This window comes from Salmonella sp. NW645 (genome assembly GCF_051703725.1).
Classification (GTDB): domain Bacteria; phylum Pseudomonadota; class Gammaproteobacteria; order Enterobacterales; family Enterobacteriaceae; genus Salmonella; species Salmonella enterica.
This window is the reverse complement of sequence record NZ_JAMMKR010000007.1, coordinates 56,911-287,596: the sequence shown is the minus strand read 5'-3', so window position 1 is coordinate 287,596 and position 230,686 is coordinate 56,911. Positions and strand designations below refer to the sequence as shown.

Here is a 230,686-nt window from a genome sequence, read left to right as displayed (position 1 = left end):
AGCCTTCCGTTGTGGCCATTCGTCAGGATCGTGCCGGTTCGCCGAAAAGCGTGGCTGCAGTCGGTCATGATGCGAAGCAGATGCTGGGCCGTACGCCGGGCAATATCGCTGCGATCCGTCCGATGAAAGACGGCGTTATCGCTGACTTCTTTGTGACCGAAAAAATGCTGCAGCACTTTATTAAACAAGTGCATAGCAACAGCTTTATGCGCCCAAGCCCGCGCGTACTGGTATGCGTGCCGGTCGGCGCGACTCAGGTAGAACGCCGCGCGATTCGTGAATCCGCTCAGGGCGCAGGCGCCCGTGAAGTCTTTTTGATCGAAGAGCCGATGGCGGCCGCGATCGGCGCAGGTCTGCCAGTTTCTGAAGCAACCGGTTCAATGGTTGTGGATATCGGTGGTGGTACCACTGAAGTTGCCGTTATCTCCCTGAACGGCGTGGTTTACTCTTCTTCTGTCCGTATTGGTGGTGACCGCTTCGACGAAGCCATCATTAATTACGTTCGTCGTAACTACGGTTCTCTGATCGGTGAAGCCACCGCAGAACGTATTAAACACGAAATTGGTTCCGCTTATCCGGGCGACGAAGTCCGTGAGATCGAAGTGCGTGGCCGTAACCTGGCGGAAGGCGTTCCACGCGGCTTTACCCTGAACTCAAACGAGATTCTGGAAGCGTTGCAGGAACCGTTGACCGGTATCGTCAGCGCGGTAATGGTAGCGCTGGAACAGTGTCCGCCGGAGCTGGCGTCAGACATCTCCGAGCGCGGTATGGTGCTCACCGGCGGCGGCGCGCTGCTGCGTAACCTTGACCGTCTGTTAATGGAAGAGACGGGCATTCCTGTCGTGGTTGCTGAAGATCCGCTGACCTGTGTGGCGCGCGGCGGCGGCAAGGCGCTGGAAATGATCGATATGCACGGCGGCGACCTGTTCAGCGAAGAGTAGTTGGATACGGGCAGGATTATCCCTGGATTGTCCTGCCTCTCCGACGCGAGAATACGCATAGCCTATGAAGCCAATTTTTAGCCGTGGCCCGTCGCTACAGATTCGCCTTATTCTGGCGGTGCTGGTGGCGCTCGGCGTTATCATTGCCGACAGCCGCCTGGGGACGTTCAGTCAAATCCGAACGTACATGGACACTGCCGTCAGTCCTTTCTATTTTATTTCAAACGGCCCTCGTGAACTGCTCGACAGCGTGTCGCAAACGCTGGCTTCTCGCGACCAGCTTGAGCTGGAAAACCGGGCGCTGCGCCAGGAATTACTGCTAAAAAACAGCGACCTGCTGATGCTGGGGCAGTACAAACAGGAGAACGCGCGGTTGCGCGAGCTGCTGGGGTCGCCGCTGCGTCAGGACGAGCAGAAAATGGTGACGCAGGTTATTTCAACGGTTAACGATCCTTACAGCGATCAGGTCGTTATCGATAAAGGCAGCGTTAATGGCGTATATGAAGGTCAACCGGTCATTAGCGACAAAGGTGTCGTAGGGCAGGTTGTCGCCGTGGCGAAACTGACCAGCCGCGTGTTGCTGATTTGCGATGCGACTCATGCGCTGCCGATTCAGGTACTGCGCAATGACATCCGCGTGATTGCCGCCGGTAACGGCTGCACTGACGATCTTCAGCTTGAACATCTGCCCGCCAATACCGATATTCGCGTCGGCGATGTGCTGGTAACGTCCGGACTTGGTGGGCGTTTCCCGGAAGGGTATCCGGTGGCGGTGGTCTCCTCCGTCAAGCTGGACACTCAGCGCGCCTATACCGTCATTCAGGCACGTCCAACTGCGGGTTTGCAGCGTTTACGCTATCTGCTGCTGTTGTGGGGAGCCGATCGTAACGGCGCCAATCCGATGACGCCGGAAGAGGTTCACCGCGTCGCCAATGAGCGCCTGATGCAGATGATGCCGCAGGTGTTGCCTTCTCCGGATGCGATGGGGCCGCCGGCACCAGTGCCGGATCCGGCGACGGGGATTACTCAGCCATCTGCGGGCCAGACTGCGCCGGTATCAACGCAACCATCGCCTTCGGGCGCGACCACGCCGCCTGCGCGTGCGCCGGGAGGGTAATGGTGGCGAGCTATCGTAGCCAGGGGCGCTGGGTTATCTGGCTCTCGTTTCTTATTGCGCTGTTGCTGCAAATCATGCCCTGGCCGGACGACATCATTGTTTTCCGGCCAAACTGGGTTTTGCTCATCTTACTGTACTGGATTCTGGCCCTGCCGCACCGCGTAAATGTGGGGACGGGATTTGTGATGGGTGCCATACTTGATCTCATCAGCGGTTCCACACTTGGCGTGCGCGCTCTGTCGATGAGTATTGTCGCCTATCTGGTCGCTCTGAAATTCCAGCTCTTCCGTAACCTGGCGCTCTGGCAGCAGGCGCTGGTGGTAATGTTGCTTTCACTGGCCGTGGACATTATTGTTTTCTGGGCCGAGTTTTTAGTGATCAACGTCTCTTTCAGACCGGAAGTGTTCTGGAGTAGTGTAGTCAATGGCGTGCTGTGGCCCTGGCTCTTTTTGCTGATGCGTAAAGTACGCCAGCAGTTTGCTGTGCAATAAAGGTCGATATGACAACTCTGTATCTTGCTTCCGGTTCCCCGCGTCGCCAGGAATTATTGACTCAACTTGGATTTTCATTCGAGCAGGTCGTGCCTGGTATTGAAGAGCAACGGCGTGCTCAGGAAAGCGCGCAGCAGTATGTTGTTCGGCTGGCGCGCGAAAAGGCGCAGGCTGGCGTGGCGCTGGTTCCCCGTGATCTGCCGGTGTTGGGCGCGGATACGATAGTCGTGTTAAACGGCGAGGTGCTGGAAAAGCCGCGCGACGCCGCTCATGCCGCAGAAATGCTGCGTTTGCTTTCCGGAAATACGCATCAGGTGATGACTGCTGTTGCGCTTGCGGACTCGCAGCAGACGCTGGATTGTGTGGTGGTAACGGAGGTGACTTTCCGCACGCTTTCTGCGCAGGATATTACTGGCTATGTCGCCAGCGGCGAGCCTTTAGATAAAGCAGGTGCATACGGTATTCAGGGGCGGGGTGGCTGTTTTGTCAGGAAGATAAATGGCAGCTATCACGCCGTGGTCGGCTTACCGCTGGTTGAAACGTATGAGTTGTTGAGTCATTTTAACGCACTGCGTGATAAAAGGGATAAACATGACGGCTGAATTGTTGGTAAACGTAACGCCATCGGAAACGCGCGTGGCGTACATTGATGGCGGTATTCTTCAGGAAATCCATATTGAGCGCGAAGCGCGACGCGGAATCGTAGGCAATATCTACAAAGGTCGTGTAAGTCGTGTACTTCCAGGTATGCAGGCGGCTTTTGTAGATATTGGGCTGGATAAAGCCGCATTTCTTCATGCTTCCGACATTATGCCGCATACCGAATGCGTGGCGGGCGACGAGCAAAAACAGTTTACGGTGCGCGATATCTCCGAACTGGTGCGTCAGGGACAGGATCTGATGGTGCAGGTAGTGAAAGATCCGCTCGGCACGAAAGGCGCGCGTTTGACCACGGACATCACGTTGCCCTCCCGTTACCTTGTTTTTATGCCCGGGGCGTCACACGTTGGCGTTTCCCAGCGTATCGAAAGCGAAAGTGAACGCGAGCGCCTGAAAAAGGTGGTGGCGGAATACTGCGACGAACAGGGCGGGTTTATTATCCGTACTGCGGCGGAAGGCGTGTGTGAAGAGGATCTCGCGTCTGACGCCGCCTATCTCAAGCGCGTCTGGACGAAAGTCATGGAGCGCAAAAAGCGTCCGCAAACGCGCTACCAGATGTATGGTGAACTGGCGCTGGCGCAGCGCGTGCTGCGCGATTTCGCCGATGCGCAGTTGGACCGAATTCGCGTCGACTCACGTCTGACCTATGAGTCGCTGCTGGAGTTTACCGCAGAATACATCCCGGAAATGACCAGTAAGCTGGAGCATTACAGTGGCCATCAGCCGATCTTCGATCTTTATGACGTGGAAAATGAAATCCAGCGCGCGCTGGAGCGTAAGGTTGAACTCAAGTCCGGCGGTTATCTGATTATCGACCAAACCGAAGCGATGACGACGGTAGATATCAATACCGGCGCGTTTGTCGGACACCGTAATCTCGACGACACCATTTTTAATACCAATATTGAAGCGACTCAGGCCATTGCCCGCCAGCTACGCCTGCGTAATCTGGGCGGCATTATCATTATCGATTTTATCGACATGAATAATGAAGATCATCGCCGCCGGGTGCTGCATTCGCTGGAACAGGCGTTAAGTAAGGATCGCGTGAAAACCAGTATTAACGGTTTTTCGCCGCTGGGGCTGGTGGAAATGACCCGTAAACGGACTCGTGAAAGCGTGGAACATGTGCTTTGTAACGAGTGTCCAACCTGTCATGGCCGCGGGACGGTAAAAACGGTGGAAACCGTCTGCTATGAGATCATGCGTGAAATTGTACGTGTTCATCACGCTTATGACTCCGATCGCTTCCTGGTTTATGCTTCTCCTGCGGTGGCGGAAGCGCTGAAAGGCGAAGAATCACACGCGCTGGCGGAAGTCGAAATCTTTGTCGGCAAACAGGTTAAAGTTCAGGTCGAACCGCTTTATAACCAGGAGCAGTTTGACGTCGTAATGATGTAATTGAGTAGTAGCACCAGCGCATGTAGGCCGGATAAGGCGCAAGCGCCGCCATCCGGCAATATACCTTCAAGGGGTGTGAGTCGTATTTTTTGGCAGACAAGGAGAGACGCGTGAGGCGATTGCCGGGGATTTTATTGCTCACTGGAGCCGCGCTCATCGTCATTGCAGCGCTGCTGGTTAGCGGGTTGCGCCTGGCGTTGCCTCATCTTGACGCCTGGCGTCCAGCTATCCTGAATAAGATTGAGTCTGTGACCGGCGTGCCGGTGGCCGCTAGCCAACTCTCCGCAAGCTGGCAAAATTTTGGCCCTACGCTGGAAGCGCATAATATTCATGCCGCCCTGAAAGATGGCGGCGAACTGTCGATAAAACGCGTTACGTTGGCGCTGGACGTCTGGCAAAGCCTGTTGCATATGCGCTGGCAGTTTCGCGACCTGACCTTCTGGCAACTCAATTTCCGCACCAACACGCCTCTTCAAAGCAGCGACGGCGAAGGCATCGAAACCAGCCGTTTAAGCGATCTTTTCCTGCGTCAGTTCGATCATTTCGATCTGCGCGATAGCCAAATCAGTTTTCTGACGCTTTCCGGACAACGCGCGGAGCTGGCGATCCCACAGCTTACCTGGCTAAACGGCAAAGAGCGGCACCGCGCCGAAGGCGAGGTCAGTCTCTCCAGCCTGACCGGGCAGCACGGCGTGATGCAGGTGCGGATGGATTTACGCGATGACGACGGTTTGCTGAATAACGGCAGAGTCTGGTTACAGGCCGACGATATTGACGTCAAGCCGTGGCTGGGCAAATGGATGCAGGATAATGTGGCGCTCCAGACGGCGCGTTTCAGTCTGGAAGGCTGGATGACGCTCAGCAAAGGCGAAATCGCCGGAGGAGACGTCTGGCTGAAACAGGGCGGCGCAAGCTGGCTGGGTGATAACACGACGCACACGCTGTCTGTCGATAACCTGACGGCGCAGATTAGCCGCGAGCAGCCGGGCTGGCAGTTTTATATTCCGGACACACGGATTACGCTTGATGGTAAACCCTGGCCGAGCGGAGCCTTAACCGTGGCCTGGCTCCCGCAGCAGGATGTCGGCGGCGAGAATCACACACGTAGCGATGAACTACGCATTCGCGCCAGTAATCTTGAACTGGCGGGGCTGGAAGCATTACGTCCGCTGGCGGCTAAACTGTCGCCTGTGCTGGGCGAAATATGGCAGGCTACGCAGCCGAGCGGAAAGATCGCCACACTGGCGCTGGATATTCCGCTACAGGCGACCGAAAAAACGCGTTTTCAGGCATCGTGGGAAAATCTTGCCTGGAAACAGTGGAAGCTGTTGCCCGGCGCGGAACATTTTTCCGGTACGCTGGCGGGAAGCGTAGAAGACGGGCAGATGAAGGTTGTGATGCAGCAGGCTAAAATGCCCTATGAAACCGTTTTTCGCGCGCCGCTGGAAATTGAAAACGGCGTCGCGACGCTTAGCTGGTTGAAGAATGAGAACGGCTTTCAGCTTGATGGCCGCGACATTGACGTCAAAGCAAAGGCGGTACATGCGCGCGGCGGGTTCCGCTATCTGCAACCGACGGGCGACGAACCGTGGCTGGGCATTCTGGCCGGCATCAGTACCGACGATGGATCTCAGGCGTGGCGCTATTTTCCGGAAAACCTGATGGGCAAAGCGCTGGTCGATTACCTTAGCGGCGCGATTCAGGGCGGCGAGGCGGATAACGCCACGTTGGTTTACGGTGGTAACCCGCACCTCTTTCCCTATAAGCATAACGAAGGTCAGTTTGAAGTGCTGGTGCCGCTGCGCAATGCGACGTTTGCTTTTCAACCCGACTGGCCGGCGCTAAAAAATCTCAACATTGAACTGGATTTCCTGAACGACGGCCTGTGGATGCGTTCGGATAGCGTCGATTTGGGCGGGGTGAAGGCCAGCAAACTCGCGGCGGCGATTCCGGATTATTCCAAAGAGAAACTGCTCATTGATGCCGATATTAACGGGCCGGGAAAAGCCGTTGGGCCTTATTTCGACGAGACGCCGCTAAAAGACTCGCTTGGCTCGACGCTGGCGGAGCTCCAATTAGATGGCGATGTGAATGCTCGCTTACATCTTGATATTCCGCTGGATGGCGAACAGGTTACCGCCGAGGGCGATGTCTCGTTGCGTAATAACAGTCTGTTTATTAAGCCGCTAAACAGCACGCTCAAAAATCTGAACGGTAAATTCAGCTTTGTGAATGGCGCGCTAAAAAGCGGGCCGCTGACGGCAAACTGGTTTAATCAGCCGCTTAACCTGGATTTCAGTACGACGGAAGGGGCAAAAGCCTATCAGGTCGCCGTCAACCTGAACGGTAACTGGCAGCCAACGCGTATGGGCGTCTTACCGCCGCAACTGAATGACGCCCTGAGCGGCAGCGTGACGTGGAATGGTAAAGTCGGCATCGATCTTCCGTATCACGCTGACACCACTTATCACATCGAGCTGAACGGCGATCTGAGAAATGTGAGCAGTCACTTACCTTCTCCGCTAAATAAACCCGCAGGCGAAGCCATTCCGGTGAACATTCAGGCTGACGGCAACCTGAAAAGTTTTACGCTAACGGGGAGCGCAGGGAGTAAAAATCACTTTAACAGCCGCTGGTTATTAAATCAGAAGCTGACGTTGGATCGGGCTATCTGGACGACGGACAGCCGGACGATTCCGCCATTACCTGCTCAACAAGGCGTTGAGCTCAATCTGCCGGCGCTGGATGGCGCGCAGTGGCTGGCGTTATTCCAGAAAGGCGCGGCGGATAACGTGAGCAGTTCGGCCGAGTTTCCTCAACGCGTCACGTTGCGTACTCCCGCGCTATCGCTGGGCGGCCAGCAGTGGAACAATTTGAGCGTCGTTTCAGCCCCCTCGCTGAACGGAACAAAAATTGAAGCGCAGGGCCGTGAGGTGAACGCTACGCTGCTCATGCGCAACCATGCGCCGTGGCTGGCGAACATTAAGTACCTTTACTACAACCCTGGCGTCGCAAAAACGCACGCCTCGTCACCCACGCCGACATCGCCGTTGGCTTCGGCGAACACGATTAGCTTCCGCGGCTGGCCGGACTTACAGCTTCGCTGCGAAGAGTGCTGGCTGTGGGGGCAAAAATATGGGCGTATTGATGGCGATTTCGCCATCAAAGGCAATACGCTGACTCTGGCGAATGGCCTGATCGATACCGGATTCGCCCGTTTGAAAGCGAACGGCGAGTGGGTGAATGCGCCGGGTAATGAACGAACCTCGCTGAAAGGTAGTCTGCATGGTAGTAACCTCGACACGGCAGCCGGGTTCTTCGGTATCTCGACGCCAATCCAGAACGCGTCTTTTAACGTAGATTACGATCTGCACTGGCGAAACCCGCCCTGGCAACCTGAGGAAGCCACGCTCAACGGGATTTTACGTACGCGTCTGGGCAAAGGCGAGTTTACTGATCTCAGTAGCGGTCATGCCGGACAGCTACTGCGGCTGCTCAGTTTTGATGCGTTGCTGCGTAAGCTGCGGTTTGACTTCAGAGATACCTTTAGCGAGGGCTTCTATTTCGACTCTATTCATAGTACCGCGTGGATTAAAGATGGCGTCCTGCATACTGACGATACGCTGGTGGATGGGCTGGAAGCGGATATTGCAATGAAAGGTTCTGTTGATCTGGTGCGTCGTCGTCTTGATATGGAGGCCGTTGTCGCGCCGGAAATTTCCGCCACCGTGGGCGTCGCTGCCGCGTTTGCCGTTAACCCGATTGTCGGCGCGGCGGTATTTGCCGCCAGTAAAGTGTTGGGGCCGCTATGGAGCAAGGTCTCCATTTTGCGTTATCGCATTACCGGTCCGGTCGATGCGCCGCAGATCAACGAAGTTCTGCGCCAACCGAGAAAAGAAAGCCAGCAATGATTTGACGGGGGCGAGGAATTGCCCCACTCTCAGTAAATAGTCATGCCGGACGGCGCTGCGTTTATCCGGTTTGTACAATCTAACAACGTAGTCCGGATAAGGCGTGAACCGCCATCCGGCAGAAATCAACGAGTAGCAAAAACGATGAGTCTGAACCTGGTAAGTGAACAATTGCTAGCGGCGAATGGCCTGAACCATCAGGATCTGTTCGCTATTTTGGGCCAACTGGCCGAACGCCGTCTTGATTATGGCGACCTCTATTTTCAGTCGAGCTATCACGAATCCTGGGTTTTAGAAGACCGCATCATTAAAGATGGTTCATATAATATCGACCAGGGCGTTGGCGTTCGCGCCATTAGCGGCGAAAAAACCGGTTTTGCTTATGCTGACCAGATAAGCCTCCTGGCGCTGGAGCAGAGTGCGCAGGCAGCGCGAACCATTGTACGCGAGAACGGCGAAGGCAAGGTAAAAACGCTCGCCGCCGTAGCGCATCAGCCGCTCTACACCACCCTTGATCCGCTACAAAGTATGAGCCGCGAAGAGAAGCTGGATATCCTCAGACGCGTTGATAAAGCGGCGCGAGAAGCCGATAAACGCGTGCAGGAAGTTAACGCCAGCCTGACCGGCGTATATGAATTAATCCTCGTGGCGGCGACCGACGGGACGCTGGCGGCGGATGTCCGTCCACTGGTGCGGTTGTCCGTTAGCGTGCAGGTGGAAGAAGACGGTAAACGCGAGCGCGGCGCCAGCGGCGGCGGCGGTCGCTTTGGTTATGAGTATTTTCTTGCCGATCTCGACGGCGAGGTTCGCGCCGACGCGTGGGCGAAAGAAGCGGTACGCATGGCGCTGGTTAATCTCTCCGCGGTCGCTGCGCCAGCGGGGACGTTACCGGTGGTTCTGGGCGCCGGGTGGCCGGGCGTATTGCTGCACGAAGCGGTCGGGCACGGGCTGGAAGGTGATTTCAACCGTCGTGGGACGTCTGTGTTTAGCGGTCAGATCGGCGAGCAGGTTGCCTCCGCGCTTTGCACCGTAGTGGATGACGGCACAATGATGAACCGTCGTGGCTCCGTTGCTATCGATGATGAAGGTACGCCAGGCCAGTACAACGTATTGATTGAAAATGGCGTGCTGAAAGGATACATGCAGGACAAGCTGAACGCGCGCCTGATGGGCGCTGCGCCGACCGGTAACGGGCGTCGCGAATCTTACGCGCATCTGCCAATGCCGCGTATGACGAATACCTATATGTTGGCGGGGCAGTCAACGCCGCAGGAAATTATCGAATCCGTTGAATACGGCATCTATGCGCCTAACTTTGGCGGTGGTCAGGTGGATATCACCTCCGGCAAGTTTGTGTTCTCTACCTCGGAAGCGTATCTGATTGAAAACGGCAAAGTCACGACGCCGGTGAAGGGCGCGACGTTGATTGGATCAGGCATTGAAACGATGCAACAGATCTCCATGGTCGGCAACGACCTTAAGCTGGATAACGGGGTGGGGGTTTGCGGTAAAGAGGGTCAAAGTCTGCCGGTAGGCGTAGGCCAGCCGACGCTGAAAGTCGATAACCTGACGGTTGGCGGCACCGCATAACTCTCCGCCTTATCAGGCCTGTGGTGTGTGCCGCCCAGGCCTGATAAGCGCAGCGCCATCAGGCAATGTCTGCGTCGGGTGGCATCTGGCTACAATCGTCTTCAGCAATTACCCGGTGTTTTTATTTTTCTTTCCCTCGCCCGTGCATCCCCTGAAACAGGTGTGCGACATCGACAAAATAGTCAGTTAACGCGTTAATCACTACCTGCACTTTAAGCGGCAGCTTATCTTTTTCGGTGTACAGCGCGTACACCGGACGGGGATCGGACTGATAGCGAGGCAGCAGGATCTCCAGATCGCCACGATTGATCTCATCGATCACCCACATCAGCGGCACATAGGCGATTCCGGTTCCGGCGGTCAGCCAGCGTACCAGCGTCATCGGATCGTTAGTGACGAACCGCCCCTGTGGAATCAGTCGGGTAGAAATTCCTTCCGGCGCGATAAGTTCAAACTCATTATCCGGGCGCACGCTATATTCCAGCCAGGAATGGCTACTGAGATCGGCGGGTTTTTCCGGGACGCCGTACTGAGCGAGGTAGGGCTTGGCGGCGCACACAACCATCGGCATCGCGCCGAGTCGACGGGAAAACAGGCTGGAGTCTTGCAGCGCGCCCACGCGGATCACCACGTCCAGCCCGTCGGCAATTAAATCCGGGGCCGGAATTCCTGTCACCAGATTGACCGCCAGACCGGGATACTCTTTTAATAATTTTGCGGTAAGCCCGGCCAGCACATTTTGCGCCATGGTTGAAGAACAGCCGATACGCAATGTACCGATAGGCGTGTTATTAAAAGCGTAAAGCTGCTCATGAACATCCTGCACTTCATGCAGCATACGACGACAGCCCTGATAATAGATTTTTCCAGCTTCGGTGAGCCCAATGCTGCGTGTGCTGCGGTTGAGCAATTTAACCTGAAGCTCATCTTCCAGTTTCGCCACAGTCTGGCTGATGGACGATACGCTCATTTGCAGCTGTCTGGCTGCGGCGGTAAAAGAGCCAAACTCGACAACTTTGGCGAATACCGACATTCGTTTTAATCGTTCCATTATTCACTCTGGCTTAAAAGTGATTTAGATCACATAATATAGATAACAGCATAACAATTACGTTAATATACTATTATTCGAATAAGAGCTATGTCGCTCTCGCCTGGCGTCTCTTGCCCTTCTCTGCGGCGATGTAGCTTAACAATCTATCGCCTGCTCTCTCTCAGAAATCAAGGTCAACATGAGTCTGTTTCCCGTTATCGTGGTGTTTGGTCTTTCCTTCCCACCGATATTTTTCGAATTGCTTTTGTCACTGGCTATTTTTTGGCTGGTGCGTCGGATGCTTGTGCCGACGGGTATCTATGATTTTGTCTGGCATCCGGCTCTGTTCAATACCGCGCTGTATTGTTGTCTGTTTTATTTAATATCGCGCCTGTTCGTTTGAGGTTGAAGTGAAAACACTAACAAGAAAACTCTCCCGTACGGCCATTACCCTCGTACTGGTTATTCTGGCCTTTATCGCCATTTTCCGCGCCTGGGTGTATTACACCGAATCTCCCTGGACGCGCGACGCGCGTTTTAGCGCCGATGTCGTCGCTATTGCCCCGGATGTCGCGGGCCTGATTACCCATGTAAACGTGCATGATAACCAACTGGTGAAAAAGGATCAGGTCCTGTTTACCATCGATCAGCCACGCTATCAAAAAGCGCTGGCGGAAGCGGAAGCTGATGTAGCCTATTATCAGGTCCTGGCGCAGGAAAAACGCCAGGAAGCCAGTCGCCGTAATCGCCTCGGCGTACAGGCGATGTCCCGGGAAGAGATCGATCAGGCGAACAATGTCTTGCAGACTGTACTGCATCAACTGGCTAAAGCCCAGGCGACGCGCGACCTGGCTAAACTCGATCTGGAGCGCACCGTCATTCGCGCGCCTGCCGACGGCTGGGTGACTAACCTCAATGTTTATGCCGGTGAATTTATTACCCGCGGTTCCACAGCCGTCGCCCTGGTGAAAAAGAACTCTTTTTACGTGCAGGCCTATATGGAAGAGACCAAGCTGGAAGGCGTGCGTCCGGGATATCGTGCCGAAATCACGCCGCTTGGCAGCAACCGGGTATTAAAAGGTACCGTCGATAGCGTGGCGGCAGGGGTAACGAATGCCAGCAGTACCAGCGATGCGAAAGGGATGGCGACGATAGACTCTAACCTCGAATGGGTGCGTCTGGCCCAGCGTGTTCCGGTGCGCATCCGGCTTGACGAGCAGCAGGGAAATTTGTGGCCTGCCGGTACGACGGCAACCGTCGTGATCACCGGTAAGCAGGATCGTGACGCAAGCCAGGACTCCTTCTTCCGTAAACTGGCGCACCGGCTGCGCGAATTCGGTTAATCGTCATGGGCATTTTCTCCATTGCCAACCAGCACATTCGTTTTGCGGTAAAGCTGGCGTGCGCCATTGTGCTGGCATTATTTATCGGCTTCCATTTTCAACTGGAGACGCCGCGTTGGGCGGTGCTGACCGCCGCGATCGTGGCGGCAGGCCCGGCATTTGCCGCCGGCGGGGAACCCTATTCCGGCGCTATCCGTTATCGCGGAATGTTGCGTATTATCGGGACGTTTATTGGCTGTATCGCCGCGCTTATCATTATTATCTCTATGATCCGCGCGCCGCTATTGATGATTCTGGTGTGCTGTGTCTGGGCCGGTTTTTGTACCTGGATCTCCTCTTTAGTACGGATCGAAAACTCTTATGCGTGGGGACTGTCAGGTTATACTGCGCTGATCATTGTGATTACCATTCAGACGGAGCCGCTGCTCACGCCGCAATTTGCGCTTGAGCGCTGTAGCGAAATCGTCATCGGCATTGGCTGCGCTATTTTAGCGGATCTGCTTTTCTCGCCGCGATCGATAAAGCAGGAGGTTGATCGCGAACTGGACAGTTTACTGGTAGCGCAATATCAGCTAATGCAACTTTGTATTAAGCATGGCGACAGCGAAGAAGTTGACAACGCCTGGGGCGATCTGGTGCGACGCACGGCGGCGCTGGAGGGGATGCGAAGTAATCTGAATATGGAATCTTCGCGCTGGGTACGCGCTAACCGCCGCCTGAAAGCGTTGAATACGCTTTCGCTCACGCTGATTACGCAATCCTGTGAAACTTATCTTATTCAAAACACGCGGCCGGAACTGATTACCGATACATTCCGGGAACTGTTCGAGACGCCGGTTGAAACGGTACAGGACGTCCACAGGCAGTTAAAACGGATGCGGCGTGTCATTGTCTGGACCGGCGAGCGCGAAACGCCCGTCACGCTTTATAGCTGGGTAGGCGCTGCGACGCGCTATCTGCTGCTTAAACGCGGCGTGATCAGCAACACCAAAATCAGCGCGACGGAAGAAGAGATCCTGCAAGGCGAGCCCGTAGTTAAAGTGGAATCCGCTGAACGCCACCATGCGATGGTGAACTTCTGGCGCACCACGCTTTCCTGCATTCTGGGGACATTATTCTGGCTATGGACCGGCTGGACATCGGGTAATGGCGCGATGGTGATGATTGCCGTGGTGACCTCGCTGGCGATGCGTTTACCCAATCCGCGCATGGTCTGCATTGATTTTATTTATGGCACTCTGGCGGCGTTGCCGCTGGGATTGCTCTATTTCCTGGTGATTATTCCCAATACGCAGCAAAGTATGCTGTTGTTATGTTTGAGCCTGGCGGTATTGGGGTTCTTTATCGGCATTGAGGTCCAGAAACGGCGTCTGGGGTCGATGGGGGCGCTGGCCAGTACGATTAACATTATTGTGTTGGATAATCCGATGACGTTCCATTTCAGCCAGTTCCTCGACAGCGCGTTGGGGCAAATTGTTGGCTGTATGCTGGCGTTTATCGTCATCCTGCTGGTGCGTGATAAATCCAAAGATCGAACCGGTCGCGTGCTGCTTAATCAGTTTGTTTCCGCTGCGGTCTCGGCAATGACGACCAACGTGGTACGTCGTAAAGAAAACCGTCTGCCTGCGTTATATCAGCAACTCTTTTTGCTGATGAATAAATTCCCTGGCGATTTGCCGAAGTTTCGCCTGGCGCTAACGATGATCATTGCTCATCAACGTCTGCGCGACGCGCCGATACCGGTTAATGAAGATCTGTCAGTGTTCCACCGTCAACTTCGTCGTACCGCAGACCATGTTATTTCCGCCGGAAGCGATGATAAACGGCGACGCTACTTTGGTCAGTTGCTGGATGAGCTGGATATCTATCAGGAGAAATTACGTATCTGGGAGGCGCCGCCGCAGGTGACGGAACCGGTTAAACGCCTGACGGGCATGTTACATAAATACCAGAACGCGCTTACCGATAGCTAACCCACAAGAACCGATGCCAAAAGCGTCGGTTTTTTTATGACTATACTTATTTGAGATACAAAAACAGCGCAAGAGTGCTCCGGGGCTAAAAGCGTTTCTGGAAGTGAAACCTCTGCATAATGATGCTTAGTAGTAAAACAGACAATTGTCTGTCGGGGATGGTGGCTGGCTATGAATGTCTATACTTTTGATTTTAATGATATTAAAAACCAAAGCGATTTTTATCGCGAGTTTACGCAGACGTTTGGTCTTGCCAGTGAGAAAGTAAGCGATCTTGATACATTATGGGATGCGGTAATGAGCGATACCTTACCCCTACCGCTAGAGATTGAGTTTGTTCACCTGCCTGATAAACTGCGCAGGCGCTACGGGGCGCTGATTTTACTCTTTGATGAAGCGGAAGAAGAGCTGGAGGGGCGGCTACGGTTTAATGTCCGGCATTGAAAAAGCATAAAAAAGCCCCCGACAGGCGGGGGCAAGTCGTCGGGTTAGACGACGAGGGTTTACTTATACAACTCGGCGGTGGCGTGCCAGTTATCACCTTCTTTTAATTCGATGATGCGATAGCTATTAGCGCCTGCTTTTTCGGCTTTAGCGACGATCTCCTGGCGCATATCCATTGGCGTACTGCCAATCTGCGAGACGGAAATGGTGCCCATCGGTTGCAGATTCTGCGCCTGTTCCGCGTTGACCTGGTGTACTGCGGCATTTGCGCCGAAAGAGAGCAGAGTGGCCAGGCCGAGTGATGCGATAATGTATTTCGTTTTCATGGTCTTTTATTCCTTTATAGGGTCAACCTCGCGGATTAATGGGCTTTTCTTATGCGATATCTCCGCGAAGTAACGACACGTTATATGCGATGGCAGGTGAATTTTATTTGTACAGTTCGGCAGTGGCGTGCCAGTTGCTGCCGCTACGCGCTTCGGTAATGTGGTAGGCCGTAGCGCCTTGTTCATCCGCTTTTTTGCTCAGCATGGCGTTCATATCCATAGGCGATGAGCCGATAGCGCTGACTGAAACCGATCCGATTGCTTCACGATTTTGCGCTTGCTCTGCGCTGATAGGTTCTGCGGCGAAAGCGCCAAAAGAGAGAACGGACAGAATACTTAATGTTGCAACAGTGGTTTTGATTTTCATGATTTTTACCTCGTCGAATTCCTTTACTGGGGTCTTTGTTTCGTGACCCTCATCACAAAATTAAGTATACACTAATCACGTGATTAATTAATACCACGCTAATTGTTTCTGCTTTTTAAAGACATTAAAAATTTTATTTTTTATAACGTTATGGAATTAAAATTGCTGTTTTTCGCCGCTGTCATTTAAAAAATGAAATAAAATCAATGTCTTAATAAATTTGACATTTTGTGCGTTTTTTGATTTGTCATTCATGTGGTGAATGTTTAAGGGCATGATTTGCCAAATGATAGCCGTACAGGAAAGCGGCGAGGGGAGGGGACAAAAAGGTGCCTCCGCCGTACGACGACGGAGGAAGTGGGACTAAAGCTCTTGTTCAAAAAGTTCCAGAATGGCTTCGTACAGATCTCTTACGGAAAAGCCGCTGGCAGGCGTAGTGAAGATAGTATCGTCGCCGGCAATCGTGCCGAGAATACCTTCTGCTTTCCCCAGTGAATCCAGCAGGCGCGCGATGAGTTGTGCCGCGCCGGGGCTGGTATGAATCACCACGACAGCGTCGTTATAGTCGATATCCAGCACCAGATTTTTCAACGGACTGGATGTTGTTGGGACGCCCAGTTCAGCCGGAAGACAGTACACCATTTCCATTTTTGCGTTACGTGTACGCACTGCGCCGAACTTAGTCAACATGCGCGAGACCTTGGACTGATTGATATTTTCAAAGCCCTGATCCTGCAACGCGAGGACGATTTCGCCCTGTGAGCTGAATTTTTCTTCTTTGAGGAGCGCTTTAAACGCTCTTACTAGTTCTTCTTGTTTAGCCGAGCTTCGCATAAGTCACCCGTAATATGGCGGTAGAAACAACATTATTGTGCATACAGATGAATTTTTATGCAAACAGTCTGCCTTGTTTAAGGCTGAAATAATGTTATGAAAGAGCGGAATTTTATCAAATTTCGTTATCAAGAAACATGCCTGTGTCACGCCTCGCAAATAAGATTAAAAGTAAATTAATTGTTATCAAAATGATGTTGTTTTGAGAGGATAGTAGGGTATATTGTCACCACCTGTAGGAACGTTGCTCTCTGGTTGCAGCCGATCCGGATTACGCAAATTAAATGCATAAAAGCCAAAATTGCGCGACTCCGCATTCTTGATGAGTGAGGATTGTAATCATTGAATTTGTGAATTAAGGTCGCCGCCGCGGAGCAATAGACACTTAGCTAATCATATAATAAGGAGTTTAGGATGAAAGTCGCAGTCCTCGGCGCTGCTGGTGGTATCGGTCAGGCGCTGGCATTACTTTTAAAAAACCAACTGCCTTCAGGTTCAGAACTCTCCCTGTACGACATCGCTCCAGTGACTCCCGGTGTGGCCGTTGATTTGAGCCATATCCCCACCGCTGTAAAAATCAAAGGTTTCTCCGGTGAAGACGCAACCCCGGCGCTTGAAGGCGCTGACGTAGTACTGATTTCTGCGGGTGTGGCGCGTAAGCCGGGTATGGACCGTTCCGACCTGTTTAACGTTAACGCCGGCATCGTGAAAAACCTGGTGCAGCAGATCGCTAAAACCTGCCCGAAAGCGTGCGTGGGCATTATCACCAACCCGGTGAACACCACCGTTGCGATTGCGGCGGAAGTGCTGAAAAAAGCAGGCGTATACGACAAAAACAAACTGTTTGGCGTCACCACGCTGGATATCATCCGCTCTAATACCTTTGTTGCAGAGCTGAAAGGTAAGCTGCCAACGGAAGTTGAAGTCCCGGTGATTGGCGGGCACTCCGGCGTGACGATTCTGCCGCTGCTGTCGCAGATTCCAGGCGTAAGTTTTACCGAACAAGAAGCGGCCGAGCTGACTAAACGTATTCAGAACGCCGGTACTGAAGTCGTCGAGGCGAAAGCCGGCGGCGGATCGGCAACCCTCTCTATGGGTCAGGCTGCCGCACGTTTCGGTCTTTCTCTGGTTCGCGCTCTGCAGGGCGAAAAAGGCGTGGTGGAATGCGCCTATGTGGAAGGCGACGGTCAGTATGCCCGTTTCTTCTCTCAGCCGCTGCTGCTGGGTAAAAACGGTGTAGAAGAGCGTAAATCCATCGGCACACTGAGCGCTTTCGAGCAACATTCGCTGGACGCTATGCTGGATACGCTGAAAAAAGATATTCAGTTGGGTGAAGATTTTATTAATAAATAAGCTGTTCCTGCCCGATGCCGGGGCTTTTGCTCCGGCTTCTTTGACTGTAAACAAGCCACGAAATCAAGTACTAAATCTGCTAAACTCCTCACGTCTTATCGGTTATTAACGAGAACGTCGTGAAAAAGATCCAAAGAACGCAAACCCGCGATCACATTACGCAAATGCTTCGCTATGAAATTCTTTCCGGCAATATAAAAGCGGGAGAAGAACTCGCGCAGGAAAGTATTGCGGAGCAGCTTGGTCTTTCACGAATGCCGGTTCGAGAAGCGCTACAGTCACTCGAACAGGAAGGTTTTTTAATCCGACTGCCCAACAGGCACATGCAGGTCGCGCATCTTGAGGCCGATCGCGTGAGTCATATTTTTCGCGTGATTGCCGCGATGGCCGCCGAAATGTTTTCGCTGATACCCAGCGAAGTAGGCGATGCCCTCCTGATACGTGCGCAAGCGCTGGCTGTCGCAGAAGACAAATCCTGCGAACTGGAGTGTCATGCGATGCTGATTTCTTATGTGAATAACCGCTATCTGGAAAAGGTGTATCAGCAGTTCCTGGACGGTTATGTCTCTTATGTTATTTTGCATCTGAAAAAAGATAATCAGGAGTCGGCGCAGCTTTTCGCTGAACTGGCTGACGTCATACGCCAGGGGCGGCGTGATGAGATTGGGCAAGTTATGCAGCGTTATTTCCTCTCTTTAGCAGAAATAATGCGTCAACATATGAAGGATTGGGAAAGTGCAGAAGCCTAAGTTAGGGAAGATTAAGCTTCTTTCAGCGAAAGAACAGGTCGCGGCGGTGCTGCGTAAAGCGATTCTTTCGAGGGAGTTAGTGGAAGGGCAGGAGATTACGTTAGAAGGCATTGCCGGAATGGTCGGCGTGTCCAGTATGCCAGTGCGCGAGGCGTTTCAGATTCTGGCGGCGGATGGGCTGATAAAAGTGCGCCCTAATAAAGGGGCGGTGGTGTTGGGCATCAATGAACAAACGATCCGTGAACACTATGAAATTCGCGCGCTGTTAGAAAGTGAGGCGGTGGCTAAAGCTTCTCGTCCCGGCACCGATATCTCGCGGATAGCCCAGGTGCATTATGCCGCTGAAAAGGCTCTCGCGGAAAATAACTCGGCGGAATACTCCGACCTGAATCAGGCATTTCATATGGAAATCTGGAATGTTGCTGGCAACGAAAAAATGAAAATGTTGCTCTGTAATATGTGGAACGGCCTTTCGATGGGCCATAAGGTCACCGAAGAAGAGTATGCCGTGATTTCCATTCAGGAACATAAAAGTATTCTGCAAGCTCTTGAACTTCATGATGAAACATTGGCACGCCAGCGCATGCGCGAACACATTATTCGCTCGATGGAGAATATGCTGACCCGCTATGTTGGTGACCCTTCTGCCTGATCTTTTCGCCTGCGTGAGCATCGCAGGCGCTTCAACCAATTCTTCAATTCTATTAATCACGTCCAGTAACGATCTAACCACGATCTTGATGTAGATCCCACTCCTGCATCTTTCCTGAGAAACGATTTGACTTAGTTTTTGTATGGGAATAATTTCTCTCTGTCAATATTGGATACAATATCATATATCATTGATTGGATAATTATAAATATGGAACCCATTACCCTTACCCTATGTTTATTGGTGTTCGCTATCGTCATGTTTGTATGGGAAAAAGTGCCGCTGGCCGTCACTTCCATGATTGTCTGCGTGGCCTTAGTGATCACCGGCGTTCTGAATATCAAACAGGCCTTTGCTGGCTTTATCGACACTAACGTCATCCTCTTTGTCGCGATGTTCATCGTAGGCGGTGCGTTGTTCGAGACCGGTATGGCAAACAAAGTGGGCGGCGTCATCACGCGCTTCGCGAAAACAGAAAAACAGCTGATCTTCACCATTATGGTGGTGGTGGGGTTGATGTCTGGCGTCCTCTCTAACACCGGTACCGCTGCGGTTTTGATTCCGGTGGTGATCGGCGTGGCGGCAAAATCGGGCTTCTCGCGTTCTCGTCTACTGATGCCGCTGGTTTTCGCCGCTGCGTTGGGCGGTAACCTGTCGTTAATTGGCGCGCCGGGAAATCTTATCGCACAGTCTGCGCTACAGAATATTGGCGGCGGCTTTGGCTTTTTTGAATACGCAAAAATCGGTCTCCCGATGCTCATCTGCGGCATTCTCTACTTCCTGACTATTGGCTATCGCTTTCTGCCGAATAATGCGACCGGCGGTGAGGTGGGGAGCGTCGGGGAGCAACGTGACTACAGCCATGTTCCACAGTGGAAACAACGGCTCTCACTCGTGGTGTTGATCGCAACGATCCTCGGCATGATCTTTGAGAAGAAGATCGGTGTCAGCCTGGCCGTGACCGGTTGTATTGGCGCTCTTGTGCTGGTAGTAAGCGGCGTACTCACGGAAAAACAGGCCTATAAAGCCATTGATTCACAGACTATTTTTATCTTTGGCGGCACCCTGGCGCTGGCAAAAGCGCTGGAAATGACCGGGGCAGGCAAGCTGGTTGCGGACTATGTAATCGGCATGCTGGGGCAAAACTCCTCACCGTTCATGTTGCTGATCGCCGTTTTCGCCTTATCCGTTGTGATGACCAACTTTATGTCCAATACCGCAACGACAGCGCTGTTGGTGCCGGTGAGTTTGTCCATTGCCGCAGGTATGGGGGCCGACCCGCGTGCGGTTCTGATGGCGACGGTCATTGGCGGTTCCTGCGCCTACGCAACCCCTATCGGTATGCCTGCCAACATGATGGTGCTCTCTGCGGGTGGCTATAAATTTGTCGACTACGCTAAGGCCGGTATCCCCCTGATTATCGTTTCAACCATTGTCAGCTTGATCCTGCTGCCAATCCTTTTCCCTTTTCATCCGTAATTAACGGAAGCTGTTCTGACTAAGGAGCATTTATGAGCAAAAGTGAACAGATATCCCATATGACCGACGTTATGGCCAAGTTTGTGGGATATACCGGCAAAGTTTTGCCTGATGATGTCACTGCAAAACTGGAAGATTTGCATAAGAAAGAGACCAGTAAACTGGCCGACGTCATCTTTACTACCATGATTGAGAACCAGCGTCTGGCGAAAGAGCTGGATCGACCTTCCTGCCAGGACACCGGTGTCATTCAGTTTCTGGTGGAGTGCGGGACGAACTTTCCGCTGATTGGCGAGCTGGAAGCGTTGTTGCGTGAAGCGGTGATCAAAGCAACTGTAGATTCTCCGCTGCGCCACAACAGCGTAGAAACTTTTGATGAATACAACACCGGTAAAAACGTGGGTAAAGGTACGCCGACGGTCTTCTGGGAGATCGTTCCCAATTCCGATCAGTGCAGCATTTATACCTATATGGCGGGCGGTGGTTGTTCTCTGCCGGGGAAAGCGATGGTGCTGATGCCGGGTGCAGGCTATGAAGGTGTGACCCGCTTTGTACTGGATGTGATGACCAGCTACGGCCTCAACGCTTGTCCGCCGCTGCTGGTTGGCGTGGGCGTAGCGACCTCTGTTGAAACGGCGGCACTGCTATCGAAAAAAGCGCTGATGCGTCCGATCGGTTCGCATAACGAGAATGAGCGTGCAGCCTCGCTGGAAAAAATGCTGGAAGACGGCATTAACAAAATTGGCCTGGGGCCGCAGGGGATGTCCGGTAATACCTCCGTTATGGGCGTGAACATTGAAAACACCGCGCGTCATCCTTCTACCATCGGCGTGGCGGTAAACGTCGGCTGCTGGTCGCACCGTAAAGGGCATATCGTTTTCGATAAAGATTTGAATTACACCATTACGTCTCACAGCGGAGTGAATTTCTGATGACTAAAAAAATCCTGACTACGCCAATTAAAGATGAAGATTTAGCGGATATTAAGGCTGGCGATATTATTTATCTCAACGGTCATATTGTTACCTGCCGTGACGTAGCCCATCGCCGTTTAATTGAAGGTGGTCGCGAACTTCCGGTAGATGTTCGCGGCGGCGCTATTTTACACGCTGGCCCAATTGTCCGCCCAATTAAAGGCGAAGACGATAAGTTTGAAATGGTCTCCGTTGGACCAACCACCAGCATGCGTATGGAGAAATTCGAAAAAGAGTTTATTGCGCAGACCGGCGTGAAATTAATTGTGGGTAAAGGTGGAATGGGCAAAGGCACGGAAGAGGGCTGTGCTGAACACAAAGCGCTGCACTGCGTATTCCCTGCCGGTTGTGCGGTTGTAGCCGCCGTGTGCGTGGAAGAAATTGAAGATGCCCAATGGCGCGATCTGGGGATGCCGGAAACGCTGTGGGTCTGCCGGGTTAAAGAGTTTGGCCCGCTGATTGTTTCTATTGATACCCATGGGAATAATCTGTTTGAACAGAACAAAATTATTTTTAATCAGCGTAAAGAGATCGTCGCTGATGAAATATGCCAGAACGTAAGTTTCATCAAATAAACCTGATTACGTAAATTGCACGATAATGGTGGCAATACGTTATGACGATAATAATAACCAAGGGCTCTGGCCGGGGGCGGCTCAGGGAAATCCACCCTTATTATTTCATCGTCATAAATAGCACCATTATCGTGCCTCCTGCCTGAAGGCTATTTTATGACTGATGCAGCTCTGCTATTAGGTGAAGGCTTCACCCTGATGTTCCTCGGCATGGGGTTCGTGCTGGCGTTTCTGTTCCTGCTGATTTTCGCCATCCGCGGCATGTCCGCCGCCGTCAACCGCTTCTTCCCCGAACCGGTCGCCGCGCCCGCACCGCGCGCCGTTCCCGTCGTGGACGACTTCACCCGCTTAAAGCCGGTGATTGCCGCCGCCATTCACCATCACCGCCACCACGTTTAATTTCCCGGAGGGATCCATGACTATTGCCATTACCGACGTCGTCCTGCGTGACGCCCACCAGTCCCTTTTCGCCACCCGTCTGCGTCTTGACGATATGCTGCCGATTGCCGCTCAGCTCGACGACGTGGGCTACGGCTCGCTGGAGTGCTGGGGCGGCGCCACCTTTGACGCCTGCATCCGTTTCCTCGGCGAAGACCCGTGGCTGCGCCTGCGCGAACTCAAAAAAGCCATGCCCAAAACCCCGCTGCAGATGCTGCTGCGCGGCCAGAACCTGCTCGGCTACCGCCACTACGCCGATGACGTGGTGGAACGCTTCGTCGAACGCGCGGTGAAAAACGGCATGGACGTCTTCCGCGTCTTCGACGCCATGAACGACCCGCGCAATATGAAAGCCGCCCTGCAGGCGGTGCGCAGCCACGGCGCACACGCCCAGGGCACGCTCTCTTACACCACCAGCCCGGCGCACACCCTGCAGACCTGGCTGGACCTGACCGAACAGCTGCTGGAAACCGGCGTTGACTCGATTGCCATCAAGGATATGTCCGGCATCCTGACGCCGATGGCCGCCTTTGAGCTGGTCAGTGAAATCAAAAAACGTTTTGAGGTGCGCCTGCACCTGCACTGTCACGCCACCACCGGGATGGCGGAGATGGCCCTGCTGAAGGCTATCGAGGCGGGCGTTGACGGCGTGGACACGGCGATTTCCTCCATGAGCGCCACCTACGGCCACCCGGCCACCGAGGCGCTGGTCGCCACGCTTGCCGGCACAAAATATGACACCGGGCTGGATATCCTGAAGCTGGAAAACATCGCGGCGTACTTCCGCGAGGTGCGCAAAAAATATCACGCCTTTGAAGGCCAGCTGAAAGGCTACGACAGCCGCATTCTGGTGGCGCAGGTGCCGGGCGGAATGCTGACCAACCTCGAAAGCCAGCTGAAGCAGCAGAACGCGGCGGACAAACTCGACCAGGTGCTGGCGGAAATCCCCCGCGTGCGCGAGGACCTCGGCTTTATCCCGCTGGTCACCCCGACCTCGCAGATTGTCGGCACCCAGGCGGTGCTCAACGTCCTGACCGGCGAGCGCTACAAAACCATCGCCAAAGAAACGGCCGGCATTCTGAAAGGCGAATACGGGCACACCCCGGTGCCGGTGAACGCGGTACTGCAGGCGCGGGTGCTGGAAGGGGGCGCTCCGGTGACCTGCCGTCCGGCGGATTTACTCAAACCGGAGCTGGCTGAACTGGAAGCCGACGTCAGGCGCCAGGCGCAGGAGAAGGGCATCCAGCTTGCGGGAAACGCCATCGACGACGTGCTCACCGTGGCGCTGTTCCCGCAACCCGGCCTCAAATTCCTTGAGAACCGCCACAATCCGGCGGCGTTTGAGCCACTGCCGCAGGCGGAAGCCGCGCAGCCTGCCGCTGCCCCGGCAAAAGCCGCAGCTTCCGGTATCTACACCGTCGAAGTGGAAGGCAAAGCCTTTGTGGTCAAAGTCAGCGACGGCGGCGATATCAGCCAGCTTACTGCGGCTGAACCGGCGGCCTCTTCCGCACCGGTTCAGGCCGCCGCCCCCGCAGGCGCAGGCACCCCGGTCACCGCCCCGCTGGCGGGCAACATCTGGAAGGTGATTGCCACCGAGGGCCAGACGGTGGCCGAAGGCGACGTGCTGCTGATTCTGGAAGCCATGAAGATGGAAACCGAAATCCGCGCCGCGCAGGCCGGGACGGTACGCGGTATTGCGGTGAAGTCCGGGGACGCGGTTTCCGTCGGCGACACCCTGATGACGCTGGCGTAACGGAGAACTGAAATGGAAAGTCTGAACGCCCTGCTTCAGGGCATGGGGCTGATGCACCTTGGCGCAGGCCAGGCCATCATGCTGCTGGTCAGCCTGCTGCTGCTGTGGCTGGCGATAGCGAAAAAGTTCGAGCCGCTGCTGTTGCTGCCGATTGGCTTCGGCGGGCTGCTCTCCAACATCCCGGAAGCGGGCATGGCGCTGACCGCGCTGGAAAGCCTGCTGGCGCATCACGACGCCGGGCAGCTGGCGGTGATTGCCGCGAAGCTCAACTGCGCGCCGGACGTTCATGCCATCAAGGAGGCGTTAGCGCTGGCGCTGCCGTCGGTGCAGGGCCAGATGGAGAGCCTGGCGGTGGACATGGGCTACACGCCGGGGGTGCTGGCGCTGTTCTATAAAGTGGCGATTGGCTCCGGCGTCGCGCCGCTGGTCATCTTCATGGGCGTCGGCGCGATGACCGACTTCGGCCCGCTGCTGGCCAACCCGCGCACCCTGCTGCTCGGCGCGGCGGCGCAGTTCGGTATCTTCGCTACGGTGCTGGGGGCGCTGACGCTGAACTACTTCGGCCTGATTTCCTTCACCCTGCCGCAGGCGGCGGCCATCGGCATTATCGGCGGCGCGGACGGCCCGACGGCGATTTATCTCTCGGGCAAGCTGGCGCCGGAGCTGCTGGGAGCCATTGCGGTGGCGGCGTACTCGTATATGGCGCTGGTGCCGTTAATCCAGCCGCCGATTATGAAGGCGCTGACCACGGAGACTGAGCGCAAAATCCGCATGGTGCAGCTGCGCACCGTCAGCAAGCGGGAAAAAATCCTCTTCCCGGTGGTGCTGCTCATGCTGGTGGCCCTGCTGCTGCCGGACGCCGCGCCGCTGCTGGGGATGTTCTGCTTTGGCAACCTGATGCGCGAAAGTGGCGTGGTGGAGCGTCTGAGCGACACGGTACAGAACGGGCTGATTAATATCGTCACCATTTTCCTGGGGCTTTCCGTTGGCGCCAAGCTGGTGGCGGACAAGTTCCTGCAGCCGCAGACGCTGGGCATTCTGCTGCTGGGGGTGATTGCCTTTGGTATCGGGACGGCGGCCGGGGTGCTGATGGCGAAGCTGCTGAACCTGTGCAGTAAGAACAAAATCAACCCGCTTATCGGTTCGGCGGGGGTGTCGGCGGTGCCGATGGCGGCACGCGTATCGAACAAGGTGGGCCTGGAGTCGGACCCGCAGAACTTCCTGCTGATGCACGCGATGGGCCCGAACGTGGCCGGGGTGATTGGTTCGGCGATTGCGGCGGGCGTGATGCTGAAGTACGTGCTGGCGATGTAATCCAATCTAATCGGGGGCAGTGATTCTGCTCCCGCAAAATGAGGACACAGTAATGAGTGAAATGGTTGCGTTTCGGCAAGGTACATCCATGCCATCCAGAGAAACCATCTTGCATTATGTTGTTGAGACGGTGAATCAGATAACTGAGCTTGAGCCAGCGCTGCATTTGCTGCCGTGGTCTGGCGTCAACTCAGCAATATATGAGCAACGTTTTGCACAGTGTTACGACGAGGGGCTTTGTGCCGCACAGACGTCGGCACCGAATGTTCCGCAGGGGATTCTGCCATCGACCGATTGGGCTCAGGGTATCGGGTTACTCTGTTTTGCCGCAGGGTATATGAGCGCAGGCGAGCGGCCATTAACACACAATCAGTTATGCGATTTCGTCAAACAGGCGGCTGTTGGTTTATCGCCGATTGAGGAGGAGGCGGCGAGCGGTTTCTCGACGGTACGTAGTATTGCATTACCCGTATTCAGGCGATTACAACGCGATGGTCACGCGTCTCGGATCCTGCTGTTACAAACGTTGCTGCATCTGGTTGCCTGGAAAAGCGCATCGCAGTATGCGCGTCAACAGGCGCAACGACTGCTCTGGATGGGCGGCATTCTGGGGGAAGGAGGCGAGTCTGGCTTATTGGCACTCGATAAGGCGCTGCGTGAAGAGGCCGTCGGGGAGAAAAGTCTCCCCGCTCTGCTGATTTTCACGAGTTTCCTGGCACATTTTCCGGCAGGGCCAGTCTTTATTGACTAGCCGTCGAACGACGCGGGCAAAAGCCGCGTCGTTTTAGTTCGACGCCGGGTATTCCTGCACCGTCACCTGGAACGTGAGCTGCTTATCATCCCGCATTACCACGACCGGAATGACGGAGCCCGGACGGATTTCCGCCACCTGATCCATCGTTTCCAGTGCGGACACAGCGGGTTTATTATTGACCGAAATAATCAAATCATTAACCTGAATACCGGCAAGCGCGGCGGGGCCGTTTGGCGTCACTTCATTAACGACAATGCCCTGAATCGGGTCCATGCCGCTACCCTGCTGCGCGTGCAGCGGTGCGATTTCTCGTCCGCCAATACCGATATAGCCGCGAATCACGCGACCGTCGCGGATAAGCTTATCCATAATTTTCGTGGCTAGCTGGAAGGGAATCGCAAAACCAAGGCCTTCCGGCGTTTCGCCATCGTTACTCTTATCAAAAGAGAGGGTGTTGATCCCCATCAGTTCGCCTAACGAGTTGACCAGCGCGCCGCCGGAATTACCGTGGTTAATCGAGGCGTCGGTCTGGAGAAAATTCTGTCGCCCCGTCGGGTTCAGGCCGATACGACCCGTTGCGCTGATGATCCCTTGGGTGATGGTCTGTCCCAGATTATATGGGTTGCCGATAGCCAGTACGACGTCGCCAATATGCGGTGTACGCTTTGTATTAATCGGGATGGTAGGCAGCCCGCCAGTGGCGTTGATCTTCAGCACCGCCAGATCGGTAAGCGAATCGGAGCCAACCAGTAGCGCTTCAAAGACGCGGCCATCCTGTAGCGCGACGATAATCTGATCGGCATCGTTAATCACGTGCTTGTTGGTAATAATATAACCGCGTTGATCCATGATCACGCCGGAACCCAGCGTGCGGATCTCCAGTTGATTATGCGCGGTACTGTTCATACTGCGGTTATAGACATTGACGACGGCAGGCGCGGCGCGGCGAACCGCAAAATTATAACTGGCTGGCGTCTCATCGGTACTGTCGAATTGCGGGACGGCGATAGGATTAATTTTGCGCAAAGAAGGCATGACGGCCAACAGAATAGCGCCGACAATTAAACCTATTGCGACCGAACGTAAGAGCTTCACAAACATGATGGAGGCGTCGTTAAAAAAGGAACGGCAGCAGCATACCATGAGTTAACCGGACATCACATCGCAGGCTGATGCCCGGTTTAAGACAGGATTAGCGCAGCAATAGATAAATGTTCTCGTTGCCGCGTACTACCTGAAGAGCAATGATGGACGGTTTTGCCGCCATCACTTTGCGCATTTCGGCGATAGAACTGATACGATCGCGGTTAACGCCGATGATAACATCATCTTTTTGCAAACCGGCCTGCGCGGCAGGACTGCTTTTTTCGACGCTATCAACCTTAACGCCTTTCGTCCCGTCTTTCAGCTGGCCGTCGCTCAACGTCGCGCCTTGCAACGCCGGGGCGATCATTTCGGCGCTGGCGGAAGAAGAGGTATTGGAATCCAGCGTGACTTCCACCTCCAGCGGCTTACCATCGCGCAGCAGGCCCAGCTTCACTTTCGTGCCCGGTTCGGTGGTGGCGATACGTGAACGCAGTTCGGCAAAGCTATTCAGCGGCTTACCGTTAAGACTGATAATCACGTCTCCGGATTTCACCCCGGCCTTCGCCGAACCTGAATTGGGTAAAACCTCGCTGACAAAAGCGCCACGCTGAACGTTCAGTTTGAATGCCTTGGCGATATCAGCGGTCATTTCAGTGCCTTTAATTCCCAGCAATCCGCGTTTGATTTCGCCGAACTGAATCAACTGCTGCGCCAGCGTCTGCGCCATATTGGAAGGAATAGCAAAGCCAATGCCGATACTCCCGCCACCTGGCGCGAGGATCGCGGTATTAATCCCGATCAGCTCGCCGTTCAGGTTAAGCAGAGCGCCGCCGGAGTTGCCGCGGTTAATAGAGGCATCGGTTTGAATAAAGTTCTCAAGCCCTTCCAGATTAAGCCCGCTGCGTCCCAGCGCTGAAATAATCCCGGAGGTGGCGGTTTGTCCAAGACCAAACGGATTACCGACCGCCACGGCGAAATCGCCGACGCGGAGTTTGTCGGAATCGGCGATGGCAATTTGCGTTAACTTGCTGGGATTCTGAATTTGTAACAGAGCGATATCGCTCTGGTCGTCGCCGCCGATCAGCTTCGCGTCGAATTCGCGTCCGTCATTCAGTTGAATGCTGATCTTTTGTGCCTGATTAATCACATGATTATTGGTTAATACATAGCCTTTCGCGGCATCGATAATCACCCCCGAACCGAGTCCTTCAAACGGCTGGGACGGCTGGTCTGGCAGATCCTCGCCAAAGAATTTTTTAAACTCCTCCGGCACTTTTTGGCTCTGGGCGGCGGTTCCCTCGACTTTTACGCTGACGACAGCAGGCAGCACTTTCTCCAGCATAGGGGCAAGGCTTGGCAGCGTCGCCTGGCCTGGCACCTGGCCTGGTATCGATGCAAGGGCTGGAAACGGCGCCGAAAGAGTTAACCCGACACTTAACGCTAATGCACTTAACAGCTGGGTGTGTTTTTTCATGGATGCTGCTCTCGTACCTTGGATGAACGGATAGACAATTCAAAACAGATTGATGTTATTGAATTTTCAGCCTGGTAACAATGATAATAGCTGGGACAGGAAAGATAGAGAGAGGGCGCAAGCGATGCGCCCGATAAATTTCTTAACGGCGTGCGATTAATCGCGCTTTGCGCCGCTACGTAACAGGCCAGACGCGCCTTCAGAATAATCACGTGGCATTTGTACTGGCGCCTGATCGTTGCTCGCCTCAGACTCCGCCAGACGGTTACGGAACGGATTCGACTCCGCAGACATTTCCGGCAGCAGGCTGCTGGAGCTTTTCGCCATATGCTGATACAGCTGGCGGTAATCATGCGCCATGGTATCCAGCAGTTCCGCGCTGCGGGCAAAGTGGCTAACCAGCTCTTCACGGTACTCTTCCAGCTCAGCTTTGTTTTTTTCCAGTTCGTACTGCAATGCCTGCTGTTGACGTAACTTACGATTACCAAAACGCATGGCCACGGCACCAATGATGATACCGACGACTAATCCAATTAGCGCATATTCCCAGGTCATGAACATCTCCCGTTGTCTTATGTTTCCGTAGGGTGTTGGCTCCAGGCTCCATGCCCGCGCCTGATTATGCCACTATAACCGCTAATTCCGTAGAAGTGGAATCCCGACAGCATATCGCGTAGTGTAGAACGGCCTTTTTTTCGTCAGCCGTGAACGACGGCGCATCGATTTTCAAGGAATAACAATAACATTATGCAAAGCCTTTCCCCTACATCGCGTTATCTCCAGGCAATCAACGAAGGCACCCATCAGCCTGACGACGTACAGAAAGAGGCGGTCGACCGTCTGGAAACCCTTTATCAGGCGCTCACCGCGAAAAAATCGTCGGCTACGCCACCCGGCGGTCTGATAGCGCGACTGGGGAAATTATTAGGCAAAAACGAACCGGACGCGCAAATACCGGTTCGCGGGCTGTATATGTGGGGGGGCGTGGGTCGCGGCAAAACATGGCTCATGGATCTCTTCTACCACAACCTGCCGGGCGAGCGAAAACTACGTCTGCATTTTCATCGGTTTATGCTGCGCGTGCATGAAGAACTTACCGCGTTACAGGGACAGATCGATCCGTTAGACATTATTGCCGATCGGTTTAAAACCGAGACGGACGTACTGTGTTTCGATGAGTTTTTCGTCACCGATATTACCGACGCCATGCTGCTGGGCGGTTTAATGAAAGCGCTGTTTGCACGCGGCATTACGCTGGTCGCGACCTCCAATATTCCGCCGGATGAACTCTACCGCAACGGTTTGCAACGCGCCCGCTTCCTGCCGGCTATCGATGCCATTAAACAGCACTGCGACATTATGAATGTGGACGCCGGCGTCGATTACCGACTGCGGACGCTGACGCAGGCCCATTTATGGCTAACGCCGCTTAATGATGAAACCCGGCGGCAAATGGATAAACTGTGGCTGGCGTTAGCGGGGGGCGCGCGCGAGCACGCTCCGACGCTGGAAATCAATCATCGCCCTTTATCCACCCTGGGCGTTGAAAACCAAACGCTAGCGGTCTCTTTCGCTACGCTGTGCGTCGAGGCCCGCAGCCAGCATGATTACATTGCGCTCTCAAGGTTATTTCACACGGTTCTGCTGTTTGACGTGCCGGTCATGACGCCGCTGATGGAGAACGAAGCGCGCCGCTTTATTGCGCTGGTGGATGAGTTTTACGAGCGCCACGTTAAGCTGGTGGTCAGCGCCGCCGCGCCGTTATATGAAATTTATCAGGGGGAGCGGCTCAAGTTTGAATTTCAGCGCTGTCTGTCACGCCTGCAAGAGATGCAGAGTGCGGAGTACCTCAAGCGGGAGCATATGCCGTAAGCCGGACAAGCGCAGCGCCCCGGCATTATGCGGTATTATATCTGTGCAACCTCCCCGACCGAGGGTGAACCAGGCCTGAACAAAACCCGCGGCAAATCGCAAAAAGGGGTCGATCTTTGACCTGGACTTCTCTATAATCCTGCGACCCCACGTTACAAGAGAGTTTTTTCCCAAACTTTCTCTGTGCCGGCCAAACATATCCGAGGGGGTAGGTTTACCGGACTTTGTCGTGTGAACCTCAACTATTTAAAACGTTTGGGTGTTCACCAACGTGTAACTTATTTATTTGGGTAAGCTTTTAATGAAAACTTTTACAGCTAAACCAGAAACCGTAAAACGCGACTGGTATGTTGTTGACGCGACCGGTAAAACTCTGGGCCGTCTGGCTACTGAACTGGCTCGTCGCCTGCGCGGTAAGCACAAAGCGGAATACACTCCGCACGTAGATACCGGTGATTACATCATCGTTCTGAACGCTGACAAAGTTGCTGTAACCGGCAACAAGCGTACTGACAAAGTGTACTATCACCACACCGGCCACATCGGTGGTATCAAACAAGCGACCTTTGAAGAGATGATTGCCCGCCGTCCTGAGCGTGTGATTGAAATCGCGGTTAAAGGCATGCTGCCAAAAGGCCCGCTGGGTCGTGCTATGTTCCGTAAACTGAAAGTTTACGCGGGCAACGAGCACAACCACGCGGCACAGCAACCGCAAGTTCTTGACATCTAATCGGGATTATAGGCAATGGCTGAAAATCAATACTACGGCACTGGTCGCCGCAAAAGTTCCGCAGCTCGCGTTTTCATCAAACCGGGCAACGGTAAAATCGTTATCAACCAACGTTCTCTGGAACAGTACTTCGGTCGTGAAACTGCCCGCATGGTAGTTCGTCAGCCGCTGGAACTGGTCGACATGGTTGAGAAACTGGATCTGTACATCACTGTTAAAGGTGGTGGTATCTCTGGTCAGGCTGGTGCGATCCGTCACGGTATCACCCGCGCTCTGATGGAGTACGACGAGTCCCTGCGTGGCGAACTGCGTAAAGCTGGCTTCGTTACTCGTGACGCTCGTCAGGTTGAACGTAAGAAAGTCGGCCTGCGTAAAGCACGTCGTCGTCCGCAGTTCTCCAAACGTTAATGGGTTTCTGCTTCGGCAGACAACTATTAGCGAAAAACCCGCTTCGGCGGGTTTTTTTATGGGCAATGCATTTATCTGTCACGATGAAATGCGGATTGTTGTCTCTTTTTCCCCAATTCCAGAATCGACTCACCACAAAGGTCACAAAATCTGGTAAACTATCATCCAATTTTCTGCCCAAATAGCGGGGAATGTTCATTTTTTGTCTCGTTTCTGAGCAATGATGGCTTTTTTCGCCCTGGGTGACATAACATCTGGCTGGTCACATTGTGGCTGGTAGCAGTAAAAATTCTGAATATACCTGGAGGTTTTCATGGCTGTCGCTGCCAACAAACGTTCGGTAATGACGCTGTTTTCTGGTCCTACTGACATCTATAGCCATCAGGTCCGCATTGTGTTGGCTGAAAAGGGTGTTAGTTTTGAGATCGAACATGTGGAAAAGGACAATCCACCTCAGGATCTGATTGACCTCAACCCGAATCAAAGCGTTCCGACACTGGTGGATCGTGAGCTGACCCTGTGGGAATCTCGCATCATTATGGAATATCTGGATGAGCGTTTCCCTCATCCGCCGCTGATGCCGGTTTATCCGGTCGCGCGCGGTGAAAGCCGTCTGTACATGCACCGTATTGAAAAAGACTGGTATACGCTGATGAACGTCATCGTAAACGGGTCTGCTTCCGAGGCCGACTCTGCGCGTAAACAACTGCGTGAAGAGCTGCTGGCGATTGCGCCGGTATTTGGTCAGAAACCGTATTTCCTGAGCGACGAATTCAGCCTGGTTGATTGCTACCTGGCGCCTCTCTTGTGGCGTTTACCGCAGTTGGGTATTGAATTCAGCGGCGCAGGGGCGAAAGAGCTGAAAGGCTATATGACCCGCGTCTTTGAACGTGATTCTTTCCTGGCTTCTTTAACCGAAGCTGAACGTGAAATGCGCCTCGGTCGGGGTTAACCTGTATGGATTTGTCACAGTTGACGCCGCGTCGTCCTTACTTGTTGCGTGCTTTTTACGAGTGGTTGCTGGATAACCAGTTGACCCCGCATCTGGTGGTGGATGTGATGCTGCCTGGCGTGCATGTCCCTATGGAATATGCGCGCGATGGGCAAATCGTCCTTAATATTGCGCCACGGGCGGTAGGTAATCTGGAGCTGTCTAATGATGAAGTGCGTTTTAATGCGCGCTTCGGCGGCGTTCCCCGTCAGGTTTCTGTGCCTTTGGCTGCGGTGCTGGCGATTTACGCCCGTGAAAACGGCGCAGGCACCATGTTTGAGCCTGAAGCCGCCTATGATGAAGACGTTGTCAGCTTAAATGATGATGACAATACCGCAGGCGCGGAAAGCGAGACCGTGATGTCCGTCATTGATGGCGATAAGCCCGACCACGATGACGACAGTAGTCCTGATGACGAGCCGCCTCCGCCGCGTGGCGGACGTCCGGCGCTACGCGTAGTAAAATAATCAACAGGCCCGGAAGGGCCTGTTTTGTTTGGTCTCCTCGCGGGTTCACCCTGCTTTTGAAGCTGTGTTACGATAAGCTTGCTATTATTTGCCACCGACCACTCATGAATGGACGTTATGAACGCATTTGATTCGCAAGCAGAAGATTCACCGACATCCCTCGGGCGTAGTTTGCGCCGCCGTCCGCTGGCGCGTAAAAAACTGTCTGAAATGGTTGAGGAAGAGCTGGAGCAGATGATCCGCCGTCATGAGTTTGGCGAGGGAGAACAGCTACCGTCTGAACGTGAATTAATGGCCTTCTTCAATGTGGGACGTCCCTCTGTGCGTGAAGCGTTAGCTGCGCTGAAGCGTAAAGGCCTGGTGCAAATCAATAACGGCGAACGCGCCCGCGTCTCGCGCCCCTCTGCTGATACCATCATCAGCGAACTGTCGGGTATGGCGAAAGATTTTCTTACTCATCCTGGCGGCATCGCTCACTTTGAACAGCTACGGCTTTTCTTTGAATCCAGCCTGGTACGCTATGCGGCGGAACATGCCACCGACGAGCAGATCGCGTTGTTAACGAAAGCACTGGAAATTAATAGCCAGTCGCTGGATGACAACGCGCTGTTTATTCGTTCGGATGTCGAGTTTCACCGGGTGCTGGCTGAAATTCCCGGCAATCCAATCTTTATGGCTATTCATGTTGCTCTGCTGGACTGGCTAATCGCCGCTCGCCCAAGCGTTCCCGATCGTGAGCTGCATGAACATAATAACTTGAGTTATCAACAGCATATTGTGATTGTTGATGCCATTCGCCAGCGAGATCCCGATAAAGCGGATCGCGCTCTGCAAACCCACCTCAATAGCGTTTCCGCTACCTGGCACGCGCTCGGTAAAAAAAGTCAAAAAATGCGGTAGCGATCGCGCCTCCGATCCCAGTTTAGTGAAGCAGATCGCACTATAAGCGTTCTGTATTATTTGCTGCTTATTTGATCTGGTATAACAGGTATAAAGGTAGGTAGTTAATATATTCATCATCCGTAGAGGTAGGTATGGCAAAAGCATTGCAAGGCGTAATGGCGGCGTTGTTGACCCCATTTGATCATCAGCAGCAACTGGATAGCGAAAGCCTGCGCCGTCTGGTGCGTTTTAACATCGGGCAGGGTATCGACGGGCTGTACGTTGGCGGTTCCACCGGGGAAGCATTCGTACAGAGCCTTGCTGAAAGAGAGCAGGTACTGGAGATTGTCGCCGAAGAGGCGAAGGGAAAAATCACGTTGATTGCCCATGTCGGGACGGTAAGCACCGCAGAAAGCCAGCAGCTTGCCAGCGCCGCAAAGCGTTACGGTTTTGATGCGGTCTCTGCGGTGACGCCTTTTTATTACCCTTTCAGTTTTGAAGAGCACTGTGACCATTATCGGGCAATCATTGATTCCGCAGATGGATTGCCGATGGTGGTATACAACATTCCGGCGTTAAGCGGTGTAAAACTTACCCTCGATCAGATCAATACGCTGGTGACATTACCGGGCGTGAGCGCGCTGAAGCAAACCTCCGGCGATCTCTTCCAGATGGAGCAGATCCGCCGCGCGCATCCGGATCTGGTGCTGTACAACGGTTATGACGAAATCTTCGCTTCCGGTCTGCTGGCGGGCGCGGACGGCGGTATCGGCAGCACATACAACATTATGGGCTGGCGTTATCAGGGGATTGTTCAGGCATTACGTGAGGGCGATGTGGCGAAAGCGCAGCGTCTGCAAACCGAGTGCAATAAGGTTATTGATTTACTGATTAAAACCGGCGTATTCCGCGGCCTGAAAACGGTCCTGCATTATATGGACGTGGTATCGGTGCCGCTGTGTCGTAAACCGTTCGCGCCTGTTGATGAAAAATACCTGCCGGCGCTCAAGGCGCTGGCTCAACAACTGATGGAAGAAAAGGCGTAACAGCATAATGCCGGGGGCGCTACGCTTGCCCGGCCTACAACAGTGCGAACAGTAGGCCGGATAAGGCGGAGCCGCCATTCGGCATAACGACAACAAAAATCGTCGGGAGAGTAAAATGAGTACTTCTACCCAGAACATCCCGTGGTATCGCCATCTCAACCGGGCGCAATGGCGGGCATTTTCCGCTGCCTGGCTGGGATATCTGCTTGATGGTTTTGATTTTGTGTTGATTGCTCTTGTACTGACTGAGGTACAAAGCGAATTTGGGCTGACGACAGTACAGGCGGCAAGCCTGATTTCTGCGGCTTTTATCTCTCGCTGGTTCGGCGGGTTATTACTGGGCGCGATGGGCGATCGCTATGGGCGTCGTCTGGCGATGGTCAGCAGCATCATTCTGTTTTCGGTGGGAACCCTGGCCTGCGGGTTTGCGCCCGGTTACACCACCATGTTCATCGCCCGACTGGTGATTGGTATGGGCATGGCGGGCGAATATGGTTCCAGCGCGACCTATGTGATTGAAAGCTGGCCAAAACATTTACGCAATAAAGCCAGCGGTTTTCTGATTTCCGGCTTCTCCGTCGGCGCGGTCGTTGCCGCGCAGGTGTACAGCCTGGTGGTGCCTGTCTGGGGCTGGCGCGCGCTGTTTTTCATTGGCATTTTGCCAATTATCTTCGCCCTCTGGCTGCGGAAAAACATTCCAGAAGCGGAAGACTGGAAAGAGAAACACGCGGGTAAAGCGCCGGTACGCACGATGGTTGACATTCTTTATCGGGGCGAACATCGCATCATCAACATTTTAATGACCTTCGCCGCCGCTGCTGCGCTGTGGTTCTGCTTTGCCGGTAACCTACAAAATGCTGCGATTGTGGCGGGGCTGGGACTACTGTGCGCGGTTATCTTTATCAGTTTTATGGTGCAGAGCAGCGGTAAACGCTGGCCCACTGGCGTCATGCTGATGCTGGTGGTACTGTTTGCTTTCCTCTATTCCTGGCCGATTCAGGCGCTATTACCTACTTATCTGAAAACCGAGCTGGCCTACGATCCGCATACGGTGGCGAATGTCCTGTTCTTTAGCGGATTTGGCGCGGCGGTTGGTTGCTGCGTAGGCGGTTTTCTTGGCGACTGGCTGGGAACGCGTAAAGCCTATGTCTGTAGCCTGCTGGCCTCGCAAATCCTCATTATTCCGGTCTTTGCGATTGGCGGCACAAACGTCTGGGTTCTGGGTCTGCTACTGTTTTTCCAACAGATGTTGGGGCAGGGGATTGCCGGGATTCTGCCGAAACTGATCGGCGGTTACTTCGATACCGATCAGCGCGCGGCGGGGCTGGGCTTTACTTATAACGTCGGCGCGCTCGGCGGCGCGCTGGCGCCGATCCTGGGAGCACTGATCGCTCAACGTCTGGATCTGGGCACTGCGCTGGCATCGCTCTCTTTCAGCCTGACGTTTGTCGTGATCCTGCTTATTGGGCTTGATATGCCGTCTCGCGTACAGCGTTGGCTACGTCCGGAAGCGTTACGCACCCACGATGCTATCGACGACAAACCGTTCAGCGGAGCCGTACCGCTTGGCAGTGGTAAAGGTGCCTTTGTAAAAACGAAAAGTTAATCCGCTTGCCCGGTTTTAAACCGGGCAATATTTGTAAGGGAGTAGTATGTCGTTACTTGAACAACTGGATAAAAATATTGCCGCTTCTGGCGGCCTGATTGTCTCCTGCCAGCCCGTTCCGGGCAGTCCGCTGGATAAGCCGGAGATTGTAGCGGCAATGGCGTTGGCGGCGGAACAGGCGGGCGCGGTTGCGGTGCGTATTGAAGGCATAGACAACCTGCGCGTGGCCCGCTCGCTCGTTTCGGTACCCATTATCGGCATTATCAAACGCGACCTGGATGAGTCTCCAGTGCGCATTACCCCTTTTCTCGACGATGTAGATGCGCTGGCGCAGGCCGGCGCAAATATTATCGCCGTTGATGGAACCGCTCGGCAACGGCCGGTAGCCGTTGAGGCGTTGTTGACGCGCATTCATCACCACCATCTACTGGCGATGGCCGACTGCTCATCCGTGGACGATGGTCTCGCCTGTCAACGGTTGGGCGCGGACATTATCGGCACGACGATGTCCGGCTACACCACCCCCGATACGCCGGAGGAACCCGATCTGCCCTTAGTCAAAGCGTTGCATGACGCCGGATGCCGGGTAATAGCCGAAGGGCGCTATAACTCGCCAGCACTGGCGGCGGAGGCGATCCGTTATGGCGCATGGGCGGTGACGGTGGGGTCCGCCATTACCCGTCTGGAACATATCTGTGGATGGTATAACGACGCATTAAAAAAGGCGGCGTCATGACTACGTTAGCAATCGATATTGGCGGTACTAAACTTGCCGCCGCGCTCATCGACAACAACTTGCGCATTAGCCAGCGTCGCGAGCTACCGACCCCCGCAAGCAAAACGCCGGATGCGTTACGTGAAGCATTAAAGGCGCTGGTTGAACCGCTACGGGCGGAGGCGCGTCAGGTAGCGATAGCTTCTACCGGGATCATTCAGGAAGGGATGCTGCTGGCGCTAAACCCCCATAATCTGGGCGGCTTGCTACACTTTCCGTTAGTACAAACACTGGAAACGATCGCAGGCCTGCCGACGCTGGCGGTGAACGACGCGCAGGCGGCGGCCTGGGCGGAGTATCACGCGCTCCCTGATGATATCCGCGATATGGTATTTATCACCGTTTCAACCGGCGTTGGCGGCGGCGTTGTCTGCGACGGCAAGCTCCTTACCGGAAAAGGCGGTCTGGCCGGGCATCTGGGACACACCCTGGCGGACCCACATGGGCCTGTATGCGGCTGTGGACGCGTTGGCTGCGTAGAGGCCATCGCCTCCGGACGAGGGATGGCCGCGGCGGCGCGGGACGATCTGGCGGGATGCGACGCCAAAACCCTATTTATTCGCGCTGGCGAAGGTCATCAGCAGGCGCAACATCTGGTAAGTCAATCCGCGCAGGTAATAGCGCGAATGATCGCCGATGTGAAAGCGATTACCGACTGCCAGTGTGTGGTCATTGGCGGTAGCGTAGGGTTAGCTGAGGGATACCTGGAGCAGGTTCGCGCTTTTTTGATGCAAGAGCCTGCGCCTTATCACGTGGCGCTGAGCGCCGCTCGCTATCGGCATGACGCAGGATTATTAGGCGCTGCTTTGTTAGCTCAAGGAGACACATTATGATGATGGGGGAAGTACAGTCGTTGCCTTCTTGCGGGTTGCATCCGCGACTGCTGGATGCCTTGACTCTCGCGCTGGCGGCAAGGCCGCAGGAGAAAGCGCCGGGGCGCTATGAATTGCAGGGCGACAATATCTTTATGAATGTAATGCAGTTAACGACGCAAATGCCGGCCGAGAAGAAAGCGGAATTGCATGAACAATACATTGATATTCAGCTACTACTAACCGGCGTCGAGCGTATTGCGTTTGGGATGTCCGGTGCCGCTCGCCAGTGCGAGGAGATGCACGTTGAAGAGGATTACCAGCTTTGTAGTCAAATTGCCGACGAGCAGACTATTACGCTGCAAGCGGGGATGTTTGCTGTGTTTATGCCAGGAGAACCGCATAAACCGGGATGTGCAGTGGGTGAGCCGGATGACATCAAGAAAGTGGTAGTGAAAGTACGCGCCAGTCTGCTGGCGGCCTGAATCTCTTGCCGGAGCAGTCTTCCGAACGCAGCCCCTTACGGGCTGCGTGGTGAATGTGCCGGAGAGCGCGGGTATGACGGGTTAACGCTTAAACGTCACGGCTTCCGGCTGGGGCAGGTGCAGCGTCGTCTGGCTCGGCACCGTCTCGGCAATTACCCGCCCGTGGCGAATCGAGTAACGGGCAGGCGTCTGGCGACGTACCGCATCGAATCCATTCTCAGCGGGTAAGATAACCAGATTCGCGGCATTGCCGACGCTCAGACTGTAGTCCTGTAAATGCAGGGTTTTTGCGCTGTGGGTAGTGATCAGATTTAACCCATCGTTGATTTGCCCATACCCCATCAACTGGCAAACGTGTAACCCCATATGCAGCACCTGCAGCATATTTGCCGTGCCTAATGGATACCACGGATCGAAGACGTCATCATGGCCAAAGCAGACGTTGATCCCCGCTTCCAGCATCTCTTTCACTCGCGTGACGCCACGACGTTTCGGGTAAGTGTCAAACCGCCCTTGCAGATGAATATTCACCAGCGGGTTGGCGACGAAGTTAATCCCCGACATTTTCAACAGGCGGAACAGGCGTGACGCATACGCGCCGTTGTACGAGTGCATAGCCGTGGTGTGGCTGGCGGTCACGCGCGACCCCATGCCATCACGATGCGCCAGCGCCGCGACCGTTTCGACAAAGCGAGACTGCTCGTCATCAATTTCGTCGCAGTGCACATCGATCAAGCGATCGTATTTCTGCGCCAGGGCGAAGATTTTGTGCAGCGATTCAACGCCATATTCCCGCGTGAACTCAAAGTGCGGAATGGCGCCAATAACGTCAGCGCCCAAACGCACGGCTTCCTCTAACAGCGCTTCACCGTTGGGATAAGACAGAATACCTTCTTGCGGAAAGGCGACAATTTGCAGGTCTACCCACGGCGCAACCTCTTGCTTCACTTCCAGCATGGCTTTCAGCGCGGTGAGCGTAGGATCTGAAACGTCAACGTGAGTACGAACGTACTGGATGCCGTTAGCCATCTGCCATTTCAGGGTCTGCATCGCGCGCGCTTTCACATCTTCATGCGTGAGCATTGCTTTACGTTCTGCCCAGCGCTCAATCCCTTCAAACAGTGTGCCGGACTGGTTCCAGCTCGGTTCACCCGCCGTTTGCGTGGTATCCAGGTGGATATGTGGCTCAACAAACGGTGGAATAGCCAGACCGCCTTCGGCATCAAGCACTTCGCCCTGCGGTAACGATGCGGCTTCCTGAGGCTCAATTCGGCTAAAGCGCCCGTTTTCAATCGTAATCTGCCATAATCCTTCGTGTCCCTGCAGACGCGCCTGACGAATGGTGATGTTATTGTTCTGCATGGCTGACCTCTGGTGATTTAGCAAGGCTGCGGTTGAAAAGTGGATTCAGCAGGATATAGCTGAAGACGCCGCCGAGTACGGCGTTGACGGGCACAATACCAGGAACATAATGTCCGGCGGCGATGCCCAGCGCGACGGAAAGAATAGCAATCCAGTTAACGGGAATAAAGCGCACGGTGTTGAAGTCGGCATAGCGGCGGCGGTTCAACAGATAGTCGGCAATAATCACTCCGCCAATCGGTGGGATGGCAGATGACAGGAACGTCAGCCAGCCGACAAAATTATTGTAAAGCCACAGCGCGCACACGGTACCGATAATCCCGTTCACCACCGACAGCGTGCGGCTGGAAAGACCGGTAATATTGGCGAAGCCCAGACCCGATGCGTACAGCGCGTTATCGTTGGTGGTCCAGATATTCAGGCCGAGCACCACAATCGCGGGCAGCAGCAGCCCCTGCGCTATCATCACGTCAGAGATATCCGCCTGACCGACGGCGGCAGCGCCTGCCGCGCCAAAGATAAACATCAGCGAGTTGCCGAGGAAAAAAGCGACCATCGCAATCAGTACGGCGCTTTTGGCATGACGCCCGAAGCGGACGAAGTCGGCGGTCAATGTACCGGCGCTGACAAACGAGCCCACCACCAGCGCCAGCGCGCTGGAAAAATCCAGCGGCGTCTGCGGCACTATCGTTTTTAAATGCTCCAGCCCACCCACGCCGCTGACCGCCAGCCAGACGGAGTAGCTGCCCAGAATCACGATCGCGGGTACGGCAATGATAGACAAAATGGTCAACGCCGAGATGCCGAAAAAAATGGTCAGGGTCATCAGTAGACCCGAAACGGCAATCAGAATATTGGCATCAATGCCCGTCGCTTTACTGACCGGAATAGCGAACATCGCTACGCCAACGCCAAACCAGCCCACTTGAGTACCGCCTAGCAGCAGCGAGGGAAGCCATGAGCCTTTAACGCCAAAGGAGTAACGTGCAAGGAGGTGGGTGGAGAGTCCGGTTTTTGCGCCGATGTAACCAAGAAATGCAGTGTAGATACCGAGGAGGAGATTACCGAAGAGAACTGCGAGGAAGAAATCATTATAAGAAAGACCGGTGCCGAGTGTCCCTCCGGTCCACATACTGGCGGAAAAAAACGTTAAACCCAACATGACAAACGTCAGTGGAATCACGCCCTTCCGCGCCGCCAGAGGGACGGGGCCCTGGCTATAATTGTTGTCCTGCGACACAACGCCTCCATGAATTTTGCCCAAAAAATCCGCCGCATAATATACAGTTCTCAGAATAAAGCAAACGTTTTCGTATGATATTTTTTTGATAATTATTCATGGCATTAATTGTTCGCTAGTTTTTCTCCGTTGTCAGTGAACCACCGCGTGTGAGTTGAGTTTCCAGCATGGTTTGCGAACGAATAAGTTCGTCTGTGAGTAATTTTTCGTCGGGCAACTGCACTTTGTACTCGCTCGCCATGATGGTGTTTGGCAGGCCAGTCAGCGCGTAATGCGCTTCCCCCGCGCCTTTCCCTGCGCACAAAACCAGGCCGACTGGCGGGTTTTCTCCGGGCATTGTCCAGTGCTCTTTGGCATAGTTCAGGTACATATTCATCTGCCCGGCATCCGCATAACCGAATTTGCCTACCTTCAGGTCAACGAGCAACAGGCAGCGCAAGCGACGATGGAAGAACAGCAGATCGACGCGGAACCAGCTATCGTCTATGCGTAGTCGGCGTTGGCGGCCAACAAAAGCAAAATCGTCACCAAGCTCCAGCATAAAGTCCATCAGGTGGCTGAGCAGCGCGTCTTCGAGATCTGATTCGGAATACTCGTCCTTCAGGTTAAGAAATTCCAGAATGAACGGGTCGCGTATAGCTTGCTCCGGCAAAACGTTTGGCTCGGCGGGTGCAGGCTGCTGCAACATGGCGGATTTGTCGTGGGACAGTAGTGTTCGTTCGTAAAACTGCGTCGCGATTTGCCGATCGAGTTGCCTAACTGACCAGCCGTTACGTAGCGTCTCTTTCTCGTAAAAAGTGCGGGCATCGTTATCTTTCACCGACAGCAGACGCACATAAGCTGACCAGGGAAGAGGGAATGTTTTGGCGAGCGGTATGAGATTTGAAGATTCCGCAGACAGTGTCTGCGGGATTTCAATATGTTGAAAACAAAGATAAAATGTACGAATTTGCCATAGGTTTCTGGTGGAAAAACCGCGCTTATAGCGCTGACTTAAATCTACCGATAATCGTTCGATGAGCTGAGTGCCATAGGCCGCTCGCGCTTCTCCTCCCTGTTCAAATTCGACAATGCGTCGGCCAATTTCCCAGTAGGTGGCAGTCATAATGGCATTGATGCTGCGCACGGTCTCGGTACGTGCCGTATCGACCAGACGAATAATGCCGTCATGGATTTGCTGATATTCATCAGACTGTGGCGCTAAAGTTGGATTCGTCATGTCATCCCTTACGTGATAGTTTCATTGTGAAATTAGAACGCTATCAATACGCTTCAGGCGTAAACGGATCAATCCATGAACGGATTTTACATGGCATTACATCTCGATTTACGAGCGGGTTTCCAGAATCGGCAGGAGAGATATTGAGGAGAGGAATATCGGCTCCCCAGCCATCAGCACAAGGCATCAACCGGGGAGCCGGAAGGGTTACACTTCGAGGTAGTTCATAATCCCGTCAGCCGCCTTACGGCCTTCGGCAATCGCCGTCACCACCAGATCGGAACCGCGCACGATGTCGCCACCGGCGAAGATTTTCGGGTTGCTGGTCTGGAAAGCATTATCGCTGCGTTCCGGCGCGATAATTCGTCCCTGCGAGTCCAGTTCCACGCTGTGTTTCGCCAGCCATTCCATGCTGTGTGGACGAAAACCAAACGCCATCACCACCGCATCAGCCGGAACCACATGCTCGGAACCGGCGACGATCTCCGCCCGCCGACGGCCTTTGGCATCCGGTTCGCCCATTTCAGTGCGCACCATTTTTACGCCGCTCACTTTGCCGTTGGCATTGACTTCAATGCCCAGCGGTTGAACGTTAAACTGAAATTCGACACCTTCCTCGCGCGCGTTCTTCACTTCGCGTCTGGAGCCCGGCATGTTCTCTTCATCACGACGATAAGCACAGGTTACGTGCGTTGCGCCCTGACGAATGGAGGTACGTACGCAGTCCATTGCGGTGTCACCACCGCCCAGCACCACCACGCGTTTGCCTTCCATGCTGACATATGGTTCGTCGCTAGTTTCGCCAAACCCCATGATCTGCTTCGTATTGGCGATCAGGAACGGCAGAGCGTCGAAAACCCCGTCCGCATCTTCATTTTCCAGCCCGCCGCGCATCGACTGATAGGTGCCGACGCCAAGGAATACCGCATCGTAATCTTTCAGCAGATCTTCAACCTGTACATCACGACCCACTTCGGTATTAAGTTTGAACTCAATACCCATGCCGGTGAAGATCTCGCGACGGCGGGTCATCACCTCTTTTTCCAGTTTGAAAGCTGGAATACCGAAGGTCAGCAGGCCGCCGATTTCCGGATGGCGATCAAAGACCACCGCCTTCACGCCGTTGCGGGTCAGCACGTCGGCGCACGCCAGCCCTGCCGGACCTGCGCCGATTATCGCTACCCGTTTGTCCGTCTGGCGTACGCCGGTCATATCCGGGCGCCAGCCCATCTCAAACGCTTTATCGTTGATATAGCGCTCAATGTTACCGATGGTCACTGCGCCGAACTCATCGTGCAGCGTACAGGAGCCTTCGCACAGGCGGTCCTGCGGGCAGACGCGGCCACACACTTCCGGCAGGGTGTTGGTCTGGTGCGATAGCTCAGCCGCCTCAAAAATACGCCCTTCGTTAGCCAGTTTCAGCCAGTTCGGGATGTAGTTATGTACCGGACATTTCCACTCGCAGTAGGGGTTCCCGCAGGACAAACAGCGATCCGCCTGGGCTTTCGCCTGACCTTCAGAAAACGGTTCGTAGATTTCAACAAACTCGATCTTACGGATCTTCAGCGGTTTCTTCGGCGGATCAACGCGCTGCAGGTCGATAAATTGATAAACATTCTGGCTCATTTCAATTCCTTACTGCGCCTGCACGCGCAATTCTGCCGCACTACGACTACGGTGGCCCAACAGGGCTTTGACATCGCTGGACTTGGGCTTAACTAACGCGAATTGGGTTGAGAAGCTTGACCACCTGGACAGGATCTCTTCGCCGCGTTGCGAACCAGTATGTTGCACGTGCTCGGTGATCAGGCCGCGCAGATGCTCTTCGTGGATAGCCAGCGAATCAACGTCCAGTACTTCTACCAGTTCCGGGTTCACGCGTTTACGGAATTCGCCATCTTCGTCCAGCACATAGGCGAAGCCGCCGGTCATCCCCGCGCCGAAGTTAACGCCGGTTTTACCCAGCACGCAGACGATGCCGCCGGTCATGTATTCACAGCCGTTGTCGCCGATGCCCTCTACTACGGTAATCGCCCCGGAGTTACGCACGCCGAAACGTTCGCCCGCGCGGCCCGCCGCGTACAGACGGCCACCGGTCGCTCCATACAGGCAGGTGTTGCCGATGATGCTGGCTTTATGGCTGAGGAAGGCGGAACCTACCGGTGGTCTGATGGCGATCAAACCGCCTGCCATACCTTTACCGACATAGTCGTTGGCATCGCCAGTCAGATATAACTCCACGCCGCCCGCGTTCCACACGCCAAAGCTCTGGCCTGCGGTACCGCTGAAGTGCGCTTTAATCGGATCGGAAGCTAGCCCCTGATCGCCGTGGGTCTGTGCGATGTAGCCGGAAAGCGACGCGCCGACGGAACGATCGGTGTTGCGGATGTCGAACCAGAAGGTTTTGCTCTGGCGCGCATCGACAAATGGCTTCGCCTGCTGCAACAGTTGCGCATTCAGCACGCCGTTATCAAACGGCGGGTTATTCTCGGTGCAGTACAGCGCTTTACCCGGATGAGGTTCAGCGGTTTCCAGTAGACGAGACAGCGCCAGCTTCTGCTGTTTAGCGGTGAAGCCCTCCAGCTCTTTAAGCAGGTCGGTGCGGCCAATCAAATCCACCAGGCGGGTCACGCCAAGTGAAGCCATTAGCTCGCGCACTTCGCGGGCGATAAATTCAAAGTAGTTAGTCACTTTGAACGGCAGGCCGTGATAGTGGTTCTTACGCAGCTTGTCATCCTGAGTTGCTACGCCGGTTGCGCAGTTGTTCAGATGGCAAATGCGCAGGTATTTACAGCCCAGCGCCACCATCGGGCCGGTGCCGAAGCCGAAACTTTCCGCACCGAGAATCGCCGCTTTAATGATATCGACGCCGGTTTTCAGACCGCCGTCCACCTGCAGACGAATCTTGTGACGCAGACCGTTAGCGACCAGCGCCTGCTGGGTTTCAACAAGTCCGAGTTCCCACGGGCAGCCAGCGTATTTCACCGAAGAGAGCGGGCTGGCGCCAGTACCGCCGTCGTAACCGGCGATAGTAATCAGATCCGCATAGGCTTTCGCCACGCCGGTCGCGATGGTGCCGACGCCCGGTTCGGACACCAGCTTCACGGAGATCATCGCCTTCGGGTTGACCTGTTTGAGGTCGAAAATGAGCTGCGCTAAGTCCTCGATAGAGTAAATATCGTGGTGCGGCGGCGGGGAGATCAGCGTCACGCCCGGCACTGAATAGCGCAGTTTAGCGATATACGGGGTGACTTTATCCCCCGGCAACTGACCGCCTTCGCCCGGTTTCGCGCCCTGCGCGACTTTAATCTGAATCACATCGGCATTGACCAGGTACGCTGGCGTCACGCCAAAGCGACCAGAGGCCACCTGTTTGATACGCGACACTTTATTGGTGCCGTAGCGCGCAGGGTCTTCACCGCCTTCGCCGGAGTTGGAGTTGCCGCCGAGGCTGTTCATCGCTTCCGCCAGCGCTTCGTGCGCTTCCGGACTTAATGCGCCGATAGACATGGCTGCGGTATCAAAGCGTTTAAACAGCTCACTGGCGGGCTCAACCTCGTCAATAGTCACCGCCTCGCCGTCTGGATGTATCGCCAGCAGATCGCGCAGCGTTGCCGCCGGACGCTCATTGACCAGTTTGGCGTATTCCTGATAATCGCTGTACTCTCCGCTCTGTACCGCCTGTTGCAGGGTACGCACGACATCCGGGTTATAGGCATGATATTCGCCGCCGTGGACGTACTTCAACAGGCCGCCAGGGCTAATGGGTTTGCGCGCCAGCCAGGCGCGTTTGGAGAGATTCAGCAGATCCTGCTGGAAGTCATCAAAGCTCGCGCCGCCGATACGGCTGACCACGCCCTGGAAGCACAGGTTTACCACATCATCGTGCAGCCCGACCGCTTCAAACAGTTTGGAGCAGCGGTAAGAGGCAATGGTCGAAATGCCCATTTTGGACATAATCTTGTACAGCCCCTTGTTGATGCCGTTACGGTAGTTCTGCATCACGGTACGGTAGTTTTTAGCGATGGCCTGGGTATCAATCAGGCGCCCCAGCGTTTCGTAGGCCAGGTACGGATAGATGGCCGTTGCGCCAAAGCCGAGCAGTACCGCAAAGTGATGCGGATCGCGGGCGCTTCCGGTTTCTACGATGATGTTGGCGTCGCAGCGCAGGCTTTGTTCCACCAGACGCGTTTGCACCGCGCCCACCGCCATCGGCGCGGGGACCGGCAGGCGATTCTTACCGATATTGCGATCCGAGAGGACCAGCAGCACGGTGCCGTTACGCACCATCTGTTCCGCTTTATCGCACAGCGCCTTAACCGTCGCGTCCAGTGTGGTTTCGGTGACATCAAAGGTAATATCAAGCCAGTCGGCGCGGTAGTGATGCTCGCTCATGGTGGTGAGCTGTTTGAAATCGGAGTACAGCAGAATTGGCGATTTAAAACTCAGGCGATGGGCCTGACCTTCCGCTTCGCAGAAGACGTTCATTTCGCGACCGATGCTGGTGGCGAGCGACATGACGTGCGCTTCACGCAGCGGGTCGATAGGCGGGTTAGTGACCTGCGCGAACTGTTGGCGGAAGTAGTCGTAAATAATACGCGGCTGGCTGGAGAGCACGGCAAAGGGGGTGTCGTCGCCCATTGAGCCGACGGCTTCCTGGCCGTTTTCGCCCAACACGCGGATAACCGAGTCCAGCTCTTCGGCGCTGTAGTTAAACTGTTTCTGATAGCTGGCGAGCAGGTCATCGTCCAGTTCGCGGCTACCGACTTCTTCATCTGGCAACTTTTCAAACGGCACCAGACGGCGAACATTCTTTTCCATCCACGCTTTATACGGATGGCGGCTTTTCAGATCGTCATCGGTTTCCGCGGAATGCAGAATACGTCCGCCGCGGGTGTCGATCACCATCAGTTCGCCTGGGCCGACGCGGCCTTTCTCGACCACTTCATCCGGCTGATAGTCCCAGATACCGACTTCGGAGGCGCAGGTGATCAGCTTATCTTTGGTAATGACATAGCGTGCCGGGCGCAGGCCGTTACGGTCAAGGTTACAGGCGGCGAAGCGCCCGTCGGACATCACGATGCCTGCCGGACCGTCCCACGGCTCCATATGCATGGAGTTAAAGTCAAAGAAGGCGCGCAGATCCTGGTCCATATCGGGGTTGTTCTGCCAGGCGGGCGGCACCAACAGGCGCATGGCGCGGATAATGTCCATCCCGCCTGCCAGCAGCAGTTCCAGCATGTTGTCCAGCGAGCTGGAATCCGAACCGGTTTCGTTAACAAACGGCGCAGCGGACTGTAAATCCGGGATCAGCGGCGTCTGGAATTTATAGGTACGGGCGCGCGCCCACTGGCGGTTGCCAGTGATAGTGTTAATCTCGCCGTTATGCGCCAGGTAGCGGAACGGCTGCGCCAGCGGCCAACGCGGCACGGTGTTAGTGGAAAAGCGCTGGTGGAACAGGCAGATGGCCGATTCCAGACGCAGATCCGCAAGATCCAGGTAGAAGCGCGGCAGATCCGCCGGCATACACAGACCTTTATAAATGTTGACCAGATTCGACAGGCTGCATACGTAGAAATCTTTGTCGTCCTGCAGACGTTTTTCAATGCGTCGGCGGGCGATAAACAGACGGCGCTCCATATCGCGCGGACGCCAGCCCGCCGGAGCGTTGACAAAAATCTGCTCAATACGCGGCAGGGAGGAGAGGGCGATTTCACCGAGCACGCCTTCATTGTTTGGCACATCGCGCCAGCCGACAATCGACAGGGTTTCCTGCTGTAATTCTTCTTCGACAATATGGCGTGACGCGGCGGCCAGTTCAGGATCTTTATTCAAAAAGATCATCCCGACGGCGTAGTTTTTGGCTAAGCGCCAGCCGCGCTCTTCGGCCACGATGCGAAAGAAACGGTCAGGTTTTTGTAACAGCAAGCCGCAACCGTCGCCGGTTTTACCGTCGGCAAGGATCGCCCCACGGTGCTGCATCCGGGCCAGCGCGTGTATGGCGGTACGCACTACCTTGTGGCTAGGTTCGCCTTCTATGTGGGCGATCAGGCCGAAACCACAGTTATCCTTCTCAAGGGATTTATCGTACAACATATCAGTGAACCTCCCCAGGCTCTACGGGACGCTCTCCCAACCGACGGCGCGCGGGCACAGCAAGAGCATGGCGACGGGGCTGGCGCATCATACGCTTACCTCGCATTCGCCCTCTTTGTGTCCTTTGCGCATTGGTAAATACGGTTAAGAGGGAATCTCAATTACTGCATAAATATGATGAGCAGACGGCTCATCCAGAAAGCTTCCAGCGGATCCCCAACTTATCGGGAATCCACACCCAGGTCAAATGGCAAACTGATTTATGCAAAAGTGTGCTGTAGCACAGATAACTTTTTGAATATATTGAAATTAAAAGGTTTTTTATAGAGTGGCTGCTAATACGGAGCGGCAGAAAGCCTGTGATCTGTCTCACTATAAGAGCCGCTCGCCAGACGTTATCTGACCTTGCTTTTTCAAAAATCTTGGCATTTTATGCTGTTTTAAGCGTGAGCAGTATTGAATGCTACTGTTTTTATCGATGACCCAGCAAACGCTGAAAAAAGAGGGGAATATCAGGAAAAATCATCAGCGGGATTATGAATGAAATATCGTTTATTTTGCTTGATTATGCAATGGATAAAAGCCTTCCGGGACGATTGATCCAGGTCATCGCCAAAGGAGACTAAAAATGGCAGGCTTTGGCCTCTTTTTAAGAGGCGGTCTATCAGATTATGCAGTTACAGAAATTAGTCAATATGTTTGGTGGGGATCTTTTACGTCGGTATGGGCAAAAGGTTCATAAGCTGACGCTTCATGGCGGTTTTAGCTGCCCTAATCGCGACGGTACCATCGGGCGTGGCGGTTGCACCTTCTGTAATGTCGCCTCTTTTGCCGATGAGGCGCAGCAGCATCATTCGATTGCCGAGCAGCTTGCGCATCAGGCGCATCTGGTGAACCGCGCTAAACGCTATCTGGCCTATTTCCAGGCCTACACCAGCACCTTTGCGGAAGTGCAGGTGCTGCGTTCCATGTATCAACAGGCGGTCAGCCAGGCCAGTATCGTCGGGTTATGTGTCGGTACGCGTCCGGATTGCGTCCCTCAGGCAGTAGTAGATTTACTGTGTGAATATAAAGATCAAGGCTACGAGGTGTGGCTGGAACTGGGATTGCAAACCGCGCACGATAAAACCCTGCACCGAATTAACCGCGGGCATGACTTCGCCTGCTATCAGCGTACCACCCGGATTGCCCGGGAGCGCGGGCTGAAAGTGTGCGCGCATCTGATTGTGGGGCTGCCGGGAGAAGGGCAGGCAGAATGCCTGCAAACCATGGAGCGTGTGGTGGAGACGGGCGTAGACGGTATTAAACTGCATCCGCTACATATTGTGAAAGGCAGTACGATGGCCAAAGCCTGGGAAGCGGGGCGGCTGAACGGCATCGAACTGGAAGACTACACGCTAACGGCAGGTGAGATGATTCGTCATACGCCGCCGGAGATAATTTATCACCGGATTTCAGCCAGCGCTCGCCGTCCGACGCTGCTTGCCCCGCTGTGGTGTGAGAATCGCTGGACGGGGATGGTTGAGCTGGACAAATACCTGAATGGGCATGGCGTACAGGGCTCTGCGCTGGCCCGTCCCTGGATACCACCTGTAGCGTAGCGTGATGAGGGGCGCTACGCATATTTCGCACAATATTCAACGCGGTTCCCATAATTGGGTATTATGTGCGAAGTTGTGGTGAAGGAATCCTCTATGAAGCAAATTCGTATGCTGGCGCAATACTATGTCGACCTGATGATGAAATTGGGTCTGGTGCGCTTTTCCATGCTCCTGGCGTTGGCATTGGTGGTGCTGGCGATTGTCGTGCAGATGGCGGTGACCATGGTGCTGCATGGTCAGGTTGAAAGTATCGACGTTATTCGTTCCATCTTTTTTGGCCTGTTAATTACGCCCTGGGCGGTCTATTTCTTATCCGTTGTTGTTGAACAACTGGAAGAGTCAAGGCAGCGACTGTCGCGTCTGGTGCAAAAGCTGGAGGAGATGCGCGAGCGCGATCTCAAGCTTAACGTACAGTTGAAGGACAATATTGCCCAGCTTAATCAGGAAATTGCCGATCGCGAAAAAGCGGAAGCGGAGCTGCAAGAGACATTTGAACAGCTAAAAGTAGAAATTAAAGAGCGTGAAGAGGCGCAAATCCAGCTAGAACAGCAATCCTCTTTTCTGCGCTCCTTTCTGGACGCCTCGCCGGATTTGGTTTTTTATCGTAATGAGGATAAAGAATTTTCCGGCTGTAACCGCGCAATGGAATTGCTAACCGGCAAGAGCGAAAAACAGCTGGTACATTTGAAGCCGGAAGATGTGTACTCTCCCGAAGCGGCGGAGAAAGTCATTGAAACCGACGAAAAAGTATTCCGCCATAACGTCTCCCTGACCTATGAACAGTGGCTGGATTATCCGGACGGACGAAAGGCCTGCTTTGAAATTCGTAAAGTGCCTTATTACGACCGTGTCGGTAAACGTCATGGCCTGATGGGATTTGGCCGTGATATTACCGAACGTAAGCGTTATCAGGACGCGCTGGAGCGCGCCAGCCGCGACAAGACCACGTTTATCTCTACCATCAGTCATGAACTGCGCACCCCGCTTAACGGCATCGTCGGTTTAAGCCGCATCCTGCTGGATACCGATCTCACCGCCGAACAGGAAAAATACCTTAAGACAATCCATGTCTCCGCCGTGACGTTAGGCAATATTTTCAATGATATCATTGATATGGATAAGATGGAGCGGCGTAAGGTTCAGCTTGATAACCAACCGGTTGATTTCACCAGCTTTATGGCCGATCTGGAAAACCTTTCCGGTTTGCAGGCGCAGCAAAAAGGGCTACGTTTTGTGCTTGAGCCGACGCTGCCGCTGCCGCACAAAGTTATTACCGACGGAACGCGTCTGCGCCAGATTTTATGGAATTTGATCAGCAATGCGGTGAAGTTTACTCAGCAGGGCCAGGTGACGGTGCGGGCGCGCTATGATGAAGGCGACATGCTGCACTTTGAAGTGGAAGATTCCGGGATCGGCATTCCGCAGGATGAGCAGGATAAAATTTTCGCCATGTATTATCAGGTGAAAGACAGTCATGGCGGTAAGCCGGCGACGGGTACCGGTATCGGGCTGGCGGTCTCCCGTCGGCTGGCGAAAAATATGGGCGGCGATATTACCGTTTCCAGTCTGCCGGGCAAAGGATCGACCTTTACGCTAACGGTCCATGCGCCAGCGGTGGCGGAAGAGGTGGAGGACGCCTTTGATGAAGACGACATGCCGCTGCCCGCGCTGCATGTTCTGCTGGTCGAAGATATTGAACTGAACGTGATTGTGGCGCGTTCAGTACTGGAAAAACTGGGTAACAGCGTGGATGTCGCGATGACCGGCAAGGCGGCGCTGGAGATGTTCGCGCCGGGCGAATATGACTTGGTCTTACTGGATATTCAGCTACCGGATATGACGGGGCTGGATATTGCCAGAGAACTGACCCGTCGCCACACGCGGGAAGATTTACCGCCGCTGGTAGCGCTTACGGCTAACGTTCTGAAAGATAAAAAAGAGTATCTGGACGCTGGTATGGACGATGTGCTGAGTAAGCCGCTGTCGGTGCCAGCCTTAACCGCGATGATTAAAAAATTCTGGGATGCCACCGATAAAGAGGAGAGTACCGTGACGCCTGAAGAGAGCGATAAAGCGCAAGCGCTGCTGGATATCCCGATGCTGGAACAATACATCGAGTTGGTTGGGCCTAAATTGATCACCGACGGCCTCGCGGTGTTTGAAAAAATGATGCCTGGCTATTTAAGCGTGCTGGAGTCCAATCTGACGGCGCGTGACAAAAAAGGCGTCGTTGAGGAAGGGCATAAGATTAAAGGCGCCGCCGGTTCGGTAGGGCTGCGTCATCTGCAACAACTTGGCCAGCAAATCCAGTCGCCGGATCTTCCCGCCTGGGAAGATAATGTCGCGGAGTGGATTGAAGAGATGAAGCAGGAGTGGCAGCACGATGTCGCGGTGCTGAAAGCCTGGGTGGCAAACGCGGAAAAAAAATGACCCCGGTTTGACCGGGGTGCGCGAATACTGCGCCAACACCAGGGAAATCGTGGCTGCGCCGTGCTTATTATGATGATGTCAAAGGCGCAGTCCTGTTTTCAGGCCGCACGCAGTTAAGATAGCAAATCCTAAATGATTTGTTACATGAATCATTTAAATGTGTGAAGCGTAGCATTTTAATCAAAATTATTAATGGGCTTGAGTCGGTTGCAGGAGGATGTTCACCATGAAAAAAATTGGCGTAGTGCTCAGCGGATGCGGCGTCTATGACGGCGCCGAAATTCATGAGGCCGTTCTGACGCTGTTGGCCATTGCCCGCAGCGGCGCGCAGGCTGTCTGCTTCGCGCCGGATAAACCACAAGCGGATGTTATTAATCACCTGACCGGCGAAGCGATGGCGGAAACGCGTAACGTTCTGATTGAGGCGGCGCGTATTACGCGGGGCGATATTCGTCCCCTGTCCCAGGCTCAGCCAGAGGAACTGGATGCGCTCATTGTGCCTGGCGGTTTCGGCGCGGCGAAGAACCTGAGTAATTTCGCCAGCCAGGGGAGCGAATGCCGGGTGGATAGCGATGTCGTCGCGCTGGCGAAGGCCATGCACCAGTCCGGCAAGCCGCTGGGATTCATCTGTATCGCGCCCGCAATGTTGCCGAAAATCTTTGACTTCCCGCTACGTCTGACAATAGGGACGGATATTGATACCGCTGAAGTACTTGAAGAGATGGGCGCCGAACACGTACCTTGCCCGGTTGATGATATCGTTGTGGATGAGGATAACAAGGTCGTGACCACCCCTGCCTATATGCTGGCGCAGGATATCGCCCAGGCGGCAAGCGGCATTGATAAATTAGTGTCGCGCGTGCTGGTTCTGGCGGAATGAGCAAACGACGCATCGCGCCGTTAAGGTTTTTGCGCCGTCTACTTTTACGTATCCTTGCTGCGCTCGCCGTCTTTTGGGGCGGCGGCATTGCGCTGTTTAGCGTGGTTCCGGTGCCTTTTTCGGCGGTGATGGCGGAACGGCAGATTAGCGCCTGGCTGAGTGGAGAGTTCGGTTATGTGGCGCATTCTGACTGGGTCAGTATGGCGGATATCTCGCCGTGGATGGGGCTGGCGGTAATTGCGGCGGAAGACCAGAAGTTCCCTGAGCACTGGGGCTTTGATGTTCCGGCGATTGAAAAAGCGCTGGCGCATAATGAGCGGAATGAGAGCCGTATTCGCGGCGCCTCTACGCTTTCGCAGCAAACGGCGAAAAATCTCTTTTTATGGGATGGACGCAGTTGGCTGCGCAAAGGTCTGGAGGCTGGGCTAACGCTGGGCATTGAAACTGTCTGGAGCAAAAAGCGCATCCTCACGGTTTATCTGAATATCGCGGAGTTTGGCGATGGTATTTTTGGCGTGGAGGCTGCGGCACAACGGTATTTTCATAAACCTGCCAGTCGCTTGAGTGTGTCTGAAGCCGCGTTGCTGGCGGCGGTATTGCCAAATCCGTTACGCTATAAGGCGAATACGCCTTCTGGCTATGTGCGTAGCCGGCAGGCGTGGATTATGCGCCAGATGCGCCAACTGGGCGGGGAATCTTTTATGACGCGCAACCAGCTTAATTAATTTTGCTGAATGGCGGCGCGAACGCCTTATCCGGCCTGCGATCCGTGTCGTCCAGGCCTGATAAGCACAGGCCATTAAGCTTCGTGAGAAGTAAGCGCCAGCCGTTTCTTGTCTTTTGGCTGCGCGTCCCTCTCCAGGGCAACGGCCAGTGCAGGCTGGGCGATAAACCGCTGCCACACTCTCTCCAGTTTGCGTTCACAGCACCATGTTGACCAGGTCGCCAGCGGGATAAAGGTACTTTCCCCCAGATTGTCGCAAACCACCGGAACCACTTCTGACTCGCTGATACGCTGGCACAGGATGTTTTGCGGCTTCAGCGACATCGTCACAATATGGTTATCCAGCAGGTAACGTTTCAGTTTTTTCAGTAGCCGCCGCAGGACAGCGACATCCTCTTCATAACGACATTGCGCGGCGAACTCGGTCAGGGTAATAGAGGGCGCGCCGTTGAAATCGGTAATCATGTCGTAGACATAGCCGGTGCCGCAATCGGTTTCTACCGTGCCGTAATAACGGGGGATAGCGCTCCAGTCTGTCAGGTAGCGGGACAGATGCGCATAGTAGCTCAGTTCACGCCGAATCTCTTTATCACCGCCGTGGTTACGGTTGTAAATGACTTTTATGCAACGCCGGGCATTATCCGGATGCGTATAGCATTTACGATGTCGACCGGTGCCCAGCGGAGTCTGTTTGGATAAGAAGATCATGGCAAGTCCTGGAAAAATTTATTCACATAAATTTAGTATGGACAAAGAACTTAAATAAAACCTAAACGAAATTTTTTAAGGTTTTCTTAATGTTTTTATGCATAGGTAAAGCGCACGAAATGTACAAATCTTACGAAAGGGTGGGGCTGCGGGATAAGTGGCAGGCAGGCGTAACACGCCCGGTTTTGGGATGATTGTCATCAAATACCGGGACGGCGTTGGGGAAAATAGGGTATATGAGGAGGTTTAGTCTTCGTCAAAGCCGGAATTGAACAGCGCGATAACCGCCGCCAGCGCTTCAACTTCTTGCGGGCCGGTGGCTTCAATTTCGATCTGACGCCCTTTGGCGGAGTCGAGCATTAACAGCGCGATGACGCTGTTCGCTTCCGCTTCGGTGCCTTCGTCATTGCGTAATAGCACCTCGGCGTCAAAACCCTGCATCAGTTCGAAAAGCTTCATGGCAGGCCGGGCATGCATGCCCAGCTTATTGGTGACTTCAACAGTTTGCTTTACGGTCATGTTTTGCGTTTTTCCAGCGTGCGATGGCGAGACTGGACATTTTTACCGCGCGAGCGGAAGTAGTCTGCCAGCTGTTCTGCAATATACACCGAACGGTGTTTCCCGCCGGTACAACCGATAGCGACGGTAAGGTAGCTGCGGTTGTTGGTCTCCAGCATCGGTAACCATAGCTCAAGATAGCTGCGAGTCTGATAGATAAAATTGTGAACTTCTGTGTGTCGGTCAAGAAACGCGGCTACCGGCTTATCAAGCCCGGTCATGGGGCGCAGTTTTGGGTCCCAGTGCGGGTTGGGCAGAAAGCGGACATCAAACACATAGTCCGCATCAATCGGGATACCATGTTTAAAGCCGAAGGACTCAAATACCATCGTCAGTTCGCGCTCGCGTTTGCCCAACAGCCGGGTACGCAGCATCTCCGCCAGCTCATGGACGGACATTTCTGAAGTGTCGACGATCAGATCCGCACGTGAGCGTAACGGCTCCAGCAAGTCACTCTCTTTATCGATCGCACTCTCTAAAGAAAGATTTTTGCTGGAAAGCGGATGCAAACGGCGCGTGTCGCTGTAGCGGCGAATCAAGGTATTGCGGTCGGCATCAAGAAACAGCAATTGCGGCGAGAAAGCGCCAGGCAGATTATTCATCGCCTGTTCAAAAATCTCAGGTGATTCAGGCATATTGCGCACATCAATGCTGACGGCGGCGGAAATCTGGCGATCGGCCAGCGTTCGCGCCAGATCGGGCAACAGCACGACGGGGAGGTTATCCACGCAGTAAAATCCCATATCTTCCAGCGCGCGCAGAGCGACAGATTTACCTGATCCGGAACGCCCGCTGACGATCATCAGTACCATGTACCGTTTCTCCTCACAACGACAGAAAGAAATGCCATTGAGTTGTTATGCCTCATTCTGCTCACCTTCGGTGTCAGTAATGATTTGATACAGCTCTTCATCATTCAGCGCCGCGCGCAGGCGGCGGCAGATCGTTTTATCCGCCAGACGTTTCGCTACCAGCGACAGCGTGTGCAGATGCGTTTTAGTTTGATCGGCGGGCACCAGCAGGGCGAAGAGGAGATCGACCGGCTGGTTATCGATGGCGTCGAACGCGATCGGCGTTTCGAGCTGAACGAACACGCCGACGGCGCGTAAGGTATCTTCTTCCAGTTTCCCGTGCGGGATGGCGATACCATTACCAATACCGGTACTGCCCATTTTTTCGCGTGTCAGAATGGCTTCAAACACGACCTGAGGAGGTAAACTGAGCTGTTTTGCCGCCAGTTCGCTGATGATTTCCAGCGCGCGTTTCTTACTCTGACAATGAACGCCGCTACGCGTACACTCCTGGTTAAGTACACTGCTCAGTTGTAGAGTCGTATCGTTATTTATCATAATTTCACCTAAGAACCTGTCCTGTCAGGTTGATGGCCAGGTTCGGAGCGCTAACTGTACAAATGGCCCGTTGTGTCACACAACAGGCCGTCCTGCACTGGCTAACTGCCCGGACAATTAGTGTTGTTTCAGTTTATCTTTATGCCTGGTTAACTGCCTTGCCAGTTTATCAATCAAGCCGTCAATGGCGGCATACATATCCTGGCCTTCCGCGCTGGCGTGAATTTCGCCGCCGTTAACGTGTAGCGTCGCATCCGAGATATGCGTGACCTTCTCCACTTTCAACACCACGTATACCTGATTAATCCGCTCAAAATACTGTTCAAGTTTGGCGAATTTCGTCGTCACAAATTCACGCAGGGCTTCAGTAATTTCGACATTATGTCCGGTGATATTGAGCTGCATAGTGTCTTCCTTATCGGTTGGGTCAAACCAGCTGTTTGCGTTGGTTTGACGGCGGAATGGATAAAGACTCTCGGTACTTCGCAACAGTGCGGCGCGCCACCATGATACCTTGTTCTGACAGCAGAGAGGTTAACTTGCTGTCGCTCAGTGGTTTCGCGGGGTTTTCCGCCGCAATTAACTTCTTCACCAGCGCGCGAATCGCGGTGGAAGAGGCTTCGCCTCCGCCTTCGGTATTGACGTGGCTGGAAAAGAAATATTTGAGTTCAAAAATACCGCGCGGGCTGTGCAAATACTTCTGCGTGGTCACGCGGGATATGGTGGATTCGTGCATCTCGACGGCCTGGGCGATATCCGCCAGTACCATCGGTTTCATATATTCTTCGCCCTGTTCAAAAAAGGCTTGCTGTTGCTCGACGATGCAGCGACTGACACGCAGCAGCGTGTCGTTGCGGCTTTCAAGGCTTTTTATCAGCCACTTCGCATCCTGTAAATTACTGCGGATGAACTGGCTGTCGGCATCGTTGCGCGCGCTGTTGCACATGGCGGCATAGTGCTGGTTAATCTGTAAACGGGGAATACTGTCGCTATTAAGCTCCACCGTCCAGCGACCGTTATGCTTGCGTACCAGCACATCCGGGATAACGTACTCCGGCTCGCCGGTCTGGATCGATTGACCGGGTCTGGGATCGAGCGACTGAATCAGGTTTACCGCCTCTTTCAGCACCTCTTCTTTCAGTCGGGTAACGCGCATCAACGTGCGGAAATCGTGGTTGGCCAGCAGATCAAGGTGATCGCAGATAATAAGCCGCGCCTCTTCCAGCCACGGCGTGGATTTGTCGAATTGTGAAAGCTGGATCAGCAGACAGTCGCGAAGATCTTTTGCCGCGACGCCTACCGGATCAAAACGCTGAATGCGCTTCAGAACGGCTTCAACCTCATCGAGATCCACCTCTACATCGCCCATGCTTTCGCGAATTTCGTCCAGGGATACGGTGAGATAACCGGTATCATCTACCGCGTCGACAATGGATGTCGCAATAGCGCGATCGGTGTCCGAGAAGGGCGTTAGCTCAACCTGCCACATCAGATAATCCTGCAACGACTGCGTCGTTTCGCCCTGATAGACGGGCAGCTCATCGTCGATATAATCGCCGCTGGGGCCGGACGGCGTCCCGGCGGTGTAAATTTCATCCCAACTGGCGTCAAGCGGCAGCTCTTCCGGCATCTCTTTTTGTTCGAGCGCGTCGGCGGTATCGAGAGGATCGTTATCCTGAGGTTGCTGAGTGTCGATTTCGTCATGAAGATCGGTTTGCTCAAGCAGCGGGTTATTTTCCAGCGCTTGCTGGAGTTCCTGCTGAAGTTCCAGCGTAGACAACTGCAACAGACGGATGGCCTGTTGTAGCTGAGGCGTCATCGCCAGTTGTTGGCTAAGCCTGAGTTGCAAACCTTGCTTCATATTCAGAGTCGTTTTCTCCCGCTAGAGCAGCATAGCCCTCTACCCTATCAGAGTCTGAAGTCTTCCCCAAGATATACACGCTTAACGTGTTCGTCTTGCAGGATTTCTGTCGGCGTACCGTGGGCAATAAGGTGGCCCTGGCTCACGATATAGGCGCGTTCACAGACTGCCAGCGTCTCACGGACGTTATGGTCGGTGATCAGCACGCCGAGCCCGCTATCGCGCAGATGCTCGATAATGCGTTTGATGTCGATAACGGAAATCGGGTCAACGCCGGCAAACGGTTCATCCAGCAGGATAAATTTGGGATTAGCGGCCAACGCGCGGGCTATTTCTACACGACGGCGTTCACCACCGGACAGCGCCTGTCCCATACTGTCGCGCAGATGCTCAATATGAAACTCTTCCATCAGCTCGTTGGCGCGGTCTTCTCGCTGTTCTGCGGTCAAATCGTCACGAATTTGCAGTACCGCCATCAGGTTATCAAATACGCTGAGACGGCGGAAAATAGAGGCTTCCTGCGGCAAATAGCCGATACCGCGGCGCGCGCGCGCGTGCAGCGGCAGCAGACTGATATCTTCATCATCGATGATGATATTGCCCGCGTCACGCGGCACGATACCGACGACCATATAAAAGGTGGTGGTTTTACCCGCGCCGTTTGGACCGAGCAGCCCGACAATCTCCCCGGAGTTAACGGTCAGACTGACATCTTCCACTACGCGACGGCCTTTATAGGCCTTCGCCAGATTCTTTGCAGTTAATGTTGCCATAACGAATTAGTTACTCTTCTTTTGCGCCGGAGTCTGGCCTTGGTTTTTGTCTTGCAACTGCGACGGCACCAGAACGGTGGTGACGCGTTTGCCTTTCTCGCTGAAGGCCTGCATTTTCTGCTCTTTCACCAGGTAGGTGATTTTGTCGCCGGTAATGTTGCTGTCAAGCTGCTCCAGATAAGCGTTGCCGGTCAGCACCACAAAATCTTTCGCCAGCTCGTAATGCATATGGGAAGCGTGGCCTTTCACCGGCTTACCGTTGTCCTGCATCTGGTAGAAGGTGGCCGGATTGCCGTAACCGTCGATCACCTCTTTCCCCTGTTCGCCGCCAGGGCGGGTAACCACGACTTTATCGGCGTTGATCTTAATCGTGCCCTGGGTCATCACCACGTTGCCCGTAAAGGTCACGACGTTGCCTTGCATATCCAGCGACTGTTGATCCGAGTCAATATGAATAGGCTGTTCGGTATCGCCCGTGACGGCGAAAGCCGGAATGCTGGCGGCCAGCAGCGAGCCGGCAAGCATAAGATTAAGGCTGAGTTTGTTTGTTTTGAATTTCATAAGAGGTTCTAACCTTTTCAATCAGCTCGGCGTTCTTGCTGCGTAAGTTACCGCGCATTTTCAGTCCGCTGGAGTTAAATGTTGTGCCGTATAACGTCACCAGATCGTTCGAGGTAACATCCTGCGTCACCAGATTAATCTGCGCGTTATCGGTGGTAATTCTGCGTAATTGAGCGTCAGGCACCAGGGCGTTGACTTCAACATGGCCATACAGATAGAGCATCCGATCGTTAGTCAATTTGGCTTTATCGGCCTTGATCGACCATGTCGGCACTTTATCCTTATCAAAGGTGGTTAATACCGGTTGCGTAAACCATGAGACCGCCTGATCGGAAAAATATTCAACGTGCTGCGCGATCAGACGATAGCTCAACGCGCCTTCCGGACTGTACACGACGGTATCCGTATGCTCGCTTTTATACGTGGGATCGTTGCTGTTGACCATCACGGCAGCAGGATCGTCTTTATCCGCCAGATTGATACCAATCAGTACCAGAATGGCCAGCGACAGTAGAATGATAACCCAACGTCTGGTTTTACTCATATCGATTGCCCTTTGGCCTCATCCAGCTTGCCCTGCGCCAGCAGCAGCAAATCGCACACCTCACGTACCGCGCCGCGCCCGCCGGCAATGTGCGTCACATAGTCAGCGCGGGGGATCAGCAGCGGATGCGCATCCGCAACGGCAACGCTTAATCCCACTTTTTCCATCACCGGCCAGTCAATCAGATCATCGCCGACATAGGCAACATTTTCCGGCGCAATGGCCAGTTTCTCCAGCAGATCGCTAAAGGCGATCAGCTTATTCGACTGTCCCTGATAAAGATGGACAATCCCCAGCGTGGCGCAGCGATCTTCTACAAGTTTAGCCTTTCGTCCGGTAATAATGGCAACCTCGATATTGGAGGTCAAAGCACAGCGAATACCATAGCCGTCACGAACGTTGAAAGCCTTCAGCTCTTCGCCGTTATTGCCCATATAAATCAGGCCGTCAGACAATACGCCATCCACGTCCAGGATGAGCAGGCGGATATTCTCCGCTTTGGTCATGACATGGGTGCTGACGGGGCCATAACAGGTCGCAAGCGACGCACCTGCTTTACTCATCGTTAATTATCCTTGAGTTTCTACACGACGCCTGCACGCAGGAGATCATGCATATGTAACACACCGAGTAACTGGTCGCCATCAGCAACCAGTACGGAGGTGATATGGCGGGACTGCATTAAATTCAGCGCATCGACAGCGAGAATACCGGGACGCACGCGAATGCCCCCTGGCGTCATCACCTCGGCGATCCCCAACTGGCGCATATCGCCGCCCATATCGAACACGCGACGTAAATCGCCGTCGGTGAAGATACCGTCAATCTTCATGGATTCATCGCAAATGACGGTCATACCGAGATTTTTACGCGTAATTTCTAGCAGCGCATCACGCAGGGTGGCATGTTTATTAACATGCGGGATCTCATCGCCAGTATGCATAATATCGCTTACGCGCAGCAGTAGCTTACGTCCCAGCGCGCCGCCAGGATGCGACAGAGCGAAATCTTCGGCGGTAAAGCCGCGCGCTTTTAACAACGCCACGGCGAGCGCATCGCCCATCACCAGCGTTGCGGTGGTACTACTGGTAGGCGCCAGGCCTAACGGACACGCTTCTTTGGGCACTTTAACACACAGATGCACATCTGCCGCACGCGCCATGCTGCTTTCCGGTCGCCCGGTAATGCAAATTAACGGCACGTGCAGCCGTTTAAGCACCGGTATTAGCGCCGCGATCTCGCTGGATTCGCCGGAGTTGGAGATAGCGATAACCACATCCTGCGGCGTAACCATCCCCAAATCGCCGTGCGCGGCTTCGCCCGGATGTACAAAAAAGGAAGAGGTGCCGGTACTGGCGAACGTGGCGGCCATTTTCCGTCCGATATGACCGGATTTTCCCATCCCCATGACCACCACTTTTCCGGTGCAGTTGAACATTTTTTCACAGGCCAGCGTGAAATGCTGGTTGATATATTGATCAAGCTCCGCCAGGCCTTCACGTTCAATTTCCAGGACCTCTTTGCCTGCCTGCTGAAAGTCAAACCCCGGTTGCAACGCTAAATGCGACATAATCCGTTTCCAGTTATCCAACAAGAAGTGGCGATAGCCAATAGAGCATCGCCAGCCATACGATAAACCCGCCGGTCAGCAGTATACCTGCGCCCCGACCAATCTGACGCGGATGCCGCCAGCAAAGTAAAGCGAAAACCACGCTAACCAGCAACATCACGCTATAATCACGCCCAAACGCCAGCGGGTTGATCTCTCCCGGCGCGATCAGCGCAGGCAGTCCCAGCACGATGGCGAGATTAAAAATATTGGCGCCAATGAGATTACCAACGGCAATATCATTTTCGCCTTTTCGCACGCCGGCAATCGCCGTCGCCAGCTCTGGCAGACTGGTGCCGACGGCGATGACTGTCAGACCGAGCGTTAATTCACTCATGGCGAAATAGTTCGCCAGCACCGTAGCGTTATCGATTACCATGCGCGTCGCCATCGGCATGATGACCAGCGCAATGCCCAGCCATAAGAACGCGACGGGGAGCCCGCCTTCGCGCGGCAGCTCCGCCAGTTGTTCGCGGGTGAGGCTGTCATTCCCCTGGCGTTCGGCCAGACGCGCGATTTTAACAATGAATAACAGCCATAGCACAGCCAGAAGCAGGAGAAAGATACCATCACTGCGACTTAACTGTCCGTCATGCAGTACGGAACCGGCTACCACGCTAACAAATAACATTAATGGCAATTCGCGACGTAGAACATCGGAATGCACGGTAAATGGACGAACCAGCGCCGCCAGCCCTAAGATCAGCAAAATATTGGTGATGTTAGAACCGAGCGCCGCGCCGACGGCCAAATCGAGCTGACCGTGTAGCGATGCGGCGACCGACACAATAATTTCCGGCAGCGAGGTGCCGATACTCACGACCGTCATCCCGATGATCAGCGGGGGAATACCGAATGTACGGCATAAAATAGAGGCCGCAAACACCAGACGATCGGCGCCGTAGGCCACCAGAAGCAAACCAATTATGAGTAGCGCCATCGCTAAAAGCATCTAAAGTCCTTTCTTCAGGTATACTCGCCGGTCCCCTGGAAGGGATATCTGGAAGCCGTAACGAAGTCCTAATTTTGACTTTATGCGGCTAAAAAGTAAAACGAATGCCAGCTTTCGCTAACCCTGTCAGTTAATATTCTGTAATTATGTCGAACCCATGGTTAAATTCAGCGCCATGGTTACCTCAACAAGGCAATACGAAGGATGAATCAATGGGTCAGTCTGCGGCCAATTTAGTCGATATGCGCGACGTCAGCTTTTCCCGTGGCGAACGCTGCATTTTCGATAATATTTCCCTGACGGTGCCGCGCGGGAAGATCACGGCGATCATGGGGCCGTCGGGCATCGGTAAAACCACGCTGTTGCGCCTGATTGGCGGACAGATCCCGCCGGATAAGGGCGAGATCTTATTTGATGGCGAGAATGTGCCGGCCATGTCCCGTTCGCGGCTCTACACCGTCCGCAAACGTATGAGTATGCTGTTTCAGTCGGGAGCGCTGTTTACCGACATGAACGTGTTTGACAATGTGGCCTATCCGCTACGGGAGCACACCAATTTACCCGCGCCGCTGCTAAAAAGCGTTGTGATGATGAAACTGGAAGCTGTCGGGCTGCGCGGCGCGGCAAAACTGATGCCTTCCGAGCTCTCCGGTGGGATGGCGCGTCGCGCCGCGTTGGCGCGCGCCATCGCTCTGGAACCGGATCTCATCATGTTCGATGAGCCGTTTGTCGGCCAGGACCCGATTACCATGGGCGTTCTGGTGAAGCTGATTTCAGAATTGAACAGCGCGCTGGGCGTGACCTGCGTGGTGGTCTCGCATGATGTGCCAGAGGTGCTCAGTATTGCGGATCACGCCTGGATCATGGCGGACAAAAAAATCGTCGCTCACGGTAGCGCTCAGGCGTTGCAGGAGAATACGGACCCGCGCGTGCGTCAGTTCCTTGACGGCATTGCCGACGGGCCGGTTCCGTTCCGCTATCCGGCGGGCGACTATCACCTTGATTTACTCGAAACAGGGAGTTAAGCCACTCATGCTGTTAAATGCGCTGGCAGCACTCGGACACAGCGGGATCAAAACCGTCAGGACGTTCGGGCGCGCCGGGTTAATGTTATTCAATGCGATTATCGGTAAGCCGGAGTTTCGCAAACATGCGCCGCTGCTGGTGCGCCAGCTTTATAATGTGGGCGTCTTGTCGATGCTTATCATTATTGTCTCCGGCGTATTCATCGGTATGGTGCTGGGGCTGCAAGGCTATCTGGTTCTGACTACTTACAGCGCGGAGACCAGTCTTGGCATGTTAGTGGCGCTTTCGCTGCTGCGCGAGCTGGGGCCGGTGGTCGCGGCGTTGCTGTTTGCCGGGCGGGCCGGGTCGGCGTTGACGGCGGAAATCGGCCTGATGCGGGCGACGGAGCAGCTCTCCAGTATGGAGATGATGGCGGTCGATCCATTGCGCCGGGTGATTTCGCCGCGCTTCTGGGCGGGCGTGATTTCGTTGCCGCTACTGACCATTATCTTTGTGGCGGTCGGTATCTGGGGCGGCTCGCTGGTCGGCGTAAGCTGGAAGGGAATCGACGCCGGGTTCTTCTGGTCCGCGATGCAGAATGCCGTCGACTGGCGTATGGATCTGGTGAACTGTCTGATAAAGAGCGTGGTGTTCGCCATTACGGTAACATGGATTGCGTTATTCAACGGTTATGACGCAATACCGACTTCTGCCGGGATTAGCCGGGCAACGACGCGTACCGTGGTTCACGCATCGTTGGCCGTTCTGGGGCTGGATTTTGTGCTGACCGCACTGATGTTTGGGAATTGAGTTCATGCAAACGAAAAAAAATGAAATTTGGGTAGGCGTTTTTTTGCTGGTAGCGTTGCTGGCGGCGCTGTTTGTTTGCCTGAAGGCGGCAAATGTGACCTCTATGCGCACGGAGCCGACCTATAAGGTTTATGCGACCTTCGATAACATCGGCGGTCTGAAAGTGCGTTCCCCGGTACGCATCGGCGGGGTGGTTGTCGGGCGGGTTGAAGATATCTCGCTTGATCCGAAAACATACCTGCCGCGCGTAACGCTCGACATCGAAGAGCGTTATAACCATATTCCCGATACCAGCTCGTTGAGTATTCGTACTTCCGGGCTGCTGGGGGAGCAATATCTGGCATTAAACGTCGGTTTTGAAGATCCTGAGCTGGGAACGTCTATCCTCAAAGATGGGAGTACGATTCAGGACACCAAGTCTGCAATGGTGCTGGAAGATATGATTGGTCAGTTCCTTTATAACAGCAAAGGCGACGACAATAAGAATTCTGGCGATGCGCCAGCCGCAACGGAAGGCCATACTGAAGCCACAACGCCCGCGGGCGAAACGAAATAATCTCAGGAGAATTGAGGCATGTTTAAACGACTGATGATGGTGGCCCTGCTGGTCATTGCGCCATTAAGCGCAGCAACGGCAGCGGATCAGAGCAATCCTTATAAACTGATGAACGAGGCGGCGCAGAAAACTTTTGATCGCCTGAAAAACGAACAGCCGAAAATTCGTGCCAATCCGGATTACCTGCGCGACGTTGTTGATCAGGAACTTCTGCCGTACGTGCAGGTAAAATATGCCGGCGCGCTGGTGCTGGGCCGCTACTACAAAGAGGCGACCCCGGCGCAGCGTGAAGCCTATTTTGCAGCGTTTCGCGAATACCTGAAACAGGCCTACGGTCAGGCGCTGGCGATGTACCACGGCCAGACTTACCAGATAGCGCCTGAGCAACCGCTGGGCGATGCGACCATTGTGCCTATCCGTGTAACGATTATCGATCCCAACGGTCGTCCGCCGGTACGCCTGGATTTCCAGTGGCGCAAAAACACCCAGACCGGCAACTGGCAGGCGTATGACATGATTGCGGAAGGCGTCAGCATGATCACCACCAAGCAAAATGAGTGGAGCGATCTGCTGCGTACTAAAGGCATTGACGGCCTGACCGCACAACTGAAATCTATCTCTCAACAGAAAATTACTTTGGACGAGAAACAGTAATGACGCCGCAACTCACCTGGACGCGTGAGGCGGACACTCTGGTGCTGGCGGGAGAGCTGGATCAGGACGTGTTGGCGCCGCTATGGGACGCGCGCGTAGAAGCGATGAATGGCGTTACCCGTATCGACCTGAGCCAGATCTCCAGGGTGGATACAGGGGGACTGGCGCTGCTGGCGCACCTTGTGAACCAGGCAAAAAAGCAGGGCAATGCCGTGTCGCTGTCTGGCGTTAACGACAAGGTTTACGCGCTGGCGCAATTATATAACTTGCCCGAAGACGTACTTCCCCGTATGTAATGAATGCCGGATGGTTTATCCGGCCTACACTTCGCATGATCCCCGTAGGCCGGATAAGTTGCGTTAGCAGCACCATCCGGCACTTTTACCGCGCTGATTTATCAGCGTAATCTTTTGCTTATTTAAGACGGCGCGACTTTGCTCTAAGATGTTGGGCTGTTTTCACTATTTGACGAATAAAGAACCCATGGAAAATCATGAAATTCAGAGTGTGCTGATGAATGCCCTCTCCCTCCAGGAAGTCCACGTCTCCGGCGATGGCAGTCACTTTCAGGTTATTGCCGTGGGCGAGATGTTTGACGGCATGAGCCGGGTCAAGAAACAGCAAACGGTCTATGGGCCGCTAATGGAGTACATTGCGGACAACCGTATCCATGCCGTATCGATCAAAGCATATACCCCGGCGGAATGGGCGCGCGATCGTAAACTTAACGGATTTTAAGCTACGGGTAACCTGCCGGTAGCGGAGATGAATGCTTAACTGAGAATACAATAATGGATAAATTTCGTGTACAGGGGCCAACGACGCTCCAGGGCGAAGTCACAATTTCCGGCGCCAAAAACGCCGCGCTGCCGATCCTGTTCGCCGCTCTGCTGGCAGAAGAACCGGTAGAGATCCAAAACGTTCCAAAACTGAAAGACGTGGATACGTCGATGAAGCTCCTGAGCCAATTAGGCGCGAAAGTGGAACGCAATGGATCGGTACACATTGACGCCAGCCAGGTGAACGTGTTCTGCGCGCCTTATGATCTGGTTAAGACCATGCGCGCCTCGATATGGGCGCTGGGGCCGCTGGTTGCCCGTTTTGGTCAGGGACAAGTCTCTCTGCCGGGGGGCTGTACTATCGGCGCGCGTCCGGTTGATCTGCATATTACCGGTCTGGAACAACTGGGTGCGACCATCAAGCTGGAAGAGGGCTACGTAAAGGCCTCCGTCGAAGGACGTCTTAAAGGGGCGCATATCGTGATGGATAAGGTCAGCGTCGGCGCGACCGTCACCATTATGTGCGCCGCTACGCTGGCGGAAGGGACGACCATCATTGAAAACGCCGCGCGCGAGCCGGAAATTGTCGACACCGCTAACTTCCTGGTTACGCTGGGGGCGAAGATCGCCGGGCAGGGCACCGATCGTATTACGATCGAGGGCGTAGAGCGTCTGGGCGGCGGCGTTTATCGTGTGCTGCCGGATCGTATCGAAACGGGGACTTTCCTGGTGGCGGCAGCGATCTCTCGCGGCAAAATCCTCTGCCGTAACGCGCAACCGGACACTCTGGACGCGGTACTGGCGAAACTGCGCGATGCTGGCGCGGATATCGAAGTGGGCGAGGACTGGATTAGTCTGGACATGCACGGCAAACGACCGAAGGCGGTCAATGTCCGTACCGCGCCGCACCCGGCATTCCCGACCGATATGCAGGCGCAGTTCACGTTGCTGAACCTGGTGGCGGAAGGGACGGGCTTTATCACTGAAACCGTCTTTGAAAACCGTTTTATGCACGTGCCTGAACTCAGCCGCATGGGCGCGCGTGCGGAAATTGAAAGCAATACCGTCATATGCCATGGCGTAGAAACGCTCTCTGGCGCCCAGGTCATGGCGACAGATCTGCGGGCATCTGCGAGCCTGGTGCTGGCGGGCTGTATTGCGGAAGGCACGACGATTGTGGATCGCATTTATCACATCGATCGCGGTTATGAGCGCATCGAAGACAAACTGCGCGCGCTAGGCGCGAATATTGAACGCGTGAAAGGCGAATAACCTTCTGTACGCTGAATAACCCCCGCGAACGCGATGCGGGGGTTGTTTTACAGGCACTTACTCTACATTCTGTTTGTTTTTATTACGCGCTCTCATAAGCCGCGTTCTGTCGATAAACTCATGCGTGCGCGGATCGTGATAACGCGATGGCCAAATAACCTAGGGTTCCGTTCCCAATGCTTTCGCGATAATCAACTCTCCTTTCGGCCACGGGCGCGTTAATGCATTGGCCAGCGTGGATGAACTCAATCCATTCCGACGTGACTCAGCGGCCATTGACGTCCCTTTTTTACGTAGTCCGGCAATGATATCGGCCGGATGCCAGTCAATAAGCTTGCTTTCCATACATCCATCACTCCTTAGGTTAATCACTTACGGTTTTAACAACCCGACGACGTTCGATACTATAACGCTTCGTGAAAGAATGTTCTAAAAAGTTCATGTAAGTGGCGGCAATATTCAGAATATGCCAGGGGAAGCCCTATATGGCTATATGAAAAGACAGGGAGCAAAGTATCTGGAGTTTATTGGAACTTAATGGGATATCCCGCGTAGTACGCGGGATAAGAGAACGGCATTAATGATCGCGCTGCACCGCGATGTGTGCGAGACCGATTAGCGCCTCACGCCATGGAGTATCCGGCAATATCTGCAACGCGGATATCGCTTTGTCGGCTTCTTCTTCCGCTCGCTGACGCGTCCATTCCAGCGAGCCGCAGGTGGTCATCGCTTCCAGAACCGGTTCCAGAAGATGACGACCATTACCTTGTTCAATAGCGGTACGGATCATCGCTGACTGTTCTGGCGTACCGTGGCGCATGGCGTGAAGCAACGGTAAGGTGGGTTTGCCCTCATTGAGGTCATCACCCACATTTTTACCGAGATGCTCGCCGTCGGCGCTGTAATCCAGCAGATCGTCAATGAGCTGGAAAGCCGTACCAAGGTAGCGGCCATAGTCCTGCAACCCTTTCTCTTGCTCAGGCGTACAACCGGCAAGAATACCGGAGCACTGGGCGGCGGCTTCGAACAGACGGGCCGTTTTACTGTAAATCACCCGCATGTAATTTTCTTCGGTAATGTCCGGGTCATTCACGTTCATCAATTGCAGCACTTCGCCTTCTGCAATCACGTTGACCGCTTCCGACATCACTTCCAGCACTTTTAACGAGCCGAGGCTGGTCATCATCTGGAAGGCGCGGGTATAGATAAAGTCGCCGACCAGCACGCTGGCGGCATTACCGAAGGCGGCATTTGCCGTTGCCTTGCCGCGACGCATATCGGATTCATCCACCACATCATCATGCAGCAGCGTCGCCGTGTGGATAAACTCGATCAGAGCGGCGATAGTCACGTGCGCGTTACCCTGATAACCCACCGCACGCGCGGCAAGAACGGCAATCATCGGACGAATGCGTTTCCCGCCGCCGCTAATAATGTAATATCCTAGCTGATTAATCAGTTGAACGTCGGAATTAAGCTGTTCAAGGATTGTCGCATTGACACCCGCCATATCTTGCGCGGTTAACTCGTTGATTTTTTCTAAATTCATCGCAAAAGCCGGGCTTATCGCCCCGATTATCCCATGTCTGAATGAGGTAACGTAGGGTTTATGGTTAGAAATATACCCTGATTGTACTGAAAAAACGCCGCAGATAAACGTTACCGTATGCGTTGTGTTTTTTTTCTTCATGTATTGATGGTAGCACTTGTCAAAGCCGTGCAATTTGCGTAATATTCGCGCCCTATTGTGAATATTTATAGCGCGCTCTGAATCATTGAAAGGTGTGCGCGGAAGCGGAGTTTTTTATGTACGCGGTTTTCCAAAGTGGTGGTAAACAACACCGAGTAAGCGAAGGTCAGACCGTTCGCCTGGAAAAGCTGGACATCGCAACTGGCGAAACTATCGAGTTCGCTGAAGTTCTGATGGTCGCAAACGGTGAAGAAGTCAAAATCGGCGTTCCTTTCGTTGATGGCGGCGTAATCAAAGCTGAAGTTGTTGCCCACGGTCGTGGCGAGAAAGTTAAAATCGTTAAGTTTCGTCGCCGTAAACACTACCGTAAGCAGCAGGGCCATCGTCAGTGGTTCACTGATGTGAAAATTACCGGCATCAGCGCTTAAGATTAGGGGAGCAGATTAAATGGCACATAAAAAGGCTGGCGGCTCGACTCGTAACGGTCGCGATTCTGAAGCTAAACGTCTGGGCGTAAAACGCTTTGGCGGTGAAGCAGTTCTGGCAGGCAGCATCATCGTTCGTCAACGTGGTACTAAATTCCACGCTGGCACCAACGTTGGTTGCGGTCGTGACCACACTCTGTTTGCTAAAGCAGACGGTAAAGTGAAATTCGAAGTTAAAGGCCCGAAAAACCGTAAATACATCAGCATCGTTGCTGAGTAAGTTTTTTGTGGTCCGGTAACGGATGAAAGCCCCGCACCTGTTGCGGGGCTTTTTACATTCGATGGCCGACTAAAATATACCCGTGTGGCTGTGTGAATGCCGTTAACGGGTCTTTGCAGGGAACACGGCATGAAGCAGCAGGCAGGCATTGGCATTCTTTTAGCGCTCACTACCGCGATGTGCTGGGGAGCGTTGCCAATAGCAATGAAGCAAGTGCTGGAGGTGATGGAGCCTTCAACCATTGTCTTCTACCGCTTCTTAATGGCCAGTATTGGCCTCGGGGCGATACTGGCAGTAAAAAGAAAGCTGCCGCCGCTGCGTATTTTTCGTAAGCCGCGCTGGTTGGTGTTATTGGCGATAGCGACCTGCGGACTGTTCGGTAATTTCATTTTGTTCAGTTCTTCCCTGCAATATTTGAGCCCAACCGCGTCGCAGGTTATCGGTCAGCTCTCGCCGGTTGGCATGATGGTCGCCAGCGTCTTTATTCTGAAAGAAAAGATGCGCGGTACGCAGGTGATTGGCGCGCTGATGTTATTGAGCGGGCTGGTGATGTTTTTTAACACCAGTCTGATCGAGATTTTTACCCGACTGACCGACTACACCTGGGGCGTTATTTTTGGCGTAGGCGCGGCGATGGTGTGGGTGAGCTATGGCGTGGCGCAAAAAGTATTATTGCGACGTCTGGCCTCGCAGCAGATCCTGTTTTTACTGTACACTTTATGTACGATAGCGCTCTTGCCGCTGGCAAAACCGATGGTGATAGCGCAACTGAGCGACTGGCAGCTCGCCTGTTTGATTTTCTGCGGGCTAAATACGCTGGTAGGATATGGCGCCCTGGCGGAAGCGATGGCGCGTTGGCAGGCGGCGCAGGTGAGCGCGATAATCACGCTTACACCGCTATTTACCCTGCTGTTTTCAGATCTTTTATCTATGGCCTGGCCCGATTTCTTCGCCAGACCGATGTTAAACCTTTTAGGTTATCTCGGTGCGTTTGTCGTGGTTGCGGGCGCGATGTATTCCGCCATTGGTCATCGTATTTGGGGCGGTTTACGCAAGCATGAAACGGTGGTTTCGCAACCCCGCTCAGGCGAATGATTTACGGAGAATAAAATGAAGTTTGTTGATGAAGCATCGATTCTGGTCGTTGCAGGCGATGGCGGTAATGGCTGTGTGAGCTTCCGCCGCGAAAAATATATCCCGAAAGGCGGCCCGGACGGCGGTGATGGCGGCGACGGCGGCGACGTCTGGATGGAAGCCGATGAAAACCTGAATACGCTGATCGATTACCGCTTTGAAAAATCGTTCCGCGCTGAACGTGGTCAGAATGGCGCGAGCCGCGACTGTACCGGTAAACGCGGTAAAGACGTGACCATCAAAGTGCCGGTCGGTACGCGCGTTATCGACCAGGGAACCGGTGAAACGATGGGCGACATGACCAAACACGGTCAGCGTCTGTTGGTCGCGAAGGGCGGCTGGCATGGGTTAGGCAATACCCGTTTTAAATCCTCGGTTAACCGTACGCCGCGCCAGAAAACCAATGGTACGCCGGGTGATAAGCGCGACCTGCTGCTGGAACTGATGCTGCTGGCGGATGTCGGGATGCTGGGGATGCCAAACGCCGGTAAATCAACGTTCATTCGTGCGGTATCGGCAGCAAAACCGAAAGTCGCGGACTATCCGTTTACCACGCTGGTGCCGAGCCTGGGCGTGGTACGAATGGACAGCGAAAAGAGTTTTGTGGTGGCTGACATTCCGGGGTTGATCGAAGGCGCGGCGGAAGGCGCGGGCCTGGGGATTCGCTTCCTGAAGCACCTCGAACGTTGCCGCGTACTGCTGCACCTCATTGATATCGATCCGATCGACGGTTCCGATCCGGTGGAAAACGCCCGTATCATTATTGGCGAACTGGAAAAATACAGCCAGGATCTGGCGGCTAAACCGCGCTGGTTAGTGTTCAACAAGATCGATCTGATGGATAAAACCGAAGCGGAAGAGAAAGCGAAAGCGATCGCCGAAGCGTTGGGCTGGGAAGGGAAATACTATCTGATTTCCGCCGCCAGTCAGCTGGGGGTGAAAGATCTCTGCTGGGATGTGATGACCTTTATCATCGAGAATCCGATCGCGCAGGCTGAAGAAGCAAAACAGCCGGAAAAAGTCGAGTTCATGTGGGACGATTATCATCGCCAGCAGTTGGCTGAAGTGGAAGAAGACGCAGACGATGACTGGGATGACGACTGGGATGAAGACGACGAAGAAGGCGTCGAGTTCATCTACAAACGTTAATCTCGTAGCCGGATGGCGCTAACGCTTATCCGGCCTACAAAAGCCAACGGGCCGCATTTGCGGCCCGTTTTATTATGTTCGTTGTAGGCCGGATAAGACGCGTTAGCGCCGCCATCCGGCAATAATGCACTCAGTTATTCTGATAAATATCCTTGTATAACCGACTCTCGAAGCGTACCAGCGGGATTCGGCGATTACGCTGATCGGCAGGTGGAACCGCGTAGCCGGACAAATACTGTACAAATGCCATCCGTTGCCCGCTTGCGGTGGTAATAAAGCCCGCCAGATTATACACGCCCTGCAGTGACCCGGTTTTCGCCGAAACCTTACCGTCTACGCCCGCCTGATGCAGGCCGGCGCGGTATTGCAATGAACCATCATAGCCCGCCAGCGGCAGCATAGAGATAAAGTTCAGCTCGTTATCGTGTTGGGCGATATATTGCAGCACCTGCATCATCGTGGCGGGAGCGATCAGGTTATGGCGAGAAAGACCGGAACCGTCGGCAATAATGGTATTGCCGATATCAATTCCCGCCTGTTGGCGCAGGATCTGGCGAACGGCATCCGATCCCGCCCGCCAGGTGCCAGGCACGTTAAACCTGACATGACCAATCATCCGAAAAACAGTATCGGCGATCATGTTGTCTGACTTTTTCAGCATAATCTTAAGCAGATCGTGCAGTGGCGCCGACTGTTTACTGGCGACGATCGTTCCGGACTCGTTAACCTGCGTCTGGCGCAGCAGTGTGCCGCGGTAAGTTATCCCGGCCTCTTTCAGTTCCTGCTTGAGGATCGCGCCCGCGTAGCTGGCGCCGTCCTGAATAGCAAAGGCCAGCGGCAGCGGGTCGGCGCGCTGTGGTAAACAGCCGGTAAGCGTATAACGGTTCAAATCGCCAGGCACAACATCCAGCTCGCAATACTGCGCGTCTGCCGAACCGCGCGGCAGAGTCCGTACCTGGCTGAACATCGTTACCGGATAATAAGAGGCCACGCGAATAAAGGCTAAATCGTTTGGTTTTTGCGCGCTATAAAGCGACACAGAAAAACAGTTGCGGTCAACAATGGCGGCGGCGGGAGGCGCGCTGAAACACTGCGTCAGGTCGTTCCACGGCCAGCCTGGCGCTTTATCGTGGCTGGCGAAAATCGACGTGTCGATAAGCACATTGCCGTCGATTTGCGTGACGCCTGACTTTTTCAACGTCGCGACCATATTGCGAATATCCTGACGTCTTAGCGTTGGATCGCCACCGAATCGCGCAATTACGTCACCTTTCAGGATGCCGTTATCGACGTTGCCTTTAGTCTCCAGCGTGGTCGTAAAACGGAAATCCGGGCCGAGTTGAATCAGCGCCGCCAGCGCGGTAATCACCTTTTGGGTACTGGCGGGAAGCGCCATCTGCTGACTATGATAATCAATAGCTGGCGCGGGCGCGCCAATCTTTTGCACCATCAGCGCGAGGTTGGCGCCGGCCGGAAGCTGTTTGATGTATTCGTCAATATTCGCGGCCTGAACGCTGAACGCTATACTGGTGGTCAATCCGATGATAAATCTGGAAAATCGCATAATCTCGCGCTAACACCCTGGAAACAAGCCGTCATACTACGGCGCAACGCCCTAAAAAGTAAACGATGACCCATAGGGAACTCCAGGGTAAAATGGTTATCAAAGAGGAAATTGTAGCTGACCTGGGACTGCGCGCCCGGGTTGGTGTTTTTTTGCTTCTGACCCTGGTATGGCATATGCCGGGGCTGGCTTAGCAGCCGGGGTAGAGTTCATTGCCCCCTACAGGAATGTTCAAGAGGTATAACAAATGCAAGCTATTCCGATGACCTTACGCGGAGCCGAAAAACTGCGCGAAGAGCTGGATTTTCTGAAATCTGTGCGCCGTCCTGAAATCATCGCCGCTATCGCCGAAGCGCGCGAACATGGCGATTTAAAAGAAAACGCGGAGTATCATGCTGCACGCGAACAGCAGGGTTTCTGCGAAGGGCGCATTAAAGATATCGAAGCAAAACTGTCGAATGCGCAGGTGATTGATGTCACTAAAATGCCGAACAATGGTCGCGTGATTTTCGGCGCTACCGTCACGGTGCTGAACCTGGACACCGACGAAGAGCAGACCTATCGTATTGTTGGCGATGATGAGGCGGATTTTAAGCAAAATCTCATTTCGGTAAACTCGCCAATCGCTCGCGGCCTGATCGGCAAAGAGCAGGATGACGTCGTGGTGATCAAAACGCCTGGCGGCGATGTGGAATACGAAGTGCTTAAAGTGGAATACCTTTAAGCAGTACTCAATACGCAAATTGTTGGTGTATTGTAAAGAAAGGAAAAAGGCCGCATAGCGGCCTTTTATCAACGGAGAGAGCGTGGCATTTTGCTCTCCTGCTCGTGGAAAACCCCTCGTTTTACACAGATTTTGTGTTCGACTTTAGGATATCCTTAACGCGGCAGCGAGATTTTACGCTCTTTAGTTGGGCGATACAGCACCAGCGTTTTACCGATGACCTGTACGTTACAGGCGCCGGTTTCGCGCACGATAGCGTCCACGATCAAGGTTTTTGTTTCGCGATCTTCCGAGGCGATTTTCACCTTGATAAGTTCATGGTGCTCTAACGCTTGTTCAATCTCGGCCAGTACCCCTTCGGTCAAACCATTATTGCCAAGCATAACAACAGGCTTGAGCGGATGTGCCAGACCTTTTAGGTGCTGTTTTTGTTTAGTACTCAGATTCATCGTATATTTTTGCTTACGTTGGGATTGAAAACGGGTCATTCTACCGCCATCTCCCTTATATCGCCAAATAGGCGTGTAGAAATTTACGCCATTGGCTACGATGAACTGCCCCGACGGGAAAGTTAAATGACAGGTAAAAAGCGTTCTGCCAGCTCAAGCCGCTGGCTTCAGGAACACTTTAGCGATAAATATGTTCAACAGGCGCAGAAAAAGGGGCTACGCTCCCGTGCCTGGTTTAAACTTGATGAAATACAGCAAAGTGACAAACTTTTTAAGCCGGGAATGACGGTAGTCGATCTCGGCGCTGCGCCAGGAGGCTGGTCACAGTATGTGGTCACGCAGATTGGCGGCAAAGGCCGCATCATCGCTTGTGATCTTTTACCTATGGATCCTATCGTTGGTGTGGACTTTCTTCAGGGCGATTTTCGTGATGAACTTGTCATGAAAGCGTTACTGGAACGCGTGGGTGACAGTAAAGTACAAGTTGTCATGTCGGATATGGCACCAAACATGAGCGGAACACCGGCGGTGGATATCCCCCGCGCCATGTATCTGGTGGAGCTGGCGTTAGAGATGTGCCGCGATGTGCTGGCGCCAGGCGGAAGTTTTGTAGTGAAGGTGTTCCAGGGCGAAGGTTTCGATGAGTATCTAAGGGAAATTCGCTCCCTGTTTACGAAGGTTAAAGTTCGTAAGCCGGACTCTTCGCGTGCGCGTTCGCGTGAAGTGTACATTGTAGCGACCGGGCGAAAGTGATAACCGGCAGATTTCAGACGTAAGGTTTGAAAGAAACTGGATATAGAGTATCCTGACGCTGTTTTTAACACAGTTGTAATAAGAGGTTAATCCCTTGAGTGACATGGCGAAAAACCTAATACTCTGGCTGGTCATTGCCGTTGTGCTGATGTCAGTATTCCAGAGCTTTGGGCCCAGCGAGTCTAATGGCCGTAAGGTGGATTACTCTACCTTCCTGCAAGAGGTCAATCAGGACCAGGTTCGCGAAGCGCGTATCAACGGACGTGAGATCAACGTTACCAAGAAAGATAGTAACCGTTACACGACTTACATTCCGATTAATGATCCGAAGCTGCTTGATAACCTGCTGACTAAAAACGTCAAGGTTGTTGGCGAACCACCTGAAGAGCCAAGCCTGCTGGCTTCTATCTTCATTTCCTGGTTCCCGATGCTGTTGCTGATCGGCGTCTGGATCTTCTTCATGCGTCAGATGCAGGGCGGCGGTGGCAAAGGCGCCATGTCGTTCGGTAAGAGCAAGGCGCGTATGCTGACGGAAGATCAGATCAAAACCACGTTTGCTGACGTCGCGGGCTGTGACGAAGCGAAAGAAGAAGTGGCGGAACTGGTTGAATACCTGCGTGAACCGAGCCGTTTCCAGAAGCTGGGCGGTAAAATTCCGAAAGGCGTCCTGATGGTCGGCCCGCCGGGTACCGGTAAAACCCTGCTGGCAAAAGCCATTGCGGGTGAAGCGAAGGTGCCATTCTTTACGATTTCCGGTTCTGACTTTGTGGAAATGTTCGTCGGTGTCGGCGCGTCTCGTGTGCGTGACATGTTCGAACAGGCCAAAAAAGCGGCGCCGTGCATTATCTTCATCGATGAAATCGACGCCGTAGGCCGCCAGCGTGGCGCAGGTCTTGGCGGTGGTCACGATGAACGTGAGCAGACGTTGAACCAGATGCTGGTTGAGATGGACGGCTTCGAAGGTAACGAAGGTATCATCGTTATCGCCGCAACTAACCGTCCGGACGTCCTTGACCCGGCGCTGCTGCGTCCTGGTCGTTTCGACCGTCAGGTGGTGGTAGGCCTGCCGGACGTTCGCGGTCGTGAGCAGATTCTGAAGGTGCATATGCGTCGCGTACCGTTAGCGACGGATATTGATGCGGCGATCATTGCGCGCGGTACGCCGGGCTTCTCCGGTGCGGACCTGGCGAACCTGGTCAACGAAGCGGCGCTGTTTGCGGCTCGTGGTAACAAGCGCGTTGTGTCGATGGTTGAGTTCGAGAAAGCGAAAGACAAAATCATGATGGGTGCCGAACGTCGCTCCATGGTGATGACGGAAGCGCAGAAAGAGTCGACCGCGTACCACGAAGCGGGCCACGCGATTATCGGTCGCCTGGTGCCGGAACACGATCCGGTGCACAAAGTGACGATTATCCCGCGCGGTCGTGCGCTGGGCGTGACCTTCTTCCTGCCTGAAGGCGACGCAATCAGCGCTAGCCGTCAGAAGCTGGAAAGCCAAATCAGCACGCTGTACGGCGGTCGTCTGGCGGAAGAGATTATCTACGGCGTTGAGCATGTTTCTACCGGGGCGTCGAACGACATTAAAGTCGCGACTAACCTGGCGCGTAACATGGTCACCCAGTGGGGCTTCTCGGAGAAACTCGGTCCGTTGCTGTATGCGGAAGAAGAGGGCGAAGTGTTCCTCGGCCGTAGCGTCGCAAAAGCGAAACATATGTCTGATGAAACTGCGCGTATCATCGACCAGGAAGTGAAAGCGCTGATTGAACGTAACTACAATCGCGCTCGTCAGATCCTGACTGACAATATGGATATTCTGCACGCGATGAAAGATGCGCTGATGAAATATGAAACCATAGATGCGCCGCAGATTGACGACCTGATGGCGCGTCGTGAAGTGCGTCCGCCTGCGGGCTGGGAAGATCCAAACGGCACCAATAACTCTGACAGCAATGGTACGCCTCAGGCGCCGCGTCCGGTTGATGAACCACGCACGCCGAACCCGGGCAACACGATGTCAGAGCAACTGGGCGACAAATAAGCGTTTGTTGTACAACATTATGTTTAGCGCTCACCGAAACCCTGGGGCTTGCCCCGGGGTTTTTCTTTTTTTTACTCACCACAAATAAAACAGGGATTTTGACCATGAAACTCTTCGCTCAGGGCGCCACGCTCGATCTCACTCATCCGCATGTTATGGGGATCCTGAACGTAACGCCGGATTCGTTCTCCGACGGCGGCGCGCATAACACGCTGATTGAGGCGGTGAAACATGCGAATTTAATGGTGAATGCCGGGGCGACAATTATTGATGTGGGGGGGGAATCAACGCGACCAGGCGCGGCGGAAGTGAGCGTGGAAGAAGAGCTGGATCGCGTTATTCCGGTACTGGAAGCAATCGCGCAACGCTTTGAAGTGTGGATTTCTGTGGATACCTCTAAACCCGAGGTGATCCGTGAAGCGGCAAGGGCGGGCGCGCATATTATCAATGATGTCCGTTCGCTCTCCGAACCCGGCGCGTTGGAAGCGGCAGCGGAAACCGGCTTGCCGGTCAGTCTTATGCACATGCAGGGCAACCCCAAAACCATGCAGGAGGCGCCGAAATATGACGATGTCTTTGCCGAGGTGAATCGCTACTTTATTGAGCAAATAGCACGTTGTGAGAAGGCCGGCATCGCAAAAGAGAAATTGTTGCTCGACCCCGGATTCGGTTTCGGTAAAAATCTCTCTCACAATTATACCTTACTGGCGCGACTGGGTGAGTTTCATCATTTTAACCTGCCGCTGCTGGTGGGCATGTCACGTAAAACGATGGTTGGTCAGTTACTTAACGTGGGACCATCAGACCGTCTGAACGGCAGCCTTGCGTGCGCGGTAATTGCCGCGATGCAGGGCGCGCAGATCATTCGCGTCCATGACGTCAAAGAAACCGTAGAGGCGATGCGGGTGGTAGAAGCCACTCTGTCTGCAAAGGGAAACAAACGCTATGAGTAATCGTAAATATTTCGGTACCGATGGGATTCGCGGACGTGTAGGCAATGCCCCCATTACACCTGATTTCGTGCTTAAACTGGGTTGGGCTGCCGGAAAAGTGCTGGCGCGTCATGGCTCGCGTAAAATCATTATCGGTAAAGATACGCGTATTTCCGGCTATATGCTGGAGTCCGCGCTGGAGGCGGGCCTTGCCGCTGCGGGGCTGTCGGCCTCGTTTACCGGACCTATGCCAACGCCAGCCGTCGCCTATTTGACGCGGACTTTCCGCGCGGAGGCGGGTATCGTTATCTCGGCTTCGCATAACCCGTTCTATGATAACGGCATTAAATTCTTCTCTATCGACGGTACGAAACTGCCTGACGATGTGGAAGAAGCCATCGAAGCCGAAATGGAAAAAGAGATCACCTGCGTAGACTCCGCCGAGCTGGGGAAAGCGAGCCGCATCGTCGACGCCGCCGGACGCTATATTGAGTTCTGTAAAGGCACCTTCCCGAACGAACTGAGCCTCAACGGTCTGAAAGTGGTTGTGGATTGCGCCAACGGCGCTACCTACCATATCGCACCGAATGTGCTGCGCGAGCTGGGCGCGACCGTTATCGCCATCGGCTGTGAGCCAAACGGCGTCAACATTAACGAAGAAGTGGGCGCGACCGACGTGCGCGCGTTGCAGGCGCGCGTGTTGGCGGAGAAGGCGGACCTCGGCATCGCGCTTGACGGCGACGGCGACCGGGTCATCATGGTTGACCATGAAGGCAATAAAGTCGATGGCGATCAGATCATGTATATCATCGCGCGCGAAGGGCTGCGCCAGGGGCAACTGCGCGGCGGCGCGGTGGGGACGCTGATGAGCAATATGGGGCTGGAGCTGGCGCTCAAGCAGCTTGGCATTCCGTTTGCCCGGGCGAAAGTGGGCGACCGCTACGTGCTGGAAAAATTGCAGGAAAAAGGCTGGCGCATCGGCGCGGAAAACTCTGGTCACGTTATTCTGCTGGATAAAACGACCACTGGCGACGGTATTGTAGCGGGGCTACAAGTTCTGGCGGCGATGGTGCGTAATCATATGAGTCTGCACGATCTGTGCAGCGGTATGAAAATGTTCCCGCAGATTCTGGTTAACGTGCGTTACACCGCCGGTAGCGGCGATCCGCTGGAAAATGAAGCGGTGAAAACGGTAACGGCGGACGTAGAAGCCACGCTCGGCAATCGTGGGCGGGTACTGCTACGTAAATCCGGTACCGAACCGCTGATTCGCGTGATGGTGGAAGGCGAGGATGAAGCGCAGGTTACGGCATTCGCCCATCGTATCGCGGATGCGGTAAAAGCCGTTTAAGCGTTTAAGTGACTAAAAAGGCGGCGGTTGCCGCCTTACGGCCCGCAAAAAACAACGCTTTTGCTGTTTTTTTCCGCAGTTGATACAATGCGCTTAAATTGCCCTTGCGAAGGTCATTCGCTTTGGTTAGTATTCACACCCGCTTCAGTGGGAAACAGTAAAAATCCCGCTTTATTGGTAGAAGCATTGGTACGCGGCAACTCCGCAAGGAACAGGTTGATTATGTACGAAGCTCTTTTAGTTGTTTTCCTTATTGTGGCAATTGGCCTTGTAGGTCTGATCATGCTGCAGCAAGGTAAAGGCGCTGATATGGGAGCCTCCTTCGGAGCAGGCGCTTCCGCTACGCTATTTGGTTCAAGTGGTTCTGGTAACTTCATGACCCGAATGACGGCGGTATTGGCGACGCTGTTCTTCATCATCAGTCTGGTGTTGGGTAATATCAATAGCAACAAAACCCATAAAGGAAGCGAGTGGGAAAATCTGAGCGCGCCGGCGAAGACCGAGCAGACTCAACCTGCTGCACCGGCCCAGCCGACCAGCGATATCCCGCGCTAATAGCAGTATCCGTGCCGAGGTGGTGGAATTGGTAGACACGCTACCTTGAGGTGGTAGTGCCCAATAGGGCTTACGGGTTCAAGTCCCGTCCTCGGTACCAATATTCCGAAAGAAAGACGCTGAAAAGCGTCTTTTTTTTCGTTTGTTATTTGTGGTTGTCTGTAGGTCGGATAAGACGTTTACGCCGCCATCCGACATTATTACAACCCATGATGGCGCTACGTTTATCAGGCCAACAGACACCTTATATTCCGCGCATAAAAAAGGCCGCTTTCGCGGCCTTAAAATGATAAATGTTTACTTCGCTTTGTTTTCCAGATTCTCAACCTGCGGCAGACCGGTCGCGGAAGAGGCGGTTAACAGACCCGCTTTCGCGTAGCCGAACAGTTTCTCGCGGGTATCGGTAATGTCCAGATTACGCATCGTCAACTGACCGATACGATCGTCCGGTGAGAATACGGACTCGCCTTTCTCCATGGTCAGACGCTCAGCCTTATAGGTCAGGTTGTCAGACACCGTGTTCAGGATGGAGTAGTCGTTGCCGCGACGCAACTCGAGTGTGACCTCACCGGTAATCTGGCTGGCGACCCAACGTTGCAGGCCGTCACGCAGCATCAGCGCCTGAGAGTCGAACCAGCGGCCCTGATACAGCAGTTTACCCAGCTGACGACCATGTGAATGATACTGTTCAATGGTGTCTTCGTTGTGAATACCGGTCAGCAGACGCTCGTAAGCGATGTGCAGCAGCGCCATCCCAGGGGCTTCATAAATACCGCGGCTTTTTGCTTCAATGATGCGGTTTTCAATTTGGTCGCTCATGCCCAGGCCGTGACGGCCACCGATGCGGTTCGCTTCCAGCATCATCTCAACATCATCGCTGAAGGTTTTACCGTTCAGGGCAACAGGGTGACCCTGCTCGAAGCGGACGGTCACAACTTCTGCCGGGATCTTCACGCTTTCGTCCCAGAACTTCACGCCCATAATCGGGTTGACGATCTTGACGCTGGAGTTAAGAAACTCCAGATCTTTCGCTTCATGCGTGGCGCCGAGCATGTTGGAGTCGGTGGAGTAGGCTTTTTCGACTGACATCTTATAGTCGAAACCGCAGGCAATCATAAATTCAGACATCTCATGGCGACCACCCAGCTCATCGATAAAGTCGGTATCCAGCCACGGTTTGTAAATCTGCAGCTCGGCGTTGGTCAGCAAGCCGTAACGATAGAAACGTTCAATATCGTTGCCTTTATAGGTGCTGCCGTCGCCCCAGATATTCACGCCGTCTTCTTTCATCGCGGCGACCAGCATCGTGCCGGTCACGGCACGGCCCAGCGGCGTGGTATTGAAATAGGTCAGTCCGCCAGTCGTATTATGGAAAGCGCCGCACTGAATCGCTGCGATCCCTTCTGCAACCAACTGCTTGCGGCAATCAATCAGGCGAGCATTCTCTGCGCCATACTCCATTGCGCGACGAGGAATGGCGTCATAGTCATCCTCATCCGGTTGTCCCAGATTCGCAGTATAGGCATATGGGACAGCTCCTTTTTGTCGCATCCACAGCAGCGCGGCGCTGGTGTCCAGACCGCCGGAAAAAGCGATACCAATACGTTGACCTGCTGGAAGATGCTTAAGAATCGTCGTCATAGAATAGAACCCTGCTTGATTGACTGATAATGAGATCGGTTTCTGCTTTAGTGCATTTTTATGCAAAATAAATGAGTTTTCATTTAATCATCTTTTAGCAGAGACAGGAAGCATTTAGTGAAGGTTTACTGAAATAACGTTGTGAAATGCGTGTATAAGCCGGAGAGGTGGGATGAGTATAACGAAGAGTGATATTCATTCATCTGCATATTGGGAATAGGGTTGACATAACTCATGCCTGGTCACTATACTGTGCGCAGATTTTACGTCCCGTCCTCGGTACCAAATCCCAGCAGTATTTGCATTTTTTACCCAAAACGAGTAGAATTTGCCACGTTTCAGGCGCGGGGTGGAGCAGCCTGGTAGCTCGTCGGGCTCATAACCCGAAGGTCGTCGGTTCAAATCCGGCCCCCGCAACCACTTTCCCTTAGAGTTCTTTTTCAAATATACTGTGAAGATTATGTCCTTCGTAGCTGGATTTGAAAAAAATTCTTTCGGAAGGTACACCAGACCGCCGTTGCGGTTATAGGGTTCAGTTATCTAAAGCCCCGATTTATCGGGGTTTTTTGTTATCTGACTACAGAATAACTGGGCTTTAGGCCCTTTTTTTATGTCTTGGGGGTGGGCTTGTCCACATTAGAGCAAAAATTAACAGAGATGATTACAGCGCCAGTTGAAGCCTTAGGCTACGAGCTGGTCGGCATCGAATTTATTCGCGGTCGCACATCCACACTGCGCATCTATATTGATAGTGAAGATGGCATCAATGTTGATGATTGTGCTGATGTGAGCCACCAGGTAAGCGCGGTGCTGGACGTTGAAGATCCTATCTCCGTGGCTTACAACCTTGAAGTCTCGTCACCGGGTCTCGACCGTCCTATGTTCACTGCCGATCATTATGCGCGTTTCCAGGGTGAAGAAGTCGCGCTGGTTCTTCGCATGGCGGTACAGAACCGTCGCAAGTGGCAGGGCATTATCAAAGCGGTGGACGGTGAAATGATTACCGTCACAGTCGAAGGCAAAGATGAAGTGTTCGCGCTGAGTAATATCCAGAAGGCGAACCTGGTTCCCCACTTTTAACAGTCTGGATGAGGTGAAAAGCCCGCGATGAACAAAGAAATTTTGGCTGTTGTTGAAGCCGTCTCCAACGAAAAAGCGCTGCCACGCGAAAAAATTTTTGAAGCGCTGGAAAGTGCGCTGGCGACAGCAACAAAGAAAAAATATGAGCAGGAGATCGATGTTCGTGTAGAAATCGATCGTAAAAGCGGTGATTTTGATACTTTCCGCCGTTGGTTGATCGTTGAAGAAGTGACCATGCCGACGAAGGAAATTACGCTGGAAGCGGCGCGCTTTGAAGACGAAAGTCTGAATGTCGGCGACTATGTTGAAGATCAGATTGAATCTGTCACCTTTGACCGTATCACCACGCAGACTGCGAAACAGGTTATCGTGCAGAAAGTGCGTGAAGCCGAACGGGCGATGGTTGTCGATCAGTTCCGCGACCAGGAAGGCGAAATCGTCACTGGCGTGGTGAAGAAAGTGAACCGCGACAATATCTCTCTGGAAATTAAATCCGAAGGGATGGCCGGTAACGCTGAAGCGGTGATTCTGCGTGAAGATATGCTGCCGCGCGAAAACTTCCGCCCTGGCGACCGTATTCGCGGCGTGCTGTATGCTGTTCGCCCGGAAGCGCGTGGCGCGCAGCTGTTCGTCACCCGTTCCAAGCCGGAAATGCTGATCGAACTGTTCCGCATCGAAGTGCCGGAAATCGGCGAAGAAGTGATTGAAATTAAAGCGGCGGCTCGCGATCCGGGTTCTCGTGCGAAAATCGCAGTGAAAACTAACGATAAACGTATCGATCCGGTCGGCGCTTGCGTGGGGATGCGTGGCGCGCGCGTTCAGGCGGTCTCTACCGAACTGGGCGGTGAGCGTATCGATATCGTGCTGTGGGATGATAACCCGGCGCAGTTCGTCATTAATGCGATGGCGCCGGCAGACGTCGCGTCTATCGTGGTGGACGAAGATAAACATACCATGGATATCGCCGTTGAAGCCGGTAATCTGGCGCAGGCGATCGGACGTAATGGTCAGAACGTCCGCCTGGCTTCGCAATTGAGCGGCTGGGAACTCAACGTAATGACCGTTGATGACTTGCAGGCTAAACATCAGGCTGAAGCACATGCCGCTATCGAGATCTTTACTAAATATCTTGATATTGATGAAGAGTTCGCGACCGTTCTGGTAGAAGAAGGTTTCTCCACGCTCGAAGAACTGGCCTATGTGCCAATGAAAGAACTGCTGGAAATTGACGGCCTTGATGAGCCGACCGTTGAAGCACTGCGCGAGCGTGCTAAAAACGCACTGGCCACTCTGGCGCAGGACCAGGAAGCAAGCCTCGGTGATAACAAACCGGCTGACGATCTGCTGAATCTGGAAGGATTAGATCGCGATATGGCTTTCAAACTGGCGGCTCGTGGTGTTTGTACGCTGGAAGATCTCGCCGACCAGGGCATTGATGATCTGGCTGATATCGAAGGGTTGACCGACGAAAAAGCCGGTGAGCTGATTATGGCTGCCCGTAATATTTGCTGGTTCGGCGACGAAGCGTAATAAACTGTAGCAGGAAGGAACAGCATGACAGATGTAACCCTAAAAGCGCTGGCCGCAGAGAGACAGGTTTCCGTGGATCGCCTGGTACAGCAGTTTGCTGATGCAGGTATCCGGAAATCTGCTGACGACTCTGTGTCCGCACAAGAAAAACAGACTTTACTGGCGCACCTGAACCGCGAAGCGGTTTCTGGTCCCGATAAACTGACGCTGCAGCGTAAGACGCGCAGTACCCTGAATATTCCAGGTACCGGTGGAAAAAGTAAATCGGTACAAATCGAAGTCCGCAAGAAGCGCACCTTTGTGAAACGCGATCCGCAAGAGGCTGAACGCCTGGCCGCGGAAGAGCAGGCGCAGCGTGAAGCGGAAGAGCAAGCCCGTCGTGAGGCAGAAGAACAGGCCAAACGCGAGGCGCAACAAAAAGCTGAACGCGAGGCCGCAGAACAAGCTAAGCGTGAAGCCGCTGAAAAAGCGAAACGTGAAGCTGCGGAAAAAGACAAAGTGAGCAATCAACAGACTGACGATATGACCAAAACCGCCCAGGCCGAAAAAGCCCGCCGTGAGAATGAAGCTGCAGAGCTGAAGCGTAAAGCGGAAGAAGAAGCACGTCGCAAACTCGAAGAAGAAGCGCGTCGTGTAGCAGAAGAAGCTCGCCGCATGGCGGAAGAAAACAAATGGACCGCAACGCCTGAGCCAGTAGAAGACACCAGTGACTATCATGTCACCACTTCTCAGCACGCGCGCCAGGCCGAAGACGAAAACGATCGTGAAGTTGAAGGCGGTCGTGGTCGTGGCCGTAATGCAAAAGCGGCGCGTCCGGCGAAAAAAGGCAAACATGCCGAATCCAAAGCCGATCGCGAAGAAGCGCGTGCTGCGGTTCGCGGCGGTAAAGGCGGCAAGCGTAAAGGGTCTTCTTTACAGCAAGGCTTCCAGAAGCCCGCTCAGGCCGTTAACCGCGACGTGGTGATCGGTGAAACCATCACCGTTGGCGAACTGGCGAACAAGATGGCGGTGAAAGGTTCTCAGGTCATCAAAGCGATGATGAAGCTGGGCGCCATGGCCACCATCAACCAGGTCATCGATCAGGAAACCGCACAGCTGGTTGCCGAAGAGATGGGCCACAAAGTTATCCTGCGTCGTGAAAACGAACTGGAAGAAGCGGTAATGAGCGACCGTGATACCGGCGCTGCGGCTGAACCGCGCGCACCGGTTGTGACCATCATGGGTCACGTTGACCACGGTAAAACCTCTCTGCTGGACTACATTCGTTCCACGAAAGTAGCCTCTGGCGAAGCGGGCGGCATTACCCAGCACATCGGTGCTTACCACGTTGAAACTGACAACGGGATGATCACCTTCCTGGACACCCCGGGCCACGCCGCATTTACTTCTATGCGTGCTCGCGGTGCCCAGGCAACGGATATCGTGGTTCTGGTGGTAGCGGCAGACGACGGCGTGATGCCGCAGACTATCGAAGCTATCCAGCACGCGAAAGCGGCAGGTGTGCCGGTCGTGGTTGCGGTGAACAAAATCGATAAGCCGGAAGCGGATCCGGATCGCGTTAAGAACGAACTGTCCCAGTACGGCATTCTGCCGGAAGAGTGGGGCGGCGAGAGCCAGTTCGTTCACGTGTCTGCGAAAGCGGGTACCGGTATTGACGAACTGCTTGATGCTATCCTGCTGCAGGCCGAAGTTCTGGAACTGAAAGCGGTACGCAAAGGTATGGCGAGCGGCGCGGTGATCGAATCCTTCCTGGATAAAGGTCGTGGTCCGGTGGCTACCGTTCTGGTACGCGAAGGTACGCTGCATAAGGGCGATATCGTGCTGTGTGGCTTCGAATACGGCCGCGTGCGTGCGATGCGTAACGAACTGGGTCAGGAAGTGCTGGAAGCGGGTCCGTCCATTCCGGTGGAAATCCTCGGCCTGTCCGGCGTTCCGGCTGCCGGTGACGAAGTGACCGTCGTTCGCGACGAGAAGAAAGCGCGTGAAGTGGCTCTGTATCGTCAGGGTAAATTCCGTGAAGTTAAACTGGCTCGTCAGCAGAAATCTAAACTCGAGAACATGTTCGCCAACATGACCGAAGGCGAAGTTCACGAAGTGAACATCGTGCTGAAGGCTGACGTACAGGGTTCTGTGGAAGCGATTTCCGACTCTTTGCTGAAACTGTCTACCGACGAAGTGAAAGTGAAGATCATCGGTTCTGGCGTAGGTGGTATCACCGAAACCGACGCGACCCTGGCTGCGGCGTCCAACGCCATTCTGGTGGGCTTCAACGTTCGTGCGGATGCCTCTGCGCGTAAAGTGATCGAATCTGAGAGCCTGGATCTGCGTTACTACTCCGTCATCTATAACCTGATCGACGAAGTGAAAGCGGCGATGAGCGGCATGCTGTCTCCGGAACTGAAACAGCAGATCATCGGTCTGGCTGAAGTACGCGATGTGTTCAAATCGCCGAAATTCGGCGCGATCGCGGGCTGTATGGTTACCGAAGGTACGATTAAACGCCATAACCCAATCCGCGTTCTGCGTGACAACGTGGTTATCTATGAAGGCGAGCTGGAATCCCTGCGCCGCTTCAAAGATGACGTTAACGAAGTCCGTAACGGCATGGAATGTGGTATCGGCGTGAAGAACTACAACGACGTTCGCGTTGGCGATATGATTGAAGTATTCGAGATTATCGAGATCCAACGTACTATCGCTTAATCTTCGTCGTCTTTTGGGCCGCAACGGCGTTGGCTGCGCTCGCTCACCCCGGTCACATAGTTATCTATGCTCCCGGGGATTTACGAGCTTGCCGCCTTGTTGCAATCCAAAATCCTTAGAAGATGATTAGGCGTAGGCCGGGTAAGCGAAGCGCCACCCGGCAAGAAATTTAAAAAGGGGCTTATGGCCCCTTTTTTGTCTTTATTCTGGAGAATTTATTATGGCGAAAGAATTTGGTCGCCCTCAGCGCGTAGCGCAAGAGATGCAGAAAGAGATCGCGCTCATCCTGCAACGCGAAATCAAAGATCCACGTGTAGGTATGATGACCACCGTATCGGGTGTTGAAATGTCCCGCGATCTGGCATACGCCAAAGTATTCGTGACGTTCCTCAACGATCAGGACGAAGCGGCTGTGAAAAACGGCATTAAGGCCCTGCAGGAAGCGTCTGGTTTCATCCGCAGCTTGCTGGGTAAAGCGATGCGTCTGCGCATCGTACCGGAACTGACCTTCTTCTACGACAACTCGCTGGTGGAAGGGATGCGTATGTCCAACCTGGTGACTAACGTGGTGAAACATGACGAAGAACGTCGTGTGAACCCGGACGACAGCAAGGAGGACTGATGAGTCGTCCTCGTCGTCGTGGCCGCGACATTCACGGCGTGCTGCTGCTGGATAAGCCGCAGGGTATGTCCAGCAATGACGTGCTGCAGAAAGTTAAGCGCATCTACAATGCCAACCGCGCCGGGCATACCGGCGCGCTGGACCCGCTGGCGACCGGCATGTTGCCGATTTGCCTCGGCGAAGCGACAAAATTTTCGCAGTACCTGCTGGATTCTGACAAACGCTATCGTGTTATTGCCCGTCTGGGGCAGCGCACGGATACCTCTGACGCCGATGGTCAAATCGTGCAGGAGCGTCCGGTGACTTTCAGCGCTGAGCAGCTTGCGAGCGCGCTGGAGACCTTTCGTGGGGATATCGAACAGATTCCCTCGATGTATTCGGCGCTGAAGTATCAGGGCAAGAAGCTGTACGAATATGCCCGCCAGGGTATCGAAGTGCCGCGCGAAGCCCGCCCGATTACCGTCTATGAGCTGCTGTTTATTCGCCATGAAGGTAACGAGCTGGAGCTGGAAGTTCATTGCTCCAAAGGCACCTATATTCGTACCATTATTGATGATTTAGGTGAGAAACTGGGCTGTGGCGCGCACGTAACGTACCTGCGTCGTCTGACGGTCAGCAAGTATCCGATTGAGCGAATGGTGACGCTGGAGCATTTGCAGACGCTGGTAGCACAGGCGGAACAGCAGGGCGTTCCGGCGGCGCAGTTGCTCGATCCATTATTGATGCCAATGGACAGTCCAGCTTCGGACTATCCGGTTGTTAATCTACCGTTAACATCTTCGGTATACTTCAAGAATGGCAACCCGGTTCGTACCACGGGCGCGCCGTTGAAGGGACTGGTTCGTGTGACGGAAGGTGAAGACGGTAAATTTATCGGTATGGGCGAAATTGACGACGAAGGCCGTGTCGCGCCTCGTCGGCTGGTAGTAGAGTACCCAGCGTAATGTCGCTTCGTCTTGCGATAAGAGAGCGCTGCGAGTAGAATACCGCCGCTTAACGTCGCGTAAATTATTTAACAGTTTACGCGGCGTACACTGGGATCGCTGAATTAGAGATCGGCGTCCTCTCATTCTTAAATACTTTGGAGTTTTAAAATGTCTCTAAGTACTGAAGCTACAGCTAAAATCGTTTCTGAGTTCGGTCGTGACGCAAACGACACCGGTTCTACCGATGTTCAGGTTGCTCTGTTGACTGCACAGATTAACCACCTGCAGGGTCACTTTGCAGAGCATAAAAAAGATCACCACAGCCGTCGTGGTCTGCTGCGTATGGTTTCTCAGCGTCGTAAACTGCTCGACTACCTGAAACGTAAAGATGTTGCACGCTACACCGCGCTGATTGAGCGTCTGGGTCTGCGTCGCTAATTCTTTCGAGTTTCAGAAAGAGGGGGCCTTCATGGCCCCTTTTTTCCAGCAGATGGCAGCAATTCGCTGGAAACTAATGTATTGTTGCTATGAATGATCTTCCGTTGCAGAGGTTCGCGCGGCTAATGAGAGGCTTTACCCATATCAGGGTTAGGGTTGTCATTAGTCGCGAGGATGCGCAGAAGATCGGGTATTAACGACGGCGCGTATTATGCCGTCAAAAATTGGAAAGGATATTATTTTGCTTAATCCGATCGTTCGTAAATTCCAGTACGGTCAGCATACCGTTACGCTGGAAACTGGCATGATGGCGCGTCAGGCCACTGCCGCTGTTATGGTAAGCATGGATGACACCGCCGTATTCGTTACCGTTGTCGGCCAGAAAAAAGCCAAACCAGGCCAGGACTTCTTCCCACTGACCGTTAACTATCAGGAGCGTACCTACGCTGCTGGTCGTATCCCGGGCAGCTTCTTCCGTCGTGAAGGCCGTCCAAGCGAAGGCGAAACCCTGATCGCGCGTCTGATTGACCGCCCGGTTCGTCCGCTGTTCCCGGAAGGCTTCGTTAACGAAGTGCAGGTTATCGCGACCGTCGTTTCCGTTAACCCGCAGGTTAACCCAGACATCGTTGCCATGATCGGCGCATCCGCTGCGCTGTCCCTGTCCGGCATTCCGTTCAACGGCCCAATCGGCGCGGCGCGCGTAGGTTATATCAATGACCAGTACGTGCTGAACCCGACCCAGGACGAGCTGAAAGAAAGCAAGCTGGACCTGGTGGTTGCCGGTACCGAAGCGGCTGTGCTGATGGTGGAATCCGAAGCTGAACTGCTGAGCGAAGACACTATGCTGGGCGCGGTGGTATTCGGTCACGAGCAGCAGCAGGTTGTTATCCAGGCGATCAACGATCTGGTGAAAGAAGCCGGTAAACCACGTTGGGACTGGCAGCCGGAAGCCGTCAACGACGCGTTGAACGCGCGTGTTGCTGCGCTGGCTGAATCTCGTCTGAGCGACGCGTACCGCATCACCGATAAACAAGAACGCTATGCTCAGGTTGACGTAATCAAATCCGAAACCATCGAGCAGCTTATTGCAGAAGATGAAACTCTGGATGCTAACGAGCTGGGCGAAATCCTGCACGCTATTGAGAAAAACGTGGTGCGTAGCCGCGTACTGGCAGGCGAGCCGCGTATTGATGGCCGTGAAAAAGACATGATCCGTGGTCTGGACGTGCGCACTGGCGTGCTGCCGCGTACTCACGGTTCCGCTCTGTTTACCCGTGGTGAAACGCAGGCGCTGGTTACCGCGACTCTGGGTACTGCTCGTGACGCGCAGGTGCTTGATGAACTGATGGGCGAGCGCACTGATAGCTTCCTGTTCCACTACAACTTCCCTCCGTACTCCGTAGGCGAAACCGGCATGGTCGGTTCTCCGAAGCGTCGTGAAATTGGTCACGGTCGTCTGGCGAAGCGCGGCGTGCTGGCAGTGATGCCGGACATGGATAAATTCCCGTACACCGTTCGCGTGGTGTCTGAAATCACCGAATCCAACGGTTCTTCCTCTATGGCTTCCGTGTGCGGCGCTTCTCTGGCGCTGATGGACGCTGGCGTGCCAATTAAAGCCGCCGTAGCAGGTATCGCTATGGGTCTGGTGAAAGAAGGCGACAACTACGTTGTACTGTCTGACATTCTGGGCGACGAAGATCACCTGGGCGATATGGACTTCAAAGTGGCGGGTTCCCGCGACGGTATCTCTGCGCTGCAGATGGATATCAAAATTGAAGGTATCACCAAAGAGATCATGCAGGTTGCGTTGAACCAGGCTAAAGGTGCGCGTCTGCACATCCTGGGCGTGATGGAACAGGCGATCAACGCGCCGCGCGGCGATATCTCTGAATTTGCGCCGCGTATCCATACCATCAAGATCAGCACGGACAAGATCAAAGACGTGATCGGTAAAGGCGGTTCTGTGATCCGCGCGCTGACTGAAGAGACCGGCACCACCATCGAAATCGAAGATGACGGTACTGTGAAGATCGCGGCGACCGACGGCGAAAAAGCGAAATACGCTATCCGTCGTATCGAAGAGATTACCGCAGAGATCGAAGTCGGCCGTATCTACAATGGTAAAGTGACCCGTATCGTTGACTTTGGCGCGTTTGTTGCCATCGGCGGCGGTAAAGAAGGTCTGGTTCACATCTCTCAAATCGCGGATAAGCGTGTAGAGAAAGTGACCGACTATCTGCAGATGGGTCAGGAAGTCCCGGTTAAGGTTCTGGAAGTTGACCGCCAGGGCCGTGTACGTCTGAGCATTAAAGAAGCAACCGAGCAGTCTCAACCTGCGGCTGCGCCGGAAGCTCCGGCGAGCGAACAGGCCGAGTAAGGTAGCCTTTTGCCCTCCGCACTGCGGAGGGCTTTAGACCTGGCTGGACGCCTTGTTGAGCCACCGGGGAACAGGACGTTCATTCAATCGTTGTCTTCGGGAGTGGGAAATGAAGCCTTTTTTGCGCTGGTGTTTCGTTGCGACAGCACTTACGCTTGCAGGATGCAGTAATTCCGCCTGGCGTAAAAGTGAAGTCCTCGCAGTACCATTGCAACCGACTTTACAGCAGGAAGTGATTCTGGCGCGTATGGAACAGATTCTTGCCAGTCGGGCTTTAACCGATGACGAACGCGCACAGCTTTTATATGAGCGCGGAGTGTTGTATGATAGTCTTGGTTTGAGGGCATTAGCGCGAAATGATTTTTCACAAGCGCTGGCAATCAGACCGGATATGCCTGAAGTATTCAATTACTTAGGCATTTATTTAACGCAGGCAGGCAATTTTGATGCTGCCTATGAAGCGTTTGATTCTGTACTAGAGCTTGATCCAACTTACAACTACGCGCACTTAAACCGCGGTATCGCATTGTATTACGGCGGCCGTGATAAGTTAGCGCAAGATGATCTGCTGGCGTTTTATCAAGACGATCCCAATGATCCTTACCGCAGCCTGTGGCTGTATCTTGTTGAGCAGAAGCTTAATGAGAAGCAGGCGAAAGAAGCGTTAAAAGCACGCTTCGAAAAATCGGATAAAGAGCAATGGGGATGGAACATTGTCGAGTTCTACCTGGGCGACATTAGCGAAGCAACGCTGATGGAAAGGCTCAAGGCGGACGCAACGGATAACACCTCGCTCGCTGAGCATCTCAGTGAAACCAACTTCTATTTAGGTAAGTATTACCTAAGTCTGGGGGATTTGGACAGCGCCACGGCTCTGTTCAAACTGGCGGTGGCCAACAACGTTCATAACTTTGTTGAGCACCGATACGCATTGTTGGAATTATCGCTCCTGGGCCAGGACCAAGATGACCTGGCAGAATCGGACCAGCAATAGCTGACGAACATATCAGCCCGTAATCTTTTTGATTGCCATCACCTTCGCGGGTGAGGGCGTTGTTGTTCGTTAATACACCTACTTTGAGCCGGTTCACACTTTTCAATGAAAATTGCAGATCAATTTCATGATGAGTTATGTAGACTGGCCGCCATTAATTTTGAGGCACACGTACTACATGGCTGAATTCGAAACCACTTTTGCAGATCTGGGGCTGAAGGCTCCTATCCTTGAAGCCCTTACCGATCTGGGTTACGAAAAACCATCTCCAATCCAGGCAGAGTGCATTCCGCATCTGCTGGGCGGTCGCGACGTGCTGGGCATGGCCCAGACCGGTAGCGGCAAAACCGCAGCGTTCTCTTTACCGCTGCTCAACAATCTTGATCCTGAGCTGAAGGCACCTCAGATTCTGGTGCTGGCGCCAACCCGCGAACTGGCGGTACAGGTGGCCGAAGCCATGACGGATTTCTCTAAACACATGCGCGGCGTAAACGTGGTTGCCCTGTACGGCGGTCAGCGTTATGACGTGCAGTTACGCGCCCTGCGTCAGGGGCCGCAGATCGTTGTCGGTACGCCGGGACGTCTGCTTGATCACTTAAAACGCGGCACCCTCGACCTCTCTAAACTGAGTGGTCTGGTGCTGGATGAAGCCGACGAAATGCTGCGTATGGGCTTCATCGAAGACGTTGAAACTATTATGGCGCAGATCCCGGAAGGTCATCAGACCGCTCTGTTCTCCGCCACCATGCCGGAAGCGATTCGTCGCATTACCCGCCGCTTTATGAAAGAGCCGCAGGAAGTGCGCATTCAGTCCAGCGTGACTACCCGTCCTGACATCAGCCAGAGCTACTGGACTGTCTGGGGTATGCGTAAAAACGAAGCGCTGGTGCGTTTCCTGGAAGCGGAAGACTTTGATGCGGCGATTATCTTCGTGCGTACCAAAAACGCGACCCTGGAAGTAGCAGAAGCGCTGGAACGTAGCGGCTACAACAGCGCCGCGTTGAATGGCGATATGAACCAGGCGCTGCGTGAGCAGACTCTGGAACGCCTGAAAGATGGTCGTCTGGACATCCTGATCGCTACCGACGTTGCGGCACGTGGTCTGGACGTTGAACGTATCAGCCTGGTGGTGAACTACGATATCCCGATGGATTCCGAGTCCTACGTTCACCGTATCGGTCGTACCGGCCGTGCGGGTCGCGCCGGTCGCGCGCTGCTGTTCGTTGAGAACCGCGAGCGTCGTCTGCTGCGCAACATCGAACGCACCATGAAGCTGACCATTCCGGAAGTGGAACTGCCGAACGCAGAACTGCTGGGCAAACGCCGTCTGGAAAAATTCGCCGCGAAAGTTCAGCAGCAACTGGAAAGCAGCGATCTGGATCAGTACCGTGCGCTGCTGGCGAAAATCCAGCCGTCTGCTGAAGGCGAAGAGCTGGATCTCGAAACGCTGGCCGCCGCACTGCTGAAAATGGCGCAGGGCGAGCGTCCGCTGATCCTGCCGCCGGATGCGCCGATGCGTCCTAAGCGTGAATTCCGTGACCGTGACGACCGTGGTCCGCGCGATCGTAATGACCGTGGCCCGCGTGGCGACCGTGAAGAACGTCCGCGTCGTGAACGTCGTGACGTTGGCGATATGCAGTTATACCGCATTGAAGTGGGCCGTGATGACGGCGTTGAAGTTCGTCATATCGTGGGCGCTATCGCTAACGAAGGCGACATCAGCAGCCGTTACATTGGTAACATTAAGCTGTTCGCGTCTCACTCCACCATCGAGCTGCCGAAAGGTATGCCGGGCGAAGTGCTCCAGCACTTCACGCGTACCCGCATTCTGAACAAGCCGATGAATATGCAGCTGTTGGGTGATGCTGTTCCGCACGCGGGTGGCGAACGTCGCGGCGGTGGTCGTAGCTTCAGTGGCGAACGTCGTGAAGGCGGTCGTAATTTCAGCGGAGAACGTCGTGAAGGTGGTCGTGGCGATGGTCGTCGCTTCAGCGGCGAACGTCGTGAAAGCCGTGGTCCGCGTCGTGATGACTCTACCGGTCGCCGTCGTTTCGGCGGTGATGCGTAACTCGCGCTGACCTGCGCATTCACAGCGTAAAGTAAAATATACAGCCCCGATCGTCACAATCGGGGCTTTTTTTATTTCTTTTGTACTCGTGTACTGGTACAGTGCAACGTATTGAGAGATAGTCACATTATAAATGACTGGAGAGAGAGCTGAATGGCAACACTTACCACCACCCAAACGTCACCTTCGCTGCTTGGCGGCGTGGTGATTATCGGCGGCACCATCATTGGCGCGGGGATGTTCTCCCTGCCGGTGGTCATGTCCGGGGCGTGGTTCTTCTGGTCGATGGCGGCGCTGGTCTTTACCTGGTTTTGTATGCTGCACTCCGGGCTGATGATCCTCGAAGCCAACCTTAACTACCGCATTGGTTCGAGTTTCGACACCATCACCAAAGATCTGTTGGGGAAAGGCTGGAACATTGTCAACGGCATCTCTATTGCCTTTGTGCTCTACATCCTGACTTACGCCTATATCTCGGCGAGCGGCTCAATTCTGCATCATACCTTTGCTGAGATGTCGCTGAACGTTCCGGCGCGAGCGGCAGGTTTTGCCTTTGCGCTGCTGGTGGCGTTTGTCGTGTGGCTGAGTACGAAGGCGGTCAGTCGGATGACGGCGATTGTGCTGGGCGCGAAAGTGATTACTTTCTTCCTGACCTTCGGCAGCCTGTTAGGACACGTTCAGCCTGCCACGTTGTTTAACGTGGCTGAAAGCCACGCGTCATATACGCCGTACCTGCTGATGACGCTGCCATTTTGTCTGGCCTCTTTTGGTTATCACGGTAACGTACCGAGCCTGATGAAATATTACGGCAAAGATCCGCGCACCATCGTGAAATGCCTGATTTATGGAACGTTACTGGCGCTGGCGCTCTATTCCGTCTGGCTGCTGGGGACGATGGGCAACATCCCGCGTCCAGAATTTATCGGCATTGCACAGAAAGGCGGCAATATTGATGTGCTGGTACAGGCGTTGAGCGGCGTGCTGAACAGCCGCAGCCTGGATCTGCTGCTGGTGGTGTTCTCTAACTTTGCGGTCGCCAGTTCCTTCCTTGGCGTGACGCTGGGGCTGTTTGACTATCTGGCGGATCTGTTTGGCTTTGATGACTCGGCAATGGGGCGTTTTAAAACGGCGCTACTGACGTTTGTGCCGCCAATTGTCGGTGGCCTGCTGTGGCCGAACGGTTTTCTGTACGCCATTGGCTATGCAGGTTTAGCTGCAACTATCTGGGCGGCCATTGTGCCTGCGCTGTTGGCGCGCAAATCTCGCGAACGTTTCGGCAGCCCAAAATTTCGCGTCTGGGGCGGTAAACCGATGATTGCCCTGATTCTGGTCTTCGGTGTCGGCAACGCGGTTATCCATATTCTGTCGAGCTTTAATTTGCTGCCGGTGTACCAGTAACGTTATTGTGCCGGATGGCGGTTGCACCTTATCCGGCCTACTTGATGCTGTAGGCCCGGTAAGCGAAGCGCCACCGGGCAAAACAATGCGCTACCCCAACAATTCCTGCTTCACATCCATCGCTAAATCAAACGAATGCAGGCGTGCCTGGTGGTCGAAAATCTGCCCGTTTACCATAATTTCATCCGCCTGGGTCTCCCGCAGGATGGATTCCAGCCCGTGGCGGACTTTCGCCTTATCACCGACCAGCGACATACTCAGCGCCTGTTGCACGCCATACTGCTCGGATGGCGACCAGAAGGTCTCCATATTCTCAATCGGTGGCGGCAGTTGGCCGGTTTCCCCACGGCGTAGCTTCACAAAAGCCTGCTGCATAGAGGTAAACAGGAATTCGGCGTCGCGGTTGCTGTCGGCGGCGATAATATTGATACACACCATCGCGTACGGTTTTTCCAGCCGCGCTGAAGGTTTGAACTGGGTACGGTACAGATGCAGCGCCTGGAACAACATATCCGGCGCGAAATGCGAAGCAAAGGCGAACGGCAGGCCAAGCTGGGCCGCCAACTGTGCGCTATACAGGCTGGAGCCCAACAGCCAGACCGGGATCTTCTCGCCGTAGCCGGGCACCGGGCGCACATGCGGATTAGGGTCGCGAGCGTCGAACCAGTCCACCAGCTCTGCGACATCGCGTGGAAAGTTATCGATATCGCCGCTCATATGGCGACGCAGCGCGCGCATCGTCGGCTGATCGCTACCCGGCGCGCGTCCCAACCCTAAGTCGATACGTCCCGGGTAGAGCGTATTCAGCGTGCCGAACTGCTCGGCAATCACCAGCGGTGAATGGTTAGGCAGCATCACGCCGCCGGAGCCAAGATGTAATGTTGTGGTATTGGCCGCCAGATAACCAATCAATACCGAGGTCGCCGCGCTGGCGATACCGGTCATGTTGTGATGTTCCGCCAGCCAGTAGCGGTGATAGCCGCGCTTTTCAGCCAGCCGTGCGAGATCAAGCGAGTGCGTGAAGGCTTCTTTTGCCGAAGATCCTTCAGGGATCGGTGCCAGATCCAGCACCGAGAACGGAATAGTTTTGTCAGTCATAACGGCTCACTTTGTTACCGGTTAATCTTTTAATACTGCATTAAAGATTAGCGAATGTTGTTAACAAAGTGAGCTTTATGAGACTGACGGCAAAACAATGTCCGATAGCGCTGCGCTTATCGGGCCTACGGGAGCGCTATTTGTAGGCCCGATAAGGTCTTTATGCCGCCATCCGGCTAGGCCTGTAGCTCCAGCCCGGCCAGCCGCTTCCAGTAGCCGTTGCAGTCACTATGGGAGGCAAGCGGTAATGGCGCACCGCCGTTTTCGTTAGCGCGAAAGGCATCAAGCATGGCAAATGTCTCCGTACCCAACGGCGACAGCCGCACGATATCGACCAATCCCTGCATCGACGTCAGTTCGTTGCCAAGGTTATAGACATAGCCGCTCATGGTCTGAATACCGTTAAGCACAAACACCTGCTGATTCTCTTGCGAGAGCACGTCACGACCGTTTGGATACTTGATACAGCAGGTTTCGCACTCATCTTTCGGGCGGTCTTCCGAACGGGCGGTAAAGCAGCGAGCGGAGTAGGCCAGCGGCAGATGCCCGTAGCTCAACACTTCCACTTCAAACTGATTGCGGATGCCCAGTTCATCGCACTGATTAAGCAAATTCACCAGCCAGTCGCGGGACAGCTCCACCGGCATACACCAGCGTACCATGCCTTCTTTCAGCAACCGGCGCAGCGTGACCGCGTTGTAGCAATTCAGCGCATGGCCGGCGACAAACGGCAGTTTGCGCTCGGCGCACAGATTCACCACGCCAAGATCGCTGGCTTCCAGCAGAAAATCGCCGTTGTCCACATAGCGTTTCAGCTCGCTTAATTCAGATGACGCCTGTACCAGCGCCAGGGTGGAGAGCGCCACCTGCTTACCGCTGGCGGCGAGGGATTTCGCCATTTCCAGCCAGTCGCCGACTTTGGTCGCGCGACGCTTGCTGCACACCGCTTCACCCAGATAAATGACATCAGCGCTGCTTTTTGCGGCCTGCTGATAAAAATCTTCCAGCGTCTCTTTCGGCCAGTAATAAAGCACCGGTCCTAAGGAATATTTCATAGCTCCTCTCACTGCCATTTACGGTGATATGCGCCAAGCGTGGTTTGAGTGCCTTCGGACATCGCGCCGAGCGTCTCCATCCAGTCGCGCTGTGGAACGAAGTTTTGCGGGGCGGCTTTGCAGCGATCGATCGCCTGGCGCCACACTTTCGCCACCTGGCTGACATAGGCCGGGCTGCGCTGGCGACCTTCGATCTTCACCGAAGCGATGTTCGCCGCCATGAGCTCCGGCAGCAGTTCCAGCGTGTTCAGGCTGGTTGGCTCCTCCAGCGCGTGATAGCGCTCGCCGTCCACTAAATAGCGGCCTTTACACAGCGTTGGGTAGCCCGCGTTTTCGCCATCCTGGTAACGGTCAATCAGGACATCATTCAGGCGCGATTCCAGCCCCTGCGGCGTTTGCTGCCAACGGACAAAGCGGGCGGGCGAGCAGGCGCCGACGGTATTGGGCGACTCCCCCGTCAGGTAAGAAGAAAGATAGCAGCGACCTTCCGCCATAATGCACAGGCTGCCAAACGCGAATACCTCCAGCGGCACCGGCGTGACGCGGGCCAGTTGTTTTACCTGGTGAATCGACAGTACACGCGGCAGTACTACGCGGTGGACATCAAAGTTGCGGTGATAAAAGCGAATCGCCTCTTCGTTGGTTGCCGAGGCCTGAACGGAAACATGGCGCTCAATATGCGGGTAACGCTCTGCGGCATATTCCAGCATAGCGAGGTCGGCGAGAATCAACGCGTCGGCGCCAAGCTGCGCCGCCATATCCACGGCGCGCTGCCAGCGGGCATAGCCGTCCGGATGCGCAAAAGTATTAATGGCGATGTGTAATTTGCGGCGATGCTGGTGAACAAAACTCACCGCTTCCTGCAATTTTTTTTCGGTAAAGTTAAGGCCGGCAAAATGACGGGCATTGGTATCGTCTTTTAACCCGATATAAACGGCGTCAGCGCCGTTTTCGATGGCCGCCTTCAGCGCCGGGAGATTTCCGGCAGGGCAGAGCAGCTCCATAATTTATCCTGAGGGTTACGTCTGAGACGCAAAATTGTTAACGAACAGGGATTTTAGTTAACCTTGCTGCGACAATTTTTGATTTAAGGCAGTTAAAGGCGTATTGGTAACACCAATAATGGGGTAGAAAATCAGACCCAATTGTTGATTTACGCCGCCATGTGATTTATTGGATATGGCAAAATAACAGGACTATTGAAACAGGGAGTAAAGCTCGTGTTAGATAAACTGCGTTCACGCTTAGTCCATGCTGGCCCGTCTCTGATGAGTGTACCGGTTAAACTGACGCCCTTTGCGCTAAAGCGCCAGGTTCTGGAACAGGTTCTGAGCTGGCAGTTTCGTCAGGCGCTGGCCGATGGAGAGCTGGAATTCCTCGAAGGTCGTTGGTTAAGCATTCATGTTCGTGACATCGACTTAAAATGGTATACCACGGTTGAAAATGAAAAGCTGATCGTTAGCCAGCAGGCGGATGCTGACGTCAGTTTTAGCGCCGACGCCAGCGATCTGCTAATGATAGCTGCCCGTAAACAGGATCCGGATACGCTCTTTTTCCAGCGTCGACTGGTCATTGAAGGCGATACTGAGTTAGGGTTGTATGTGAAGAATCTGATGGACGCCATCGAACTGGAGCAGATGCCGAAAGCGTTACGCGTTATGCTGCTGCAACTGGCGGATTTTGTTGAGGCGGGTATGAAAAACTCGCCGGAAACCAAACAGACCTCGGTAGGTGAACCATGCTAATTCGAGTAGAAATCCCCATTGATGCGCCTGGTATTGATGCGCTGTTACGCCGTTCATTCGAAAGCGATGCGGAAGCGAAGCTGGTTCACGATTTGCGTGAAGATGGTTTTCTGACGCTTGGACTGGTGGCCACGGATGATGAAGGTCAGGTGGTGGGCTATGTCGCCTTTAGCCCGGTTGATGTGCAGGGCGAAGATTTACAGTGGGTCGGCATGGCGCCGCTGGCGGTCGATGAAAAGTATCGCGGGCAAGGGCTGGCGCGCCAGTTAGTGTATGAAGGGCTGGATTCGCTCAACGAGTTCGGCTACGCGGCGGTCGTGACGTTGGGCGACCCGGCGTTATATAGCCGCTTCGGTTTTGAACTGGCCGCACATTACGATCTTCACTGCCGTTGGCCCGGTACGGAAAGCGCTTTCCAGGTACACCGTTTGGCTGAGGATGCGCTGGAAGGTGTGACGGGGCTGGTGGAGTATCACGACCACTTCAATCGTTTTTAAGCACCGGCGTTTGCAGGCTGGACAGCAGCGCCTCAAACGCTTCGCGTTCCGTCACAAGGCGCTCCTTCTGGCGCTTTGTGAGCTGTTTGATGCGATACTCTATGCGCAGGGCCAGCGAGCGATCGCCGACCTGCGCCGCAAACGCCAGCGTTAACTCGCCTTTTCCCCGTAATGCTTTTGCGCCTTTTCCCGTTTGATGCTGCCTGTAACGACGCGCCACATCGGTGGTTATTCCGGTGTAAAGCGCATTGTCTGCGGTACGAATCAGATACAGATACCAGGGTGTCATTGTCGCCATCAGCATGATAATTTTCAGATTCCCAGTATAAGCGAGAATAAAGATGGACACACTTACCGCTATTGGCCGTTGGCTGGCGAAACAACACGTGGTGACCTGGTGCGTACACCATGAGGGAGAGCTGTGGTGCGCCAATGCGTTTTATTTGTTCGATGCGCAAAACGTCGCGCTGTATCTGTTAACGGATGATAAAACCCGCCATGCGCAAATGTCCGGCGCGTGCGCGCCAGTTGCGGGAACGGTCAATGGTCAGCCGAAAACGGTGACGCGCATTCGCGGCGTACAGTTTAAAGGGGTAATTCGCCGTCTGGAGGGGCAGGAGAGCGACGCCGCGCGTAAAGCTTACCTTCGTCGCTTCCCGGTCGCCAGGGTGCTGCCAGCGCCGGTATGGGAAATCCGGCTGGATGAGATTAAATTCACCGACAACACGCTGGGGTTTGGTAAAAAACTGCACTGGTTACGCGACTCACGCGCCCAGCAGGCGTAGCGCCTCGCGGTTAAATGCCGGCAGGTCGTCAGGCGTGCGGCTGGTCACCAGCTGATCTTTATCGACGACGACTTCCTGATCGTAAAATTCCGCGCCCGCATTCTTCACATCGATAATAATCGGTTTCACCGCCGTGAGTTTGCGGCCACGAATGACATCGGCGCTGATCAACAACTGCGGGCCGTGGCAAATGGCAAAAACCGGTTTACCGCTGTTAACGAAATCGCGGGTAAAATCCACGAAACGGCTGTCGCCGCGCAGGTAGTCCGGCGAATGACCTCCCGGCAATAGCAAGGCGTCGAACTCGTCGGGACGAACGTCATCAATAGCCTTATCAATGGTGACGCTGGCCTCGCCTTTTTTTCCTTTCACCGTTTTACCCGCCTCTTTTTCGATGGTGATGACCTCATGGCCGGCCTGACGGAATTCTGCTGCCGGCGAGGTAAATTCTGAATCTTCAAATTCATCGGTAATCAAAACGGCAATTTTCTTACTCATGCGTTTCCTCCGCAGTGGTGGCGTCGGGTAAGGCAAATTTTCCACAATGATGGATACTTACCTCGTAGACTATTAAGCCTGGTCGATAGGGCCGAGAGTGCAAGGTGGACAAATCTGTAAAGGAGCGAGGATGAGTCAGGTACTGATTACCGGCGCGACCGGACTGGTCGGCGGACATCTGCTGAGAATGTTAATCAACACGCCGCAGGTGAGCGCTATCGCCGCGCCGACGCGTCGTCCGCTGACGGATATTGTCGGCGTTTATAACCCTCACGATCCGCAGCTTACCGATGCGTTAGCTCAGGTGACCGACCCGGTGGATATTGTTTTTTGCTGCCTGGGCACGACCCGGCGTGAAGCGGGAAGTAAAGCGGCGTTTATTCATGCGGATTATACGCTGGTGGTTGATACCGCGCTGACCGGGCGTCGACTGGGCGCGCAGCACATGGTGGTGGTCAGCGCAATGGGAGCAAACGCGCACTCTCCGTTTTTTTACAATCGGGTGAAAGGAGAAATGGAGGAGGCGTTAATCGCGCAAAATTGGCCTCGTTTGACGATTGCCCGGCCTTCTATGCTGCTCGGCGACAGAACAACGCGGCGGGTGAATGAAACGCTTTTCGCTCCGCTATTCCGGCTGCTGCCCGGAAACTGGAAATCGATTGATGCGCGGGATGTGGCGCGGGCCATGCTGGCGGAAGCGCTGGCGCCAGCACAAGAAGGCGTGACGATTCTGACCTCATCGCAACTGCGGGAAAAAGCGGGGTAGCGAAGCCGGATGATTTACCGGATGGCGACGCGGTTTACACATTTTTATCGCCACCCGGCACACCGGTTACTTAATATACGTAAAGGCGGTGGTCACGCGTTTCACGCCGCTCACCCGGCTGGCGATGTCCGCTGCCGCTTTACCTTCACGTTCAGTCACCAGGCCCAGCAGGAACACTTCGCCATTTTCGGTGGTGACTTTCACATTTGACGATTTTACCTGATCGCTGGTCAGTAGCTGTGAGCGAACTTTCGTGGTGATCCAGGTATCGTTAGAGGCGGTCCCCAGGCCGATAGGCTGACCCTGGCGAATCTCGTTATAGACCTCGGTGGTGCCTTCAACGCCCATCGCTATCTGTTTAGCGCGTGCGGAGAGTTCGCTGTTTGGCGACTGGCCCACTAACAAAACTTTGCCCTGATAAGCCGTGACATTGATGCGCGTCTCTTTTTTGATTTGCTCATCTTTCGACAGCGCGCTGCTGACACGCAGTTCCAGCGTTCCGTCATCCACCTGGGTGCCCACGCTACGCGGGTCGGTTGCGGCTTTGGTGCCGACGGCTGCCGTACCCACTACCGCGGCGGCGACGCAACCTTGCAATAGCAACGCAGAAATAAGGACTGCGAGCGGCGAAAATGCCTTCATGTGAACTCCTTAATCATCCTGGTGAGGAAAAAGCGTGTTATCGATCAAATCGCACAGGCAGTTTACCGTCAGCATATGCATTTCCTGAATGCGCGCGCTGTGGTGTGAAGGGATACGAATTTCGACATCCTGCGGCCCTAATAGTCCGGCCAGCTCGCCCCCGTCATACCCGGTTAGCGCCACAATGGTCATGTCACGTGTGACAGCTGCTTCAACGGCTTTTACGATATCGCGACTATTACCACGCGTAGAGATCGCCAATAAAACATCGCCTGCATGTCCCAGCGCCCGGACTTGTTTTGCATAAACTTCATCGTGCAGGCGATCGTTAGCGATCGCAGTTAAGACCACATTATCGGTATTTAGTGCAATGGCGGGTAAACTGGGTCGTTCCGTTTCAAAGCGGTTAATCATGCTGGCAGCAAAATGCTGTGCGTTGGCCGCGGACGTCCCGTTTCCACAACAGAGGATTTTGTTGCCGTTAAGCAGGGAATGAACCAGCGTCATGGCGGCGCGGGAAATGGCATCCGGAAGCGCTTCCGCCGCAGCAATTTGAGTTTGAATGCTTTCTGTAAAGCAAACTTTGATTCTTTCGAGCACGCTAATCCTTAAAATCTTCAATTATGAGTGGTCGTTAAACGCATCCCGAAACCACTCAATCTCATTTCCGGTGAAGGCTAACACATCGAACCGACAATCCACAGTATCAAAACTCCCATTCTGGCGGGCGAGCCACAAGCGGGCAGTATGTAATAATTTGTGTTGCTTGCTGCGGGTCACACTGGCCGCCGCGCCGCCATAAAGCCCGGAGCGCCGATAGCGGACCTCAACAAAAACCGTCGTTTTTCCGTCACGCATGATCAGATCGATTTCGCCGCCGCGCTCGCGCACGTTGGCGGCGATAAACCGCAGTCCTTTGCTTTCCAGCCAGCGACGCGCGGCAGCTTCCCACGCGTCGCCAGCCTGTTTACGCGTTAGCTGGCGGGAACAATCTCCCCTTGCTGGTATTTGAGCCATGATAACTTCCTGTTAATCACACAATCCGGGCTGGCAGTTAATGCGCCGGTATTACCATTGATCTCAAACCCCTGCACCTGACGCATCTGCGAAAAGTGGTTCGCCAGCGTCCAGGCATCCACGCCCATGGCGTACATCCGCGCCAGAGAATAGTCGTTATGTACAGCGCTCAGCGCCTGCTGCATCAACGGCATATTGCCGCCTGCCAGCATAGGAATTTCACTGTATTGTAAACCTTCCATCTCCAGACGGAAGTCGGGGCCGGAGGTGCCTTGCGCGCTACGGGAGCTGGCATACAGCGTCGCGCCGCTCTGGGTGCCGTTACGCATGGCGATCATCGGTTTGATAAAGCCAATCTCTTCCGGCGTAGCCAGAATATAGACCGCGTCTACGCGTCCGCCGCCGGTGATTTGCGCGTCGGTCGGCGGCGCAGGGATGGTCAGACCGCCAATGGTGACGCCAGGCTGCGCAGGCACGCTGGCGGCGACCGGACTGCCCGTCAACGCGATACCCGCGCCGCCGTTCACGCCCATTTTCAGCTCGGCTACGGAGCCGAATTTTTGCTGTAACACGATGCCGCCGCCCAGTTTTTGCCACTCCTGGGTGAAGGCGTTCGCCACGCGATCGCCAAGCGCGCTGCGTGGGATCAACAGCAGCGGCGACTGCTTGCCCTGGTCATAAATATGATGCGCCGCGTCACGGGCTTCATCTTCAGGAGAGAGCGCGAAATAGCAGATATTAGGGAAGCTACGTACAGTTTCCGGCTGGTTGAGCGCCAGCACGTTGAGCGGCGTGTTGCTTTTCATCAGCGCTTCCACATTGTTTTTCAACAGCGGCCCGACCACGATACTGGCGCCGTCTTGCTGAACCTGAGCGAGCACCTGATCCAACGGCTGGGAAGAGGTATCGTAGATTTTTAATTCAGCGGAGGGATCCGCCGGCGCGCTTGCTGTAGCAGGGGGAGTTTGTGGCGCGCTGACTGGCGTAGCGGACTGGGATGGAGCGTCATCAGTCAGATCGCTCACCGAGGCCTGCGACGGACTGGCGACGCCGTTGGTCATTTGTGGCTGCGTCTCCTCCACGCCAGGTTCTACTGGCGCATCAGGCGCGGCGGCAGGCTGCATCTCTACCGCCTGGGTGCCGAGGTTTTTCGCGGCTTCGAAACCTTGCTGGATGGTACGGCCAAACACGGCAGCCTGACCGTTCAGCGGCAGCAGCAGAGCGATTTTGCTGGTGGAAGCTGGTTTAAAACGTTGCACATTGACGAGCTGCGTCGGCAGCATTTTCGCCCCCGGATTTTGCGGGTAGCGTTTTCGCCAGTCGGCGATCCCGGCTTTCAGCATGTCCGGATCGTTGCGGTTGTCAAACCAGACGCGTTGCAGATCCAGCCAGCCCTGAAGCACATTTTCATCGGCGTTGATAACCAGCGTCCTGGCCTGATCCGGCGTCATGGCGGAGAGCGCCTGCCAGGTGGCGTCGATATTTTTTTGTTTCTCTTTCGCCGCCAGTAGCGGTTCCTGGGCGATTAACGCCCGCAATAGGGTAAGCGACGGGCGTCCCTGGCTGGCAACGATCTGCGCCTGCCAGTAACGCGCTTGCTGATGTGGCGCAAAGTCGGCGGGTTTTAGTTTATCCAGCAAGGCCTGCGCGCCTGCGACATCTTTTTGCGCCAGTTTGATTTCTACCGCTAATAAAGACTGTTCGCGACGCTGGGCATCATTCAGATTTTGCGGGAGTTGGTTGAACAGGTCGACGGCCTGCTGGCTTTTTCCTTCTTTCAGCAGTGCATGAATGGCGAGTAATTGCCAGTTGGTCTTGCTATCATCTGCGCTTTGCTGCATCTGATGCAGGTAAAAGGCGGAGTCAGCTTGCGCTGAACCCTGCATATAGGCTGCGCTTTGATCTGGCGCCTGGGTGCCGCACCCGGCGAAAAGTAGCGCAGCCAGGACGACAGGCAGCGCGCGCGCGGCGTTCAAACGAGAAAATGTTGAGGGTACCATACTGTATCCAGTGATATTTTTTTACGCAATGCTCAATATTAAATCGGCAATACGGACGACACAATGAAACAAAACGAATCGGCGGATAATTCTCAGGGCCAACTCTTTATTGTACCTACTCCTATCGGGAATTTGGCTGATATTACTCAACGCGCGCTGGAAGTTTTACAAGCCGTTGATTTAATTGCCGCTGAAGACACTCGTCATACCGGTTTATTGCTGCAACATTTTGGGATTAATGCCCGGTTGTTTGCGCTGCACGACCATAACGAACAACAAAAAGCGGAAACGCTGGTCGCGAAGCTAAAAGAAGGGCAGAACATTGCGCTGGTTTCCGACGCCGGTACGCCGCTAATTAATGACCCCGGCTATCACCTGGTACGTACCTGCCGTGAAGCGGGGATTCGCGTGGTGCCGCTACCGGGGCCGTGTGCGGCGATTGCCGCCCTGAGCGCCGCTGGCCTGCCATCCGACCGTTTCTGCTATGAAGGCTTTTTACCGGCGAAATCCAAAGGCCGCCGTGATGCGCTAAAAGCCATTGAAGCGGAGCCGCGAACGCTGATTTTTTATGAGTCAACCCACCGCCTGTTAGATAGCCTGGAAGATATCGTCGCGGTATTGGGAGAATCCCGCTATGTGGTGCTGGCGCGTGAGCTGACCAAAACCTGGGAAACCATTCACGGCGCGCCGGTCGGCGAGCTGCTGGCGTGGGTCAAAGAAGATGAAAACCGTCGCAAAGGCGAAATGGTGCTGATTGTCGAAGGGCATAAAGCGCAAGAAGACGACCTGCCCGCCGACGCGCTGCGCACGCTGGCGCTGCTACAGGCAGAACTGCCGCTGAAAAAAGCGGCGGCGCTGGCAGCAGAAATTCACAGCGTGAAGAAAAATGCGCTGTATAAATATGCGCTGGGGCAGCAGGAAGAGTAAAAGCGAGCGCCCGGGAACCGCCTTTTATCGCCATCGCGTTAATACTCAATCAGGTGATTGATGTGGGTAAATTGATGGGGGCATTGGGCGGTGATAGCGGGCCGGGCCTTTCCTTCGGGCTTATTCTCGCGATCAGCAACGCATAACCGACTCCTTTTTAGACGATCATTAGTTCCACGCCTGTTTTCGCTAATGCCGCTTTATCCTGTTTGCTGATAGTGTCATCGGTTATCACACAGTCGATCTTGTCCATCGGCAATACCTGGTTAAAGCCGCGACGGTTAAATTTGGTCGCGTCTAGTACCGCGATAACTTTGTGTGCCGCCGCCGCCATGACGCCGCTAATGGAATAACCTTCGTTAAACGTGGTAATACCGTTTGTCGCATCAATGCCATCCGCCCCGACAAACATGACATCGGCGCTGATGCCGTGTAGCGATCGTTCCGCAATCGTGCCGTGCATTGAGTGGGTTTTATGCCGTACCGTACCGCCGCAAACCACCAGCGTGAGATCTTTATTTTCTGATAGCGTAAAAGCGGCAGGCAAGCTGTTAGTTATCACCGTAATATTGCTTTTTCGCGCGAGCGCTTCCGCAATCAGTAATGTTGTGCTCCCGCTATCCAGAATGATGGTCATTCCTTCTTCAACCATTGCCGCAGCCGCCTGGGCAATCCGCTTTTTCGGATCGCTGGCGAGTTGATACCGATCTTCCAGAATGACTTCCTGATTGTCGCCTTCCGCCAGATGACTTCCCGGTTTTGCCGCGCCGCCATGAAAACGGGTGACAAGGCCTTTCTCTTCCAGCAGACGCAGGTCAGCACGGATAGTCACTTCAGAAATACCAAAGGTATTTGAAAGGTCCATCACCAGCACGCTGCCTTGCGTATTAATCAGGTCGACAATTTTATTTCTTCGCTCAAATGAGTTCATATTGATTTGCCTGATAATTAACTGTAACTAGTTTAAACGAAGGATTGCGAAAGGTGAACGCTAAATTTCGAAAGGAAATGTGAGCCAGCGCAGGTTGCTGGCTCGTACCATCAGGAAAGTTGAAGTAGGATTTTGCCCTGCATGGGCGCGCCATTAAGCGCTTTGACTGCTTCTGCAAAGCTTTCCGCATCGCCGCGATGGGCAATGAGAGGGGTCAGTTGAAGACGTTTTTCAGCCAACAGGCGCGCTGCGGTTTCCCATTCTTCTCCTGGCCATGGCGCGGAGTAGTTCATCCAACTGCCGAGGAGCGTGAGCTCTTTACGCAAAATTAGCCCGAATGTACGCGTTGTCAGGGTGAGATCGTGATGTAACGTCCCCACCAGCGCCAGTTGCGCGCGCGGCCCGGCGATATCGATAGCCAGCGAGACGGTCTGGGGAGTTCCTGCCGTTTCGAGAACCAGTTGATCAAACTGAATGTCGGACAACGCGGTCTGGATGTCGTCGGCGGTCATTTCCCGGCTATTACAGGTATGCGTTGCGCCGAGCGCTTTCGCCAGTTCCAGTTTCTGCGGATTGATATCAATCGCCGTTACGCTTCGCGCGCCCAGTTCCCGCGCGCACTGTAAGGCCAGCAGGCCAATTGTCCCGGCACCAACGATAATTACGTTTTTCCCCTCGCAGCCCTGCGCCAGATGAAAGGCGTGTAAGCCCACGGTAATCGGTTCGATAAACGCGCCATCTTCAATCGGCATATCAGACGGCAAGCGGAAAAGATTGGCCCGTTTGACCACCACATATTCCGCATTACCGCCTTCGCTGCGCGATCCTACAAACTGATACTGTCTGCATAAAGAAAAGTAACCGCGTTCGCATTGCGGACAGTGAAAGCAGGGAAGAAGCGGGACACAAGCGACGGCATCGCCAGGCTGCATATCCGTTACGCCTGTGCCGTAGGATTCAACGTAGCCGCTGAATTCATGACCTAACGTAATAGGATAATAATGGGCGCCCTGCGCGAAAATACGCGGGATATCCGATCCGCAAAGCCCTGAGCTAACGACTTTGACCAACACATCGTCCTCGGCTTGCAGTTGTGGTAAGGGGCGTTCTTCAACGCGCACGTCTCCCTCAGCGTGAATAACCACTGATTTCATAACATTCTCCAGGAAGGTGAGGGGAGCGATTGCTCCCCTAAAATTAAGAGGCGATTTGATTTTGCTGTAGCGCCGTGGCTTTCTCAGCCGCAACAAACTGTCGGGCGCGACGCCAGGTCAGCAGTACGCCGGCCAGATAGATAATGGCAATGACGGCGAAGCCGACGATATTCTGCCAGGTAAAAAGTTGAATCAGCAGCCAGGTGATGGGGGAACCGCCCTGATCCAGCGAGGCGACTTGTCCGCCGGCTTTTAGCGCTCCGGCATTGGCAGCCAGTTGGGTATGCAGGCCAATCGTCTGCGTGGCTATCCACAGGGTGATACCCATGATAATGACACCTGAAATCAGCGTGCGGAACAGGTTGCCCTGGTGTACCGCGACCGCCATCGCAATAAAGAAACCGATGGTGGCGAGGTCGCCGAACGGCAGCACCTGGTTCCCCGGTACTAAGACGGCAATCAGGATGGTCAGCGGAATGAATATCAGGCTCGCGGAGACAACAGAGGTATGACCGAGCAGTAGCGCTGGATCAAGGCCTATCAGGAACTCCTGCCCGCCAAATTTGGCCTGTAGACGTTTACGCGCATGTTTCGCGATAGGCGTTAGGCCATCCATAATAGGTTTAATGACGCGTGGCATAAGCAGCATCACCGCTGCGGTTTTGACCGCCAGTTGCAGAACGGCTTTGGCGTCGTAGCCTGCCAGCACACCAATCACCAGCCCCATCACGAAGCCGACAGTCACCGGCTCGCCAAACGGTCCGAAGCGTTTCTGGACATCGTCTGCGCTAAAGTGAATACGATTGAGACCCGGAATTTTTTCGATAATGGTATCAACGAGCACCGCCACGGGGCCCAGGTACGCGGATGAGCCGTGTGGGATAGCAATCCCCTCGAGGCCAAAATAGTCGCGGGTATCTTTGGCAAACCAGTCCCCCAGTTTGTAGACAAAGGCGGCATGAACCACAACGCCCAGAATCCCCAGCCAGTATGAACCGGTCGCCAGATGCAGCATGGCGCCCGTGAAGGTCATGTGCCAGATATTCCAGATATCGACATTCACCACGCGGGTCATGCGGGTCACCAGCATCAGGACGTTAACCCCGATGGCGACAGGGATCGCGACCAACGCGATTTGTGACGCCCAGGTCATGGGCGATGAACCCGGCCAGCCGACGTCAATAACGTGGAGATTGATTTGGAAATGTTCCGCCATGGCTTTCGCCGCGGGGCCGATAGAATCCAGCATCAGGCCGATGACCAGACCAATACCCACGAAGCCGATACCAATATGCAAACCCGATTTAAAACAATCCCCAAGCTTCATTCCCAGCAGTTTAGAGAACACGATGATCACCAGAGGCAGCATCACCGTTGGGCCTAAGTCGAGGATATAACGCATTATTTCGCTAAACATACGTTACCCCATGAGAATGGACAGAATTTTTTGCTGTAATGCTTCAATACCCACGCCGGAAACAAAAGGCATACCGTGAACGACGGGAATATCGCCAAAGGCGCGATCGACCCTGGCAGTGGTACAGATAAGATTGGCGCCGTCCATATAGGTTTCGATTTCGGTGACCCGGCATTGCACTAAGTCGAGTTCAATATGGTTGGCATCACATAGCTCTTTAATTTCTTCCGCAGCCATCGTTGAGGTTGCAACCGCACCGCCACAGGCCACAATTACTTTACGTTTCATAGGGTATTCCTCATTATTATCAATTTATTATCAAACCTGGACGCACTGCTCAGGCTCAAGGATGGTTTCCTGAAAGCGTATCGCCAGTTCGGCATCCGGCGCGCTTAACAGGGCATCGAGGGTGCTCGGGTTCTGTAGCTCACTAAACAGGCGGCGCAGAAGTTTTAGCTGTGCCGCCGGGTTTTCAACGATTAAGGCGATGATTAACGAAACGGCAATCTCTTCGTCATCATCCGCCTGTTGAAACATGACCGGCTTATCTGGACGAATCAGATAGATAGCGGGTGATTTCGCATGAACCGCCTCGCAATGAGGGATAGCGACGGCGTGACGCTCCAGCGCAATGCCGGTAGGAAAAGACGCTTCACGTTCCACCAGCGCCTGCGGATAACTATCATGTACCACGCCTTTCGCCAGCATCTCTTTGCCAATGTGCGCCAGCGCCTGTTGGCTCGAGTCGAATGTGATTCCGGTTCGGACAAATAGTTGGCTCATAGATTCTCCATTATTCAGGCGACATCCGGCGTACAACCGAAGCGATAAGCGCGCAGAACATCCTGAATTTTGTCAATAATCAGGTTATGCGGCGTGGGGGTGAGCACGCCCTCAGACAGGCGTTCAAACTGTACGGGCATAAACTGGCTAATTAATCCCAGCGGCAATGTGACGTTGTTCAGATTGGCGATTAACTTCTCTACGCTTTGACGAATACGCGGGTGCGGCCAGTAATAGCGAATACGGTCAGACAAACTAAAGTGGATGTCGACCATCGCCTGGCTCCAGGTTGGACGGTAGTATTTTTTCCAGTAGCCTGGCTCGTTTAGCATAACTTCATCAATGACCTCCAGTACCCGACTACGTTGTTCCGGGGAGATCAGCTCGTTTTCCATTTGCGCAAGTGCGAAAATGGCTTCGCGCAGCGCGAAAGTGAGCGCCGGGCCGACCTTCAGAATGGCGTAATGATCGCGTACCAGCGCACGGTAGGCCTGTCGCGTCTGATAATCAGTCGAATGCGCTTCATAGACCATCGGCGTTTCTTTTATCCAGTCGGAAAGCGCTTTAGCGGCCTGCGGTTGATAGTGGATAATCTGTGTATGGTCGAATTCTACGCCCGGCTGTACGACAATCGCGATAACCCGGTTCAATGCCTCCTCCAGCCCCAGGGCGCGAAAAGCAGCCTGATGCGTTTGCAGCGTGCGGGCCGCATCCTGTTCGCGGGTAACATGCACGGCGTTAATGGCGCTGGCTTCCCCGCCAGGAACCGGAACTTCAGTGCCGATAACATAGGTTAAATGGCGTTTTTGTTCGTCGGTCGCCGTCGTTTCCGCTGCCTGGCAAAGCAGGGCGGCGCGTTTAGCGACAACCATTGGGTCCAGCGGCGTCGGGTCGTCAGCGCAGGACATAGAGGCATCAAGATGGATTTTGCTAAACCCGGCAGCGACGTAAGCCTTAATGAGTTCGACAGATTTTTCCATCGCCGTATCTGCCGGTTCGTTCTGCCAGCAGTTAGGCCCTAAATGATCGCCACCAAGAATCAACCGCTCACGTGGAAATCCCACTTCCTGGGCGATGCCATAGACAAAATCACGAAAGTCAGCCGGTTTCATGCCGGTATAACCGCCAAACTGATTCACCTGATTGGATGTGGCTTCAATCAATACTTTGTTGTCAGTGTTGAGATCGAAAAGCAGAGCTGATTCGATAACCAGGGGATGAGCAGAACAAACTGAACAGATGCCCAGATGTTCTCCTGCTTTATGACGAGCAATTATTCCTTTCACTTTTATCTCCGAATTCTTTCGTTTATCTTCTTCGAAAGAATTTATAGGCTTTCGTAATGTTGTTTTGTGATTTTGATCTGATAAATGAAAGTTGCGAAAGAAAATGTAAGATGACGAAAGGGTATGTAATGTCTGTGATTTCACTTTGTCATGAAAAACCGTACCCGCCGGAGCGGGCACGGAGGAACAAACGAAGGCTAATTAAACAATCGAGATAGCCAACTGCGCTTTGGCTGCATGACTTCTGGTGGTGGGGTAACGGGAACGGTGATCATCTCGCCTGCACCAGAGGCGATAAGCTCCTCGATTTCACGTAGTGCCTGCTGTGCATCTTCGCCCTGCGCCCGGAACAACAAGCGATGCCCCTTTTTCGCGCCGAGCGACACCACCCGCATCAGGTTTTTCCCGTCCACCGGGCCGGAGGCGTTATCCAGATTTTCTACCGTAATGTGGCTTTGAAACTGTTTGATAAACTTCACCAGCACCGCACTGGGTCTGGCATGTAAACCATGCGGATTATGGATGACAAACGTTGCCTGCTCACCCTCCTGCAACTCCACGGCTGCTGGCGTATTGGTCGTCGATCCAGTCAGTAGCGTTAAAACCTGACTGGGGGATTCGGCTTTAGCCAATGCTTGCGGAATAGCGTCATCGCTGAGCACGCGAGTCAGTTGGCGCAAAATCTCAAGATGTTCATTGGAGCGCGCGGCAATTCCGGTGACCAGATACGCGGTGTTGCCGTCACCCCAGTCAACGCCGTAGCGAAAAACGATTACCTTTACACCGGTTTGTAATACCGCATCGCGAGACTCTGGCGTACCGTGTGGGATCGCGATTCCATTGCCCAGATAAGTGGAAATCTGTGCTTCGCGATCCAACATGCCGCGTAAATAGTCAGGCGTGGTATTGCCAGCCGCAGATAACTTTTCCACCACACGGTGCAGAGCGGTGACTTTATCGAGGCGCTCATCGCTGACAAAAATATCGTGTTCACAGAGCTGCATTCTGACCTCCAGCCTTTACTACAGGAGTTGTGTTGACTGAATTTTTGCGCACAGCCCACAATCTCCATAGGCCAAGCATCACCGCACCACATGCAGAGCCCGCAAGGATACATAACACCCAGGCCAGCGGCTGACTCACCAAAGGTAAAATTAAGAAGCCGCCGTGAGGAGCCGGAACCTGAATACGCAAGCTGTAGCTAAGTACCGCGGAAATGCTGGAAGCAATCATCATCATCGGGATGACACGCAAAGGATCTTTCGCTGCGAAAGGAATCGCGCCTTCAGTGATGTGTGTACAACCGAGGATATAGTTAACCATGCCTGCGGCACGTTCTTCCTCGCTAAAACCTTTTGGAAAGAAGGTGGTCGCCAGAGCAATTACCAGTGGTGGAGTAATACATGCGGCAGACACACCAGCCATAAAGTAGAAGTTGCCCTGGCCCAGTAAAAGCGTGCCGGTGACATAAGCGGCTTTGTTTACCGGGCCGCCAAAGTCAAAGGAGCACATTGCACCCACCACAATACCCAGCAATATTGGATTCGCTTCCTGTAGAGATGCCAGCCAGTTCATCATGCTATTATTGATAGCTGCGACAGGTTGCCCAAGCAGCGACATCAACACGCCAATAACCAGTACGCCAATGAGCGGCATAATAAAAATCGATTTCAGGCCTTCATACTGACGCGGTAAGCCTTCGAGTCGATTCTTTACCCATAACATCAGGTAACCGGCGGCGAATCCGGCAATTATCCCACCGAGAAATCCTGCGCCGGTAGCATTTGCCAGTAAGCCGCCGACAAATCCAGCCACCATCCCTGGTCTGCCAGAAATAGAGAATGCAATATAAGCGGTAAAGACCGGAACCATAATCGAAAAGGCTTGCTGACCGATTTTCATTAGCATAGCGGCGGTTGCATTGTATTCAGCTGAATTAGGATCAGCGGAATAAATCCCCCATAAAAACGACACCGCAATTAATATGCCTCCGGCAACTACAAAAGGCAGCATATTTGAAACACCACTCATCAGGTGTTTATAAATTTGTCGCCCAAGCGATTCTTTTTCGATAATTTCCGTTCTGGTGGTTGATTCGCCTTTACGTATTGGGGCTTCACCATTAATAACTTTGTTAATCAGCTCCGCAGGATGATGGATTGCTTCTTTTACCGGTACTTCAATAACCGGTAAACCATTAAAGCGATCAGGTAAGACATCTTTATCCGCCGCAATAATGACTCCGGCAATATCTACCAGATCAGCAGGTTGAATAGCATTTTCAACGCCACTGGCACCATTGGTTTCAACTTTTATTTCAACAGATAATTTTTTCGCGGCATTTTTTAAGGCTTCTTCAGCCATAAATGTATGCGCAATACCGGTAGGGCAGCCGGTCACTGCAATGATCTTTTTCATAAGCAGACCTTAAATTGTAATTTAACCTACAGCTTTCTGACGTGGATTTGCGAAAGTAAGGTTTCTATTGCCGCAAGTTGGCCTAATCCGGCAGAACTTGCGACATCAGCTCCTGTTGCACTGGCAAGAGATAAGGCATATTCCACTTCTCCTGTAGATAACCACTGGCTGAGAAAGGCGGCCAGTGCAGCATCGCCTGCACAGGCGGAGCTCACCAAATCAACTGTTGGCGCGCTACAAAACCAGTAATCAATCCCATTGGAGAAATACATTCCTTTAGCGCCAAGGGTTAGCAGAACATTTTGTGCACCAAGTGCATGTAAAGTGGTAAGAGTATTTTTCGCATCATTGTCGTCAGAGACAGTTAAACCGAATATTGCTTTAACCTCTTCATCATTTGGTTTAATTAATAACGGTTTGAACTCCAGTAACTGACGTAATGACGGATGACTAATATCTAAAATTACGCCGATATTTTTTTGCTGACAAATATGCATAATTTCTGCGTAAAAGCGGCTTTCAATACCTTGTGGCAGGCTGCCGCTTATCACCAGATATTCTGCATCGGGCAGTTGAGAAATAATCGTGATGATTTGTTGTTTACATTCATCTGGAATATATGAGCCAGGGTTGATCAGTTTATATTCCTGCTGCCCGTCATGAATGAAAATATTAATCCGCGTGGGTTCTTCTACCCATGCTGGTGTGACTGGCATTTTTCGGGTACGCAGGCTTTCTACAATATAATGCCCGGTGAAACCTCCAAAAATTCCTAATATATGCGCAGGTATTTGAAAGTGATCCAGAACCAGCGCAACATTTACCCCTTTACCATTTGGGCAAAACTCGGTGTGGTGAGTGCGATTGACAATATTTGGCTGTAAAGGATCGCTAAATATATTCATATCAATCGCGCTATTAAGTGTTAGCGTGTAGATCACAGGCGATTCCTCACAGTTGCCCTTCACAGCCGCAAACATGAATTACTTTGCGTACCACCTCTTTCATCGCCTGTTTTGCTGGTTGCATATAGTGGCGGGGATCATTGGCTTTCGGGTTTTGCAGGAAATACTCTTTTAAGGCGTCGGAGAAGGCGATTTTCAGTTCGGTGGCAACATTGACTTTGCATACCCCAAGGCTGATGGCCTGGCGAATATCGCTTTCCGGCAAACCAGATGCCCCATGCAATACCAGAGGGATATCCACCAGAGCGCGTATTTCTGCCAGTCGCTCAAAATCAAGTTTAGGTTCAGCGGCATACATGCCGTGTGCCGTGCCGATAGCAACCGCCAGCGAATCAATGCCGGTGCGCGCCACAAACTCACGTGCTTGCTGTGGATTGGTGTAAAGGGCATCTTTGCTGTCTACCACTAAATCATCTTCGATCCCACCAAGGCGGCCCAGTTCTGCCTCCACGCTGGTGTCGTAGCGATGGCAAAAATCGACCACGCTTTTCACCAGCGCCACATTCTCTTCAAAGGGAAAGTGGGAACCATCGATCATGACTGAACGGATCCCTGCCATAACTTTGCTTTCGATATCGGCTAACGATTCATGATGATCCAGATGAATGGCCAGTGGCAGATTGTATTCACGAGCCAGATCGCCCGCGATCGCCACAATGTTACCCATTCCGGCATAGCTAAACGTGCCTGGTGTTCCGGCAACGATCAGCGGTGAGCGCATTTCTGCGGCGGTTTCTACCACCACCTGCAAGGTTTCTAGGTTATGGATGTTAAAGGCTGGCACGGCATAGCCTGCATGCTGGGCCTTCTGGAGCATATTTTTACTGGAAATAATGAACATAGTGGTCTCCGTTTATAACTTTCGAAATTAAAGTTTAAAATAAAAATAACCTTCGTTTTGAAAGTAATGTAACGATCATTGCCACACATGATTGTGATCATCGACACAAAAGCAGGATAATTTTTCTTAAATGAAAGCAAAAATGTGGATTTAAATTTTGTTTTGTAAGTAAATAGGAGACATGAAAATTCTATAATTAATTGATTTTATTGTTATGTTTTCCATTGAGCATTCGGTGACGTGGTGCAAAATTGACATCCCCTGTCAGAAGTTTAAAAATGAAAGTTAAAGCACGGGATAACTTCCCGACGAAGCGGAAAAAAAGGGTATGTTGTGGCAAAACCATCTACCAGCCTGTTGAAAAGGCGTCTGGACATTGCCGAAATCGTCCGTAAAAACGGCGAAATAAAAGTAGACGATTTGGCTGAAATGTTATCGGTTTCAGGGGTAACGATCCGTAATGATCTCAATTACCTGGAGCAACAAGGCTATCTGAAACGCTCCTTTGGCGGAGCGATTTACACGGCCCAACCCGTCAGAGCAGCGGTAAGCCATGAAGTGGTGCAGTCGCAGGCGTTAGAGCATAGCGTAGAGCTGGAACTGGCTAAGCAGGTTGCCCGTCTGGTCTGCGACGACGATACCGTGTTTCTGGGGGCCGGAGAGGTGTTGCGTAAAGCGCTTCCTTTCCTGGGCGATTATCGGGATCTGTGCCTTATCATCAACGATCTTAGCCATGTTGCGCCGGCCCGTGATTATATCGATGGTGAAATTGTGTTGTTGGGCGGTGTACTGGGGCGTAGTGGCCAGGTGCTGGGGGGCGAAATCGCCATCCAATCTTTGCAACAATTTCAACCGTCATGTTGTCTGGTGATGGTAGACCATATCAGCGAGGATGGCACGCTCAACGTGAAAAACGAAAGTGCAGCTGCTTTGCTAAGTGAATGCCTGCGCCTTAGTGGACAGAGTATTGCCGTGGTGGCGCAGCGTCCGATTCATGATGTGGCGCGTTATCCGGTAGGGAAACTGAATACGCTGAGCGCGATTATTACGCCACAGATTGTCGCCGCTGAGTACCACTCACGGTTTCTGGCCGACGGCTTAACCAACAGTTATACCAATAACGAATGTCTGACCTGGATAAACCCGACCCTGCATCAGGCAAGATGAAGGACAACGCATGAACATAACAATCGCAACATTGGGTGAATTGCTCGTCGAGTTTCTGGCAAAAAAAGAGAACCAGGGATTTTCCTCTCCGGGAGAATTTTGGGGGCCGTATCCCAGTGGGGCGCCCGCCATATTTGCCGATCAGGTTGCTAAACTTGGTTTTCGTTCATTGTTGTTTAGCTGTGTTGGCAACGATGCCTTTGGCGTTATGAATATTACCCGCTTGTCGCGCGATGGCGTAAATGTACAGGGAATTTCCGTACTGCCGAACGCCACAACAGGCAGTGCTTTTGTCAGCTACCGAAGCCAGGCCCAGCGCGATTTTATTTTCAACATGCCGGACAGTGCGTGCGGTTTGCTGAGTGCCGATCACCTTGATGAAACATTACTCAGACAATATCGCCACTTTCATATTATGGGATCGTCATTATTTTCCTTTCGTTTGATCGATGCCGTACGCAAGGCGATTAGCATTGTAAAAGAAAATGGTGGCACAATTTCTTTCGATCCTAATATCCGTAAAGAGATGCTAAAGATCCGCGAAATGTCGCAGGCCTTTGAATACATTCTTGATTACACGGATTTCTTCCTGCCAAGCGATGGCGAACTGGATTATTTCGGCCTGAGTAAATCCCGCGATGAAGAGAAAATTGTCGCAAGGCTTCACAAGCGTGGAATTGCCCACGTCATCATTAAACGTGGCGCCCGTGGAGCCAGTTACTATTCAAAAGACGAACAACATCATGTGGCTGGGTATCCGGTGAAGGTGGTTGATCCTACAGGCGCTGGCGATTGCTTTGGCGCAACCTTTGTTAGCCTGTTTCTTGCGGGATATTCCGTACCCGATGCTTTAGCCCATGCTAATGCCGCAGGATCGCTGGCTATCTCTGCGCGTGGGCCGATGGAAGGCACGTCCACGCTGGCACAAATTAAAGAATTGATGATGCAGCAGAATTGAGTAAAGGTGATTAATAGGCTGTCGTTATATTCGACATACCTCAAATTGCATGTGCTGCGACTCAAATTAGTGAGAAACGTAATGTTGCGCCTGGCAGAGAATTTCAATTTATTGAATTTTAATGCTTTTATGGTGGAGTGGGTGTTTTTGCCATATCCGGTATGAACATGGCGCAGTTTATCAAACATATGAAAACATGGCCCTTAAGCCATGTTTTGCGAGGCGCTTTCCAGAATAGATCAGGTCACAGGTGCCGGGTTAAACACTGCCAGCTGGTTATGCAATCCCCACTGGTCCGAGAAAGTCTTTTTCCGGCCGCTGGCGACATCGAGAATAAAGTGAAACAGCTTCCAGCCCACATCTTCGATTGTCTCTTCACCCGTGGCGATGGTGCCTGCATTGATATCCATTAAGTCATACCAACGGTTCGCCAGCTCGGTACGCGTCGCCATTTTAATGACCGGCACCGCCATCAGCCCGTAAGGCGTGCCGCGTCCGGTGGTAAAGACCTGTACGGTAATGCCGGAAGCGACCTGCTGCGTGCCGCAGACGAAATCGCTGGCGGGCGTCGCGGCGTAAATCAGGCCGCGTTTGGTGGGGCGCTGGCCCGGCGATAATACTTCGACAATGGCGCTCTTACCCGATTTAGCGATAGAGCCCAACGCTTTTTCCACGACGTTCGCCAGGCCGCCTTTTTTGTTGCCAGGGGACGGGTTAGCGCTGCGATCGGTTTTCCCCATATCAAGGTAATTATCGTACCAGGCCATTTCATCCAGCAGGCGTTTACCCACGGCTTCGTTGATGGCGCGCGGTGTCAGAAGATGAATGGCATCGCGCACTTCGGTGACCTCCGAGAACATGACGGTCGCGCCGCAGCGTACCAACAGATCGGAAGCATAACCCACCGCCGGGTTTGCCGTGACGCCGGAAAACGCATCGCTGCCGCCACACTGCATCCCGACGACCAGCTCGGAGGCCGGGCAGGTTTCGCGCTGGCGCTGGTTCAGTTTCGTCAGATGGCGTTCGGCGACCCGCAAAATATCGTCGACCATTGATTTAAAGCCGACATGCTGCTCGTCCTGTAAACGCACAATACTGGCGCTTTCAACGGCGATGGCGGGAACATCCTCGGTGCCTTCCAGCAGCCGTTCCGGCTGCAGTTTTTCGCAACCGAGGCCAATCACCATCACTTCGCCGCCAAAATTGGGGTTGAGCGCGATATTATGAATCGTGCGAATCGGCACGACCGCCGCCGGCGCGTTGATTGCCACGCCGCAGCCGTACAGATGGTTTAGCCCTACAACGCCATCGACATTCGGGTATTTGGGCAGGAGATCGCGCTCAATTACTTTCACCACATAATCGACCACGCCCGCTACACAGTGCACGCTGGTGGTAATGCCAAGCAGATTTTTGGTGCCGACGCTGCCATCGGCGTTACGATAGCCCTCAAACGTATAGCCTTCCAGCGGCGGCAGCGGTTCCGGTACTTTGGTCGCCAACGGTAGCGTATTCAGCGGCGGCGCTTTTGGCAGTTCAACCAGCGACTCGTCGATCCAGCTTCCGCGCGGGATGTCGCGTACCGCATAACCGATGACTTCGCCATAACGGATGATTTCGCCGTGAGCGGGGATATCCGTCAGAGCAACTTTATGGCCTTGCGGAATATGTTCAGTCAGTTCCAGGCCATCCGGAAAACGTGTTCCGGCTTTAAGACCGTGGTCATTAACAATAATTGCGACATTATCGGTTTCATGTACTTTTATATAAAACGCCGATGGCGATTCCTGGCGAATTTCGATATTGGCCATTGTTCAACATTCTCCAGCCTGGATGATAGAAATAGGATTATCTATTTTTGGTTATGGTTAAATCGTTAAATCTCAATATAAGAAATAAAGTTCATGCATAATGAAATAAGAATGACAGGAGTATAAATATAAGAATGTGATCCAGATCACCGCAAATTATGAAATTTTTTATGTAGGCCGGGTAAAGCGTAAATGTGTGCATTAGCGCCCAGTATCATGGGCGTATGCTCAAAAATAAGCGTTAAATAATCCCTTTTTAATGAGCGTTTGCACAATGATTATCCGACATAGGCTGTTTATACTGAATGGCGAATTCAGTGTATCTGACGAGTTATTTGAAAATACCATGATAATAATAAAAGACGATAAAGATATCAGAACGGTATATTGTGCTACAGGATGTGTACCACATTAGGAATAGAATGCGGAGACCCATTCTGATTTCAGATAAGCATTTTATTGTCGTTGCTATAAGTTATGGTGGCGGCATCACATGTAGAGAATTAAAGAAATAAGCGAAGGTATAAGCGATGAATAACGCTATTTTCCCGAATAAGTTTAAAGCGGCGCTGGCGGCGCAACAGGTGCAGATTGGCTGCTGGTCTGCACTGGCAAGCCCAATCACCACCGAAGTTCTCGGTCTGGCGGGATTTGACTGGCTGGTGCTGGATGGCGAACATGCGCCGAACGATGTGACCACCTTAATTCCGCAGCTAATGGCATTGAAAGGCAGCGCCAGCGCGCCTGTGGTACGTGTGCCAACCAATGAACCGGTCATTATCAAACGGATGCTGGATATTGGGTTTTATAACTTCCTGATCCCCTTTGTTGAAACGCAAGAGGAAGCGGCTCGCGCCGTCGCCTCGACACGTTACCCGCCGGAAGGCATTCGCGGCGTTTCCGTTTCTCACCGCGCGAATATGTTCGGTACGGTGCCTGATTACTTTGCGCAGTCGAACAAAAACATCACCATTATTGTTCAAATCGAAAGCCAGTTGGGTGTCGACAATGTTGATGCCATCGCCGCAACGGAAGGCGTTGATGGCATTTTTGTCGGCCCCAGCGATCTGGCCGCCGCGCTGGGTCATCTCGGCAATGCTTCTCACCCTGACGTGCAGCAGACGATTCAACATATTTTCGCCCGCGCTAAAGCGCACGGTAAACCGTGCGGCATTCTGGCGCCGGTAGAGGCGGATGCCCGCCGTTATCTGGAATGGGGCGCGACCTTTGTCGCCGTTGGCAGCGATTTAGGCGCATTCCGCGCCAGCACGCAGAAACTTGCCGACACCTTTAAAAAATAATCCTGGTATGGAAAGAGAGAACGCTATGACGATGAAAGTTGGCTTTATTGGCTTAGGCATCATGGGTAAGCCCATGAGCAAAAACTTACTGAAAGCAGGGTATTCGCTGGTGGTGTCCGATCGTAATCCTGAAGCGATTGCCGACGTCATTGCCGCAGGCGCGGAAACGGCCTCTACGGCGAAGGCGATCGCTGAACAGTGTGACGTCATCATCACGATGCTGCCTAACTCTCCGCATGTGAAAGAAGTTGCGCTGGGCGAGAACGGTATCATCGAAGGCGCGAAGCCGGGAACCGTATTGATTGATATGAGTTCTATCGCGCCGCTGGCAAGCCGTGAAATCAGCGATGCGCTGAAGGCGAAGGGCGTTGAGATGTTGGATGCGCCGGTCAGCGGCGGCGAGCCGAAGGCGATTGATGGCACGCTGTCGGTGATGGTGGGGGGCGATAAAGCCATTTTCGACAAGTACTACGACCTGATGAAAGCGATGGCGGGTTCCGTGGTGCATACCGGCGATATCGGCGCAGGCAACGTCACAAAACTGGCTAACCAGGTGATCGTGGCGTTGAATATCGCCGCCATGTCTGAAGCGCTGACGCTGGCGACTAAAGCGGGCGTCAACCCGGATCTGGTCTATCAGGCGATTCGCGGCGGTCTGGCTGGCAGCACGGTACTGGATGCGAAAGCGCCGATGGTCATGGACCGAAACTTTAAGCCAGGTTTCCGTATCGATCTGCACATTAAAGATCTGGCGAATGCGCTGGATACCTCCCACGGCGTTGGCGCGCAGCTCCCGCTGACCGCCGCCGTTATGGAAATGATGCAGGCGTTACGCGCGGATGGACACGGTAATGACGACCATAGCGCGCTGGCGTGCTACTACGAAAAACTGGCGAAAGTGGAAGTCACTCGCTAACGACGTTGTGCCCGGATGGCGTGTAGCGATCCGGGCCTGAATTTCAGGCTGGATAAGTGAAACGCCATCCGGCGTTGTGCAGTAACAGGCTACCACTATGAAAATCGTAATTGCCCCCGACTCCTACAAAGAAAGCCTTTCTGCCGCCGAGGTAGCGCAGGCGATAGAAAAAGGATTTCGGGAAATTTTCCCCGATGCGCAATATGTCTCTGTTCCGGTTGCCGATGGCGGCGAAGGAACGGTCGAAGCCATGATTGCCGCGACGCAGGGCGTTGAACGCGCCGCATGGGTGACCGGGCCGTTGGGTGAAAAAGTGAAAGCCTGCTGGGGAATGTCCGGGGATGGTAAAACCGCCTTTATTGAAATGGCGGCGGCCAGCGGACTGGCGCTGGTTCCGCCAGAAAAACGCAACCCTTTGATTACTACCTCGCGGGGAACGGGGGAGCTGATATTGCAGGCGCTGGAAAGCGGCGCAAGCAATATCATTATCGGCATTGGCGGTAGCGCGACAAATGACGGCGGCGCAGGGATGATGCAGGCGTTAGGCGCAAAACTGCGCGATGAAAACGGCGCGGATATCGGTTACGGTGGCGGAAGCCTTCATTGTCTAAGCGACATTGATATTTCAGAGCTCGATCCCCGTTTAAAACTCTGCGCGATTCGTGTCGCTTGCGATGTCTCTAATCCTCTGATCGGCGACAACGGCGCATCACGAATTTTTGGGCCGCAGAAAGGCGCGACCGAAGAGAACATTGTTGAGCTGGACAGAAATCTTGCTCACTATGCCGACATCATAAAAAAATCGCTGAATGTCGACGTAAAGGCGGCGCCCGGCGCAGGCGCGGCAGGCGGTATGGGGGCGGCGTTAATGGCTTTTCTCGGTGCGGAATTACGCAGCGGAATCGAAATTGTCACGGCGGCACTGAACCTGGAGGAGCATATCCACGACTGTACGCTGGTGGTGACGGGAGAAGGGCGGATTGATAGCCAAAGTATTCGCGGTAAAGTGCCGATTGGCGTCGCGAATGTGGCGAAAAAATATCATAAGCCAGTGATTGGCATTGCCGGCAGCCTGACGCACGATGTAGGGATAGTGCATCACTATGGCATCGACGCTGTCTTTAGCGTACTCACGCGCATCGTGACGCTGGAGGAGGCTTTTCGGGGCGCTTTTGACAATATTTATCGGGCATCCAGAAATGTTGCTGCCGCTCTGGCGATAGGAATGCGCAGCGCAGGGTGACAAAGTCGCGCGAACCCTCTATACTGCGCGCCGAAGCTGACCAGACAGTCGCCGCTTCGTCGTCGTCCTTTCGGGGAGACGGGCGGAGGGGAGGAAAGTCCGGGCTCCATAGGGCAGGGTGCCAGGTAACGCCTGGGGGGGAAACCCACGACCAGTGCAACAGAGAGCAAACCGCCGATGGCCCACGCAAGTGGGATCAGGTAAGGGTGAAAGGGTGCGGTAAGAGCGCACCGCGCGGCTGGTAACAGTCCGTGGCACGGTAAACTCCACCCGGAGCAAGGCCAAATAGGGGTTCATAAGGTACGGCCCGTACTGAACCCGGGTAGGCTGCTTGAGCCAGTGAGCGATTGCTGGCCTAGATGAATGACTGTCCACGACAGAACCCGGCTTATCGGTCAGTTTCACTTCTTCATAAAACCCGTCAGTGTAAGCTGGCGGGTTTTTGCTTTTACAGGGCGGCAGGATGAATGACTGTCCACGACGCTATACCTAAAAGAAAGCGGCTTATCGGTCAGTTTCACCCCTTCATAAAATCCGCTTCGGCGGGTTTTTGCTTATCAGGCCGGTGAAGGGTATAGAGGTTGCAGAAGACGCCAGCGTCACTATCCGGCAATTAATTGACAGCCGTGGTGACATAATATTATTCGTTTTTGTGATGAGAAACACAAAACGCTATAGACTGCGCTCTTTTTAGTTGAAGTGAAAAGTAATCGATTTCTTTCACAAAATTACATCCTGAAAAATAGCAAGAAAGTGGTGTAAATTATTTGTTGTAAATGAAAATTAAATGTATGAAATATTTTGGTTAAAATTTTATTAAATGTTTCTTTACAAACAAATAAGGTAAAAAAATGTGACGCGTAACGGTTTTTAAGCGCATTTACCTCCGGTTTATACTTAAATTTGAGAAATTACACTTTAAATTTAACGCTGGAATTGTCGATAAAATGTCCCGTAATTGATTGAAATATCGTCTTCACAGGACGTCGAAAATAGGAGGTAAAATAGACTGGTTATCGCCATAATATATCGTTATCCCGACCCTGTTTTTTGATTGAAATCAGACTAAGTTACTGCTTTGTTTTTGCAACTTATTGAAATAATAGGTTTTATTTATTTAATAAAGACCATGTAAAAATTGCGGCAAGTTAATTTGTGAGTGGTCGCACATAACCTTTAAGATTTAATTTGCTACACTTCCTGCCGTTCACAATGTTATTTCAGAGCGGTAGATATGAATACTCTTGTTCTCCCTAAAACACAGCATTTGGTGGTCTTTCAGGAAGTCATTAGAAGTGGTTCTATCGGTTCTGCCGCAAAATCGTTAGGGTTAACCCAGCCCGCCGTCAGTAAAATCATTAGCGATGTTGAGGCCTATTTTGGCGTTGAGCTAATTGTACGCAAAAATACCGGCGTTACGTTGACCGAAGCGGGACAGGTACTGCTTTCCTGGTCTGAATCTATCACCCGCGAAATGAAAAACATGATCAACGAGATGAACAGTATGACGTGCAATACCGTTGTCGACGTCTCGTTTGGTTTTCCTTCGCTGATTGGCTTTACCTTCATGTCCGATATGATTCATAAGTTCAAAGAGGTCTTTCCAAAAGCGCAGGTATCCATGTACGAAGCCCAGCTCTCTTCATTCCTGCCGGCCCTGCGCGACGGGCGGCTGGACTTTGCTATTGGTACGCTCAGTAATGAAATGCAGCTACAGGATCTGCATGTCGAGCCGCTGTTTGAATCAGAGTTTGTCCTGGTAGCCAGCAAGTCCCGAACATGCACCGGCACCATCACACTGGAATCGTTAAAGGACGAACAGTGGGTGTTGCCGCAAACGAATATGGGCTACTACAGCGAATTACTCACCACTCTACAACGAAATGGCATCAGCATCGAAAACATTGTTAAAACAGATTCCGTTGTCACAATATATAATCTTGTTCTCAATGCTGATTTCTTAACTGTTATTCCCTGCGATATGACCACGCCTTTTGGCTCTAATCAATTTATCACGATACCCATAAAAGACACGTTACCCGTCGCACGTTATGCGGCGGTATGGTCTAAAAATTATCGTATCAAAAAAGCCGCTTCAGTATTAGTAGAATTGGCTAAGCAATATTCATCATATAATGGATGCAGACGCAGGCAGTTAATAGAAATTGAATGATATGGAATAAACATATTTAGCGAGATTGACGCCAACTGTTTCTTTTGAACAGTGGGCAACGGTAACTTATTTTTAATACCCAGGTTAAGAGGTTATAATGCACATTACATACGATCTCCCGGTTGCAATTGAAGATATCCTCGAAGCGAAAAAAAGACTAGCGGGGAAGATATATAAAACGGGAATGCCTCGCTCTAACTATTTTAGTGAACGTTGCAAAGGCGAAATATTTCTCAAGTTTGAAAATATGCAGCGTACGGGTTCATTTAAAATTCGTGGCGCTTTTAACAAACTTAGCTCGTTAACGGAGGCGGAAAAACGTAAAGGCGTCGTGGCCTGTTCCGCAGGTAATCATGCACAGGGCGTTTCTCTTTCTTGCGCAATGCTGGGTATTGACGGCAAAGTCGTGATGCCGAAGGGCGCGCCAAAGTCAAAAGTGGCGGCCACCTGTGATTATTCGGCGGAAGTGGTGCTCCACGGTGACAACTTCAATGACACCATTGCTAAGGTGAGTGAAATTGTCGAAACCGAAGGCCGCATTTTTATTCCGCCTTACGACGATCCAAAAGTCATTGCCGGACAGGGCACTATTGGTCTGGAAATTATGGAAGATCTGTACGATGTCGATAATGTCATCGTGCCTATTGGCGGCGGCGGTTTAATTGCAGGTATTGCCATTGCGATTAAATCGATTAACCCGACCATTAAAGTTATCGGCGTACAGGCCGAAAATGTTCACGGTATGGCGGCGTCTTATTACGCTGGCGAAATAACCACGCACCGAACGACCGGCACCCTGGCGGATGGTTGTGATGTCTCCCGCCCGGGTAATTTAACCTATGAAATTGTTCGTGAATTAGTCGATGACATTGTTCTGGTTAGCGAAGATGAAATTCGTAACAGCATGATCGCTTTAATTCAGCGCAATAAGGTTATTACTGAAGGCGCTGGCGCTCTGGCCTGCGCCGCACTATTAAGCGGGAAATTAGATAGCCATATTCAGAACAGAAAAACGGTCAGTATTATTTCTGGCGGCAATATCGATCTTTCTCGTGTATCACAAATTACGGGTTTAGTTGACGCTTAATCTTTTCGTGAGGATAGGATATGAGTACTACTGATAGCATTGTATCCAGCCAGGCAAAACAGTCGTCATGGCGTAAATCGGACACGACGTGGACGCTGGGTTTATTTGGTACCGCCATTGGCGCCGGGGTGCTGTTTTTCCCTATCCGCGCCGGGTTTGGCGGGCTTATCCCCATTCTGCTGATGCTGGTTTTAGCTTACCCCATTGCGTTCTATTGTCACCGGGCGCTGGCGCGTCTGTGTTTATCCGGATCTAATCCGTCCGGCAATATTACGGAAACGGTCGAAGAGCACTTTGGTAAAACGGGCGGGGTAGTTATCACGTTCCTTTACTTCTTTGCGATTTGTCCGCTGCTGTGGATTTATGGCGTCACCATTACTAATACGTTCATGACGTTTTGGGAAAACCAGTTGCAGATGCCAGCGTTGAATCGCGGTTTCGTGGCGCTGTTCTTGCTGCTGCTGATGGCCTTTGTGATCTGGTTTGGTAAAGATCTGATGGTTAAGGTGATGAGTTACCTGGTATGGCCGTTTATCGCCAGTCTGGTGCTAATCTCATTATCGCTGATTCCTTACTGGAACTCGGCGGTTATCGATCAGGTTGATCTCAGTAATATCGCGCTGACCGGGCATGATGGCATACTGGTTACGGTGTGGCTGGGCATCTCTATCATGGTGTTCTCCTTTAACTTTTCGCCCATCGTCTCTTCCTTCGTGGTGTCTAAGCGTGAAGAGTATGAGAAAGAGTTTGGTCGCGAATTTACCGAGCGGAAATGTTCACAGATCATCTCGCGCGCCAGTATGCTGATGGTCGCCGTGGTGATGTTCTTCGCCTTTAGCTGCCTGTTTACGCTCTCTCCGCAGAACATGGCGGATGCGAAAGCGCAGAACATTCCGGTACTTTCCTACTTGGCCAACCATTTCGCCTCTTTGTCGGGGACAAAATCTACTTTTGCAACGGTGCTGGAGTATGGCGCGTCTATCATCGCGCTGGTTGCTATTTTCAAATCTTTCTTCGGTCACTACCTGGGGACGCTGGAAGGGCTGAACGGCCTGGTGCTGAAATTCGGTTATAAAGGCGATAAAACCAAAGTCTCTATGGGCAAGCTTAACACCATCAGCATGATCTTCATTATGGGGTCTACCTGGGTCGTAGCTTACGCAAACCCCAACATTCTGGACCTGATTGAAGCGATGGGCGCGCCGATTATCGCCTCGCTGTTATGCCTGCTGCCGATGTACGCCATTCGTAAAGCGCCGTCGCTGGCGAAGTACCGTGGTCGTCTGGATAACGTGTTCGTCACCCTGATTGGTCTGCTGACCATCCTGAATATTGTCTACAAATTGTTCTAATCCTCACGTTTAGCCTGCGTTCCGCCCCAGGGCGCGGACGCAGGCTGACATCGACGGAGGCACTACATGAATGAATTTCCGGTCGTTCTGGTCATTAATTGCGGATCATCTTCTATCAAATTCTCTGTACTGGATGTCGCTACCTGTGATGTTTTAATGGCGGGAATAGCAGATGGAATGAATACTGAAAACGCCTTTTTATCTATTAATGGCGATAAGCCGATAAACCTCGCGCACTCTAATTATGAGGACGCGTTAAAAGCCATTGCCTTTGAGCTGGAAAAACGTGATTTAACGGATAGCGTGGCATTAATTGGTCACCGTATCGCGCACGGTGGAGAGCTATTTACGCAGTCCGTCATTATTACCGATGAGATTATCGATAATATTCGTCGGGTATCGCCTTTAGCGCCGCTGCATAATTACGCTAATTTAAGCGGCATTGACGCGGCGCGGCACCTTTTCCCGGCCGTGCGGCAAGTGGCGGTATTTGATACCAGTTTCCACCAGACGCTGGCGCCGGAAGCCTATTTATACGGATTGCCGTGGGAGTATTTTTCCAGTCTGGGTGTGCGTCGCTACGGCTTTCACGGTACGTCGCATCGCTATGTTTCGCGGCGCGCGTATGAACTGCTTGACCTCGATGAAAAAAACTCGGGTCTGATTGTCGCGCATCTGGGCAATGGGGCGTCTATCTGCGCGGTACGCAATGGTCAGAGCGTGGATACCTCAATGGGGATGACGCCGCTTGAGGGGCTGATGATGGGTACTCGCAGCGGCGACGTTGATTTCGGCGCGATGGCGTGGATAGCCAAAGAAACCGGGCAGACGTTGAGCGATCTGGAGCGAGTGGTGAATAAAGAGTCCGGTTTGCTCGGCATCTCCGGGTTGTCATCCGACCTTAGAGTCCTGGAAAAAGCCTGGCACGAAGGACATGAGCGCGCCCGGTTAGCGATAAAAACGTTTGTCCACCGTATCGCCCGTCATATTGCCGGACACGCGGCATCGTTACATCGGTTGGATGGCATTATTTTTACCGGCGGTATTGGTGAAAATTCAGTATTAATTCGCCAGTTGGTAATTGAACATTTGGGCGTACTGGGGCTTACGTTAGATGTTGAAATGAATAAGCAGCCGAATTCTCACGGCGAACGCATTATTTCCGCTAACCCTTCTCAGGTTATTTGCGCTGTTATTCCCACGAATGAAGAGAAAATGATTGCCCTTGATGCCATTCATTTAGGCAACGTGAAAGCACCAGTGGAATTTGCATAACTTAACGGCTGTTTTGTAGAGAGATTATTTTTCATGAAGGTAAATATCGATACCAGCGATATGCTGTATGCCGAAGCATGGCGTGATTTTAAAGGTACGGACTGGAAAGAAGAAATTAATGTCCGTGATTTTATTCAGCATAACTATACGCCCTATGAGGGGGATGAATCTTTTCTCGCCGACGCGACGCCAGCGACCACGGCGTTGTGGGAAAAGGTGATGGCGGGAATACGTATCGAGAACGCGACCCATGCGCCGGTGGATTTCGATACCAACATCGCGACGACGATTACCGCGCACGATGCGGGATATATTGAAAAAGATCTGGAAAAAATCGTCGGTTTACAAACGGATAAGCCGCTTAAACGCGCTTTGCATCCGTTTGGCGGCGTTAACATGATTAAAAGTTCATTCCACGCTTATGGCCGCGAAATGGACGCCGATTTTGAATATACCTTTACCGACCTGCGGAAAACCCATAATCAGGGCGTATTCGATGTTTACTCGCCGGATATGCTGCGCTGCCGTAAATCCGGCGTATTAACCGGTTTGCCGGATGGTTATGGTCGCGGGCGCATTATTGGCGATTATCGTCGCGTCGCGCTGTATGGCATCCGTTATCTGGTGCGCGAACGCGAGCTGCAATTCGCCGATCTGCAGTCGAATCTGGAGCAGGGACAGAATCTTGAGGCGACGATTCGCCTGCGTGAGGAGTTGGCGGAGCATCGTCGCGCGCTGCTGCAAATGCAGGAGATGGCGGCGAAATACGGCTATGATATCTCCCGCCCGGCGCGGAACGCGCAGGAAGCGGTACAGTGGCTCTACTTCGCTTATCTGGCGGCGGTAAAATCGCAAAATGGCGGTGCAATGTCGCTGGGAAGAACCGCCTCGTTCCTTGATATCTACATTGAGCGCGATTTCAACGCGGGCCTTCTGACAGAGCAGCAGGCGCAGGAACTGATCGACCATTTCATCATGAAGATCCGCATGGTGCGCTTCCTGCGCACGCCGGAATTTGACTCGCTCTTTTCCGGCGATCCGATCTGGGCCACCGAAGTTATTGGCGGGATGGGGCTTGATGGCCGCACGCTGGTGACGAAGAACTCCTTCCGTTATCTGCATACCCTGCACACGATGGGGCCAGCGCCGGAGCCGAACCTGACCATACTGTGGTCAGAAGCGTTGCCGGTGGCATTCAAAAAATATGCTGCGCAGGTCTCCATCGTGACCTCATCTTTGCAGTATGAAAACGACGATTTAATGCGTACCGACTTTAACAGCGACGATTACGCCATCGCTTGTTGCGTCAGCCCGATGGTCATCGGTAAGCAGATGCAGTTCTTCGGCGCGCGCGCCAACCTTGCCAAAACGTTGCTGTACGCTATCAATGGCGGCGTTGACGAGAAACTGAAAATCCAGGTTGGGCCGAAAACCGCGCCGTTAACGGATGAGGTGCTGGATTACGACGCGGTAATGGAGAGCCTCGACCATTTTATGGACTGGCTGGCGGTGCAGTACATTAGCGCGCTGAACATCATTCACTACATGCACGATAAGTACAGCTATGAAGCTTCGCTGATGGCGCTGCACGACCGTGATGTGTATCGGACGATGGCGTGCGGCATCGCCGGACTGTCGGTGGCGGCGGATTCCCTGTCCGCCATCAGGTACGCTCAGGTGAAGCCGATCCGCGACGAAAACGGCCTTGCCATCGACTTCGCTATTGAAGGCGAGTATCCGCAGTACGGCAACAACGATGAGCGCGTGGACAGCATCGCCTGCGACCTGGTGAAACGCTTTATGCAAAAAATTAGTGTGTTGCCGACGTATCGCAATGCGGTGCCGACGCAGTCCATTTTGACCATCACCTCGAACGTCGTGTACGGGCAGAAGACCGGCAATACGCCGGATGGACGCCGCGCCGGAACGCCGTTCGCGCCGGGGGCGAACCCGATGCACGGTCGTGACCGCAAAGGGGCGGTAGCCTCGCTGACGTCGGTGGCGAAACTGCCGTTTACCTACGCCAAAGACGGTATTTCGTACACCTTCTCGATTGTGCCTGCGGCGCTCGGAAAAGAAGATGCGGTGCGGAAAACCAATCTGGTTGGCCTGCTGGACGGCTATTTCCATCATGAAGCACAGGTAGAAGGCGGGCAGCATCTGAACGTCAATGTAATGAACCGTGAAATGTTGCTGGATGCGATTGAACATCCGGAAAACTACCCGAACCTGACGATCCGCGTTTCCGGCTATGCCGTGCGCTTCAATGCGCTGACTCGTGAGCAGCAACAGGACGTTATTTCGCGCACCTTTACTCAGGCGATGTAACGTGAACGGGGCGATCGTGTGGATCGCCCCGCGACGGATCTTCACTGAACGGTAATCTTAGGGGGAGATATGATTAGCGCATTTGATATTTTTAAGATTGGCATTGGACCTTCAAGCTCCCATACCATAGGGCCAATGAATGCAGGAAAATGTTTTATCGATCGGCTGAACGACAGCGGCGACCTGCCGCGAACGACGCGCATCACGGTTGATCTTTACGGATCGCTATCGCTGACGGGCAAAGGCCACGCGACCGATACCGCCATCATTATGGGCCTGGCGGGCAATACGCCGCAGGATGTCAATATTGATAGCATTCCGGCGTTTATCCAGGAGGTTGCCCGCAGCAGCCGTTTATCGGTGGCGGGTGGCGCGCATGTGGTGGATTTTCCCGTCGCCGACAGTATTCTCTTTCACGCTGAAACCCTGGCGCGCCATGAAAACGGTATGCGAATTACCGCCTGGAACGGACAAACGCCGCTTTTGCACAAAACGTATTACTCTATTGGCGGCGGCTTTATTGTCGAAGAGGAACGCTTTGGTCAGTCGCACGACGTAGAAAAATCGGTGCCGTATGATTTTCATTCCGCCAGCGAACTGCTGACGCTGTGTGAAAGACAGGGGCTCTCGGTTTCCGGCCTGATGATGCAAAATGAACTGGCGTTGCGGAGCAAAGAGCAGATTGACGCTGGCTTTGCCCGCATCTGGCAGGTGATGGAGACCGGAATTGAACGTGGCATGAATACTGAGGGCGTGCTGCCGGGGCCGCTGAACGTTCCACGCCGCGCGGTAGCGTTACGGCGTCTGCTGGTCTCCAGCGATAATCTCTCCCGCGATCCAATGAACGTCATCGACTGGATTAACATGTTCGCCCTGGCCGTGAGCGAAGAGAACGCGGCGGGCGGGCGAGTGGTCACCGCGCCGACCAACGGCGCGTGCGGCATTATTCCTGCGGTGCTGGCCTATTACGACAAATTCCGTCGTCCGGTCAATGCCAACTCTATCGCCCGTTATCTGTTGTCGGCGGGGGCGATTGGCATGCTGTACAAGATGAACGCCTCGATATCCGGCGCGGAAGTGGGGTGTCAGGGCGAGGTTGGCGTCGCGTGTTCGATGGCGGCGGCGGGGCTGACAGAACTGCTGGGCGGTAGCCCGGCGCAGGTCTGTATTGCGGCGGAAATTGCGATGGAGCATAACCTTGGCCTCACCTGTGACCCGGTGGCGGGTCAGGTGCAAATCCCTTGTATTGAACGTAATGCGATTAACGCCGTTAAAGCGGTAAATGCGGCGCGAATGGCGCTACGCCGAACCTCTGAGCTGCGGGTTTCGCTCGATAAAGTGATCGAAACCATGTACGAAACGGGTAAAGACATGAACGACAAATATCGCGAGACGTCGCGCGGCGGTCTGGCGATTAAAGTCGTTTGTGGATAGGCCCGACAGGCGCAGAGTGAGCAGGCTATGGGATAACGCAGAAGACAGAAGCTGAGAAAAGGGCGCACCAATGTGCGCCCTTTTTTGTTGTGATGTGCGTCAAATAGAGAAAATAACAACATTAAACCAATAGTAAATAGAAAAGAATTCTTAACCCACAAGAAATGCAGGTGTTTTATTGGTAAGTTTTTCTCTTATCGTGCGCGTATGATTTTCTTATTACAAGAAAGTACCTGCACCTCACGTTCTGCATATCGCCTTGCTGCGGCACGAAAAATAAAAAAAACCTCTACCTACACATTGAGCGAGAATTTTATGGAATCGGCTAGTAATACCAGCGTAATCCTCGACGCATCAGCCCCGGCGCGTCGGGCAGGGATGACAGAAAGCGAATGGCGTGAAGCCATCAAATTTGATAGTACCGACACCGGTTGGGTCATTATGAGTATCGGGATGGCGATCGGCGCAGGAATCGTTTTTCTTCCTGTCCAGGTTGGCCTGATGGGACTTTGGGTCTTTTTACTCTCTTCTATTATTGGCTATCCGGCCATGTACCTGTTCCAGCGGCTGTTTATTAATACGCTGGCGGAATCCCCGGAATGTAAAGACTACCCCAGCGTGATCAGCGGCTATCTGGGCAAAAACTGGGGTATTTTATTAGGCGCGCTGTACTTTGTAATGCTCGTCATCTGGATGTTCGTCTATTCTACGGCGATTACTAACGACAGCGCCTCTTATCTGCACACTTTCGGCGTAACGGAAGGATTACTTTCCGATAGTCCGTTTTATGGTCTGGTGCTGATCTGCATCCTAGTGGCGATTTCCTCACGCGGTGAAAAATTACTGTTCAAAATTTCCACCGGCATGGTGCTGACCAAGCTACTGGTAGTAGCGGCGCTGGGCGTCTCCATGGTGGGTATGTGGCATCTGTATAACATTGGCGCGCTGCCGCCGATGGCCCTGCTGATTAAAAACGCCATTATTACCCTGCCATTTACGCTGACCTCGATTTTATTTATCCAGACGTTAAGCCCAATGGTGATCTCTTACCGTTCACGCGAAAAATCTATTGAGGTCGCACGTCATAAAGCGTTGCGCGCCATGAATATCGCGTTTGGCGTCCTGTTCGTTACCGTCTTTTTCTATGCGGTTTCCTTCACCCTGGCGATGGGGCATGACGAAGCGGTGAAAGCCTACGAGCAGAATATTTCCGCCCTGGCGATCGCCGCGCAGTTTATTAGCGGCGATGGCGCTGGCTGGGTCAAAGTGGTTAGCGTAATTCTGAACATCTTTGCCGTCATGACCGCCTTCTTTGGCGTTTACTTAGGATTCCGCGAAGCGACGCAAGGCATTGTGATGAATATCCTGCGCCGCAAAATGCCCGCCGAGAAGATTAAGGAAAATCTGGTACAGCGCGGCATTATGATTTTCGCTATTTTGCTGGCCTGGAGCGCCATTGTGCTCAACGCGCCGGTACTGAGCTTCACCTCTATTTGTAGCCCTATCTTCGGTATGGTGGGCTGTTTAATTCCGGCATGGTTGGTCTACAAGGTTCCCGCATTGCACAAATATAAAGGCGCTTCGTTGTACCTGATTATTATTACCGGTCTGCTGCTATGCGTTTCTCCGTTCCTGGCATTCTCTTGATATACCTGAGATTAAGGTTGTTGTTATGTTTGAATCTAAAATAAATCCATTGTGGCAAAGTTTTATCCTGGCCGTACAGGAAGAAGTAAAACCGGCGCTGGGGTGTACTGAGCCAATTTCACTGGCGCTGGCGGCAGCGGCGGCGGCGGCTGAACTTGACGGCACAGTTGAACGCATTGACGCGTGGGTTTCGCCTAATCTGATGAAAAATGGTATGGGCGTTACCGTTCCAGGAACGGGAATGGTAGGGCTACCGATCGCCGCGGCGCTTGGCGCGTTGGGCGGTGATGCGAAAGCCGGGTTGGAGGTGTTAAAAGACGCTTCCGCTAAAGCCGTTGCCAATGCAAAAGCGATGCTGGCCGCCGGACATGTCGCAGTGATGTTGCAGGAGCCATGTAACGATATCCTGTTTTCACGGGCGAAAGTGTATAGCGGCGATAGCTGGGCATGTGTCACGATCGTCGGCGATCATACAAATATTGTGCGGATAGAAACCGACAAGGGCGTGGTATTTACCCAAGCCGATAATGCGCAGGAAGAAGAAAAAACCTCGCCACTGGGAGTGCTGTCTCATACCTCGCTGGAAGAGATCCTGGCGTTTGTGAATGCGGTGCCCTTTGACGCTATCCGCTTTATTCTCGATGCGGCCAGGCTAAACGGCGCGTTGTCGCAGGAGGGACTGCGTGGTTCCTGGGGGCTGCATATCGGTTCGACGCTGGCCAAACAGTGCGATCGCGGTCTGCTGGCGAAAGATCTCTCCACGGCGATTTTGATCCGTACCAGCGCGGCGTCAGACGCCAGAATGGGCGGCGCCACGTTGCCCGCGATGAGCAACTCCGGCTCCGGCAACCAGGGGATTACCGCCACGGTGCCAGTCATGGTGGTTGCTGAACATGTCGGCGCCGATGACGAACGCCTGGCGCGCGCGCTAATGTTATCGCATTTGAGCGCTATCTATATTCACCATCAGCTTCCGCGTTTGTCGGCGCTGTGCGCGGCAACTACGGCGGCGATGGGCGCGGCAGCGGGTATGGCGTGGCTGATAGATGGTCGTTACGACACTATCGCAATGGCTATCAGCAGTATGATTGGTGATGTCAGCGGGATGATTTGCGATGGCGCGTCGAATAGCTGTGCGATGAAAGTCTCTACCAGCGCGTCGGCGGCGTGGAAAGCCGTACTGATGGCGTTGGATGATACGGCGGTGACCGGAAACGAAGGGATTGTGGCGCACAATGTCGAACAATCTATTTCGAATTTGTGTTCGCTGGCGTGTCGCTCAATGCAGCAGACAGACAAGCAGATCATCGAGATTATGGCCAGTAAAGCGCATTAATAATAACGCCCCGGCATGACGTCGGGGCAGCGTGTTGCCCGATGGCGCTGCGCTTATCGGGTCTACCTGTTCTAAGCCGGATCGGGCGCTTGCGCCGCCATCCGGCATGATTTCAGGCTGCGGCCTCTTCTTCTGCCAGCCGGGCTTCGGCGTCCGCCACGATGGCTTCCAGTTCGGTTAGCATCTCTTCATAGCCCAGCGGCACAGTGGCGCTCATCGCCTCCTGTACGGCAGGTTTTACCACGGGCTGACGTTTCTTCGCCGATTTTTTGCTCATCTTGCGACTCCTTTTCTGGCTGGCTACACCGGTAAATCTACCAGTAATGCGCGCAGCGGCGTATCGGCAACCAGCGTAATGTTAGGTTCATCACGAATAAATGCGCCATCTCCGCAGGTTAACGCCTCGCGTTCTTCGTTGTGCGTCAGCGCGTGGAACGTACCGTGAATCGACTGCAAATAGGCGCGCGGCCCGTGAAGCTGGAAATTAAGCGATTCGCCTTTCTCCAGCGTAATATGATGTACCCAGACCTGTTGGCGCAGTTGTAAGCTGTTTTGCTCACCGTCGGGCGAGGCAAGAAGCTGTTGTTGCGCCGCCAGGAGTGGGATTTTTTGTACCAGCGCGTTTTCCCGTTCAGGACAGGCGTCAAGCCACAGTTGCATTCGGGTTAACGGCTTAACTTTGCTGAGATTATGTTCGCTGTAGCTAATGCCCGGCTGCGCGGCGAGCAGCAACGCTTCGCCCGCTTTAGCCTGTACATGGTTGCCGTCGCTGTCGCGGTATTCCGCTTCGCCGTCCAGAATCAGGTTTAAAATATCCACCTTTGGATAAGTTCGAGGCTGAAAAGAGGCGCCCGGCGCCAGCACTTCCTGGTTCAGTACGCGCAACGACGCGTAGCCCAGCAGTGTAGGGTCGAAATAGTGTCCAAAGGAGAAGGTATAGCGGGCCTGTAGCCATCCATAGTCTGCCTGTCCACATTGTTTGGCGGTTCGGGTCGTAATCATCGTTATTAACCTCTCTTTACTTCCTTTTATGTTAAGGGGCTGGACGCTGCATTGTTAGCCAGATATTCTGCCCGGTATGTTCAAATTTCCTGAATGAGAACGTTATGGCTAAAGAGAGAGCGCTGACGCTTGAAGCATTGCGTGTGATGGACGCCATTGACCGCCGGGGCAGTTTTGCCGCAGCGGCTGATGAGTTGGGGCGGGTGCCCTCCGCGCTGAGTTACACCATGCAGAAGCTGGAAGAAGAGTTGGACGTTGTACTGTTCGATCGCTCCGGCCATCGTACAAAATTCACCAACGTCGGGCGTATGCTGCTGGAACGCGGGCGGGTATTGCTGGAAGCGGCAGACAAGTTAACGACGGATGCTGAAGCGTTGGCCCGCGGTTGGGAAACGCATCTGACGCTGGTCACTGAAGCTCTGGTACCGACGCCTGCTTTTTTTCCGCTGATCGACCGGCTGGCCGCTAAAGCCAATACGCAGCTTTCATTGATTACCGAAGTACTGGCTGGCGCATGGGAGCGGCTTGAGCAGGGACGGGCGGATATCGTTATCGCCCCGGATATGCATTTTCGATCGTCGTCGGAAATTAACTCCCGTAAGTTGTATACGTTAATGAATGTGTATGTCGCCGCGCCTGACCACCCTATTCATCAGGAGCCGGAGCCGCTTTCGGAAGTGACGCGGGTTAAATACCGCGGCGTAGCGGTAGCGGATACCGCGCGCGAGCGGCCGGTATTAACGGTGCAACTGCTGGATAAGCAGCCACGTCTGACGGTAAGCACGATTGAAGATAAACGTCAGGCGCTGCTGGCCGGGCTTGGCGTCGCGACCATGCCATATTCGATGGTGGAACAGGATATTGCCGAAGGGCGGCTACGCGTGGTCAGCCCGGAATCGACCAGCGAAATCGATATTATTATGGCCTGGCGGCGCGACAGTATGGGGGAGGCAAAAGCCTGGTGCCTGCGGGAAATACCTAAGCTATTCGCCGGAAAATAAATAGCGCGCGGCGCTTTAAAAGCGGCGCCGCGCCGCCATCAGGAAAAACGTTTCGGGTCGGGGCCGAAGCGGTTGTCGCCCGGCGTACCATTCTGGCAGTTGAACGCGATGATGATAAGCCAGCCGATAATGGGGATAAGTAGCAACAGTAGCCACCATGCGGAGCGGTCAGTGTCATGCAGACGACGGAACTGCACGGCCCACCACGGTAAAAAGATCAGAACGCCGTAAATGGTGGTCAGAACGCCTTCACCCCCGGCGCGTTGCCAGCCAAGCATGGCGTCCAGCAGGCCCAACACAAAGGTAAAGATGATATTGACCAGAATAAACATCCAGTACTCTTTGCGTCGCGCGCGGCCGCCAAATCCCAGATAATTTTTTAAAACCTTTAAATACCAATCCATTTTCGCCTCAATAATGGTTCAATCACTTGTTTTTAAAGTAATCAAACTAAGAATAGCCGCGAATGAAATGCTGGTAAATATTTGTGGTATTAATTAATAAGGCGTCCCGGAGGACGCCTGAAATTAGCCAAAGCGCACGTCGCGTCCGTGAGGTTCGAGCAGATCCTGCCACGGTCCGATAGAAATGATACCTGTGGGGTTAATCGTTTTATGGCTACGGAAATAGTGGTGACGAATATGGTCCATATTAACGGTTTCAGCAATGCCCGGTATTTGATAGATATCGCGCAGGAAACCGTACAGATTCAGGTAGTCGCTGATTCGGTATTTGTCGCACTTGAAATGAGTCACGTAAACCGGATCAAAGCGTACCAGGGTCGTCCATAAGCGGATATCCGCCTCGGTCAACTGGTCGCCCGTCAGATAGCGGTGCTGTCCGAGAATCTGTTCCAGGCGCGCCAGCGCAGTAAATACCTTGTCTACCGCTTCATCATACGCTTGCTGGCTGGTGGCGAAGCCTGCTTTATAAACGCCGTTATTAACGTTGTCATAAATCCAGCCGTTTAACTCGTCAATTTTGCTTTGCAGCGCGGGGGGATAGTAATCCCCGGCTTTAGCGCCCAGCCCATCGAAGGCGGAGTTAAACATACGAATGATTTCGGCGGACTCGTTGCTGACGATAGTATGATTTTTTTTATCCCATAAGACCGGTACGGTGACGCGGCCGCTGTAGTGTGGATCGGCGTGCAGATACAACTGGTAGAGAAATTCATGCTGATAGAGGGTATCGCCGGTGGCCGCCGGAAAAGTATCATCAAACGTCCAGCCGTTTTCCAGCATCAATGGATTCACGACGGAAACCGGAATAAATGGCTCCAGACCTTTCAGTTTACGGAAAATGAGCGTGCGATGCGCCCAGGGGCAGGCAAGGGAAACGTACAGATGGTAACGATCTTTTTCTGCGGCGAATCCGCCTTCGCCGGAAGGTCCGGGCGCGCCGTCAGCGGTAAGCCAGTTGCGGAAAGCCGACGCTGAACGCTGAAATTTCCCCCCGGAAGATTTGGTGTCATACCAGGTGTCGTGCCAGACGCCATCGATCAGTTGTCCCATGTCTCTCTCCTTCAGATGACAAAAGCGAGGCGCTATTCCCTCGCTTTTTTATTGAGTATAGATTGCTTACCACTTTTTATTCAGCAGACGGTCAAGGCTGAACGCGCCAGGCCCGGTTAACGCCAGTAATAAGAATCCGCCGGCAATGGTCAGGTTTTTCATAAACATCAGCGAGTTTACACCTTCTGCAAAATTGCTATGGAAGATCAATGCCGTCAGCAACGTAAAACCAGCGGTGAAAAGCGCAGTGGTGCGGGTGAGGAACCCCAGCAGAATCGCCAGACCGCCGCCGAACTCAAGCAGTATGGTGAGCGGCAGCAGGAATCCTGGTACGCCCATCGCTTCCATATACTGTTGTGTGCCCGCATAGCCGCTAATTTTTCCCCATCCTGCGGTAATAAACAGAACTGGCATTAAAATACGCGCTATCAGTACACCAACATCTTCTAATTTTTTCATTTTATTCTCCAGGAGGCCGATTCGGCGGCTGCTACTATTTTCATGAGCAATGACACGGTTTAGCGCGTCATTGTTATCGCTGGAGAGAATCATAAACGTGGCATACAGGAATTGTTAGCAAGGAAAATTGCCAAATTTTTTCAAAAAAATTGAGTGATTGATAAAGAGACGATATGCATAAAAGTATCGCGCCACCAGGGGTAATCGGGCGATAACCTGATGGCGCGATGCTATAAAAGAAAAGATATTAACCGCGGAGCTGTTGTTGACGGAGGGTAGTTTTTACCAGGCGCCAGGCGCTCCAGATACCCAGGCCGCGTTTCGCCCAGCGTACCAACATATTAGGATGACGGATGGTCCAGATGGCCATTACGCTGCTACCGACCAGCGCCCAGGAGCGCAGGCTTAACACCGTATTCCAGCCGCGATCGTACGCACCGGTGGTCTCCAGCCAGTCGCGACGGCTGGCGGACAGATCCAGCCGTTGCTGCTGGATCTGACTGAGAAGCAGCGCTTTACGTTTTTCGCGTTCGCTTTTGCTGCTCACGACTGATCGTCCTCCAGAATTTGCCGATCGTTAGCCAGTTCGTGCCGCGTATGGCGCAATAGCGTGGACTGACGCGCTTTGCGCAAAGTCCAGATGCCGCCGATTAGCGCAAGCACTAACAGCACAACAGTGGTAGCGATCATCGCGTTCAAACGGTACTGAGGATCGATAGCCCAGATGACCAGAACCATCAGGCTCATTAAGCCAAACGCCGCGAAGAGCATGGTAAGACCTACCATCAGCAAAAGCTGAAAGAGGTTCGCTTTCTCTTCTTCCAGTTCTACTACCGCCAGTCGCAGCCGGGTTTCCACCATCTCAACGATAATGGTGACAATCCGCTGCCCGATACCCAGTACGCTTTTGCCTGGTCCTTGTGCCTGTCGAGAGTCCGCCATAATTAACGACGCGTCAGCAGTACGCCCAACACCAGACCGACAGCGGCGCCAATGCCTACGCCTGTCCAGGGATTTTCGCGCACATAATCATCGGCGCGGGCGGCGGCGACGCGAGTCTGTTTGGCAATCACATCACCCGTTTCGCCCAGGCGGTAACGGCTCTCTTTCAGCGCGCGCTCGGCTTTGCTACGAATCTTACTCAACTCTTCTTTCGACTTTTCGCCCGAAGAGCTCAGCACTTCCTCAAGCGTATCGGTCAGGGATTTCAACTCAGCGCGCAGATGTTCCGTAGTGTTATCTTTCGACATAGTTTTCTCCAGGTGAGTGAGTATTTACATTCGGCGTTAATTTAGTAGTCTCTGGCCTCAAGTTTTTTTAGCTCATCCTGAGCCTCGGCCAGCTTACGTTCACGTTTGTCTATTTTATCCGCATCGCCTTTTACTTTTGCCTCGGCTAAATCACGTTGGCGTTCGGCTACCTCTTCTTTTTGCTCAGCGATCTTTTTCTGATGCTCGGCGCGCAGCTTGCTGTCAGTACAATTGGCGCGTACTTCGCTGAGCGCCTTGTTCAGACCCTCAATACGGCGCTGATTGTTGTGCTTTTCAGCGTAGCTAATTTCCTTTTGTATATCCTGCTCTTTTTCCTGACAAAGCGAATTAGCGTAGCTACCGGCGCTAAGTGTAAAAAGCGTGATAGCCAAAGCGATGCGGTATTTCATTCCTGAACTTTCCCTTATGTTCGGACCCGTTGTCCGGGGCGGTGATCCCGATAATAACGCGGTGGGTTAAACACCGCTTTATTAATCATAGTCATTAAACAATGAAATCACCAAAGTGAGTGATATGATTCGGATTCCTGGAGATTAGCCAAAGCGGTGGGAGCTTTCCCGTAAGCGGGACAGCCACTGTACCGTTTCGTTGTCATCGTCCTGCTGAGCGACGACATAACCGTGTGGTAACGTTTGATCAAGCACTGTTTTTGCTGCGGCGCTTTGCGCAGGGGAATCGAAGGTAATGAGCAACATGTCATTTTTAGGCGTAATACTTTTAAAATGAATGCCGTTCGCATCCAGATGATGCAGAACTGAGAAGCCGTCTGGCATACTGGCGCCCTGGTTAACCGCGCGAATGGCCAGCGTCGACTCTTGCTGACGCAGCGTTGACCACGTCATCATGAGTATGGTCAGCATCAGTAGAAAAGCGCTGATCCAAATGAGTTGTCGGGCAGTTATGCGTGGTTTAAGCATAAGTTATCCCCGGCTCCCATACTTCTTTTTCCACAGCATGACCAGCGAACCCGCCAGGCCAAAAAAAAGCAGCACCACGGGCAGCAGCATCAGGCATGACATTAACTGATCTTCATACTTCATAAAGACGGGCGTTTTGCCCAGCAGATAGCCCAGCGACGTCAGGATAAGCACCCACAACAAGCCGCTCATCCAGTTGAAGAACTGAAAGCGCGCGTTATTCAGGCCGGATATGCCGGCAATGGTGGGCAGCAGCGTTCTGACAAACGCGATAAAACGGCCTATCAATAATGCCGACAGGCCGTGTTTATGGAAAAGGTGATGGGCGCGTTGATGATAATGTGCGGGGAGATGAGAGAGCCAGTTTTGCACGGTGCGGGTATTCCCCAGCCAGCGGCCCTGAATATAGCTCACCCAGCAACCCAGGCTGGCCGCGACGGTAAGCAGCAAAATGGTTTGTGGAAAACCCATCGCGCCTTTGGCGATCAGCACGCCGACCAGGATCAACAGGCTGTCGCCAGGCAAAAAGGCGGCAGGGAGCAGCCCATTTTCCAGAAACAAAATCATAAATAACACAAAATATAACATGCCAATCATGGAAGGATTGGCCAGTGTTTCAAAGTCCTGAGCCCACAGGGCATTCAGCAATTGAGTCAGTAGTTCCATTCAGTATTCCTGGAGAATCGGTTAACGTCACGCCGGTGATCTGAGGTTTGCACTGCCGCAACAGAGTTGGAGTTTTTATCAGCGTTGCGGAAACGGCAAATTCGCGGCCTGAACTATTCCTTGTTAAGTTGTGAAGTAAGCAAGCACTAACACACAAAAATTCAAAATGCATCTAATTGTAACAAAGGTCAACGAAGTCCGTTATAGAAATTACGCGTCGTTGAGCTTTGATTTTGCTTATCGCAAAGGAGGGTGGCGAGAGGATTTACACAGGCTGACACTTTATACTGTACGCTGACCGAGCGCCGCGGCAGACGCCATCTACATATAACGTTATGCGAGGATGTCGCGCGTGAACATCAATTCGCTTTAGGTCACAGCCTATGGATTGGGAGATTCAGATCTATCGTCACGCCGGATGGCACGCGCCATCCGGCATCGATAATCACTTAGCTACGCAAGGCGTTATTCGCCAGGCGTTCGTCCTCTGCCTGGCAGGCTGCCGCAGTGAACAGAACATCGGTAGATGAGTTCAGCGCCGTTTCACACGAATCCTGCAATACGCCGATAATAAAGCCGACCGCCACTACCTGCATCGCGATATCGTTCGGAATGCCAAACATGTTGCACGCCAGCGGGATCAGCAGCAATGAACCGCCTGCCACGCCGGAGGCACCGCAAGCACACAGCGAGGCCACCACGCTCAGCAGCAGCGCTGTAGGCAGATCCACCGGGACGCCTAACGTATGGACTGCCGCCAACGTCAGAACCGTAATGGTAATTGCCGCGCCGGCCATATTGATGGTGGCGCCCAGCGGAATGGAAACGGAGTAAGTATCCCTGTCCAGATTCAGCTTTTCGCACATCGCCATATTCACTGGAATATTGGCGGCAGAGCTGCGGGTAAAGAAGGCATAAACGCCGCTTTCACGCAGGCAGGCGAACACCAGCGGATAAGGGTTGCGACGAATTTTCCAGAATACCAACAGCGGGTTGACCACCAGCGCGACCAGCAGCATACAGCCAATCAAGACGACCAGCAGGTGCGCATAACCCCACAGGGTGGAGAAGCCGGTGGTTGCAAGCGTTGATGAAACCAGACCAAAAATACCGACTGGCGCGAAACGGATCACCAGTTTCACCATAAAGGTCACGGCGTTAGACATATCGTTCACGAGGTTTTTGGTGGTTTCATTGCCATGACGCAGGGCAAATCCCAGACCGACGGCCCACACCAGAATCCCGATATAGTTAGCGTTCAGCAGCGCGTCGATGGGGTTCGACACCATGCTCATCAGCAGACCGCGCAAGACTTCTACAATGCCGGACGGCGGCACGATATCCTGGGCGCTACTGGACAGATGCAGCGTTGAAGGGAAGGCGAAGCTGAACACAACGGCCGCCAGCGCGGCTGAAAAGGTGCCTAGCAGGTAAAGGAAGAGAATAGGGCGAATATTGGTTTTTTGACCGTGCTGGTGGTTGGCGATCGAGGCCATTACCAGCATCAGCACCAGAACGGGGGCGACCGCTTTTAAGGCGCCGACGAACAGGGTGCCAAGCAAGCCAACCGCTTCTGCCGCAGGCTTAGAAATCCATGCCAGTAAAATCCCCAGTACCAGACCCACTAAAATTTGTTTAACCAGACTGCCTTGCGCTAAACGCTGCAGTAGCCCTGATGCTCGTTGCGTAGCCATTTCATGTTCCTTGTATTGTGTTGCTGGTCATCCCCTGCACGCTCTTACGGCGCATCTTTCAGGATGTAACAAAGTGTTTGCCTGGTTGAGTATAAGGAAAGTTGAAGGTTCGGGAAGCGAAATATCCTGGATTTTTTGCTGCGATCATGTTTTATAACTTTATATTAACAGTATTGTGACATGTTAAACAAAAACGCCCGGCAGGTGTGCGCTGCCGGGCGTTTTTGACGGGGCAGGTTTACCCCGATAAAAGATTATTGCGCTCGCAGTTTCTTATCGCGCTGATGGTTAACCCAGGCGTTAATCACCAGCGTAATGGTCAGAATGCCAAACACTACGCCCAGCGAAATCGCGATAGGAATATGGTAGAAGTCGACGATCAGCATCTTAATGCCGATAAAGACCAGAATGACCGCCAGACCATATTTCAGCATCGAGAAGCGTTCCGCCACGCCGGACAGCAGGAAGTACATCGCGCGCAGTCCTAAGATGGCAAACAGGTTAGAGGTCAGTACGATGAACGGGTCGGTGGTGACCGCAAAGATCGCCGGAATACTGTCAACGGCGAAGATTACATCGCTGAGCTCAACCATAATCAGCACCAGCAGCAGCGGCGTGGCATACAACAGGCCGTTTTTACGTACGAAAAAGTGCTCGTTCTCGATCGTATCGGTCATACGCAGATGCCCGCGCAGCCAACGCACCATCGGTTTTTCGCCAATGCCGGATTCGTCTTCCTTCGCCAGCGCCATTTTTACGCCGGTAAACAGCAGGAAGGCGCCGAACACATACAGCAGCCATTCGAACTGAGTGATAAGCCAGGTACCGGCGAAAATCATGATAGTACGCAACACGATCGCGCCAAGGACCCCATACACCAGCACCCGGCGTTGCAGAGCCGGAGGGACGGAGAAATAGCTAAACAGCATCAGCCAGACAAAGACGTTATCTACGGCCAGCGACTTTTCAATCAGATAGCCGGTAAGGAACGCCAATGCCTGCGGGTCAGCAACTTCGCGCCCTTGCGTTTCAGCCAGATACCACCAGAAAGCAGCGTTAAACAGTAGCGAGAGCGTTACCCACAGGATTGACCATCCTGCCGCTTGTTTCATCGACATCGCATGTGCGCCACGGCGTCCCTGCAACAACAGGTCGATGGATAGCATTATCACCACAACAACCGCGAATCCACCCCATAATAATGGCGTACCAACAGTATTCATTATTTCTCCCTATGCAAAAAAAAACGGCTAACGCCGAATGGCATTAGCCGCTGCTTTTATGCATAGACCTTGCCATTCGGCAAGGTCTCACTTACAACAATAAAGGAATACGCTGACGCATTCCTTTATGGCTGCCCGGTGACCGGATGTGGTTTTGCACACATCGTAATGACGATCGACCGGCAATGAAGTTACTCCCCTTTGCGCGTAACAAAGTATGACAGGCCACGCGTAGAGTCAATGACCTGTAACATATAATTTACATAATTTTACGCAGTAAGGGGATGGGTCAGATCGTCCGCCGGGAAGATGACCCCGGTTTGACGGCGTATTTCTGTCAGCCATTTTGCCGTGGCGCGACTTAGCGACAACCCCGGATGTTCCACGGCATGGTTTTCAATAAGCTGGGCAAACGCCCCGGCTTCATACAGCATGGTATTAATATGCTGAGGCTGGGTCAGATCCTGCATCAGCGCGCCGCGCGGCGCAAAACACACTTTCTGGCATTCCGACAGCTTTTCAATGACCAGCGATCCCCTCTCGCCCTGAATTTCACTGGCCAGTACCGAGTCGCTGACTTTGGAATGCTGTAGCGTGACGCTAAAATCGCCGTAATCCATAACCACGACGCCGTGCGCATCTACTCCGCTTTCCAACAAATTCGCCGACGCCTGAACGCTGCGCGGCTCGCCCCATAGCGCGATCGCCGACGCCAGACAGTAATACCCGATATCCATAATCGAACCATTGGAGAAGGCCGGATTAAACGTATTCGGATTTTCACCGTTCAGATAGCGCTGATAACGTGAAGAGTACTGGCAGTAATTTAGTAATGCTTTATGCATTCTGCCGATTTTCGGCAACGATTCCCGCAGCAGCAGAAAATTGGGCAGGCAGGCGGTTTTAAAGGCTTCAAACAGTACCCGCTGGTTATCGCGCGCGCAGGCGATAGCGGCATCAACCTCCGCCAGGTTAGAAGCCAGCGGCTTTTCGCACATGACATGTTTTTTATGCTGCAAAAAGCGCTGTGTCTGGGAGAAATGCAGGGAGTTCGGGCTGGCGATATAAACCGCCTCAATCGCGTCGCTTTGCGCCATCGCTTCCAGCGAGGTAAACAGATGCTCGACGGGATAATCATTTGCGAAAGACTGCGCCTGTTCAAGACTACGGGAGTAAACGGCGGCGAGCCTGAATTTGCCGGTTTCGTGGGCGGCGTCGACAAACTGGCGCGTGATCCAGTTAGTCCCAATTACAGCGAAACGTATCATAAACGTCAGCGGACTCCAGAAAGGGATTTTTCGTCAATGTAGCACGCCTTTCCGCCCTTGCCAGTGCGCTGCGACGCACTCTGGCATTTTACTGGCGAGAAGGGCACCCGTGTGCGCTATCAGCCCCAATAGTGACGCCAGCGCCCAGATATTTAGGCTGACGGTGCAAAATTTTGGCATCCAGCACCGCGCTAACCCGCGCCAGCTTTTCCCGAATTCGTGTGTAGGTTCCGTGCCTTTTATTCAGATCCGGCGCGTTAACGCCGATAGCGTCAATGCCATATTGTTGCGCTAGCCAGATCGCCCGTTGATTATGGAATGCTTGCGAGATAATCGTAATGCGGCTTTCGCCAAACACTTTCCGGGCGCGAACTACGGAGTCCAGCGTGGAGAATCCGGCATAATCACAAAAAATGGCCGCTTCCGGCACACCTTTCGCTATCAGCGCCTGCTGCATCGCCGAAGGTTCATCGTACTCTTTTTTGCCGTTATCGCCGCTGACTAACAGCCACTTCACTTTACCGGCGTGATACAACGCGGCGGCAGTATTAATCCGCCGGGTAAAATACCGATTGCCGGGTTTAGCGCCTAACACCAGCCCGACGTTGCGGGCGGGAACGGTCTGAATGTCATTCCATGTCAGATGCTGCGAGGCGTTGACGATAAGCCAGTTGGAATAGAAAAGCGCGACGCCTGCTGCGACAAGCAGAAAACACGCCACTGTTAACGCCCGGCGTGTAAAACAGAGGCGGCGGATAAAACGGGCACATTGTGAGAGCATGGTTGTTGCGCGGTTCCGTTGGCGGTGGATAAAAAATACCCTCTACAGATCGTCATCCTTGACGTGGCGGCAGGCAATGAGCGAAATGTGAACGCGCCGATTTTATGCCCACGCCGTTAAAAAGATACGGGGGAAGGGGCATTTTCAGAATTTATTGTGCCGACAGCGCCTGATGCGTCAGCCACAGTCGCGTATCAAACTCCAGTTGATGGTACTGCGGCTCCATATGGCAGCAGAGCTGATAAAACGCTTTGTTATGATCTTTCTCTTTCAGGTGCGCCAGCTCGTGAACCACAATCATCCGTAAGAATGGCTCCGGGGCGTTACGAAACACGGTGGCGACGCGGATCTCCGCCTTTGCCTTGAGCTTGCCGCCCTGAACGCGCGAGACAGCGGTATGTAGTCCCAGCGCATTTTTCAGCACATGGATCTTGCTGTCATACATCACTTTATTGATGGGCGGCGCATTGCGCAGAAACTGACTTTTCAGTTCCTGAGTATAGTGATATAGCGCTTTGTCAGTGGCGTAATCATGCGCGCCGGGATAACGTTTTTCCAGCACCGCTCCCAGGCGCTGCTCGGCGATTAAGGTACGCACCTGGGCAAGGAGATGTTCCGGATACCCCTGAAGGTAAGTTAGTGAGGTCATCAAAGCTCCATGTTGCTGATAAAAAGTGTATACTCACGCACCCTTTTCAGGGATAACGCCGCAATTTTACCATTCAGGAGGCCTAATGAGCCACGTAGACGACGGTTTCCGTTCACTGACGCTGAAACGTTTTCCGCAAACGGATGATGTTAACCCGCTTCTGGCGTGGGAGGCGGCCGATGAGTATCTGCTGCAACAGTTGGATGAGACGGAAATTCGCGGCCCGGTGCTGATCCTGAATGATACGTTTGGCGCGCTAAGCTGTGCGCTGGCGGAGCATTCGCCATACAGTATTGGCGATTCGTATTTAAGCGAACTGGGTACGCGAGAGAATTTACGCCATAACGGCATCGCGGAGTCCAGCGTAACGTTTCTCGACAGTACCGCTGACTACCCGCAGGCGCCGGGCGTGGTATTGATTAAGGTACCGAAAACACTGGCGTTGCTGGAACAGCAGTTACGCGCTTTGCGTAAGGTCGTTACGGCGCAAACGCGTATTATCGCCGGCGCGAAAGCGCGTGATATTCATACCTCTACGCTGGAACTGTTTGAAAAAGTGCTGGGCCCAACCACGACGACGCTGGCGTGGAAGAAAGCGCGCCTGATTAACTGTACCTTCAGTCATCCGCAACTGGCCGACGCGCCGCAAACGCTAAGCTGGAAACTGGAAGATACAGGCTGGACGATTCACAACCACGCGAATGTGTTTTCTCGTACCGGATTGGATATCGGCGCGCGCTTCTTTATGCAGCATTTGCCGGAAAACCTCGACGGGGAGATTGTCGATCTCGGCTGCGGCAATGGGGTGATTGGCCTGAGCTTACTGGCGAAAAATCCGCAGGCGAACGTGGTATTTGTCGATGAATCGCCGATGGCGGTAGATTCCAGCCGTTTGAATGTAGAAACGAACCTGCCGGAAGCGTTCGAACGCTGCGAATTTATGATCAACAACGCGCTCTCCGGCGTGGAGCCGTTCCGTTTTAACGCTGTATTCTGCAACCCGCCGTTCCACCAGAAACATGCGCTGACGGATAATATCGCCTGGGAGATGTTCCATCACGCCCGCCGCTGCCTGAAAATCAACGGCGAACTGTATATTGTGGCGAACCGCCATCTGGACTATTTCCACAAGCTGAAGAAGATTTTCGGTAATTGCGCGACGATAGCAACCAACAATAAATTTGTTATTTTGAAAGCGGTGAAGCAGGGACGCCGTCGATAAGGCGCTCAAGCGTCATACCGGCCTATAAAACCGGTATGACGACGTAAGCCCGATAAGCGCAGCACCATCAGGTAAAGTCGTTAAATCTCCAGCGCCAGTCGGGTGCCCTGGGCAATCGCCCGTCGGGCATCCAGCTCCATCGCGACATCGCATCCGCCGATAAGATGTACCGTTTTACCTGCGGCGCGTAACGGGTCCGCCAGCTCGCGGCGAGGTTCCTGTCCGGCGCAGATCACCACATGATCCACTTCCAGCAACTGCGGTTCGCCGCCGATCAAGAGATGTAATCCGTCGTCGTCGATCTTCTGGTAACTAACCGCCGGGATCATCTTCACGCCGCGCGCCAGTAACGTCGCGCGATGGATCCAGCCGGTGGTTTTACCTAATCCTTCGCCCGGCTTGCTGGCTTTGCGTTGCAGCATGACGATTTGCCGTGGACTACGTGCCTGGCGCGGGCCTTCCGGGCGCAGACCGCCTGCCTGTTGCAGGCTGGTATCAATTCCCCATTCCGTACAAAATTCAGCAATATTTTGGCTGGTGGATTCGCCGTGCTGGCTCAGATACATGGCCGTGTCAAAACCGATACCGCCGCAGCCGATGATCGCCACTCGCTTACCAACCGGCGCTTTATCGCGCAATACCTCCAGGTAGGTCAATGCTTTTGGATGATCGATACCGTCTATCGGCGGGCGGCGCGGTACTATTCCGCAGGCGAGGATCGCTTCGTCAAACGGCTGAAGATCCTCTGCGTTCACCCGTTGGTTCAGTTTCAGCGTAACGCCAGTAACATCGATCATTCGACGGTAGTAGCGCAGCGTTTCGTAAAACTCCTCTTTACCTGGGATCTGCCTGGCGATAGTGAACTGACCGCCAATTTCACTCTGGGCGTCAAACAGCGTGACATGATGGCCGCGCGACGCGGCGTTAATCGCGAAAGCCAGCCCCGCCGGGCCTGCGCCGACAACGGCCAGATTCTTTTTGCGTATGGCCGGCGTTATCGGCATGTGGGTTTCGTGACAGGCGCGTGGGTTCACCAGACAGGAGGTCACTTTGCCGATGAAGATCCGATCCAGACAGGCCTGATTACAGCCGATACAGGTGTTGATCTCATCTGCGCGTCCGGATTGCGCTTTAGTCAGGAATTCGGCATCGGCAAGGAAGGGGCGCGCCATCGACACCATATCGGCATCGCCGTGCGTCAGGATCGTCTCGGCGACCTGCGGATCGTTAATGCGATTGGTCGCGATCAGCGGAACCGACACATGACCTTTAAGTTTCCGCGTCACCCAGCTAAAGGCGCCACGCGGTACTGGCGTGGCGATGGTCGGGATTCGCGCCTCATGCCAGCCAATGCCGGTATTAATTAGGCTTGCGCCTGCGGCTTCAATGGCTTGCGCCAGTTGTACCGTTTCGTCGAACGTGCCGCCATTTTCCACCAGATCGAGCATCGACAGGCGATAGATAATAATAAAGTCGTTCCCTACCCGCTGGCGTACCGCGCGTACTACCTCAACCGCGAAGCGCATACGGCTGGCATAGTCGCCGCCCCATTCGTCATCGCGATGGTTAGTTCGCCGGGTGAGAAATTCATTAATCAGATAGCCCTCTGATCCCATCACCTCTACGCCGTCGTAGCCTGCTTCCCGCGCCAGCTGCGCGCAATGCGCGAAGTCGTCGATTAACTGCAAGATTTCATCATGCGTCAGTTCATGCGGCATAAAGCGGTTGATTGGCGCCTGAATTGCCGACGGCGCGACCAGGTGCGGCTGATAGCTGTAACGTCCGGTGTGCAGAATTTGCAGCGCGATTTTACCGCCTTGCGCATGTACGGCATCGGTCACCACGCGGTGAGGCGTTAACTGGCTGGCATCGTTCAGCATCGCGCCGCCGGTCATCACGACCCCGGAGGGAACGGGCGCAATACCGCCGGTGACGATTAACGCTACGCCGTGTCGCGCGCGCTCGGCATAAAATGCCGCCAGGCGCTCGGCGCCATCAGGATGTTCTTCCAGACCCGTGTGCATCGATCCCATCAGCACGCGGTTTCTGAGAGTAGTAAAGCCCAGATCGAGCGGGGCGAACAGCGATGGGTAGCTCATAAGCGTATCCAGTATGTAAAATTATTGTTATGTGGTCGGATGAGTTACTACTGTAGCCGTCGCGAGGTAAAAGGGAAAAGGGGAATGTGGTGATTGTGATGGGATTCAAAAAAGAGGCCGCGACCCGGGGAAAACAGGCCGGATAAGCACAGCGCCATCCGGCATCGTTTTTAAACCTCTTCAACGCTCACCTGCATCGCCGCCAGCGCATTACGCGCTGATTTCAATACCTGTTCGCACAGTTCAATGGTTAGCGTGAGCGGTGGCTCGATACGAATTGTTTTCGCATTATTCAGTGTACCAGCGACCAGCACGCGTTGACGGAACATCTCACTGGCAAAACGGTAGCCCGTTTCGTTATCGACAAATTCAATGGCCATCAACATACCTTTGCCGCGCGCATCGTGTACCAGATTGGGATATTCACGCGCAAGTTGTCGAAAACCATCCAGGAGCGTATCGCCTTTTTGTTCCGCCTGGGCCGGGAGATTTTGCTCCAGCAGGACGTTAATGGTCGCCAGCGCGGCAGCACAAGCCAGCGGATTACCGCCAAAAGTGGTGGTATGCAGGAAGGGGTTGTCGAACAGAACCGAAAACACCTCTTCAGTCGCGATGGTGGCGCCAATCGGCATCACGCCGCCGCCCAGGGCTTTCGCCAGACACAGAATATCAGGCTGCACATTTTCGTGCTCGCAGGCAAACATCTTGCCGGTACGCCCCATGCCGGTTTGTACTTCATCCAGAATCATCAGCGCACCGAATTCGTCACAGAGCTTACGTACCTCTGTCAGGTATCCCTGCGGCGGCAGGATCACGCCGCCTTCACCCTGAATTGGCTCCAGAATCACGGCTGCTATCTCGTCGCCCGTTTTTTTGCCTTCGCTAAATGCCATGCTCATCGCGTCGATATTGCCAAACGGCACATGGCGGAAGCCCGGCAGTAAAGGCATAAAGGGTCTGCGGAAGGTGGATTTGGCCGTGGCGGAGAGCGCGCCCAATGATTTGCCGTGAAATGCGCCGCTGGTGGCGATAAAGGTAAACTTGCCGCGCGGCGACTGATACGCTTTTGCCAGTTTTAGCGCCGCTTCGACGGATTCGGTGCCGCTGTTACAGAAAAAGCTGTACTTGAGTTTCCCCGGTGTCAGCGCCGCCAGCGTTTTTGCCAGCATCGCCCGCAAGGGGTCAAGTAACTCCTGGCTGTGGAGAGGTTGTTTTGCGAGTTGATTCTGGACGGCGGATACCACAACAGGATTACGGTGCCCCACGTTAAAGATGCCAAACCCCCCAAGACAGTCGATAAACTCCTGCCCCTGGGTGTCGACAAGCGTATTCAAACTGCCCGCTTGCCACTCTACGGCTCCGTAATCCCCGCCGGCGGTAACAGATTTCCGGTATTCCAGAAATCCTGGATTTACATGCTCTTTAAAGTAGTCAATGACCTCTCGGTTTAGTGCTTTCATTTCCTCATGGTTTAGCGTTCGCTTCTCGATGAGATTCAGTGCGTGCGCGCTACAGGCCAAAGCCGATGCGCTGGAAGGTAACCTGTTCAAAATGAGCTCCAGAGGGCCGTGTATCACATGATACTGAATTAAGTATTGCAGGGATTAGCGGGGGTCTAAGCCCATAGTGAAAATCGGGATAAACACCAGGAGCAATCACATTTACACAACATTTAATGTTATGTGTTAACAATTGGATGCATTTTGAGCAGATCTTGTTTTATGGTTTACGGTGTGTTGCGTTAACGGCGGCGTGAGAAAAAGGTGAGCCAGGGCAGATTTTAAAGAAAAAGGTTGTCCATGCTAAACAATTTCATAATGAAAATAAGGCGCAGGATGAGGTGAAAATCGTACAAATATTAAGGATTAATCGCAAATTGCGATCCAGAGCAATTTTAACAACTAAAGATAAATAGATTAGCGCCGAAATAACATCTGAGCGAAAAATTAACATCCAGATAACCTGCACAGGACGCTATCATGTCTTCTCATCCCTACGTCAGCCAGCTAAATACCCCGCTGGATGATGATACCACTCTGATGTCTACGACCGACCTGGAAAGCTATATCACTCACGCCAATGACACTTTTGTCCAAGTGAGCGGCTATCAGTTAAACGAGTTACTGGCGCAGCCACATAATCTGGTGCGTCATCCGGATATGCCGAAAGCTGCCTTCGCAGATATGTGGTACACCCTAAAACAGGGCGAACCGTGGAGCGGCATTGTGAAAAACCGGCGTAAAAACGGCGACCATTATTGGGTGCGGGCCAACGCGGTACCGATGATACGTGAAGGGCGTGTGACGGGATATATGTCGATCCGTACCCGCGCCACGGATGATGAGATTGCCGCCGTCGAGCCTTTATATCAGGCGCTAAATGAAGGGCGGTGTAGTAAACGTATTCATAAAGGCCTGGTGGTTCGTCAGGGCTTGCTGGGCAAACTGCCCGCTATGCCTGTTCGCTGGCGAGTGCGTAGTATTATGGGGCTAATGGCCGTAATGCTGGCGTTGGCGCTGTTCGGTACGGATACCTCATGGCAGGCGTTGCTGTTGGGCGCGTTGGCGATGCTGGCAGGTACGGCGCTATTTGAATGGCAAATTGTGCGTCCCATTGAAAATGTGGCGACGCAGGCGCTGAAAGTGGCGACCGGCGAACGCAACAGCGTACAACACCTTAATCGTAGCGATGAGTTGGGGCTGACGCTGAGGGCCGTGGGGCAGCTTGGCTTGATGTGCCGCTGGCTGATCAATGACGTATCAAGTCAGGTTTCCAGCGTCAGAAACGGCAGTGAAAGGCTGGCGAAGGGTAATAATGATCTGAACGAACACACCCGTCAGACCGTGGAGAATGTTCAGGAAACGGTAACGACCATGAACCAGATGGCGGAGTCCGTGAAGCTCAATTCCGAGACGGCTTCCGCTGCGGATAAGCTTTCCATGGCGGCCAGTAGCGCGGCGACTCAGGGAGGTGAGGCGATGGATACGGTGATTAAAACGATGGATGATATCGCTCACAGTACGCAACGTATCGGGACGATCACCACGCTAATTAACGATATCGCTTTTCAGACGAATATCCTGGCGCTGAATGCGGCGGTAGAAGCGGCGAGAGCGGGCGAGCAGGGGAAAGGGTTTGCCGTGGTTGCTGGCGAGGTACGCCATCTTGCCAGCCGCAGCGCTAACGCGGCGAACGATATTCGTAAATTAATTGACGCCAGCGCAACAAAGGTGCAGTCAGGCTCCGAGCAGGTTCACGCCGCAGGCCGTACCATGGATGACATTGTAGCCCAGGTGCAAAATGTCACCCTGCTTATCGCACGGATCAGCCAGTCGACGCAGGAACAGACAGATGGGCTTTCCAGCCTGACTCGCGCCGTGGACGAGTTGAACCGCATAACCCAGAAGAATGCGGCGCTGGTGGAAGAGAGCGCACAAGTCTCCGCGATGGTAAAACACCGTGCCAGCCGGCTGGAGGATGCGGTCACGGTACTGCATTAAGTTTATTTGTAGGTCGCAACGGTAATGACATCCGCCCGGTAGCAACAAGCTTACCGGGCGGATGCGCTCTGATAGAAGGCGGTGCCTGCCATCACAGAGAGTATCAGTGGCCTGTGATGTTAAAAATAATGTGATATTTATTCCTTCTTCCTACCTACCTATTAATAGGTATAAGCTCAGTTGATAAATAAGAAATGGTTAACCTTTTAGCGTATTTCTTTCATTATTGGTGCCAATTTATGGCACTATTGGTTCATCTTTCTGTGAACAATAAAAATTACTTACTAATAATGTTCCGAAATAAAAAGCGATCAATATCATAAAGTTAGTAACATTATTGCCGATAAATCTTCCTGTATGAGGATATGCAATCCCAGGGAGAAAATATGTTTTTGCATAACATTAAAATACGTTCAAAATTATTTATGGCCTTTGGCTTATTCATTGTTCTCATGGTGGTGAGTTCCGCTCTGTCTTTGTTTAGCCTTGATCGGGCTAATACGGGTATGCAGGACATTATTACCAATGATTATCCCACCACGGTAAAAGCCAATCTGTTAATCGATAATTTTAATGATTTCATCATCGCGCAGCAGCTCATGTTACTGGATGAAGAGGGGCGCTGGAGCCAGAGCTCGCAGAAAGAACTCAGTGAGATAAGCCAGCGCATTTCGGCTTTACTGGATGAGCTTTCCAGGGAAAATAGTCACGATGCGGATTCACAGAAAATCATTAATGAGATCCGTGAAGCGCGCCAGCAATACCTGGAGTCCAGATTCCGTATTTTGAAAGATATTCAAAGCAATAATCGTCAGGCGGCCATTCAGGAGATGATGACCAGAACGGTGCAGGTGCAAAAAGTCTATAAGGACAAAGTCCAGGAACTTATCGCTGTTCAGGACGCGCAGATGCATGAAGCGAGCGTGCAGGTCAAAGAGGATTTTAAAAATAATCGGACGCTGTTAATCACTTTGGCGCTGATAAGCATCGCCGCCGGAGGCGTAATGGGATGGTATATTGTGCGTTCTATTACCCGACCGCTTGATGACGCGGTACGCTTTGCCGAGGCGATCGCCGATGGCGATCTGACTCGTCATATCACCACCGACTATAAAGATGAAACAGGCGTACTACTGCAAGCGTTAATGGCGATGAAAACGCGTCTGCTGGATATCGTACAGGAAGTGCAAAACGGTTCGGAGAGTATCTCCACGGCGGCGGCGCAAATTGTCGCCGGTAACCAGGATTTGGCGGCGCGTACGGAAGAGCAGGCCAGCTCGGTTGAAGAAACGGCGGCGTCGATGGAACAGATTACCGCCACGGTTAAAAATACGGCTGACCATACCAGTGAAGCGACCAAACTCTCTGCCGGCGCCGCCAGCGTGGTGAAAAACAATGGGGAGATGATGAATCAAGTGACGCAGAAAATGCGCGTCATTAACGATACGGCAAATCGTATGTCGGATATCATCAATATCATTGATTCCATTGCCTTTCAGACCAATATTCTGGCGCTGAACGCGGCGGTTGAAGCGGCGCGCGCGGGCGAACATGGACGTGGTTTTGCCGTTGTCGCCGGAGAGGTTCGCCAGTTGGCGCAAAAGAGCGCCTCGTCAGCCAGTGAAATCCGTAATTTGATTGAAGATTCAACCAGTCAGACTCAGGAAGGGATGCACCTGGTGGAGAAAGCCAGCGCCCTGATTAATGGCATGGTGGATAACGTCGAAGAGATGGATGTGATATTACGCGAGATTGGGCAGGCCAGCCGTGAGCAAACTGACGGTATTTCGCAGATTAACAGCGCGATTGGCCTGATTGACGCCGCCACGCAACAAAACTCCTGCCTTGTGGAAGAGTCTGTTGCCGCCGCAGCGTCGCTGAACGAACAGGCGTTACATTTAAAAGAGCTGGTTAACGTGTTCCGCGTCCGCGAAGAGGACACGCAGCCCGCTTAATCCAGTTCGGCGATTTCCAGCGCCGCGCGATCAATCACGCCGATAATGCGTTTGATTTGCGCGTCGTTGATATCGCTGTGGTTTATCCGCAGATCCAGCACGGCCTTGAAGTTATCCAGCGCCCGCTTCATCTGCGGATTTTTACGTAACTCCATGCCCACACAACGGGCTTTTAGCCGCGCCTGAATATGCGTCAGGTGTTCGCGATTTTCATCAAGCCATTGCGCGCCGTTCGCGGTAATCGCGATTTTTTTCCGCCCGCCTTCTTCGTCGCTAATCGTGATAAATTGCTGATCCTGTAAAAAATCCAGCGTAGGGTAGATCACACCAGCGCTTGGCGTATAGCCGCCCCCCGTCAGGTTTTCTATCGCTTTAATCAGTTCATAGCCGTGGCTGGCGTCCCGGGTCAGGATATCAAGAATGACCAGCCGAAGTTCCCCGTGGCCAAAAAATCGCTGACGTCGACCACCGCCCTGTCCATGACGACCACAGCCGTGTCCGTGACGGTGTTCGCCGCCGCAACTGGCGTTCTCATGCTGATGCGCGCTATGGCAGCCTTCATGCTGATGTTCGCGATCTTTGCAGCAACCATCGTGCTTATGATCCCGGTTTTTGCAACACCCTTCATGTTGATTTTGCATCATTGCCTCCTGCTTATTTAGATATATCTAATTTATATCTAAATGATGGGTTTTAGCAAGGGTAAAAGCGATTGTTGCTATAATCTATTAATTTATAACGTTTTATTCTAAGGTTATAGTTAGCGACTCGTTGCCAGAACACTATCAAAAAACAGTTGCATTTTTACTGATTAACAATCATTATCATTTAAAACTTTAATTTAGATATATCGTATTACTTCACGAAGGCAAAAAATGACGACATCATCCGTACGCTACCCACAACGTGTTCGTAATGAACTGCGTTTTCGCGAGCTGACCGTTCTGCGGGTAGAACGTATTAGCGCAGGATTTCAGCGGATCGTACTTGGCGGCGAGGCGCTGGACGGTTTCACCTCCCTGGGCTTTGACGATCACACGAAAGTTTTTTTCCCTGAGCCAGGCTGTCGCTTTACGCCTCCGACAGTCACTGAGGAAGGTATTATCTGGGGGGAGGGCGTTCGTCCGGTCTCCAGGGATTACACGCCGCTGTATGATGAGGCGCGTCGCGAGCTGGCGCTGGATTTCTTTATCCACGATGGCGGCGTAGCCAGCCGTTGGGCAATGGAAGCCCGTGAAGGCGATACACTGACGATCGGCGGGCCGCGCGGTTCGCTGGTGGTGCCGGAGGATTATGCCTGTCAGGTTTATGTCTGCGATGAGTCCGGTATGCCTGCGCTGCGTCGTCGTCTGGAATCGCTTAGTCGTCTGCCTGCGCGCCCTGCGGTAACCGCGCTGGTGAGCATTCAGGATGCCGAATATCGCGATTATCTCGCCCATTTGACGGATATTACTGTGGAATATGTTGTTGGCGGCGATGAACAGGCAATACAAACGCGCCTGTCGCAGCTGACAATACCAGAATCAGACTATTTCATCTGGATTACTGGCGAAGGCAAAACGGTAAAACGTTTAAGTCAGTGCTTTGAAAAGGGGTTTGATCCACACCTGGTACGTGCGGCAGCCTATTGGCATCGTAAATAGCGGTATGGGGCGACCCTGTCAGAAACAAAAAAGCCACTCTTTAGAGTGGCTTAATTATATGATTTTAAAGCTAAAATTTGGTGGCCCCTGCTGGACTTGAACCAGCGACCAAGCGATTATGAGTCGCCTGCTCTAACCACTGAGCTAAGGGGCCGTGGCGGTGGATTATAATGTAACTTTACGCTGTAATCCAGCCGTAACCGTGCGGGTGCTGTTTTTATAAACAATGTGTTTTCAACCCGTTATACTTAAAGTACGTTGTATTGCTCAGGAGTAATAATGGTTAAGGACATACTGGCGCCAGGGCTACGGGTGGTTTTTTGCGGCATCAATCCGGGACTTTCCTCGGCGAATACCGGCTTTCCGTTTGCGCATCCCGCGAATCGTTTTTGGAAAGTTATTCATTTGGCCGGTTTCACCGATCGACAGTTGAAACCGGAAGAGGCGGAAAAATTACTGGATTTTCGCTGCGGGGTAACGAAACTCGTCGACCGACCGACAGTACAAGCGACTGAGGTGAAGTTGCATGAATTACGTAGCGGCGGACGCAACCTGATTGAAAAGATAGAGGACTATCAGCCTGCGGCGCTGGCGGTGCTTGGTAAACAGGCTTTTGAACAGGGATTCAGCCAGCGCGGCACACAGTGGGGAAAACAAACGCACACCATTGGCGCGACGCAAATTTGGGTGTTGCCAAATCCGAGTGGTTTGAGTCGCGTTTCACTTGAGAAGCTGGTGGAAGCATATCACGAGCTGGACCAGGCGCTGGTGATGCGGGGCTTGTGAAGTACAGTGTAACGAAGTTATGAGTGGGCAAAGCACCGCTCCTCACAGATACGGATTTATTCTTCCGCCAAACGGTCTCTGACTACCATAAGCGCAAATCCCAGCAGATTTTTCCCCTTCCAGTGAGATGGCACACCGGCATGGGGATGATCTTTTGCAAGGCCAATTCCCCAGATTTTATCCACCGGACTGGCTTCAACCAGAATGCGAGGCTGCGTATTTAGCAAGAATGTTTTTAATGCCGAATGTTGGCTAAATTTGTGATAATTCCCCTCACTGACCAGCTCAAAGCAGCAGTCTTGCCAGCGTTGTTCATCAAAGTTTGTCACCTGTCTCCCCAGCTTTTTTGCTTCAGCCGGGGTTGCCGCTGCCAGAATTCTGGCAAGTGTTTTACTGTCGTTAAACAGCCGCGCTTTTCCTGCCATCATCCAGTGTTCTGCGGTGGCGTAAGTTATACCATCATAGGTAAAAGGTGAACCCTGCCACCACTGACTAAAGCAAGAGGCGGTAATTTCGTTATTCGCGGCAGGTTGATGACCCCAGAACCACAGATATTTCACTTTTTTCCCGGCATCGAGAGCGGAAAGAAGGGCGGGGAGAGAATAGTATCCTTGCTGCATTGCCAGATTTCCTTAATAAAAAAGCCCTCACGATGGAGGGCTTATGCACATATTTACAATTAATCGTCGAGGAAGCTGCGCAGCACTTCAGAACGGCTCGGGTGGCGCAGTTTACGCAGCGCCTTCGCTTCGATCTGACGGATACGTTCGCGGGTAACATCGAACTGTTTACCCACTTCTTCCAGCGTGTGGTCGGTGTTCATATCGATACCGAAACGCATACGCAGCACTTTCGCTTCACGAGCGGTCAGGCCAGCCAAAACGTCGTGAGTGGCGGCGCGCAGGCTCTCGGTAGTGGCAGAGTCCAGCGGCAGCTCGAGGGTGGTATCCTCGATGAAATCACCCAGATGCGAATCTTCATCGTCGCCGATCGGCGTTTCCATGGAGATAGGCTCTTTGGCAATCTTCAGCACCTTACGAATTTTATCTTCCGGCATCAGCATCCGTTCAGCCAGCTCTTCCGGCGTTGGCTCGCGGCCCATCTCTTGCAGCATCTGGCGAGAAATACGGTTGAGCTTGTTGATGGTCTCAATCATATGCACCGGAATACGGATGGTGCGCGCCTGATCCGCGATAGAACGGGTGATCGCCTGACGGATCCACCAGGTTGCGTAGGTGGAGAACTTGTAACCACGACGGTATTCAAATTTATCAACCGCTTTCATCAGACCGATGTTGCCTTCCTGAATCAGGTCAAGGAACTGCAAGCCACGGTTGGTGTATTTCTTAGCGATAGAAATAACCAGACGTAAGTTCGCTTCAACCATCTCTTTCTTCGCACGGCGGGCTTTCGCTTCCCCGATGGACATGCGACGGTTGATGTCTTTCACCTGTTCGATGGTCAGACCGGTCTCTTCTTCAATCTGCCGCAGTTTTTGCAGGCAGCGTTGCACTTCTTCCGCGACATCGTGCAGTTTTTCCGACCACGGTTTGTTCATCGCGATAGCGGCGTTGAACCAGGTTTCGCTGGTTTCGTTACCGGTAAACAGCGTGATAAAGTTCTTCTTCGGCATTTTGCACTGCTCGACGCAGAGCTTCATGATCAAACGTTCCTGAGTACGCACGCGATCCATCATCACGCGCATACTGTTGACCAGATAGTCGAATTGCTTCGGTACCAGACGGAACTGTTTGAACACTTCAGACAGCTTCAGAATCTCTTCCTGCGCGGCAGCATGGCTGCGGCCTTTCGCTTTGATGGTGTCGCGCGTAACGACGTATTGCGCGCGCAGCTCAGCGAATTTTTCGCGTGCCAGTTCAGGGTCAATGCTGTTGTCGTCATCGGCGGCGTCATCGTCGCCGTCTTCTTCATCTTCGTCTTCGTCATCATCCAGGTCTTCCTGGGAGAGTTCAGAACCGACGTGAGTTGCGGTCGGCGCCATCTCTTCTTCCGCGTTCGGATCGACAAAGCCGGTGATAAGATCGGACAAACGAGCCTCTTCAGCCTCAACGCGATCGTACTGTTCCAGCAGATAGGTAATGGCTTCCGGGTATTCGGCAACGGAGCATTGAACCTGGTTGATCCCGTCTTCGATACGTTTAGCGATGTCGATTTCGCCTTCCCGGGTCAATAGTTCAACAGTGCCCATTTCACGCATATACATGCGTACCGGGTCAGTCGTACGACCGATTTCAGACTCAACACTGGACAGAACTTGTGCAGCAGCTTCTTCCGCATCTTCATCGGTGCTGGTGGTATTTTCAGCCAGCAGCAGATCATCGGCATCAGGCGCTTCTTCCATTACCTGAATACCCATGTCGTTGATCATTTGGATGATATCTTCAATTTGATCTGAATCGACGATATCTTCCGGCAGATGGTCATTGACCTCAGCATAGGTCAGATAGCCTTGCTCCTTACCACGGGTGACAAGAAGTTTCAGCTGTGACTGCGGGTTTTGCTCCATAAGACGGTATCCACACTTATTCGTTTGATTGGTGTCGACGGTATAGCTGTCGACATTTAAAGCGAGGGCATACTTATATTTTGGCCGCTGCCTCTCACTGCGGCTGTCGGGGGCTTCCCGATCGATATGCGGCATTTAAGCCGTTAAATTCATTTTCTGGCCAGCTCCTGGTTTAACGTCCAGAGCTCTCGGCGTTCTTCGCTGCTTAAACCGTGAGTGCGATCGCGAGCGATCAGCTCTTCTTGTCGCAGTTGCAGCAGCGAATCAAACATATGGTTGAGTGAGTCGGTAAAGGTCTTTTCGGCAATCGCCTTATCTGCTATATCGTCCCACATCGATAATTTTTCAAGGGTCGCAGCATCATTTGTGCCACGGTAGAGTTCCAGAAGTTGTCCGGTAGTAAGACCTGGCTGAGCCAAACAAGTTTTGACCAATTCTTTAAATAAGCCAAGCCCAGGCAGCTTATTCTCATCCAGCGCGTCTAAGGGCGGCACTAACGGCGCGAGATCCGGATTTTGCACCAGTAATCCTATCAGTATACGCATGGTCGTGCGTTTTAGCTGCGGAGCCGGGCGGGAAACGCCGCTTTCCGCCTGTTTTGGCACTAAACGATCAAGCTGACTATCATCGAAAATGCCTAACTTCAGCCCCAACGTCTGGCGCAACTGAATACGGTGTGCGTCGCCAGGCACCTGATTAATGAGCGGCAGCGCCAGTGCGGCTAACTGCGTGCTGCCATCCGGCGAGCTTAAATCCACCTGCGGCAGGAGGCTATTAAACAGAAACGTAGAGAGCGGCTGCGCCTGCTCCATCCGCGCTTCAAAAGCCGCCTTGCCTTCTTTACGCACCAGCGTATCCGGGTCTTCGCCGTCAGGTAAAAACATAAAGCGTACCTGCCGACCATCGGTCATATAAGGCATTGCTGTTTCCAGCGCTCTCCAGGCGGCATCACGGCCAGCCCGGTCGCCGTCGTAACAGCAAATTACGTTGTTCGTCGCCCGGAATAACATATGCATATGGTCTGCCGTGGTTGAGGTACCCAGCGAAGCAACCGCATAGTTAATGTCGTATTGCGCTAGTGCGACGACATCCATATAACCTTCGACCACAAGCAAGCGTTGCGGTTCAGCACTATATTGCTGAGCCTCATAAAGACCATATAGCTGGCGGCCTTTATGGAAAATGTCCGTTTCCGGAGAGTTAAGGTATTTCGGCGTGTCGTTCCCCAGAACTCGACCGCCAAAACCAATCACCCTGCCGCGTTTGTCCCGGATAGGGAACATGACCCGATTACGGAAACGATCGTAAGTGCTGCCCTGCTCGTTATTGACCAGCATTCCGGCATCCAGCAACAATGCCTTGTTATCGCTGTTATTACCGAAGCGCTTTAACGCGTTATCCCAACCAGGCGGCGCGAAGCCAATGGCGAAACGCTGAATAATTTCAGCGCTCAGACCGCGCTTTTGCAGATAGTCACGCGCAGGTTTTGCCGCAGGATGGGTAAGCGACTGCTGATAAAAGTCATTCAGACCATTCATCAACTGATAGAGGTTTTGCCGTTGATGGCGCTCTATCTGGCTAAGCCCGGTGCCTGCTTCATAGGGAATTTCCAGGTTATGCATGGCCGCTAATTCTTCGACGGTTTCGACAAATTCGAGCTTGTCGTAATTCATCAAAAAGTCGATCGCATTGCCATGCGCGCCGCATCCAAAGCAGTGATAAAACTGTTTTTCACCGTTTACGGTGAAAGAAGGGGTTTTCTCATTATGGAATGGACAACACGCGTGATAGTTCTTGCCCTGTTTCTTGAGTTTTACGCGCACGTCGATCAGATCGACGATATCGGTTCTCGCCAGCAGGTCATTAATGAATACGCGTGGGATTCGTCCAGCCATATGCCCCTTTTATACACGTCATTCTTCAGGCTGCCGCAGTGTTGACTACGTTCGCTCACCCCTGTCGCTGACTTGCGTAAGCGCCGGGGACTTGCTCTCTTGCCGCCTGGACGCAGCATGAATGATTTTGTGTATATGCTAATGCATAAACGAAAACAAGCCGCGCATTCCTTTCGGAAGCACGGCCTTACAACTACAACTCGATCTGAATTGAGAGCAGCCCGCTCTCAAAAGATTAGTACAGACGAGTACGGCGTGCGTTTTCGCGAGCCAGTTTCTTCGCGTGACGTTTCACTGCAGAAGCTTTAGCGCGCTTACGTTCGGTCGTCGGTTTTTCATAGAACTCACGACGACGAACTTCCGCCAGAACACCTGCTTTTTCGCAGGAACGCTTGAAGCGACGCAGAGCTACGTCGAACGGCTCGTTTTCACGTACTTTAATTACCGGCATGTGCCTCTCACCTTTGATTAATTCGGTTTGCCGCTGGCATCAACGCCAGCTTATTTCAAAATGGTGCGGAATTTTACTGCAATTGCTGCTGCTTTGTAAAGCACCGCGGCCTTTTTTGAAAGGGACTTTTATAAGGTGAGGGAGTATACACGAAGTCGGGACTGAGGGTATACATCCACCCGCATTCGACCTACACTGCGCGGTATTAGAGCGAGGTAAAACAAGTCATGCGTGTACTGGGTATTGAAACATCCTGCGATGAAACCGGCATCGCTATTTACGACGACAAAAAAGGTCTGTTAGCCAACCAATTGTATAGTCAGGTGAAATTACATGCTGACTACGGCGGCGTAGTGCCTGAACTGGCTTCCCGCGATCATGTGCGTAAAACCGTGCCGCTGATTCAGGCGGCATTAAAAGAAGCCGGTCTGACGGCGAGCGATATCGACGCGGTGGCCTATACCGCAGGCCCGGGCCTGGTCGGCGCGCTGCTGGTCGGCGCAACCGTCGGGCGTTCGCTGGCATTTGCCTGGAATGCGCCGGCCATTCCTGTACACCATATGGAAGGTCATCTGCTGGCGCCGATGCTGGAGGATAACCCTCCGGATTTCCCGTTTGTGGCGCTACTGGTCTCCGGCGGACATACGCAGCTCATTAGCGTGACCGGAATCGGTCAGTACGAACTGCTGGGAGAGTCGATTGACGATGCCGCCGGTGAAGCGTTTGATAAAACCGCCAAATTGTTGGGGCTGGATTATCCTGGCGGCCCGATGCTGTCGAAAATGGCGTCGCAGGGGACGGCGGGACGTTTTGTCTTTCCGCGCCCGATGACCGATCGTCCGGGGCTGGATTTTAGTTTTTCCGGTCTGAAAACCTTTGCCGCTAACACCATTCGTAGTAATGGCGACGACGAACAAACTCGCGCTGATATCGCGCGCGCTTTTGAAGATGCGGTCGTGGATACGCTGATGATCAAGTGCAAGCGCGCGCTGGAAAGCACCGGTTTTAAGCGTCTGGTCATGGCGGGCGGCGTCAGCGCTAACCGCACGCTGCGTGCGAAGCTTGCCGAAATGATGCAAAAACGCCGCGGCGAAGTGTTCTATGCGCGTCCGGAGTTTTGTACTGACAACGGGGCGATGATCGCCTATGCCGGAATGGTGCGGTTTAAGGCGGGCGTTACGGCGGATCTTGGCGTAACGGTACGTCCGCGCTGGCCGCTGGCCGAGCTGCCGGCGGCGTAAAAGCGGAAAAAAGGGGGCGACATCATGCCGCCCCAACGGGTTTACAGTAAAACGACGGGCATCCACAACAGCCCGGTGACGATCAGCAGCACCAGGAAGATCAGGCCGAAAATCGCGCCTAACCACGCCAATGGTGGAAGGGTGACGCGCGGCGGATTCGATATGTACGCCTATCACCGAGCTATTTATCCGGCGATGCGCAGGCACGGCATAGCGTAAAAAACTACTCCGAATCTTTCTGGCGTTTCTTTTTCAGCTTCGTCCAGATTTTCGTCTCCTGGCGACGCCACAGACGCTGGATGTTGTCATGATGGCGCAGCAAAATGAGACATGACAGCATCGACACCGGGAAGGTGAACTGCGGTTTAAACCACCAGACGTAAAACGGCGCAATCAAGGCGCTGACAATCGCCCCTAACGATGAATAACCGCTTAACAGGACCGTCAGCAGCCAGGTGCCAGCCATAACGCCGGTTAAATCCCAGCCGATGGGCGCAATGGCACCAAATGCGGTTGCTACGCCTTTCCCACCTTTAAAGCCAAAAAAGACCGGCCAGATATGCCCCAGACAGGCGGCGATAGCGATAAGCCCCAGCCAGAAAGGGGTAACGCCTAACGCATACGCGCCCCAGACGGGCAACATGCCTTTAAGGATGTCAAAAATAAGTACCGCGACAGCCGCTCCCTTGCCACCGATTCGTAATACGTTCGTCGCGCCCGGGTTGCCGGAGCCGCTTTCACGCGGATCGGGCAGCCCGGCGATGCGGCAAACCAGAATGGCACTGGAAATTGAGCCGCAGAGGTACGCGAAGAGGATCATTCCAGGCGCGATTGCACTCATAAGCTGTTCCGTATTGAAAGTGTCGTTTTATTTACTATTTCTGTGGATAATACGCACATTTCGCCGGAAGTGGTATCCGGGTTAGCCAAAAAGCAGGCAGGTCGTGATGGATATTGTATTTATAGAGCAACTTTCGGTAATCACCACTATCGGTGTTTACGACTGGGAACAGACTATCGAGCAAAAACTGGTGTTCGATATCGAAATGGCGTGGGATAACCGTAAGTCGGCGAAAAGCGATGATGTCGCAGATTGTCTAAGTTACGCGGATATCGCCGACACGGTGATAAATCATGTCGAAGGCGGGCGTTTTGCTCTGGTCGAGCGCGTGGCGGAAGAGGTGGCGGATCTGCTGCTTAGTCGATTTAATTCTCCGTGGGTTCGCATCAAACTGAGCAAGCCTGGCGCCGTCGCGCGCGCGGCGAACGTAGGGGTAATTATTGAGCGTGGCAATAATCTGAAATAAAAATAAATAATTTTATATTTTTTAAACCAAACGGTTATATATGGGGTCTTAACGCGAGATCCATTTTTGCAGTGTTTTTCATTTTAGGGGTTTATTGATGAGCGATATGCACTCGCTGCTGATAGCGGCAATTTTGGGTGTGGTCGAAGGATTGACGGAGTTTTTGCCGGTATCCAGCACGGGCCATATGATTATTGTGGGTCATCTGCTGGGGTTTGAAGGCGATACGGCCAAGACATTCGAAGTGGTGATTCAACTTGGATCTATTCTGGCGGTCGTGGTGATGTTCTGGCGGCGGTTGTTTGGTCTCATCGGTATTCACTTTGGCCGCCCGCTACAGCGTGAAGGTGAAAGTAAAGGTCGATTAACGTTGATTCACATCCTGCTGGGCATGATTCCGGCGGTGGTGCTGGGGTTAGTCTTTCATGACACGATCAAGTCGCTATTTAACCCGATTAACGTGATGTACGCGCTGGTGGTAGGCGGTCTGTTGCTGATTGCCGCCGAGTGCCTGAAGCCGAAAGAACCGCGCGCGCCGGGGCTGGATGATATGACGTATCGTCAGGCGTTTATGATTGGCTGTTTCCAGTGTCTGGCGCTGTGGCCGGGCTTCTCGCGTTCCGGAGCGACCATTTCCGGTGGGATGCTGATGGGCGTCAGCCGTTACGCCGCCTCTGAGTTCTCGTTCTTACTGGCTGTGCCGATGATGATGGGCGCAACGGTTCTGGATCTCTACAAAAGTTGGTCATTCCTGACCGCAGCGGATATTCCGATGTTCGCAGTGGGCTTTGTGACGGCGTTTGTGGTGGCGCTGATCGCCATCAAGACCTTCCTGCAACTGATTAAGCGTATCTCGTTTATTCCGTTTGCGATTTACCGCTTTGTGGTGGCGGCTGCCGTTTACGTTGTCTTCTTCTGATGATTGACCTGCCGGATGGCGGCGTACCGCCTTGTCCGGCCTAACTGTTTTGTCGGTCTGATAAGCGCAGCGCCATCAGGCAATTTATCGTGCCGGATGGCGTTTAGCTGGCGGGGTTCGGGCAGCGCTTCTCTTTCCAGTTGGCGACCGCTGCAATTCGTCGCTTTGTCAGCTCCTCGCGAATCTCAATGCCCTTAAATCCGGCCTCCACCACCTCTTTCGTCGGTACCGCCTGCGCCACCTGCCAGGCTTCGCGCAGCCAGCGCCCCTGCGGGTAATCCGACGCTTCAAATCCGGTACGTCCACGGACATCGGCCTCGCTGGTCAGCGCAATCTGCTCGACGCGCTGCGGTTTACGCCATGCATCAATGGCGTCAAACAGCTTAACGATCGTTTTCGGCTGGAGTATCGGAAAGGTGTGGATCAGATCGTGGTATTCGGCGACCAGTTTAGCTAAATCACGCAGGTCATTGGGGACGCGCAAACGCTGGCATAACTGTTCGACCAGTTTCACGCCCGCCGGGCCGTGGCCATGATGGCGCGGCCAGAGGTTTTTCGGCGTTAAGCCTTTGCCCAGATCATGACAAAGCGTGGCGAAACGGACATCAAGCTGCGGACTGAGCATAGCGGCCATCGACAGCGTCATCAGCGTATGAACTCCGGTATCAATTTCCGGATGCCACTTTGCCGGCGCGGGTACGCCAAACAGGGCGTCGATTTCCGGAAACAGGACGCGCAGGGCGCCGCAGTCGCGCAATACCTGGAAGTAAACCTGCGGATTGCGGGTGGTAAGCGCATTTTCCGTCTCTTTCCATACCCGTTCCGGCGTCAGATGTTCCAGCTCGCCTGCCGCGGTCATGTCGCGCATTAGCGACAGTGTTTCATCGGCGATACGGAAACTCAGATGAGCGTAACGGGCGGCAAAACGCGCCACGCGCAATACGCGCAAGGGATCTTCGCTAAACGCGGGAGAGACATGGCGCAGTAGACGCGCCTCCAGATCCCGGCGCCCGTGGTAAGGGTCGATAATCTGGCCGTCATCGTCGCGCGCCAGAGCATTAATGGTCAGATCGCGACGCTGGAGATCGGCTTCCAGGGTAACGTCCGGCGCGGCATAACAGGTGAAGCCCGTGTAGCCGGAACCGGATTTACGCTCAGTACGCGCCAGCGCGTATTCTTCGTGAGTTTGCGGATGGAGAAACACAGGAAAATCACGGCCTACCTGCTGGTAGCCCGCATCAAGCATCTCCTGCGGCGTGGCGCCGACAACGACCCAATCTTTATCTTTAACCGGTAGCCCTAACAACGCATCCCGAACCGCACCACCGACCAGATAAATCTTCACGCCACTTTCCTTTTAAAAACGATCATCCTCTCATGATAAGACAGTGCCGCAGAGAAGGCGATTTAGTTCATCCAGCGGTCTTTGCGTTTACGGCTTGGGATCATATGCGGCAGCACCAGCCCTAACAGCAAGCCAATACCCAATACGCCGCCGCCATACATAAACCACTGCATAATAATGGCGCGCTGTTTGTCATCCAGTTGCAGATTCGCGGCGCTAACTTTTTTCTGCGCGACAATCAGCTCGTTTTTCAGCTTCTGGTTCTCTTCTTTTAGCCCGTTGATGACGCTGTCGCTTTGCGCCACTTTCTGCTGCATATCGGCGGTGCGCTGATTCCACGTGGTATCAATATTGTTGAGTTTATCGGTCAACGTTTTGACCTGATTTTCCAGATCCGGCACGCGGGTACGCAGGCTTGGCGTGGTATTCAGTTCTTTTAACGGTATCCAGGCAGTACGACCAGAACTGTCTTTAATTTGACCATAGTTGGCATCGCTCTGTAAGAGCGTGACTTCCTCGCCGGCGTTGACGGTACCCACAAGGCGATAATTATCTCCCGGACCGCTGCGGACCCAGGTATTCAGTTCATCAGAAACGTAACGCGTCTCTTCAGCATGAGAGACGGCGGTGGCGCTAAGCGCAAGTAAAGTTAGTCCAATCAGGCGTAATTTTGGCATCAGGCTGTCGTTATTGTCAGAGAAAGTGGAACGATAGTAACGGCATCAGTGTCGCTACGCAAAGTAGTCGACATCAATCGGAATCATCTGTGTCGCCTTTGCCGCTACGTCAAACTTTTACGCCCGTCAAATTGCTCGTTGCATGGCAATTTGGCGCAAAATACTATCTACTGACAAAAATAATGCGGGTAAGTTCGCCAAGAATCTTCCCAGATGTGACATAACCCATAAGTACAAGGCCATGGCTCAGGAAATCGAATTAAAGTTTATCGTCAATCACGACGCCGTAGATGCGCTGCGAAATCATCTTCATACGCTCGGCGGTGAGCATCATGCGCCCAGCCAGTTGCTGAATATCTACTTCGAAACGCCTGATAACTGGCTACGCCGCCATGATATGGGGCTGCGTATTCGTGGTGAAAATGGGCGCTATGAAATGACCATGAAAATTGCCGGCCGGGTAACGGGCGGGCTGCACCAGCGACCCGAATACAATGTCGCGCTAAGCGAACCCGTGCTGGATCTGACGCAACTTCCGGCGGAGGTCTGGCCGGATGGTAACCTGCCCGCCGGCCTGGCATCAAGCGTACAGCCGCTGTTCAGTACCGATTTTTACCGGGAAAAATGGTGTCTGGACGTTGACGGCAGCAGGATTGAAATTGCGCTCGATCTCGGCGACGTAAAAGCGGGCGAGTTTGCCGAACCGATTTGTGAGCTGGAGCTTGAGTTGCTTCGCGGCGATACGCGCGCCGTGTTAAAACTGGCGAAGCAACTGCTGTCGCAAACCGGTTTGCGTCAGGGCAGTCTGAGTAAGGCGGCGCGAGGTTATCATCTGGCGCAGGGGAATGCGCCGCGAGAGAATACACCAACGACAATTCTGCGGACCGTCGCGAAAGCCACGGTAGAGCAAGGGCTGGAGGCCTCGCTGGATCTGGCGTTGTCACAGTGGCAGTACCATGAAGAGCTCTGGCTGCGCGGCGACGAGTCGGCGAAAGAACACGTGCTGGATGCTATGGGATTAGTGCGCCATGCCTTAATGCTTTTTGGTGGCATTGTTCCACGTAAAGCGAGCGCTCACTTACGTGATCTACTTACCCAGGCGGAAGCGACGATGACATCCGCGGTGTCCGCCGTCACAGCCGTTTATAGTACGCAAACGGCGATGGCGAAACTGGCATTGACGGAATGGCTGGTGACGAAAGCCTGGCAGCCATTTCTGGACGCGAAGGCGCAGGCCAAAATGGCCGATTCTTTTAAGCGTTTCGCCGACATTCATCTTTCTCGTCATGCTGCTGAATTAAAAAAAGTCTTTGGACAACCGCTGGGTGATAAGTATCGCGACCAGTTGCCGCGTTTGACTCGCGATATCGACAGCGTTTTACTGCTGGCTGGGTATTATGATGCGATGATCGCGCAGGCATGGCTGGAGAACTGGCAGGGATTGCGTCACGCCATTATTACCGGACAACGTATTGAAATTGAACATTTCCGTAATGAGGCCATTAACCAGCAGCCGTTCTGGTTGCACAGCGGAAAACGATAATCAGAACCGTAGAAAGCGCCTGATGACGCTGCGCTTATCAGGCTTACGGTATGCGGACTTGTAGGCCGGGTCAGGCGAAATGCCGCCATCCGGCATTATTTAAAGGATATCCCCTAAATGACGCCGCTCTCTTCACCCTTATCGCAGTACTGGCAGACCGTTGTTGAGCGCCTACCAGAAGGATTTACTGAGACATCGCTTAGCGTGCAGGCGAAGTCAGTACTTACATTTAGCGATTTTGCGCTGGATAGCGTGATAGCGCATCCGGAGTGGCTTGCCGAACTGGAATCCGCATCGCCGCAGGCTGATGAATGGCGACATTATGCTGGCTGGTTACAGGAGGCGTTGGCAGGTGTCTGTGACGACGCCTCGCTGATGCGTGAACTGAGGCTTTTTCGTCGTCGCATCATGGTACGCATCGCCTGGGCGCAGACGCTGTCGCTGGTGGACGACGAGACTATTTTACAACAGTTGAGCCATCTGGCGGAGACGCTCATCGTGGGGGCGCGTGACTGGCTGTATGCCGCCTGTTGCCGCGAATGGGGAACCCCCTGTAACCCGCAGGGCGTTCCGCAGCCGCTGCTGATTTTAGGCATGGGCAAGCTGGGCGGTGGCGAACTGAATTTTTCGTCTGATATCGATCTGATTTTCGCCTGGCCGGAACATGGCGAGACCCGGGGCGGGCGCCGTGAACTCGATAACGCCCAGTTTTTTACGCGTCTCGGGCAGCGGCTGATCAAAGCGCTGGATCAGCCCACAATGGATGGTTTTGTCTATCGGGTGGACATGCGCCTGCGACCGTTTGGCGACAGCGGCCCGCTGGTACTGAGTTTTGCCGCGCTGGAGGATTACTATCAGGAACAAGGACGCGACTGGGAACGCTACGCTATGGTGAAAGCGCGGCTAATGGGCGATAACGACGACGCCTGGTCTCGTGAATTACGCGCCATGCTGCGGCCTTTCGTTTTCCGCCGCTATATCGATTTCAGCGTCATCCAGTCGCTACGTAATATGAAAGGGATGATCGCCCGCGAAGTGCGACGCCGCGGTTTGAAAGACAACATTAAACTTGGCGCGGGCGGTATTCGTGAAATTGAGTTTATCGTGCAGGTATTCCAGCTCATCCGCGGCGGACGCGAGCCGTCGCTACAGTCGCGTTCGTTACTGCCGACGCTGGATGCTATCGCTGCGCTGCATTTGCTGCCTGAGAATGACGTGGCGCAACTGCGCGTGGCCTATCTTTTTCTACGTCGTCTGGAGAATCTGCTGCAAAGCATCAATGACGAACAGACGCAAACGCTGCCTGCCGACGATCTGAATCGGGCGCGGCTGGCCTGGGGAATGAAGGCGGAGAATTGGCCGCAGCTTGTTGGCGAACTGACGGATCATATGGCTAATGTACGCCGCGTATTCAACGAATTAATTGGCGATGATGAAGCCGATACCCCGCAGGAGGAAGAACGTTCAGAGCCGTGGCGTGAAGTATGGCAGGATGCGCTACAGGAGGATGATTCGACGCCAGTGCTGGCGCATTTAGCCGATGAGGATCGGCGACAAGTTCTGACCCTCATCGCTGACTTCCGTAAGGAACTGGATAAACGCCCTATCGGCCCGCGCGGGCGGCAAGTGCTGGACCAACTGATGCCGCACCTGCTTGCTGACGTTTGTTCCCGCGAAGACGCCGCTGTTACGCTATCGCGGATAACGCCGTTGCTGGCGGGGATTGTCACTCGCACCACCTATCTGGAGCTGCTGAGCGAATTTCCCGGCGCGCTGAAACACCTGATTATGCTCTGCGCCGCTTCGCCAATGATAGCGAGCCAACTGGCGCGTTATCCGTTGTTGCTTGATGAACTGCTCGACCCCGGCACGCTTTATCAGCCGACGGCTACCGACGCTTACCGCGACGAATTACGTCAATATTTACTGCGCGTGCCGGAAGAAGACGAAGAACAACAACTGGAGGCATTACGCCAGTTTAAACAGGCACAGCTTTTGCGGATTGCGGCGGCGGATATTGCCGGTACGCTGCCGGTGATGAAAGTGAGCGATCACCTCACATGGCTGGCGGAGGCGATGATTGATGCTGTGGTGCAGCAGGCGTGGACGCAAATGGTTGCGCGTTATGGTCAGCCAGCGCATCTGGACGAGCGCCAGGGGCGGGGGTTTGCGGTTGTCGGTTATGGCAAGTTGGGCGGATGGGAGCTGGGCTACAGTTCCGATTTGGATCTCATCTTCCTGCATGACTGTCCGATGGACGTCATGACCAACGGCGAACGCGAAATCGACGGGCGGCAGTTTTATCTGCGCCTGGCGCAGCGCATTATGCATCTGTTCAGTACGCGCACCTCCTCCGGCATTTTGTATGAGGTGGATGCGCGTCTACGCCCCTCTGGCGCGGCGGGAATGCTGGTGACTTCAGCGGACGCGTTTGCCGATTATCAGCAGCATGAAGCCTGGACCTGGGAACATCAGGCGTTGGTACGCGCTCGCGTGGTATATGGCGACCCACAACTTACCTCACAGTTTGATGCGGTACGCCGCACTATCATGACGACGGCGCGCGACGGCAAGACATTGCAGACTGAAGTGCGTGAAATGCGCGAGAAAATGCGGGCGCATCTCGGCAATAAGCATCGCGATCGTTTTGATATTAAAGCTGATGAAGGCGGTATTACGGATATTGAGTTTATCGCGCAATATCTGGTACTGCGCTACGCTCATGAAAAACCTAAATTAACGCGCTGGTCTGATAACGTGCGCATCCTGGAGCTTCTGGCGCAAAACGGCATTATGGATGAACACGAAGCGCAGGCGCTGACGGTAGCCTACACCACACTGCGTGATGAACTGCACCACCTGGCGTTGCAGGAGCTTCCCGGTCATGTGGCGCAGACGTGTTTTAGCAAAGAGCGCGCGCTGGTGCAGGCAAGCTGGCGGAAGTGGCTGGTAGCCGTTTGAATTATGCTATTATCGCGCGCAAATTTTGAATCTCTCAGGAGACAGGAATGAAAGTAAATCTGCCAGCGTTTGAACGTGCAGGCGTCATGGTTGTGGGTGATGTAATGCTGGATCGCTATTGGTATGGCCCCACTTGCCGTATTTCACCGGAAGCGCCGGTGCCCGTGGTTAAGGTAAATACCGTTGAGGAACGTCCGGGCGGCGCGGCGAACGTGGCGATGAACATTGCGTCTCTGGGAGCGAACGCCCGTCTGGTCGGCCTGACGGGTATTGATGACGCCGCGCGCGCGCTGAGCAAAACGTTGGCGGAGGTCAATGTGAAGTGCGACTTCGTTTCTGTGCCGACGCATCCGACGATTACCAAACTGCGCGTACTATCACGTAATCAGCAGCTCATTCGTCTTGATTTTGAAGAAGGCTTTGAGGGCGTGGACCCGCAGCCGTTGCATGAGCGTATCAACCAGGCGCTGGGATCGATCGGCGCGCTGGTATTGTCCGATTATGCCAAAGGCGCTCTGACCAGCGTGCAGACTATGATTTCCCTGGCGCGCCAGGCGGGCGTGCCGGTGCTCATCGATCCGAAAGGAACGGATTTTGAACGTTACCGCGGCGCCACGCTGCTGACGCCAAACCTTTCTGAATTCGAGGCGGTCGCGGGGAAATGTAAAAGCGAAGACGAACTGGTTGAACGTGGTATGAAGCTCATTGCCGATTACGACCTTTCCGCGCTGTTGGTCACGCGTTCCGAACAGGGAATGACGCTGCTGCAACCGAATAAAGCGCCGCTACATATGCCGACGCAGGCGCAGGAAGTTTATGATGTTACCGGTGCGGGCGATACGGTGATCGGCGTGCTGGCGGCGACGCTGGCGGCGGGAAATACCCTGGAGGAGGCGTGTTATTTCGCCAATGCGGCAGCGGGCGTAGTGGTAGGTAAGCTCGGGACGTCAACGGTTTCCCCTATTGAGCTGGAAAACGCAGTGCGCGGACGCGCGGATACCGGTTTCGGCGTCATGACCGAAGAGGAGTTGAGACAGGCCGTCGCCAGCGCGCGTAAGCGTGGCGAGAAAGTGGTCATGACCAACGGCGTTTTCGATATTCTGCACGCGGGCCACGTCTCTTATCTGGCGAACGCGCGCAAACTGGGCGACCGCCTGATTGTTGCGGTCAACAGTGACGCCTCGACTAAACGTCTGAAAGGCGAAAGCCGTCCGGTTAATCCGCTCGAACAGCGTATGATCGTGCTGGGCGCGCTGGAGTCGGTCGACTGGGTTGTCTCTTTTGAAGAGGATACGCCGCAACGACTGATTGCCGGTATTCTGCCGGATCTGCTGGTAAAAGGCGGCGACTATAAGCCGGAAGAGATCGCGGGCAGCGAAGAGGTCTGGGCCAACGGCGGCGAAGTCATGGTGCTGAACTTCGAAGATGGTTGTTCCACGACCAATATCATCAAAAAGATCCAGACCGAGAGCGAAAAGTAAAACCGCGTCATCAGGCGTTACAGACGCTGCGGGCGCTGATTTTGAAGGCGCGTCGGACATTTTGTTTCGACGCGTATCTCGCGGTTGACGCTGCTTTTTTTTCGACCTAAATTAAAGGAATAAGGGTGAGAGGGGATCTCTCCCCCCTCTGATTGGCTGTTAGTAAGCTGCGAAACTTATCAGTAACAGAACAATCAGTATGATGACCTGGTGCATCATAACCCTTTCCTTATTAAAGCCCCTTGCTGACATCGCGATTGTTGGTGAGTGGCCTGTCTGACGCAAGGGCTTTCTCCCGCCGATTTTGCGTTACTGGATCGCCCACGCAAAATGGCCTGCTGGTCATAACGCTTTGTACAGACAAGGTGGAAAAAAGATAAAAAAATCCCCGGTCTTATGACCAGGGACAGGAGATATGGCGGGGATTATTGCTCTTTTACCGTTGCTTCGCGATTAATCTCATCCGTTGCCGATGAAACCAACGGCGTGGTCAGCGCCTTTAGCGAGCCGCCAGCGATGCCAATCTCGTTTAACAGCGAATCGATCAGCGGCGCCTGGGTACGATAGGTGAGCGCGGCAGATAACGCTTGTTCCGCCAGGTTTCCCCCGTTAGCGCCGCCAGCGGCGACGTCGCCCGCCATCGCGCCGCGATTGAGGCCATCGACCTGAATAATCTTAATGCCGTCGATGGATTTCATCGGTTCAACAGACTTCTCAATAACAGCAGGCAACGATTGTAAGAGCGCTAGTTTAAATTTGAGGCTGGTTTGTTCGTCAGATAGTACGTTGATAGCGTCATTCAGCGCCCGTTGTGCTTCGGCTTCCGCCAAACCTTTTTTACGCGTTGCTTCCGCCAGTTCGATGATGGCGGCGGCTTGCAATTCTGCCGCTTCTTTCTCTGCTTTTGCCCGAACGGTCAGTTCGACCGCTTTGGTTTCCGCATCCTGTGCCGCGGCGATCAGAGCGACCTGCTTGGCGCGATCCGCTTCGGCGGTCTGGCGGGTGGTTTCTACGTTTTGCTGGGCGCGAACCGCATCGGCCAGCGCGTCGTTGGCGCGCGCTTCCGCTTGCGATTGCTGCTCGGATTTGGCGGCAATGGCGATAGATTTCGTCTGGTTGGCGATTTCTGTCACCTGTTGCTGTTCGATCTCTTTAATACGTACTTCACGCTCGGCCTCAACTTTCCTGGACCGTACTGCTTGCTCACGTTCGATCTCCGTCTCCTGGATCTGCCGCTCAGCAAGTATGCGCGTCTGTTCTGCTTCACGATGGCGCTCGGCCTCAAAAGCGGCAATTTTGGCGTTTTGTTCGGCGGTGCGGGTTTTAACCTGTTGCTCCTGCTCCAGAGTCATAAAGGCTTCTTGCTGCTCGATTTCCAGCTTGCGCTCAAGCGCGTCGCGGTTCTTTTCGCGCACCGCCACTTCCACATCCTGTTCCACTTCATTACGTTCACGACGGCGGCGTTCGGTTTCCTGCGTCAGTTTCGTCAGCCCTTCGGCATCAAAGGCGTTGTTTGGATTGAAATGCTCTTTGGACGTTTGGTTAAAGTTGGTTAATGAGACGCTTTCCAGCTCCAGGCCGTTTTTCGACAAATCTTCCGCAACGGTGTTTTGTACGCCCTGAACGAAGTTTTCACGCGTGTCCTGTAGCTCATGCATCGTCATCTGGGCTGCGGTAGCGCGTAAGGCGTCAACGAATTTATCCTCAACCAGCATACGCAGATCTTCCGGCGACAGAGTTCGCTGACCAAGCGTTTGTGCGGCGGTGGCAATACCTTCAACAGAGGGTTTTACACGCACGAAGAAAGCAACGACCACGTCAACGCGCATACGATCTTTGGTGATCAGACTGTCGACGGTAGCACGGCTGACTTCAAGTTTTAGGGTATTCATATTGATCGGAATAATTTCGTGAAAGATTGGCATCACAATAGCGCCGCCGCTCATCACCACTTTTTGCCCGCCAAGCCCGGTACGGACAAACGCCTGTTCCGCAGATGCGCGGCGATAGAGGCGAGCAAAAATGATCCCGATAATTAGTAAGACGATAACCGCAACGATGGCGGTAAACATCCATGATGGCAATATGCCAAAAACATCATCCATTATGTAAGTTCCTCTCAATTAGACATAGAAGGTACGCTCAGCCAAATAACGCGTTGCGGAAAGTCGGTAGACAATCAGCACCTTGTCTCCTTTTTTAAATTCTTTTCCCTTTTCGGGTTCCAGCAGTAAATAGTGAATCTGGCCGAACTTATCGGTAAATTTTCCTTCGCAAGGTGTACCGGCGACGGCGGCGTGGCCGGTAATAATCGCCATGCCGCCGATAAATTCCTCTTCCCTGAGGGCGGAGCTTTCATCTCTGGGTAGCCAGGGCGCGAGGATTTTTCCGCTGTAATGCACGGCAAAGACCGACAGGACAATGCTCAACGGGACCAGCAGCAGATTGCTGAGCGGCGCTTGCCAGAGCATGATCCCGCCATGCTGGATGAGGATACCGAAGAGGCCGAAATAACCGGCCAATAGACAGAGGACGACCAGGGCGGGAACGCGTCCAATATTCAGATAATGAAGCGCCTGGCCCGCAGGGCCAGATGACAGGGCGTCATAATGATCGAGATGGGCGTCGAGCGTGCCTGAAAGAAAGTGGCCAAAAATCAGAGAAATCATCTCCAGCACGCCGATAAAGAAAACGAACGCGATGGCAAACAGATAGGGGCTGTTATACTCCGCAAATAAGGTCATATTTTCTATCCTTGTTGCCGCCTTCAGAAGGGTGTTCGCGTGATAATTTTCATGCTTGTTATTTCATTGCGTTACAATATCATGTGACCCATATCTCCTTAAGTCCGAAAAGCGATTTATCCGTCGTTATCTTTGGTGAATATTGTGATTTTGCGCATTAAATTTGCGCACGTTATGTATAAAACCGCCGTACATATAGGGAAATACTGAAATTAGAAAAAGCATATAGCCTTAACAGAATTCAATAACTGGAGGGTATGCTGATGAACAACAATAACGTCTATTCATTGAATAATTTCGATTTTCTGGCGCGCAGTTTTGCCAGAATGCAGGCGGAGGGGCGTCCTGTTGATATCCAGGCGGTAACCGGCAATATGGACGAGGAGCACCGCGACTGGTTTTGCAAGCGTTACGCGCTTTACTGCCAGCAGGCGACTCAGGCGAAAAGGTTAGAATTAGAACACTAATGCAGGCTCCCTTTACAGGTGCAGGGCATTATTCAGATCTTATATGAGCGGGCCGTCAGGCCCGTTCACGTTTTTACTCTTGTGGATCGACTGGCGGGATGGCGGGCGCGGGTTTTACTTCTTCAGGCTTGTCGCGAGCTTCCAGTTCGCTGAGGCGTTGCTCCAGCAGCGCCAGTTTTTCCCGGGTGCGCAGCAAGACCTGAGTCTGGACATCAAACTCTTCGCGGCTCACCAGATCGAGACGCGTCAGCTGAGATTGCAGCGTTTGACGGATTTTTTTCTCGATATCTTCCCCGAACTCGCGAATACCTTTCGGCATTGACTCATGAACCTGACGTGCGATTTGCTCAATTTTTTTCGGGTCAATCATTGTGGTTTCCCTGAACTGGTAAGTGTTAGCTCTTATTGTAGTGCGATATGTGGACGCCATAAACCAGAATTGTGTGACGTCATACGGAGTAAAGGCGTTGATGAAGGTAATCAATAGCGTTATAGTTAACCCGCTTATTCTCAGGGCGGGGCGAAATTCCCCACCGGCGGTAAATCAGCGATGTTTAACGCATTTCTCATCACGGCGCGCCGTGACGGAACGCGGAGAGCAGGTTGAAAGCCCGCGAGCGCTTTTTGCCATAGCGAAAAGGTCAGCAGATCCGGTGTAATTCCGGGGCCGACGGTTAAAGTCCGGATGGGAGAGGGTAACGATCCAGTCGGGCATGGACCCGCTCACGTTATTTTTTTGCCGCTTGTCGGCACTCCTAAGACTGCCCTGATTCTGGTAACCATAATGTTAATGAGGTTTTTTTACCATGAATCAGACGCTACTTTCCTCTTTTGGTACGCCTTTTGAACGTGTTGAACTTGCACTGGATGCGCTGCGTGAAGGACGCGGTGTGATGGTGCTTGATGATGAAGATCGTGAAAACGAAGGCGATATGATTTTCCCCGCAGAGACGATGACCGTAGAACAGATGGCGTTAACCATTCGTCACGGTAGCGGTATTGTTTGCCTGTGTATTACTGAAGACCGTCGTAAGCAGCTCGACTTGCCAATGATGGTGGAAAACAACACCAGCGCCTACGGCACCGGTTTTACCGTGACCATTGAAGCCGCAGAAGGCGTGACCACCGGCGTTTCCGCCGCTGACCGTGTCACTACGGTGCGTGCGGCAATTAAGGATGGCGCAAAACCGTCCGATCTTAACCGTCCGGGGCACGTTTTCCCACTACGCGCTCAGGCGGGCGGCGTGCTGACGCGCGGCGGTCATACGGAGGCGACCATCGATCTGATGACGCTGGCTGGTTTTAAACCTGCAGGTGTACTGTGCGAGTTGACTAACGACGATGGGACGATGGCGCGCGCGCCGGAGTGTATCGCGTTTGCAGGCCAGCATAATATGGCGGTGGTCACGATTGAAGATCTGGTGGCTTACCGCCAGGCGCATGAGCGCAAAGCCAGCTGATCGAACGGATCATGGTTGAAAAAAGCCGATGAGATGTCATCGGCTTTTTTGTATTCTTTCGGTGCCATATCGTTCAGTTTCAAAGGACGACGAATAAGCTGAATGGTAAAATTATTGTGAGAAAAGCAGAGGCCTGAATGCAGACCTCTGCTTTGGTTTATCTATTCAGGTTATTTTCCTCTGGCCAGTTTCAATGCCCAGGCGCCGCTCATCACCAGCAGCAGAATCAGGCACAACCCAAAGGCCAACATACATGCCTGTGCCATGTTCATAAAGTGCCAAGGCGGAAGCAGATACCAGCCTTCAGACTGCTGGTAGAGATCGACAAACCACTGCTGTACGCTACTGAGCGTTACGCCATCAGGGACGATAGGCGCGTCATAACCGCAGTCTCCGGTAGGTTTAAACCACTCCGGTGCCCATTCCGCCAACGGTAAGTTGAAAGGAAAGGTCGGGTCAGTCGAACATCCTTGCACGCCAAAAAGTGAATCGGGGTCCGCATTATGTACCGCATGATGGATACCATTAAGCTTAATAGAAAACTTAATGCCCATAATGCTGCCATAAAACGCCGCGATGCAGCCAATCAGCTTCAGCACGATATTTTTGGGATTTATCGCCGCAATCACCCCGCCAATTACCATCACAAACATCGCGTAACGAATGTAAACACACTGTTCGCACGGCGCCATGTAGAGATAGATTTGGAAGAACGAGTGCGCCAGGATAATTAACCCTCCCATCGCGATGGCCATTAACAGCCACAGAAAGCGCTGTTCCTGCCATCTCACCAGCGTATCTACTGGTCTTGCGCGTAGGTCTCGCCATAATCCCTTAATAAAATCCATAATCGTTTCCCTGCTTATTTTTTAGTGGCCAGTTCCCGGACGAGTTCAGCCATAGAATCGATGGATTTGATGTTTTTGGTATAGATAAGGTACTTGCCGTTGACGACGTAAGCCGGAACACCCTGAATTTTGGCAACGTCATAGGCGGCTTTCCATTTTTCCAGAGTCTCCTGAACGGCAGGATCTTTCAGCGCCGCTTCAAAATCAGCCTGGCTCATGCCTGCGGCGTCCAGCCCGGTTTTAATAAATGCTGCCGGATCTTTCCCATCTGACCAGCGCTCTTTCTTATCATGGTAAGCCGCGTACCAGGCGAACTTCGCTTTTTTGAATTGTGATTTAGCATCAAATAACGAAATCCCGGCAGCTTTATCTTTGGCGATCAGGACTGCAAATACTTCGCTGGCCTGTTTGCCATATTCGCCTTTTGTTTCCAGGTGGAACGGGGTGAACGTAACAAGATCGGCTACTTTATCAGAAACCGGACCTGTTACGGCTTTGTCATATTTGTAGCAGAAAGGGCAGGCGTAGCTAAATACCTTAATCAGCGTTTTATCCGCATTAGGAATCGGTTTCTCCAGAACCATATAATCTGTGCCCTCGGTAAAAGCCGATGCTGCAAAAGGAGTGACCAATGCCGCGGTTAATACTACGCTTTTAAATAAAGAGGTAATCCATTTAGATGACATATTAATTCCTTCCCGTGATTTATTTAAACATTTGCGTTGGATGAACCAGTAACGCACGATAGTGAGTCTGGTTGGGCTTATCCGACAGCACATCAATTTCAACTTTCACTTCTTTCGTTTTATAGTCAATCTCATTCAGTTTGCCGACTGTGGGTTTACCAACGTCGAACAGGTTAATAGAACCGCCAAAGCCGAACATGGTGTCGCGGTCTTTTTGATATTCAACAACCGAGGTAATAGGACTATAGAAATCATATCCACGTTCTTTACCGTATTCCCAAACTTGTTGTACGGTGCCTTTCTTCTCATCGATCTTATATTCGACAAAACGGGAATATTTCATGGTCGGTAGAGCCGGTTGCTCCAGGCCGCGACCATCGCCGTTATCAAAGACCGTTAACGTGCCTTTGCTGGAAAGCCATGCCGTATGTTGGGTATAGGTGAAATCGAAATCGGTGTCCTTACACTTGCCGTTTTCGTCACAGGTCAACGGCTTACCATGATCGTCTACCGGCTTCAGCAATTTACTGGCTAGCTGCTTATTCCAGCCTTTAGACGGTGCCAGTATCCATTTCACCTGCTTATCGCGACCAATTTTTACAATACCCTGATGGCGGGAAGAAAGGATGATGGAGTCGTCTTTCGCGTCATAAGCGATAGAGTTGACGTGCGCCCAGTTACGACCGGCACCAACGCCAAGCGCATCGCCATACGGCGTATCCGGTTCGAGTTTCGCCTGCTGCCCGGCATGGGCCAGATCGACGTTCACGCATACTGCGCCCGCATCCAGCGCGTCGAGCAGCGCATCACGCATAGGGTCGAGGATTTTGGTTAAATCCCAAACGTCTACTACGCGGCCAGACTTATCGACCTCAATGATTTGGTCACGAATCGTATGAACATGTATGCCGTCTTCTTTGCGGTAATCGCGTTTGCCGACGCGCAGCAGTACGGTGCCGTTCACGGTTTCGATGGATTCATGAGACGCATCCAGGAACCCGCGCGGCAGTTTATGATCGGCAAGAATTTGCCCCATCATGTCAAACTCGTACCAGTGTTGGCCCTGCACCGCGGTAAAGGTGCCGCGAGGCGTTTCACGAATACCCATCAGGTAGCCGCGTTTGTTGATATTCATATCGTGGCCGTCGTAGAAGGTATCTTGATCCAGCCACCAGCGATATTCACCCTGGGTGTCGACCACAAACGTATAAGGGGCGATATCGAAAGGCAAAGCCCCGCCCGCCGGACCGGCATCAAGAATGCCCGCATTTTTATCTTTTTCGCCGTGCCAGTGAAATTCAGCGCCCTGCGGCGTAAAGGTATGGGTATTTACCAGATAAAGGCGATCTTCAAATCCTGGCGCGACTTTAATAACTTTCGTTTGCTGGAGATCTGAAATAGAACGGTTATCCATATAATGGTTGACGATGGCGGACGTCTGCACCACATAGTCATCCTTCATGGCTTTGCCGTTTTCTTTATATTCTACTGTGACGTTGTTGGCAAATTTCTGATAAAGGCCAAAAATAGGAATACCGTCATAGGTTTCTAAAGACTCTTTCCCAACGGTATAAGTAACGGGAACGCCTTTTTCCCCTTTGCCATGTACAGTAACTTTAACGTCTGAAATAACATGGCTATCTAATTCCACCAGTGCGGTGAGAGGGGCATTACCGTAAGGATCGACAACGACTGCGCCTAATTTTCCTGCGGGCTGCGCCGGTTGAAAACCTGCGGCAAACGTACTGGCTGCGGTGAGTCCGCATGTCAGTGCGACGGCACCGGCAAGTATTGTTTTCCGGTATTGGTCAAACATGGATATATCTCCTTATATACAACTTCTAAATATAATACTTCTGTATATACTATGTTTTTATTAATGATAAATGAGGTAAATGATTGGTCTTTAAATATAAGTCATGATGCTATTACTTATTTTAAAGTATATTTTGTATCAATATTTTTTAATTGCCTGAGTGAGTCGATAGTAGGAGTGTGATATTTTAAGAACAATATAAATTAGTACGAAGTGTGATCTTATCGACATTGTTTTCTGCTTAATACCTCTTTCATTATTGTGTTTCACCACTGATTTATATGATCAAAATCATTTATTTGTTCCACAAATATGCCAGTATATGAATACGTCAAAATAAGGGTATGTAAAATTTTAACGTTAAATGTTTAGTGATGTTAAATTTTAAGGGTAAAAAGGATGTTTATTGCCTGGTATTGGATAATATTAATCGTTCTGGTGGTAGTAGGGTATATTTGCCATATGAAGCGTTATTGCAGAGCGTTTCGGCAGGACAGAGATGCATTACTTGAAGCGCGAACGAAACGTTTTCGCCAGACGAGCGAAGGTGACAGCGTGATGAATGAGCAGAAATAGCGCATATCCTTGACGGGCAGCCGGATGTTGCCTGGCTAAAGGCCTGCATCCGGCGCGAGGTTTCTCTTAACCGATACCTATCGTCTGCAAAATGACGAGACTGAGCCCCATGATGGACATACCGCAAAGCACGCCATAGCTGGGGTTATTGTTAGGATCGATCTCTTTTGCCAGCGGCATCAGTTCATCGACGGAGAGCGCCACCATAATACCGGCGACTGCCGCCATGATAGCCGCCATAACGATTGGCGAAACCAGACTGCCCAAAATCAGCCACGCCAGCACGCCGCCAAGAATTTCCGCCATGCCGGAGATACCGGCCCAAAAAATCGCGGTACGTTTTGAGCCCGTCGCGGCATAAACCGGACCGGCAACCGCCAGACCTTCAGGAATATTGTGCAACGCCACCGCCAGTGCGATGCCGAAACCCAGTTCAAGATTGCTGCTGGCAGTGACAAAGGTGGCGATCCCTTCCGGAAAGTTGTGCAGGCTAATGCCGAGCGTCAATAAAATCGCAGTGCGTTTTATCGAGCCGGGAAGCGGCTGCTGCCTCTTTTGCACCAGATCCTGCGGATGAGCGTGAGGAAGCAGGCGGTCCAGCCCGAAGTAGCCCAACAGGCCGATAATAAACATTCCGTAGCCCAGTACGGGCGACATTCCCTCGGTATCAAGCGCGGCGGGCAGCATCTCCATCAGTGAGATGAGCAGCATGATCCCTGCGGCGAAGCCCAGCGAAAAAGCCAGCACGCGGTTAGACGGTTTTTGGCCGAGAACGCCAAGAAACGCGCCAATAAAGGTGGCGGCGCCCGCCAGTAAGGTCAGAATAAGTGGTACTGACATCCATTACTCCTTATCAATTTGCCGTCCGAACCTGACCTTCAAAATAACTGATGATCTTCATCATAGTTATCTGAGTTCTTCCTCTGTGAAGAAAGCGTATGGTGATGTTAACAAAATGTCTTTCCTGTAAGGATAACATCATGTCTTTAACGTGTATGCCAGCATTGTTTTTGGGGCATGGCAGCCCGATGAACGTGCTGGACGATAACGATTATACCCGCGCCTGGCGGCGATTGGGGGAAGCCCTGCCTCGACCACAGGCGATAGTGGTGGTGTCGGCGCACTGGTATACCCGCGGGACGGGCGTCACAGCGATGGAAAGGCCGCAAACTCTCCATGATTTTGGCGGTTTTCCGCAGGCGCTGTATGACACGCATTATCCGGCCCCTGGATCGCCTGCGCTGGCGCAGCGTTTGGTTGAACTGTTGGCTCCCGTTCCCGTCGCGCTCGATAAAGAAGCGTGGGGATTTGATCACGGCTCCTGGGGCGTATTGATCAAGATGTACCCGAATGCGGATATCCCGATGGTGCAGCTTAGTGTTGATAGTACCAAACCGGCGGCATGGCATTTTGAGGTGGGTCGTAAGCTGGCGACGCTGCGTGACGAAGGCGTGATGCTGGTGGCCAGCGGGAATGTGGTTCATAACCTGCGGACTGTGCGTTGGCACGGTGACAATATACCGTATCCCTGGGCGGCGTCATTTAATGACTTTGTTAAAGCCAATCTGACGTGGCAGGGGCCGGTAGAACAGCACCCGCTGGTGAATTATCTGCAACATGAAGGGGGGGTCTTATCGAACCCGACGCCGGAGCACTTTTTACCTTTGCTATATGTACTTGGCGCCTGGGACGGCAAGGAACCTATCACCATCCCGGTCGACGGTATTGAGATGGGCAGTATAAGTATGTTGTCGGTGCAGGTGGGGTAGGCCGGATAAGGCGCGGAATGGTTGCCCGATGGCGCTACGCGCATCGGGCTTACAGGAGAATCTATCCTTCGACAAAAATATGCGGATAGAAACGGGAGAGATCCTGGGTGATCAGCGCCCGATCTTCACGGATACCAATTCCGGCGGGCTGATCGTTAATCAGCCAGCTACCAATCAGGGTGTAACTGTCGCCGAATTTTGGCAGCGGATAGAACTGTTGCACGATCATACCCTCTTCGCCATACGGGCCTTCCACGGATTCGATCGTTTTACCGTTCTCAATAATCGATACGTTCGCCCCTTCGCGGGAGAAGATCGGTTTCACGACATATTTATCCATTGGCGGATGTTCGTCTTCGGCGAAATACGCAGGCAACAGATTCGGATGGTCCGGGAACATCTCCCACAACAGCGGCAACAACGCTTTATTGGAGATAATGCTTTTCCAGGCCGGTTCCAGCCAGCGCACGCCGGCATCTTCCAGCTTGGTGGAAAACATCTCGCGCAGCATAAATTCCCACGGATAGAGCTTGAACAGGTTCGCAATGACCTGATCCTGCAGATCCGTAAATTGGCCTTTTTCCCCCAGACCAATATCGTCGATATAGAGAAATTCGGTGGCGATTTCCGCTTCGGCCGCGCAATCCTGTAAATACTGAATGGTGCCGCGATCCTCAACCGTATCGCGACAGCAGGTGAGATGCAGCAACTGAAAACCGTACTGCTCGCGAAGTTCAGCAAAGCGTTCAATCAGCTTTTCCTGCAGGCTATTAAACTGATCGCTGCCTTCCGGCAGATTGCCCGCGTTGATCTGATCTTCCAGCCAAATCCACTGAAAAAACGCCGCTTCATACAGCGACGTTGGCGTGTCGGCATTATTTTCGAGCAGCTTAGGCTCGCCGATGCCGTCCCAGGCCAGATCGAGGCGGGAATAGAGCGACGGTTGTTGCGTTTGCCAGGACTGGCGAACAAAACCCCAGGTATGTTTTGGAATACGAAACTTCGTCATCAGCTCATCGCTGGCGATGACGCGTTCTACTACCTTGAGGCACATCTGGTGCAGCTCGGCGGTAACGTCTTCCAGTTTTTCCACCTGGGCGAGCGTTAACTTGTAATAAGCGTCTTCACACCAGTACGGTTCACCATACATAGTGTGAAAATTAAACCCGTATTCAGTCGCTTTATCGCGCCAGTCCGGGCGCTCGGTAATACTGACTCTTTCCATGCGTATCAGCCGCCCATCGAACGTGTTGAAGTACCGGCAGCGCTACGCTGCATGGTGCTCTGTTTGGCGACGGATTCGCCAAAACCGCCGCGGGTAACGGTTGTTGTGGTAGCAGGTTTCGGCGCCATCGCGGTTTTCGGTACGGTCATTGTCCGGCCCGGTTGCGCCGCGCCGTAGTTTTTACCTGCCGCATCGGTATATTTGCCGTATGCAGGGCTGGCCGGGTTTTTCGAGCTAAACAGCGGCTGTTGCGCAAAGCCTGCGCCGCCGCCCATCAGACGCCCCATCATGTAACCTGCCATAAGCGGCATCCAGAAACTGCCGCTGGATTGTTGGGCCTGCGCCTGATTTTCCGGCGCCATGCCAGCCTGTGCGGGCGCTTGCTGGCACTGACCTTCGCCAAACTCAGCGACGCAATCTTCGCGTGTAGCGTACTTAGGCGCAGTACGTTCGGCCTCTTTCAGCGCATTGTTATACGCGGTTGTACACTCCGCGCTTTTGCCCGGATTCGCCGCTGAACAGTCATCAGCGTTTTGATACAGCGATACGGTTTCATCGCTTTTTTCACAGCCAGCCAGCATAAAAACAGCCGTAACCGCCAGGGCGACCGGCGTTAAATGCCGCGCGCTCCAGCTTTTGCGAAATGATGCGTGATGGATGGATTTTGTCCGTTTCATATTTGTCTTCCAGGACCCAGTGGTAAATACAACATGCGTTCAGAATAGAGGATGACTGGTCGAAATTGAAGCGAGAAAAGGCGAGAATGCGGCGGAATAGCAGGATCTTTACGTTGTCTTACGTTCAGGCGCGGCTTTATGACAGGTAGCGCCGCGCTTACCAGACCTACAAGGGCACAGGTCTGATAAACGCAGCGCCAGCGAATAACTTATCAATGCCGGAATGGATTGCCGTTATTGCTGTTGGCGCGAGCGGCGGTCGGCTGTACTGCCGGCGCGGCGCTATGAGCATTATAACCGTCTGCGGCAGCATCCTGATCTGGCGTTTCCGGCGCTACGCTTTCCGGCGACGTCGGGATAGGTTTACCCAACGTACTGTTAAGCGCGAGCAGATCCTGCTCGTTCAGCGTACCGAGCGCATATTTGATATTTAACTGATTAATCAAATAGGTATAACGCGCGTTGGCCAGTTGCTGCTTGGCATCATACAGAGTGGTGGTGGCATCCAGTACGTCAACAATGGTACGTGTACCGACCGAGTAACCGGCTTCCATTGCATCCAAAGAACTTTGCGCGGAAACGACTGCCTGTTTATACGCGTTGATGCTGCTGATGGAGGCGTTAATATTGTTAAAGGAAGAACGTACGGTCTGCACCACGCTACGGTGCGCGCTTTCCAGCTGTTCGCTTGCGCCGACGAAGTTATACTGCGCCTGTTTTACCTGCGAGTTAACCATCCCGCCTTGATACAGCGGCAGGGAGAAGTTCAGGCCGATTTTATTCTGCCCCATGTTGCTATCGTCGTACTGGGCGGAGTTGGTTTTAGAACCGCTATAAGAGGTATCAGAAATGCCGGTTGAGGCTGTTAAATTCAGCGTCGGCAGATGACCATCCTGCGCCTGACGGATTTGCTCGCGCGCCAGATCCTGACTTAAACGCGCCTGCAACAGCGACAGGTTACGGTTTTCCGCTTCCTTCAGCAGCGCATTAACAGCTTTGGGTTTGTCGGTTTTAAAATGCTCGACGTTAAGCGACGCCAGCTCCGGGTAATAATTGCCGGTTACCTGGCGCAGCTCTTCTACCGCGTTATCCAGGTTGTTGCGGGCGGTCACTTCATTCGCCAGTACGGTATCATATTGCGCACGGGCGTTTTGCACGTCGGTAATGGCGACCAGACCCACGTTAAAACGTTGCGTCGTTTGATCTAACTGACGATAGATAGCCTCTTTTTGTGCCTGGGTATAGGAAAGCACATCAATAGCGTTCAATACCTTAAAATACGCGTTCGCGGTATTGAGGATCAGCGTCTGCTGATCGGTCTGATAGGTGACATCCTGAATGCCTGCTGCTTTTTCTTGCAGGGTGAGCCCACGCCATTTCGACATATCAAATAGCGTCTGCGTTAATTGCAGGGAAGCGCTGGTTTCATTGGAGTTGATACCGTTCGCATCGCGATAACCGTTGCTGTAGGTGTAGTCGGCACCTAAACCTAGTTGCGGCAGTAAAGGACTACGCGCTTCGTTAATTTTTTCGAATGCAGCATCGCGATCGGCAGCGGATTTACGCAATTCCGGGTTGCTCAGGCGTGCTTGCTGATAAACTTGCATCAGGTTCTCTGCCTGGCTTAGTGTGCTGAACCCCGACAGGCTCAGGCCGATAAGGATGGGGAGCAATTTCTTCATTTGCATTCCTTGTTGTGAAGCAGTATTTAGCGCTGATCAATTTGTAAAAATAATTGCTGATTCTAGCAGAATCCGCCACTGCAAAAAGTTGGCGTTACGTGCCATACGAGCCTTAATTGGCACCAATTTACCACAAGGGTGATAAAACAGCAGTCAACCACCCTTGAAATTCATCATTTAATCATTATTGCTAGCAGGGCAGCACAATGCGTAAATCAGACAACTTGCCAGTTACTTTCACCAAAAGCGATGTAGAAATTATTGCACGGGAAACGCGCTATCGCGGTTTTTTTTCATTGGATGTGTATCGATTCCGCCATCGTTTATTCAACGGAGAAATGAGTGGCGAGGTAAAGCGCGAAATTTTTGAGCGCGGGCACGCCGCCGTCTTGCTACCCTTTGACCCTGAACGTGACGAGGTGGTGCTGGTCGAACAGATTCGTATTGCCGCGTATGACACAAGCGTTACGCCGTGGCTGCTGGAGATGGTCGCCGGCATGATAGAAGAAGGCGAAACCATTGAGGCGGTCGCCCGGCGGGAGGCGATGGAAGAAGCGGGGCTGACCGTAGGCCGCACCCGACCGGTCATCAGTTACCTGGCGAGTCCAGGAGGAACCAGCGAGCGCTCATCTATTCTGGTGGGTGAAGTGGACGCCACGACCGCGGCAGGTATTCATGGTCTGGCGGATGAAAACGAAGATATTCGGGTTCATGTGGTAAGCCGGGAACAGGCATACCAGTGGGTAGAAGAGGGGAAAATCGACAACGCAGCCGCAGTCATCGCTTTGCAATGGCTTCAGTTGCATCATCAAGAGTTAAAAAACGAGTGGAAAAAATGAAGCGTTATACACCTGACTTCCCAGAAATGATGCGTTTGTGCGAAACCAATTTTTCGCAATTGCGCCGCCTGCTGCCGCGCAATGACGCCCCCGGTGAAACGGTGAGCTATCAGGTGGGCAACGTACAATATCGGTTAACGATTGTGGAATCGACCCGATACACTACGCTTGTAACGATCGAGCAAACGGCGCCAGCCATCACCTACTGGAGCCTGCCGTCGCTGACGGTGCGCCTCTACCATGATGCGATGGTGGCTGAAGTGTGTTCAAGCCAGCAGATCTTTCGCTTCAAAGCGCGGTATGATTATCCAAATAAAAAGTTGCATCAACGCGACGAAAAGCATCAAATTAATCAGTTTCTGGCCGACTGGCTACGATTCTGTTTAGCACATGGAGCGATGGCGATTCCGGTTTATTAGCGTCGTGAAACCTAAGGACACCATTTGGAAAGCCTGTTAACCCTACCTCTGGCTGGTGAGGCCCGAGTCAGGATTTTACAAATTACAGATACTCACCTGTTTGCCGAAAAGCATGAAACGCTGTTAGGCGTCAATACCTGGGAAAGTTACCAGGCCGTGCTGGAGGCTATTCGGGCGCAACAGTATGAATATGATCTGATCGTGGCCACCGGCGATCTGGCGCAGGATCAATCCGCTGCGGCTTATCAGCATTTTGCTGAGGGTATCGCAAGCTTTCGCGCGCCTTGCGTTTGGCTACCGGGCAATCATGATTTTCAGCCGGCAATGTACAGCGCGCTGCAAGAGGCGGGGATTTCCCCGGCTAAACGCGTGTTAATCGGTGAACAATGGCAGATTTTGTTGCTGGATAGCCAGGTGTTTGGCGTCCCGCATGGCGAACTGAGCGAGTTCCAACTGGAATGGCTTGAGCGTAAGCTCGCCGATGCGCCAGAGAGACAGACATTGCTCCTTTTGCACCACCATCCGTTGCCGGCAGGGTGCAGTTGGTTGGATCAGCACAGCTTGCGTAATGCCGGTGAGCTGGATAGCGTGCTGGCGAATTTCCCGCGTGTAAAATATCTGTTATGCGGACATATTCACCAGGAGCTGGATCTTGACTGGAACGGTCGCCGTCTGTTGGCGTCGCCGTCAACCTGCGTACAGTTCAAACCACACTGCGCGAACTTTACGCTGGATACTATCGCGCCGGGCTGGCGTACGCTGGAGCTCCGGGCGAACGGCGTCCTGGAGACGGAAGTGCATCGCCTGCAGGATACCCGGTTCCGACCCGATACCGCTTCGGAAGGATACTGATGTCTACGCTTCTCTATTTGCACGGATTCAACAGTTCCCCTCGCTCGGCAAAAGCGTGCCAGCTAAAAAACTGGCTGGCGGAGCGTCATCCGCATGTTGAGATGATCGTCCCTCAACTCCCGCCGTATCCTGCCGATGCGGCGGAGTTGCTGGAATCTCTCGTGCTTGAGCATGGCGGTGCGCCATTAGGGCTGGTAGGATCGTCGCTGGGTGGTTATTACGCCACCTGGCTGTCGCAATGTTTTATGCTGCCGGCTGTGGTGGTGAATCCCGCCGTGCGGCCCTTTGAATTACTGACCGACTATCTCGGTCAGAACGAGAACCCCTACACCGGGCAGCAATATGTGCTAGAGTCTCGCCATATTTATGATCTTAAAGTCATGCAGATTGACCCGCTGGAAGCGCCGGACCTGATCTGGCTACTGCAACAGACGGGCGATGAAGTGCTGGATTACCGCCAGGCGGTGGCATATTACGCCTCCTGCCGTCAGACAGTGACCGAGGGTGGTAATCACGCATTCACGGGCTTCGAAGATTATTTCAACCAGATTGTCGATTTTCTTGGACTGCACAGTTGCTGACAATCAATTCGAATTGCTAATTAAACCATGACGCAAACTTATAACGCTGATGCCATTGAGGTACTCACTGGGCTTGAGCCGGTACGCCGCCGCCCGGGGATGTACACCGATACGACCCGCCCCAACCATTTGGGTCAGGAAGTGATTGATAATAGTGTGGATGAAGCACTGGCAGGTCACGCCAAACGCGTGGATGTCATTTTACATGCCGATCAATCGCTGGAAGTGATTGACGACGGACGCGGGATGCCGGTGGATATCCATCCGGAAGAGGGGGTTCCGGCGGTAGAACTGATCCTCTGTCGACTTCATGCCGGCGGTAAATTCTCCAATAAGAACTATCAGTTCTCTGGTGGTCTGCATGGGGTGGGGATTTCGGTAGTGAATGCCCTGTCAAAGCGCGTGGAAGTGACCGTGCGCCGCGACGGTCAGGTCTATAACATCGCGTTTGAAAACGGCGAAAAAGTGCAGGATTTGCAGGTTGTCGGCACCTGCGGTAAACGTAATACTGGCACCAGCGTCCATTTCTGGCCCGACGAAAGTTTCTTCGACAGCCCGCGTTTTTCTGTCTCTCGCTTAATGCACGTTCTGAAAGCAAAAGCGGTGCTGTGTCCCGGCGTGGAAATCACTTTTAAAGATGAAGTGAATAACAGCGAGCAGCGCTGGTGCTACCAGGATGGCCTGAACGACTATCTGGGCGAAGCGGTAAACGGCCTGCTGACGCTGCCGGAAAAGCCGTTTATCGGTAATTTTAACGGTGAAACGGAAGCTGTTGACTGGGCGCTATTGTGGCTGCCGGAAGGCGGCGAATTACTGACGGAAAGCTACGTCAACCTGATCCCGACCATGCAGGGGGGGACGCACGTCAACGGTCTGCGCCAGGGCCTGCTCGACGCGATGCGCGAATTTTGCGAATACCGCAATATTCTGCCGCGCGGCGTCAAACTGTCGGCGGAAGATATCTGGGATCGCTGCGCTTATGTGCTCTCCGTGAAAATGCAGGACCCGCAATTTGCCGGGCAGACCAAAGAGCGTCTGTCGTCGCGTCAATGTGCGGCATTTGTTTCCGGCGTGGTGAAAGATGCCTTCAGCCTGTGGCTGAACCAGAACGTGCAGGCGGCGGAACAACTGGCAGAGATGGCGATTGCCAGCGCGCAGCGGCGACTGCGCGCCGCAAAAAAAGTGGTACGCAAAAAGCTCACCAGCGGTCCGGCGTTGCCGGGGAAACTGGCGGACTGTACCGCGCAGGATCTTAATCGGACCGAGCTGTTCCTTGTGGAAGGGGATTCGGCGGGCGGTTCCGCCAAGCAGGCGCGCGATCGCGAATATCAGGCGATCATGCCGCTCAAAGGTAAGATCCTTAACACCTGGGAAGTCTCTTCCGATGAAGTGCTTGCCTCGCAAGAGGTGCATGATATTTCCGTGGCGATCGGTATCGATCCGGACAGCGACGATCTGAGTCAGCTGCGCTACGGCAAGATCTGTATCCTGGCGGATGCGGACTCCGATGGTTTGCATATCGCTACTCTGCTTTGCGCGCTGTTTGTCAGACATTTCCGCGCGCTGGTGAAGAATGGTCATGTCTACGTCGCGCTGCCGCCGCTATACCGTATCGATTTGGGTAAAGAGGTCTATTACGCGCTGACGGAAGAAGAGAAGGCGGGCGTACTGGAACAACTGAAGCGTAAGAAAGGTAAGCCGAACGTACAGCGTTTCAAAGGCCTGGGTGAAATGAACCCGATGCAGTTACGCGAAACCACGCTTGATCCAAATACTCGCCGCCTGGTGCAGCTCACCATTAGCGATGAAGACGATCAGCGTACTAACGCGATGATGGATATGCTGCTGGCGAAGAAACGTTCTGAAGATCGACGCAACTGGCTACAGGAAAAAGGCGATCTCGCGGATCTCGACGTGTAACGGTTGTTGCACGCTTTATCCGGTCTGCGCGCCGCAGGCCGGATAAGCGAATCCGACATGACGCCGCAGCCTGATGGCGACACTTGCGCATCGCATCAGGGCGACGTCAGACGAGGGTAATAACTTAAACGCCGGATTCCAGAATACGAATATTCATTTCCAGCACATCGTCTTTTACCGCGTCGCTATAGGCTTTCATATGCGGGGTTTGCAGATGCGCCTCAAGGTGCGCAACGCTTTCCCACTGTTCAATCATCACGATCGAGTCAGGCGCCAGAGTCTGAAAACTCACGCCCGCGGCATGATCCACCATCGGCGCGTAACCGTGGCACCCCTCTTCTTTAAGAACGGTTGGAATAATTTTCGCAAACTGGTCGAGGACGGCCTGACGGTGATGTTGGCCCGGACGCGTGCGAATTTCGGCAATGACGGTAAGCATGGTTAACTCCTTCTAATTCCAGGATGACCAGTTAAGCAAAAATTTCGCTCAGATGCTTGCGATATTCTGCGGTATAGCGCGGAACATCCGGCATTTTAATCACGTCGTTGGCAATAAACGTTGGCAGCGCGTCCATGCCCAGGAACTGGTTGGCTTTATGGAATGGCAGATAGACGCCATCTACGCCTACGCCGTGGAAAAACTGATCTTTTTCGGTAAATGCTTCCATCGGCGCGTTCCACGTCAGTGACAGCATATATTTTTTCCCCTGCACCAGACCGCCGGAACCGTACTTTTTAGCGGCATCGGAACGCGTGCGGCCATCGCTGGCATAGAGCGTGCCGTGACCTTCGGTAAAGACATCATCCATATATTTTTTTACTGTCCATGGCGCGCCCATCCACCAGCCTGGCATCTGCCAAATCACCACGTCAGCCCAGACGAAATTCTGCACCTCTTCTTTAATGTCATAGTCGCTGTCGGCGCGGACGATCTTAACCTGATGACCCAGATCGCGCAGAAGCCCATCGGCAACTTCGGTCAGGGTGTCATTCAACTGGCCGTTGGAGTGCGCGAATTTTTTCGCCCCGTTGATAATCAGGATGTTACTCATTTTGTGTCCTCAAGAAATGCGTTTGCTGCTGATTCTACGCTGACGGGCGGTGCGGTGAAATTAGCAAAATGTGCAAAGTCTTTTGCATTTTTGGCAAAAGTCTCTGTTACCAACTTACTACGGCCTCAAATCCACCTTCCGCGGCGTTGCCAAACGACACCGTCATGCCGTGCAGCGTAGCGATGCGACGGACGATTGATAATCCCAGACCGCTGCCGGTCACACTTTGGCCTGGCGGGCGGTAAAAACGCTCGCCGATATGCGTCAGAATCTCTGGCGCTACACCAGGGCCATTATCTCTGACGGTGAAGCTGCGGGCATGTAAGGTAACGTCGACGACGCTGCCTTGCGGACTGTAGCGAATCGCATTATCCAGCAGGTTACGCACTAACAGGCTTAAGAGTAGCGGCTGGCCGGTACGTATGACGTCATGGGCGTTAAGCTGTAAACGCACGTCGATATTCGCCTGCTGCGCCGGATGATAAATATCCATTACCGCGGACTGCAGCAGCTCTTCCAGCGAAATCTCCGCTACATCCTGCAAATTATTGAGCGAGTCGAGACGCGATAACGTCAGTAGCTGATCGACCAGCCGCGTGGCGCGATCGATCCCCGCATGGAGCTGGGTCAGCGCTTTATCGCGTGAGAGCGGATCGTCGCCCGAGAGCTGCGCCACCTCGGTTTGTACTTTCAGCGCGGCCAGCGGGCTGCGCAATTCATGGGCAGCGTCGGAGGTAAATCGCCGTTCGCGCACCATCATGGAGTGGATGCGGCTAAAAAGCTGATTAAGCGCTTCGACCAGTGGGCGAACCTCGCTCGGTACGCCTTTGGCGTCGAGCGGCGTTTCCGATTCCGGCGACCGGAAGCGCAGCGCCTGCGCCAGTTTTTTCAACGGTCTGAGCTCGCGGTGAAGCAGGAGTAATAAAATCAGTAGCATGAAGGGAAGGGCGAGCAGCCACGGCGTTAATTGCGCCGCCACGATCGCCAGCGCCATATCTTCGCGGTAATCCCACTCCTGACCGACGACGATACGATACTTACCGTCCGCCGAGTTCAACCACAAAAAACGCCAGAGATCGTTGTCATCCTTCAGATAGCCATTGTCGAAACCTTCGCGGCGATAGCGATACGGAATATCCTGGCCGTTGTCGCCATCATGCAGCAACATTTTGCCGTCAGCGGAAAAGATGGCGAATGCCAGCGCATCGTCATCGATATGCCCATGTTTTAATTTCTTTGGCGTATGCGCCATGCGCTGCGGGGCGTTGATCTCGTTAAGATCGAGGGTGCTAAGCCGTCTGGCGAACAACATCAACTGTGTGTCAAACAGCTCGTCGACATTATCCGTCGTCTTTCTCCAGGCCACAAAACTGGAGATTGCCCAGGTGATGGAGACCAGAATCAGAAAAATAAGCGTCAGCCTGACGCGCAGGCTGAGACGTTGCGTCAATTTCATGCGTCACCCAGGGTATAGCCGATGCCGTGTACGGTGCGAATAAATTCACTGCCGAGCTTGCGGCGTAAATGATGAACATGGACTTCCACTGCATTGCTGGACACGTCGTCATCCCAGTTATACAGCTTCTCTTCAATAAGCTTGCGCGGCAGCACGCGACCTTTGTTGCGCAGTAAGAGTTCCAGCAACGCGAACTCTTTTGGTTTTAAGGCCAGCGGTTCGCCGGCAAGCGTCGCGACGAGATTGCCTGGATTGAGCGTCACCTGGCCGTGGCGCAATTCGCTACTGGCCTGACCGCTGGCGCGGCGTACCAGCGCCTCCAGACGGGCGGCGACCTCAATGAGCGCGAAAGGTTTACATAAATAGTCATCGGCGCCCAGACGTAGCCCCTCGACGCGCTCTGCTAACGCGTCGCGCGCCGTCAGGATCAGGACCGGTTCCTGTTTACCCTTTTCGCGCCATTCGCGCAAAATATCCCGTCCGTCCATGCCTGGCAGCGTCAAATCTAAAATAACCGCATCATAAGGCGCGCTGTAAAGCGCCTCTTTGCCCGGACGTCCCTCGGTAAACCAGTCGACGCTGAAACCCATTTTACTCAGGCCCGCTTTTATGCCATCGCCAATAAGTGTGTCATCTTCTACCAGTAAAATTCGCATCTGTTCTTCCTTGCGGTAACTCGCGTTGCCGTCAGTTAACCTTGTCGCCGCAGGCGATGTACAGAAAAAAAGATTCTTTTTTTGCCTTAAGAAGTTGTTAAGGATTACCTTATTAAATGGATCTGAAACGACATGAAAGGGAAAAGTAATCATGAAAAAATTAGCTGCAATCGTTGCCGTTATGGCACTGTGTTCTACCCCGGTTCTGGCGGCTCAGCAGGGCGGTTTCTCCGGCCCGTCGGCGACGCAAACGCAAGGCGGCGGATTTGTCGGCCCGAACGGCAGCAGCACGACGGTAGAGAGCGCTAAATCGCTGCGTGACGATGCGTGGGTAACGCTGCGCGGGAATATCGTCGAGCGCATTTCCGACGACCTGTATGTGTTTAAAGATGCGACCGGTACTATCAATGTGGATATTGACCACAAGCGTTGGAACGGCCTGACCGTAACCCCGCAGGATACCGTTGAAATTCAGGGTGAAGTGGATAAAGACTGGAACTCTGTCGAAATCGACGTAAAACAGATCTCTAAAGTTGCCAAATAAACTCCATCAGGGCCGCGCTCGCGGCCCTTTTCTTTGTGACTCAACGCGCCAGATAGGGTAGTATCTGCGGCAATATTGCCTGAGAGATACCGGGTATTATTCGGGCTAACAGTTGAGGAATCACAATCAATGAGCGATATGGCAGAGCGCCTTGCGCTACATGAATTTACGGAAAACGCCTACTTAAACTACTCCATGTACGTGATCATGGATCGTGCGTTGCCGTTTATTGGCGACGGCCTGAAGCCGGTACAGCGCCGCATCGTCTATGCGATGTCAGAGCTGGGGCTGAACGCCAGCGCTAAATTTAAAAAATCCGCCCGTACCGTTGGTGACGTACTGGGTAAGTATCACCCGCATGGCGACAGCGCCTGCTATGAAGCCATGGTGCTGATGGCGCAGCCGTTCTCTTACCGTTACCCGCTGGTCGATGGCCAGGGGAACTGGGGCGCGCCGGATGATCCGAAGTCATTCGCGGCAATGCGTTATACCGAATCTCGCCTGTCCAAATACGCCGAGCTGCTGTTAAGCGAGCTGGGGCAGGGGACGGCGGACTGGGTGCCAAACTTCGACGGCACGATGCAGGAACCGAAAATGTTACCGGCGCGTCTGCCGAACATCCTGCTGAACGGCACCACCGGTATTGCGGTGGGCATGGCAACAGATATCCCGCCGCACAACCTGCGCGAAGTGGCGAAAGCGGCGATTACGCTGATTGAGCAGCCGAAAACGACGCTGGATCAGTTGCTGGATATCGTCCAGGGGCCGGATTACCCGACCGAAGCGGAGATCATTACCCCACGTGCGGAAATTCGTAAAATTTACGAAAACGGGCGTGGCTCCGTGCGTATGCGCGCGGTATGGACCAAAGAAGACGGCGCCGTGGTAATTTCCGCGCTGCCGCATCAGGTGTCTGGCGCGAAAGTGCTGGAACAGATTGCTGCGCAGATGCGTAATAAAAAACTGCCGATGGTAGACGATCTGCGCGATGAATCGGATCACGAAAACCCGACGCGTTTAGTGATTGTCCCGCGCTCCAACCGTGTGGATATGGAACAGGTGATGAACCATCTGTTCGCCACCACCGATCTGGAAAAAAGCTACCGTATTAACCTGAATATGATCGGTCTGGATGGTCGTCCGGCGGTGAAAAACCTGCTGGAGATCCTCACCGAGTGGCTGGTGTTCCGCCGCGACACGGTGCGTCGTCGTCTGAACTATCGTCTGGAGAAAGTGCTTAAGCGCCTGCATATCCTCGAAGGTTTGCTGGTGGCGTTTCTCAACATCGACGAAGTGATTGAGATTATCCGTAACGAGGATGAGCCGAAACCCGCGCTGATGTCGCGTTTCGGCATCAGCGAAACCCAGGCGGAAGCGATTCTCGAACTGAAACTGCGTCATCTCGCCAAACTGGAAGAGATGAAAATTCGCGGTGAGCAGGACGAGCTGGAAAAAGAGCGGGACCAGTTGCAGGGCATTCTCGCGTCCGAACGCAAAATGAATACCTTGCTGAAAAAAGAGCTACAGGCAGATTCCGATGCCTATGGCGACGATCGCCGTTCTCCGCTGCGTGAGCGCGAAGAAGCTAAAGCGATGAGCGAACACGATATGCTGCCGTCCGAACCGGTGACTATCGTGCTGTCGCAGATGGGCTGGGTGCGCAGCGCCAAAGGTCATGATATTGATGCGCCGGGGCTTAACTATAAAGCGGGCGACAGCTTTAAAGCCGCGGTGAAAGGTAAGAGCAATCAACCGGTGGTGTTTATTGATACAACCGGGCGCAGCTATGCTATTGATCCCATTACGCTTCCGTCGGCGCGCGGGCAGGGCGAACCGCTGACCGGCAAACTCACGCTGCCGCCGGGGGCGACCGTAGAGCATATGCTGATGGAAGGCGATGACCAGAAACTGTTGATGGCGTCGGATGCGGGCTACGGCTTCGTTTGTACGTTTAACGATCTGGTTGCCCGTAACCGTGCCGGTAAAGCGTTGATTACACTGCCGGAAAATGCGCACGTCATGCCGCCGCTGGTGATTGAAGACGAGCACGATATGCTGCTGGCGATTACCCAGGCCGGACGGATGTTGATGTTCCCGGTTGACTCTCTGCCGCAGCTGTCGAAAGGCAAAGGGAATAAGATCATTAATATCCCCTCTGCGGAAGCGGCGAAAGGCGATGATGGACTGGCGCACCTGTACGTGCTGCCGCCACAAAGCACTCTGACTATCCATGTCGGGAAGCGCAAAATCAAACTGCGCCCTGAAGAGTTACAGAAAGTGGTCGGCGAACGCGGACGCCGTGGCACATTAATGCGCGGCCTGCAGCGTATCGATCGCATTGAGATTGATTCACCGCATCGCGTAAGTCATGGCGACAGCGAAGAGTAAGACAGGGGCACCCGTAGGCCGGACAAGGCATTTAAGCCGCCATCCGGCGCTCTGCCGTTGCCGGATGACGACGCAGTAGCGTCTTATCCGGCCTACGGTTTCAGATCGGATTAACATTAAAATTTCCCGTAAAACCGTTGTTTATTCGTGCATTGCGATTAACAATACGTTTTTCCAGAGAGCCACACTTACCAAAATCCTAACCTGAATTTCAGGTGACGTAGAATGCCGGGCTCTTAGGCCTTCAGAGGTTGTTATGCTATATATTTTTCGTCTTATTGTTACCGTTATTTACTCCATTCTGGTCTGTGTTTTCGGTTCTATTTACTGCCTTTTCAGCCCACGTAACCCAAAACACGTGGCGACGTTTGGACATATGTTCGGTCGTCTGGCCCCGCTGTTTGGCCTGAAAGTGGAGTGCCGCAAACCCGCCGACGCGGAAAGCTATGGCAATGCTATCTATATCGCTAACCACCAGAATAATTATGATATGGTCACGGCGTCGAATATTGTGCAGCCGCCAACGGTGACGGTGGGGAAAAAAAGCCTGCTTTGGATCCCGTTTTTTGGGCAACTGTACTGGCTGACCGGTAATCTGTTGATTGACCGTAATAACCGCGCCAAAGCGCATAGCACCATTGCGGCAGTGGTTAACCATTTTAAAAAGCGCCGTATTTCTATCTGGATGTTCCCTGAAGGTACGCGTAGCCGGGGACGCGGTCTGCTGCCGTTTAAAACCGGCGCGTTTCATGCGGCTATCGCGGCTGGTGTGCCGATCATTCCTGTCTGCGTTTCCAACACCTCTAACAAAGTCAATCTAAACCGCCTGAACAACGGACTGGTTATTGTGGAAATGCTGCCGCCAGTCGACGTCAGCGAATATGGTAAAGATCAGGTTCGCGAGCTGGCGGCCCACTGCCGTGCGTTAATGGAGCAAAAAATCGCGGAACTTGATAAAGAGGTTGCGGAACGTGAAGCGACCGGTAAGGTTTAAGCAGCCTTACTCTGTTATTGTAGAAATCATTTTTTCAGGCACAACTCTTTAGCCTGTTTTACATGGAGCTTATATGTCATTCAGTCGGCGTCAGTTTCTTCAGGCATCGGGAATCGCACTATGTGCAGGCGCGATTCCCCTCAGGGCGAATGCTGCCGGTCAGCAACAGCCGTTGCCTGTTCCGCCGTTGCTGGAGTCCCGTCGCGGGCAGCCGTTGTTTATGACGCTACAGCGTGCGCACTGGTCCTTTACGCAAGGCACGCGCGCACCGGTCTGGGGAGTGAACGGTCGTTATCTGGGGCCGACAATCCGCGTCTGGAAAGGCGATGACGTTAAACTCATCTATAGCAACCGCCTGGCGGAAAATGTCTCCATGACGGTTGCTGGTTTACTGGTGCCGGGGCCGCTGATGGGTGGCCCGGCGCGTATGATGTCGCCGAACGCGGACTGGGCACCGGTGTTGCCGATTCGTCAGAGCGCCGCCACGCTGTGGTATCACGCTAACACGCCTAACCGTACCGCGCAGCAGGTGTATAACGGCCTGGCCGGAATGTGGCTGGTCGAAGACGACATCAGTAAAACGCTGCCCATTCCGAACCATTACGGCGTGGATGATTTTCCCGTCATTATCCAGGATAAACGGCTGGATAACTTTGGGACGCCGGAGTACAGCGAACCGGGAAGCGGTGGTTTTGTCGGCGATACGCTGCTGGTGAACGGCGCGCAAAGTCCCTATGTCGAAGTGTCCCGCGGCTGGGTGCGGTTACGGTTGTTGAACGCCTCGAACTCGCGGCGCTATCAGCTTCAGATGAGCGATGGCCGGGCGCTGCATGTGATTTCAGGCGATCAGGGCTTTTTACCTGCGCCGGTTTCCGTCAAACAGTTGTCACTGGCGCCCGGCGAGCGACGTGAAATCCTGGTTGATATGACCAACGGCGACGAAGTCTCGATCACCTGCGGGGAGGCGGCCAGCATAGTCGATCGGATTCGCGGTTTCTTTGAGCCTTCCAGTATTCTGGTTTCTACCCTGGTGCTGACGTTACGACCAACCGGATTGCTGCCGCTGGTGACCGATAATCTGCCGATGCGTCTGTTGCCGACGGAGATCATGAGCGGCGCGCCTGTCCGCAGCCGGGACATCAGTCTTGGTGACGATCCGGGGATTAACGGCCAACTATGGGATGTGAATCGCATTGATATTACCGCCCAACAAGGCACCTGGGAGCGCTGGACGGTACGCGCCGATATGCCGCAGTCGTTCCATATTGAGGGCGTCTCTTTCCTGATTCGTAACGTCAACGGCGCTATGCCGTTCCCGGAAGATAGAGGCTGGAAAGATACCGTCTGGGTGGATGGGCAAGTCGAACTGCTGGTCTATTACGGTCAGCCGTCCTGGCCGCACTTCCCGTTCTATTTCAATAGCCAGACGCTGGAAATGGCTGACCGCGGCTCGATTGGACAAATGCTGGTGAATCCTGCGTCGTAAAGGCGGACCAGTGATATTCGATGAGAATCAGTGAGGAGGGATGGCGGCTGCTGACGTTCTGGATGTTTACTGCAGGCGGCTATCTTATTCTGTTCTTCATTGTTATTTGCCTGGCTTTTTTGTTCCAAACGCCTCGTCGCGTGTTGCTGTGGATTGCTTGGTCACAGATTACGCTGGTTCTTTTGCTATGGTTTGCTGCGGGTGATGAAACGCTTTTCTTCCCGATTGGCGCAGGGTGGATACTGGGGCTTAGTTTATTGCTGGCGCTACTGTTTAGCCACCGATTACGCCAACCACACCACCTTTGGGCCGGGTGCCATGCGGTCGTATTGCTGCTGTTGTTAGCGCACATAGGGGATATTCTCGAGAGGCATCATCGGCGCGATGCCTATCAGGCACAGCAGGCGGCGGAAGAAACGCTGTTACAAAAAATCGATACGACCGATGACCGCGCTTTTTTAAATCATTTGATGTCGCAAGCAATGCAGTCGCAAAACGCATTTCCCCTTTTGATATTGCGGACGGAACTGAAAAAATTTGGTTGGTTTTGGCCATCGACCGGCTTAATCGTCCTGCCGTTGGGGCGTTTGCCTCCTGGTTTATTGGCGATTCTGTACAGGCAAAGCAATATCGGCATCAGCTCTTACAAAACAATCCATTATTGGACCTACTGAATCGTATTTTTAATGATAGTATGGCTGACGAACAAATTTTTCTGCAACAACAACTTTTGGCGCGAGATATTTGTACCAGTTTGATTAGCGTCGTGCCGGAATTATTGACGGACGAACTGTATGCGCAAGCCGTTGCCTTTGATAATAGCAACAAACCGAAACCTTTCTCATGGCAGTTTGAATTCGATGTGTTTTATCATCAGAAAAAATAACGGGCAATAATGAATTTGGAAAACGGATAGAATTTGTTGTTGATGATAATATCCACCGTGCTGGGCAATATATACAATCATCGTATTGGCTATAGTTATTAGTGCGTTTAGCTCGCTGTGTTAACAGAAAATAGAAACGAGAGATTTGAATTCGGTAGTGAGCATGGAAAGTAAGGATGCTTTATGGTTGAATCATTTGCGTGGATGATGTGGGACTCAGTAATATTGATGAGCGCGTGGGGTATTTATGGCGTTGTATTATTGAGGTTAATTGTCGGCGCATTTGATTCTTTGCGCTATCGGCGGGTTTTTTTGCGTGTTGTTCTTCCGCAGGTGAGCGTTGTTTGTATATTGTGGGGAGGATTATTCTGGATCGATTCAAAAAATATTTATATCGTATATTTATTGATATTAGGATTGATGCCCTCGATAATAATTGCTATTTTTTCTAGTCGAGAGTCTCCATTTTTTATTCTGGGAACTATCGTGTCCCATACTATTTTTTTTGTTCGTTTTCGTTTATGTGATGGACGGCCCGCGATTATGGCACCACATTGGTGAAGACTGGGATAACTATAAAATTACCCGACTGTTTGAGCGCGCGAAGGGGGATGTTCAGGTTTTGCAGGATGCCTCTTGTTATCAATTGGCAAGTGTTTTGACGCTGGCTGCAGAACACCGCGATACACCGGAAAATTTATTGCGTTATCTGGCTAAAATACGAGGTATTTCGCCATTTTTGACAGCGGCAGAATCTTGCCCTGAAGCGGCGATCCCGAATGCCGAATTTCTTTATACGCCATTTGTTACCGCTCTTCGCCAACATAACGTACCGATAGTACGCTTTTTTAGCCAGCAACTGGTGGGCGAGACATCTTCCGCCAGAGAGAATCGCAACATTGTCGCTCGTAAAGAAAATCCACTGCTGACGCTTTATAAATCTAACTATATATCACAGTATCGCGAGCAGTACAGACTAGAAATTAGTCAGCTATTGCTGAATATTATGCCAGAACTGTTGAATGATGCTGTCTATATTTATCCCATTATCCAACGTAACACCGAGTTGGTTGCTTATTTTTGGCAGAAACATCCGCCCACTATTCCTCTACGCAGGCTCGAAGCGATGGTGTTGTTAGCCAAAACGGAACCGCTAATGAGCGAGGTAACCCATAATCCAGAAATATTGATCACACCGCCGATTGAGAGGTGGGATCGTGAAAACCTGCTCACTTTCATACTGAGCAATGGCAATCTGGTAATGATTCAGTCGCTTATTGATGCAAACGTAGTGGACTGGAAACGAGCAATGGAAGACGGAAATAATGAGCCTCTGCATCAGGCCATATTGCGACTGCGTGGTGGAGCGTTAGAGAACGCATTGCTGATACAGATCATTAAGGCGATGCAAGCGCAGAAAGCGTTATCCAACGAGCAAATCGCCCACTATCTTCCCTGGACACCGACGTTTCCTGCCGCTTTTTTACAGGCTGGGCTTTCCTGTGAGCAATTGCGTGAGGTGTTGAATGCTTCAGTGGCGGGGGGCGAACAAGCACGAAACGATACGCGGCAACGGCTGAATGCGCTATGTCCAGTCGCGAAGTGACTAAAGGAATAGTAAATGGATTATATTAATCGATGGCTTGGCTCTGAACTGCTGATGTTTTGTATTCTACCGTGGGGGTATGCCGCTGCGGTGGCATCACTGCTGATCCTGATGTTTTCCAAAAAACGCAGCCGACAGATTTTGCTGTGGGTATTACTACCACAGTGGGCAGTCGTGGTATTGCTGTTACTCACGTTGCAGTACACCCAGTTGTTGAGCCAAACAGGCACGGTATGGATGTTGATGCTCCTGTTGCCAATTCTGAGTTGGGCGGGCTTGCTGCCCGCGCTGCTGCTGGGAACCTGGCTGCGCAAGCCGTGGCCCGCATGGCTACTGTGCCATATTGTGTTCATTGGGGTGCTGTGCCCGGTGATGCCGGAGCTGTGGCGTGCTATTAGCCATCAATGGCAACAGCAAAATATTGCGCAGTTGCTCAGGCAGGTTCAGGCAGGCGACTTGGACCAGTTAGAGAGCATTCATGATAACAGTATGTTGGAACAGACACTGGTTCAGGCGGTAAAAGCGCCAGGCATATCAGAAAAAAACTTGCGCGCTCTGACTGCACGTGTGGCATCGCCTTTTAGTGTTTCGCGGGAAGATGGCTATTTCGTCAATGCGCCATTTTTTGCAGCTTTTGAGAGTGGCAATATCACTGCGGTGCGTATTTTTAGCGAGCAGCTCACGGGCGACTCTCAGCAGGCGCAGGCAAATCGCACCATCGTACGGCAGCAAAATCCGTTGGAATATCTCCCCACGCCCCATTTTAAGCCTGAGGGATTTCGCCAGACTTTTTTTGAGATGGCCGACGTTCTACTACGGGTCATGCCCGATCTCCTCACCGATGAAGCCTATTCGGGGGCGATACAGCTTCAGGATAAAGAGACTCTGGCCTTTTTCTGGCAGCGGCGTGAAGCGCAAAATCCGCTGTATCGCGCATATTATTTCTTGTTGCAGGGGCAAACTAAAGCGCTGCTTGCCCAGATAAAACTGACGCCGCAGGTGCTGGGACAATCACTTTATCCGAATAAAAATCTGCTGGCGTCGCTGTTTAGTGATGCGGATGGCGAGACGCTGCGTGCGTTGGTGAAAGGGCAGATGCTGAACTGGCAGCACATCCCTCAGGATAAGTTGACGGACGGCTGGAATTTCCTGATTTCACGCACATTGCATACAGCCTCGAAAGAGGACGCGCTGCCGCCGGATATTCTGGCGGGGATACTGCAAAGTATGCAACAGCAACATACGGCGTTGCCGGAAGCCCTTATTGTAGCCAGCCTTGATTACCAGGATGAAATACATAGCCTGATGACTGCCTACCGGATGGCTTGGTTGGACTGTAACAAGCTTAACGCAATGATCGATAAGGTGTATCCACCAGAAGATACGCGGCGTACCAATGCGCGTATAAAATTAGCACAGCAGTGCGCCGATTTAGACTGATATGCCGTGCTCTGATAATTGAAATTACATTGATTGTTAATAGAAATACAGGGAGTGGTAAATAATGAAAAAATGTTTTTTATTTATATTTGTGTGCCTGTTTATCTTCTCAGCTAATGCGGAACTAAAATTCCGCCCTGAGTTCGAAAATAAAAAAATCTATTTTCAGGACAAGGTCACAGACTACACACTAAATGACTTTACCTTTTTCGGTGACAGTCGCGAACCCTTTTATGGCAGCGAAAACGATGATTATACCGCCACTGCAGATGAGTGGCTCGGATTTTACGCTGAGTTGCCCGACGTTCGAAAATGGCAGCGCGTGGTTCCTGACGATTTTTCTACGATGAGTGGCGCGCCGTGGTGTGATATCCAGTTTTTTGAACAAGAGAATGACCATTCGGTGATTACTGGAAGTGAACATATGCGCTGTATCGATTTTCTCGTGACGCCTAAAAGAAAAGGGCTCATTCCTATGGGGGCAAAGGGAACGCTGTTAGATTACGGCAGCTATCTTGCTTTTGCACCGCAGATAGAGCACATCACGCTGGAAGGTCGATTTCCTGAAGCCTCGCGGACCTGGCTTCCTGTAAGAAGCGTGCAAACCAGCGCAACCTCGATAGCCGATCTTAAAATTATGCTTAATGAGATTTATGCTCGCCACGGTTATATTTTCAGACCGGGCGGTGAGATGGAACGGTACTTCCGACAGCAGCCGTGGTATCGCCCACGCTATGCGAACGTTGATTACCTCATTACCAAGACAGAACATCGTAATATCAAACTCCTCAAAAAGCTGCTTTCTCCTGAGTCACAGCGTAAAAAGGCGCTGTATATTCAGAACACAACCGATTTTTGTGAGGCGCTGAAAGCGAATAATATCAAATATGTTATGGACAATACGGCAGAATACCTTACGACTGGCGTAGATCAGCCAATCAATTTAGAAAAAGTATGGCAAAAATACAGAGACTTAATGATCAATGGCGGCGGAAACTGTCAACGAGATATTGAGAGCTATAAGCGCTACTCCTTTTTATACAGCGAACCTTTAGGTATTTATTACAATTCCACTTTTGAGTTTGATGAAAAGAAAGGGAAATATGTTCTCACTTATGTGAACTTTGATTCTTCCTGCAACAAAGAGGGTGACACGATTGAACTGGAAGGTATGATGGTCAAACGCGAGCACGTCATTGAAGATAATCAAGGCCAACACTCGGATAAAGATCTCGAATTAAAAACAATAAACCTTCAGTGTGTGGCTGGTGCCATGACGGATCAACCTGACTGGGATCGCTATGTCCAGCTCATTCTTCCCCCTGAAAAATACAACTATTATCAACGGTTTATAGGAAAGAAAATCACCCTGCGAGGGAAAGTCATGATTGCAGAATCCATGTATCATGTCACGCCGGTACTGTTGAATTTGCTCGAAGAACAAAATCCTATTATCAAAGTAGCAGATATGCCTGTTCGTCCATAAGTACGATAACCGGCGGGGCAGGCAATCGGCCCCGCTACAGAGTGCAGCCTCACCAATCAATTCGATTTATCTTCCATTCCGGCTTATAATCCCCGACCTTTGATTATTTTTTTGCCAATCGTTTTGGAAGCAATATGAGCGCTATCTCCCTGATCCAACCGGATCGCGACCTTTTCTCCTGGCCGCAGTACTGGGCCGCCTGCTTTGGGCCGGCGCCGTTTTTGCCGATGTCACGTGACGAGATGGATCAACTTGGCTGGGATAGCTGCGACATCATTCTGGTAACCGGCGACGCCTACGTCGACCATCCGAGCTTCGGCATGGCGATTTGCGGTCGTATGCTGGAAGCGCAGGGCTTCCGCGTGGGGATCATCGCCCAGCCGGACTGGAACAGCAAAGACGACTTTATGCGTCTGGGAAAACCGAACCTGTTCTTCGGCGTCACCGCCGGCAACATGGACTCGATGATCAACCGCTACACCGCCGACCGTAAGCTGCGCCATGACGACGCCTACACCCCGGACAACGTCGCGGGCAAACGCCCGGACCGCGCCACGCTGGTCTATACCCAGCGTTGCAAAGAAGCGTGGAAAGATGTCCCGGTGATCCTTGGCGGCATTGAGGCCAGTCTGCGCCGTACCGCGCATTACGACTACTGGTCTGATACTGTGCGTCGTTCAGTGTTAGTCGATTCCAAAGCCGACATGCTGATGTTTGGCAACGGCGAGCGTCCGCTGGTGGAAGTGGCGCACCGTCTGGCAATGGGCGAAACCATCGATCAGATTCGTGATGTGCGTAACACTGCGATTATGGTTAAAGAAGCGCTGCCAGGCTGGAGCGGCGTCGACTCCACTCGTCTGGACACGCCGGGTAAAATCGATCCAATTCCCCATCCCTATGGCGAGGATCTGCCGTGCGCGGATAACAAGCCGGTCGCGCCGAAAAAGCAAGAAGCTAAGGCGATTACCGTGCAGCCGCCGCGTCCGAAGCCGTGGGAAAAAACCTATATCCTGTTGCCATCCTTTGAAAAGGTGAAAGGCGACAAGGTGCTGTACGCCCATGCGTCGCGTATTCTGCATCACGAAACTAACCCTGGCTGCGCGCGGGCGCTGATGCAAAAACACGGCGACCGCTATGTCTGGATCAACCCACCCGCCATACCGCTCTCCACTGAAGAGATGGATAGCGTGTTTGCGCTGCCGTATCAGCGTGTGCCGCACCCGGCTTACGGCAATGCCCGTATTCCGGCCTATGAGATGATCCGCTTTTCGATCAATATCATGCGCGGCTGCTTTGGCGGCTGCTCTTTCTGCTCGATCACTGAACATGAAGGGCGCATCATTCAGAGCCGCTCGGAAGACTCTATTATCAACGAGATCGAAGCGATCCGCGACACGGTGCCGGGGTTTACCGGCGTGATCTCCGATCTGGGCGGTCCTACCGCGAACATGTATATGCTGCGCTGTAAGTCGCCGCGTGCGGAGCAGACCTGTCGTCGCCTGTCGTGCGTCTATCCGGATATCTGTCCGCATATGGATACTGACCATACGCCGACGATCAATCTTTATCGCCGCGCCCGTGAGCTGAAAGGCATTAAGAAAATCTTAATTGCCTCCGGCGTGCGCTACGACATCGCCGTAGAAGATCCTCGCTACATTAAAGAGCTGGCGAGCCATCATGTGGGCGGCTATCTGAAGATTGCCCCGGAGCATACTGAAGAAGGTCCGCTGTCGAAAATGATGAAGCCGGGTATGGGCAGCTACGATCGCTTTAAAGAGTTATTTGACCTTTACTCTAAACAGGCCGGAAAAGAGCAGTATCTGATCCCGTATTTTATCTCCGCGCATCCGGGCACGCGGGACGAGGATATGGTGAATCTTGCGCTGTGGCTCAAGCGCCACCGCTTCCGTTTGGATCAGGTGCAGAACTTCTACCCGTCGCCGTTGGCGAATTCGACCACCATGTATTACACCGGCAAAAACCCGCTGGGTAAAATTGGTTATAAGAGTGAAGATGTGGTGGTGCCGAAGGGAGACAGGCAACGTCGCCTGCATAAGGCACTGCTGCGTTATCACGATCCGGCGAACTGGCCGCTGATTCGCCAGGCGCTGGAAGCGATGGGGAAAAAGCATTTGATTGGCGGTCGCCGTGAGTGTCTGGTGCCTGCGCCGACCATTGAAGAGATGCGCGAAGCGCGTCGCCAGAACCGCAATACCCGCCCGGCGCTGACCAAGCATACGCCAGTGGAACATCAGCGGCAGGGGCTTGCTGCGAATAAGAAGCGCGGGAAAGGCGCGGGGCGTTAAACGGTTTTACAGGTATCCTGTCAGGCTGGATAAGGCGAAGCCGCGATCCAGCGATTATTTTGCCTGATGGCGCTGTGTTTATCAGGCCCACAGATCGACCCAGGCCGAACACCATCCGGCAGAAGTGCGCCGTATTTATGCCTCACGAATTCTGGCCGCCAGCGCGGCCAGTTTTTCATCATCCGCCCGTTCATGATCGTGTGACGACAGATATCCTTCATACTGTTCGAAAAATTTATTCTGCCGCGATTCAATCGGTTTCCAGTGGGTTAAATCGCCAGTACCGTGCATGGGGCTTAATTTACTGTGCACATGGTCTACACCGAAACCTTCGAAGAACATTCCCGTACGACTGACATCCGGGAAAGCCTTATCCAGTTTCTTAGCCACTTTTTGGGTCGCCAGCATCAGGTCCGCTAACGCCTGCGGCGGTAGATCGAACGCGTAGCTGGGGTAATGTTTTTTCGGGATCACTACGGTAAACCCATCGGTATTCGGAAAAATCGACAAAAAAGCCAGGTGATGCTCATCTTCCCAAACTTTATGACAAGGTGCTTTACCTTCAACTATTTGACAGAAAATGCAGGTCATTCCATTTCTCCGTTAACCGAGGGGCTTATCGATGCGTTAAGCGTTTAATACAACCCTAACACTTTCCACCATGCGAGGCCGACTGTCAAAAAGACCGCCTGATTAAAGAGGCTGATAATAAATCCCGTTCGCCACCAGACGCCCGTCGGTACATAGCCGGCGCCAAAAAGAATGGGGCCGCGTGCGTGGGTATACTGTGTAAGAGAGCAGTACAGGCTGCTGGTAAACGCCAGCATAAGCGCCATCGGCGCTGCCGGTATATTCAGATGCAGACCGACACCCAGAAACACCGCATACAGCGCGGCGATCTGCGCGTTGCCGCTGGCGAAAAAATAGTGGGTATAAAAATAGGCTGCGTTAAGCAGCAGCAGAATGATTATCCAACTGGTTCCATGCATCGTACTGCCGATGCTGTCGCCAATCAGGTTGCCAAACCAGCTGGTGAATCCTAGTTTCTTTAACTGGTTAGCCATCATCAGCAGCGCGGCAAACCAAATCAACGTATCCCAGGCGCCTTTTTCGCTTTTAACGTCTTCCCAGGTGAGCACGCCGCTCAGTAATAAAATCGAGAGACCGACAAAAGAGGCCGTCGTGGCATCCACGCCGAGCGAGCTGCCAAAAATCCATAGCACCAGCAACACGCCGACGGTCGCCAGCATGAGCCACTCGCCGCGCGCCATACTGCCCATTTGCGCCAGCTCTTTGCGCGCCAGATCCGGCGCATCCGGCGTATGTTTAATTTCCGGACGGGTCAGCCAGTAGACCAGCAGCGGGACGATAAGAAGAGAGACCAGGCAAGGCAGGAGCGCGGCGATAAACCAGCTTCCCCAGCTCAACGTAACGCCGGCGTTCGCCGCCAGTTTTACCGCCAGCAGGTTACCCGTATAACCGGTCATAAACAGTGCGGCGGTGACGTCGTTAACATTGCCAATACAGGTGATCAGAAAGGTGCCGATTTTGCTGCGAGACTCATCTTCCGGATGTGAATCAAAGCTGCGCGCCAGCGAGTCGGCGATCGGGTAAATCACGCCGCCGCAGCGCGCGGTGTTACTGGGCATCGCGGGGGAGAGGATCAGATCGGCAAACGCCAGACCATAAGCCAGGCCCAGCGTTCGTTTACCTAACAGACGGATCATTTGTAGGGCGATACGCCGACCCAGTCCGGTTTTGATAAACCCACGGGCAATCATAAAGGCGACGACGATAAGCCAGATCAACGAACTGTTCAGCTCGCTCAACGCCGTGGTAATCGCGCCGCTGGCCGTTTTGTCGCCGGCAGCATAGGCGAGCGCAAAGACGGTGATGCCGATAATACCGACCGCGCCAATAGGCAGCACTTTCGCCACGATAGAGGCGATCGTCGCGACAAAAATAATCGCGGAATGCCAGGCCGGCGCGCTTAACCCGGAAGGGGGCGTTAGCTGCCACAGTCCGGCGGCGATAACCAGAATAAGAATTAATGGGAGCCATTTGACGCCCTGAGATTTTTTTTCCGCCACAATCACACATCCATAAATATTTTATATGTATTAAGTAAATTCATAATAAATATGAATAAATATTCACAAAATCAGAATAATTCTGCGCTTGTGTGTAGGGGAAATATACTGTTAAATGCGCGTAATTGTTTCTTAATGTTTCTGAATGCAAAAAAGCCCGACGACATCGTCGGGCATGGCGTGCGATAAATCCGGCTTAACCGCCGAACTGATCCGGATCGGGGCCGAGGCGTTTTCCTTGATCCAGTTTTGCGATCTCGCCTAATTCATCTTTATCGAGACGGAAATCCCAGACAGCAAAGTTTTCCGCGATACGGGAAGGGGTGACGGATTTCGGAATGACGACCAGCCCGCAGTCCAGATGCCAGCGAATAACAATCTGGGCGGGCGTTTTGCCGTATTTATCCGCCAGTTCGCGAATCACTTTCTGATCGAATACGCCTTCGCCGCCCTGCGCCAGCGGGCTCCAGGACTCGGTCTGGATTTTATGCGTCGCATTCCACGCATGTAGCTGGCGCTGTTGCATCAAGGGGTGAAGCTCGATCTGGTTGATCACAGGGGTAACGCCGGTTTCATCGATCAGACGCTGGAGGTGATGGATCTGAAAGTTACAGACCCCGATACTCTTTACCAGCCCCTCTTTTTGCAGCGCGATCATGCCTTTCCAGGCGTCGACATAGTGATCGATAGCCGGTACGGGCCAGTGCATCAGATAGAGATCGAGATAATCAAGCTGCAGTTTTTTCAGACTCTCCTGCAGGGCTTCGCGGGGACGTTTTTGATCGTCATTCCACAACTTGGTGGTGATAAACAGCTCTTCCCGCGCTACGCTCGCTGCTTTTAGCGCTTTGCCGACGCCTTCTTCATTCTGATATGCTGTGGCGGTATCAATAGATCGATAGCCCACCTCCAGCGCTTTATGAATCGCCGCGATCACCTCTTCATTGCTTGCTTTCCAGACTCCCAGCCCAAGTTGTGGCATTACGTTGCCATCCTGTAGCCTGATAATGGTTGGATTAGCCATGATGTGTTCCTCTTTTAATTGGCTCGCCGGAGTCGGGGCCGGCGAGACTAAGTGACTTAAGTCTGGACGAAATGGCCAAAAACGAAAGTCAGAGGCGAAAAAACCTTAGCGCGCTGCTTCATAAATCCGACGGCTGACATCCAGCGTAATATCCTGATTTTCACCTAAATTTGTGCATCCATGCGCCTCAAGTTTAGCCAGTAGCGCCGGAATAGTGCTGCCATCCAGACCGTAATCGGACAAGTGGGTAGGCACGCCCATCTGTTCAAAGAAACGGCGGGTGGCGGCAATGGCGGCATCAATACGCTCGTCGTCGGAACCGTCGGTGATATTCCATACACGTTCAGCATATTGCAGGAGTTTTGCGCGTTTAACGGCTCGTTTTTCGTTCCATAGCGCAGGCAGAATGATAGCCAGCGTCTGGGCATGATCGAGACCGTGCATCGCGGTAAGCTCATGGCCCAGCATATGCGTCGCCCAGTCCTGCGGAACACCAGCGCCAATCAGGCCATTTAACGCCTGAGTAGCGGCCCACATCACGTTAGCGCGGACGTCATAGTTTTCAGGCTCTTGCAGCGCTTTGGGACCTTCTTCGATCAGTGTGAGTAAAATACCTTCGGCGAAACGATCCTGAATTTTGCCGTTAACCGGGTAAGTGACGTACTGCTCAACGGTATGGACGAAAGCATCCACGACGCCGTTCGCAACCTGGCGCGGCGGCAATGTATAGGTGTAGACCGGGTCCAGTACGGCAAACACCGGTTGCACGAACGAGGAGTGGAAGGCTTGTTTGTCGCCAGTGGTTTTACGGGAAATGACTGCGCCGGCGTTCGATTCTGAGCCGGTTGCCGGTAGGGTCAGCACAGACCCCATCGGGATTGCGCTACGAATCTCAGTACCGCCGGTTTCCAGAATGTGCCACGGATCGACGCCGTCCGTATATTGCGCCGCTGCGGCGATAAATTTGGTGCCGTCCAGTACGGAACCGCCGCCAACGGCCAGCAGAAAGGTAATATTTTCGTCGCGCACAAGCTGCACGGCCTTCATCAGCGTTTCATAGGACGGGTTCGGTTCAATACCGCCAAACTCCCGAACATCCAGTCCTTTTAACGCTTCCTGAACTTGCGCCAGTACGCCGGTCTTTTTCACGCTACCGCCGCCATAGGTAATCAGCACGCGGGCGTCCTGCGGGATCTGATCGCGGAGATCGACGATAGCGCCTTTACCAAACAGAATGCGGGTAGGGGTATGTAATTTGAAATTGTTCATTGCTCATTCCCTTATGTGGGTAAAAAGAGGGCAGGCGGCTGTCTGCCTGATGGCCATCATTGTGGTCTTGTGAGGGATGTCTCTCAATGCACATTTCTGCCAATGTTTTGCCTATTTCTCCAGAATGCTGGAGAAAATCGCTAAAAATGCGCACAATCCAGCGGAGTGGATTTGATGAAAAAATGGCGCGTTATGAATCGTGAAGCAATTTGCTTACAGTTGGCTGATAAAATTAATCATTTAAAAAATAATGATAAAATAATCAGCGAGCAGCTGGCGGGCATTCGTCTGTTGTATGGTGTTGAACCGGGGCCGCGCACGCCGGTCATGTATCAGCCTGGCATCATATTTCTCTTTTCCGGTCATAAAATTGGCTATATTAACAAGCGCAAGTTTCGTTATGACGCTAATGAATATCTCTTACTGACCGTGCCGCTCCCTTTTGAATGCGAGACCTGGGCGACGCCCGAGGTACCGCTGGCCGGTATTCGGCTCGACATTGATGTGCTGCAACTGCAAGAGTTGCTCATGGACATTGGCGAAGATGAGCGTTTCCAGTTGCCGATGGCGGCCAGTGGGATTAACTCCGCCACGCTGTCGGACGAGATTTTATGCGCGGTGGAAAGATTGCTGGATGTGATGGAGCGCCCGCTGGATGCGCGGATTCTAGGAAAACAGATTATTCGCGAAATTCTTTATCATGTGCTGATGGGACCGCGCGGCGGGGCGCTGCTTGCACTGGTTAGTCGCCAGACGCACTTTAGCCTGATCAGTCGCGTACTTAAACAGATCGAAATGAAATACACCGAGAACCTGAATGTTGAGCAACTGGCGGCAGAAGCGAACATGAGCGTGTCGGCGTTTCACCATAATTTTAAGGCGGTCACCAGCACCTCGCCGTTGCAGTATTTAAAAAGCTACCGACTGCATAAAGCGCGGATGATGATGATTCACGACGGTATGAAGGCCAGCGCCGCGGCGATGCGGGTCGGCTATGAGAGCGCATCGCAGTTTAGCCGGGAGTTTAAACGTTATTTTGGCGTTACGCCGGGCGAAGATGCGGCAAGAATGCGGACAATGCAAGGGAGCTAAGTGGGGCATCCCGCCACGGGGCAACGAAGCGTAACCGGGCCATCCTGGCCGATTATGGATACGTCAGGCGTTACAGTATTTCTTTTTAATCACCACGACCAGCGTACCTAACAGCCCGGCGACCAGTAGCGCGACGGGAAGGATCATTAAAAATGTCATTACCTGGTCTTCATGGCGCTTAACAAACGGGATCATACTGAGCGCGTAGCCGAAGCTGGTCACGACAGTCACCCACAGCAGGCCGCTTAACCAGTTAAAAAACTGAAACCGGCGGTTGGACAGGCCGGAAATACCCGCCATTGTTGGCAGCAGAGTGCGGACAAACGCCAGAAAGCGCCCGGCAAGTAACGCTAACAAACCGTGACGGTCAAACATGCAGGTGGCGCGCTGATGATATTTTGCCGGAAGCTGCGCCAGCCAGCCTTTGACGGTACGCGTATTACCGAGCCAGCGTCCCTGGATATAACTTAGCCAGCAGCCGAGACTGGCCGCGGCGGTGAGAATGCCAATCGTCGGCAAAAAATGCATCACATCCTGGGCGATCAACGCGCCTGCCAGTAGTAGCAGACTATCGCCAGGTAAGAATGACGCTGGCAGCAGACCGTTTTCTAAAAATAGCGTGGCGAACATGACAAAGTAGACGACGCTAACAACGTGTGGATTCGCCAGCGCGGCAAAATCATGTTGCCAGAGCGCAGCGATAATATCTTGAATGACAGCCATGAACTTTCCTGTGGAACAGCATTTACGCTTTTATCTGCCTATTGTACTCCTGAATCGTCCGGGATGCCTTGATCCCGGACGCAACAAACGCAGACTTTTCCACGGAAATTGTCTGCATATATGTCCATCCCCGGCAACTTTACACAATTCTGGCGAAGCCGGCGGCTAAATCAGCGATCAAATCATCAACACTCTCTAAACCAATATGCACCCGAACCAGCGTACCGGTAAAATCTACGCCGCCTGCGGGACGAATCGCGGCGATCTGTTCCGGCTGATTAGCAATAATCAGCGATTCGTAGCCTCCCCAGGAGTAGGCCATACTGAACAGCGAAAAGTTATCCAGATAGGCAGATAATTCTGCCTCGGTCAGCTTTTTATTGAGCACAAAGGAGAACAGACCGCTGCTGCCTGTAAAGTCTCGTTTCCAGAACGCATGACCTTTGCTACCCGGCAGGGCCGGATGATTAACGCGCGCGACCTGAGGATGGTTCGCCAGCCACGCGGCGATTTTGAGGCTGCTTTCTTGATGCTGGCGCAGTCGGACGCCGAGCGTGCGCAGACCGCGGCTGGTCATATAAGCCGTGTCGGCGTCGAGCATTTGCCCCATCAGATAGGCGTTTTCCCGCAATTGTTCCCAGCAGCGCGCATTTGCAACGGCAGTACCGACCATCGCATCAGAATGACCAATCAGATACTTAGTGCCCGCCTGGATAGAGATATCAATATCGAATTCCAGAGCTTTGAACAGAACGCCAGCCGCCCAGGTATTATCAATCATGATGACGGCTTCTGGCGCGACGCGTCTGACCGCACTAACAATGGTCGGAATATCATGTACTTCCATGGTAATAGAACCGGGGGATTCCAGAAATACGACTTTCGTGTTCGGCTGAATATGTTGCGTGATATCAGCGCCGATGAGCGGGTCGAACCAGCTTGTCGTCACGCCCAGTTTGCCGAGAATTTTGCTGCAGAAATCCTGGCTGGGTTCATAGGCTGTGTTGGTCATCAGGATGTGGTCGCCCTGCTCAACGAACGCCAGAATGGTGTTGGCGACCGCCGCCGCGCCGCACGGGAAGAGCGCGCATCCGGCGCCGCCTTCCAGTTCACACATGGCTTCCTGGAGCGAAAAGTGGGTCAGCGTTCCCCGGCGTCCGTAAAATAATTCGCCGTTGGCGCGATTGCGGGTAGCGTGTTTTTTGGCCTCGACGGTGTCAAACACCAGTGAAGAAGCGCGTTGAATCACACTATTCACTGAGCCAAGCGTGTATTTTTTGCTGCGTCCTGCGTTTACCAGTTTGGTATCCAACTGTTTATCCGTCATGTTGCGTTTCCTGATTTTAACCGTCTGGATGTCTAAACTAGCATGAATATAACCATCTGCACCCTGGCGACGTGTGATACAGATGAAAATTTTGCCAAAATAAAAACAGGTGGCTTTTTTAATGCGTAAGCGCAAAGAAAAAGCAGTAAAGGTGCGGCAGTATGTAAATAGTAATGAGAACGACTATCAATTCGACGTTGTTTTGATATTATTATGCTCAGATTTTGTGATTTGCGTCCTGGAGATACAGAGTGGGTAATAATTTGATGCAGACGGATCTTTCCGTCTGGGGCATGTATCAGCACGCCGATATTGTCGTGAAGTGCGTGATGATTGGTTTGATTCTGGCGTCAGTCGTCACCTGGGCTATCTTCTTCAGTAAAAGCGTTGAATTTTTCACGCAAAAGCGCCGCTTAAAGCGCGAACAATTGCAATTAGCCGATGCGCGCTCCTTAGATCAGGCTTCCGACATTGCGGCAGGTTTCAGCGCAAAAAGCCTCAGCGCACAGCTCATCAATGAAGCGCAGAATGAACTGGAACTCTCTCAGGGCAGCGAAGATAACGAAGGGATTAAAGAACGTACCGGCTTCCGTCTGGAACGTCGCGTCGCGGCAGTTGGCCGCTACATGGGACGAGGCAACGGTTATCTGGCGACGATCGGCGCCATTTCCCCCTTCGTCGGGTTGTTTGGCACCGTATGGGGCATTATGAATAGCTTCATCGGTATTGCGCAAACGCAGACCACCAACCTGGCGGTGGTTGCTCCTGGTATTGCGGAAGCGCTGCTGGCGACGGCGATTGGGCTGGTAGCCGCGATCCCGGCGGTCGTCATTTACAACATCTTCGCACGTCAGATAGGCAGTTACAAAGCGACGCTGGGCGACGTGGCGGCGCAGGTATTGCTGCTGCAAAGCCGCGATCTCGATCTGAATGCGAGCGCCAGTGCGCAGCCGGTACGCGCCGCGCAGAAATTACGGGTAGGGTAATGCGTCATGGCAATGCGTCTTAACGAGAACCTGGATGACAACGGCGAAATGCATGAAATCAACGTGACGCCGTTTATCGATGTCATGTTGGTTCTGCTGATTATCTTTATGGTGGCTGCGCCGCTGGCGACGGTAGACGTCAAGGTGAATCTGCCCGCTTCTACCAGTACGCCACAGCCGCGTCCGGAAAAACCGGTTTATCTGTCGGTGAAAGCGGATAACACCATGTTTATCGGTAACGATCCGGTGACGGATGATACGATGATTGCCGAGCTAACGGCCCTGACGGAAGGGAAAAAGGATACTACGATTTTCTTCCGCGCGGATAAAACCGTAGAGTATGAAACCCTGATGAAAGTGATGGATATGCTGCATCAGGCGGGCTATCTCAAGATTGGTCTGGTCGGCGAAGAGACCGCGAAAGCGAAATAAGTATTCTGCTGACGCTGTAGGCCGGGTAAGGCGAAGTCGCCACCCGGCTTTTTTATTGCCTAAAGTGGCGCTTTGCGTAACAGAAGTGCGCCATCTTAATCGACTTCATGCGTTAGCCTAAATGTTCCCCGCCGCACACGCCGTGCACTTCTGCGGTAACGTAACTGGATTCCTGGCTTGCCAGATAGACATACACCGGCGCCAGCTCTGCAGGTTGGCCGGCCCGCTTCATTGGCGTCTGCTGACCAAACTGCGGAATTTTATCCTGGGTTTGACCGCCGGAAATTTGCAGCGCTGTCCAGATAGGGCCAGGCGCGACAATATTCACACGAATTCCTTTTTCCGCCACCTGTTTCGCCAGGCCACGGCTGTAATTGAGGATTGCCGCCTTGGTTGCCGCATAATCCAGCAGGTGCGGACTGGGCTGATACGCCTGGATAGACGACGTTGTGATAATACTGGCGCCTTTTGGCAGCAGCGGAATTGCTTCCTGGGTTATCCAGAACAGGGCAAAAACGTTAACGGCGAAGGTTTGCTGAAATTGCTCGCTGGTCAGATCTTTTATCTCCGGGATTGCCGTCTGTTTACCGGCCACCAGCGCCAGAATGTCCAGACCGCCCAGCGCTTCACGCGCCTTATGGACCAGCGAACGGGCGAAAGATTCGTCGCTAAGATCGCCTGGCAATAACACCGCTTTACGGCCGCACCCCTCAATCAGCGCTTTAACCTGCTGGGCGTCCTCTTCTTCCGCTGGCAGATAGTTGATCGCGACATCTGCGCCTTCACGCGCGTAAGCGATAGCGGCAGCGCGCCCAATCCCGGAGTCGCCCCCTGTCACCAGCGCCTTACGATCTTTAAGGCGACCACTGCCGACATAACTTTTTTCACCACAGTCAGGAACAGGCGTCATTTTCGCCTGGACGCCGGGCGCCGGCTGTTTTTGCTTAGGATACTCGCCGGTGTAATACTGCGTGGTAGGGTCGTATAGATGAGACATTGAGCTTCTCCCTTCAGGTTGAACACCCTTTAAGCGTAGACACTTTTACTACCGTAAGAGGGAGAATCAGAACGATCCTTATGCTTCACCCGTATTCACAACAGAGTTAACTAGCCATGAAGGTTATTTTTCTTGCCGTGCGACGGTGGTGACGTTGCGCGTCCGGTAGTCGCCATCGGAAAGCTTACGCATCAGACGTAAGGTTGCCGTCTCGCGAGCCAGCAGATGCTGCCAGTCACTTTCAAGACGAGACATAATTTTGTCTCGTAATTCAGGATGCTGCTCGATAATGGCATTGATGGTCGCGCCATAAATCTCCTCTTTGACCTGTAACGCATACATCTCCCGTCGGTTTTGCCACTTCAGGCGTACTAACGCCGCCGGTATGGATACCACCTCCTGCGTTACCTTTTCCAGGGTGGCATTTTTACTGGCGATTAGCGCTGCAAGATTTTGCTTTAAGATAAATTCATCACTTTTATGGTTGTCTAAAGCCAAATAAACGTTATTGTCTTCAACTTCTTTCATCTTTATCTTCCAGTGAATAAAATAGCGGCATATTGGTTTCGCGAGTGATTAAATTAAGCCAAATGGCATTGCCTTTTTCATTTATCATTGCGGTTTTATCCGCCAGTATTTTACTTAGCATTTGGGCATCAATATCGCCTTCTGCCTGTAGTGCGTTTATCAGGCGGGCAAACGTTTCAATTTTAGCCACACAATACAGACGTTCTTTAATATGACGGTCGCGTTCTTCAAATAATACGTTTCTGTGTTGCCCGGCAGCGTTAGCGCTAATTAAAATATCGGGCTCGTAATCGCTGAGTTTTGTCTTTCCCTTAGGCAAATTTTTACTGTTTTCTGTGGCTTCAGGGGGCGGCGATGACAGGCGAAAATGAGAGGAAACCAGATGCTCAGGAAGCATGACTAAATATCCTTTACGATCAGTGGTATACTATTTTTAATAGTGTAGGTTTCGTTGACAATAACATGGTGTAATTTTAAAATCAAAAAAAATGGAGCCTGCTATGAACAGTATTTTTTATTCTGTTATTATATTGCTATTACTGACCGGCGCGATACTCTTCCTGATGTGGGAGGTTAATAAAAAACGTCCTGGTGGAAAAATCGTAAATTTAAATCAAACTGAACCCATGACAAAGGAAGAGGGCGAAGATCATTTCTCAGTATTAATGAATTCGATAACGCCGGTATGGTACTGGCGCGTTAACCATGAATATATCGATTTCCTTCATGCAACGATAAAACGAATGACAATGACTGAGTTGAATGAAACGCCTGGATTATTTGACGCACAGCGTCGTTGCAGCGACCTTAACTCTGCCGTTTATAAGTATTACGACAATATTAAGAAGCGTTGTCTGAACGGAGAAAAGGTGCCGTATTCGGATTTGGACGTCCTGAATTTACGTCAGTGTTTTCGGGAGTTCAGTCTTGAGGCCTACCCGGCATTGGTCGCGCTGGTATGGCCGGAATATCAGCGTCCACAGGTTAAACCGGATGAGATTTAACTGGCATGTTGATCTGATGTTGCATGGTTGAGATATACTGTTGCTGATTTTAGTTACCTGACAGGTCCCTATGGAACGCTTTCTTGAAAATGTAATGTATGCGTCTCGCTGGCTGCTCGCGCCAGTGTATTTTGGCCTCTCTTTGGCGCTGATCGCTTTAGCGCTAAAATTTTTCCAGGAAATTCTACACGTTCTGCCGAACGTTTTTGCCCTGGCGGAGGCCGATCTGATCCTGGTGCTGTTATCGCTGGTTGATATGACGCTGGTTGGCGGATTGCTGGTAATGGTCATGTTCTCCGGGTATGAGAATTTTGTCTCTCAGCTGGATATCTCTGCGGGCAAGGAGAAGCTGAACTGGCTGGGGAAAATGGATGCGACTTCGCTAAAAAATAAGGTGGCGGCATCGATAGTCGCTATCTCTTCCATTCACCTGTTACGCGTGTTTATGGACGCGAAAAACGTCCCGGATAACAAATTAATGTGGTATGTCATCATTCATCTGACCTTTGTCCTGTCGGCATTCGTGATGGGCTATCTGGACAGATTGACGCGGCATAACCATTGAGCCGCCGTCAACGGCGGGGCAGCCGGGCAAAGGACGCTGAGCCCGGCTGTAAAACAGCGCTTCTTTAGCGGTAGATAACCGTCTCCCTGCAGTCTTACGCAATATTTTTACTACATCTATTCATTTACTCAGTAATAAGACTGAAAGATTTTCTCTGCGTTCACAGATATATAACATCTACGGGTACGTGAACGGCGATAACTGTAAAAAAATGGAGAATGCATTATATATTCTCCGCGCCTTGCCGATAACGAGAGTGCGTCATCGTCTGATGACTAATCTCTTATATTCAGCAAGGAAATTCATATGCGTTTGCTGCAAAACTTTACTATTCGTATGGTCATGCTGACGATACTGGGACTTTTTTGTCTACTCTGGTCGGGGGTGGGGTTATACAGCGTCCATGCTTTATCCGAAGTTTCGGAAGGAAATGATATTGACCGGCATCTTGTGCGGCAAATGACGGTGCTAAGCCAGGGTAACGATCAATATTTCCGCTTTGTTACCCGCCTTAGCCGCGCGATGGATGTAAAAATCGGCGGCGGCACGCCCGATTTTGCGCCCGCCCGGCAGTCGCTCGAGAATATGCGTCAGAAGCTGGAGGAGATGAAAGCGCTATCGCCAGGGCCGATGAACCCTGATATCTCAAGGGAGGTCTTGTCCAACTGGCAGGCCTTGCTGGAGAAAGGCGTCGTTCCTCAAATGCAGCTGGCGCAGCAAGGATCGCTGACCGCCTGGAGCGAACATGCCAGTACGGTCACGCCCGCACTCAGCCGCGCGTTCGGTGCCAGCGCGGAACGGTTTAGTCATGAAGCTGGCGCCATGCTGGATAACACCCGCGTGATGGTCGATGGTAAAACTTATACCATCCGCATCCTGCTTATCACGGCGGTGATTCTGGGCATTGCCATCCTGATTTTTACCGATCGCTATCTGGTTGCAATGATGGTGAAACCGCTGGAGCGCATCCGTCAGCAGTTTCAGCGTATCGCGCAAGGCGATCTTAGCCAGCCGATTGAAGCGTTGGGGCGTAACTGCGTAGGCCGGTTGGTGCCGCTACTGCGCGCGATGCAGGACAGTTTACGCGAAGCCGTGAGTACGATCCGCGCCGGAAGCGACAATATCTGGCGCGGCGCGACGGAAATTTCTACCGGTAATAACGATCTCTCTTCCCGAACGGAAGAACAGGCCGCTGCGTTGGAAGAAACTGCCGCCAGCATGGAACAGCTTACCGCAACGGTGAAAATGAACGCCGAACACGCTCGCCAGGCGAGTCAGCTTGCGGATGCCGCCTCGCTAACGGCAGGAAAAGGCGGTGAACTGGTTTCCGATGTGGTAGAAACAATGGACGGTATTTCCGCCAGTTCGCAGCAGATCGCCGAAATTACTACCGTAATTAATAGTATTGCTTTCCAGACCAATATTCTGGCCTTGAATGCAGCGGTAGAAGCGGCCAGAGCGGGCGAGCAGGGACGCGGCTTCGCGGTGGTCGCCGGTGAGGTACGTAACCTGGCCAGCCGCAGCGCGGGGGCGGCGAAAGAAATTGAAGCCTTAATTGGCGAATCGGTACGTCGCGTAGCGCAGGGCGCGCAGTTGGTCCAGGAGACCGGCGCGACGATGGAAGCCATCCTGCGCGGCGTCACGGAAGTGACGACGATTATGAAACAGATCGCATCCGCCTCCGAAGATCAGAGTAAAGGTATCTCTCAGGTTGGCGTGGCGATCACGCAAATGGATAGCGTTACGCAACAAAACGCCGCGCTGGTTGAGCAGGTTTCCGCGGCGGCGGCGGCGCTGGAACGGCAGACGGAGGATTTGCAACGCTCCGTACAGCAGTTCCGGCTTTCCGCTAGTGAGCCGCAACAACGCGTAACGGCGAAAGCGGCGCCTGGCGTTCAGAGAATGGCGTCGGCTCCCGCACAGTCTACTGATGAATGGGTTTCTTTCTGATGTGAAGCAAAAAAGCGCGTAATGCGCTGGTCTTCATTTAATCAATCGCTATATAATTTATTATATAGCGATTGAGGAGGTCAGATGAATAATCATTTTGGGAAAGGCTTAATGGCCGGGTTGCACGCGCCATATGCATATAGCGCGCATCATGCGGTGAATTTCTGTTCTGAGTATAAACGTGGCTTTGTATTAGGTTTTACACACCGTATGTTCGAAAAGACCGGCGATCGTCAACTTAGCGCGTGGGAGGCCGGAATTCTGACGCGTCGCTATGGTCTGGATAAAGAAATGGTGATGGATTTCTTTAAAGAGAATCATTCCGGGATGGCGGTTCGCTTCTTTATGGCCGGTTATCGACTCGAAGGTTGATCCAACAGGGGTATTATCTTGCTTTAATTAATTACACTATCGCCTCTTCCCTTCGTTTTACTGTTCCGTCGAAGTATTATGGCGCACATAACCATAAAAAAAGTGTGGTAAATGGCGTACCGATCGCAATAACTTCTTCGCGAACAGTGCAAAATAAAAGCCAGGTCTTCGTAACGGAATAACTATAAAATGACTGGAGATAATACTCTCATCACTTCTCACGGCATTAACCGTCGTGATTTCATGAAGCTTTGTGCAGCACTGGCCGCTACTATGGGGCTCAGTAGCAAAGCCGCCGCAGAAATGGCAGAATCGGTATCCAATCCACAGCGTCCGCCCGTTATCTGGATTGGCGCTCAGGAGTGTACCGGTTGTACCGAATCACTGCTTCGTGCTACACACCCAACCGTTGAAAACCTCGTTCTGGAGACCATCTCTCTGGAATACCACGAGGTACTTTCCGCCGCATTCGGTCACCAGGTCGAAGAAAACAAACATAACGCTCTGGAGAAGTATAAAGGGCAATATGTTCTGGTGGTGGATGGTTCTATCCCACTAAAAGATAACGGTATCTACTGCATGGTTGCCGGCGAGCCGATCGTGGATCACATCCGCAAAGCCGCCGACGGCGCAGCCGCGATTATCGCTATCGGTTCCTGCTCGGCATGGGGCGGCGTTGCTGCGGCTGGCGTAAACCCAACCGGCGCTGTCAGTCTGCAGGAAGTCTTACCGGGCAAAACGGTTATCAATATTCCAGGTTGTCCGCCAAACCCGCATAACTTCCTAGCGACCGTCGCGCATATCATCACTTACGGCACGCCGCCGAAGCTGGATACGAAAAATCGTCCAACCTTTGCCTATGGCCGTCTGATTCATGAGCATTGCGAACGTCGTCCACACTTCGACGCAGGCCGTTTTGCCAAAGAATTTGGCGACGAAGGCCACCGTCAGGGCTGGTGTCTCTACCATCTTGGCTGTAAAGGGCCGGAAACCTGGGGCAACTGTTCTACGTTACAGTTCTGTGACGTTGGCGGCGTTTGGCCAGTGGCGATCGGTCATCCTTGCTATGGCTGTAACGAAGAAGGTATCGGCTTCCATAAGGGCATTCACCAGCTTGCTCATGTCGAAAACCAAACTCCGCGTTCAGAGAAACCTGACGTCAATATGAAAGAAGGCGGCAATATCTCTGCGGGCGCTGTCGGTCTGCTTGGCGGCGTAGTCGGTCTGGTTGCCGGCGTCAGCGTGATGGCGGTACGTGAACTGGGGCGTCAGCAAAAGAAAGATAACGCTGACTCACGGGGAGAATAACCGTGAACAGACGTGACTTTATTAAAGCAGCCTCCGGTGGAGCATTGCTGTTGGGCGCCGCGCCGTCTGTCAGCCATGCGGCTGCAGAAAACCGTCCGCCGATTCCAGGTTCGCTGGGCATGCTGTATGACTCCACTCTGTGCGTGGGCTGTCAGGCCTGCGTCACAAAGTGTCAGGATATCAACTTCCCGGCGCGTAACCCGGAAGGGGAGCAGACCTGGTCGAACAACGACAAACTGTCGCCGTATACCAATAACATTATCCAGGTATGGCGTAGCGGCACGGGCGTGAACAAAGATCAGGAAGAGAACGGCTATGCCTACATCAAGAAACAGTGTATGCACTGCGTCGATCCTAACTGCGTTTCCGTTTGTCCGGTGTCGGCGCTGAAAAAAGATCCGAAAACCGGCATCGTCCACTATGACAAAGATGTCTGCACCGGCTGCCGTTACTGTATGGTCGCCTGCCCGTACAACGTACCTAAGTACGACTACAACAACCCGTTTGGCGCGCTTCACAAGTGTGAGTTGTGTAACCAGAAAGGCGTTGAGCGTCTGGATAAAGGCGGTTTGCCTGGGTGCGTGGAAGTTTGTCCGGCAGGGGCCGTCATTTTCGGTACTCGTGAAGAGCTGATGGCGGAAGCGAAAAAACGTCTGGCCCTCAAACCAGGCAGTGAATATCACTATCCGCGCCAGACGTTGAAAACGGACGACACCTATCTGCATACGGTGCCTAAATACTACCCACACCTCTACGGTGAAAAAGAGGGCGGTGGTACTCAGGTGCTGGTGCTGACAGGCGTTCCTTATGAAGATCTGGATCTGCCGAAGCTGGATGACCTTTCAACCGGAGCGCGCTCCGAGCATGTTCAACACACGCTTTATAAAGGCATGATACTACCCCTGGCTGCGCTGGCGGGCTTAACCGTGCTGGTTCGTCGTAATAGCAAAAACGACCATCACGATGGAGGAGACGATCATGAGTCATGATCCAAAACCGCTGGGCGGAAAAATCATCAGTAAACCGGTCATTATTTTTGGACCGTTAATCGTCCTGTGTATGCTCCTTATCGTGAAGCGTCTGGTCTTCGGGTTGGGCTCCGTTTCCGACCTGAACGGCGGTTTCCCGTGGGGCGTCTGGATTGCCTTTGACCTGTTGATCGGCACCGGCTTTGCCTGCGGCGGTTGGGCGTTGGCATGGGCGGTGTATGTCTTTAACCGTGGGCAATACCATCCGTTGGTGCGCCCGGCGTTGCTGGCAAGCTTGTTTGGTTACTCGCTGGGCGGCCTGTCGATCACTATCGACGTCGGTCGTTACTGGAACCTGCCGTACTTCTACATTCCAGGTCACTTCAACGTGAACTCGGTACTGTTTGAGACGGCGGTCTGTATGACCATCTACATCGGCGTGATGGCGCTGGAGTTTGCGCCTGCCCTGTTTGAACGTCTGGGCTGGAAAGTGTCGCTCAAGCGTCTGAATAAGGTGATGTTCTTTATTATCGCGCTGGGCGCGCTGCTGCCGACGATGCACCAGTCCTCAATGGGGTCATTGATGATCTCGGCGGGCTATAAAGTGCATCCGCTATGGCAAAGCTATGAAATGCTGCCGCTGTTCTCGGTTCTGACCGCGTTTATCATGGGCTTCTCCATTGTCATATTTGAGGGTTCGCTGGTTCAGGCAGGCCTGAAAGGAAACGGTCCGGATGAGAAAAATTTGTTTGTTAAGCTGACGAATACCATCAGCGTGCTGCTGGCGATTTTCGTCGTCCTGCGCTTTGGCGAACTGATTTATCGCGACAAGCTGTCCTATGCGTTTGCCGGCGATTTTTACTCCGCTAT

At 53.1% G+C, this 230,686-nt stretch carries 220 protein-coding genes, 3 tRNA genes, 1 other RNA gene, 4 pseudogenes and 1 riboswitch (2 of these 229 running past the window's edge); of the genes and pseudogenes, 126 read left to right on the top strand and 102 right to left on the bottom strand.

Annotation, left to right across the window (positions count from 1 at the left end; all coding sequences use genetic code 11):
- The 7 genes from mreB to tldD form a co-directional block, all read left to right on the top strand.
- Positions 1-941, top strand: partial view of a rod shape-determining protein MreB gene (gene mreB, locus NA389_RS16925; protein WP_000913396.1) — the 3' portion only. The gene continues 103 nt to the left of window position 1, outside the view; only the last 941 of its 1,044 coding nucleotides appear in the window; the start codon falls outside the window, past its left edge; its stop codon occupies positions 939-941.
- Between the two features lie 64 nt (positions 942-1,005).
- A complete protein-coding gene (gene mreC, locus NA389_RS16920; RefSeq protein ID WP_000802538.1) occupies positions 1,006-2,058 on the top strand; it encodes a rod shape-determining protein MreC in 1,053 nt (350 codons plus the stop codon).
- Between the two features lie 2 nt (positions 2,059-2,060).
- On the top strand, positions 2,061-2,549 hold the full coding sequence (gene mreD / locus NA389_RS16915; protein ID WP_000179403.1) for a rod shape-determining protein MreD: 489 nt from the start codon (positions 2,061-2,063) through the stop codon (positions 2,547-2,549).
- 8 nt (positions 2,550-2,557) lie between these two features.
- Complete coding sequence (locus tag NA389_RS16910; RefSeq protein ID WP_000210308.1) at positions 2,558-3,151, top strand: Maf family protein; 594 nt, start codon at positions 2,558-2,560, stop codon at positions 3,149-3,151.
- Positions 3,141-4,610, top strand: coding sequence for a ribonuclease G (rng, locus tag NA389_RS16905; protein ID WP_000123188.1), 1,470 nt, complete (start codon positions 3,141-3,143; stop codon positions 4,608-4,610). The genes NA389_RS16910 and rng overlap by 11 nt, the downstream gene beginning before the upstream one ends.
- 110 nt (positions 4,611-4,720) lie before the next feature.
- Positions 4,721-8,521 (top strand): AsmA2 domain-containing protein YhdP, encoded by a 3,801-nt coding sequence (gene yhdP, locus NA389_RS16900; protein WP_001253508.1) that lies wholly within the window; start codon positions 4,721-4,723, stop codon positions 8,519-8,521.
- A 144-nt stretch (positions 8,522-8,665) separates the two neighbouring features.
- The gene (tldD, locus tag NA389_RS16895) at positions 8,666-10,111 is read left to right on the top strand and encodes a metalloprotease TldD (RefSeq protein WP_000055936.1); all 1,446 of its coding nucleotides are present in this window, start codon (positions 8,666-8,668) and stop codon (positions 10,109-10,111) included.
- 121 nt (positions 10,112-10,232) lie between these two features.
- Here tldD and aaeR read toward each other — a convergent pair whose 3' ends face one another.
- Positions 10,233-11,162, bottom strand: a complete 930-nt coding sequence (gene aaeR / locus NA389_RS16890) for an HTH-type transcriptional activator AaeR (protein ID WP_000440300.1) — start codon at positions 11,160-11,162, stop codon at positions 10,233-10,235.
- Between the two features lie 181 nt (positions 11,163-11,343).
- On the opposite strand from aaeR, the gene aaeX reads away from it, so the two are divergent.
- From aaeX to NA389_RS16870, 4 genes are all read left to right on the top strand, one after another.
- Positions 11,344-11,547 carry a p-hydroxybenzoic acid efflux pump operon protein AaeX gene (gene aaeX / locus NA389_RS16885; RefSeq protein WP_000051840.1) on the top strand — a complete coding sequence of 68 codons (204 nt, stop codon included), beginning with the start codon at positions 11,344-11,346 and terminating at the stop codon, positions 11,545-11,547.
- A gap of 7 nt (positions 11,548-11,554) precedes the next feature.
- Entirely contained in the window at positions 11,555-12,487 is a 933-nt protein-coding gene (aaeA, locus tag NA389_RS16880) for a p-hydroxybenzoic acid efflux pump subunit AaeA (RefSeq protein WP_000855138.1), read from the top strand.
- Positions 12,488-12,492: 5 nt separating this feature from the next.
- A complete protein-coding gene (aaeB, locus tag NA389_RS16875) occupies positions 12,493-14,460 on the top strand; it encodes a p-hydroxybenzoic acid efflux pump subunit AaeB (RefSeq protein ID WP_000510913.1) in 1,968 nt (655 codons plus the stop codon).
- Positions 14,461-14,631: 171 nt separating this feature from the next.
- A complete protein-coding gene (locus NA389_RS16870; RefSeq protein ID WP_001103888.1) occupies positions 14,632-14,904 on the top strand; it encodes a barstar family protein in 273 nt (90 codons plus the stop codon).
- A 59-nt stretch (positions 14,905-14,963) separates the two neighbouring features.
- Here the strand turns inward: NA389_RS16870 and yhcN-B are convergent, their stop codons facing one another.
- The 3 genes from yhcN-B to argR form a co-directional block, all read right to left on the bottom strand.
- Entirely contained in the window at positions 14,964-15,230 is a 267-nt protein-coding gene (gene yhcN-B, locus NA389_RS16865) for a DUF1471 family stress response protein YhcN-B (protein ID WP_000853277.1), read from the bottom strand.
- Positions 15,231-15,333: 103 nt separating this feature from the next.
- Positions 15,334-15,597: a peroxide/acid stress response protein YhcN gene (gene yhcN / locus NA389_RS16860; RefSeq protein WP_000695693.1), complete on the bottom strand. Its 264-nt coding sequence runs from the start codon at positions 15,595-15,597 to the stop codon at positions 15,334-15,336.
- Positions 15,598-15,960: 363 nt separating this feature from the next.
- On the bottom strand, positions 15,961-16,431 hold the full coding sequence (gene argR / locus NA389_RS16855) for a transcriptional regulator ArgR (protein WP_001257852.1): 471 nt from the start codon (positions 16,429-16,431) through the stop codon (positions 15,961-15,963).
- Positions 16,432-16,845: 414 nt separating this feature from the next.
- On the opposite strand from argR, the gene mdh reads away from it, so the two are divergent.
- From mdh to NA389_RS16805, 10 genes are all read left to right on the top strand, one after another.
- Positions 16,846-17,784 (top strand): malate dehydrogenase, encoded by a 939-nt coding sequence (gene mdh / locus NA389_RS16850; RefSeq protein ID WP_000861586.1) that lies wholly within the window; start codon positions 16,846-16,848, stop codon positions 17,782-17,784.
- Positions 17,785-17,903: 119 nt separating this feature from the next.
- Positions 17,904-18,533, top strand: coding sequence for a GntR family transcriptional regulator (locus NA389_RS16845; protein WP_000723776.1), 630 nt, complete (start codon positions 17,904-17,906; stop codon positions 18,531-18,533).
- Positions 18,520-19,185, top strand: a complete 666-nt coding sequence (locus NA389_RS16840; RefSeq protein ID WP_001171581.1) for a GntR family transcriptional regulator — start codon at positions 18,520-18,522, stop codon at positions 19,183-19,185. The genes NA389_RS16845 and NA389_RS16840 overlap by 14 nt, the downstream gene beginning before the upstream one ends.
- A gap of 210 nt (positions 19,186-19,395) precedes the next feature.
- Positions 19,396-20,664: an SLC13 family permease gene (locus tag NA389_RS16835; protein ID WP_000433390.1), complete on the top strand. Its 1,269-nt coding sequence runs from the start codon at positions 19,396-19,398 to the stop codon at positions 20,662-20,664.
- 32 nt (positions 20,665-20,696) lie between these two features.
- A complete protein-coding gene (ttdA, locus tag NA389_RS16830) occupies positions 20,697-21,596 on the top strand; it encodes a L(+)-tartrate dehydratase subunit alpha (RefSeq protein WP_000045349.1) in 900 nt (299 codons plus the stop codon).
- Complete coding sequence (gene ttdB / locus NA389_RS16825) at positions 21,596-22,213, top strand: L(+)-tartrate dehydratase subunit beta (RefSeq protein ID WP_000162405.1); 618 nt, start codon at positions 21,596-21,598, stop codon at positions 22,211-22,213. Before ttdA ends, ttdB begins: the two co-directional genes overlap by 1 nt.
- 156 nt (positions 22,214-22,369) lie before the next feature.
- The gene (locus NA389_RS16820; RefSeq protein WP_000128597.1) at positions 22,370-22,612 is read left to right on the top strand and encodes an oxaloacetate decarboxylase subunit gamma; all 243 of its coding nucleotides are present in this window, start codon (positions 22,370-22,372) and stop codon (positions 22,610-22,612) included.
- 16 nt (positions 22,613-22,628) lie between these two features.
- A complete protein-coding gene (oadA, locus tag NA389_RS16815) occupies positions 22,629-24,404 on the top strand; it encodes a sodium-extruding oxaloacetate decarboxylase subunit alpha (protein ID WP_079920654.1) in 1,776 nt (591 codons plus the stop codon).
- A gap of 12 nt (positions 24,405-24,416) precedes the next feature.
- Positions 24,417-25,718 (top strand): oxalacetate decarboxylase subunit beta, encoded by a 1,302-nt coding sequence (locus NA389_RS16810; protein ID WP_000444833.1) that lies wholly within the window; start codon positions 24,417-24,419, stop codon positions 25,716-25,718.
- Positions 25,719-25,737: 19 nt separating this feature from the next.
- A complete protein-coding gene (locus NA389_RS16805; RefSeq protein ID WP_000602024.1) occupies positions 25,738-26,469 on the top strand; it encodes a triphosphoribosyl-dephospho-CoA synthase in 732 nt (243 codons plus the stop codon).
- Positions 26,470-26,502: 33 nt separating this feature from the next.
- Here NA389_RS16805 and degS read toward each other — a convergent pair whose 3' ends face one another.
- The 3 genes from degS to zapG all read right to left on the bottom strand — a co-directional run bounded on the left by degS (position 26,503) and on the right by zapG (position 29,587).
- Positions 26,503-27,573, bottom strand: coding sequence for an outer membrane-stress sensor serine endopeptidase DegS (degS, locus tag NA389_RS16800; RefSeq protein WP_000497705.1), 1,071 nt, complete (start codon positions 27,571-27,573; stop codon positions 26,503-26,505).
- A 91-nt stretch (positions 27,574-27,664) separates the two neighbouring features.
- The gene (gene degQ, locus NA389_RS16795) at positions 27,665-29,032 is read right to left on the bottom strand and encodes a serine endoprotease DegQ (RefSeq protein WP_000716690.1); all 1,368 of its coding nucleotides are present in this window, start codon (positions 29,030-29,032) and stop codon (positions 27,665-27,667) included.
- Positions 29,033-29,188: 156 nt separating this feature from the next.
- Positions 29,189-29,587 carry a Z-ring associated protein ZapG gene (gene zapG / locus NA389_RS16790; RefSeq protein ID WP_001519074.1) on the bottom strand — a complete coding sequence of 133 codons (399 nt, stop codon included), beginning with the start codon at positions 29,585-29,587 and terminating at the stop codon, positions 29,189-29,191.
- A gap of 192 nt (positions 29,588-29,779) precedes the next feature.
- On the opposite strand from zapG, the gene zapE reads away from it, so the two are divergent.
- From zapE to nanQ, 11 genes are all read left to right on the top strand, one after another.
- Positions 29,780-30,904, top strand: a complete 1,125-nt coding sequence (gene zapE / locus NA389_RS16785; RefSeq protein WP_001191210.1) for a cell division protein ZapE — start codon at positions 29,780-29,782, stop codon at positions 30,902-30,904.
- Positions 30,905-31,205: 301 nt separating this feature from the next.
- Positions 31,206-31,634, top strand: a complete 429-nt coding sequence (gene rplM / locus NA389_RS16780) for a 50S ribosomal protein L13 (RefSeq protein ID WP_000847559.1) — start codon at positions 31,206-31,208, stop codon at positions 31,632-31,634.
- A gap of 15 nt (positions 31,635-31,649) precedes the next feature.
- On the top strand, positions 31,650-32,042 hold the full coding sequence (rpsI, locus tag NA389_RS16775; RefSeq protein ID WP_000829815.1) for a 30S ribosomal protein S9: 393 nt from the start codon (positions 31,650-31,652) through the stop codon (positions 32,040-32,042).
- Positions 32,043-32,355: 313 nt separating this feature from the next.
- Entirely contained in the window at positions 32,356-32,994 is a 639-nt protein-coding gene (gene sspA / locus NA389_RS16770) for a stringent starvation protein SspA (RefSeq protein ID WP_000257298.1), read from the top strand.
- A gap of 5 nt (positions 32,995-32,999) precedes the next feature.
- Positions 33,000-33,500, top strand: coding sequence for a ClpXP protease specificity-enhancing factor (gene sspB / locus NA389_RS16765; RefSeq protein WP_000366112.1), 501 nt, complete (start codon positions 33,000-33,002; stop codon positions 33,498-33,500).
- A 108-nt stretch (positions 33,501-33,608) separates the two neighbouring features.
- The gene (nanR, locus tag NA389_RS16760) at positions 33,609-34,400 is read left to right on the top strand and encodes a transcriptional regulator NanR (protein WP_000382923.1); all 792 of its coding nucleotides are present in this window, start codon (positions 33,609-33,611) and stop codon (positions 34,398-34,400) included.
- Positions 34,401-34,534: 134 nt separating this feature from the next.
- Complete coding sequence (gene nanA, locus NA389_RS16755; RefSeq protein WP_001029667.1) at positions 34,535-35,428, top strand: N-acetylneuraminate lyase; 894 nt, start codon at positions 34,535-34,537, stop codon at positions 35,426-35,428.
- A gap of 115 nt (positions 35,429-35,543) precedes the next feature.
- Positions 35,544-37,034, top strand: a complete 1,491-nt coding sequence (nanT, locus tag NA389_RS16750; RefSeq protein WP_000108071.1) for a sialic acid transporter NanT — start codon at positions 35,544-35,546, stop codon at positions 37,032-37,034.
- A gap of 46 nt (positions 37,035-37,080) precedes the next feature.
- Positions 37,081-37,770 (top strand): N-acetylmannosamine-6-phosphate 2-epimerase, encoded by a 690-nt coding sequence (locus NA389_RS16745; RefSeq protein ID WP_000054449.1) that lies wholly within the window; start codon positions 37,081-37,083, stop codon positions 37,768-37,770.
- Positions 37,767-38,642 carry an N-acetylmannosamine kinase gene (gene nanK, locus NA389_RS16740; RefSeq protein WP_000208979.1) on the top strand — a complete coding sequence of 292 codons (876 nt, stop codon included), beginning with the start codon at positions 37,767-37,769 and terminating at the stop codon, positions 38,640-38,642. The genes NA389_RS16745 and nanK overlap by 4 nt, the downstream gene beginning before the upstream one ends.
- Positions 38,639-39,106: an N-acetylneuraminate anomerase gene (nanQ, locus tag NA389_RS16735; protein ID WP_000979900.1), complete on the top strand. Its 468-nt coding sequence runs from the start codon at positions 38,639-38,641 to the stop codon at positions 39,104-39,106. The genes nanK and nanQ overlap by 4 nt, the downstream gene beginning before the upstream one ends.
- A gap of 81 nt (positions 39,107-39,187) precedes the next feature.
- On the opposite strand, the gene NA389_RS16730 is transcribed toward nanQ, so the two are convergent.
- From NA389_RS16730 to gltB, 5 genes are all read right to left on the bottom strand, one after another.
- Positions 39,188-40,468 (bottom strand): cytosine deaminase, encoded by a 1,281-nt coding sequence (locus NA389_RS16730; protein WP_001180675.1) that lies wholly within the window; start codon positions 40,466-40,468, stop codon positions 39,188-39,190.
- The gene (gene codB / locus NA389_RS16725; RefSeq protein WP_000076263.1) at positions 40,455-41,708 is read right to left on the bottom strand and encodes a cytosine permease; all 1,254 of its coding nucleotides are present in this window, start codon (positions 41,706-41,708) and stop codon (positions 40,455-40,457) included. The genes NA389_RS16730 and codB overlap by 14 nt, the downstream gene beginning before the upstream one ends.
- A gap of 115 nt (positions 41,709-41,823) precedes the next feature.
- Positions 41,824-42,927, bottom strand: coding sequence for a PDDEXK nuclease domain-containing protein (locus NA389_RS16720; RefSeq protein WP_000184303.1), 1,104 nt, complete (start codon positions 42,925-42,927; stop codon positions 41,824-41,826).
- A gap of 207 nt (positions 42,928-43,134) precedes the next feature.
- The gene (gltD, locus tag NA389_RS16715) at positions 43,135-44,553 is read right to left on the bottom strand and encodes a glutamate synthase subunit GltD (protein WP_000081639.1); all 1,419 of its coding nucleotides are present in this window, start codon (positions 44,551-44,553) and stop codon (positions 43,135-43,137) included.
- 9 nt (positions 44,554-44,562) lie between these two features.
- A complete protein-coding gene (gene gltB / locus NA389_RS16710; RefSeq protein WP_000965005.1) occupies positions 44,563-49,023 on the bottom strand; it encodes a glutamate synthase large subunit in 4,461 nt (1,486 codons plus the stop codon).
- A 671-nt stretch (positions 49,024-49,694) separates the two neighbouring features.
- Between gltB and NA389_RS16705 the strand changes: the two genes are divergently transcribed.
- The 4 genes from NA389_RS16705 (at position 49,695) to mtgA (ending at position 54,659) form a co-directional block, all read left to right on the top strand.
- Positions 49,695-50,624, top strand: coding sequence for a TIGR01212 family radical SAM protein (locus tag NA389_RS16705; protein ID WP_001176882.1), 930 nt, complete (start codon positions 49,695-49,697; stop codon positions 50,622-50,624).
- Between the two features lie 93 nt (positions 50,625-50,717).
- Positions 50,718-53,054, top strand: a complete 2,337-nt coding sequence (gene arcB, locus NA389_RS16700; protein WP_000809819.1) for an aerobic respiration two-component sensor histidine kinase ArcB — start codon at positions 50,718-50,720, stop codon at positions 53,052-53,054.
- Positions 53,055-53,280: 226 nt separating this feature from the next.
- Positions 53,281-53,934, top strand: coding sequence for an isoprenoid biosynthesis glyoxalase ElbB (gene elbB, locus NA389_RS16695; RefSeq protein ID WP_000719811.1), 654 nt, complete (start codon positions 53,281-53,283; stop codon positions 53,932-53,934).
- Positions 53,931-54,659 (top strand): monofunctional biosynthetic peptidoglycan transglycosylase, encoded by a 729-nt coding sequence (gene mtgA / locus NA389_RS16690; protein WP_000044640.1) that lies wholly within the window; start codon positions 53,931-53,933, stop codon positions 54,657-54,659. The genes elbB and mtgA overlap by 4 nt, the downstream gene beginning before the upstream one ends.
- A 74-nt stretch (positions 54,660-54,733) precedes the next feature.
- Here mtgA and yrbL read toward each other — a convergent pair whose 3' ends face one another.
- From yrbL to NA389_RS16630, 12 genes are all read right to left on the bottom strand, one after another.
- A complete protein-coding gene (yrbL, locus tag NA389_RS16685; protein ID WP_000576807.1) occupies positions 54,734-55,366 on the bottom strand; it encodes a PhoP regulatory network protein YrbL in 633 nt (210 codons plus the stop codon).
- Positions 55,367-55,612: 246 nt separating this feature from the next.
- Entirely contained in the window at positions 55,613-55,885 is a 273-nt protein-coding gene (gene npr, locus NA389_RS16680; protein ID WP_000216797.1) for a PTS phosphocarrier protein NPr, read from the bottom strand.
- Positions 55,882-56,736, bottom strand: coding sequence for an RNase adapter RapZ (gene rapZ, locus NA389_RS16675; RefSeq protein WP_000243749.1), 855 nt, complete (start codon positions 56,734-56,736; stop codon positions 55,882-55,884). Before rapZ ends, npr begins: the two co-directional genes overlap by 4 nt.
- Positions 56,737-56,781: 45 nt before the next feature.
- On the bottom strand, positions 56,782-57,273 hold the full coding sequence (gene ptsN, locus NA389_RS16670; protein ID WP_000609332.1) for a PTS IIA-like nitrogen regulatory protein PtsN: 492 nt from the start codon (positions 57,271-57,273) through the stop codon (positions 56,782-56,784).
- 117 nt (positions 57,274-57,390) lie between these two features.
- On the bottom strand, positions 57,391-57,678 hold the full coding sequence (gene hpf, locus NA389_RS16665) for a ribosome hibernation promoting factor (RefSeq protein ID WP_001176589.1): 288 nt from the start codon (positions 57,676-57,678) through the stop codon (positions 57,391-57,393).
- Between the two features lie 22 nt (positions 57,679-57,700).
- The gene (gene rpoN, locus NA389_RS16660) at positions 57,701-59,134 is read right to left on the bottom strand and encodes an RNA polymerase factor sigma-54 (RefSeq protein ID WP_000809020.1); all 1,434 of its coding nucleotides are present in this window, start codon (positions 59,132-59,134) and stop codon (positions 57,701-57,703) included.
- A 47-nt stretch (positions 59,135-59,181) separates the two neighbouring features.
- Positions 59,182-59,907 carry an LPS export ABC transporter ATP-binding protein gene (gene lptB / locus NA389_RS16655; protein ID WP_000224104.1) on the bottom strand — a complete coding sequence of 242 codons (726 nt, stop codon included), beginning with the start codon at positions 59,905-59,907 and terminating at the stop codon, positions 59,182-59,184.
- 6 nt (positions 59,908-59,913) lie between these two features.
- Positions 59,914-60,468 (bottom strand): lipopolysaccharide ABC transporter substrate-binding protein LptA, encoded by a 555-nt coding sequence (gene lptA / locus NA389_RS16650; protein WP_000669771.1) that lies wholly within the window; start codon positions 60,466-60,468, stop codon positions 59,914-59,916.
- A complete protein-coding gene (gene lptC, locus NA389_RS16645; protein ID WP_000047845.1) occupies positions 60,437-61,012 on the bottom strand; it encodes an LPS export ABC transporter periplasmic protein LptC in 576 nt (191 codons plus the stop codon). The genes lptA and lptC overlap by 32 nt, the downstream gene beginning before the upstream one ends.
- Positions 61,009-61,575, bottom strand: a complete 567-nt coding sequence (kdsC, locus tag NA389_RS16640; RefSeq protein ID WP_000030029.1) for a 3-deoxy-manno-octulosonate-8-phosphatase KdsC — start codon at positions 61,573-61,575, stop codon at positions 61,009-61,011. Before kdsC ends, lptC begins: the two co-directional genes overlap by 4 nt.
- 20 nt (positions 61,576-61,595) lie before the next feature.
- On the bottom strand, positions 61,596-62,582 hold the full coding sequence (gene kdsD / locus NA389_RS16635; protein ID WP_000018617.1) for an arabinose-5-phosphate isomerase KdsD: 987 nt from the start codon (positions 62,580-62,582) through the stop codon (positions 61,596-61,598).
- A gap of 13 nt (positions 62,583-62,595) precedes the next feature.
- Positions 62,596-63,573: a calcium/sodium antiporter gene (locus NA389_RS16630; RefSeq protein ID WP_000922742.1), complete on the bottom strand. Its 978-nt coding sequence runs from the start codon at positions 63,571-63,573 to the stop codon at positions 62,596-62,598.
- A gap of 212 nt (positions 63,574-63,785) precedes the next feature.
- Between NA389_RS16630 and mlaF the strand changes: the two genes are divergently transcribed.
- The 7 genes from mlaF to murA all read left to right on the top strand — a co-directional run bounded on the left by mlaF (position 63,786) and on the right by murA (position 68,649).
- The gene (mlaF, locus tag NA389_RS16625; RefSeq protein WP_000531566.1) at positions 63,786-64,598 is read left to right on the top strand and encodes a phospholipid ABC transporter ATP-binding protein MlaF; all 813 of its coding nucleotides are present in this window, start codon (positions 63,786-63,788) and stop codon (positions 64,596-64,598) included.
- Between the two features lie 7 nt (positions 64,599-64,605).
- Complete coding sequence (gene mlaE, locus NA389_RS16620) at positions 64,606-65,388, top strand: lipid asymmetry maintenance ABC transporter permease subunit MlaE (RefSeq protein ID WP_000925786.1); 783 nt, start codon at positions 64,606-64,608, stop codon at positions 65,386-65,388.
- Positions 65,389-65,392: 4 nt separating this feature from the next.
- Positions 65,393-65,944, top strand: a complete 552-nt coding sequence (gene mlaD, locus NA389_RS16615) for an outer membrane lipid asymmetry maintenance protein MlaD (RefSeq protein WP_001193591.1) — start codon at positions 65,393-65,395, stop codon at positions 65,942-65,944.
- 18 nt (positions 65,945-65,962) lie between these two features.
- Complete coding sequence (gene mlaC, locus NA389_RS16610) at positions 65,963-66,598, top strand: phospholipid-binding protein MlaC (protein WP_000476475.1); 636 nt, start codon at positions 65,963-65,965, stop codon at positions 66,596-66,598.
- The gene (gene mlaB / locus NA389_RS16605; RefSeq protein ID WP_000188843.1) at positions 66,598-66,894 is read left to right on the top strand and encodes a lipid asymmetry maintenance protein MlaB; all 297 of its coding nucleotides are present in this window, start codon (positions 66,598-66,600) and stop codon (positions 66,892-66,894) included. The genes mlaC and mlaB overlap by 1 nt, the downstream gene beginning before the upstream one ends.
- A gap of 187 nt (positions 66,895-67,081) precedes the next feature.
- Positions 67,082-67,336 (top strand): BolA family iron metabolism protein IbaG, encoded by a 255-nt coding sequence (gene ibaG / locus NA389_RS16600; RefSeq protein ID WP_001518349.1) that lies wholly within the window; start codon positions 67,082-67,084, stop codon positions 67,334-67,336.
- A gap of 53 nt (positions 67,337-67,389) precedes the next feature.
- Positions 67,390-68,649 carry a UDP-N-acetylglucosamine 1-carboxyvinyltransferase gene (murA, locus tag NA389_RS16595; RefSeq protein ID WP_000357288.1) on the top strand — a complete coding sequence of 420 codons (1,260 nt, stop codon included), beginning with the start codon at positions 67,390-67,392 and terminating at the stop codon, positions 68,647-68,649.
- A gap of 57 nt (positions 68,650-68,706) precedes the next feature.
- Here murA and sfsB read toward each other — a convergent pair.
- A pseudogene (gene sfsB / locus NA389_RS16590) lies at positions 68,707-68,994 on the bottom strand (DNA-binding transcriptional regulator SfsB).
- A gap of 232 nt (positions 68,995-69,226) precedes the next feature.
- Positions 69,227-70,198 (bottom strand): octaprenyl diphosphate synthase, encoded by a 972-nt coding sequence (gene ispB, locus NA389_RS16585; RefSeq protein ID WP_001047353.1) that lies wholly within the window; start codon positions 70,196-70,198, stop codon positions 69,227-69,229.
- A 257-nt stretch (positions 70,199-70,455) separates the two neighbouring features.
- Here ispB and rplU point away from each other — a divergent pair, with 257 nt between their 5' ends.
- The 4 genes from rplU to cgtA all read left to right on the top strand — a co-directional run bounded on the left by rplU (position 70,456) and on the right by cgtA (position 73,327).
- The gene (gene rplU, locus NA389_RS16580) at positions 70,456-70,767 is read left to right on the top strand and encodes a 50S ribosomal protein L21 (protein ID WP_000271398.1); all 312 of its coding nucleotides are present in this window, start codon (positions 70,456-70,458) and stop codon (positions 70,765-70,767) included.
- A gap of 19 nt (positions 70,768-70,786) precedes the next feature.
- Positions 70,787-71,044, top strand: coding sequence for a 50S ribosomal protein L27 (rpmA, locus tag NA389_RS16575; protein WP_000940593.1), 258 nt, complete (start codon positions 70,787-70,789; stop codon positions 71,042-71,044).
- A gap of 129 nt (positions 71,045-71,173) precedes the next feature.
- On the top strand, positions 71,174-72,139 hold the full coding sequence (locus NA389_RS16570; RefSeq protein ID WP_000813052.1) for a DMT family transporter: 966 nt from the start codon (positions 71,174-71,176) through the stop codon (positions 72,137-72,139).
- 15 nt (positions 72,140-72,154) lie between these two features.
- Positions 72,155-73,327: an Obg family GTPase CgtA gene (gene cgtA, locus NA389_RS16565; RefSeq protein WP_000673556.1), complete on the top strand. Its 1,173-nt coding sequence runs from the start codon at positions 72,155-72,157 to the stop codon at positions 73,325-73,327.
- A 130-nt stretch (positions 73,328-73,457) separates the two neighbouring features.
- Here the strand turns inward: cgtA and dacB are convergent, their stop codons facing one another.
- Entirely contained in the window at positions 73,458-74,891 is a 1,434-nt protein-coding gene (gene dacB, locus NA389_RS16560; RefSeq protein ID WP_001212689.1) for a serine-type D-Ala-D-Ala carboxypeptidase, read from the bottom strand.
- Positions 74,892-75,138: 247 nt separating this feature from the next.
- On the opposite strand from dacB, the gene greA reads away from it, so the two are divergent.
- A complete protein-coding gene (gene greA / locus NA389_RS16555; protein WP_001148008.1) occupies positions 75,139-75,615 on the top strand; it encodes a transcription elongation factor GreA in 477 nt (158 codons plus the stop codon).
- A gap of 155 nt (positions 75,616-75,770) precedes the next feature.
- On the opposite strand, the gene yhbY is transcribed toward greA, so the two are convergent.
- Positions 75,771-76,064 carry a ribosome assembly RNA-binding protein YhbY gene (gene yhbY / locus NA389_RS16550; RefSeq protein WP_001592995.1) on the bottom strand — a complete coding sequence of 98 codons (294 nt, stop codon included), beginning with the start codon at positions 76,062-76,064 and terminating at the stop codon, positions 75,771-75,773.
- Between the two features lie 126 nt (positions 76,065-76,190).
- Here yhbY and rlmE point away from each other — a divergent pair, with 126 nt between their 5' ends.
- From rlmE to NA389_RS16520, 6 genes are all read left to right on the top strand, one after another.
- Positions 76,191-76,817: a 23S rRNA (uridine(2552)-2'-O)-methyltransferase RlmE gene (gene rlmE, locus NA389_RS16545; protein ID WP_000145974.1), complete on the top strand. Its 627-nt coding sequence runs from the start codon at positions 76,191-76,193 to the stop codon at positions 76,815-76,817.
- Between the two features lie 103 nt (positions 76,818-76,920).
- Positions 76,921-78,855, top strand: a complete 1,935-nt coding sequence (gene ftsH, locus NA389_RS16540; protein ID WP_001107481.1) for an ATP-dependent zinc metalloprotease FtsH — start codon at positions 76,921-76,923, stop codon at positions 78,853-78,855.
- Between the two features lie 104 nt (positions 78,856-78,959).
- Positions 78,960-79,808: a dihydropteroate synthase gene (folP, locus tag NA389_RS16535; RefSeq protein ID WP_000764711.1), complete on the top strand. Its 849-nt coding sequence runs from the start codon at positions 78,960-78,962 to the stop codon at positions 79,806-79,808.
- Complete coding sequence (glmM, locus tag NA389_RS16530) at positions 79,801-81,138, top strand: phosphoglucosamine mutase (RefSeq protein WP_000071171.1); 1,338 nt, start codon at positions 79,801-79,803, stop codon at positions 81,136-81,138. The genes folP and glmM overlap by 8 nt, the downstream gene beginning before the upstream one ends.
- 222 nt (positions 81,139-81,360) lie before the next feature.
- Positions 81,361-81,693, top strand: a complete 333-nt coding sequence (gene secG, locus NA389_RS16525; RefSeq protein WP_000272678.1) for a preprotein translocase subunit SecG — start codon at positions 81,361-81,363, stop codon at positions 81,691-81,693.
- Positions 81,694-81,706: 13 nt separating this feature from the next.
- Positions 81,707-81,793 (top strand) — tRNA-Leu (locus NA389_RS16520).
- A gap of 197 nt (positions 81,794-81,990) precedes the next feature.
- Here the strand turns inward: NA389_RS16520 and argG are convergent.
- Entirely contained in the window at positions 81,991-83,334 is a 1,344-nt protein-coding gene (gene argG, locus NA389_RS16515) for an argininosuccinate synthase (RefSeq protein ID WP_000207653.1), read from the bottom strand.
- Positions 83,335-83,677: 343 nt separating this feature from the next.
- Here argG and NA389_RS16510 point away from each other — a divergent pair.
- The 12 genes from NA389_RS16510 (at position 83,678) to mtr (ending at position 97,470) form a co-directional block, all read left to right on the top strand.
- Positions 83,678-83,754, top strand: a tRNA-Met gene (locus NA389_RS16510).
- A gap of 207 nt (positions 83,755-83,961) precedes the next feature.
- Positions 83,962-84,414, top strand: a complete 453-nt coding sequence (gene rimP, locus NA389_RS16505; protein WP_000105461.1) for a ribosome maturation factor RimP — start codon at positions 83,962-83,964, stop codon at positions 84,412-84,414.
- A gap of 27 nt (positions 84,415-84,441) precedes the next feature.
- Entirely contained in the window at positions 84,442-85,944 is a 1,503-nt protein-coding gene (gene nusA / locus NA389_RS16500) for a transcription termination factor NusA (protein ID WP_001031038.1), read from the top strand.
- A 24-nt stretch (positions 85,945-85,968) separates the two neighbouring features.
- Positions 85,969-88,647 (top strand): translation initiation factor IF-2, encoded by a 2,679-nt coding sequence (gene infB / locus NA389_RS16495; protein ID WP_000133064.1) that lies wholly within the window; start codon positions 85,969-85,971, stop codon positions 88,645-88,647.
- Positions 88,648-88,867: 220 nt separating this feature from the next.
- Positions 88,868-89,269 (top strand): 30S ribosome-binding factor RbfA, encoded by a 402-nt coding sequence (gene rbfA / locus NA389_RS16490; RefSeq protein ID WP_001040208.1) that lies wholly within the window; start codon positions 88,868-88,870, stop codon positions 89,267-89,269.
- Positions 89,269-90,213 carry a tRNA pseudouridine(55) synthase TruB gene (truB, locus tag NA389_RS16485; protein WP_001528113.1) on the top strand — a complete coding sequence of 315 codons (945 nt, stop codon included), beginning with the start codon at positions 89,269-89,271 and terminating at the stop codon, positions 90,211-90,213. The genes rbfA and truB overlap by 1 nt, the downstream gene beginning before the upstream one ends.
- Positions 90,214-90,363: 150 nt before the next feature.
- The gene (gene rpsO / locus NA389_RS16480) at positions 90,364-90,633 is read left to right on the top strand and encodes a 30S ribosomal protein S15 (RefSeq protein WP_000059465.1); all 270 of its coding nucleotides are present in this window, start codon (positions 90,364-90,366) and stop codon (positions 90,631-90,633) included.
- A 241-nt stretch (positions 90,634-90,874) separates the two neighbouring features.
- Positions 90,875-93,010, top strand: coding sequence for a polyribonucleotide nucleotidyltransferase (gene pnp / locus NA389_RS16475; protein WP_001670767.1), 2,136 nt, complete (start codon positions 90,875-90,877; stop codon positions 93,008-93,010).
- A gap of 109 nt (positions 93,011-93,119) precedes the next feature.
- Entirely contained in the window at positions 93,120-94,004 is an 885-nt protein-coding gene (gene nlpI, locus NA389_RS16470; protein ID WP_000802069.1) for a lipoprotein NlpI, read from the top strand.
- Between the two features lie 105 nt (positions 94,005-94,109).
- The gene (gene yrbN / locus NA389_RS16465) at positions 94,110-94,190 is read left to right on the top strand and encodes a protein YrbN (protein ID WP_010723222.1); all 81 of its coding nucleotides are present in this window, start codon (positions 94,110-94,112) and stop codon (positions 94,188-94,190) included.
- Positions 94,183-96,072 (top strand): ATP-dependent RNA helicase DeaD, encoded by a 1,890-nt coding sequence (gene deaD / locus NA389_RS16460; RefSeq protein WP_000807248.1) that lies wholly within the window; start codon positions 94,183-94,185, stop codon positions 96,070-96,072. Before yrbN ends, deaD begins: the two co-directional genes overlap by 8 nt.
- A gap of 153 nt (positions 96,073-96,225) precedes the next feature.
- Positions 96,226-97,470, top strand: a complete 1,245-nt coding sequence (gene mtr / locus NA389_RS16455) for a tryptophan permease (protein WP_000224373.1) — start codon at positions 96,226-96,228, stop codon at positions 97,468-97,470.
- Between the two features lie 90 nt (positions 97,471-97,560).
- On the opposite strand, the gene NA389_RS16450 is transcribed toward mtr, so the two are convergent.
- The 3 genes from NA389_RS16450 to ubiU all read right to left on the bottom strand — a co-directional run bounded on the left by NA389_RS16450 (position 97,561) and on the right by ubiU (position 100,627).
- The gene (locus NA389_RS16450) at positions 97,561-98,568 is read right to left on the bottom strand and encodes a luciferase-like monooxygenase (RefSeq protein ID WP_000130432.1); all 1,008 of its coding nucleotides are present in this window, start codon (positions 98,566-98,568) and stop codon (positions 97,561-97,563) included.
- Between the two features lie 176 nt (positions 98,569-98,744).
- Positions 98,745-99,623, bottom strand: a complete 879-nt coding sequence (locus tag NA389_RS16445; protein ID WP_000877716.1) for a U32 family peptidase — start codon at positions 99,621-99,623, stop codon at positions 98,745-98,747.
- Between the two features lie 8 nt (positions 99,624-99,631).
- Positions 99,632-100,627 (bottom strand): ubiquinone anaerobic biosynthesis protein UbiU, encoded by a 996-nt coding sequence (gene ubiU / locus NA389_RS16440; RefSeq protein WP_000421309.1) that lies wholly within the window; start codon positions 100,625-100,627, stop codon positions 99,632-99,634.
- 216 nt (positions 100,628-100,843) lie between these two features.
- Here ubiU and ubiT point away from each other — a divergent pair, with 216 nt between their 5' ends.
- Positions 100,844-101,368, top strand: a complete 525-nt coding sequence (gene ubiT / locus NA389_RS16435; RefSeq protein ID WP_000884721.1) for a ubiquinone anaerobic biosynthesis accessory factor UbiT — start codon at positions 100,844-100,846, stop codon at positions 101,366-101,368.
- Complete coding sequence (locus tag NA389_RS16430) at positions 101,362-101,865, top strand: GNAT family N-acetyltransferase (RefSeq protein ID WP_000908562.1); 504 nt, start codon at positions 101,362-101,364, stop codon at positions 101,863-101,865. The genes ubiT and NA389_RS16430 overlap by 7 nt, the downstream gene beginning before the upstream one ends.
- On the opposite strand, the gene NA389_RS16425 is transcribed toward NA389_RS16430, so the two are convergent.
- Positions 101,852-102,169: a GIY-YIG nuclease family protein gene (locus NA389_RS16425; RefSeq protein WP_000928379.1), complete on the bottom strand. Its 318-nt coding sequence runs from the start codon at positions 102,167-102,169 to the stop codon at positions 101,852-101,854. The two genes, NA389_RS16430 and NA389_RS16425, sit on opposite strands and share 14 nt — an antisense overlap.
- Positions 102,170-102,206: 37 nt before the next feature.
- Here NA389_RS16425 and NA389_RS16420 point away from each other — a divergent pair, with 37 nt between their 5' ends.
- The gene (locus NA389_RS16420; protein WP_000380407.1) at positions 102,207-102,650 is read left to right on the top strand and encodes a YhbP family protein; all 444 of its coding nucleotides are present in this window, start codon (positions 102,207-102,209) and stop codon (positions 102,648-102,650) included.
- Here the strand turns inward: NA389_RS16420 and yhbO are convergent.
- Positions 102,630-103,148: a protein/nucleic acid deglycase gene (yhbO, locus tag NA389_RS16415; protein ID WP_000037599.1), complete on the bottom strand. Its 519-nt coding sequence runs from the start codon at positions 103,146-103,148 to the stop codon at positions 102,630-102,632. The two genes, NA389_RS16420 and yhbO, sit on opposite strands and share 21 nt — an antisense overlap.
- A gap of 130 nt (positions 103,149-103,278) precedes the next feature.
- On the opposite strand from yhbO, the gene NA389_RS16410 reads away from it, so the two are divergent.
- The gene (locus tag NA389_RS16410) at positions 103,279-103,914 is read left to right on the top strand and encodes an NAD(P)H-binding protein (RefSeq protein ID WP_001532495.1); all 636 of its coding nucleotides are present in this window, start codon (positions 103,279-103,281) and stop codon (positions 103,912-103,914) included.
- Positions 103,915-103,980: 66 nt separating this feature from the next.
- On the opposite strand, the gene dolP is transcribed toward NA389_RS16410, so the two are convergent.
- Genes dolP through NA389_RS16390 form a run of 4 tightly spaced genes read right to left on the bottom strand, consistent with a single transcriptional unit; the run spans position 103,981 to position 107,573 of the window.
- A complete protein-coding gene (dolP, locus tag NA389_RS16405; RefSeq protein ID WP_000643280.1) occupies positions 103,981-104,556 on the bottom strand; it encodes a division/outer membrane stress-associated lipid-binding lipoprotein in 576 nt (191 codons plus the stop codon).
- A 9-nt stretch (positions 104,557-104,565) separates the two neighbouring features.
- A complete protein-coding gene (gene diaA / locus NA389_RS16400; protein WP_000893481.1) occupies positions 104,566-105,156 on the bottom strand; it encodes a DnaA initiator-associating protein DiaA in 591 nt (196 codons plus the stop codon).
- Between the two features lie 21 nt (positions 105,157-105,177).
- Positions 105,178-105,573, bottom strand: coding sequence for a YraN family protein (locus tag NA389_RS16395; RefSeq protein WP_000057285.1), 396 nt, complete (start codon positions 105,571-105,573; stop codon positions 105,178-105,180).
- Positions 105,531-107,573 carry a penicillin-binding protein activator gene (locus NA389_RS16390; protein ID WP_000249222.1) on the bottom strand — a complete coding sequence of 681 codons (2,043 nt, stop codon included), beginning with the start codon at positions 107,571-107,573 and terminating at the stop codon, positions 105,531-105,533. The genes NA389_RS16395 and NA389_RS16390 overlap by 43 nt, the downstream gene beginning before the upstream one ends.
- Before the next feature lie 63 nt (positions 107,574-107,636).
- On the opposite strand from NA389_RS16390, the gene rsmI reads away from it, so the two are divergent.
- Entirely contained in the window at positions 107,637-108,500 is an 864-nt protein-coding gene (gene rsmI, locus NA389_RS16385; protein ID WP_000812285.1) for a 16S rRNA (cytidine(1402)-2'-O)-methyltransferase, read from the top strand.
- Between the two features lie 157 nt (positions 108,501-108,657).
- Here rsmI and NA389_RS16380 read toward each other — a convergent pair whose 3' ends face one another.
- The 10 genes from NA389_RS16380 to NA389_RS16335 all read right to left on the bottom strand — a co-directional run bounded on the left by NA389_RS16380 (position 108,658) and on the right by NA389_RS16335 (position 118,295).
- Complete coding sequence (locus NA389_RS16380) at positions 108,658-109,431, bottom strand: DeoR/GlpR family DNA-binding transcription regulator (protein ID WP_001083899.1); 774 nt, start codon at positions 109,429-109,431, stop codon at positions 108,658-108,660.
- Positions 109,432-109,541: 110 nt separating this feature from the next.
- Positions 109,542-110,585, bottom strand: a complete 1,044-nt coding sequence (gatD, locus tag NA389_RS16375) for a galactitol-1-phosphate 5-dehydrogenase (protein ID WP_000844183.1) — start codon at positions 110,583-110,585, stop codon at positions 109,542-109,544.
- Between the two features lie 43 nt (positions 110,586-110,628).
- The gene (locus NA389_RS16370; RefSeq protein ID WP_000490600.1) at positions 110,629-112,002 is read right to left on the bottom strand and encodes a galactitol-specific PTS transporter subunit IIC; all 1,374 of its coding nucleotides are present in this window, start codon (positions 112,000-112,002) and stop codon (positions 110,629-110,631) included.
- A gap of 3 nt (positions 112,003-112,005) precedes the next feature.
- The gene (gene gatB / locus NA389_RS16365; RefSeq protein ID WP_000824296.1) at positions 112,006-112,290 is read right to left on the bottom strand and encodes a PTS galactitol transporter subunit IIB; all 285 of its coding nucleotides are present in this window, start codon (positions 112,288-112,290) and stop codon (positions 112,006-112,008) included.
- Between the two features lie 30 nt (positions 112,291-112,320).
- Positions 112,321-112,785, bottom strand: coding sequence for a PTS galactitol transporter subunit IIA (gene gatA, locus NA389_RS16360; RefSeq protein WP_000080445.1), 465 nt, complete (start codon positions 112,783-112,785; stop codon positions 112,321-112,323).
- A 14-nt stretch (positions 112,786-112,799) separates the two neighbouring features.
- Positions 112,800-114,071, bottom strand: a complete 1,272-nt coding sequence (gatZ, locus tag NA389_RS16355) for a tagatose-bisphosphate aldolase subunit GatZ (protein WP_000676007.1) — start codon at positions 114,069-114,071, stop codon at positions 112,800-112,802.
- Positions 114,072-114,268: 197 nt separating this feature from the next.
- Positions 114,269-115,075, bottom strand: coding sequence for an HPr family phosphocarrier protein (locus NA389_RS16350; protein ID WP_001175244.1), 807 nt, complete (start codon positions 115,073-115,075; stop codon positions 114,269-114,271).
- Positions 115,062-116,489 (bottom strand): PTS fructose transporter subunit IIC, encoded by a 1,428-nt coding sequence (locus NA389_RS16345; RefSeq protein WP_000719914.1) that lies wholly within the window; start codon positions 116,487-116,489, stop codon positions 115,062-115,064. Before NA389_RS16345 ends, NA389_RS16350 begins: the two co-directional genes overlap by 14 nt.
- Positions 116,490-116,515: 26 nt before the next feature.
- Positions 116,516-117,430: a 1-phosphofructokinase gene (gene pfkB, locus NA389_RS16340; RefSeq protein WP_000640685.1), complete on the bottom strand. Its 915-nt coding sequence runs from the start codon at positions 117,428-117,430 to the stop codon at positions 116,516-116,518.
- Between the two features lie 10 nt (positions 117,431-117,440).
- Positions 117,441-118,295: a tagatose bisphosphate family class II aldolase gene (locus NA389_RS16335; RefSeq protein ID WP_000469985.1), complete on the bottom strand. Its 855-nt coding sequence runs from the start codon at positions 118,293-118,295 to the stop codon at positions 117,441-117,443.
- 333 nt (positions 118,296-118,628) lie between these two features.
- Here NA389_RS16335 and NA389_RS16330 point away from each other — a divergent pair, with 333 nt between their 5' ends.
- Positions 118,629-119,462 carry a DeoR/GlpR family DNA-binding transcription regulator gene (locus NA389_RS16330; protein ID WP_001118369.1) on the top strand — a complete coding sequence of 278 codons (834 nt, stop codon included), beginning with the start codon at positions 118,629-118,631 and terminating at the stop codon, positions 119,460-119,462.
- 10 nt (positions 119,463-119,472) lie between these two features.
- Entirely contained in the window at positions 119,473-120,420 is a 948-nt protein-coding gene (locus NA389_RS16325; RefSeq protein ID WP_001027806.1) for a sugar kinase, read from the top strand.
- A 239-nt stretch (positions 120,421-120,659) separates the two neighbouring features.
- Here the strand turns inward: NA389_RS16325 and garD are convergent, their stop codons facing one another.
- Entirely contained in the window at positions 120,660-122,231 is a 1,572-nt protein-coding gene (gene garD, locus NA389_RS16320; RefSeq protein WP_001273723.1) for a galactarate dehydratase, read from the bottom strand.
- Between the two features lie 530 nt (positions 122,232-122,761).
- Between garD and garL the strand changes: the two genes are divergently transcribed.
- From garL to NA389_RS16260, 12 genes are all read left to right on the top strand, one after another.
- The gene (gene garL / locus NA389_RS16315; protein ID WP_001057715.1) at positions 122,762-123,532 is read left to right on the top strand and encodes a 2-dehydro-3-deoxyglucarate aldolase; all 771 of its coding nucleotides are present in this window, start codon (positions 122,762-122,764) and stop codon (positions 123,530-123,532) included.
- Positions 123,533-123,557: 25 nt separating this feature from the next.
- On the top strand, positions 123,558-124,448 hold the full coding sequence (gene garR / locus NA389_RS16310) for a 2-hydroxy-3-oxopropionate reductase (protein ID WP_000178106.1): 891 nt from the start codon (positions 123,558-123,560) through the stop codon (positions 124,446-124,448).
- Positions 124,449-124,545: 97 nt separating this feature from the next.
- Complete coding sequence (garK, locus tag NA389_RS16305) at positions 124,546-125,691, top strand: glycerate 2-kinase (protein WP_000706462.1); 1,146 nt, start codon at positions 124,546-124,548, stop codon at positions 125,689-125,691.
- A 32-nt stretch (positions 125,692-125,723) separates the two neighbouring features.
- Positions 125,724-126,098: RNase P RNA component class A (gene rnpB / locus NA389_RS16300), an RNA gene on the top strand.
- Between the two features lie 827 nt (positions 126,099-126,925).
- On the top strand, positions 126,926-127,864 hold the full coding sequence (gene tdcA / locus NA389_RS16295) for a transcriptional regulator TdcA (RefSeq protein ID WP_001094907.1): 939 nt from the start codon (positions 126,926-126,928) through the stop codon (positions 127,862-127,864).
- Positions 127,865-127,961: 97 nt separating this feature from the next.
- Positions 127,962-128,951, top strand: coding sequence for a bifunctional threonine ammonia-lyase/L-serine ammonia-lyase TdcB (tdcB, locus tag NA389_RS16290; protein ID WP_000548368.1), 990 nt, complete (start codon positions 127,962-127,964; stop codon positions 128,949-128,951).
- A 20-nt stretch (positions 128,952-128,971) separates the two neighbouring features.
- On the top strand, positions 128,972-130,303 hold the full coding sequence (tdcC, locus tag NA389_RS16285) for a threonine/serine transporter TdcC (protein ID WP_000108129.1): 1,332 nt from the start codon (positions 128,972-128,974) through the stop codon (positions 130,301-130,303).
- Between the two features lie 66 nt (positions 130,304-130,369).
- Entirely contained in the window at positions 130,370-131,578 is a 1,209-nt protein-coding gene (tdcD, locus tag NA389_RS16280) for a propionate kinase (protein WP_001001855.1), read from the top strand.
- Between the two features lie 33 nt (positions 131,579-131,611).
- Complete coding sequence (gene pflB, locus NA389_RS16275; RefSeq protein ID WP_000867314.1) at positions 131,612-133,906, top strand: formate C-acetyltransferase; 2,295 nt, start codon at positions 131,612-131,614, stop codon at positions 133,904-133,906.
- A gap of 69 nt (positions 133,907-133,975) precedes the next feature.
- Positions 133,976-135,340 carry an L-serine ammonia-lyase gene (gene tdcG / locus NA389_RS16270; RefSeq protein WP_079917058.1) on the top strand — a complete coding sequence of 455 codons (1,365 nt, stop codon included), beginning with the start codon at positions 133,976-133,978 and terminating at the stop codon, positions 135,338-135,340.
- Between the two features lie 315 nt (positions 135,341-135,655).
- Positions 135,656-136,987, top strand: a complete 1,332-nt coding sequence (locus NA389_RS16265) for an amino acid permease (RefSeq protein ID WP_000443189.1) — start codon at positions 135,656-135,658, stop codon at positions 136,985-136,987.
- A 25-nt stretch (positions 136,988-137,012) separates the two neighbouring features.
- Entirely contained in the window at positions 137,013-138,323 is a 1,311-nt protein-coding gene (locus NA389_RS16260; RefSeq protein ID WP_000463080.1) for an L-cysteine desulfidase family protein, read from the top strand.
- A gap of 112 nt (positions 138,324-138,435) precedes the next feature.
- Here NA389_RS16260 and NA389_RS16255 read toward each other — a convergent pair whose 3' ends face one another.
- Positions 138,436-138,600 (bottom strand): hypothetical protein, encoded by a 165-nt coding sequence (locus NA389_RS16255; protein ID WP_000039326.1) that lies wholly within the window; start codon positions 138,598-138,600, stop codon positions 138,436-138,438.
- A 23-nt stretch (positions 138,601-138,623) separates the two neighbouring features.
- A complete protein-coding gene (locus NA389_RS16250) occupies positions 138,624-139,325 on the bottom strand; it encodes a pirin family protein (protein ID WP_000633548.1) in 702 nt (233 codons plus the stop codon).
- Between the two features lie 104 nt (positions 139,326-139,429).
- Between NA389_RS16250 and yhaJ the strand changes: the two genes are divergently transcribed.
- The gene (gene yhaJ / locus NA389_RS16245; protein ID WP_001041026.1) at positions 139,430-140,326 is read left to right on the top strand and encodes a DNA-binding transcriptional regulator YhaJ; all 897 of its coding nucleotides are present in this window, start codon (positions 139,430-139,432) and stop codon (positions 140,324-140,326) included.
- 38 nt (positions 140,327-140,364) lie between these two features.
- On the opposite strand, the gene NA389_RS16240 is transcribed toward yhaJ, so the two are convergent.
- The 14 genes from NA389_RS16240 to NA389_RS16175 all read right to left on the bottom strand — a co-directional run bounded on the left by NA389_RS16240 (position 140,365) and on the right by NA389_RS16175 (position 150,768).
- Positions 140,365-140,730 (bottom strand): DUF805 domain-containing protein, encoded by a 366-nt coding sequence (locus NA389_RS16240; protein ID WP_000384139.1) that lies wholly within the window; start codon positions 140,728-140,730, stop codon positions 140,365-140,367.
- A 123-nt stretch (positions 140,731-140,853) separates the two neighbouring features.
- Positions 140,854-141,840, bottom strand: a complete 987-nt coding sequence (locus tag NA389_RS16235; protein WP_000531160.1) for a glutathione S-transferase family protein — start codon at positions 141,838-141,840, stop codon at positions 140,854-140,856.
- 66 nt (positions 141,841-141,906) lie between these two features.
- Entirely contained in the window at positions 141,907-142,299 is a 393-nt protein-coding gene (locus NA389_RS16230) for a DoxX family protein (RefSeq protein ID WP_001592732.1), read from the bottom strand.
- A 247-nt stretch (positions 142,300-142,546) separates the two neighbouring features.
- Positions 142,547-142,846, bottom strand: a complete 300-nt coding sequence (locus tag NA389_RS16225) for a YqjK-like family protein (protein ID WP_000095795.1) — start codon at positions 142,844-142,846, stop codon at positions 142,547-142,549.
- A complete protein-coding gene (locus tag NA389_RS16220; protein ID WP_000785626.1) occupies positions 142,843-143,241 on the bottom strand; it encodes a phage holin family protein in 399 nt (132 codons plus the stop codon). Before NA389_RS16220 ends, NA389_RS16225 begins: the two co-directional genes overlap by 4 nt.
- A gap of 2 nt (positions 143,242-143,243) precedes the next feature.
- Positions 143,244-143,549 carry a DUF883 family protein gene (locus NA389_RS16215; RefSeq protein ID WP_000031219.1) on the bottom strand — a complete coding sequence of 102 codons (306 nt, stop codon included), beginning with the start codon at positions 143,547-143,549 and terminating at the stop codon, positions 143,244-143,246.
- 41 nt (positions 143,550-143,590) lie between these two features.
- Positions 143,591-143,959, bottom strand: a complete 369-nt coding sequence (locus NA389_RS16210) for a DUF1090 domain-containing protein (RefSeq protein WP_000877299.1) — start codon at positions 143,957-143,959, stop codon at positions 143,591-143,593.
- 144 nt (positions 143,960-144,103) lie between these two features.
- Positions 144,104-144,487 (bottom strand): EnvZ/OmpR regulon moderator MzrA, encoded by a 384-nt coding sequence (mzrA, locus tag NA389_RS16205; protein ID WP_000917516.1) that lies wholly within the window; start codon positions 144,485-144,487, stop codon positions 144,104-144,106.
- Between the two features lie 3 nt (positions 144,488-144,490).
- Positions 144,491-145,153 carry a DedA family general envelope maintenance protein YqjA gene (gene yqjA, locus NA389_RS16200; RefSeq protein WP_000422141.1) on the bottom strand — a complete coding sequence of 221 codons (663 nt, stop codon included), beginning with the start codon at positions 145,151-145,153 and terminating at the stop codon, positions 144,491-144,493.
- Between the two features lie 449 nt (positions 145,154-145,602).
- A complete protein-coding gene (gene sstT / locus NA389_RS16195; RefSeq protein ID WP_000235365.1) occupies positions 145,603-146,847 on the bottom strand; it encodes a serine/threonine transporter SstT in 1,245 nt (414 codons plus the stop codon).
- A 254-nt stretch (positions 146,848-147,101) separates the two neighbouring features.
- The gene (locus NA389_RS16190) at positions 147,102-148,070 is read right to left on the bottom strand and encodes a TerC family protein (RefSeq protein WP_001098836.1); all 969 of its coding nucleotides are present in this window, start codon (positions 148,068-148,070) and stop codon (positions 147,102-147,104) included.
- 269 nt (positions 148,071-148,339) lie between these two features.
- A complete protein-coding gene (locus NA389_RS16185) occupies positions 148,340-149,338 on the bottom strand; it encodes a Gfo/Idh/MocA family protein (RefSeq protein ID WP_000617687.1) in 999 nt (332 codons plus the stop codon).
- An 88-nt stretch (positions 149,339-149,426) separates the two neighbouring features.
- Positions 149,427-150,119 (bottom strand): SanA/YdcF family protein, encoded by a 693-nt coding sequence (locus NA389_RS16180; protein ID WP_000951044.1) that lies wholly within the window; start codon positions 150,117-150,119, stop codon positions 149,427-149,429.
- A gap of 151 nt (positions 150,120-150,270) precedes the next feature.
- Positions 150,271-150,768 (bottom strand): M48 metallopeptidase family protein, encoded by a 498-nt coding sequence (locus NA389_RS16175; protein WP_000202969.1) that lies wholly within the window; start codon positions 150,766-150,768, stop codon positions 150,271-150,273.
- 85 nt (positions 150,769-150,853) lie between these two features.
- Between NA389_RS16175 and rlmG the strand changes: the two genes are divergently transcribed.
- A complete protein-coding gene (gene rlmG / locus NA389_RS16170) occupies positions 150,854-151,990 on the top strand; it encodes a 23S rRNA (guanine(1835)-N(2))-methyltransferase RlmG (protein WP_000019989.1) in 1,137 nt (378 codons plus the stop codon).
- A gap of 80 nt (positions 151,991-152,070) precedes the next feature.
- Here rlmG and NA389_RS16165 read toward each other — a convergent pair whose 3' ends face one another.
- Both NA389_RS16165 and ygjG read right to left on the bottom strand, forming a co-directional pair.
- A complete protein-coding gene (locus tag NA389_RS16165) occupies positions 152,071-154,089 on the bottom strand; it encodes an NADPH-dependent 2,4-dienoyl-CoA reductase (RefSeq protein ID WP_000121519.1) in 2,019 nt (672 codons plus the stop codon).
- Positions 154,090-154,259: 170 nt separating this feature from the next.
- Entirely contained in the window at positions 154,260-155,639 is a 1,380-nt protein-coding gene (gene ygjG / locus NA389_RS16160) for a putrescine aminotransferase (RefSeq protein ID WP_001520281.1), read from the bottom strand.
- Positions 155,640-156,068: 429 nt separating this feature from the next.
- Between ygjG and NA389_RS16155 the strand changes: the two genes are divergently transcribed.
- Positions 156,069-157,589 (top strand): methyl-accepting chemotaxis protein, encoded by a 1,521-nt coding sequence (locus NA389_RS16155; RefSeq protein ID WP_000094648.1) that lies wholly within the window; start codon positions 156,069-156,071, stop codon positions 157,587-157,589.
- 386 nt (positions 157,590-157,975) lie between these two features.
- Entirely contained in the window at positions 157,976-159,544 is a 1,569-nt protein-coding gene (locus NA389_RS16150) for a methyl-accepting chemotaxis protein (protein WP_000478462.1), read from the top strand.
- Here the strand turns inward: NA389_RS16150 and NA389_RS16145 are convergent.
- Entirely contained in the window at positions 159,541-160,188 is a 648-nt protein-coding gene (locus NA389_RS16145) for a PadR family transcriptional regulator (protein ID WP_000983434.1), read from the bottom strand. The genes NA389_RS16150 and NA389_RS16145 overlap by 4 nt on opposite strands.
- Before the next feature lie 231 nt (positions 160,189-160,419).
- Between NA389_RS16145 and NA389_RS16140 the strand changes: the two genes are divergently transcribed.
- Entirely contained in the window at positions 160,420-161,187 is a 768-nt protein-coding gene (locus NA389_RS16140; protein WP_000213764.1) for a siderophore-interacting protein, read from the top strand.
- Positions 161,188-161,265: 78 nt separating this feature from the next.
- Here NA389_RS16140 and NA389_RS16135 read toward each other — a convergent pair.
- Positions 161,266-161,341 (bottom strand) — tRNA-Ile (locus tag NA389_RS16135).
- 125 nt (positions 161,342-161,466) lie between these two features.
- On the opposite strand from NA389_RS16135, the gene mug reads away from it, so the two are divergent.
- Positions 161,467-161,973, top strand: a complete 507-nt coding sequence (mug, locus tag NA389_RS16130) for a G/U mismatch-specific DNA glycosylase (protein ID WP_000237780.1) — start codon at positions 161,467-161,469, stop codon at positions 161,971-161,973.
- A gap of 56 nt (positions 161,974-162,029) precedes the next feature.
- On the opposite strand, the gene NA389_RS16125 is transcribed toward mug, so the two are convergent.
- The 4 genes from NA389_RS16125 to rpsU all read right to left on the bottom strand — a co-directional run bounded on the left by NA389_RS16125 (position 162,030) and on the right by rpsU (position 166,846).
- On the bottom strand, positions 162,030-162,593 hold the full coding sequence (locus NA389_RS16125) for an NADAR family protein (RefSeq protein WP_001183951.1): 564 nt from the start codon (positions 162,591-162,593) through the stop codon (positions 162,030-162,032).
- Positions 162,594-162,652: 59 nt separating this feature from the next.
- On the bottom strand, positions 162,653-164,635 hold the full coding sequence (gene rpoD, locus NA389_RS16120; protein ID WP_001120159.1) for an RNA polymerase sigma factor RpoD: 1,983 nt from the start codon (positions 164,633-164,635) through the stop codon (positions 162,653-162,655).
- 14 nt (positions 164,636-164,649) lie between these two features.
- Positions 164,650-166,395, bottom strand: coding sequence for a DNA primase (dnaG, locus tag NA389_RS16115; RefSeq protein ID WP_000918862.1), 1,746 nt, complete (start codon positions 166,393-166,395; stop codon positions 164,650-164,652).
- A gap of 235 nt (positions 166,396-166,630) precedes the next feature.
- On the bottom strand, positions 166,631-166,846 hold the full coding sequence (gene rpsU / locus NA389_RS16110) for a 30S ribosomal protein S21 (protein ID WP_001144069.1): 216 nt from the start codon (positions 166,844-166,846) through the stop codon (positions 166,631-166,633).
- Positions 166,847-167,073: 227 nt separating this feature from the next.
- On the opposite strand from rpsU, the gene tsaD reads away from it, so the two are divergent.
- On the top strand, positions 167,074-168,087 hold the full coding sequence (gene tsaD, locus NA389_RS16105) for a tRNA (adenosine(37)-N6)-threonylcarbamoyltransferase complex transferase subunit TsaD (protein ID WP_001264387.1): 1,014 nt from the start codon (positions 167,074-167,076) through the stop codon (positions 168,085-168,087).
- A 123-nt stretch (positions 168,088-168,210) separates the two neighbouring features.
- Here tsaD and NA389_RS16100 read toward each other — a convergent pair.
- Together NA389_RS16100 and plsY are read right to left on the bottom strand one after the other, a co-directional pair.
- Positions 168,211-168,273, bottom strand: a pseudogene (locus tag NA389_RS16100) (hypothetical protein); the annotation flags it as partial.
- A 37-nt stretch (positions 168,274-168,310) separates the two neighbouring features.
- Positions 168,311-168,928: a glycerol-3-phosphate 1-O-acyltransferase PlsY gene (plsY, locus tag NA389_RS16095; RefSeq protein WP_001272785.1), complete on the bottom strand. Its 618-nt coding sequence runs from the start codon at positions 168,926-168,928 to the stop codon at positions 168,311-168,313.
- A gap of 106 nt (positions 168,929-169,034) precedes the next feature.
- Between plsY and folB the strand changes: the two genes are divergently transcribed.
- Positions 169,035-169,394, top strand: a complete 360-nt coding sequence (gene folB / locus NA389_RS16090) for a bifunctional dihydroneopterin aldolase/7,8-dihydroneopterin epimerase (protein ID WP_000355776.1) — start codon at positions 169,035-169,037, stop codon at positions 169,392-169,394.
- A 97-nt stretch (positions 169,395-169,491) separates the two neighbouring features.
- Positions 169,492-170,313, top strand: coding sequence for an undecaprenyl-diphosphate phosphatase (gene bacA, locus NA389_RS16085; RefSeq protein WP_001281933.1), 822 nt, complete (start codon positions 169,492-169,494; stop codon positions 170,311-170,313).
- Here bacA and NA389_RS16080 read toward each other — a convergent pair.
- The 3 genes and pseudogenes from NA389_RS16080 to NA389_RS16070 form a co-directional block, all read right to left on the bottom strand.
- Positions 170,312-170,396: pseudogene (locus NA389_RS16080) on the bottom strand (hypothetical protein); the annotation flags it as partial. The gene bacA and the pseudogene NA389_RS16080 overlap by 2 nt on opposite strands.
- Positions 170,397-170,416: 20 nt before the next feature.
- The gene (locus NA389_RS16075) at positions 170,417-171,658 is read right to left on the bottom strand and encodes a multifunctional CCA addition/repair protein (protein ID WP_000708458.1); all 1,242 of its coding nucleotides are present in this window, start codon (positions 171,656-171,658) and stop codon (positions 170,417-170,419) included.
- 62 nt (positions 171,659-171,720) lie between these two features.
- Complete coding sequence (locus tag NA389_RS16070; protein ID WP_001125342.1) at positions 171,721-172,335, bottom strand: TIGR04211 family SH3 domain-containing protein; 615 nt, start codon at positions 172,333-172,335, stop codon at positions 171,721-171,723.
- A 241-nt stretch (positions 172,336-172,576) separates the two neighbouring features.
- Here NA389_RS16070 and NA389_RS16065 point away from each other — a divergent pair, with 241 nt between their 5' ends.
- From NA389_RS16065 to hldE, 3 genes are all read left to right on the top strand, one after another.
- A complete protein-coding gene (locus NA389_RS16065) occupies positions 172,577-173,878 on the top strand; it encodes a CYTH domain-containing protein (protein WP_000046231.1) in 1,302 nt (433 codons plus the stop codon).
- A 117-nt stretch (positions 173,879-173,995) separates the two neighbouring features.
- Positions 173,996-176,839 carry a bifunctional [glutamate--ammonia ligase]-adenylyl-L-tyrosine phosphorylase/[glutamate--ammonia-ligase] adenylyltransferase gene (glnE, locus tag NA389_RS16060; protein ID WP_000188315.1) on the top strand — a complete coding sequence of 948 codons (2,844 nt, stop codon included), beginning with the start codon at positions 173,996-173,998 and terminating at the stop codon, positions 176,837-176,839.
- Positions 176,840-176,886: 47 nt separating this feature from the next.
- The gene (gene hldE / locus NA389_RS16055; RefSeq protein WP_000867682.1) at positions 176,887-178,320 is read left to right on the top strand and encodes a bifunctional D-glycero-beta-D-manno-heptose-7-phosphate kinase/D-glycero-beta-D-manno-heptose 1-phosphate adenylyltransferase HldE; all 1,434 of its coding nucleotides are present in this window, start codon (positions 176,887-176,889) and stop codon (positions 178,318-178,320) included.
- Between the two features lie 159 nt (positions 178,321-178,479).
- Here hldE and NA389_RS16050 read toward each other — a convergent pair whose 3' ends face one another.
- From NA389_RS16050 to NA389_RS16040, 3 genes are all read right to left on the bottom strand, one after another.
- A complete protein-coding gene (locus NA389_RS16050; RefSeq protein ID WP_001804776.1) occupies positions 178,480-178,539 on the bottom strand; it encodes a type I toxin-antitoxin system Ibs family toxin in 60 nt (19 codons plus the stop codon).
- 206 nt (positions 178,540-178,745) lie between these two features.
- Positions 178,746-180,425: a flotillin family protein gene (locus tag NA389_RS16045; protein WP_000342876.1), complete on the bottom strand. Its 1,680-nt coding sequence runs from the start codon at positions 180,423-180,425 to the stop codon at positions 178,746-178,748.
- Between the two features lie 18 nt (positions 180,426-180,443).
- A complete protein-coding gene (locus NA389_RS16040; protein ID WP_000171746.1) occupies positions 180,444-181,064 on the bottom strand; it encodes an OB-fold-containig protein in 621 nt (206 codons plus the stop codon).
- Between the two features lie 257 nt (positions 181,065-181,321).
- Between NA389_RS16040 and glgS the strand changes: the two genes are divergently transcribed.
- Positions 181,322-181,531 (top strand): cell surface composition regulator GlgS, encoded by a 210-nt coding sequence (gene glgS / locus NA389_RS16035; RefSeq protein WP_000928927.1) that lies wholly within the window; start codon positions 181,322-181,324, stop codon positions 181,529-181,531.
- Between the two features lie 73 nt (positions 181,532-181,604).
- On the opposite strand, the gene ubiK is transcribed toward glgS, so the two are convergent.
- Positions 181,605-181,901: a ubiquinone biosynthesis accessory factor UbiK gene (gene ubiK, locus NA389_RS16030; RefSeq protein ID WP_000566824.1), complete on the bottom strand. Its 297-nt coding sequence runs from the start codon at positions 181,899-181,901 to the stop codon at positions 181,605-181,607.
- A gap of 132 nt (positions 181,902-182,033) precedes the next feature.
- A riboswitch (FMN riboswitch) is annotated at positions 182,034-182,232 on the top strand.
- Between the two features lie 105 nt (positions 182,233-182,337).
- On the opposite strand from ubiK, the gene ribB reads away from it, so the two are divergent.
- Positions 182,338-182,991, top strand: a complete 654-nt coding sequence (ribB, locus tag NA389_RS16025; RefSeq protein ID WP_001076978.1) for a 3,4-dihydroxy-2-butanone-4-phosphate synthase — start codon at positions 182,338-182,340, stop codon at positions 182,989-182,991.
- Positions 182,992-183,161: 170 nt separating this feature from the next.
- Here ribB and dsbI read toward each other — a convergent pair whose 3' ends face one another.
- Genes dsbI through NA389_RS16010 form a run of 3 tightly spaced genes read right to left on the bottom strand, consistent with a single transcriptional unit; the run spans position 183,162 to position 186,341 of the window.
- A complete protein-coding gene (gene dsbI, locus NA389_RS16020) occupies positions 183,162-183,839 on the bottom strand; it encodes a protein-disulfide oxidoreductase DsbI (RefSeq protein WP_000345576.1) in 678 nt (225 codons plus the stop codon).
- A 14-nt stretch (positions 183,840-183,853) separates the two neighbouring features.
- The gene (locus NA389_RS16015; protein ID WP_000096230.1) at positions 183,854-184,525 is read right to left on the bottom strand and encodes a thiol:disulfide interchange protein DsbA/DsbL; all 672 of its coding nucleotides are present in this window, start codon (positions 184,523-184,525) and stop codon (positions 183,854-183,856) included.
- A gap of 19 nt (positions 184,526-184,544) precedes the next feature.
- Positions 184,545-186,341: an aryl-sulfate sulfotransferase gene (locus NA389_RS16010; RefSeq protein ID WP_000460264.1), complete on the bottom strand. Its 1,797-nt coding sequence runs from the start codon at positions 186,339-186,341 to the stop codon at positions 184,545-184,547.
- A gap of 399 nt (positions 186,342-186,740) precedes the next feature.
- On the opposite strand from NA389_RS16010, the gene NA389_RS16005 reads away from it, so the two are divergent.
- A complete protein-coding gene (locus NA389_RS16005) occupies positions 186,741-186,917 on the top strand; it encodes a hypothetical protein (protein ID WP_000469259.1) in 177 nt (58 codons plus the stop codon).
- A 66-nt stretch (positions 186,918-186,983) separates the two neighbouring features.
- On the opposite strand, the gene zupT is transcribed toward NA389_RS16005, so the two are convergent.
- Complete coding sequence (gene zupT / locus NA389_RS16000) at positions 186,984-187,757, bottom strand: zinc transporter ZupT (protein WP_000115874.1); 774 nt, start codon at positions 187,755-187,757, stop codon at positions 186,984-186,986.
- Between the two features lie 140 nt (positions 187,758-187,897).
- Here zupT and ygiD point away from each other — a divergent pair, with 140 nt between their 5' ends.
- Positions 187,898-188,686 (top strand): 4,5-DOPA dioxygenase extradiol, encoded by a 789-nt coding sequence (ygiD, locus tag NA389_RS15995; RefSeq protein WP_001530830.1) that lies wholly within the window; start codon positions 187,898-187,900, stop codon positions 188,684-188,686.
- Positions 188,687-188,747: 61 nt separating this feature from the next.
- Here the strand turns inward: ygiD and NA389_RS15990 are convergent, their stop codons facing one another.
- The 3 genes from NA389_RS15990 to tolC form a co-directional block, all read right to left on the bottom strand.
- The gene (locus tag NA389_RS15990; RefSeq protein ID WP_000442833.1) at positions 188,748-189,911 is read right to left on the bottom strand and encodes a glutathionylspermidine synthase family protein; all 1,164 of its coding nucleotides are present in this window, start codon (positions 189,909-189,911) and stop codon (positions 188,748-188,750) included.
- A 5-nt stretch (positions 189,912-189,916) separates the two neighbouring features.
- Positions 189,917-190,588: a DUF1190 family protein gene (locus NA389_RS15985; RefSeq protein ID WP_000831528.1), complete on the bottom strand. Its 672-nt coding sequence runs from the start codon at positions 190,586-190,588 to the stop codon at positions 189,917-189,919.
- Between the two features lie 212 nt (positions 190,589-190,800).
- Positions 190,801-192,276, bottom strand: a complete 1,476-nt coding sequence (tolC, locus tag NA389_RS15980) for an outer membrane channel protein TolC (RefSeq protein WP_015899378.1) — start codon at positions 192,274-192,276, stop codon at positions 190,801-190,803.
- Between the two features lie 200 nt (positions 192,277-192,476).
- Between tolC and nudF the strand changes: the two genes are divergently transcribed.
- From nudF to parE, 5 genes are read left to right on the top strand one after another with little or no spacing between them, the layout of a single operon-like run.
- Positions 192,477-193,109 (top strand): ADP-ribose diphosphatase, encoded by a 633-nt coding sequence (gene nudF, locus NA389_RS15975; protein ID WP_001231950.1) that lies wholly within the window; start codon positions 192,477-192,479, stop codon positions 193,107-193,109.
- Complete coding sequence (locus NA389_RS15970; protein WP_000833404.1) at positions 193,106-193,528, top strand: DUF1249 family protein; 423 nt, start codon at positions 193,106-193,108, stop codon at positions 193,526-193,528. The genes nudF and NA389_RS15970 overlap by 4 nt, the downstream gene beginning before the upstream one ends.
- Before the next feature lie 24 nt (positions 193,529-193,552).
- On the top strand, positions 193,553-194,380 hold the full coding sequence (cpdA, locus tag NA389_RS15965; RefSeq protein ID WP_000444735.1) for a 3',5'-cyclic-AMP phosphodiesterase: 828 nt from the start codon (positions 193,553-193,555) through the stop codon (positions 194,378-194,380).
- A complete protein-coding gene (yqiA, locus tag NA389_RS15960; protein ID WP_000105725.1) occupies positions 194,380-194,961 on the top strand; it encodes an esterase YqiA in 582 nt (193 codons plus the stop codon). Before cpdA ends, yqiA begins: the two co-directional genes overlap by 1 nt.
- A gap of 27 nt (positions 194,962-194,988) precedes the next feature.
- Entirely contained in the window at positions 194,989-196,881 is a 1,893-nt protein-coding gene (parE, locus tag NA389_RS15955; protein WP_000195315.1) for a DNA topoisomerase IV subunit B, read from the top strand.
- A gap of 124 nt (positions 196,882-197,005) precedes the next feature.
- Here the strand turns inward: parE and NA389_RS15950 are convergent, their stop codons facing one another.
- The 4 genes from NA389_RS15950 to qseB form a co-directional block, all read right to left on the bottom strand.
- On the bottom strand, positions 197,006-197,320 hold the full coding sequence (locus NA389_RS15950) for a putative quinol monooxygenase (protein WP_000958587.1): 315 nt from the start codon (positions 197,318-197,320) through the stop codon (positions 197,006-197,008).
- A 31-nt stretch (positions 197,321-197,351) separates the two neighbouring features.
- Positions 197,352-197,933 (bottom strand): NAD(P)H-dependent oxidoreductase, encoded by a 582-nt coding sequence (locus NA389_RS15945; RefSeq protein WP_000065416.1) that lies wholly within the window; start codon positions 197,931-197,933, stop codon positions 197,352-197,354.
- Positions 197,934-198,039: 106 nt separating this feature from the next.
- Positions 198,040-199,389 carry a quorum sensing histidine kinase QseC gene (gene qseC, locus NA389_RS15940; protein ID WP_000779333.1) on the bottom strand — a complete coding sequence of 450 codons (1,350 nt, stop codon included), beginning with the start codon at positions 199,387-199,389 and terminating at the stop codon, positions 198,040-198,042.
- Positions 199,386-200,045 carry a quorum sensing response regulator transcription factor QseB gene (qseB, locus tag NA389_RS15935; protein ID WP_001221574.1) on the bottom strand — a complete coding sequence of 220 codons (660 nt, stop codon included), beginning with the start codon at positions 200,043-200,045 and terminating at the stop codon, positions 199,386-199,388. The genes qseC and qseB overlap by 4 nt, the downstream gene beginning before the upstream one ends.
- 151 nt (positions 200,046-200,196) lie before the next feature.
- On the opposite strand from qseB, the gene NA389_RS15930 reads away from it, so the two are divergent.
- The 10 genes from NA389_RS15930 (at position 200,197) to NA389_RS15885 (ending at position 213,181) form a co-directional block, all read left to right on the top strand.
- Positions 200,197-200,589: a YgiW/YdeI family stress tolerance OB fold protein gene (locus NA389_RS15930; RefSeq protein ID WP_000731553.1), complete on the top strand. Its 393-nt coding sequence runs from the start codon at positions 200,197-200,199 to the stop codon at positions 200,587-200,589.
- A gap of 129 nt (positions 200,590-200,718) precedes the next feature.
- A complete protein-coding gene (gene parC, locus NA389_RS15925) occupies positions 200,719-202,977 on the top strand; it encodes a DNA topoisomerase IV subunit A (protein WP_001281857.1) in 2,259 nt (752 codons plus the stop codon).
- Between the two features lie 256 nt (positions 202,978-203,233).
- Positions 203,234-203,971, top strand: a complete 738-nt coding sequence (gene plsC, locus NA389_RS15920; protein ID WP_000965733.1) for a 1-acylglycerol-3-phosphate O-acyltransferase — start codon at positions 203,234-203,236, stop codon at positions 203,969-203,971.
- Between the two features lie 73 nt (positions 203,972-204,044).
- Positions 204,045-205,457 (top strand): cell division protein FtsP, encoded by a 1,413-nt coding sequence (gene ftsP / locus NA389_RS15915; RefSeq protein WP_000010658.1) that lies wholly within the window; start codon positions 204,045-204,047, stop codon positions 205,455-205,457.
- Between the two features lie 62 nt (positions 205,458-205,519).
- The gene (locus tag NA389_RS15910) at positions 205,520-206,131 is read left to right on the top strand and encodes a hypothetical protein (RefSeq protein ID WP_162264744.1); all 612 of its coding nucleotides are present in this window, start codon (positions 205,520-205,522) and stop codon (positions 206,129-206,131) included.
- Between the two features lie 20 nt (positions 206,132-206,151).
- Positions 206,152-206,343 (top strand): hypothetical protein, encoded by a 192-nt coding sequence (locus NA389_RS15905; protein WP_043942885.1) that lies wholly within the window; start codon positions 206,152-206,154, stop codon positions 206,341-206,343.
- A gap of 700 nt (positions 206,344-207,043) precedes the next feature.
- On the top strand, positions 207,044-207,949 hold the full coding sequence (locus NA389_RS15900) for a hypothetical protein (RefSeq protein ID WP_306291854.1): 906 nt from the start codon (positions 207,044-207,046) through the stop codon (positions 207,947-207,949).
- 15 nt (positions 207,950-207,964) lie between these two features.
- Positions 207,965-209,389, top strand: a complete 1,425-nt coding sequence (locus NA389_RS15895) for a hypothetical protein (RefSeq protein ID WP_000384556.1) — start codon at positions 207,965-207,967, stop codon at positions 209,387-209,389.
- Positions 209,390-209,453: 64 nt separating this feature from the next.
- A complete protein-coding gene (locus NA389_RS15890; RefSeq protein ID WP_000710523.1) occupies positions 209,454-210,875 on the top strand; it encodes a DUF4459 domain-containing protein in 1,422 nt (473 codons plus the stop codon).
- Positions 210,876-211,009: 134 nt separating this feature from the next.
- On the top strand, positions 211,010-213,181 hold the full coding sequence (locus tag NA389_RS15885; RefSeq protein ID WP_001274458.1) for a YgiQ family radical SAM protein: 2,172 nt from the start codon (positions 211,010-211,012) through the stop codon (positions 213,179-213,181).
- Positions 213,182-213,316: 135 nt separating this feature from the next.
- Here NA389_RS15885 and NA389_RS15880 read toward each other — a convergent pair whose 3' ends face one another.
- From NA389_RS15880 to yqhD, 4 genes and pseudogenes are all read right to left on the bottom strand, one after another.
- Positions 213,317-213,772 carry an HIT family protein gene (locus tag NA389_RS15880; protein ID WP_000128242.1) on the bottom strand — a complete coding sequence of 152 codons (456 nt, stop codon included), beginning with the start codon at positions 213,770-213,772 and terminating at the stop codon, positions 213,317-213,319.
- A gap of 44 nt (positions 213,773-213,816) precedes the next feature.
- Positions 213,817-215,302, bottom strand: a pseudogene (locus NA389_RS15875) (DASS family sodium-coupled anion symporter).
- Between the two features lie 165 nt (positions 215,303-215,467).
- Positions 215,468-216,295 (bottom strand): 2,5-didehydrogluconate reductase DkgA, encoded by an 828-nt coding sequence (dkgA, locus tag NA389_RS15870; RefSeq protein WP_000013100.1) that lies wholly within the window; start codon positions 216,293-216,295, stop codon positions 215,468-215,470.
- 105 nt (positions 216,296-216,400) lie between these two features.
- The gene (yqhD, locus tag NA389_RS15865; RefSeq protein ID WP_001058716.1) at positions 216,401-217,564 is read right to left on the bottom strand and encodes an alcohol dehydrogenase; all 1,164 of its coding nucleotides are present in this window, start codon (positions 217,562-217,564) and stop codon (positions 216,401-216,403) included.
- A 192-nt stretch (positions 217,565-217,756) separates the two neighbouring features.
- Between yqhD and NA389_RS15860 the strand changes: the two genes are divergently transcribed.
- Complete coding sequence (locus NA389_RS15860) at positions 217,757-218,656, top strand: AraC family transcriptional regulator (protein ID WP_024133738.1); 900 nt, start codon at positions 217,757-217,759, stop codon at positions 218,654-218,656.
- Between the two features lie 63 nt (positions 218,657-218,719).
- Here the strand turns inward: NA389_RS15860 and yghB are convergent, their stop codons facing one another.
- Both yghB and metC read right to left on the bottom strand, forming a co-directional pair.
- Positions 218,720-219,379 (bottom strand): DedA family general envelope maintenance protein YghB, encoded by a 660-nt coding sequence (gene yghB / locus NA389_RS15855; RefSeq protein ID WP_000268441.1) that lies wholly within the window; start codon positions 219,377-219,379, stop codon positions 218,720-218,722.
- A gap of 139 nt (positions 219,380-219,518) precedes the next feature.
- Positions 219,519-220,706, bottom strand: a complete 1,188-nt coding sequence (gene metC, locus NA389_RS15850; RefSeq protein WP_000130270.1) for a cystathionine beta-lyase — start codon at positions 220,704-220,706, stop codon at positions 219,519-219,521.
- 251 nt (positions 220,707-220,957) lie between these two features.
- Here metC and exbB point away from each other — a divergent pair, with 251 nt between their 5' ends.
- Positions 220,958-221,692, top strand: a complete 735-nt coding sequence (gene exbB, locus NA389_RS15845; RefSeq protein ID WP_000527859.1) for a tol-pal system-associated acyl-CoA thioesterase — start codon at positions 220,958-220,960, stop codon at positions 221,690-221,692.
- 6 nt (positions 221,693-221,698) lie between these two features.
- Positions 221,699-222,124, top strand: a complete 426-nt coding sequence (exbD, locus tag NA389_RS15840) for a TonB system transport protein ExbD (protein WP_001251476.1) — start codon at positions 221,699-221,701, stop codon at positions 222,122-222,124.
- 112 nt (positions 222,125-222,236) lie between these two features.
- Here the strand turns inward: exbD and NA389_RS15835 are convergent, their stop codons facing one another.
- The 3 genes from NA389_RS15835 to NA389_RS15825 form a co-directional block, all read right to left on the bottom strand.
- The gene (locus NA389_RS15835; RefSeq protein ID WP_000019037.1) at positions 222,237-223,121 is read right to left on the bottom strand and encodes an SDR family oxidoreductase; all 885 of its coding nucleotides are present in this window, start codon (positions 223,119-223,121) and stop codon (positions 222,237-222,239) included.
- Between the two features lie 123 nt (positions 223,122-223,244).
- Complete coding sequence (locus NA389_RS15830) at positions 223,245-223,649, bottom strand: hypothetical protein (protein WP_000665656.1); 405 nt, start codon at positions 223,647-223,649, stop codon at positions 223,245-223,247.
- Positions 223,636-224,046, bottom strand: a complete 411-nt coding sequence (locus NA389_RS15825) for a hypothetical protein (RefSeq protein ID WP_000936443.1) — start codon at positions 224,044-224,046, stop codon at positions 223,636-223,638. The genes NA389_RS15830 and NA389_RS15825 overlap by 14 nt, the downstream gene beginning before the upstream one ends.
- Before the next feature lie 103 nt (positions 224,047-224,149).
- On the opposite strand from NA389_RS15825, the gene NA389_RS15820 reads away from it, so the two are divergent.
- The 7 genes from NA389_RS15820 to hybB form a co-directional block, all read left to right on the top strand.
- A complete protein-coding gene (locus NA389_RS15820) occupies positions 224,150-224,653 on the top strand; it encodes an ESA_00282 family adhesion-associated protein (protein ID WP_001084409.1) in 504 nt (167 codons plus the stop codon).
- Between the two features lie 70 nt (positions 224,654-224,723).
- On the top strand, positions 224,724-225,218 hold the full coding sequence (locus tag NA389_RS15815) for a TIGR00645 family protein (protein WP_000439335.1): 495 nt from the start codon (positions 224,724-224,726) through the stop codon (positions 225,216-225,218).
- Between the two features lie 306 nt (positions 225,219-225,524).
- Positions 225,525-227,168 (top strand): methyl-accepting chemotaxis protein, encoded by a 1,644-nt coding sequence (locus NA389_RS15810; protein ID WP_001238427.1) that lies wholly within the window; start codon positions 225,525-225,527, stop codon positions 227,166-227,168.
- Positions 227,169-227,252: 84 nt separating this feature from the next.
- Complete coding sequence (locus NA389_RS15805) at positions 227,253-227,540, top strand: DUF2623 family protein (protein WP_001059119.1); 288 nt, start codon at positions 227,253-227,255, stop codon at positions 227,538-227,540.
- 189 nt (positions 227,541-227,729) lie between these two features.
- Positions 227,730-228,848, top strand: coding sequence for a hydrogenase 2 small subunit (hybO, locus tag NA389_RS15800; protein ID WP_000145431.1), 1,119 nt, complete (start codon positions 227,730-227,732; stop codon positions 228,846-228,848).
- A gap of 2 nt (positions 228,849-228,850) precedes the next feature.
- Complete coding sequence (gene hybA, locus NA389_RS15795) at positions 228,851-229,837, top strand: hydrogenase 2 operon protein HybA (RefSeq protein ID WP_001081721.1); 987 nt, start codon at positions 228,851-228,853, stop codon at positions 229,835-229,837.
- Positions 229,827-230,686, top strand: the 5' portion of a protein-coding gene (gene hybB / locus NA389_RS15790) for a Ni/Fe-hydrogenase cytochrome b subunit (RefSeq protein WP_000017678.1). Its footprint extends 319 nt past the window's final position; the window shows 860 of its 1,179 coding nt (coding positions 1-860); its start codon is at positions 229,827-229,829; its stop codon lies off the right edge, out of view. The genes hybA and hybB overlap by 11 nt, the downstream gene beginning before the upstream one ends.

Bases quoted from the DNA above. Each gene is read 5' to 3' on its own strand.
- argR (WP_001257852.1), bottom strand. From the start codon at position 16,431: ATGCGAAGCTCGGCTAAACAAGAAGAACTAGTAAGAGCGTTTAAAGCG.
- NA389_RS15830 (WP_000665656.1), bottom strand. From the start codon at position 223,649: ATGAAAGAAGTTGAAGACAATAACGTTTATTTGGCTTTAGACAACCAT.
- ftsH (WP_001107481.1), top strand. From the start codon at position 76,921: ATGGCGAAAAACCTAATACTCTGGCTGGTCATTGCCGTTGTGCTGATG.
- dolP (WP_000643280.1), bottom strand. From the start codon at position 104,556: ATGAAGGCATTTTCGCCGCTCGCAGTCCTTATTTCTGCGTTGCTATTG.
- NA389_RS16425 (WP_000928379.1), bottom strand. From the start codon at position 102,169: ATGCTGATGGCGACAATGACACCCTGGTATCTGTATCTGATTCGTACC.
- nlpI (WP_000802069.1), top strand. From the start codon at position 93,120: ATGAAGCCTTTTTTGCGCTGGTGTTTCGTTGCGACAGCACTTACGCTT.
- degS (WP_000497705.1), bottom strand. From the start codon at position 27,573: ATGTTTGTGAAGCTCTTACGTTCGGTCGCAATAGGTTTAATTGTCGGC.
- mreC (WP_000802538.1), top strand. From the start codon at position 1,006: ATGAAGCCAATTTTTAGCCGTGGCCCGTCGCTACAGATTCGCCTTATT.
- NA389_RS15890 (WP_000710523.1), top strand. From the start codon at position 209,454: ATGAAAAAATGTTTTTTATTTATATTTGTGTGCCTGTTTATCTTCTCA.
- yghB (WP_000268441.1), bottom strand. From the start codon at position 219,379: ATGGCTGTCATTCAAGATATTATCGCTGCGCTCTGGCAACATGATTTT.
- ispB (WP_001047353.1), bottom strand. From the start codon at position 70,198: ATGAATTTAGAAAAAATCAACGAGTTAACCGCGCAAGATATGGCGGGT.
- NA389_RS15950 (WP_000958587.1), bottom strand. From the start codon at position 197,320: ATGCTTACCGTCATTGCCGAAATTCGCACGCGTCCGGGCCAACATCAC.
- NA389_RS16450 (WP_000130432.1), bottom strand. From the start codon at position 98,568: ATGACTGACAAAACTATTCCGTTCTCGGTGCTGGATCTGGCACCGATC.
- NA389_RS15825 (WP_000936443.1), bottom strand. From the start codon at position 224,046: ATGCTTCCTGAGCATCTGGTTTCCTCTCATTTTCGCCTGTCATCGCCG.
- rplM (WP_000847559.1), top strand. From the start codon at position 31,206: ATGAAAACTTTTACAGCTAAACCAGAAACCGTAAAACGCGACTGGTAT.
- yrbL (WP_000576807.1), bottom strand. From the start codon at position 55,366: ATGATCTTCTTATCCAAACAGACTCCGCTGGGCACCGGTCGACATCGT.
- gltD (WP_000081639.1), bottom strand. From the start codon at position 44,553: ATGAGCCAGAATGTTTATCAATTTATCGACCTGCAGCGCGTTGATCCG.
- aaeX (WP_000051840.1), top strand. From the start codon at position 11,344: ATGAGTCTGTTTCCCGTTATCGTGGTGTTTGGTCTTTCCTTCCCACCG.
- garL (WP_001057715.1), top strand. From the start codon at position 122,762: ATGAATAACGCTATTTTCCCGAATAAGTTTAAAGCGGCGCTGGCGGCG.
- arcB (WP_000809819.1), top strand. From the start codon at position 50,718: ATGAAGCAAATTCGTATGCTGGCGCAATACTATGTCGACCTGATGATG.
- zapG (WP_001519074.1), bottom strand. From the start codon at position 29,587: ATGACCTGGGAATATGCGCTAATTGGATTAGTCGTCGGTATCATCATT.
- zupT (WP_000115874.1), bottom strand. From the start codon at position 187,757: ATGTCAGTACCACTTATTCTGACCTTACTGGCGGGCGCCGCCACCTTT.
- dkgA (WP_000013100.1), bottom strand. From the start codon at position 216,295: ATGGCTAATCCAACCATTATCAGGCTACAGGATGGCAACGTAATGCCA.
- npr (WP_000216797.1), bottom strand. From the start codon at position 55,885: ATGACCGTAAAGCAAACTGTTGAAGTCACCAATAAGCTGGGCATGCAT.
- NA389_RS16015 (WP_000096230.1), bottom strand. From the start codon at position 184,525: ATGTCATCTAAATGGATTACCTCTTTATTTAAAAGCGTAGTATTAACC.
- NA389_RS15860 (WP_024133738.1), top strand. From the start codon at position 217,757: ATGAATCGTGAAGCAATTTGCTTACAGTTGGCTGATAAAATTAATCAT.
- NA389_RS16165 (WP_000121519.1), bottom strand. From the start codon at position 154,089: ATGAGCTACCCATCGCTGTTCGCCCCGCTCGATCTGGGCTTTACTACT.
- NA389_RS16870 (WP_001103888.1), top strand. From the start codon at position 14,632: ATGAATGTCTATACTTTTGATTTTAATGATATTAAAAACCAAAGCGAT.
- lptA (WP_000669771.1), bottom strand. From the start codon at position 60,468: ATGAAATTCAAAACAAACAAACTCAGCCTTAATCTTATGCTTGCCGGC.
- NA389_RS15930 (WP_000731553.1), top strand. From the start codon at position 200,197: ATGAAAAAATTAGCTGCAATCGTTGCCGTTATGGCACTGTGTTCTACC.
- parC (WP_001281857.1), top strand. From the start codon at position 200,719: ATGAGCGATATGGCAGAGCGCCTTGCGCTACATGAATTTACGGAAAAC.
- NA389_RS16730 (WP_001180675.1), bottom strand. From the start codon at position 40,468: ATGCAGAACAATAACATCACCATTCGTCAGGCGCGTCTGCAGGGACAC.
- plsY (WP_001272785.1), bottom strand. From the start codon at position 168,928: ATGAGTGCAATCGCGCCTGGAATGATCCTCTTCGCGTACCTCTGCGGC.
- yqhD (WP_001058716.1), bottom strand. From the start codon at position 217,564: ATGAACAATTTCAAATTACATACCCCTACCCGCATTCTGTTTGGTAAA.
- rpoN (WP_000809020.1), bottom strand. From the start codon at position 59,134: ATGAAGCAAGGTTTGCAACTCAGGCTTAGCCAACAACTGGCGATGACG.
- tldD (WP_000055936.1), top strand. From the start codon at position 8,666: ATGAGTCTGAACCTGGTAAGTGAACAATTGCTAGCGGCGAATGGCCTG.
- greA (WP_001148008.1), top strand. From the start codon at position 75,139: ATGCAAGCTATTCCGATGACCTTACGCGGAGCCGAAAAACTGCGCGAA.
- metC (WP_000130270.1), bottom strand. From the start codon at position 220,706: ATGACGGATAAACAGTTGGATACCAAACTGGTAAACGCAGGACGCAGC.
- yqjA (WP_000422141.1), bottom strand. From the start codon at position 145,153: ATGGAACTACTGACTCAATTGCTGAATGCCCTGTGGGCTCAGGACTTT.
- oadA (WP_079920654.1), top strand. From the start codon at position 22,629: ATGACTATTGCCATTACCGACGTCGTCCTGCGTGACGCCCACCAGTCC.
- exbD (WP_001251476.1), top strand. From the start codon at position 221,699: ATGGCAATGCGTCTTAACGAGAACCTGGATGACAACGGCGAAATGCAT.
- NA389_RS16190 (WP_001098836.1), bottom strand. From the start codon at position 148,070: ATGAATACTGTTGGTACGCCATTATTATGGGGTGGATTCGCGGTTGTT.
- mlaC (WP_000476475.1), top strand. From the start codon at position 65,963: ATGTTTAAACGACTGATGATGGTGGCCCTGCTGGTCATTGCGCCATTA.
- ftsP (WP_000010658.1), top strand. From the start codon at position 204,045: ATGTCATTCAGTCGGCGTCAGTTTCTTCAGGCATCGGGAATCGCACTA.
- mlaD (WP_001193591.1), top strand. From the start codon at position 65,393: ATGCAAACGAAAAAAAATGAAATTTGGGTAGGCGTTTTTTTGCTGGTA.
- ubiK (WP_000566824.1), bottom strand. From the start codon at position 181,901: ATGATTGACCCGAAAAAAATTGAGCAAATCGCACGTCAGGTTCATGAG.
- tdcG (WP_079917058.1), top strand. From the start codon at position 133,976: ATGATTAGCGCATTTGATATTTTTAAGATTGGCATTGGACCTTCAAGC.
- glgS (WP_000928927.1), top strand. From the start codon at position 181,322: ATGCTGATGAACAACAATAACGTCTATTCATTGAATAATTTCGATTTT.
- ubiU (WP_000421309.1), bottom strand. From the start codon at position 100,627: ATGGAGCTGCTCTGCCCTGCCGGAAATCTCCCGGCGCTGAAGGCGGCC.
- hpf (WP_001176589.1), bottom strand. From the start codon at position 57,678: ATGCAGCTCAATATCACCGGACATAATGTCGAAATTACTGAAGCCCTG.
- rng (WP_000123188.1), top strand. From the start codon at position 3,141: ATGACGGCTGAATTGTTGGTAAACGTAACGCCATCGGAAACGCGCGTG.
- rplU (WP_000271398.1), top strand. From the start codon at position 70,456: ATGTACGCGGTTTTCCAAAGTGGTGGTAAACAACACCGAGTAAGCGAA.
- cgtA (WP_000673556.1), top strand. From the start codon at position 72,155: ATGAAGTTTGTTGATGAAGCATCGATTCTGGTCGTTGCAGGCGATGGC.
- nanA (WP_001029667.1), top strand. From the start codon at position 34,535: ATGGCAAAAGCATTGCAAGGCGTAATGGCGGCGTTGTTGACCCCATTT.
- aaeB (WP_000510913.1), top strand. From the start codon at position 12,493: ATGGGCATTTTCTCCATTGCCAACCAGCACATTCGTTTTGCGGTAAAG.
- dnaG (WP_000918862.1), bottom strand. From the start codon at position 166,395: ATGGCTGGACGAATCCCACGCGTATTCATTAATGACCTGCTGGCGAGA.
- NA389_RS15815 (WP_000439335.1), top strand. From the start codon at position 224,724: ATGGAACGCTTTCTTGAAAATGTAATGTATGCGTCTCGCTGGCTGCTC.
- ttdA (WP_000045349.1), top strand. From the start codon at position 20,697: ATGAGCAAAAGTGAACAGATATCCCATATGACCGACGTTATGGCCAAG.
- nusA (WP_001031038.1), top strand. From the start codon at position 84,442: ATGAACAAAGAAATTTTGGCTGTTGTTGAAGCCGTCTCCAACGAAAAA.
- NA389_RS15810 (WP_001238427.1), top strand. From the start codon at position 225,525: ATGCGTTTGCTGCAAAACTTTACTATTCGTATGGTCATGCTGACGATA.
- yhcN-B (WP_000853277.1), bottom strand. From the start codon at position 15,230: ATGAAAACGAAATACATTATCGCATCACTCGGCCTGGCCACTCTGCTC.
- NA389_RS16125 (WP_001183951.1), bottom strand. From the start codon at position 162,593: ATGCAGCAAGGATACTATTCTCTCCCCGCCCTTCTTTCCGCTCTCGAT.
- NA389_RS16265 (WP_000443189.1), top strand. From the start codon at position 135,656: ATGGAATCGGCTAGTAATACCAGCGTAATCCTCGACGCATCAGCCCCG.
- folP (WP_000764711.1), top strand. From the start codon at position 78,960: ATGAAACTCTTCGCTCAGGGCGCCACGCTCGATCTCACTCATCCGCAT.
- qseB (WP_001221574.1), bottom strand. From the start codon at position 200,045: ATGCGAATTTTACTGGTAGAAGATGACACACTTATTGGCGATGGCATA.
- NA389_RS15820 (WP_001084409.1), top strand. From the start codon at position 224,150: ATGAACAGTATTTTTTATTCTGTTATTATATTGCTATTACTGACCGGC.
- NA389_RS15905 (WP_043942885.1), top strand. From the start codon at position 206,152: ATGGCTGACGAACAAATTTTTCTGCAACAACAACTTTTGGCGCGAGAT.
- rpsU (WP_001144069.1), bottom strand. From the start codon at position 166,846: ATGCCGGTAATTAAAGTACGTGAAAACGAGCCGTTCGACGTAGCTCTG.
- mzrA (WP_000917516.1), bottom strand. From the start codon at position 144,487: ATGCTTAAACCACGCATAACTGCCCGACAACTCATTTGGATCAGCGCT.
- NA389_RS16335 (WP_000469985.1), bottom strand. From the start codon at position 118,295: ATGTTCATTATTTCCAGTAAAAATATGCTCCAGAAGGCCCAGCATGCA.
- hybO (WP_000145431.1), top strand. From the start codon at position 227,730: ATGACTGGAGATAATACTCTCATCACTTCTCACGGCATTAACCGTCGT.
- NA389_RS16210 (WP_000877299.1), bottom strand. From the start codon at position 143,959: ATGAAATACCGCATCGCTTTGGCTATCACGCTTTTTACACTTAGCGCC.
- NA389_RS16230 (WP_001592732.1), bottom strand. From the start codon at position 142,299: ATGAAAAAATTAGAAGATGTTGGTGTACTGATAGCGCGTATTTTAATG.
- NA389_RS15985 (WP_000831528.1), bottom strand. From the start codon at position 190,588: ATGAAACGGACAAAATCCATCCATCACGCATCATTTCGCAAAAGCTGG.
- NA389_RS16155 (WP_000094648.1), top strand. From the start codon at position 156,069: ATGTCTTCTCATCCCTACGTCAGCCAGCTAAATACCCCGCTGGATGAT.
- NA389_RS16745 (WP_000054449.1), top strand. From the start codon at position 37,081: ATGTCGTTACTTGAACAACTGGATAAAAATATTGCCGCTTCTGGCGGC.
- NA389_RS16255 (WP_000039326.1), bottom strand. From the start codon at position 138,600: ATGAGCAAAAAATCGGCGAAGAAACGTCAGCCCGTGGTAAAACCTGCC.
- mtr (WP_000224373.1), top strand. From the start codon at position 96,226: ATGGCAACACTTACCACCACCCAAACGTCACCTTCGCTGCTTGGCGGC.
- tdcC (WP_000108129.1), top strand. From the start codon at position 128,972: ATGAGTACTACTGATAGCATTGTATCCAGCCAGGCAAAACAGTCGTCA.
- rpmA (WP_000940593.1), top strand. From the start codon at position 70,787: ATGGCACATAAAAAGGCTGGCGGCTCGACTCGTAACGGTCGCGATTCT.
- NA389_RS16070 (WP_001125342.1), bottom strand. From the start codon at position 172,335: ATGCCAAAATTACGCCTGATTGGACTAACTTTACTTGCGCTTAGCGCC.
- NA389_RS16910 (WP_000210308.1), top strand. From the start codon at position 2,558: ATGACAACTCTGTATCTTGCTTCCGGTTCCCCGCGTCGCCAGGAATTA.
- lptB (WP_000224104.1), bottom strand. From the start codon at position 59,907: ATGGCAACATTAACTGCAAAGAATCTGGCGAAGGCCTATAAAGGCCGT.
- NA389_RS16150 (WP_000478462.1), top strand. From the start codon at position 157,976: ATGTTTTTGCATAACATTAAAATACGTTCAAAATTATTTATGGCCTTT.
- tdcD (WP_001001855.1), top strand. From the start codon at position 130,370: ATGAATGAATTTCCGGTCGTTCTGGTCATTAATTGCGGATCATCTTCT.
- glmM (WP_000071171.1), top strand. From the start codon at position 79,801: ATGAGTAATCGTAAATATTTCGGTACCGATGGGATTCGCGGACGTGTA.
- rsmI (WP_000812285.1), top strand. From the start codon at position 107,637: ATGAAACAAAACGAATCGGCGGATAATTCTCAGGGCCAACTCTTTATT.
- NA389_RS16380 (WP_001083899.1), bottom strand. From the start codon at position 109,431: ATGAACTCATTTGAGCGAAGAAATAAAATTGTCGACCTGATTAATACG.
- yhaJ (WP_001041026.1), top strand. From the start codon at position 139,430: ATGGCTAAAGAGAGAGCGCTGACGCTTGAAGCATTGCGTGTGATGGAC.
- glnE (WP_000188315.1), top strand. From the start codon at position 173,996: ATGACGCCGCTCTCTTCACCCTTATCGCAGTACTGGCAGACCGTTGTT.
- kdsD (WP_000018617.1), bottom strand. From the start codon at position 62,582: ATGTCGCATTTAGCGTTGCAACCGGGGTTTGACTTTCAGCAGGCAGGC.
- yrbN (WP_010723222.1), top strand. From the start codon at position 94,110: ATGAAAATTGCAGATCAATTTCATGATGAGTTATGTAGACTGGCCGCC.
- NA389_RS16350 (WP_001175244.1), bottom strand. From the start codon at position 115,075: ATGCAGCTCTGTGAACACGATATTTTTGTCAGCGATGAGCGCCTCGAT.
- NA389_RS16005 (WP_000469259.1), top strand. From the start codon at position 186,741: ATGTTTATTGCCTGGTATTGGATAATATTAATCGTTCTGGTGGTAGTA.
- nanK (WP_000208979.1), top strand. From the start codon at position 37,767: ATGACTACGTTAGCAATCGATATTGGCGGTACTAAACTTGCCGCCGCG.
- garR (WP_000178106.1), top strand. From the start codon at position 123,558: ATGACGATGAAAGTTGGCTTTATTGGCTTAGGCATCATGGGTAAGCCC.
- NA389_RS16250 (WP_000633548.1), bottom strand. From the start codon at position 139,325: ATGATTACGACCCGAACCGCCAAACAATGTGGACAGGCAGACTATGGA.
- NA389_RS16445 (WP_000877716.1), bottom strand. From the start codon at position 99,623: ATGAAATATTCCTTAGGACCGGTGCTTTATTACTGGCCGAAAGAGACG.
- mlaB (WP_000188843.1), top strand. From the start codon at position 66,598: ATGACGCCGCAACTCACCTGGACGCGTGAGGCGGACACTCTGGTGCTG.
- NA389_RS15835 (WP_000019037.1), bottom strand. From the start codon at position 223,121: ATGTCTCATCTATACGACCCTACCACGCAGTATTACACCGGCGAGTAT.
- sspB (WP_000366112.1), top strand. From the start codon at position 33,000: ATGGATTTGTCACAGTTGACGCCGCGTCGTCCTTACTTGTTGCGTGCT.
- yhbY (WP_001592995.1), bottom strand. From the start codon at position 76,064: ATGAATCTGAGTACTAAACAAAAACAGCACCTAAAAGGTCTGGCACAT.
- infB (WP_000133064.1), top strand. From the start codon at position 85,969: ATGACAGATGTAACCCTAAAAGCGCTGGCCGCAGAGAGACAGGTTTCC.
- rlmE (WP_000145974.1), top strand. From the start codon at position 76,191: ATGACAGGTAAAAAGCGTTCTGCCAGCTCAAGCCGCTGGCTTCAGGAA.
- bacA (WP_001281933.1), top strand. From the start codon at position 169,492: ATGAGCGATATGCACTCGCTGCTGATAGCGGCAATTTTGGGTGTGGTC.
- NA389_RS16220 (WP_000785626.1), bottom strand. From the start codon at position 143,241: ATGGCGGACTCTCGACAGGCACAAGGACCAGGCAAAAGCGTACTGGGT.
- NA389_RS15945 (WP_000065416.1), bottom strand. From the start codon at position 197,933: ATGAGTAACATCCTGATTATCAACGGGGCGAAAAAATTCGCGCACTCC.
- folB (WP_000355776.1), top strand. From the start codon at position 169,035: ATGGATATTGTATTTATAGAGCAACTTTCGGTAATCACCACTATCGGT.
- gatB (WP_000824296.1), bottom strand. From the start codon at position 112,290: ATGAAACGTAAAGTAATTGTGGCCTGTGGCGGTGCGGTTGCAACCTCA.
- aaeR (WP_000440300.1), bottom strand. From the start codon at position 11,162: ATGGAACGATTAAAACGAATGTCGGTATTCGCCAAAGTTGTCGAGTTT.
- sstT (WP_000235365.1), bottom strand. From the start codon at position 146,847: ATGGCTACGCAACGAGCATCAGGGCTACTGCAGCGTTTAGCGCAAGGC.
- argG (WP_000207653.1), bottom strand. From the start codon at position 83,334: ATGACGACGATTCTTAAGCATCTTCCAGCAGGTCAACGTATTGGTATC.
- NA389_RS16395 (WP_000057285.1), bottom strand. From the start codon at position 105,573: ATGGCTCAAATACCAGCAAGGGGAGATTGTTCCCGCCAGCTAACGCGT.
- tolC (WP_015899378.1), bottom strand. From the start codon at position 192,276: ATGCAAATGAAGAAATTGCTCCCCATCCTTATCGGCCTGAGCCTGTCG.
- NA389_RS15895 (WP_000384556.1), top strand. From the start codon at position 207,965: ATGGATTATATTAATCGATGGCTTGGCTCTGAACTGCTGATGTTTTGT.
- qseC (WP_000779333.1), bottom strand. From the start codon at position 199,389: ATGAAATTGACGCAACGTCTCAGCCTGCGCGTCAGGCTGACGCTTATT.
- NA389_RS16410 (WP_001532495.1), top strand. From the start codon at position 103,279: ATGAGTCAGGTACTGATTACCGGCGCGACCGGACTGGTCGGCGGACAT.
- ygiD (WP_001530830.1), top strand. From the start codon at position 187,898: ATGTCTTTAACGTGTATGCCAGCATTGTTTTTGGGGCATGGCAGCCCG.
- NA389_RS15885 (WP_001274458.1), top strand. From the start codon at position 211,010: ATGAGCGCTATCTCCCTGATCCAACCGGATCGCGACCTTTTCTCCTGG.
- NA389_RS15880 (WP_000128242.1), bottom strand. From the start codon at position 213,772: ATGACCTGCATTTTCTGTCAAATAGTTGAAGGTAAAGCACCTTGTCAT.
- nudF (WP_001231950.1), top strand. From the start codon at position 192,477: ATGCGTAAATCAGACAACTTGCCAGTTACTTTCACCAAAAGCGATGTA.
- NA389_RS15805 (WP_001059119.1), top strand. From the start codon at position 227,253: ATGAATAATCATTTTGGGAAAGGCTTAATGGCCGGGTTGCACGCGCCA.
- elbB (WP_000719811.1), top strand. From the start codon at position 53,281: ATGAAAAAAATTGGCGTAGTGCTCAGCGGATGCGGCGTCTATGACGGC.
- NA389_RS16040 (WP_000171746.1), bottom strand. From the start codon at position 181,064: ATGACCTTATTTGCGGAGTATAACAGCCCCTATCTGTTTGCCATCGCG.
- nanQ (WP_000979900.1), top strand. From the start codon at position 38,639: ATGATGATGGGGGAAGTACAGTCGTTGCCTTCTTGCGGGTTGCATCCG.
- NA389_RS16370 (WP_000490600.1), bottom strand. From the start codon at position 112,002: ATGTTTAGCGAAATAATGCGTTATATCCTCGACTTAGGCCCAACGGTG.
- NA389_RS15910 (WP_162264744.1), top strand. From the start codon at position 205,520: ATGTTTACTGCAGGCGGCTATCTTATTCTGTTCTTCATTGTTATTTGC.
- dsbI (WP_000345576.1), bottom strand. From the start codon at position 183,839: ATGGATTTTATTAAGGGATTATGGCGAGACCTACGCGCAAGACCAGTA.
- gltB (WP_000965005.1), bottom strand. From the start codon at position 49,023: ATGTTGTACGATAAATCCCTTGAGAAGGATAACTGTGGTTTCGGCCTG.
- mlaE (WP_000925786.1), top strand. From the start codon at position 64,606: ATGCTGTTAAATGCGCTGGCAGCACTCGGACACAGCGGGATCAAAACC.
- NA389_RS15990 (WP_000442833.1), bottom strand. From the start codon at position 189,911: ATGGAAAGAGTCAGTATTACCGAGCGCCCGGACTGGCGCGATAAAGCG.
- NA389_RS16185 (WP_000617687.1), bottom strand. From the start codon at position 149,338: ATGATACGTTTCGCTGTAATTGGGACTAACTGGATCACGCGCCAGTTT.
- rpsO (WP_000059465.1), top strand. From the start codon at position 90,364: ATGTCTCTAAGTACTGAAGCTACAGCTAAAATCGTTTCTGAGTTCGGT.
- mdh (WP_000861586.1), top strand. From the start codon at position 16,846: ATGAAAGTCGCAGTCCTCGGCGCTGCTGGTGGTATCGGTCAGGCGCTG.
- NA389_RS16345 (WP_000719914.1), bottom strand. From the start codon at position 116,489: ATGAAAAAGATCATTGCAGTGACCGGCTGCCCTACCGGTATTGCGCAT.
- nanT (WP_000108071.1), top strand. From the start codon at position 35,544: ATGAGTACTTCTACCCAGAACATCCCGTGGTATCGCCATCTCAACCGG.
- sspA (WP_000257298.1), top strand. From the start codon at position 32,356: ATGGCTGTCGCTGCCAACAAACGTTCGGTAATGACGCTGTTTTCTGGT.
- NA389_RS16835 (WP_000433390.1), top strand. From the start codon at position 19,396: ATGGAACCCATTACCCTTACCCTATGTTTATTGGTGTTCGCTATCGTC.
- NA389_RS16820 (WP_000128597.1), top strand. From the start codon at position 22,370: ATGACTGATGCAGCTCTGCTATTAGGTGAAGGCTTCACCCTGATGTTC.
- murA (WP_000357288.1), top strand. From the start codon at position 67,390: ATGGATAAATTTCGTGTACAGGGGCCAACGACGCTCCAGGGCGAAGTC.
- deaD (WP_000807248.1), top strand. From the start codon at position 94,183: ATGGCTGAATTCGAAACCACTTTTGCAGATCTGGGGCTGAAGGCTCCT.
- nanR (WP_000382923.1), top strand. From the start codon at position 33,609: ATGGACGTTATGAACGCATTTGATTCGCAAGCAGAAGATTCACCGACA.
- yqiA (WP_000105725.1), top strand. From the start codon at position 194,380: ATGTCTACGCTTCTCTATTTGCACGGATTCAACAGTTCCCCTCGCTCG.
- degQ (WP_000716690.1), bottom strand. From the start codon at position 29,032: ATGAAAAAACACACCCAGCTGTTAAGTGCATTAGCGTTAAGTGTCGGG.
- rpsI (WP_000829815.1), top strand. From the start codon at position 31,650: ATGGCTGAAAATCAATACTACGGCACTGGTCGCCGCAAAAGTTCCGCA.
- rlmG (WP_000019989.1), top strand. From the start codon at position 150,854: ATGAGCCACGTAGACGACGGTTTCCGTTCACTGACGCTGAAACGTTTT.
- truB (WP_001528113.1), top strand. From the start codon at position 89,269: ATGAGTCGTCCTCGTCGTCGTGGCCGCGACATTCACGGCGTGCTGCTG.
- NA389_RS16215 (WP_000031219.1), bottom strand. From the start codon at position 143,549: ATGTCGAAAGATAACACTACGGAACATCTGCGCGCTGAGTTGAAATCC.
- NA389_RS16630 (WP_000922742.1), bottom strand. From the start codon at position 63,573: ATGCTTTTAGCGATGGCGCTACTCATAATTGGTTTGCTTCTGGTGGCC.
- dacB (WP_001212689.1), bottom strand. From the start codon at position 74,891: ATGCGATTTTCCAGATTTATCATCGGATTGACCACCAGTATAGCGTTC.
- garK (WP_000706462.1), top strand. From the start codon at position 124,546: ATGAAAATCGTAATTGCCCCCGACTCCTACAAAGAAAGCCTTTCTGCC.
- yhcN (WP_000695693.1), bottom strand. From the start codon at position 15,597: ATGAAAATCAAAACCACTGTTGCAACATTAAGTATTCTGTCCGTTCTC.
- mlaF (WP_000531566.1), top strand. From the start codon at position 63,786: ATGGGTCAGTCTGCGGCCAATTTAGTCGATATGCGCGACGTCAGCTTT.
- NA389_RS15970 (WP_000833404.1), top strand. From the start codon at position 193,106: ATGAAGCGTTATACACCTGACTTCCCAGAAATGATGCGTTTGTGCGAA.
- NA389_RS16240 (WP_000384139.1), bottom strand. From the start codon at position 140,730: ATGGATTGGTATTTAAAGGTTTTAAAAAATTATCTGGGATTTGGCGGC.
- secG (WP_000272678.1), top strand. From the start codon at position 81,361: ATGTACGAAGCTCTTTTAGTTGTTTTCCTTATTGTGGCAATTGGCCTT.
- tdcA (WP_001094907.1), top strand. From the start codon at position 126,926: ATGAATACTCTTGTTCTCCCTAAAACACAGCATTTGGTGGTCTTTCAG.
- NA389_RS16705 (WP_001176882.1), top strand. From the start codon at position 49,695: ATGCAGTTACAGAAATTAGTCAATATGTTTGGTGGGGATCTTTTACGT.
- gatA (WP_000080445.1), bottom strand. From the start codon at position 112,785: ATGAGCCAACTATTTGTCCGAACCGGAATCACATTCGACTCGAGCCAA.
- NA389_RS16045 (WP_000342876.1), bottom strand. From the start codon at position 180,425: ATGGATGATGTTTTTGGCATATTGCCATCATGGATGTTTACCGCCATC.
- plsC (WP_000965733.1), top strand. From the start codon at position 203,234: ATGCTATATATTTTTCGTCTTATTGTTACCGTTATTTACTCCATTCTG.
- NA389_RS16260 (WP_000463080.1), top strand. From the start codon at position 137,013: ATGTTTGAATCTAAAATAAATCCATTGTGGCAAAGTTTTATCCTGGCC.
- NA389_RS16420 (WP_000380407.1), top strand. From the start codon at position 102,207: ATGGACACACTTACCGCTATTGGCCGTTGGCTGGCGAAACAACACGTG.
- ibaG (WP_001518349.1), top strand. From the start codon at position 67,082: ATGGAAAATCATGAAATTCAGAGTGTGCTGATGAATGCCCTCTCCCTC.
- lptC (WP_000047845.1), bottom strand. From the start codon at position 61,012: ATGAGTAAAACCAGACGTTGGGTTATCATTCTACTGTCGCTGGCCATT.
- gatD (WP_000844183.1), bottom strand. From the start codon at position 110,585: ATGAAATCAGTGGTTATTCACGCTGAGGGAGACGTGCGCGTTGAAGAA.
- NA389_RS16145 (WP_000983434.1), bottom strand. From the start codon at position 160,188: ATGATGCAAAATCAACATGAAGGGTGTTGCAAAAACCGGGATCATAAG.
- NA389_RS16325 (WP_001027806.1), top strand. From the start codon at position 119,473: ATGAACATAACAATCGCAACATTGGGTGAATTGCTCGTCGAGTTTCTG.
- kdsC (WP_000030029.1), bottom strand. From the start codon at position 61,575: ATGAGTAAAGCAGGTGCGTCGCTTGCGACCTGTTATGGCCCCGTCAGC.
- ptsN (WP_000609332.1), bottom strand. From the start codon at position 57,273: ATGATAAATAACGATACGACTCTACAACTGAGCAGTGTACTTAACCAG.
- NA389_RS16720 (WP_000184303.1), bottom strand. From the start codon at position 42,927: ATGACGAATCCAACTTTAGCGCCACAGTCTGATGAATATCAGCAAATC.
- NA389_RS16065 (WP_000046231.1), top strand. From the start codon at position 172,577: ATGGCTCAGGAAATCGAATTAAAGTTTATCGTCAATCACGACGCCGTA.
- rpoD (WP_001120159.1), bottom strand. From the start codon at position 164,635: ATGCCGCATATCGATCGGGAAGCCCCCGACAGCCGCAGTGAGAGGCAG.
- mtgA (WP_000044640.1), top strand. From the start codon at position 53,931: ATGAGCAAACGACGCATCGCGCCGTTAAGGTTTTTGCGCCGTCTACTT.
- tdcB (WP_000548368.1), top strand. From the start codon at position 127,962: ATGCACATTACATACGATCTCCCGGTTGCAATTGAAGATATCCTCGAA.
- NA389_RS16235 (WP_000531160.1), bottom strand. From the start codon at position 141,840: ATGGGACAACTGATCGATGGCGTCTGGCACGACACCTGGTATGACACC.
- yhbO (WP_000037599.1), bottom strand. From the start codon at position 103,148: ATGAGTAAGAAAATTGCCGTTTTGATTACCGATGAATTTGAAGATTCA.
- rapZ (WP_000243749.1), bottom strand. From the start codon at position 56,736: ATGGTACTGATGATCGTCAGCGGGCGTTCCGGATCAGGTAAATCTGTC.
- NA389_RS16390 (WP_000249222.1), bottom strand. From the start codon at position 107,573: ATGGTACCCTCAACATTTTCTCGTTTGAACGCCGCGCGCGCGCTGCCT.
- rbfA (WP_001040208.1), top strand. From the start codon at position 88,868: ATGGCGAAAGAATTTGGTCGCCCTCAGCGCGTAGCGCAAGAGATGCAG.
- hldE (WP_000867682.1), top strand. From the start codon at position 176,887: ATGAAAGTAAATCTGCCAGCGTTTGAACGTGCAGGCGTCATGGTTGTG.
- mug (WP_000237780.1), top strand. From the start codon at position 161,467: ATGGTTAAGGACATACTGGCGCCAGGGCTACGGGTGGTTTTTTGCGGC.
- NA389_RS16175 (WP_000202969.1), bottom strand. From the start codon at position 150,768: ATGACCTCACTAACTTACCTTCAGGGGTATCCGGAACATCTCCTTGCC.
- NA389_RS16570 (WP_000813052.1), top strand. From the start codon at position 71,174: ATGAAGCAGCAGGCAGGCATTGGCATTCTTTTAGCGCTCACTACCGCG.
- pflB (WP_000867314.1), top strand. From the start codon at position 131,612: ATGAAGGTAAATATCGATACCAGCGATATGCTGTATGCCGAAGCATGG.
- tsaD (WP_001264387.1), top strand. From the start codon at position 167,074: ATGCGTGTACTGGGTATTGAAACATCCTGCGATGAAACCGGCATCGCT.
- NA389_RS16010 (WP_000460264.1), bottom strand. From the start codon at position 186,341: ATGTTTGACCAATACCGGAAAACAATACTTGCCGGTGCCGTCGCACTG.
- NA389_RS16430 (WP_000908562.1), top strand. From the start codon at position 101,362: ATGCTAATTCGAGTAGAAATCCCCATTGATGCGCCTGGTATTGATGCG.
- NA389_RS16140 (WP_000213764.1), top strand. From the start codon at position 160,420: ATGACGACATCATCCGTACGCTACCCACAACGTGTTCGTAATGAACTG.
- NA389_RS16810 (WP_000444833.1), top strand. From the start codon at position 24,417: ATGGAAAGTCTGAACGCCCTGCTTCAGGGCATGGGGCTGATGCACCTT.
- ribB (WP_001076978.1), top strand. From the start codon at position 182,338: ATGAATCAGACGCTACTTTCCTCTTTTGGTACGCCTTTTGAACGTGTT.
- zapE (WP_001191210.1), top strand. From the start codon at position 29,780: ATGCAAAGCCTTTCCCCTACATCGCGTTATCTCCAGGCAATCAACGAA.
- NA389_RS16180 (WP_000951044.1), bottom strand. From the start codon at position 150,119: ATGCTCTCACAATGTGCCCGTTTTATCCGCCGCCTCTGTTTTACACGC.
- parE (WP_000195315.1), top strand. From the start codon at position 194,989: ATGACGCAAACTTATAACGCTGATGCCATTGAGGTACTCACTGGGCTT.
- garD (WP_001273723.1), bottom strand. From the start codon at position 122,231: ATGGCCAATATCGAAATTCGCCAGGAATCGCCATCGGCGTTTTATATA.
- ttdB (WP_000162405.1), top strand. From the start codon at position 21,596: ATGACTAAAAAAATCCTGACTACGCCAATTAAAGATGAAGATTTAGCG.